At 35.1% G+C, this 230,686-nt stretch carries 223 protein-coding genes, 1 tRNA gene and 2 pseudogenes (2 of these 226 cut by a window edge); 94 read left to right on the top strand and 132 right to left on the bottom strand.

Annotation, left to right across the window (positions count from 1 at the left end; all coding sequences use genetic code 11):
- On the top strand, window positions 1-1,617 hold the 3' portion of the coding sequence (locus tag CLU97_RS15815) for a serine hydrolase domain-containing protein (protein WP_121488788.1). Its footprint begins 36 nt before the window's first position; the window shows 1,617 of its 1,653 coding nt (coding positions 37-1,653); its start codon lies off the left edge, out of view; the stop codon is at window positions 1,615-1,617.
- Window positions 1,618-1,672: 55 nt separating this feature from the next.
- Here the strand turns inward: CLU97_RS15815 and rimM are convergent, their stop codons facing one another.
- The 6 genes from rimM to CLU97_RS15845 form a co-directional block, all read right to left on the bottom strand.
- Window positions 1,673-2,215: a ribosome maturation factor RimM gene (rimM, locus tag CLU97_RS15820; protein ID WP_121488789.1), complete on the bottom strand. Its 543-nt coding sequence runs from the start codon at window positions 2,213-2,215 to the stop codon at window positions 1,673-1,675.
- A 15-nt stretch (window positions 2,216-2,230) separates the two neighbouring features.
- Window positions 2,231-2,797 (bottom strand): 30S ribosomal protein S16, encoded by a 567-nt coding sequence (locus tag CLU97_RS15825; protein ID WP_034698991.1) that lies wholly within the window; start codon window positions 2,795-2,797, stop codon window positions 2,231-2,233.
- Between the two features lie 117 nt (window positions 2,798-2,914).
- Window positions 2,915-3,499, bottom strand: a complete 585-nt coding sequence (locus CLU97_RS15830; protein ID WP_121488790.1) for a hypothetical protein — start codon at window positions 3,497-3,499, stop codon at window positions 2,915-2,917.
- Entirely contained in the window at window positions 3,499-4,008 is a 510-nt protein-coding gene (locus tag CLU97_RS15835; RefSeq protein ID WP_121488791.1) for a nitroreductase, read from the bottom strand. The genes CLU97_RS15830 and CLU97_RS15835 overlap by 1 nt, the downstream gene beginning before the upstream one ends.
- 106 nt (window positions 4,009-4,114) lie before the next feature.
- Complete coding sequence (locus CLU97_RS15840) at window positions 4,115-4,564, bottom strand: hypothetical protein (protein ID WP_121488792.1); 450 nt, start codon at window positions 4,562-4,564, stop codon at window positions 4,115-4,117.
- A gap of 163 nt (window positions 4,565-4,727) precedes the next feature.
- Complete coding sequence (locus CLU97_RS15845; protein WP_121488793.1) at window positions 4,728-5,258, bottom strand: SRPBCC family protein; 531 nt, start codon at window positions 5,256-5,258, stop codon at window positions 4,728-4,730.
- 214 nt (window positions 5,259-5,472) lie between these two features.
- Between CLU97_RS15845 and CLU97_RS15850 the strand changes: the two genes are divergently transcribed.
- The 8 genes from CLU97_RS15850 to CLU97_RS15885 all read left to right on the top strand — a co-directional run bounded on the left by CLU97_RS15850 (window position 5,473) and on the right by CLU97_RS15885 (window position 11,455).
- Window positions 5,473-7,491 carry a M3 family metallopeptidase gene (locus CLU97_RS15850; RefSeq protein WP_121488794.1) on the top strand — a complete coding sequence of 673 codons (2,019 nt, stop codon included), beginning with the start codon at window positions 5,473-5,475 and terminating at the stop codon, window positions 7,489-7,491.
- Window positions 7,492-7,610: 119 nt separating this feature from the next.
- Window positions 7,611-8,030: a DUF1801 domain-containing protein gene (locus CLU97_RS15855; protein WP_121488795.1), complete on the top strand. Its 420-nt coding sequence runs from the start codon at window positions 7,611-7,613 to the stop codon at window positions 8,028-8,030.
- 45 nt (window positions 8,031-8,075) lie between these two features.
- Window positions 8,076-8,459 (top strand): tetratricopeptide repeat protein, encoded by a 384-nt coding sequence (locus CLU97_RS15860; protein ID WP_121488796.1) that lies wholly within the window; start codon window positions 8,076-8,078, stop codon window positions 8,457-8,459.
- Window positions 8,460-8,485: 26 nt separating this feature from the next.
- A complete protein-coding gene (locus CLU97_RS15865) occupies window positions 8,486-8,686 on the top strand; it encodes a YqaE/Pmp3 family membrane protein (protein ID WP_228402547.1) in 201 nt (66 codons plus the stop codon).
- A 164-nt stretch (window positions 8,687-8,850) separates the two neighbouring features.
- Window positions 8,851-9,171 (top strand): ArsR/SmtB family transcription factor, encoded by a 321-nt coding sequence (locus CLU97_RS15870; RefSeq protein ID WP_121488797.1) that lies wholly within the window; start codon window positions 8,851-8,853, stop codon window positions 9,169-9,171.
- 39 nt (window positions 9,172-9,210) lie between these two features.
- Window positions 9,211-9,714, top strand: coding sequence for an SRPBCC domain-containing protein (locus tag CLU97_RS15875; RefSeq protein ID WP_121488798.1), 504 nt, complete (start codon window positions 9,211-9,213; stop codon window positions 9,712-9,714).
- Between the two features lie 2 nt (window positions 9,715-9,716).
- Window positions 9,717-10,130, top strand: a complete 414-nt coding sequence (locus CLU97_RS15880; RefSeq protein WP_121488799.1) for an SRPBCC family protein — start codon at window positions 9,717-9,719, stop codon at window positions 10,128-10,130.
- 221 nt (window positions 10,131-10,351) lie between these two features.
- On the top strand, window positions 10,352-11,455 hold the full coding sequence (locus CLU97_RS15885) for a serine hydrolase domain-containing protein (RefSeq protein ID WP_121488800.1): 1,104 nt from the start codon (window positions 10,352-10,354) through the stop codon (window positions 11,453-11,455).
- 9 nt (window positions 11,456-11,464) lie between these two features.
- On the opposite strand, the gene CLU97_RS15890 is transcribed toward CLU97_RS15885, so the two are convergent.
- Together CLU97_RS15890 and CLU97_RS15895 are read right to left on the bottom strand one after the other, a co-directional pair.
- The gene (locus CLU97_RS15890; RefSeq protein ID WP_121489766.1) at window positions 11,465-12,871 is read right to left on the bottom strand and encodes an MFS transporter; all 1,407 of its coding nucleotides are present in this window, start codon (window positions 12,869-12,871) and stop codon (window positions 11,465-11,467) included.
- A gap of 40 nt (window positions 12,872-12,911) precedes the next feature.
- Window positions 12,912-13,478 carry a TetR/AcrR family transcriptional regulator gene (locus tag CLU97_RS15895; RefSeq protein ID WP_228437739.1) on the bottom strand — a complete coding sequence of 189 codons (567 nt, stop codon included), beginning with the start codon at window positions 13,476-13,478 and terminating at the stop codon, window positions 12,912-12,914.
- 187 nt (window positions 13,479-13,665) lie between these two features.
- On the opposite strand from CLU97_RS15895, the gene CLU97_RS15900 reads away from it, so the two are divergent.
- Together CLU97_RS15900 and CLU97_RS15905 are read left to right on the top strand one after the other, a co-directional pair.
- On the top strand, window positions 13,666-13,977 hold the full coding sequence (locus tag CLU97_RS15900; protein ID WP_228437741.1) for a VOC family protein: 312 nt from the start codon (window positions 13,666-13,668) through the stop codon (window positions 13,975-13,977).
- A gap of 163 nt (window positions 13,978-14,140) precedes the next feature.
- Window positions 14,141-14,764 (top strand): hypothetical protein, encoded by a 624-nt coding sequence (locus CLU97_RS15905; protein WP_121488801.1) that lies wholly within the window; start codon window positions 14,141-14,143, stop codon window positions 14,762-14,764.
- 137 nt (window positions 14,765-14,901) lie between these two features.
- Here the strand turns inward: CLU97_RS15905 and CLU97_RS15910 are convergent, their stop codons facing one another.
- Together CLU97_RS15910 and CLU97_RS24220 are read right to left on the bottom strand one after the other, a co-directional pair.
- Window positions 14,902-15,276 carry a hypothetical protein gene (locus CLU97_RS15910; protein ID WP_121488802.1) on the bottom strand — a complete coding sequence of 125 codons (375 nt, stop codon included), beginning with the start codon at window positions 15,274-15,276 and terminating at the stop codon, window positions 14,902-14,904.
- Entirely contained in the window at window positions 15,276-15,410 is a 135-nt protein-coding gene (locus CLU97_RS24220; protein ID WP_262690341.1) for a hypothetical protein, read from the bottom strand. The genes CLU97_RS15910 and CLU97_RS24220 overlap by 1 nt, the downstream gene beginning before the upstream one ends.
- A 99-nt stretch (window positions 15,411-15,509) precedes the next feature.
- Between CLU97_RS24220 and CLU97_RS15915 the strand changes: the two genes are divergently transcribed.
- From CLU97_RS15915 to CLU97_RS15940, 7 genes are all read left to right on the top strand, one after another.
- Window positions 15,510-16,130 carry a TetR/AcrR family transcriptional regulator gene (locus CLU97_RS15915; RefSeq protein ID WP_121488803.1) on the top strand — a complete coding sequence of 207 codons (621 nt, stop codon included), beginning with the start codon at window positions 15,510-15,512 and terminating at the stop codon, window positions 16,128-16,130.
- Window positions 16,108-16,602 carry a GNAT family N-acetyltransferase gene (locus CLU97_RS15920; protein ID WP_121488804.1) on the top strand — a complete coding sequence of 165 codons (495 nt, stop codon included), beginning with the start codon at window positions 16,108-16,110 and terminating at the stop codon, window positions 16,600-16,602. Before CLU97_RS15915 ends, CLU97_RS15920 begins: the two co-directional genes overlap by 23 nt.
- A gap of 10 nt (window positions 16,603-16,612) precedes the next feature.
- Complete coding sequence (locus CLU97_RS15925) at window positions 16,613-17,431, top strand: helix-turn-helix domain-containing protein (protein WP_121488805.1); 819 nt, start codon at window positions 16,613-16,615, stop codon at window positions 17,429-17,431.
- A 75-nt stretch (window positions 17,432-17,506) separates the two neighbouring features.
- Window positions 17,507-18,097 (top strand): NAD(P)H-dependent oxidoreductase, encoded by a 591-nt coding sequence (locus CLU97_RS15930; RefSeq protein ID WP_121488806.1) that lies wholly within the window; start codon window positions 17,507-17,509, stop codon window positions 18,095-18,097.
- Between the two features lie 211 nt (window positions 18,098-18,308).
- Window positions 18,309-18,509 carry a hypothetical protein gene (locus tag CLU97_RS23485; RefSeq protein ID WP_147436496.1) on the top strand — a complete coding sequence of 67 codons (201 nt, stop codon included), beginning with the start codon at window positions 18,309-18,311 and terminating at the stop codon, window positions 18,507-18,509.
- Between the two features lie 70 nt (window positions 18,510-18,579).
- Window positions 18,580-19,779, top strand: coding sequence for a tyrosine--tRNA ligase (gene tyrS / locus CLU97_RS15935; protein WP_121488807.1), 1,200 nt, complete (start codon window positions 18,580-18,582; stop codon window positions 19,777-19,779).
- A gap of 303 nt (window positions 19,780-20,082) precedes the next feature.
- Window positions 20,083-20,523: a GNAT family N-acetyltransferase gene (locus CLU97_RS15940; protein WP_121488808.1), complete on the top strand. Its 441-nt coding sequence runs from the start codon at window positions 20,083-20,085 to the stop codon at window positions 20,521-20,523.
- A 143-nt stretch (window positions 20,524-20,666) separates the two neighbouring features.
- Here the strand turns inward: CLU97_RS15940 and CLU97_RS15945 are convergent, their stop codons facing one another.
- The 8 genes from CLU97_RS15945 to panD all read right to left on the bottom strand — a co-directional run bounded on the left by CLU97_RS15945 (window position 20,667) and on the right by panD (window position 28,140).
- Window positions 20,667-22,178: a helix-hairpin-helix domain-containing protein gene (locus CLU97_RS15945; RefSeq protein ID WP_121488809.1), complete on the bottom strand. Its 1,512-nt coding sequence runs from the start codon at window positions 22,176-22,178 to the stop codon at window positions 20,667-20,669.
- 4 nt (window positions 22,179-22,182) lie between these two features.
- Entirely contained in the window at window positions 22,183-23,460 is a 1,278-nt protein-coding gene (locus tag CLU97_RS15950; RefSeq protein WP_121488810.1) for a PP2C family serine/threonine-protein phosphatase, read from the bottom strand.
- Window positions 23,460-24,515, bottom strand: a complete 1,056-nt coding sequence (locus CLU97_RS15955; RefSeq protein ID WP_228437743.1) for a TerY-C metal binding domain-containing protein — start codon at window positions 24,513-24,515, stop codon at window positions 23,460-23,462. Before CLU97_RS15955 ends, CLU97_RS15950 begins: the two co-directional genes overlap by 1 nt.
- Before the next feature lie 4 nt (window positions 24,516-24,519).
- Complete coding sequence (locus tag CLU97_RS15960) at window positions 24,520-25,158, bottom strand: vWA domain-containing protein (RefSeq protein ID WP_121488812.1); 639 nt, start codon at window positions 25,156-25,158, stop codon at window positions 24,520-24,522.
- Between the two features lie 86 nt (window positions 25,159-25,244).
- Entirely contained in the window at window positions 25,245-25,922 is a 678-nt protein-coding gene (locus CLU97_RS15965; RefSeq protein WP_105701141.1) for a TerD family protein, read from the bottom strand.
- A gap of 27 nt (window positions 25,923-25,949) precedes the next feature.
- Window positions 25,950-26,525 (bottom strand): TerD family protein, encoded by a 576-nt coding sequence (locus CLU97_RS15970; protein ID WP_121488813.1) that lies wholly within the window; start codon window positions 26,523-26,525, stop codon window positions 25,950-25,952.
- Window positions 26,526-26,703: 178 nt separating this feature from the next.
- Window positions 26,704-27,786 carry a lysylphosphatidylglycerol synthase transmembrane domain-containing protein gene (locus CLU97_RS15975; RefSeq protein ID WP_121488814.1) on the bottom strand — a complete coding sequence of 361 codons (1,083 nt, stop codon included), beginning with the start codon at window positions 27,784-27,786 and terminating at the stop codon, window positions 26,704-26,706.
- A 3-nt stretch (window positions 27,787-27,789) separates the two neighbouring features.
- A complete protein-coding gene (gene panD / locus CLU97_RS15980; protein WP_002976902.1) occupies window positions 27,790-28,140 on the bottom strand; it encodes an aspartate 1-decarboxylase in 351 nt (116 codons plus the stop codon).
- 399 nt (window positions 28,141-28,539) lie between these two features.
- Between panD and CLU97_RS15985 the strand changes: the two genes are divergently transcribed.
- Window positions 28,540-28,830 carry an HU family DNA-binding protein gene (locus tag CLU97_RS15985; RefSeq protein WP_002976900.1) on the top strand — a complete coding sequence of 97 codons (291 nt, stop codon included), beginning with the start codon at window positions 28,540-28,542 and terminating at the stop codon, window positions 28,828-28,830.
- Window positions 28,831-29,035: 205 nt separating this feature from the next.
- On the opposite strand, the gene CLU97_RS15990 is transcribed toward CLU97_RS15985, so the two are convergent.
- Both CLU97_RS15990 and pdxH read right to left on the bottom strand, forming a co-directional pair.
- Window positions 29,036-30,253, bottom strand: a complete 1,218-nt coding sequence (locus CLU97_RS15990; protein WP_121486166.1) for an IS4 family transposase — start codon at window positions 30,251-30,253, stop codon at window positions 29,036-29,038.
- 243 nt (window positions 30,254-30,496) lie between these two features.
- Window positions 30,497-31,137 (bottom strand): annotated as a pseudogene (gene pdxH / locus CLU97_RS15995) (pyridoxamine 5'-phosphate oxidase).
- A 24-nt stretch (window positions 31,138-31,161) separates the two neighbouring features.
- Between pdxH and CLU97_RS16000 the strand changes: the two are divergent.
- Window positions 31,162-31,710, top strand: a complete 549-nt coding sequence (locus CLU97_RS16000) for a YqgE/AlgH family protein (protein ID WP_121488815.1) — start codon at window positions 31,162-31,164, stop codon at window positions 31,708-31,710.
- Window positions 31,711-31,814: 104 nt separating this feature from the next.
- Entirely contained in the window at window positions 31,815-32,396 is a 582-nt protein-coding gene (locus tag CLU97_RS16005; RefSeq protein WP_121488816.1) for an N-acetylmuramoyl-L-alanine amidase, read from the top strand.
- An 84-nt stretch (window positions 32,397-32,480) separates the two neighbouring features.
- Here the strand turns inward: CLU97_RS16005 and CLU97_RS16010 are convergent, their stop codons facing one another.
- From CLU97_RS16010 to CLU97_RS16050, 9 genes are all read right to left on the bottom strand, one after another.
- Window positions 32,481-33,296 carry an aminotransferase class IV gene (locus tag CLU97_RS16010; RefSeq protein WP_121488817.1) on the bottom strand — a complete coding sequence of 272 codons (816 nt, stop codon included), beginning with the start codon at window positions 33,294-33,296 and terminating at the stop codon, window positions 32,481-32,483.
- Between the two features lie 78 nt (window positions 33,297-33,374).
- Window positions 33,375-33,761 carry an START-like domain-containing protein gene (locus tag CLU97_RS16015; protein WP_034696870.1) on the bottom strand — a complete coding sequence of 129 codons (387 nt, stop codon included), beginning with the start codon at window positions 33,759-33,761 and terminating at the stop codon, window positions 33,375-33,377.
- 188 nt (window positions 33,762-33,949) lie between these two features.
- A complete protein-coding gene (locus CLU97_RS16020; protein WP_121489768.1) occupies window positions 33,950-35,125 on the bottom strand; it encodes an aspartate aminotransferase family protein in 1,176 nt (391 codons plus the stop codon).
- A 97-nt stretch (window positions 35,126-35,222) separates the two neighbouring features.
- Window positions 35,223-36,962 (bottom strand): OstA-like protein, encoded by a 1,740-nt coding sequence (locus CLU97_RS16025; protein WP_121488818.1) that lies wholly within the window; start codon window positions 36,960-36,962, stop codon window positions 35,223-35,225.
- Between the two features lie 3 nt (window positions 36,963-36,965).
- Window positions 36,966-37,439 carry a Fur family transcriptional regulator gene (locus CLU97_RS16030; protein ID WP_089689882.1) on the bottom strand — a complete coding sequence of 158 codons (474 nt, stop codon included), beginning with the start codon at window positions 37,437-37,439 and terminating at the stop codon, window positions 36,966-36,968.
- A 65-nt stretch (window positions 37,440-37,504) separates the two neighbouring features.
- The gene (locus tag CLU97_RS16035; RefSeq protein ID WP_121488819.1) at window positions 37,505-39,499 is read right to left on the bottom strand and encodes a KUP/HAK/KT family potassium transporter; all 1,995 of its coding nucleotides are present in this window, start codon (window positions 39,497-39,499) and stop codon (window positions 37,505-37,507) included.
- A gap of 113 nt (window positions 39,500-39,612) precedes the next feature.
- Window positions 39,613-40,593 (bottom strand): pyruvate dehydrogenase complex E1 component subunit beta, encoded by a 981-nt coding sequence (locus tag CLU97_RS16040; RefSeq protein ID WP_047378880.1) that lies wholly within the window; start codon window positions 40,591-40,593, stop codon window positions 39,613-39,615.
- A 239-nt stretch (window positions 40,594-40,832) separates the two neighbouring features.
- Window positions 40,833-41,252 (bottom strand): DUF2147 domain-containing protein, encoded by a 420-nt coding sequence (locus CLU97_RS16045; RefSeq protein ID WP_121488820.1) that lies wholly within the window; start codon window positions 41,250-41,252, stop codon window positions 40,833-40,835.
- A gap of 185 nt (window positions 41,253-41,437) precedes the next feature.
- Window positions 41,438-43,366: an LTA synthase family protein gene (locus tag CLU97_RS16050; RefSeq protein WP_121488821.1), complete on the bottom strand. Its 1,929-nt coding sequence runs from the start codon at window positions 43,364-43,366 to the stop codon at window positions 41,438-41,440.
- An 89-nt stretch (window positions 43,367-43,455) separates the two neighbouring features.
- Here CLU97_RS16050 and CLU97_RS16055 point away from each other — a divergent pair, with 89 nt between their 5' ends.
- The 4 genes from CLU97_RS16055 (at window position 43,456) to CLU97_RS16070 (ending at window position 46,763) form a co-directional block, all read left to right on the top strand.
- Window positions 43,456-44,169, top strand: a complete 714-nt coding sequence (locus CLU97_RS16055) for a CDP-alcohol phosphatidyltransferase family protein (RefSeq protein WP_121488822.1) — start codon at window positions 43,456-43,458, stop codon at window positions 44,167-44,169.
- A gap of 75 nt (window positions 44,170-44,244) precedes the next feature.
- Complete coding sequence (locus CLU97_RS16060; protein ID WP_121488823.1) at window positions 44,245-45,009, top strand: 3'-5' exonuclease; 765 nt, start codon at window positions 44,245-44,247, stop codon at window positions 45,007-45,009.
- Between the two features lie 2 nt (window positions 45,010-45,011).
- On the top strand, window positions 45,012-45,410 hold the full coding sequence (locus CLU97_RS16065; protein WP_121488824.1) for a DUF2007 domain-containing protein: 399 nt from the start codon (window positions 45,012-45,014) through the stop codon (window positions 45,408-45,410).
- Window positions 45,411-45,752: 342 nt separating this feature from the next.
- The gene (locus CLU97_RS16070; RefSeq protein ID WP_121488825.1) at window positions 45,753-46,763 is read left to right on the top strand and encodes a helix-turn-helix domain-containing protein; all 1,011 of its coding nucleotides are present in this window, start codon (window positions 45,753-45,755) and stop codon (window positions 46,761-46,763) included.
- 275 nt (window positions 46,764-47,038) lie between these two features.
- On the opposite strand, the gene CLU97_RS16075 is transcribed toward CLU97_RS16070, so the two are convergent.
- Window positions 47,039-49,648 carry a discoidin domain-containing protein gene (locus CLU97_RS16075; RefSeq protein ID WP_147436497.1) on the bottom strand — a complete coding sequence of 870 codons (2,610 nt, stop codon included), beginning with the start codon at window positions 49,646-49,648 and terminating at the stop codon, window positions 47,039-47,041.
- Between the two features lie 818 nt (window positions 49,649-50,466).
- Between CLU97_RS16075 and CLU97_RS16080 the strand changes: the two genes are divergently transcribed.
- Window positions 50,467-51,072: a fumarylacetoacetate hydrolase family protein gene (locus CLU97_RS16080; protein ID WP_121488827.1), complete on the top strand. Its 606-nt coding sequence runs from the start codon at window positions 50,467-50,469 to the stop codon at window positions 51,070-51,072.
- A 58-nt stretch (window positions 51,073-51,130) separates the two neighbouring features.
- A complete protein-coding gene (locus CLU97_RS16085; RefSeq protein ID WP_034696860.1) occupies window positions 51,131-51,568 on the top strand; it encodes a universal stress protein in 438 nt (145 codons plus the stop codon).
- An 83-nt stretch (window positions 51,569-51,651) separates the two neighbouring features.
- Here CLU97_RS16085 and CLU97_RS16090 read toward each other — a convergent pair whose 3' ends face one another.
- The gene (locus tag CLU97_RS16090) at window positions 51,652-51,885 is read right to left on the bottom strand and encodes a DUF6341 family protein (RefSeq protein WP_121488828.1); all 234 of its coding nucleotides are present in this window, start codon (window positions 51,883-51,885) and stop codon (window positions 51,652-51,654) included.
- Window positions 51,886-51,927: 42 nt separating this feature from the next.
- Between CLU97_RS16090 and CLU97_RS16095 the strand changes: the two genes are divergently transcribed.
- Window positions 51,928-52,833, top strand: coding sequence for a DUF6427 family protein (locus CLU97_RS16095; RefSeq protein ID WP_121488829.1), 906 nt, complete (start codon window positions 51,928-51,930; stop codon window positions 52,831-52,833).
- Between the two features lie 6 nt (window positions 52,834-52,839).
- Complete coding sequence (locus CLU97_RS16100; protein ID WP_121488830.1) at window positions 52,840-53,424, top strand: DUF3109 family protein; 585 nt, start codon at window positions 52,840-52,842, stop codon at window positions 53,422-53,424.
- Window positions 53,425-53,495: 71 nt separating this feature from the next.
- Here the strand turns inward: CLU97_RS16100 and CLU97_RS16105 are convergent, their stop codons facing one another.
- The 16 genes from CLU97_RS16105 to CLU97_RS23745 form a co-directional block, all read right to left on the bottom strand.
- Complete coding sequence (locus tag CLU97_RS16105) at window positions 53,496-56,339, bottom strand: M16 family metallopeptidase (RefSeq protein WP_121488831.1); 2,844 nt, start codon at window positions 56,337-56,339, stop codon at window positions 53,496-53,498.
- A 300-nt stretch (window positions 56,340-56,639) separates the two neighbouring features.
- On the bottom strand, window positions 56,640-59,504 hold the full coding sequence (locus CLU97_RS16110; protein ID WP_121488832.1) for a M16 family metallopeptidase: 2,865 nt from the start codon (window positions 59,502-59,504) through the stop codon (window positions 56,640-56,642).
- Window positions 59,505-59,659: 155 nt separating this feature from the next.
- Window positions 59,660-60,346, bottom strand: a complete 687-nt coding sequence (locus CLU97_RS16115) for a hypothetical protein (RefSeq protein WP_121488833.1) — start codon at window positions 60,344-60,346, stop codon at window positions 59,660-59,662.
- A 187-nt stretch (window positions 60,347-60,533) separates the two neighbouring features.
- Window positions 60,534-61,868 carry a trigger factor gene (locus tag CLU97_RS16120; RefSeq protein WP_121488834.1) on the bottom strand — a complete coding sequence of 445 codons (1,335 nt, stop codon included), beginning with the start codon at window positions 61,866-61,868 and terminating at the stop codon, window positions 60,534-60,536.
- A 139-nt stretch (window positions 61,869-62,007) separates the two neighbouring features.
- Window positions 62,008-62,592 carry a hypothetical protein gene (locus CLU97_RS16125; protein ID WP_121488835.1) on the bottom strand — a complete coding sequence of 195 codons (585 nt, stop codon included), beginning with the start codon at window positions 62,590-62,592 and terminating at the stop codon, window positions 62,008-62,010.
- Between the two features lie 18 nt (window positions 62,593-62,610).
- The gene (locus CLU97_RS16130) at window positions 62,611-65,004 is read right to left on the bottom strand and encodes a TonB-dependent receptor (protein ID WP_121488836.1); all 2,394 of its coding nucleotides are present in this window, start codon (window positions 65,002-65,004) and stop codon (window positions 62,611-62,613) included.
- Between the two features lie 249 nt (window positions 65,005-65,253).
- Complete coding sequence (locus tag CLU97_RS16135; protein ID WP_228437745.1) at window positions 65,254-65,610, bottom strand: hypothetical protein; 357 nt, start codon at window positions 65,608-65,610, stop codon at window positions 65,254-65,256.
- Window positions 65,611-65,756: 146 nt separating this feature from the next.
- Window positions 65,757-67,685 carry an ABC-F family ATP-binding cassette domain-containing protein gene (locus CLU97_RS16140; protein WP_121488837.1) on the bottom strand — a complete coding sequence of 643 codons (1,929 nt, stop codon included), beginning with the start codon at window positions 67,683-67,685 and terminating at the stop codon, window positions 65,757-65,759.
- Window positions 67,686-67,860: 175 nt separating this feature from the next.
- Window positions 67,861-68,073 carry a hypothetical protein gene (locus CLU97_RS16145; RefSeq protein WP_121488838.1) on the bottom strand — a complete coding sequence of 71 codons (213 nt, stop codon included), beginning with the start codon at window positions 68,071-68,073 and terminating at the stop codon, window positions 67,861-67,863.
- A 37-nt stretch (window positions 68,074-68,110) separates the two neighbouring features.
- Entirely contained in the window at window positions 68,111-68,845 is a 735-nt protein-coding gene (locus CLU97_RS16150; protein ID WP_147436498.1) for a hypothetical protein, read from the bottom strand.
- Between the two features lie 268 nt (window positions 68,846-69,113).
- On the bottom strand, window positions 69,114-70,454 hold the full coding sequence (locus tag CLU97_RS16155) for a T6SS phospholipase effector Tle1-like catalytic domain-containing protein (RefSeq protein ID WP_121488840.1): 1,341 nt from the start codon (window positions 70,452-70,454) through the stop codon (window positions 69,114-69,116).
- A 149-nt stretch (window positions 70,455-70,603) separates the two neighbouring features.
- Window positions 70,604-71,281 (bottom strand): response regulator transcription factor, encoded by a 678-nt coding sequence (locus tag CLU97_RS16160; protein WP_121488841.1) that lies wholly within the window; start codon window positions 71,279-71,281, stop codon window positions 70,604-70,606.
- Entirely contained in the window at window positions 71,250-72,017 is a 768-nt protein-coding gene (locus CLU97_RS16165) for a sensor histidine kinase (protein WP_228437747.1), read from the bottom strand. Before CLU97_RS16165 ends, CLU97_RS16160 begins: the two co-directional genes overlap by 32 nt.
- A 14-nt stretch (window positions 72,018-72,031) precedes the next feature.
- Window positions 72,032-72,655 (bottom strand): hypothetical protein, encoded by a 624-nt coding sequence (locus tag CLU97_RS16170; protein ID WP_121488842.1) that lies wholly within the window; start codon window positions 72,653-72,655, stop codon window positions 72,032-72,034.
- A gap of 17 nt (window positions 72,656-72,672) precedes the next feature.
- Entirely contained in the window at window positions 72,673-73,452 is a 780-nt protein-coding gene (locus tag CLU97_RS16175) for a hypothetical protein (protein ID WP_228437749.1), read from the bottom strand.
- Between the two features lie 64 nt (window positions 73,453-73,516).
- Window positions 73,517-74,137 (bottom strand): DUF5715 family protein, encoded by a 621-nt coding sequence (locus tag CLU97_RS23745; RefSeq protein ID WP_183084587.1) that lies wholly within the window; start codon window positions 74,135-74,137, stop codon window positions 73,517-73,519.
- Between the two features lie 220 nt (window positions 74,138-74,357).
- Between CLU97_RS23745 and aqpZ the strand changes: the two genes are divergently transcribed.
- Entirely contained in the window at window positions 74,358-75,074 is a 717-nt protein-coding gene (aqpZ, locus tag CLU97_RS16190) for an aquaporin Z (protein WP_089690627.1), read from the top strand.
- A gap of 50 nt (window positions 75,075-75,124) precedes the next feature.
- On the opposite strand, the gene CLU97_RS16195 is transcribed toward aqpZ, so the two are convergent.
- From CLU97_RS16195 to CLU97_RS16250, 17 genes are all read right to left on the bottom strand, one after another.
- Window positions 75,125-75,670 carry a hypothetical protein gene (locus tag CLU97_RS16195; RefSeq protein ID WP_121488846.1) on the bottom strand — a complete coding sequence of 182 codons (546 nt, stop codon included), beginning with the start codon at window positions 75,668-75,670 and terminating at the stop codon, window positions 75,125-75,127.
- A 232-nt stretch (window positions 75,671-75,902) separates the two neighbouring features.
- A complete protein-coding gene (locus tag CLU97_RS16200; RefSeq protein ID WP_121488847.1) occupies window positions 75,903-76,895 on the bottom strand; it encodes an acyl transferase in 993 nt (330 codons plus the stop codon).
- Between the two features lie 195 nt (window positions 76,896-77,090).
- Window positions 77,091-77,861: a UDP-2,3-diacylglucosamine diphosphatase gene (locus CLU97_RS16205; RefSeq protein WP_121489771.1), complete on the bottom strand. Its 771-nt coding sequence runs from the start codon at window positions 77,859-77,861 to the stop codon at window positions 77,091-77,093.
- Window positions 77,862-77,886: 25 nt separating this feature from the next.
- Window positions 77,887-78,333, bottom strand: coding sequence for a 6-pyruvoyl trahydropterin synthase family protein (locus CLU97_RS16210; protein ID WP_047097353.1), 447 nt, complete (start codon window positions 78,331-78,333; stop codon window positions 77,887-77,889).
- A gap of 84 nt (window positions 78,334-78,417) precedes the next feature.
- Entirely contained in the window at window positions 78,418-78,801 is a 384-nt protein-coding gene (locus CLU97_RS16215; RefSeq protein WP_121488848.1) for an acyl-CoA thioesterase, read from the bottom strand.
- Between the two features lie 83 nt (window positions 78,802-78,884).
- Window positions 78,885-80,687 carry a hypothetical protein gene (locus tag CLU97_RS16220; RefSeq protein WP_121488849.1) on the bottom strand — a complete coding sequence of 601 codons (1,803 nt, stop codon included), beginning with the start codon at window positions 80,685-80,687 and terminating at the stop codon, window positions 78,885-78,887.
- Window positions 80,662-83,058: an outer membrane beta-barrel family protein gene (locus CLU97_RS16225; protein ID WP_121488850.1), complete on the bottom strand. Its 2,397-nt coding sequence runs from the start codon at window positions 83,056-83,058 to the stop codon at window positions 80,662-80,664. The genes CLU97_RS16220 and CLU97_RS16225 overlap by 26 nt, the downstream gene beginning before the upstream one ends.
- A gap of 3 nt (window positions 83,059-83,061) precedes the next feature.
- Window positions 83,062-83,325 (bottom strand): hypothetical protein, encoded by a 264-nt coding sequence (locus CLU97_RS16230; protein WP_121488851.1) that lies wholly within the window; start codon window positions 83,323-83,325, stop codon window positions 83,062-83,064.
- 48 nt (window positions 83,326-83,373) lie between these two features.
- Window positions 83,374-84,018: a hypothetical protein gene (locus CLU97_RS16235; RefSeq protein ID WP_121488852.1), complete on the bottom strand. Its 645-nt coding sequence runs from the start codon at window positions 84,016-84,018 to the stop codon at window positions 83,374-83,376.
- Window positions 84,019-84,041: 23 nt separating this feature from the next.
- Entirely contained in the window at window positions 84,042-85,952 is a 1,911-nt protein-coding gene (locus CLU97_RS16240) for a S8 family serine peptidase (protein ID WP_121488853.1), read from the bottom strand.
- A 12-nt stretch (window positions 85,953-85,964) separates the two neighbouring features.
- A complete protein-coding gene (locus CLU97_RS16245; RefSeq protein WP_121488854.1) occupies window positions 85,965-87,410 on the bottom strand; it encodes a radical SAM/SPASM domain-containing protein in 1,446 nt (481 codons plus the stop codon).
- A gap of 58 nt (window positions 87,411-87,468) precedes the next feature.
- Window positions 87,469-87,624, bottom strand: a complete 156-nt coding sequence (locus CLU97_RS23750) for a hypothetical protein (protein WP_183084588.1) — start codon at window positions 87,622-87,624, stop codon at window positions 87,469-87,471.
- Between the two features lie 17 nt (window positions 87,625-87,641).
- Window positions 87,642-87,785, bottom strand: a complete 144-nt coding sequence (locus CLU97_RS23755) for a hypothetical protein (protein ID WP_183084589.1) — start codon at window positions 87,783-87,785, stop codon at window positions 87,642-87,644.
- 38 nt (window positions 87,786-87,823) lie between these two features.
- The gene (locus CLU97_RS23760) at window positions 87,824-87,967 is read right to left on the bottom strand and encodes a hypothetical protein (protein WP_183084590.1); all 144 of its coding nucleotides are present in this window, start codon (window positions 87,965-87,967) and stop codon (window positions 87,824-87,826) included.
- Window positions 87,968-88,002: 35 nt separating this feature from the next.
- Complete coding sequence (locus CLU97_RS23765; RefSeq protein WP_183084591.1) at window positions 88,003-88,146, bottom strand: hypothetical protein; 144 nt, start codon at window positions 88,144-88,146, stop codon at window positions 88,003-88,005.
- A 39-nt stretch (window positions 88,147-88,185) separates the two neighbouring features.
- Entirely contained in the window at window positions 88,186-88,332 is a 147-nt protein-coding gene (locus tag CLU97_RS23770; RefSeq protein ID WP_183084592.1) for a hypothetical protein, read from the bottom strand.
- A 110-nt stretch (window positions 88,333-88,442) separates the two neighbouring features.
- Complete coding sequence (locus CLU97_RS16250) at window positions 88,443-90,266, bottom strand: S41 family peptidase (RefSeq protein ID WP_121488855.1); 1,824 nt, start codon at window positions 90,264-90,266, stop codon at window positions 88,443-88,445.
- A gap of 154 nt (window positions 90,267-90,420) precedes the next feature.
- Here CLU97_RS16250 and CLU97_RS16255 point away from each other — a divergent pair, with 154 nt between their 5' ends.
- The 5 genes from CLU97_RS16255 to CLU97_RS16275 all read left to right on the top strand — a co-directional run bounded on the left by CLU97_RS16255 (window position 90,421) and on the right by CLU97_RS16275 (window position 96,400).
- Window positions 90,421-92,067: an ABC transporter ATP-binding protein gene (locus tag CLU97_RS16255; protein WP_183084593.1), complete on the top strand. Its 1,647-nt coding sequence runs from the start codon at window positions 90,421-90,423 to the stop codon at window positions 92,065-92,067.
- Window positions 92,068-92,079: 12 nt separating this feature from the next.
- Window positions 92,080-93,687 (top strand): hypothetical protein, encoded by a 1,608-nt coding sequence (locus CLU97_RS16260; RefSeq protein ID WP_121488857.1) that lies wholly within the window; start codon window positions 92,080-92,082, stop codon window positions 93,685-93,687.
- Between the two features lie 43 nt (window positions 93,688-93,730).
- Window positions 93,731-94,615 carry a DUF6734 family protein gene (locus CLU97_RS16265; RefSeq protein ID WP_317125988.1) on the top strand — a complete coding sequence of 295 codons (885 nt, stop codon included), beginning with the start codon at window positions 93,731-93,733 and terminating at the stop codon, window positions 94,613-94,615.
- A gap of 2 nt (window positions 94,616-94,617) precedes the next feature.
- A complete protein-coding gene (locus CLU97_RS16270; protein ID WP_121488859.1) occupies window positions 94,618-95,154 on the top strand; it encodes a hypothetical protein in 537 nt (178 codons plus the stop codon).
- A gap of 184 nt (window positions 95,155-95,338) precedes the next feature.
- Complete coding sequence (locus tag CLU97_RS16275) at window positions 95,339-96,400, top strand: hypothetical protein (RefSeq protein ID WP_183084594.1); 1,062 nt, start codon at window positions 95,339-95,341, stop codon at window positions 96,398-96,400.
- 95 nt (window positions 96,401-96,495) lie between these two features.
- On the opposite strand, the gene CLU97_RS16280 is transcribed toward CLU97_RS16275, so the two are convergent.
- The 3 genes from CLU97_RS16280 to aceB all read right to left on the bottom strand — a co-directional run bounded on the left by CLU97_RS16280 (window position 96,496) and on the right by aceB (window position 100,234).
- On the bottom strand, window positions 96,496-97,068 hold the full coding sequence (locus tag CLU97_RS16280) for an OmpH family outer membrane protein (RefSeq protein ID WP_121488861.1): 573 nt from the start codon (window positions 97,066-97,068) through the stop codon (window positions 96,496-96,498).
- Window positions 97,069-97,252: 184 nt separating this feature from the next.
- Window positions 97,253-98,533, bottom strand: a complete 1,281-nt coding sequence (aceA, locus tag CLU97_RS16285; RefSeq protein ID WP_121488862.1) for an isocitrate lyase — start codon at window positions 98,531-98,533, stop codon at window positions 97,253-97,255.
- A gap of 126 nt (window positions 98,534-98,659) precedes the next feature.
- Window positions 98,660-100,234: a malate synthase A gene (gene aceB / locus CLU97_RS16290; RefSeq protein ID WP_121488863.1), complete on the bottom strand. Its 1,575-nt coding sequence runs from the start codon at window positions 100,232-100,234 to the stop codon at window positions 98,660-98,662.
- A gap of 126 nt (window positions 100,235-100,360) precedes the next feature.
- Between aceB and CLU97_RS16295 the strand changes: the two genes are divergently transcribed.
- The 3 genes from CLU97_RS16295 to CLU97_RS16305 all read left to right on the top strand — a co-directional run bounded on the left by CLU97_RS16295 (window position 100,361) and on the right by CLU97_RS16305 (window position 103,514).
- Entirely contained in the window at window positions 100,361-101,842 is a 1,482-nt protein-coding gene (locus CLU97_RS16295) for a helix-turn-helix domain-containing protein (protein WP_121488864.1), read from the top strand.
- A gap of 173 nt (window positions 101,843-102,015) precedes the next feature.
- Entirely contained in the window at window positions 102,016-102,669 is a 654-nt protein-coding gene (locus CLU97_RS16300) for a ComF family protein (protein WP_121488865.1), read from the top strand.
- Window positions 102,670-102,827: 158 nt separating this feature from the next.
- Window positions 102,828-103,514 carry an alpha/beta fold hydrolase gene (locus tag CLU97_RS16305; RefSeq protein ID WP_121488866.1) on the top strand — a complete coding sequence of 229 codons (687 nt, stop codon included), beginning with the start codon at window positions 102,828-102,830 and terminating at the stop codon, window positions 103,512-103,514.
- A 1-nt stretch (window position 103,515) separates the two neighbouring features.
- Here the strand turns inward: CLU97_RS16305 and upp are convergent, their stop codons facing one another.
- Window positions 103,516-104,166 carry a uracil phosphoribosyltransferase gene (gene upp / locus CLU97_RS16310; RefSeq protein WP_121488867.1) on the bottom strand — a complete coding sequence of 217 codons (651 nt, stop codon included), beginning with the start codon at window positions 104,164-104,166 and terminating at the stop codon, window positions 103,516-103,518.
- Window positions 104,167-104,310: 144 nt separating this feature from the next.
- Here upp and CLU97_RS16315 point away from each other — a divergent pair, with 144 nt between their 5' ends.
- Window positions 104,311-108,234 (top strand): Pls/PosA family non-ribosomal peptide synthetase, encoded by a 3,924-nt coding sequence (locus tag CLU97_RS16315; protein WP_121488868.1) that lies wholly within the window; start codon window positions 104,311-104,313, stop codon window positions 108,232-108,234.
- A 154-nt stretch (window positions 108,235-108,388) separates the two neighbouring features.
- Complete coding sequence (locus CLU97_RS16320; protein ID WP_147436499.1) at window positions 108,389-108,871, top strand: GNAT family N-acetyltransferase; 483 nt, start codon at window positions 108,389-108,391, stop codon at window positions 108,869-108,871.
- A 61-nt stretch (window positions 108,872-108,932) separates the two neighbouring features.
- Here the strand turns inward: CLU97_RS16320 and der are convergent, their stop codons facing one another.
- The gene (gene der, locus CLU97_RS16325) at window positions 108,933-110,243 is read right to left on the bottom strand and encodes a ribosome biogenesis GTPase Der (protein WP_121488870.1); all 1,311 of its coding nucleotides are present in this window, start codon (window positions 110,241-110,243) and stop codon (window positions 108,933-108,935) included.
- A 375-nt stretch (window positions 110,244-110,618) separates the two neighbouring features.
- Between der and CLU97_RS16330 the strand changes: the two genes are divergently transcribed.
- Window positions 110,619-110,689: transfer RNA gene (locus tag CLU97_RS16330), tRNA-Gln, on the top strand.
- 148 nt (window positions 110,690-110,837) lie between these two features.
- Here CLU97_RS16330 and CLU97_RS16335 read toward each other — a convergent pair.
- Entirely contained in the window at window positions 110,838-111,419 is a 582-nt protein-coding gene (locus CLU97_RS16335) for an antirestriction protein ArdA (RefSeq protein ID WP_317125989.1), read from the bottom strand.
- Between the two features lie 2,749 nt (window positions 111,420-114,168).
- Between CLU97_RS16335 and CLU97_RS16345 the strand changes: the two genes are divergently transcribed.
- From CLU97_RS16345 to CLU97_RS16385, 8 genes are all read left to right on the top strand, one after another.
- Window positions 114,169-114,774 carry a mobilome CxxCx(11)CxxC protein gene (locus tag CLU97_RS16345; protein ID WP_121488872.1) on the top strand — a complete coding sequence of 202 codons (606 nt, stop codon included), beginning with the start codon at window positions 114,169-114,171 and terminating at the stop codon, window positions 114,772-114,774.
- A complete protein-coding gene (locus CLU97_RS16350) occupies window positions 114,767-114,955 on the top strand; it encodes a hypothetical protein (protein ID WP_121488873.1) in 189 nt (62 codons plus the stop codon). The genes CLU97_RS16345 and CLU97_RS16350 overlap by 8 nt, the downstream gene beginning before the upstream one ends.
- A 433-nt stretch (window positions 114,956-115,388) precedes the next feature.
- Window positions 115,389-115,790, top strand: coding sequence for a hypothetical protein (locus CLU97_RS16355; RefSeq protein ID WP_121488874.1), 402 nt, complete (start codon window positions 115,389-115,391; stop codon window positions 115,788-115,790).
- A 1-nt stretch (window position 115,791) separates the two neighbouring features.
- On the top strand, window positions 115,792-116,835 hold the full coding sequence (locus CLU97_RS24075; RefSeq protein WP_228437751.1) for a hypothetical protein: 1,044 nt from the start codon (window positions 115,792-115,794) through the stop codon (window positions 116,833-116,835).
- A 3-nt stretch (window positions 116,836-116,838) separates the two neighbouring features.
- A complete protein-coding gene (locus CLU97_RS16370) occupies window positions 116,839-117,297 on the top strand; it encodes a hypothetical protein (RefSeq protein WP_121488875.1) in 459 nt (152 codons plus the stop codon).
- 263 nt (window positions 117,298-117,560) lie between these two features.
- A complete protein-coding gene (locus CLU97_RS16375; protein WP_121488876.1) occupies window positions 117,561-119,135 on the top strand; it encodes a T9SS type A sorting domain-containing protein in 1,575 nt (524 codons plus the stop codon).
- A gap of 4 nt (window positions 119,136-119,139) precedes the next feature.
- Window positions 119,140-121,965 carry a hypothetical protein gene (locus tag CLU97_RS16380; RefSeq protein ID WP_121488877.1) on the top strand — a complete coding sequence of 942 codons (2,826 nt, stop codon included), beginning with the start codon at window positions 119,140-119,142 and terminating at the stop codon, window positions 121,963-121,965.
- Between the two features lie 5 nt (window positions 121,966-121,970).
- Entirely contained in the window at window positions 121,971-125,546 is a 3,576-nt protein-coding gene (locus tag CLU97_RS16385; RefSeq protein ID WP_121488878.1) for a DUF6443 domain-containing protein, read from the top strand.
- Window positions 125,547-126,612: 1,066 nt separating this feature from the next.
- Here the strand turns inward: CLU97_RS16385 and CLU97_RS16395 are convergent.
- The 14 genes from CLU97_RS16395 to CLU97_RS16470 form a co-directional block, all read right to left on the bottom strand.
- Entirely contained in the window at window positions 126,613-128,019 is a 1,407-nt protein-coding gene (locus tag CLU97_RS16395; protein WP_121488880.1) for a recombinase family protein, read from the bottom strand.
- A 3-nt stretch (window positions 128,020-128,022) separates the two neighbouring features.
- The gene (locus tag CLU97_RS16400) at window positions 128,023-128,931 is read right to left on the bottom strand and encodes a ParB/RepB/Spo0J family partition protein (protein ID WP_147436501.1); all 909 of its coding nucleotides are present in this window, start codon (window positions 128,929-128,931) and stop codon (window positions 128,023-128,025) included.
- Window positions 128,932-129,144: 213 nt separating this feature from the next.
- On the bottom strand, window positions 129,145-130,446 hold the full coding sequence (locus CLU97_RS16405; RefSeq protein ID WP_121488882.1) for a BT4734/BF3469 family protein: 1,302 nt from the start codon (window positions 130,444-130,446) through the stop codon (window positions 129,145-129,147).
- A 197-nt stretch (window positions 130,447-130,643) separates the two neighbouring features.
- Window positions 130,644-131,504 (bottom strand): ParB N-terminal domain-containing protein, encoded by an 861-nt coding sequence (locus CLU97_RS16410; protein ID WP_121488883.1) that lies wholly within the window; start codon window positions 131,502-131,504, stop codon window positions 130,644-130,646.
- Between the two features lie 127 nt (window positions 131,505-131,631).
- Complete coding sequence (locus CLU97_RS16415; RefSeq protein WP_228437753.1) at window positions 131,632-132,282, bottom strand: DUF5131 family protein; 651 nt, start codon at window positions 132,280-132,282, stop codon at window positions 131,632-131,634.
- Window positions 132,283-132,409: 127 nt separating this feature from the next.
- Window positions 132,410-132,730, bottom strand: coding sequence for a helix-turn-helix domain-containing protein (locus CLU97_RS16420; RefSeq protein WP_183084595.1), 321 nt, complete (start codon window positions 132,728-132,730; stop codon window positions 132,410-132,412).
- Window positions 132,731-132,848: 118 nt separating this feature from the next.
- Window positions 132,849-133,352 carry a hypothetical protein gene (locus CLU97_RS16425; protein ID WP_121488885.1) on the bottom strand — a complete coding sequence of 168 codons (504 nt, stop codon included), beginning with the start codon at window positions 133,350-133,352 and terminating at the stop codon, window positions 132,849-132,851.
- Window positions 133,352-134,815, bottom strand: a complete 1,464-nt coding sequence (locus CLU97_RS16430; RefSeq protein ID WP_183084596.1) for a tyrosine-type recombinase/integrase — start codon at window positions 134,813-134,815, stop codon at window positions 133,352-133,354. The genes CLU97_RS16425 and CLU97_RS16430 overlap by 1 nt, the downstream gene beginning before the upstream one ends.
- A 420-nt stretch (window positions 134,816-135,235) precedes the next feature.
- On the bottom strand, window positions 135,236-136,216 hold the full coding sequence (locus tag CLU97_RS16435; protein WP_121488887.1) for a helix-turn-helix domain-containing protein: 981 nt from the start codon (window positions 136,214-136,216) through the stop codon (window positions 135,236-135,238).
- 128 nt (window positions 136,217-136,344) lie between these two features.
- Window positions 136,345-136,719: a helix-turn-helix domain-containing protein gene (locus tag CLU97_RS16440; RefSeq protein ID WP_121488888.1), complete on the bottom strand. Its 375-nt coding sequence runs from the start codon at window positions 136,717-136,719 to the stop codon at window positions 136,345-136,347.
- Window positions 136,720-136,833: 114 nt separating this feature from the next.
- Complete coding sequence (locus CLU97_RS16445) at window positions 136,834-137,274, bottom strand: helix-turn-helix domain-containing protein (protein WP_121488889.1); 441 nt, start codon at window positions 137,272-137,274, stop codon at window positions 136,834-136,836.
- 182 nt (window positions 137,275-137,456) lie between these two features.
- Entirely contained in the window at window positions 137,457-138,998 is a 1,542-nt protein-coding gene (locus tag CLU97_RS16450) for an RCC1 domain-containing protein (protein WP_121488890.1), read from the bottom strand.
- A gap of 685 nt (window positions 138,999-139,683) precedes the next feature.
- The gene (locus tag CLU97_RS16460; RefSeq protein ID WP_121488892.1) at window positions 139,684-140,004 is read right to left on the bottom strand and encodes a helix-turn-helix domain-containing protein; all 321 of its coding nucleotides are present in this window, start codon (window positions 140,002-140,004) and stop codon (window positions 139,684-139,686) included.
- A 339-nt stretch (window positions 140,005-140,343) separates the two neighbouring features.
- Entirely contained in the window at window positions 140,344-142,092 is a 1,749-nt protein-coding gene (locus CLU97_RS16470; RefSeq protein ID WP_121488894.1) for a fibrinogen-like YCDxxxxGGGW domain-containing protein, read from the bottom strand.
- A 636-nt stretch (window positions 142,093-142,728) separates the two neighbouring features.
- Between CLU97_RS16470 and CLU97_RS16475 the strand changes: the two genes are divergently transcribed.
- From CLU97_RS16475 to CLU97_RS16485, 3 genes are all read left to right on the top strand, one after another.
- Window positions 142,729-143,724, top strand: a complete 996-nt coding sequence (locus CLU97_RS16475) for a helix-turn-helix domain-containing protein (RefSeq protein WP_121488895.1) — start codon at window positions 142,729-142,731, stop codon at window positions 143,722-143,724.
- A 271-nt stretch (window positions 143,725-143,995) separates the two neighbouring features.
- Window positions 143,996-144,754, top strand: coding sequence for a sterol desaturase family protein (locus tag CLU97_RS16480; protein WP_228437754.1), 759 nt, complete (start codon window positions 143,996-143,998; stop codon window positions 144,752-144,754).
- A gap of 238 nt (window positions 144,755-144,992) precedes the next feature.
- On the top strand, window positions 144,993-145,427 hold the full coding sequence (locus tag CLU97_RS16485; RefSeq protein ID WP_121488896.1) for a transposase: 435 nt from the start codon (window positions 144,993-144,995) through the stop codon (window positions 145,425-145,427).
- A 68-nt stretch (window positions 145,428-145,495) separates the two neighbouring features.
- Here the strand turns inward: CLU97_RS16485 and katG are convergent, their stop codons facing one another.
- On the bottom strand, window positions 145,496-147,775 hold the full coding sequence (gene katG, locus CLU97_RS16490) for a catalase/peroxidase HPI (protein WP_121488897.1): 2,280 nt from the start codon (window positions 147,773-147,775) through the stop codon (window positions 145,496-145,498).
- 450 nt (window positions 147,776-148,225) lie between these two features.
- Here katG and CLU97_RS16495 point away from each other — a divergent pair, with 450 nt between their 5' ends.
- Window positions 148,226-148,693, top strand: a complete 468-nt coding sequence (locus tag CLU97_RS16495; protein ID WP_121488898.1) for a heme-binding domain-containing protein — start codon at window positions 148,226-148,228, stop codon at window positions 148,691-148,693.
- 4 nt (window positions 148,694-148,697) lie between these two features.
- On the top strand, window positions 148,698-149,108 hold the full coding sequence (locus tag CLU97_RS16500; RefSeq protein WP_121488899.1) for a thiol-disulfide oxidoreductase DCC family protein: 411 nt from the start codon (window positions 148,698-148,700) through the stop codon (window positions 149,106-149,108).
- A gap of 207 nt (window positions 149,109-149,315) precedes the next feature.
- On the opposite strand, the gene CLU97_RS16505 is transcribed toward CLU97_RS16500, so the two are convergent.
- Window positions 149,316-150,755 (bottom strand): alpha-amylase, encoded by a 1,440-nt coding sequence (locus CLU97_RS16505; protein WP_121488900.1) that lies wholly within the window; start codon window positions 150,753-150,755, stop codon window positions 149,316-149,318.
- 187 nt (window positions 150,756-150,942) lie between these two features.
- Here CLU97_RS16505 and CLU97_RS16510 point away from each other — a divergent pair, with 187 nt between their 5' ends.
- Both CLU97_RS16510 and murA read left to right on the top strand, forming a co-directional pair.
- Window positions 150,943-151,608 carry a DUF4290 domain-containing protein gene (locus CLU97_RS16510; RefSeq protein WP_121488901.1) on the top strand — a complete coding sequence of 222 codons (666 nt, stop codon included), beginning with the start codon at window positions 150,943-150,945 and terminating at the stop codon, window positions 151,606-151,608.
- Entirely contained in the window at window positions 151,608-152,915 is a 1,308-nt protein-coding gene (gene murA, locus CLU97_RS16515; RefSeq protein ID WP_121488902.1) for a UDP-N-acetylglucosamine 1-carboxyvinyltransferase, read from the top strand. Before CLU97_RS16510 ends, murA begins: the two co-directional genes overlap by 1 nt.
- Before the next feature lie 208 nt (window positions 152,916-153,123).
- Here the strand turns inward: murA and CLU97_RS16520 are convergent, their stop codons facing one another.
- Together CLU97_RS16520 and CLU97_RS16525 are read right to left on the bottom strand one after the other, a co-directional pair.
- Entirely contained in the window at window positions 153,124-153,435 is a 312-nt protein-coding gene (locus CLU97_RS16520; RefSeq protein ID WP_121488903.1) for an NIL domain-containing protein, read from the bottom strand.
- Window positions 153,436-153,594: 159 nt separating this feature from the next.
- Window positions 153,595-154,266, bottom strand: a complete 672-nt coding sequence (locus CLU97_RS16525) for a YiiX/YebB-like N1pC/P60 family cysteine hydrolase (protein ID WP_121488904.1) — start codon at window positions 154,264-154,266, stop codon at window positions 153,595-153,597.
- Between the two features lie 101 nt (window positions 154,267-154,367).
- Here CLU97_RS16525 and CLU97_RS16530 point away from each other — a divergent pair, with 101 nt between their 5' ends.
- Together CLU97_RS16530 and CLU97_RS16535 are read left to right on the top strand one after the other, a co-directional pair.
- Window positions 154,368-155,072, top strand: a complete 705-nt coding sequence (locus CLU97_RS16530; RefSeq protein WP_121488905.1) for a response regulator transcription factor — start codon at window positions 154,368-154,370, stop codon at window positions 155,070-155,072.
- Window positions 155,073-155,097: 25 nt separating this feature from the next.
- Window positions 155,098-156,489 (top strand): ATP-binding protein, encoded by a 1,392-nt coding sequence (locus CLU97_RS16535; RefSeq protein WP_121488906.1) that lies wholly within the window; start codon window positions 155,098-155,100, stop codon window positions 156,487-156,489.
- A gap of 50 nt (window positions 156,490-156,539) precedes the next feature.
- Here CLU97_RS16535 and CLU97_RS16540 read toward each other — a convergent pair.
- Both CLU97_RS16540 and CLU97_RS16545 read right to left on the bottom strand, forming a co-directional pair.
- Window positions 156,540-156,830 (bottom strand): annotated as a pseudogene (locus CLU97_RS16540) (EamA family transporter); the annotation flags it as partial.
- Window positions 156,831-156,931: 101 nt separating this feature from the next.
- A complete protein-coding gene (locus tag CLU97_RS16545) occupies window positions 156,932-157,255 on the bottom strand; it encodes a hypothetical protein (RefSeq protein WP_121488907.1) in 324 nt (107 codons plus the stop codon).
- 414 nt (window positions 157,256-157,669) lie between these two features.
- Between CLU97_RS16545 and CLU97_RS16550 the strand changes: the two genes are divergently transcribed.
- Window positions 157,670-158,128: a Panacea domain-containing protein gene (locus CLU97_RS16550; RefSeq protein ID WP_121488908.1), complete on the top strand. Its 459-nt coding sequence runs from the start codon at window positions 157,670-157,672 to the stop codon at window positions 158,126-158,128.
- Window positions 158,115-158,669 (top strand): hypothetical protein, encoded by a 555-nt coding sequence (locus CLU97_RS16555; RefSeq protein WP_121488909.1) that lies wholly within the window; start codon window positions 158,115-158,117, stop codon window positions 158,667-158,669. The genes CLU97_RS16550 and CLU97_RS16555 overlap by 14 nt, the downstream gene beginning before the upstream one ends.
- A 25-nt stretch (window positions 158,670-158,694) precedes the next feature.
- Here the strand turns inward: CLU97_RS16555 and CLU97_RS16560 are convergent, their stop codons facing one another.
- From CLU97_RS16560 to CLU97_RS16625, 15 genes are all read right to left on the bottom strand, one after another.
- On the bottom strand, window positions 158,695-159,165 hold the full coding sequence (locus CLU97_RS16560) for a M15 family metallopeptidase (RefSeq protein ID WP_121488910.1): 471 nt from the start codon (window positions 159,163-159,165) through the stop codon (window positions 158,695-158,697).
- Between the two features lie 2 nt (window positions 159,166-159,167).
- Window positions 159,168-159,362, bottom strand: a complete 195-nt coding sequence (locus tag CLU97_RS16565; protein WP_121488911.1) for a hypothetical protein — start codon at window positions 159,360-159,362, stop codon at window positions 159,168-159,170.
- Window positions 159,363-159,668: 306 nt separating this feature from the next.
- Complete coding sequence (locus tag CLU97_RS16570; RefSeq protein WP_121488912.1) at window positions 159,669-159,902, bottom strand: hypothetical protein; 234 nt, start codon at window positions 159,900-159,902, stop codon at window positions 159,669-159,671.
- Window positions 159,903-159,904: 2 nt separating this feature from the next.
- Window positions 159,905-160,819, bottom strand: a complete 915-nt coding sequence (locus CLU97_RS16575; RefSeq protein ID WP_121488913.1) for a T9SS type A sorting domain-containing protein — start codon at window positions 160,817-160,819, stop codon at window positions 159,905-159,907.
- Window positions 160,820-160,831: 12 nt separating this feature from the next.
- Window positions 160,832-162,514 (bottom strand): hypothetical protein, encoded by a 1,683-nt coding sequence (locus CLU97_RS23775; RefSeq protein WP_183084597.1) that lies wholly within the window; start codon window positions 162,512-162,514, stop codon window positions 160,832-160,834.
- 9 nt (window positions 162,515-162,523) lie between these two features.
- A complete protein-coding gene (locus tag CLU97_RS16585; RefSeq protein ID WP_121488914.1) occupies window positions 162,524-164,626 on the bottom strand; it encodes a hypothetical protein in 2,103 nt (700 codons plus the stop codon).
- A 398-nt stretch (window positions 164,627-165,024) separates the two neighbouring features.
- Entirely contained in the window at window positions 165,025-168,057 is a 3,033-nt protein-coding gene (locus tag CLU97_RS16590; RefSeq protein WP_121488915.1) for a hypothetical protein, read from the bottom strand.
- A gap of 2 nt (window positions 168,058-168,059) precedes the next feature.
- Complete coding sequence (locus CLU97_RS16595; RefSeq protein ID WP_147436502.1) at window positions 168,060-168,641, bottom strand: hypothetical protein; 582 nt, start codon at window positions 168,639-168,641, stop codon at window positions 168,060-168,062.
- A 1-nt stretch (window position 168,642) separates the two neighbouring features.
- Complete coding sequence (locus tag CLU97_RS16600; RefSeq protein ID WP_147436503.1) at window positions 168,643-169,254, bottom strand: hypothetical protein; 612 nt, start codon at window positions 169,252-169,254, stop codon at window positions 168,643-168,645.
- A complete protein-coding gene (locus CLU97_RS16605; protein ID WP_121488918.1) occupies window positions 169,254-169,952 on the bottom strand; it encodes a hypothetical protein in 699 nt (232 codons plus the stop codon). The genes CLU97_RS16600 and CLU97_RS16605 overlap by 1 nt, the downstream gene beginning before the upstream one ends.
- 2 nt (window positions 169,953-169,954) lie before the next feature.
- Complete coding sequence (locus CLU97_RS16610) at window positions 169,955-170,230, bottom strand: hypothetical protein (protein WP_121488919.1); 276 nt, start codon at window positions 170,228-170,230, stop codon at window positions 169,955-169,957.
- Between the two features lie 10 nt (window positions 170,231-170,240).
- The gene (locus CLU97_RS16615) at window positions 170,241-171,605 is read right to left on the bottom strand and encodes a hypothetical protein (RefSeq protein ID WP_121488920.1); all 1,365 of its coding nucleotides are present in this window, start codon (window positions 171,603-171,605) and stop codon (window positions 170,241-170,243) included.
- A 12-nt stretch (window positions 171,606-171,617) separates the two neighbouring features.
- Window positions 171,618-172,526: a hypothetical protein gene (locus CLU97_RS16620; RefSeq protein WP_121488921.1), complete on the bottom strand. Its 909-nt coding sequence runs from the start codon at window positions 172,524-172,526 to the stop codon at window positions 171,618-171,620.
- Window positions 172,523-172,660 carry a hypothetical protein gene (locus CLU97_RS23780; RefSeq protein ID WP_183084598.1) on the bottom strand — a complete coding sequence of 46 codons (138 nt, stop codon included), beginning with the start codon at window positions 172,658-172,660 and terminating at the stop codon, window positions 172,523-172,525. The genes CLU97_RS16620 and CLU97_RS23780 overlap by 4 nt, the downstream gene beginning before the upstream one ends.
- 5 nt (window positions 172,661-172,665) lie before the next feature.
- Window positions 172,666-174,042, bottom strand: a complete 1,377-nt coding sequence (locus tag CLU97_RS16625) for a phage portal protein (RefSeq protein ID WP_183084599.1) — start codon at window positions 174,040-174,042, stop codon at window positions 172,666-172,668.
- A 130-nt stretch (window positions 174,043-174,172) separates the two neighbouring features.
- Between CLU97_RS16625 and CLU97_RS16630 the strand changes: the two genes are divergently transcribed.
- Window positions 174,173-174,349, top strand: coding sequence for a type II toxin-antitoxin system HicA family toxin (locus CLU97_RS16630; RefSeq protein ID WP_121488923.1), 177 nt, complete (start codon window positions 174,173-174,175; stop codon window positions 174,347-174,349).
- Window positions 174,350-174,399: 50 nt separating this feature from the next.
- Entirely contained in the window at window positions 174,400-174,627 is a 228-nt protein-coding gene (locus CLU97_RS16635; RefSeq protein WP_121488924.1) for a hypothetical protein, read from the top strand.
- 123 nt (window positions 174,628-174,750) lie between these two features.
- On the opposite strand, the gene CLU97_RS16640 is transcribed toward CLU97_RS16635, so the two are convergent.
- The 6 genes from CLU97_RS16640 to CLU97_RS16665 form a co-directional block, all read right to left on the bottom strand.
- On the bottom strand, window positions 174,751-174,987 hold the full coding sequence (locus tag CLU97_RS16640; RefSeq protein WP_121488925.1) for a hypothetical protein: 237 nt from the start codon (window positions 174,985-174,987) through the stop codon (window positions 174,751-174,753).
- Between the two features lie 17 nt (window positions 174,988-175,004).
- Window positions 175,005-175,448 (bottom strand): hypothetical protein, encoded by a 444-nt coding sequence (locus CLU97_RS16645; protein ID WP_121488926.1) that lies wholly within the window; start codon window positions 175,446-175,448, stop codon window positions 175,005-175,007.
- Window positions 175,441-175,938 (bottom strand): Panacea domain-containing protein, encoded by a 498-nt coding sequence (locus CLU97_RS16650; RefSeq protein ID WP_121488927.1) that lies wholly within the window; start codon window positions 175,936-175,938, stop codon window positions 175,441-175,443. The genes CLU97_RS16645 and CLU97_RS16650 overlap by 8 nt, the downstream gene beginning before the upstream one ends.
- A gap of 233 nt (window positions 175,939-176,171) precedes the next feature.
- The gene (locus CLU97_RS16655; RefSeq protein ID WP_121488928.1) at window positions 176,172-176,675 is read right to left on the bottom strand and encodes a hypothetical protein; all 504 of its coding nucleotides are present in this window, start codon (window positions 176,673-176,675) and stop codon (window positions 176,172-176,174) included.
- Window positions 176,672-177,223 (bottom strand): hypothetical protein, encoded by a 552-nt coding sequence (locus CLU97_RS16660; protein ID WP_228437758.1) that lies wholly within the window; start codon window positions 177,221-177,223, stop codon window positions 176,672-176,674. Before CLU97_RS16660 ends, CLU97_RS16655 begins: the two co-directional genes overlap by 4 nt.
- A 115-nt stretch (window positions 177,224-177,338) precedes the next feature.
- Entirely contained in the window at window positions 177,339-177,584 is a 246-nt protein-coding gene (locus CLU97_RS16665) for a helix-turn-helix domain-containing protein (RefSeq protein ID WP_121488930.1), read from the bottom strand.
- A 175-nt stretch (window positions 177,585-177,759) separates the two neighbouring features.
- On the opposite strand from CLU97_RS16665, the gene CLU97_RS16670 reads away from it, so the two are divergent.
- The 5 genes from CLU97_RS16670 (at window position 177,760) to CLU97_RS16690 (ending at window position 180,352) form a co-directional block, all read left to right on the top strand.
- Window positions 177,760-177,978: a hypothetical protein gene (locus CLU97_RS16670; protein ID WP_121488931.1), complete on the top strand. Its 219-nt coding sequence runs from the start codon at window positions 177,760-177,762 to the stop codon at window positions 177,976-177,978.
- Window positions 177,979-177,986: 8 nt separating this feature from the next.
- Entirely contained in the window at window positions 177,987-178,301 is a 315-nt protein-coding gene (locus CLU97_RS16675; protein WP_121488932.1) for an SH3 beta-barrel fold-containing protein, read from the top strand.
- A gap of 134 nt (window positions 178,302-178,435) precedes the next feature.
- Complete coding sequence (locus tag CLU97_RS24405) at window positions 178,436-179,155, top strand: phage antirepressor KilAC domain-containing protein (RefSeq protein WP_410493400.1); 720 nt, start codon at window positions 178,436-178,438, stop codon at window positions 179,153-179,155.
- Between the two features lie 28 nt (window positions 179,156-179,183).
- Complete coding sequence (locus CLU97_RS16685) at window positions 179,184-179,534, top strand: hypothetical protein (protein WP_121488934.1); 351 nt, start codon at window positions 179,184-179,186, stop codon at window positions 179,532-179,534.
- A gap of 182 nt (window positions 179,535-179,716) precedes the next feature.
- On the top strand, window positions 179,717-180,352 hold the full coding sequence (locus CLU97_RS16690; RefSeq protein ID WP_121488935.1) for an antA/AntB antirepressor family protein: 636 nt from the start codon (window positions 179,717-179,719) through the stop codon (window positions 180,350-180,352).
- A gap of 137 nt (window positions 180,353-180,489) precedes the next feature.
- On the opposite strand, the gene CLU97_RS16695 is transcribed toward CLU97_RS16690, so the two are convergent.
- Genes CLU97_RS16695 through CLU97_RS16715 form a run of 5 tightly spaced genes read right to left on the bottom strand, consistent with a single transcriptional unit; the run spans window position 180,490 to window position 182,695 of the window.
- Window positions 180,490-180,762, bottom strand: a complete 273-nt coding sequence (locus CLU97_RS16695) for a hypothetical protein (RefSeq protein WP_121488936.1) — start codon at window positions 180,760-180,762, stop codon at window positions 180,490-180,492.
- Entirely contained in the window at window positions 180,755-181,246 is a 492-nt protein-coding gene (locus CLU97_RS16700; protein WP_121488937.1) for a terminase, read from the bottom strand. The genes CLU97_RS16695 and CLU97_RS16700 overlap by 8 nt, the downstream gene beginning before the upstream one ends.
- A gap of 5 nt (window positions 181,247-181,251) precedes the next feature.
- Window positions 181,252-182,130: a hypothetical protein gene (locus CLU97_RS16705; RefSeq protein ID WP_121488938.1), complete on the bottom strand. Its 879-nt coding sequence runs from the start codon at window positions 182,128-182,130 to the stop codon at window positions 181,252-181,254.
- Window positions 182,131-182,142: 12 nt separating this feature from the next.
- Window positions 182,143-182,418, bottom strand: coding sequence for a hypothetical protein (locus CLU97_RS16710; RefSeq protein WP_121488939.1), 276 nt, complete (start codon window positions 182,416-182,418; stop codon window positions 182,143-182,145).
- 1 nt (window position 182,419) lies between these two features.
- Window positions 182,420-182,695, bottom strand: a complete 276-nt coding sequence (locus CLU97_RS16715) for a hypothetical protein (RefSeq protein WP_121488940.1) — start codon at window positions 182,693-182,695, stop codon at window positions 182,420-182,422.
- Between the two features lie 188 nt (window positions 182,696-182,883).
- Between CLU97_RS16715 and CLU97_RS16720 the strand changes: the two genes are divergently transcribed.
- Window positions 182,884-183,327, top strand: a complete 444-nt coding sequence (locus tag CLU97_RS16720; protein ID WP_121488941.1) for a hypothetical protein — start codon at window positions 182,884-182,886, stop codon at window positions 183,325-183,327.
- On the opposite strand, the gene CLU97_RS16725 is transcribed toward CLU97_RS16720, so the two are convergent.
- Window positions 183,272-183,628: a hypothetical protein gene (locus CLU97_RS16725; protein ID WP_121488942.1), complete on the bottom strand. Its 357-nt coding sequence runs from the start codon at window positions 183,626-183,628 to the stop codon at window positions 183,272-183,274. The genes CLU97_RS16720 and CLU97_RS16725 overlap by 56 nt on opposite strands.
- A 25-nt stretch (window positions 183,629-183,653) precedes the next feature.
- On the opposite strand from CLU97_RS16725, the gene CLU97_RS16730 reads away from it, so the two are divergent.
- Window positions 183,654-184,397 (top strand): S24 family peptidase, encoded by a 744-nt coding sequence (locus CLU97_RS16730; RefSeq protein WP_121488943.1) that lies wholly within the window; start codon window positions 183,654-183,656, stop codon window positions 184,395-184,397.
- A gap of 88 nt (window positions 184,398-184,485) precedes the next feature.
- Here the strand turns inward: CLU97_RS16730 and CLU97_RS16735 are convergent, their stop codons facing one another.
- The 3 genes from CLU97_RS16735 to CLU97_RS16745 all read right to left on the bottom strand — a co-directional run bounded on the left by CLU97_RS16735 (window position 184,486) and on the right by CLU97_RS16745 (window position 187,067).
- On the bottom strand, window positions 184,486-185,061 hold the full coding sequence (locus tag CLU97_RS16735) for a hypothetical protein (protein WP_121488944.1): 576 nt from the start codon (window positions 185,059-185,061) through the stop codon (window positions 184,486-184,488).
- 73 nt (window positions 185,062-185,134) lie between these two features.
- The gene (locus tag CLU97_RS16740) at window positions 185,135-186,331 is read right to left on the bottom strand and encodes a tyrosine-type recombinase/integrase (RefSeq protein ID WP_121488945.1); all 1,197 of its coding nucleotides are present in this window, start codon (window positions 186,329-186,331) and stop codon (window positions 185,135-185,137) included.
- 151 nt (window positions 186,332-186,482) lie between these two features.
- A complete protein-coding gene (locus CLU97_RS16745) occupies window positions 186,483-187,067 on the bottom strand; it encodes an EamA family transporter (RefSeq protein WP_228437760.1) in 585 nt (194 codons plus the stop codon).
- A 360-nt stretch (window positions 187,068-187,427) separates the two neighbouring features.
- Here CLU97_RS16745 and CLU97_RS16750 point away from each other — a divergent pair, with 360 nt between their 5' ends.
- Genes CLU97_RS16750 through CLU97_RS16765 form a run of 4 tightly spaced genes read left to right on the top strand, consistent with a single transcriptional unit; the run spans window position 187,428 to window position 193,381 of the window.
- Window positions 187,428-187,910: an MgtC/SapB family protein gene (locus tag CLU97_RS16750; protein WP_121488946.1), complete on the top strand. Its 483-nt coding sequence runs from the start codon at window positions 187,428-187,430 to the stop codon at window positions 187,908-187,910.
- 4 nt (window positions 187,911-187,914) lie between these two features.
- Window positions 187,915-189,015, top strand: a complete 1,101-nt coding sequence (locus CLU97_RS16755; RefSeq protein WP_121488947.1) for an efflux RND transporter periplasmic adaptor subunit — start codon at window positions 187,915-187,917, stop codon at window positions 189,013-189,015.
- Between the two features lie 15 nt (window positions 189,016-189,030).
- Window positions 189,031-192,126, top strand: coding sequence for an efflux RND transporter permease subunit (locus tag CLU97_RS16760; protein WP_121488948.1), 3,096 nt, complete (start codon window positions 189,031-189,033; stop codon window positions 192,124-192,126).
- Complete coding sequence (locus tag CLU97_RS16765) at window positions 192,116-193,381, top strand: TolC family protein (protein WP_121488949.1); 1,266 nt, start codon at window positions 192,116-192,118, stop codon at window positions 193,379-193,381. The genes CLU97_RS16760 and CLU97_RS16765 overlap by 11 nt, the downstream gene beginning before the upstream one ends.
- A gap of 348 nt (window positions 193,382-193,729) precedes the next feature.
- Here CLU97_RS16765 and CLU97_RS16770 read toward each other — a convergent pair whose 3' ends face one another.
- The 4 genes from CLU97_RS16770 to CLU97_RS16785 all read right to left on the bottom strand — a co-directional run bounded on the left by CLU97_RS16770 (window position 193,730) and on the right by CLU97_RS16785 (window position 199,552).
- A complete protein-coding gene (locus CLU97_RS16770) occupies window positions 193,730-194,185 on the bottom strand; it encodes a DUF1801 domain-containing protein (RefSeq protein WP_121488950.1) in 456 nt (151 codons plus the stop codon).
- A 24-nt stretch (window positions 194,186-194,209) separates the two neighbouring features.
- Window positions 194,210-195,631 carry a hypothetical protein gene (locus CLU97_RS16775; protein ID WP_121488951.1) on the bottom strand — a complete coding sequence of 474 codons (1,422 nt, stop codon included), beginning with the start codon at window positions 195,629-195,631 and terminating at the stop codon, window positions 194,210-194,212.
- A gap of 10 nt (window positions 195,632-195,641) precedes the next feature.
- Window positions 195,642-196,826 (bottom strand): hypothetical protein, encoded by a 1,185-nt coding sequence (locus CLU97_RS16780; protein WP_121488952.1) that lies wholly within the window; start codon window positions 196,824-196,826, stop codon window positions 195,642-195,644.
- 143 nt (window positions 196,827-196,969) lie between these two features.
- Complete coding sequence (locus CLU97_RS16785; RefSeq protein ID WP_121488953.1) at window positions 196,970-199,552, bottom strand: fibronectin type III domain-containing protein; 2,583 nt, start codon at window positions 199,550-199,552, stop codon at window positions 196,970-196,972.
- A gap of 215 nt (window positions 199,553-199,767) precedes the next feature.
- Between CLU97_RS16785 and CLU97_RS16790 the strand changes: the two genes are divergently transcribed.
- From CLU97_RS16790 to proC, 4 genes are all read left to right on the top strand, one after another.
- The gene (locus tag CLU97_RS16790) at window positions 199,768-200,973 is read left to right on the top strand and encodes a pyridoxal phosphate-dependent aminotransferase (protein ID WP_105701883.1); all 1,206 of its coding nucleotides are present in this window, start codon (window positions 199,768-199,770) and stop codon (window positions 200,971-200,973) included.
- A gap of 10 nt (window positions 200,974-200,983) precedes the next feature.
- Window positions 200,984-201,466, top strand: coding sequence for a hypothetical protein (locus CLU97_RS16795; protein ID WP_121488954.1), 483 nt, complete (start codon window positions 200,984-200,986; stop codon window positions 201,464-201,466).
- Window positions 201,467-201,469: 3 nt separating this feature from the next.
- On the top strand, window positions 201,470-202,483 hold the full coding sequence (murB, locus tag CLU97_RS16800; RefSeq protein ID WP_121488955.1) for a UDP-N-acetylmuramate dehydrogenase: 1,014 nt from the start codon (window positions 201,470-201,472) through the stop codon (window positions 202,481-202,483).
- Between the two features lie 311 nt (window positions 202,484-202,794).
- A complete protein-coding gene (gene proC, locus CLU97_RS16805; RefSeq protein WP_121488956.1) occupies window positions 202,795-203,598 on the top strand; it encodes a pyrroline-5-carboxylate reductase in 804 nt (267 codons plus the stop codon).
- Here the strand turns inward: proC and CLU97_RS16810 are convergent.
- The 3 genes from CLU97_RS16810 to CLU97_RS16820 form a co-directional block, all read right to left on the bottom strand.
- Complete coding sequence (locus tag CLU97_RS16810; protein ID WP_121488957.1) at window positions 203,579-204,001, bottom strand: VanZ family protein; 423 nt, start codon at window positions 203,999-204,001, stop codon at window positions 203,579-203,581. The genes proC and CLU97_RS16810 overlap by 20 nt on opposite strands.
- A 111-nt stretch (window positions 204,002-204,112) precedes the next feature.
- On the bottom strand, window positions 204,113-204,676 hold the full coding sequence (locus CLU97_RS16815; protein WP_228437762.1) for a hypothetical protein: 564 nt from the start codon (window positions 204,674-204,676) through the stop codon (window positions 204,113-204,115).
- Window positions 204,677-204,692: 16 nt separating this feature from the next.
- A complete protein-coding gene (locus tag CLU97_RS16820; RefSeq protein ID WP_121488958.1) occupies window positions 204,693-205,067 on the bottom strand; it encodes a nuclear transport factor 2 family protein in 375 nt (124 codons plus the stop codon).
- Window positions 205,068-205,158: 91 nt separating this feature from the next.
- On the opposite strand from CLU97_RS16820, the gene CLU97_RS16825 reads away from it, so the two are divergent.
- A complete protein-coding gene (locus CLU97_RS16825; RefSeq protein ID WP_121488959.1) occupies window positions 205,159-205,500 on the top strand; it encodes a winged helix-turn-helix transcriptional regulator in 342 nt (113 codons plus the stop codon).
- A 70-nt stretch (window positions 205,501-205,570) separates the two neighbouring features.
- Window positions 205,571-207,205 carry an apolipoprotein N-acyltransferase gene (gene lnt, locus CLU97_RS16830; RefSeq protein WP_121488960.1) on the top strand — a complete coding sequence of 545 codons (1,635 nt, stop codon included), beginning with the start codon at window positions 205,571-205,573 and terminating at the stop codon, window positions 207,203-207,205.
- 173 nt (window positions 207,206-207,378) lie between these two features.
- Here the strand turns inward: lnt and CLU97_RS16835 are convergent, their stop codons facing one another.
- On the bottom strand, window positions 207,379-209,088 hold the full coding sequence (locus tag CLU97_RS16835; RefSeq protein WP_228437764.1) for a T9SS type A sorting domain-containing protein: 1,710 nt from the start codon (window positions 209,086-209,088) through the stop codon (window positions 207,379-207,381).
- 243 nt (window positions 209,089-209,331) lie between these two features.
- On the opposite strand from CLU97_RS16835, the gene rpmB reads away from it, so the two are divergent.
- The 6 genes from rpmB (at window position 209,332) to CLU97_RS16865 (ending at window position 211,789) form a co-directional block, all read left to right on the top strand.
- Complete coding sequence (gene rpmB / locus CLU97_RS16840) at window positions 209,332-209,574, top strand: 50S ribosomal protein L28 (RefSeq protein ID WP_002976757.1); 243 nt, start codon at window positions 209,332-209,334, stop codon at window positions 209,572-209,574.
- Window positions 209,575-209,580: 6 nt separating this feature from the next.
- Complete coding sequence (rpmG, locus tag CLU97_RS16845) at window positions 209,581-209,763, top strand: 50S ribosomal protein L33 (protein ID WP_027373683.1); 183 nt, start codon at window positions 209,581-209,583, stop codon at window positions 209,761-209,763.
- A 20-nt stretch (window positions 209,764-209,783) separates the two neighbouring features.
- Window positions 209,784-209,933 carry a DUF4295 family protein gene (locus tag CLU97_RS16850; RefSeq protein WP_065722020.1) on the top strand — a complete coding sequence of 50 codons (150 nt, stop codon included), beginning with the start codon at window positions 209,784-209,786 and terminating at the stop codon, window positions 209,931-209,933.
- An 89-nt stretch (window positions 209,934-210,022) separates the two neighbouring features.
- Window positions 210,023-210,487 carry a RidA family protein gene (locus CLU97_RS16855; protein ID WP_121488962.1) on the top strand — a complete coding sequence of 155 codons (465 nt, stop codon included), beginning with the start codon at window positions 210,023-210,025 and terminating at the stop codon, window positions 210,485-210,487.
- A gap of 15 nt (window positions 210,488-210,502) precedes the next feature.
- Complete coding sequence (gene ftsY, locus CLU97_RS16860) at window positions 210,503-211,456, top strand: signal recognition particle-docking protein FtsY (RefSeq protein WP_121488963.1); 954 nt, start codon at window positions 210,503-210,505, stop codon at window positions 211,454-211,456.
- A gap of 72 nt (window positions 211,457-211,528) precedes the next feature.
- Window positions 211,529-211,789, top strand: coding sequence for a GlsB/YeaQ/YmgE family stress response membrane protein (locus tag CLU97_RS16865; protein ID WP_121488964.1), 261 nt, complete (start codon window positions 211,529-211,531; stop codon window positions 211,787-211,789).
- Between the two features lie 78 nt (window positions 211,790-211,867).
- On the opposite strand, the gene sppA is transcribed toward CLU97_RS16865, so the two are convergent.
- Window positions 211,868-213,625 (bottom strand): signal peptide peptidase SppA, encoded by a 1,758-nt coding sequence (sppA, locus tag CLU97_RS16870; RefSeq protein ID WP_121488965.1) that lies wholly within the window; start codon window positions 213,623-213,625, stop codon window positions 211,868-211,870.
- 20 nt (window positions 213,626-213,645) lie between these two features.
- Between sppA and folK the strand changes: the two genes are divergently transcribed.
- The 9 genes from folK (at window position 213,646) to CLU97_RS23490 (ending at window position 228,339) form a co-directional block, all read left to right on the top strand.
- A complete protein-coding gene (folK, locus tag CLU97_RS16875; RefSeq protein ID WP_121488966.1) occupies window positions 213,646-214,062 on the top strand; it encodes a 2-amino-4-hydroxy-6-hydroxymethyldihydropteridine diphosphokinase in 417 nt (138 codons plus the stop codon).
- Window positions 214,063-214,079: 17 nt separating this feature from the next.
- Window positions 214,080-215,159 carry an OmpA family protein gene (locus tag CLU97_RS16880; RefSeq protein WP_121488967.1) on the top strand — a complete coding sequence of 360 codons (1,080 nt, stop codon included), beginning with the start codon at window positions 214,080-214,082 and terminating at the stop codon, window positions 215,157-215,159.
- A gap of 46 nt (window positions 215,160-215,205) precedes the next feature.
- Complete coding sequence (locus CLU97_RS16885) at window positions 215,206-216,732, top strand: OmpA family protein (RefSeq protein ID WP_121488968.1); 1,527 nt, start codon at window positions 215,206-215,208, stop codon at window positions 216,730-216,732.
- Between the two features lie 211 nt (window positions 216,733-216,943).
- On the top strand, window positions 216,944-218,380 hold the full coding sequence (locus CLU97_RS16890; RefSeq protein ID WP_121488969.1) for an OmpA family protein: 1,437 nt from the start codon (window positions 216,944-216,946) through the stop codon (window positions 218,378-218,380).
- Window positions 218,381-218,458: 78 nt separating this feature from the next.
- Window positions 218,459-220,363, top strand: a complete 1,905-nt coding sequence (locus tag CLU97_RS16895) for an ATP-dependent DNA helicase RecQ (protein ID WP_121488970.1) — start codon at window positions 218,459-218,461, stop codon at window positions 220,361-220,363.
- A 170-nt stretch (window positions 220,364-220,533) separates the two neighbouring features.
- Entirely contained in the window at window positions 220,534-221,493 is a 960-nt protein-coding gene (gene fmt / locus CLU97_RS16900; RefSeq protein WP_121488971.1) for a methionyl-tRNA formyltransferase, read from the top strand.
- A 678-nt stretch (window positions 221,494-222,171) separates the two neighbouring features.
- On the top strand, window positions 222,172-223,533 hold the full coding sequence (locus tag CLU97_RS16905; protein ID WP_121488972.1) for a hypothetical protein: 1,362 nt from the start codon (window positions 222,172-222,174) through the stop codon (window positions 223,531-223,533).
- 61 nt (window positions 223,534-223,594) lie between these two features.
- Window positions 223,595-227,059 (top strand): FN3 associated domain-containing protein, encoded by a 3,465-nt coding sequence (locus CLU97_RS16910; RefSeq protein ID WP_121488973.1) that lies wholly within the window; start codon window positions 223,595-223,597, stop codon window positions 227,057-227,059.
- Complete coding sequence (locus CLU97_RS23490; RefSeq protein ID WP_147436505.1) at window positions 226,954-228,339, top strand: lamin tail domain-containing protein; 1,386 nt, start codon at window positions 226,954-226,956, stop codon at window positions 228,337-228,339. Before CLU97_RS16910 ends, CLU97_RS23490 begins: the two co-directional genes overlap by 106 nt.
- A gap of 55 nt (window positions 228,340-228,394) precedes the next feature.
- Here CLU97_RS23490 and CLU97_RS16925 read toward each other — a convergent pair whose 3' ends face one another.
- The 3 genes from CLU97_RS16925 to CLU97_RS16935 form a co-directional block, all read right to left on the bottom strand.
- On the bottom strand, window positions 228,395-228,751 hold the full coding sequence (locus CLU97_RS16925) for a DoxX family protein (RefSeq protein WP_121488974.1): 357 nt from the start codon (window positions 228,749-228,751) through the stop codon (window positions 228,395-228,397).
- Window positions 228,752-228,818: 67 nt separating this feature from the next.
- The gene (gene ribB / locus CLU97_RS16930) at window positions 228,819-229,940 is read right to left on the bottom strand and encodes a 3,4-dihydroxy-2-butanone-4-phosphate synthase (RefSeq protein ID WP_034694964.1); all 1,122 of its coding nucleotides are present in this window, start codon (window positions 229,938-229,940) and stop codon (window positions 228,819-228,821) included.
- A 54-nt stretch (window positions 229,941-229,994) separates the two neighbouring features.
- On the bottom strand, window positions 229,995-230,686 hold the 3' portion of the coding sequence (locus CLU97_RS16935; RefSeq protein ID WP_121488975.1) for an LLM class flavin-dependent oxidoreductase. 325 nt of this gene lie beyond the right edge of the window; 692 of the gene's 1,017 nt are visible here — the last part of the coding sequence; the start codon falls outside the window, past its right edge — the gene reads right to left on this strand; it ends in the stop codon at window positions 229,995-229,997.

The raw sequence follows: 230,686 nt of genomic DNA on the forward strand, positions 1-230,686 counted from the left end.
TTTTATTTTTATCAGGGGCAAAGTAAAAATATAATCGATGTCGAGAAAATTGAGAATCCAATTCAGAAAAAATACTCTGGGAAAATCGTTTTTCTTACCCAAAATACAGCGTTGGAAAATTTGAAAGATTCAGACTTTCTCAGCTCATTGGTGTTTCAGGAAAATGGAGATCTGGGGATTCATGCTTTCTTTGACAATTCTCTTGTCAACTATCTTCATCAGCTTGAACCCAGCTGGACTGCTGATGAATTGCTTAAAAAAGGAAATTATCAATTCTCATTTTATGTAGACGGAAAGCTGATCTATAAAGAAAACCTCAATACGGGAGCGGGCACTTCGGATCAAAAAAAATTCAAAACGACATTACAGATTCCTCTTCTCAGCAGTAAAAATGAAGATTCATGGGGAAGGTATTTATGGATGCGTTTTTATATGGCTCATAACGGAATTGATGCGCTTACAGCTGGAAATCACATTTTGAAAATTGAAATCCGGCCTTATCTTAATACTTCCACGATCAAAACAGGATCTGTTATCGCAGAAGGACAAATTAATCTTACTGTTTCTTCTCAAAATATTCCGGAGCAGCAAATTGCACTTCAACCCATTCAATCTAATAGCGGATGGAAGGTTTCTCAAGAAAAAATCAATACAGAAACCATCAGAAATCTGAATAAGAAAATTGCAGAAAACAGGTTCAAAAATATAACCGGAATAGTCATTATAAAGGAAGGAAAATTACTTCTTGAAGAATATTTCAACGGATCCGGAAGAGACTCCTTGCAGGACACCCGTTCAGTAGGAAAGTCTTTTTCTTCAGCTTTAACCGGAATCGCGATCAAAGATGGATATTTAAAGAGTGAAAACCAAAATCTGAAGGAATTTTATGACCTGAAACCCTTTAAAAATTATGCTTCTCAAAAAGACAATGTCACGATAAAAAGCTTATTGACAATGAGCTCAGGATTCGACGGAAACGATGAAAATTATGAATCTCCCGGAAATGAAGAAAATATGTATCCGACTGAAAACTGGATCAAGTTTATATTAGATCTGCCCATGACAGAGAATACAATAGGAAAAAACTGGAGTTATTTCACTGCCGGAGTTGTATTAACAGGAGATATTTTAGATAAAAAAGTTCCACAAGGTTTGGAAAAATATGCTGATAAGAAGTTATTTCAACCTCTTGGAATCACTAATTATAAATGGCAGTTTACACCACAGCAAAAGCCTTCCCTGGCAGGAGGATTACGGATGAGGGTAATTGATTTTGCAAAATTCGGACAGTTATATAAAAATCATGGGACATGGGATGGAAAAACTATATTGACCAAAGATTGGATTAAGAAATCTTTCACCAATTATTTCACAGATAATCCTGATTTTGAAGGATATGGATATTTATTCTGGAGAAAGGTTTACATAGTGGGAAACAACCGTTATGAAGCTTTCCAATCCAGTGGAAATGGGGGAAACAAAATCATTATTTTCACCGAAATACCAGTTGTCATAGTGATTACTGCACAAGCTTACAACAAACCTTATGCACACCAGCAATCTGAAAAAATAGTACAGGATTATCTTTTACCCGCCTTAAATATGGGTAATAAGTAATGAATAATCAGTAATGTAAAAAAGTGAGAAAGAATAGCTTATTGCTTATTGAAAGCTATTCGTCTTTCTTAGATGGAACCAAAAACACATCAATAAGACCTTCAGGAAGTTCCATTTTGATTGTTCTTTCTTCCCTGTCAATTTCCAGAATCCAGTCTTTGATCATAGGAATTACCACTTCTTTTCCATCCAGATTGGTAATGAAATACACTTGTGCCGTCTGATCATTTACAGATCTGATCACACCACAGTTGTTATCATGTTGATCTAAGATTTCAAATCCGATGATTTCGTGGTAGTAGAATTGTTTTCCTGAAAGTTTAGGTAAAGAAGCAAGCGGAAGGTAAACACTTTTACCCAATACCTGGTCTACCATAGCCTCAGAAGAGTTTTTGAATGCAAGATTCAGAGCATCAAGTTTACTCCATGATGATTTTTCAATAAAAAATGGAACCAATAATCCGTTGATTTCAACGAATATTGATTCCAATTTATTGTAAAGCTCGGGTTGATCGGTATCCAGTTTAAGGATTACGTTACCCGCAAGTCCGTGTCTGCGTGTGATTTTACCTAAAAAATAGCAATCTTCTTTACGCATAACAGGGGTTTGTTCTTAAGCTTCAGTGTTTTCTTCAGTTTCTGCAGCAGGAGCTTCTCCTTCTGTAGCTTCAGCAACAACTTCTTCAGCAGGTGCGTTAGCAGCTTCTTCAGCAGCCTTAGCATCAGCTTCAGCTTGTGCAGCAGCAGCAACTCTAGCTTCGTTTACTTTTACTTCAGCTTCTAAAGCAGCTTTCTTAGCATCAGCTTTAGCAGTTGCTAAACCTTCTACTTTACCTTGTACTTTAGAATCTTTAGCTTCTACCCAAGCATTGAATCTTTTTTCAGCTTCAGCTTCGTCAAAAGCACCTTTAGCTACACCACCTTGTAAGTGTTTTTTGTAAAGAGCACCTTTGTAAGATAGAATAGCTCTAGCAGTATCAGTAGGCTGAGCACCGTTGTTTAACCACTGTACAGCAGAATCAACGTTCAATTCGATAGTTGCCGGGTTAGTAATTGGGTTGTAAGTTCCTAGTTTTTCGATGAATCTACCATCTCTTCTAGCTCTAGAATCTGCAACCACGATGTGGAAAAAAGGTTTTCCTTTTTTACCGTGTCTTTGTAATCTGATTTTTACTGACATAATGTTTGAATTTTACGGGAACTCGTCCCAGTTAAATATTTAAGAGTGCAAAGATAGTAAAAAAGTTTGAAGTAAAAAGCTTAAGGTAAAAAGTTTTATAAATTCAAATTATTTTTTTTAACCAAGGAATGCAAAAGAGAATATTGTTGAAATAATTACGGAAATTAAAACAGCCATAAAAACAACAAAATTATCCCGCGTCCTTCCTGTAATCCCATAGATCACCAGATAGTTGATAATATAAACAGGTACCAGCAGAAAAAATGAAAATTCTCCGGTAGATGTCATCACAGCCTTTAAAAAAAGAAGGCCTGTAACAGAAGCCACTATAAATCCTAAAAAACTTTTTAAAATTATTTTTCCGTCTATCTGATCATTTTCTTTCACTTTTGAAAACTGATCAAATTTATCCAGAATAAAAACTTTCAAATCACTGCCCTCGATCATTTCCGAAGAGATACTTTCAAGAATAGTATCTATCTTTTCTCCCTTCTGTACCTTTTTGTGTACCTCAAATGAGATTCTCCCTTTCTCTTTAACTAAAATTTTCCTGTATTCTGCGGCTTTTACAAATTCATCATAATTGAATTGCTGACTGATAGCTTTACGCAGTTCATCATTAACCTTACCGGTATGATCAGTCATATGAAGATAAGCAGCATGCAAATCTTCTTCATTATAATTTCTGTAAATATTCTTCATTATACCATCCCCATATAGAAAAGCCCCAGACATTTCTGGTTTTCTTCGATAGTAAGAGAGTCTTTCAGCTCATCTACTATCTTGGGAGAGCTCCAGTAACATCCAATGTTATTTGCAGTGCAGGTAAGATACATATTCTGAACTGCCATTGAAGTAGCAGCTATTTCTTCCCATTCAGGAACCATTCCGCTGAAATTGACTACGATGGAAACCACAGCATTGGCTTTGTTAATTTTAAAACCGATATCTGCATATTTTTTTTCCAAGAAAAGTTGTTCGGGAGTTGTTGCTTTATAGATTGCCTGCATTTCTGATGCCAGCTTTGCTTTTTCTTCTCCTTTGAATATTTTGAAACGCCAAGGTTTAGTACGTTTATGATTAGGAGCAAATGTAGCAGAGTTTACAATTTCCTCTACAACTTCCTGAGATATCTCTGTGTCTGTATAATCTTTTGGGAAAATACTTCTTCTTTGCTCTATAATTTCTTTTAAAATGGATGCATTATTCATACAACAAAATTACGAAAAAGATGGATGCAGGAAGCGGAATGAAGGAAGTTTAATGTTTAGTGGGATAATAGAAATATTAAAAGCTTATCAAAATTACTTTTTACTTTTACAAAACCTCTATAATCTTCTGATGGATTTGGTTCAGGGTAAATTCATCGCCAGGCTTCATCCCCATCATTTTTTTGGCCATAGGACTTTCGGGAGAGATGGCGTAGAACCTGTCTCCCTCAAAAAAAAACTCCCCTAATGACACAGATATATAAAATCTGGCTTTGTTCGTGATAACCAGAGAACCAAGCTGCACTTTTTCTGTAGCTGTATTCAGTACTTTTGCCATATTTCTTTTAAGATCATTCAAAGCCCCCAGCTGCCGCTGCATCTGGTAAATCTCCTCCTGCATCTCTTCTCTCATGCTGTCATATTTCGGAGTTTTTTTGATGTCCCGGCTGGCTTCCTGAGTAAATTCAATAAAGTTTTTAAGTTTTTCAATTTTCTCTGCGATGGTAGTTTTTACAAAGTCTCTGATGTCACTTTTTTCAAATACAATCTTCTCCATACAATCTATTCTTTATGCTATTCTTTATATAAAGATAATATTTTTAGAATAATATTTCTTCGGCTTAACATAAAATAACGATGACTAATTACAACTTGATTAGCGAGATCGGTAAAAAAGAATTGTAATAAAAAAGCCTTGTAGATTTTACAAGGCTTCCATTTTATTTTTCAGCGAGTTTCTTCAGATCACCAAGGCCCTGGCTAAACATCTTATCCATATTTTCGTTCATCAGCGGTTTCATAATCTTCATCATTGGAGACAGCTCATTATCTATCATCCAGGTCACTTTAGTACCGCTTCCTTCAGGAGTCAGAATGAAATTGGCTTTCATATCTCCTTCAAAAGGTTCTATAAAGTGAAGTTTTGTTCCCATTTTCTGATTAGGTACCAGCTCTGTAATAGACTGCTCACCTTCACCTACATTTTTATCTCCTTTCCAATGATAAGAATCACCTAACTTATCTCCTTCTCCCGAATACGTAATTACAATGTTTTTATCAGCTTTAGAAAAAGGATCCCATTGATTGTATCCTTTTAAGTTACCTGTATAAGCCCATACTTTTTCCTTTGGAGCATTAATGATAACCGATTTTTCATAGTGGTAATCTTTACTGAAAGCCAGCATGGCAATAACAGCATAGATAAGAATCAGTACGATAATAGTACCAATAATTTTTAAGAGTGTTTTCATAATCTGTATATTTAAGGTTATTTATTTTAATAATGATTTTAAAATCCGTTTTCAAAATTAAATATTCCCACATCACTCCCTCTTTCCATATGACAAGATTAATTAAAGATAAGGTATTTTTGTCATAACTTGTCAGTGAGGCATTATTTTTGACCGTTTCAGCTGGGATTCCCAATGAATCCTTACATTTACCTTATTATAAAAAGATCAAAAAATGAATATTTTAACAGAAAAATTTAGCACTCCATATCATTCGGCACCGTTCAACAGTATTAAAAATGAAGATTATCTTCCTGCATTTCAGGATTTGATTCAAAAATCTGAAGCAGAAATTGATGCCATTGTCAACAATCCTGATGCCCCTACTTTCGAAAATGTAATTGAAGCTTTGGCATATTCCGGGGAACAGCTGGATGTGGTTTCTAATATTTTTTTCAATTTAAATTCTGCAGAGACCAGTGACGAAATTCAGCAGATTGCACAGGAAGTTTCTCCGATCTTAACAGAATATTCTTCAAAAATTTCTCAAAATAAAGCCCTTTTCAACAAAATCAAAAAAGTATATGATGAAAAGGAAAAATATAATCTTAATGAAGAGCAGGAAATGCTTTTGAATGAGACCTACAAAGGTTTTGTAAGAAGCGGAGCTCTGCTGAATGAGGAAGACAAAGAAAAACTAAAGAAAATCAGTATGGATCTTTCTTTAAAATCTTTACAGTTCGGACAAAATGTACTGGCCTCTACAAATGCTTATTTTAAGCATATTACCAGTAAAGAGGATCTTGCAGGAATTCCTGAAGCCATCATCGATCAATATGCTGAGGAAGCTAAAGAAAGAAATCTTGAAGACTGGGTAGTAACGTTACAATATCCAAGCTATATTCCTTTCATGACCTATGCTGAAAACCGTGAACTGAGAAAGGAACTGGCTTTAGCCAATGGTAAAAAGTCATTCGATGGTGGAGAATTTGACAATCAAAATTTAATTAAAGAGCTTTTGAATTTAAAGCAGCAGAAAGCAGAACTTCTCGGATATAAAAACTATGCAGATTTCGTACTGGAAGAAAGAATGGCTAAGTCCCCGGTAAAGGTTTTAGATTTTTTAAATGAACTTTTAACCAAAGCGAAACCTTATGCTGATAAAGAAATTGATGAATTAAAAGCTTTGGCAAAAGCCGACGGAATTCAAGAAATGCAAGGCTATGACCACGCTTTTTATGCTGAAAAACTTCGTAAGGCTAAATTTGATCTTAACGATGAAGAATTAAAACCTTATTTCCCATTAAATCAGGTACAGGATGCTGTTTTTGGGTTGGCTGGACAACTTTTCGGACTGACTTTTGAGGAAAGAAACGACATTCCAAAATACCATGAAGATGTAAAAGTATACGAAGTAAAAGAAAACGGGACTTATAAATCTCTTTTATACGTTGATTATTTCCCAAGAAAAGGGAAAAGAGCCGGAGCATGGATGACCAGCTACAAAAACCAATACAAGCAAAACGGCGAAAATTCCCGTCCGCATATTTCAATTGTCTGCAATTTCAGCAAACCTACAAAAGACGCGCCTAGCTTACTGACATTCCAGGAAGTGACTACTTTATTCCACGAATTTGGGCATGCCCTTCACGGAATGATGGCCGATACTCAATATCCTAGCCTTTCGGGAACTTCCGTAAAATGGGATTTTGTGGAACTTCCATCACAGTTTCTGGAAAATTTCTGTTATGAACCGGAATTCTTAAAAACATTTGCAAAGCATTATAAAACAGGTGAAGTCCTTCCAGACGAAAAAATTGAAAAAATAGAGCAGTCTAAAAACTTCATGGAAGGGTATCAGACTTTAAGACAACTAGGTTTTGGACTTTTGGACATGAACTATCATACAAAAGTGGCAGAACTGGAGAACGAGAGTGTAAAAGAATTTGAGGATAAATACACCAAAGCAACCACTCTTTATCCTTCCAACTCGGAAACGGCAATGAGCCCAAGTTTCTCACACATTTTCCAGGGGGGATATTCCGCAGGATATTATTCTTACAAATGGGCAGAAGTTCTGGATGCTGATGCTTTCCAATATTTCAAAGAAAACGGCATCTTCAATCCTGAGATTGCAGCCAAATATAAAGTATTGCTTTCTTCGGGAGGAACAAAAGATCCAATGGAGCTTTACAAGAATTTCAGAGGTAGTGAACCGAAAGTGGAAAGCTTGCTGAAAAGAGCATTTGGATAACCAATAAGAAAATACAATATAAAAAGAACAGCAGTTGCTGTTCTTTTTTGTTTTGTGATTACGCATATTATGCTTCACTAAATTTTGTAAATTAGTCGTCTAACAACCTCAAATTCTACATGACCATCCAAGAACAAATCCAGGACTATATCAACAGCCAGCCTGAAACAAAGCGTAATGATATGCAGGAACTCCACAACATCATTCTGATTCTTATGCCGGAATGCCAGCTGTGGTTTCTCGATGGTAAAAACAGCGAAAATAAAACCGTTTCCAATCCCAACATCGGATATGGATCTTATACCATACAATATGCAGGCGGAAAAACCAGAGAATTTTACCAGATCGGAATGAGTGCCAATACAACAGGGATTTCCATCTATGTTATGAATATCAGTGATAAAACTTACCTTTCAAAAACTTACGGTGAGAAGATGGGTAAAGCCAGTGTAACGGGATATTGTATTAAATTCAAAGCATTGAAAGATATCAACATTGAAATACTGAAAGCTGCAATACTGGATGGACTTAAAGAGTAAAAAGCTAAATTTGCACATTAAGCATTCATTCTGTAATTTTAAATAATGAGTAGTATAACATTAAGATTAGAAAACGTAAAAAAACTTCAGGCTAAAAGATGGGAAAATGAAGACCATTGGGACACTTTGAACGAGCTTTTAGTGAAAGAATTAGAGGAAGTTTTACTTATTGAACCTGAAAATACTTCAGCTTTAATCAATATTGGTGCTATTTATTCTGATATGGGAGAAAATGAAATGGCTCTGGAGTATTTAAAAAAGGCATTGTATTTTGGCTCCAAAGACAAAAATCTTTTTGTAAATCTCGCTATTGTGCTTGTTTATATGGAGAAACATCAGGAAGACTATCTGGAATACCTTGAAGAAGCTGAGGATAAAACAGAAGATCCTCTTACTTTTAAAGCTTATTTTGATCCGCAGTCCCGTTAAAATTTATTCAATTAAAACCTAAAATCATGTTATTAGCCATATTACTGCCCTTCTTATCTTTCATGGTCCGAGGAAAAGTTCTTACAGGAATTGTCTGCCTAATCTTACAAATCACCTTGATCGGATGGCTTCCTGCTGCCATTTGGGCCGTACTTTCTTTAAATAATGCAAGAGCCGATAAAAGAAATGACAGGCTGATAAAAGCAATGCGGGAAAACAAAAGATAAAGCTTATTCCAATCAACCACAAACAACTGATTTAAAATCAATTAATAAACACCATCTATTATTTTTAAAATATTTGATTTATAAATTTTATCAAAAATATTTGCGAAACCGAAAAGTTGCGCATATATTTGCAACCATATGGTTTCATTTAAAAATTATTGATGATGAGAAGAGATATTTTCCAGGCTATAGCAGATCCCACACGCAGGGCTATTATTACACTGATCGCAGTACAGGCAATGACTCCAAATGCCATAGCAGAGCACTTTGATACCACCAGACAGGCCGTTTCAAAACATCTGAAAATTCTGACTGAGTGCGAATTGGTAATCCAAAATCACCAGGGAAGAGAAATTTATTACTTTTTAGAAATTGATAAAATGAAAGAAATAGATCATTGGCTGGAACAATTCAGAAAGATTTGGGAAAGCCGTTTTGAACAGCTTGACACTTTACTGGCAACATTAAAAAGCCAGCAGAAATAAACTCTATCATTTAACCAAAACAAACTATAAAATACTATTATGAAACATCATCTTCAGTTCGATTTCCTTGCAGATAAGGAAAAGAACACTTTAACAATCAGACGTGAGTTTATGGCCAACCGACCATTAGTTTGGGACTGTTACACAAAGAGTGAACTTCTTGACCGTTGGTTTGCCCCAAAGCCACTGACAACAAAAACAAAATCAATGGAATTCCGTGAAGGCGGCCACTGGCACTATGCCATGGTAGAACCAGATGGAAAAGAATATTGGGGATGGATCGGTTACCACAAGATCAACCCTATTGATTCTTATACTTCCAGCGATGCATTTTGTAATGAGCAAGGAGAAATTAATGCTGCCCTTCCCCAGGCTGAATGGGCAGTCACTTTCACGGATAAAAATGAAAACACCCTTGTAGAAATCATTGTTTCTTATCAATCCTTAACCGATCTTGAAACTATTATAGAAATGGGTATGGAACAGGGAATGATGGCCACACTGGAAAAACTTGACGAATTATTATTAACATTAAACCCATAAAAATGAGCCACAAAATCACAGTTTCTGCTACCATTAATGCAGATGCAAAAAAAGTATGGAGCTATTATACGAATCCTGAACACATCACTCAATGGAACTTTGCCGACCCTTCATGGCAGTGCCCTTCTGCCTCCAATGATATGAAAGTAGGTGGAAAATACTCTGCAAGAATGGAAGCTAAAGACGGAAGTTTCGGTTTCGATTTTGAAGCAGTTTATGATGAAATAAAAGATGGTGAAAACTTTAGGTACACCATGCCGGACGGAAGACAGGTGCAGGTTGACTTTAAAGAAAATACCGGTCAAACTAATGTAGATGTAGATTTTGATCCGGAAAACCAGAATCCTGAAGAAATGCAGAAAGGAGGCTGGCAGGCTATTCTTGATAATTTCAAGAAATATACGGAAGCCAATTAGAATATTTTCCAATCAAGAATGGATACAAGGTCGGATGTTTTACATTCAGCTTTTGTTTTTAAATGTTCAATTTTTTATCCTTGTCAAGGTGTTAAACTTGACAGGGATAGTTTCTTAGAAACTCATAACTACTTCTTTTTAAAAATAAAAATCTCACGCACTATATTGCATAACATAGTAATATAAATAAATCATATCTTTGCATAACAAATTACATAGATATGATTTCAAAAAAACTGATCACCGCTTTTACTCTGTTACCATTATTAAGCAATACAATGGATGCACAGGTACAATTAAAAGGATATGAAAAGAAAATGGACAGCATTATCCAGACTGAATTCGGGAATACAAATGAGCCTGGCGGCGTTTTTCTGATCACTCAACACGGAAAGAAGCTGTACCAGAAAGCATTCGGGAAAGCGAACCTTGAGCTCAACGTCAATATGACATCGGGTAATGTTTTCCAAATCGGATCAATGACCAAACAGTTTACTGCCGTAGCGATTTTGATGCTGGAGCAGGAAGGAAAACTCAATGTTAATGATCCCATTTCCAAATACATCAAAGATTATCCCAATGGAGATCAAATTACTATTCATCATCTTCTGACGCATACATCAGGAATAAAAGATTTTACAAAAATAAAATCACTCTCCTCTATCACTCAAAAAGAGATGAAACCCGAAGAAATGGTGAATTTTTTCAAAAACGAACCTGTAGATTTCGCTCCGGGAGAGAAATTTGACTATAACAATTCCGGCTATGTTATTTTAGGATATATCATAGAACTGGCTTCCAGAAGCACTTATGAAGATTTTATTAAGAAAAATATTTTTGACAAAGCTGGAATGCGTCATTCTTATTACGCTTCCGACAGAAAAGTTATCCCTCAAAGAGCTTACGGATATCATAAAAAAGAACAGGGATTTGTGAATAAAACGATTATCAGCTTTAGTGTTCCATTTTCTTCCGGTTCTCTGATGTCGACCGCAGATGATATGCTGAAATGGCAGCAGGCTTTGAATCAAAATCTATTGTTAAATTCAAAGGAAACTCAAAAAGCTTTTCAGAAATATAAACTGAATAACGGTGAAGAATTTACTTACGGCTACGGATGGCATTTAAAGGATCTCAATGGAATTCCTGACCGCGAACATGGAGGAAGCGTATTTGGATTTAAAAGCATGGGTGTTTACATTCCTGATGAAGATATTTATGTGATTGGACTCAGCAACTGTGACTGCCACTCTCCTACTGAAGTGACCAAAATGCTTGCGAAAGCAACTTTAAATGAAATTAAAGTCTCATCAAGGAAACCATAAAAGCAGTATTTATTTTTTATGTCTCATTTCAGGAAGAACATGATCCGGAATTTTAAAAATACAGATCATTACAAAAATCAAACAGAAAATATTGATCAGTAAAGTAACAGAGAAGGCATTATGATATTGTTGCAAAGCAGGTTTTGTTCCAAGAAAATAATAGAAAACACTTCCTACAGCAACAATTCCGACAATAGCGGCAACCTGCTGAAAAGTATTATAAACTCCGGAGGCATTCCCAATCAATTTTTCAGGCATTCCTGAAAGCGCAATATTAGCCAGCGATGGGATGACGGCCCCTATTCCCAGTCCATGCAAAAATAACAGCAGACAAAAAACCGGAAAGCTCATCTCCACCCTGAACAAAAACAGTTGAAGAATAAGAACCACAATAATAAACAAAAGTCCTGTTATCAGGGCTTTTTTGCCATATTTCAGAATCGGTTTGACTGAAATAACAGAAGCCAAAATAAAGCCTAGTCCCTGAAAAACAATAATTTCTCCAGCTGCTAACGGGATCATCTTTAAACCATTCTGAAAAAAGAGAGATAGGATATAAAAATAAGAGTCCAGCATGATAAAAAAGAAAGAAACCGCGATGATTCCGAGATTAAAATTTTTATAACTGAACAATTCAAAATCAATAAGATAAGCTCGTTTATTTTGGATTCTTTTCTTTTGATTTTTTATAAATGTGAACAAAATTCCGACAGAAACAATCATCAATGAAACATTTTTGAAATGAACCCCTTCATGCTCATACATTGTTAATGCATAGGTGGTACAGAACAATCCTGCGGAAAGAATCAAAACACCCATAATATCAAATGACTGTTTCACAGAAAGTTTGGATTCATCCAATATTTTCAGTGTAAAGAATGCTGCAGCTAGACATATAGGAATATTCATCAGAAAAATAAGTCTCCAGGGCTCTTCCATTATCGTCAGAGATGAAAAATAACCTCCGAGAAACTGCCCTAAAACAGTTCCTATTCCAATCGTAATTCCGTACCAGCCCATTGCTTTGGTGCGTTCCTGATGATCCGAAAAAAGAATATGTATCATAGACAATACCTGAGGGGCCATCATCGCAGCGCTTATCCCCTGCACAAACCTTGAAATAACCAGCTGTCCTGCTCCTACAGAAAATCCACAGGCAATCGAGCTTATCATAAAAGCAATCAATCCAATCATATAGATCTTTTTTCTCCCGTACAGATCACCCAATCGCCCTCCTGTAATCAGTAAAGAGGCAAATCCAATGAGGTAAGCTGCAATCATAAACTGCATTTCTCCGTTTGAAGCATGAAGATCACGCTGTATGGAAGGGATGGACACATTGATGATAAAAATATCCATGATCGTCAACAACTGACCCAACAATATCACCAATAGTTTCAAATACTTATGTTTCATTTTTATATAGATATATCTATTTTTCATGTATCAAAAAAAGTTAAGGCAATAAACCCTGAACAATTTTTTTCACCTGGTCAAAAGCATCATTTTGTCTATTGATCGTGGATGTAACAACTGCTCCTTCTATTAACAGAAAAATATTTTCTGCTATTAAATCAGAATCTGTCTTCTGCACTTGAACTGCATATTCATTAACGAGTGTTCTAATCATCTCTTTTTGCTTTTCTTTATGCTGTTTAGCAAAAGCTGAGACAGAAGAATTACCCTCTCCTATTTCGGAGACAATTTTAATGAAGTGGCATCCTGCAAACTTTGAAGTCTGCTGCAGTTTTTTTCTGTAATCAATAAGCCCCAGAAGTTTTTCTCTCGGGTTTGAAATTTTAGAAGTACTTTTTTCAAACCCATCAAACCAATCCAGTTCTTCTTTGACAAGATAGGCCTGAAGAAGATCATTTTTAGATGAAAAGTGATTGTACAAAGAACCAATAGCAATATCAGCTTCAGCAATAATCTGATTGATTCCCGTAGAATTATATCCTTGTTTGTAAAACAGATCTGAAGCAACCCTGATAATTCTTTCGCGTACTTTTTCTTTTTTCATCATAAAAAATTTTCACAAATGTAAATAAAAAATAGATAAGTCTATCTATTTTTTAAATTGAGATAAAAACTTTATTTTAGATTGAGAAAGAAATAACCTGATCATCAAACCACTGCCCTGCTTTTTCATATTTTTATTACTAATAGGTGTATCTTGCAGTCAGTCAGAAAAACCTAATCCTGCAAAAAATATGAGTTCTACCAATCCTGTCGTCTATTTTGAAATTCCTGTGAATGATTTGGAACGTGCTGAAAAGTTTTATTCTGCTGTTTTCAACTTTAGTTTTGATAAAGAAATCATAGACGGTTATGAGATGGCTTTGTTTCCTTTTGAAGAAAAAAACAGTGGTATCACAGGAGCATTGGCCAAAGGAGAGGTTTACAAACCTTCAAAAGATGGTGTCATTATTTATTTTAAAACTGAAAATATTGACCAAACATTGGAAAAAGCTGTTCAATATGGAGGTTCTGTTCTTTATCCTAAAAGAACAGACGAAAAATAAGGTTTTGCTGTAGCAGAATTGGAAGACTCGGAGGGAAACAGAATTGCACTTCATGAAACGGTAAAATAGCCATACCATTCAATGCATATTAAATTTTTTAATGCGGTTGACGCATATTTTGTATATTTAAATAACCATTTGAAATCTGATTTGGTAAATAACTATGGCGGAAGAACTTTATTTCATCAAGACCAATCCAACTGTTGCCAAAATTAATTTGTACAATAAGCTCAGCCGTGAAGAAGAAAATATTCTGAAATTTCTTCAGCCTGAAGCGCAAAAAACACTTGAAACCATTAAAGAAAAAGTAAAAGATTCCGTTGAAGAACTCACTCAGGAAGAACTTTTGCTTATTTTCCAGTGGTTCCATCAAGTGTATTCTTCAGATCACGAGGAAACCAAAACACAGCTTTTTATCAATGGTATTGACCTTTTTTATGAAATTCCGAGTACCCTTCATGCCGAGAACTTTCTTCAGATTCTGTCGGATTATGAAAAACTCCAGAAGCAGGACATGAATTATATTGTTGATTCCAAAAATTTCAACCAATTTCTGATCTACGCAATATTTCTGACAGAAATGATCAACAGGGAGCAGCATCCGGATAATATCCTTTGTGAATATCTGAAGCCGGATAACCAATCTTTATATCTTCTGGCAGAAAACCAATGTAATCTGAAGAATTTTGATACTGCCTTAATTCCTGATCTTCAGCACTATTTTACAGATCTGTATGACCTGACTAAGTTTTACAAAGGTTCTATCATTAAGCTTGAGCAGGAATAATTTCTTGCTTCCCATGTAACATCCTGCATTCAATAATTGTCTTCTATACATAACCAAAAGAAAACTGCTGCTGAAAATGCAGTAAGAATAAGTATTGAACCAGGATAAAAACTATAACATAGTCGGCAGTCTCCATTTTACGATGTGAAGCTGCTGGCTTTTTTATGAATCTGCTTTACTGCAAAAAAATAGTATCCCAATCCTCCTGCAAAATAAGCCAACACATCCAAAAAGTCTCCGGTGAAACAAGCCGACAGCTTTGGACAAATTACTTCAAATAAAAAAGACAGATACAACACAGAGGTCAATACAAACTTCAAATCAGGTTTCCACTGATAGCCAAAAACCTCATTCATGATATATTCTATAAGACAGCAATACATGGGTACTGTAATACAATCCGTAAAATAATCATTGATAACGGGAATAACAATTCCGTTTCTTCTCAAAAGAATAATAAGCCCCCAAACCGCAAGTCCCAATAGGAACCAAAATGAAATTCTTTTTTTCATTACATATGCAATACAGCCATTATTATTCCGATAATAACCTGAAGAACTTTTGATATAACTTCCTGAGGATCTGTTTTGTTTTCTTTAGCTGTACCCTCTGCCGATTCATAATTGGATTTCTGTTTACCTTCCATTATCATAAAATTTGAGACTACAAATATATCAAATTAGAACAATTGTTCTAATTTGAAAAATATGATTTATATCCACGTTGATATTCTTATCTTTGGATTATGAAGACCAAGAATAAAATTCTGTCAAAAGCACTGGAATTATTTAATGACAAAGGATATAACAATATTACCACAAGGCATATTGCGGCTGAACTTCATATGAGTGCGGGAAATCTGCATTATCACTTCAAACATTCGGAAGACATCGTTAAGGTTCTTTTCTCAGAGCTTACCTTAAAAATGGATGAGCTGCTGAATAAGATGAAAAAAAAGGAGAATAAAACGCTGGAAGACCTTTACAGGTTTACTTATTCTACGTGCGAAATTTTTTATTCTTTCCGTTTTATATTCATCAATTTTATAGATATTCTGAATCAGAATCCTGACATCGAATCTAAATATGAAGGAATCAATTTCAGCAGGAAAGAAGAATTTCAGCTGATTTTTTCCGGTCTTCAGAAGAACCATATATTTCAGAAAGATGTTCCTCATTTTATTATAGAAGGGCTTGTGGAGCAGGTTTTCATTATTGCTGACAACTGGCTTACGCACAACAGGCTTATTTTGAAACTTAATCAGGAAGAAGCGGTTCAACATTATACACTGCTGCAAATGAATCTTTTTTATCCGCTTCTCAATAAAGAGCAGCAAAAGCTTTATGAACAACATTACATCAGATAATCATATCATCATCAGAAAAGGCATCAGTGATGATCTTCCGGAAATGTTGCAGCTTTTTACAGCAACAATAGATGAAGTATGTAAAAAAGACTACGATCTTCAACAGCTCCAAGCCTGGAAATCCGGCGCAGAGAATGAAGGAAGATGGATAAAGGTAATCAGAGACCAATATGTTTTAACCGCTGTCATCGAAAATAAAATAGTGGGCTTCTGTACGCTCGATCAGGGAAATTATATTGATCTGCTTTTTGTACACAAAGATTACCAGCATAGAGGTATTGCAACAATGCTCTACCAAAAGATTGAACAAGAAGCTCTACTCCATCATGAGAAAGAACTTACCGCTGATGTAAGCAAAACAGCCAAAATATTTTTTGAAAAGAAAGGCTTTCAGGTTGTTCAGGAGCAGACTGTCAATGTGAAAGGAACTTCTATGGTCAATTATAAAATGGTAAAACACCTCATCTCCTAATTTCAGGCTTATGGAATTACATTCAGAATATCATGAATACAGAATTTCAGTTCCACAGGAATTTGAAAATGTATTTACTCATTTTTATTTTGCTGAAAATTCTTCTGAAACATCAGTTACCAAAACACTTTTACCTACGTATCAGACTATCCTGTTATTTTGTTTCGGAGAAAGTGCCATGATGTCTACACGGGAAAAAACAATCATAGATATTGATAAATGTATGGTATTCGGGCCAGTGAGACAAGCTTTTGAATATACCCTTCCTACTGACTGTTCTATTCTGGTTGCCAATTTCAAAGATGATGCATTTTTCAGGTTTTTTGGAAAAATATCTATTGAACAGTCGGTAAGACATCCAGATAAACTGCTGGAAGAAAACTGTTTTACGGAGCTTTGGCATCAACTTACTCAATTAACTTCAGCCACAGAGCAGGTAGATCACATTCTTGAATTCTGTAAACCTTATCTGCAGGATCGGGATATGACCAGCAAGCTTTTGAGCAGTTTTGAGAATGATCTTTTAAATCCTGTTAAAGTCATTGCAGAACAGACTCAGCAGACGGAAAGAAACATACAGCGAAAACAGAAAGAACAGTTTGGATATTCCTTAAAAGAGCTTACCCGCTACAACCGTTTTTTAAAAGCTATCCAACTCATTGAAAAAGAAACCGAAAAACAAAATCAGGTCAAATGGTTTACTATCATTGATGAATGTGGTTACTACGATCAAAGCCAGCTTATCCATGATTTCAAGCATTTTATTAACATCTCTCCGGCTCAGTATTTAAAATTCCAACAGGAAATCTGTAATCCAAAGTCCAAATAACTCATTTCGTTTTCTTACAATTTTTGAGAAGTACACTGCGCTAATTTTGTCTCATTAATCTTAACAATCAAAACAATGAGACATTTAATCATTTACGTGCACCCCAACGAAAACAGTTTAAATCATACCCTTTTAAACACTGTTGTTGAAACGCTTCATTCCCAAAATCAAGAGACTGTGGTAAGAGATCTTTATAAAATCGGTTTCAATCCTGTCTTTTCTTTGCAAGATATGCAGGGACAATTTCAGGGGAAATTATCTGATGATGTGAAAACTGAACAGGAGCATATTTCATGGGCAGAACAGATTACTTTTATCTACCCAATCTGGTGGACCGGGCTTCCTGCTATGATGAAAGGCTATATAGACCGTGTATTCAGTTATGGCTTTGCCTACCGTTATGATCAGGGCATACAGAAAGGGCTTCTGAAAGGTAAAAAAACCGTTATCATCAATACTCATGGAAAATCTCATGAAGAATATGAAAAAACAGGAATGGATAAAGCTCTTACGCTCACTTCCGATAATGGCATTTTTATCTATTCAGGGCTGGAAATCATCAGACATTTATTTTTTGACAAAGCAGATAAAGCTTCTCCCGAAAATCTGGAAATCTGGAAAGGTCAGATTAAAAATTTATACTCTGAACAGGTACTCAACTATTAATTTTTTACTGTGAAAAACAATTGTTATAAAACGAAGCTTCAGCCCGATTTTACTGACTTCTTATCAAGTGACCAAGAAAAAAATAATAAAATAAGGTTTATATATCTTTCCCCTGTATTTTGCTTTTAAGGGATTTGTGGCATGAAATTAGCTTCAAAAATCGCAAGTAAAATTGTTTTGAACCATTATTTTAAGCCATTAAGATTGATGGATGGTTAAGTTTTTTCTTAAAAACAAATCTTGTTATAACCCTGCAATGCATCTTAATGGTTTAGATATTGGCTCCTCAGGAAATTCCTGTCTATTGATCACAATGAAACATCTGAACAGCATATTACGTCTTCCATTCTTCAGTGAATATTATGCACCGGGCTATCGTTCGGGAAGACTTTCTATATCTGTAATCCAATAAAATAATCTAACGTATATATAGAGCCCGGACAGTACCTGTCCGGGCTTTTTTCATTTTAAAACTATTCAACATGATTCATCCATTACAAGAAAATGTGGCTATCATCCTGCCGGAAAACGGTCTGGAAGAAAAACTGGCTCAGGCCGAAAAGGAAAACAGAAAACTTTACATCAAGCTGGGATTTGATCCTACCGCTCCGGATCTGCATCTGGGACATGCCGTAGTCTTAAAAAAACTGAAACAGTTTCAGGACCTGGGCCATCAGATCATTATTGTCGTAGGAAGCTTTACCGCAAGAATTGGCGACCCCACCGGAAAAAATAAAGCAAGAAAGCCGTTGAGTGCTGAGGATGTTCAGCATAATGCTCAAACATATATCAATCAGCTCTCTAAGGTAATTGATATACAGAAGACGAAAATTGTTTTCAATTCTGACTGGCTGGACGGTTTGGATTTTTCTGAGGTGATTCAGCTGCTTTCAAAAGTGACCGTTGCCCAATTAATGCATCGCAATGATTTTAATAAAAGGTTTACAGAAAATACTCCTATTGCCATGCACGAACTTGTATACCCGATTCTTCAGGGTTTTGATTCTGTAAAAATAGCCTGTGATATTGAAATGGGAGGTACAGATCAGCTATTCAACTGCACAATGGGAAGACAGCTTCAGGAAGTACATCAGATGCCTGCTCAGATTGTGATGTGTATGCCATTGCTGAAAGGCCTTGACGGAAAGGAAAAAATGAGCAAATCCCTGAACAATATTATCGGACTGACCGATGAGCCCAATGAAATGTTTGGAAAAACAATGTCTATTCCCGATGCTTTGATTGAAGAATTTATTAATCTCACCACAAATTTTTCTGTAGAAGAAAAAGCAGGAATTCTTTCCAGAATAAAAGAGGGTGAAAATCCTATGAATATTAAAAAGCTCATTGCTAAAAATATCATCAGCCAATACCACAACTCCACTTCGGCTGAAAATGCGGAACAGTTTTTTATCAACCAGTTTCAGAATAAAAATTTTGAAGAGAAAGTGTATGAACCTGTAGCCATTGGTTCATTGAAAAGCATTGAAAATAAAATTTCTCTGGTTGAACTGTGTCATCAGCTTAAAAGTGACCTCAGCAAATCAGCCATACGAAGATTAATTGAGAGTGGAGGAATTCAGATCAATACCATCAAAATAATGAACTCTGATCAAGAAATGGAACTGATCCCTCAAACTAAAATAAAAATCGGAAGAAGGGGCTTTTTTGAACTAATATAAGGCTGGAAGATGGGAGCTGGAAGATGGAAGTTTTGTCAGACGATGAACTTCTGAAGTTTTTTGATAGGAACATTTTTTAAAACAGAAGTTAAATTAAAAAACACAGAAGTTCTTTACAGCAAAAAACAACTTCCAGCTTCCTTCTTCCCGCTTCCATCCTTCAACTTATTTCAATATCTTCGTCCTGTTAAAAACGATTTCCAATGAGCTAAAGGAATGCAGAGGTTTTGCTGCACATGAAAGAAGAAATGGGACTAAAAATTGCATTAAAGTAAGAACTCTATCTAATTTTTATTTTTGAATATGAATCCTGACCTGCATTACAAACAAGCTGACGAAACAGATATTGATTTTCTTCTCGATCTCAGAATGAAAACGATGAATCCTCATTATGAATCTTCAGGGCTTTCTACAGACAGAGAAACGACTCTGCAAAGGGTTTTATTTCAGTTTGAAAAAGCCCATATTATTTTTTTAAACAATCAGCCCATCGGACTGTTAAAAGTAAACAGAACGTTTACGAATATTGAAGTTCTGCAGCTTCAGATAGATCCCAGCCAGCAAGGTAATGGTATTGGAAAAAAGATTTTGACGGATATTCTGGAGGAAGCTTCATTAGCTGGAAAAACAGTTTCATTAAGTGTTTTAAAAACCAATAAAGCACGGCATCTTTATCAAAGTCTTGGGTTCAGAATTGTGGATGAGGATCAGTATTCTTATTTTATGGAAACGGAAAGACAATAAATGTTTTTTAAGTTTTGGCTAAAGCCGTTGGAAGACTCTCTTTGATTTAAACACAAATCTCACAAATAAATGGGCACAAATAGTCACAATTATCAGTAAGATCTGAGAATCTGAGATTGCTTCACTGCGTTCGCAATGACGGGTTACTGATTTGCCATGGTTACGTAGATCAATCTTCCGCCTTCTTCTGAGGATAAAAGTATTTTTTTACCATCAGTAAGTTCAACCATAGAACCTGGCAGAATTTCTTTCTGTTCTGTAACATCTTTCATTCCGGCTAAGCCCTGATTTACCAATACCCATTTCCCCTGATGGAATGTAAAATATCCCACAGGCATTTTATCCTGCATGGTCAGGTTTTCGTTGCGTATTATTTTTCGGGAAACATGCCATTTGAACAGATACTGATTATGATAAACCATTAATCTGTGATTTTCCGGCTTCCATACTTCATCATCAAATCTGAAATACAGATCTAATACCGGAAGTGTTCCCTGATGAGGTGTTCCGCAGAACGGACATTTTGGATTGCCGGTATTATCAAAGACATACCATTTTTCTGTACAGCTTGAATTAGAGCAAGGCTGGATCAGGTCTACGGTTTTCAATAAAGCGGTTTCCCATTCATTGGCCGTAGGACGTCTGATAGGATCATGCAGCCCATCAATGAATGCTTTTCTGAACAATTCTGAAATATATGGGCCTGTAATGGTATACGGAATCTTTTGAGGATCTCCCCAGAATGCATCCCATTTTCTGAGATGATCTGATTTCACATGATTGGAAAGATTTTCCGGGTGTTCTACAAACATCGCTTTTTCTCCCATGGATAAAATTTCGTCCCGTTCAGAATCCAGATCCCAGATTTTTCCTCCACGAAGAGGATGTCTTCTCAGCAGATACATATAAATCAGGACAGCGAGGGCATGCAGATCTGTTTTCTGATTGGGTAAATGTCTGTTCGGATCCTGAAGATTCAAATGTTTTGTTTTCAACACTTCGGGGGCAATAAAATCTGCAGTTCCTATCACTTCCGGCGGAAAGAGTTTGGGAACTACAAGACCGTCAATATCAATAATACAGGCAGATTTTGTTACCGGATCTACCAGAATATTATTATAGGATAAATCGGAATGTGCCAGCCCCATCTGATGCAGTTTTTTTACTCCTCTGCTGATATTGACTGCAATTTGAAAATAGCTCAGCCAATCTCCCAGCTCTGACTGATCGAGTCTCAACGGATATTGTTGATTTCGGAACATAGGAGCGGTAAACCATTTCCCCACTTTATCCTGTCCCTGAATATTATCTGAACCGATATATCCTTTGGCAAAATAGAATTTATGATGATAAACGGGAACTACAATTCCTGTGAGTTTATTTCTCTCAACAATATCGTAAGGCCATCTGAATATTTCGTTCAGAAAGTATTCCGAAGAATTCCCACTTTTTATATTCTGAAGATAGGTGGAAACAATTCTCATGATTCTTTCTTTTTGACCTTCATCCAGCGGATTTCGGTAGAAAGCGACTACATAATCTTTATCTGGCGAAAAATAAACATCTTTCATCCCGCCACGGATAGGGTTCTCATCTACATATTCATAGGATTTGGCTGTGTCCAGAACAGAGACAACCTTAATGGTCTTTTTCATGGTATTAATAGATTATGGCCAATGTACGGTCATCGTGATTTCCTCTGCTCCAGAAATCGCTCCAGATTAAAAGTTCTTCATTAATTTTTTCATCGTTGATGAAATCCACTTTCGCCCGGTCATCGTTATTTCCGGCAAGGTCTTCAAAAAACAGTTTCCAGCTTTCTGTATCTTCCAGTCTATTTTCTGTAGTAAATTTAGGATCATAAATACCGTCTGTCATCAGCACGAGGTAGGAAAAATCTTCTACATAGGTTATTTGGAAGCGGGAAGCCATTTTATCATTAAAAATTTCTTTCATGGTGATAAAACGGGTGCCACCGCCAAATTCTCCCACATCCATCCGGTTTAAAAGTCTGACCTTAGAAAACTCTGTGTTGATGAGATTAATCGGGCAGTCTCCTACTCCGAAGCTCAGAATGACATATCCGAAACTGAACTTTTTAAGCAACACAAAAATAAGTGTCGCATGCAGATCATTTACAGAAAGGGCATTTTCTACCGCAGTTTTTTGTAATGTATGATAAACATTTACAACTCCTTCCGATAAGATCGTAATGATATTCTGTCTGGCTTCCACTTTTTCTTTATTGGAAGACTGATCTTTGTATAGAGTATTGATATTATTTTCAATCTGTTTTAAAATCTCTTGTGAGTTAAAAAACTGATTGATTGTTCTTGTTGTCAATCTTGAACCTTCTCTTGCTGCTATTGCCGAACCGGCTCCATCAGAAACAGAAACAATATTCCAGTCTTCAGGAAGGGTATTTACTGCAAAATCATCTTCACGAAATTTGCCTTCATGAGCATGGGAACGGCCTCTTTTGGAGGCTACAACTATCTTTTTATCTGAAAAAGAACCTTTGAATGAGTCTTCTTCCGATTTATAAAAAGCAGCATTTTTATCACTTGGAATATTTTTCCACAAGTCTTTTGGATCTGCGTTGACGAACAGTTGAATTTTCTTGGTCTCAAGATGATTCTGATCATAAATATGATAAAACTGAATATCCAGATGATACATATTATTCGTCATGGGAGTTCCTGAAATTGTATTGTTTTCAAAACTAAGTCCCGTTTCTTCCAGGTTTCCAATATTCTGAATCTTGATGTTGGGAAACTCTTCCATCTCGAGGCTGAATTCATAGAACTGCTTTGCACTGGCATTTTTCAATACCCAATGAACGTCTTTGAATTCTTCTTTTTCTTTATAAATAACAGCCTGTTCCATAGTCTTAGGTTTGGATTCTTTAGCTGATTTTTTGAAAAATTTGCCCATCATTAGCCCAGCGTTCTGTTAATATCAAATCCTCCACCGGAAAATCCATAATAATCTGAAGTTCCACACCACGGACATTTGCTGTATCCTTCACCTCTCAGGCAATGAATTCCACCACATGAGCAGGTAGCTAAGGCAATTGGATTAGCACAGTGAGGACATGATGTTCCGCCATCCAGTTCTTCAATATTAATTTTAAGATGCGTTTTCTGATTGGAGGAAAGTCTGTAGTAAGCCTTTTCATCAATTTTATATGCTCCATCCAATCTGTAATATCTTGTTGCCATTCCCGGAATACTAGATTCTGCAAAGGCTTTTTTGAATTTCATCAGATAAAGTTTTTCCGTTTCCTGGCATTTCCCGTTCAATACCACAAAATTATTATCCGGGAATCTCTGTTCCATTTCCGGATCTACTTTTTCCAGAATGTGAGAATCAATTTTGGATAAATTAATTCCTTCTTTTTTAGCTTCTGTGACGCTCTGGCTGGTTGTTTTAATAGAATCTGTTACCCATTTGAAAAACTCTTTGTAAGAATTCTCATCGGAATTATTAAATAACAAAACATGATCTGCCAGAGAACCTAGAAGTTTATAATTGGTATTTTCTCCAATAGAAACAGCAATTGTGTTAGATTTTCCGTTGTATTTGGTATTCCATCTTTCAATGGCTTTGGTGGCATCATCCGTGGGAACTCCGTCTGTAAAAAGGAAGACAATAGGTTTCCAGTCACCTTTTCTTTCATACGTTGTTTTTACAATATCCCTGTCGATACAATCCATTACTTTGATTAAGCCCTGCGAAAGTGATGTTCCGCTTCCAATAGGGATTTTAGGCGGATAAAAACTGATAATATCCTGCATGGGAGTAATTACTTCTGCTTCTCCCGCAAAACCGATTACAGAAATATAAACCGTTTCCAGTGAATACGGATCTTTTTTTAATTCCCTGATGATATTGGCGATACCTTCCTGTACCTGCTCAATAGGTTCTCCTACCATAGATTCGGAGATGTCTACTAAAAATAAATAGGCAGTCTTCTCATTGTGTAAAGACAATTTTTTAAATAATAATATTTAGCTCCGATGGTGGCGGAGGTAAGGTGATATTTTCTCCTGTATTCTGAGATTGCCCTCCCTGCGTAATGGAAGAACTTACCCATTTGAAGAAGGAAGAAAGGGTAATTGCATCTGTAGTATCAAGTTTTACAACATGATCCGTCAGTTCTTTCAGAAACTTTTCATCGGCTTTAGGACCGGCTGCACATCCTACGATGGCACCAAATTCCAGCCCTCTGATTACTGGGATCATTTGTCTGTATTTCTGAATATCCGAAGGTTTCCCATCCGTAAAAATAAAAAGTAACGGCTGCCAGTCACCTTTTGCATCGGCCGACTCTTTTACAATTTCCTTTTGAACCAGTTCTGAAACCATTTCCAAAGCAGCTCCCGTGTGAGTTGGTCCACTATCCGGACAGGTAATCTCCATAGGATAAAAACTGGCCAGATCTGTTAAGGGTATAATATTCTTAACCTCCCTATCGAAGGTAATGACACTTAAATGCAGACTGTCCATCGCCTGCGGATCTGCCCGAAGCATACTGATAAGGCCATTGAATCCGTTATTCAAAGCCTGAATAGGTTCTCCGTTCATAGACCCCGAAGTATCTAATAAAAAATAAGCTAATAATCTCCTGCTCATTGTAGACAAATATTAATTCTGAAGCCGGCGGAGGGAGTCGGAGACTTCCAAGCCGGCTTTTATGTGAGGTGAAAAAATTTAAAAATCTAGTTAGAATAAGCGTACTGCTGTCTCAGAATGTCGATAAAGTTATCTGTATTGTGCGGCTCTCCCACAGCACGGAATTTCCAGTCTCCATTGTGACGGTATGCTTCTGCAAAAACCATTGCACATTTACCATTCATACTTGAGTCGCCGGAAAGGCTATATTTTGTAATTTCTTTTCCTGAAGCATCTACCGCACGGATAAATGCATTTTCGATCATTCCGAAGTGCTGGTTATTGGTTCTTCCCTGATAAATGGTAACAATAAACACTATTTTCTGGTAGCTCTGGTCCAGCTGATCCAGTTTCACAATAATTTGCTCATCATCTCCATCACCTGCTCCGGTTCTGTTATCTCCCGTAAGCCATACATTTCCGCTTGGGTGCTGCATAGAATTGAAGAAAACCACATCTCCCTGGTAAAGTCCCATCTGCCTTCCGTCATTAGTCTGCACTGTTCTTCCCAAATTGGCTACTTTTCCGTTGCCGTCTAAAAGAAATGCTACTGCGTCAAGATCGTATTCAGCTTCTTTACTGAACAGCTTTCCAAAGAATCCACTGCCTTGTTTTCTTACGTCCCATCCTAATCCGATGGTTACTTTTGAAAGATCATATACGCTTTCTCCGCGGTCGTTCTTTCTTAAATCTATCGTTTGTCCTTTCTGTAAATTAATTGCCATAGTTATCGTTTTTGTGTATTTGATTTTTTATTTGATGATTTGCCCTTTGTAATATTTCTCAAGGAAGAAACCAAGATCTGCTCTGTATCCTATTCCCGAAGCTTCAAACTTCCAGCTTCCGTTTCTTTTGTACAGCCTTCCAAACTCTACTCCTGTTTCAATGGAGAAATCTTCATCCAGTTCATATTTTGCAATTTCCTGGTTGGATTGGTTGTCTACCACTCTGATATAAGAGTTTCTCACCTGTCCGAAATTTTGTCTTCTTCTTTCAAAATCTTCAATAGTTACCACAAAAAGAATCTCTTCCACTCTAGAATCTACTTTATCAAGATCTATAATAATAGCTTCATCATCATCACCATCACTATTTTTACCGCTGGGATCATCCCCGGTATGGGTAAGTGCTCCGTCTGGAGAACTCAGGTTATTGTAAAAAACAAAGTATTCTTCGCTTACTAATTTTCTGTCAGAATCAATCATGATTGCAGAAGCATCCAGGTCAAAATCGTAGCCGGTTCCTTCATTCGGATCCCAGCCTAACCCAATCGTCATTTTCGTCAATCCTATCTCGATTTTTTGCCCTTTCTGTAGATTAATTGCCATAGTGTTTTATATTATGATTATTTTTTGCATTAAGATAGAAGTGATTTACGAACTGACCAAATTTATTGATGAAAAAATGTTCTATACAGCTTAATTTTAAACTCTTTAAGTCACAAAATGGTCATAAAAAAAGGTCCAAATAAAAAATTGAACCTTGTATACTATAAAATGTATTGAATTAATTTTCGAATTCTTTATCAGATGCAGCAATATTTCTAGCTCTTGCCAGCATAGGAATGGAAATAAGTCCCATCACCAGCATAATCACAATTTGCAGCGGTAAAGAAATAAAAGAATAGGTAAGTCCCATTTCACCTCCAAAATCAGCACTTTTCCCTATTGAAATAAAAAGAGCCATAAAACCATACTTCATCGCAAGATTATACGCTCCGATACCTCCACTGGCCGGAATAATCATTCCCAATGTTCCCACTACAATAATGAAAAAACCGTCTGCAAAAGTAAAATTTGATGTTTCAGGAAGTGCAAAGCACACCAGATATGCGGCAAAATAGTAGCAAATCCAGATTCCCAATGTATAAAGAATGAATTTTCCTTTTTCTTTTAGTTTAAAAACTGAAGTTAGCCCCTGAAGAATTCCTTTCCCAAAATTGATGAGTTTTTCTTTTTTATATTTATAAAGAAGGCCTAACCCAGTTAAAACCAATATCACAAGACCAATTTTAACACATAAATAAAAAGAATCAAAATCACTTATTCCCAATTTCATCATTTGCCTCTCAAAAAAATTAGGAACAAACTCTTCTTTTTCATCCTTCTTATCCATTACGAAATGATAGAAAGCAAGAATTGCATTAAATTTAAAAATTCCTGTTAGAAGTAAAAATCCCATCATACATATAAGGTCTACTACTCTTTCCAAAATAATAGTCCCGATAGATTTATCTACAGGAACTTTTTCTACTCCATATAAAGCGGTAGCTCTTGCCACTTCTCCACTTCTTGGAATGGTAAGATTCATGAGATATCCAAATGATATGGACCACAGCGCATTGGAATTTGAAATTCTGTGTCCCATGGGTTCCAGCATCAGATTCCATCGGATCGCCCTGAACCAGTATGCAAGAAGACCAAATACTGAGGCAAAAAGTACCCAAAGATAATTAGCCTTTGACAGAGACTTCTGAATCACTTTAAAATCCAATCCCCTTAAGGCGAGCCATAAAAAAAAGCCTGCAAAAGCAAGCGATATTACTATTGTAAGTATTGATTTTAACGGACTTTTTGATGTTTTCTCCATGTACTACGTAAGAAGGTTTGTTTTTTCGTCCGGGAAAACGATTTTCGGCTGGAAATCTTTTGCCTCTTCCGGGGTCATCTGAGCATAAGCAATAATGATGATAATGTCATCTTTTTGCACTTTTCTTGCTGCAGGTCCATTAAGGCATACTTCTCCGGATTTTCTTTTTCCTTTGATCACGTAGGTATCAAAACGTTCTCCGTTGTTCACATTCACAATGTAGACCCTTTCTCCCACTACCAGACCGGCAGCTTCTATAAGATCTTCATCTATTGTTATACTCCCTATATAATTAAGGTCAGAGGCAGTTACTCTCACCCTATGAATCTTAGACTTGAAAACTTCTATTAACATGATGCAAATTTATTAATAAAAATTAATAAAACAGGCCTTTCGTACGATTTTAAAACTCCCACAAACACAGGGGTTTAATTTTACAAAACACAAGGATTCTGAAAATTACTTATAGATTTAATAATCATATGCTTAAAAAAATTAATTGTTTATACGGAATTTAGGATTTAATAAATACGAAAAATAATATTAACTTTTTGCTAAAGTCAATACACATAAGCATTTGGCATGATTTTAGTAACCTGTAACGTAGATTTTCTGTGAAAAGTGGAATTATCATATTTTAACTGATTTCATCGAAAAGCAAAAAAATTTTACAACTTTTAATAAAAAAATTGCACAATTAGAAAATAGTATTATATTTGCTATAATTACGAACTAACTTTAATATTAAAAATTATGAACAAGTCTGAATTAATCGACGCAATCGCAAAAGATGCAGGTATCACTAAAGTTGCAGCAAAAGCTGCTTTAGAATCTTTCATTGGTAATGTTACAACTACTTTAAAGAAAAAAGACGGAAAAGTTTCTTTAGTAGGTTTCGGTACTTTCTCAGTAGCTGAGAGAGCAGCTAGACAAGGTATTAACCCTGCAACTAAAAAACCAATCAAAATTGCTGCTAAAAAAGTTGCTAAATTCAAAGCTGGAGCTGATTTATCAAATGCAGTTTCAGGTGCTAAGAAAAAATAATCATTCAGATTACAAAAATTCAAGAGCTGTTTCTTAGAAACAGCTTTTTTTATTGCCAATAATGATAGAAAATTAAACCATTAAGACGTTTTAGCGGGCTAAGAATTATTAAGTTTTGGCTAAAGCCTCTATCACTATATATAATAAAATAAGCGGGCTAAAGCCTAGTCATGGTCGGAAGAAATTTCCGACCATTTTTTATGTTTTAAGTTTTGAAGACTTTTGCAGGATCCCCCCCCGCAAATATTATTAAAATTGCGGTAATCATATCCCGAAGTTCCATAGCGATGCGTCTTTTAGCTGTTTTATATCCTAAATTGTTTACTTTTTTGTAAATCAAGAGCAGCATAGAAGCAATCATTGTCATGTAGAGCATTACTTCAATTCCGTTTTTATTGAGCGAAACAAGATGGCTTAAATTCAACTCTTGTTTCATAAATCTGAAGAATACCTCAATATCCCACCTTTTACGGTAATAATCCGATATTTCTTTGGCAGAAAGTTCAAATTCGTTGGTTATGAACCAAAGTTCTTTAGCTGTTTTTTCATTTTTGATAACGATCAACCGAAAATATGTTTCTACTTTTTCTTCACGATGATGAATATTTCCCCGTTTGTTTTGGATGGGTTTTCCGGTGTAAAGCTTCACTTTGCTGTCTTTAATAACTCCCCAATCATCCCATTTTATTGGGGTTTCTGTTTTAATAAAAGATTCAATCTCTTCATATTTCCTGTTTTCTTTGGAACGGATAATAAATTTCAGAAGCTTTTCTTCAAAATCTTTCATCGTCCTTGTAGACTGGATCCCTCTGTCTATGATATAAATATTATCATGATGATCTTCTTTTTTCACCTGGTTCAGAACAGCCTGGGCAAGAGCATTATCTTCTGTTGAGTATTTTTGCCCCGTAAAAACATCTACCGCTGATGGCAAAATTCCGTCAAATGAAAAACTGAATTTCACTAATTTTTTTCCACTTTTCTGATCAATTCCTTCTTTAAGCTTGTTACATGTATCAGCTACAATGGTACTGTCAACTCTGATTAAGTTGTATTTTTCGATTTCTGTCTTGGAATAAAGTTCCGAAAATCTTTCGTACATCTGTTCGTAGATTTCTAGGAAATAATTGGAATCAATTTTTGAAAGCCTCTCAGAAATTGAACTCCTTCGAATCTTTTCCTCTTCCCCTAAGCCAAATAACGCTTTGAATCCACTGCTATTAAAAGTATCTTCGAGTGTTCTTTGACTTAATTTTTCATTATCAAATATGCAATACAAAAGCAGGTAGAATATTTTTCTTCCATGCAAAACTTTACTATAATAATCCACTTTTGTACTTGCGGAAAGGTGACTTAAAAGTGCTTCGGGAATAAATTCTAAAACATCTTTAAGTGATATTTTGTGATCTTTAAAAACTGACATAAACAATTGATTATCAGCAATAAAGATACAAAAAATGAAAAAATAAAACAAATTAAATAGTTGATAATCAATTAATTACAATAATAATATTGAATATCTAAAAACAAAAAGTCGGAAGAAAAAATCTTCCGACCATGACTAGGCTAAAGCCCGCTCCTATTGATAGTACAAAGTTTATATTTTCAGGATGCCAGTATCTCATCACTAACATCTAACTTCTAACTTCTAGCTTCTAATTTTCCATTAAGGTGCCAGTCTCGAAATCTTCCAGTCCAGATCTTCTAACTGATAAATAATCCTGTCGTGAAGGCGGTTGGGTCTTCCCTGCCAGAATTCAATTTCGTAAGGTCTTGCAAGGTACCCCCCCAATTCGTTGGCCTTGGCACTTCAGTATTTTCATATTCTTTCTCCAGCTCTTTCAGTTTTTCTTCCAAAAACTCTTTGTTCGGAATCACCTGGCTTTGTGGAGAAACTACAGCTCCCAACTGACTTCCTTTCGGTCTTGAATGAAAATAACCATCACTCAGGTTTTCCGCTACTTTTTCCAGATCTGCTTTGATGATAATTTGTCTTTCAAGATTAGGCCAGAAAAAATGCAGACATGCTTTATGATTATTTTCTATTGCTTTTCCTTTTCTGCTGTTATAATTGGTGTAAAAAATAAATCCTTCATGGGTATATGCTTTCAAAAGTACCATTCTCGTTCTCGGACACCCGTCTTCCTCTACTGTAGAAACCGCCATAGCATTGGCTTCCGAGATCATTGGGCTTTCACTTGCCTCCAAAAACCAGCCTCTAAACTGCTCAATTGGATTTTGTTTTATCTCACTTTCAATAAGTTGGGATTTATCGTACACTTTTCTTTTGTCGTGCAGGTTTTCCATAAATATTTTTTATTAAATTTGAGTATGAATCACTCATACAAAGGTAAAATATTAATCTCGACACCTGACATTTCCGGCGATATTTTTTCACGATCGGTAGTGCTGGTTATTGAACATAATGAAAGTGGTGCATTTGGTTTGATACTGAATAAAAAAAACAGCCAGATGAGCAGCAAGTTCAAAGATTTTTTTGACTTTAAAATTGAGGTCTATGATGGCGGTCCTGTAGAGAACGACAAGGTATTTTTCATTGTAAAAGGTAAAAGAGTTACAGAAGTATACACCGATATTACTGATGAATATTACCTTACTGAAGATATTGAACGTATCATTAATGCTGTTTTAAGCAGTGAACTGGATATTGAACACATAAAAATATTTTCAGGATATTCCGGATGGTCTCCCGGCCAGCTGGATACTGAAGTTCAGAGAAAAATGTGGACTGTAGTAGATGTTTACAATCTGGATTATACCCTTCCCAATGATCAGACGCTCTGGAAGTCTATTATGCAGAATCTTGGGGGTGAATTTCTTCTGTGGGCTAATTCACCTGAAGACATTTCATTGAACTAAAAAGTATATTTTTCGCGCCATTTACACAATTAACAAACTTTAAGATTCTTTTAACCAATTTTAAAGAAAGTTTTTCCGTTCTTTGAAAAACTAAAATCACTGATATGAAAGGTATTACATTACTGGCTTTATCAATATTTTCTACCGCATTTTTATCATTTACTCCTGTCAACAAAAAATACATTGTCATAGATGCCGGGCATGGCGGAAATGATTTTGGGGCTACCCATGGTGAAATTCTGGAAAAAAATATTGCATTAAGCGTTGCTAAGGAAATCCGGAAGATCAATGAAAGTCAGGACAAATATGAAGTTATTTTAACGAGAGATTCTGACAGTTATCCTACTCTTTCCGAGAGAACCAATCAAATCAACAAACTGAACCCTGAAATGGTGATTTCCCTTCACGTAAACTCTTCTCCTGAAAAAGAGAGGGATGATAACGGATTTGAAGTATATGTTCAGAACTCTGATGTCTCAAAGGAATTGGCTGGAAAAATTTATAAGAAATTCAATGCCCGTAAAATTTCGGAGAGCAATCTTCATATTTTAAGAGAAACTAAGGCTCCTGCTGTATTGGTAGAGCTTGGATTCATCAATAATTCTGAAAACAGGAATTATATCACCAGTGAAAAAGGGCAAAAGGAAATTGCACAGAAATTTGTTGAAATCATCAACGAATACTAAATAAAATACAAGTTCTGATTTATTCAGAATAAAACCCGGTAAAGGACTTCTGGAACTTTGTTGTTTACCGGGTTTGTCAATTTTTTATTGATTAAAACTTTTCTTCCAGCTTTCCACCAATTCTGAGAAACGGTAGCTTTCAAAAGTCTTATTTCTTATCTTACCTACAGAAAATATACCCTTCTCGTCAGAAATCATTAAAATTTCTTCAGCTTTCTGAGATTCGAATGCAATAATCTCGTGTTCCTGGATATCTGCCAGATTATTTTTATGTAAAAAAGTAACAAAATTTTCCATTAAAGGAGAAATGTAAGCTCCTTCAGTCTGTTTTGGTACTTTAATAATATCACCTTCCAAAAAAAGAAGATTTCCCACAGTAGTACGTGCAATTCTCTTATTAGGATTCAGCAGAATTACGTCATCAAGGTCATTTTCCTGTGCATAGATCGCTCCGTAGATATTTTCCGGACAGTGAACTCTGATATTACTCAAAAGGTTGTTATTCACGTTAATTTCTTTCGTCAGATCCAGCTCTAAAGGTCTTTGATGAACTGCCAGCACATCCTCCATTTCTGCAACTTCGTAAAAATAGGAAACAGAAGATTTTGCCAATGTTACTCCATCATTATTTCTGAATACCTGGAAATTGATAATTCCGTTCTTTACTCCTTTCCCTTCAATAATTTCTTTTTGAAAAAGAGTCTGAAAAAACTCCAGTGTGTAAGTTAAAGGAATATTCAGTCTCATCTTTCTCATGGAAGCCATCAGGAAAAAATAGCATTCTTCGTCCATGATCAATCCACCGTTTCTTACAAAGAAAGAAACCTTCACTGCGTCTCCCCAAAGAAAGGCTCTGTTCTTTACACTTAACTCGTCTGATGTAAAATATTGATTTTCCAATTTTTGATGTGATTTATTTACAAAAAAATAATGAACGATAAATCGTTCATCAGTTTTATCATTTAATATAGCCCGGTATTACGCCGCACCCAATTTTATTCTCAGGTTCTCAATAAGATTTTCCCAATACATTGCATTTTCCTCTTCATCACCTTCTTCACAGAAATCTGTAATATTTAAAGCAAGATCTTCTGTAATATCATCAATTGTGATTGTCATTTCAAAGAAATTTTTTGTTCCTTCATCTTCTTCCCATCTGAAACGTACGAAACCCTCAGGCTTATATCTGATCAAAGTGGCCTTCTCAGCAGGTCCTCCGCCCCAGCTAAAAAAGAAATCATCGCCTTTCTCTGTTACCTCATCCGCAAACCATTCAGACAATCCCTCTGCAGTCGCCAGATATTCGTACAAAATCTCTGATAAACAGTGCATTGGAAATTCGTAATGGACTTTATGTTTCGCCATATAATCTTTGTTTTATCGTCCCGCAATATATAAATTAATTTTTTTATTACGCAAAAAAACAATTACTTTTTTATAGAATCTGCATGATATTTATCACAGGATTTAAATCTTTATTACATTAAGTTTTAAGGCTTAATTATGCCATGTAAAGCATAAAAAAATCTCTCCTTTTCAGAGAGATTTTATCTTTAATTTTCGTTAAGAACATCAAGAATAATCTGACATCCTTCTCTTATTTCGTCCTTAGATAATGTAAGGGGTGGGGAGATTCTCAGGTACTCATTTCTGTACAGCTGCCAGAAAACCACCAATCCTCTTTCCATACATTTTTTGGCTACTTCTAATGTATATTCCGGTGATCCCAAGTTCACGGCAAGCATTAAACCTTTACCGTTGATATTTTTAATTTTAGGATGAACCAAAAGTTCTCTGAAGAGCTGTTCTTTTTCTTCCACTTCATTCATTAAGCCGCTTTCCAGCACTTCTTTTAATGTGGCATAACTTGCTGCAGCAATCAATGGATTTCCTCCAAAAGTGGTAATGTGTCCCAGTTTTGGTGAATGTGAAAGGGATTCCATGATTTCTCTGGAGCTCATAAAAGCTCCTACAGGAACTCCACCGCCCATTCCTTTACCCATCACAAGGATATCCGGAACGATTCCAAAGTGCTCAAAAGAGAATAACTTTCCTGTTCGTCCAAATCCAGGCTGTATTTCGTCCAAAATCAAAAGTGCTCCTACTTCTTCACATCTTCTCTTCAGCTTGATCAGATAGTCATTATTTGGAACTAAAAATCCTGCTGCTCCCTGAATGGTCTCAAGGATCACACAGGCAGTTTTTTCTGTTATTTTATCGAAGTCATTTTCGTTATTAAATTCAATGAAAGAAACCATCGGCAGTAAAGGGCGGAATTCTCTTTTGTGGGTTTCGTTTCCCGAAACACTTAAAGCTCCATGTGTATTGCCGTGATAAGAATTTTTAAAGGAAACAATTTCTTCTCTTCCTGTATATCTTTTGGCAAGTTTCAAACTTCCGTCAATAGCTTCTGCACCGCTGTTAACAAGATAAGTTACTTCCAGGGGGTCCGGAGTGGCTTCTGCAAGGAGTCTGCATAATGCAATGGGCTTTTCCTGTGCATATTCTCCGTAAACCATTACATGAAGATATTTATCGGTCTGCTCTTTGATCGCGTTTACAATTTTAGGATGGGAATGTCCCAGTGTATTGGCTGAAACTCCTGCTACAAAGTCAAGGTATTTCTTTCCGTCTGTACCATAAATATAACTTCCTACTGCTTTTTCCACTTCAAAACCTGCGGCAAATTTTGTGGTTTGAGCCTGATATATAAAAAAATCTTTATGCATTTCCATTGTCTCCAAAAATTTCAGCAAAGCTATAAAAGATTCGTTAAACGCTGAAATTAATACACGAAAAAAGACCAGCGTGTACTGGTCTTTTATATTATTTTCTGGTTCGTTTAGGTTTTTTAGCTTCTTCTTTAGCTTTTTCATCGTCAATTGCTTTCTGTGCTTTATCGAAGAGTTCGCTATCAGCGGTATATCGTATTTCCTCGTTGTTTGGAGTGTCTACCAGAATATCCTGCCATTTTCTAATCCTGTCTTTGGTATTCCAGTTAAAATCGGCAAATTTTCTTTTTGAAGGTTCAATTTTACTCATTGGATACGTATCTGAAACAGCACCAATACTGCATGAAATAATCTGAAGTGCTCTTTCTTCAAACAATGCTCCAATAATTCCGCAGGTAGAAAGAGTAATCCCTATTCTTTCCGGCTTTTTGGTTTCCTGATCGGTATCATCCACATATACGATAGATTGGGCATTCCCCACTACTCTTGCTTCTTTAATGGCGTTTTTCTCATAGTAAACCGTCATAAATTTTCCTTTCACCTGATTGAATTCATCTTTCAGGTTAAGTGAATCTACTTTACTAATGGCAAAGGCATTTCCGATCACTTTTAATGAATCGATATCTTCGGTTTTGGTATTAAAGTAAGCCTCTACTTTATCTCCGGTTACCTGTTTTTCACCGCTCCAAAGAATAGGGTTGGTGTACATGTGCATCACTCCGTCTGTTTCGTTGAAGGCAATAGAATCTGCTCTTCCCTGTGCATTGGATTTATAAATACGGGCTTTTTTAAAGGCTCTTAAGTAGCTTTTCTTCACTTTGATATCCAGTGAATCCGGTTTTTGATAAGAGATAATTTTTTCCGATGCAAAATAAATAGAATCCTTTTCCATCACTTTCACCGCATACGGGCTTTTCGTCATCATGGCGGAGTCTTTCTTTTCAAAAATCTCTCCGTACCCTCCTTTTATATATCTTCTTTCTTTAGGATCATCAAGGGTTACATTTCCTGTTGCTTTACCGAATCCTGTGATCTGATTGTAGTACATATCATCACCGGTAAGGATTTTCTCATTGTAAAAGATCCTGGAGTTTTTGGTTAGAAAAGCCTCCTTGGAATCCATTTTATATGTTCCTTTTTCCGTATAGATTCTGTTTCTTGGATTGGTTTTGCTGGTAATGGTTGTAGGTCCCAAGAAATCAGCAATTTTTGTATTCTGATTCTGCTTGATATTGGGACCTTCTATAATGTATTGAGGGGTTTCAATTTTAACGTTTCCGGTAAGATCTACCACTTTAGTATTCAGAAAATAAGTTCCTACTTTGGCGTAGGTTACATTCTGACCATCAGAGATCGTTCCTCCTGTATTAAAATAAGCCTGATTAGCCAGCCTGTCATAATACAGAATATCTGTTTTTATGGTTTGTTTGGGGTCAGTTAAGACAACGTTTTTTCTGGCAACACCTTTTTGGGTATTGGCATCATATTCCATTTCTCCCGCGGTGATGACGGAGCCGTCCGTGTTTTGAAGTCTTGTATTACCAATGGCTTTTACAAAGTTTTCTTCATTGTACAAAACCACTTCATCCGCGGTAAGAACAGAGCCTTGATGCTCTATCTGAACATGCCCCGTAAAATATTGATTCCCGTCGTACTTTTCAGGATTTTTCTTGATTTCGTCTGCGTGGATGATCTTTACTTTATCTTCAGGTCTTACCTGCACCTGCTTAGGCTGGGCAGGAGTCTGCAAATAAGGATCTCTCTTCACAGGGGTTTTATCCTGCGCAAAATTGAGCGTAGAAATAAAGAGTAACAGAAAAAGGATTATTCTCATTAATTAGTCATTCTTAGTGCCATAAAAATATAGCGAATGAGAATCAATTCTTACGCCAAACGCTTCTTCGATGGCTTCTTTGATTCCTTGGATTCTTGGATCGCAGAATTCAATAATTTCTTCAATCTCTTTGTCTGAGTCTTTTTTGTAGATCACCAAATGGTCATGCTGCTTGTCAAAATAAGACTTTTCATAAGATGAAGAGGTCAGTGTTTTTTCTCCGAACTGATGCTTACGGATTAACCCTGCATCAAGGAAAATTTCAATAGTGTTGTAAATAGTTGCTTTGGAAACATGATATTTTTTCTGCATCATCAGAAGATACAGATCATCAACGTTGAAGTGATGATCCATATTATAAATCTCTTCTAATATCGTATATCTTTCAGGTGTGTTTCGGAACCCTTTTTCTAATAAGTAGTTTCTCAAAACATCCTTGATCAAAGCTATATTTTTTTCTTTTTGTATTGTATCCATTAAAAAAATTATCTACAAATTTATTGAATTTTATTTAAATAGATAGTATGGTTACTGCTAGTGGGTTAAGAGTTGTGACGGAAATACCCGGACTGCTCAATCTTATTATCGTAAACTGTTAATTCTGTGATGGGCGCAGATTCCACTTCAACGTTATGAGAAGATACTCCCCAAGCCTTAAAGTCGTCACTTCCGATATACTTCACAAAGTTGTAAATGTTAAGAATAATCTTTTGTTTAACAGTTAAAAGTATATCGTTGATATAAGTATTATCTATGATCACATATTTAAGATCCGGTGGTATTTCATGAGCTCTTAAAGAAGGATGGCTGCTTCTTGAAGGAATGGTTCCATCCGCCATTAAATCTTTAAGGACCATATTGAAATAATCATTGATTCTTCGGTCTACTTTAAATCCTAAAAGGAAATTGATCTTGTACACAGTACCCGGAAGAATTTCGTCTACCGTATATCTGAAAGTATATGGGTCTTCCTGGTTTACAATGCTCAGGATGAAATAATGATCTGCTCTTTTCGGCTGTTTTTTGATGATGGAATAGATAATTTTAGATTCTACCTCATCGTTTCTTTTTGCACGGCTCAGATATGCCAGGTTGGTAGCATATTTCGGGATGGTTTCATCCAGCTTCATGTCTTTAAGGATAGACACGTATTTTTCAATTTTTACAAACTGGATAAATCTTGTTTTGATGAGTCTTCCGTTATACCATGCATACATAGAAATTCCGATAGAGCCTGCCAATACAACAGTAATCCATCCACCTTCCATAAACTTGATGATATTGGCACTGAAGAAACCTAGTTCAATGGCCATATAGACTAATGCAAAAAATAAAATTAATATTTTGCTCACTCTGTGTTTCAGTAACCAGAATACCAACAGGACGGTTGTCATCAGCATCGTTACTGTGATAGAAAGTCCGTAAGCGGCTTCCATTTTTCCTGATTCTTTAAAGTGAAGTACTACAATGATACACAGAATAAGAAGTCCCCAGTTGATTCTTGGGATATACATTTGTCCTTTAACTCCGGAAGGGTAATCAATTTTCTGATTCGGCCAAAGGTTAAGAGACATTGCTTCTGAGAAAATGGTGAAGGAACCTGTAATCAATGCCTGGCTGGCAATAATTGCAGCGGCAGTTGCTAAAATTACTCCCGGGATGATCATCCATTCTTCCATAATTCCAAAGAACGGGTTTACTACGGAGAATCCAGGTTTGTTATAATTAGTCAAAAGCCATGCACCTTGTCCAAGGTAATTAAGGATAAGCATAATCTTAACGAAAGCCCAGCTTATTCTGATATTTTTAGCACCACAGTGTCCTAAATCTGAATACAGTGCTTCTGCCCCAGTTGTACAAAGGAAAACAGCTCCTAAGATCACAATGGCACTCGGTGAGTTGGCAATAAGCTTGTAAGCGTAGTATGGATTGAAGGATCTTAAGATTTCAAAATTTTCGCTCAAATGCATTACTCCCAAACCTCCTAATACCAGGAACCAAACAACCATCACCGGACCAAAAAACTTCCCAATGAAGCTTGTTCCGAACTGCTGTACCACAAAAATAGCAATCAGGATTCCGATTGTGATTGGAACAACAGGGGTGTGCGGGTTATAAATTTCAAGACCTTCAATAGCTGACATTACCGTCAGTGATGGGGTAATTACTCCATCCGCAATAAGTGCTGCGGCACCAATGATTGCGATAAGATACAACCATCCTTTCTTAAGGTTTCTCACTAATGAAAACAAAGCCAGAATTCCTCCTTCGCCTTTGTTATCTGCTCTTAAAGCAATGATCACATATTTGATTGTAGTCTGGAGAGTAAGGGTCCAAATAATACACGAGAGCGCACCCTCTATATATTCATTGAATGGCATATTACTCCCTTGAGATCTTGCATTCACAATTGCTTTCATTACGTAAAGCGGAGAGGTACCAATATCTCCAAAAACAATTCCCAGAGACACTAAAATTCCTATGAAGGAAAGTTTCTTTATATCGAAGTGGTAGCCATCTTCTGTAACTTCTGCCATATCAGCTTAATTATTTTAAAGGCGCAAATTTATACTAATTTTATGACGTCAAGAATTTTTCTTCATGAATATAATAAATGAAAAAACTTCCTTTCGGAAGTTTTTCTCTATAACTATTTTACGTACATCGCTTTTTTGATTTCCTCTTTTACTTTTTCAAGCTTAGGGAACCATTCTGCAAACAATGCTGCAGAGTAAGGTGCAGGTGCATCAGGAGTAGTAATTCTCTTGATAGGAGCATCTAAATAATCAAATGCTTTTTGCTGTACCATATAAGTAATTTCAGAAGATATAGAAGCAAATGGCCAAGCTTCTTCTAAAATAACCAATCTGTTTGTTTTCTTCACGGAAGCTAAAATGGTATCAAAATCCAAAGGACGAACCGTTCTAAGATCGATAACCTCTACAGAGATTCCTTCTTTAGCCATATCTTCAGCAGCTTGTAAAGCAAGTTTCATAATTTTACCAAAAGAAACTAAAGTAACATCTGTACCTTCTCTCTTGATATCTGCTTTTCCTAGTGGCAAATAATATTCTTCTTCAGGAATTTCCATTTTATCTCCATACATCTGCTCAGATTCCATGAAAATTACCGGATCATTATCCTGAATTGCAGTTTTCAACAACCCTTTTGCATCGTAAGGATTTGAAGGAACCACTACTTTAAGACCAGGAATGTTTGCAAACCAGTTTTCAAAAGCCTGAGAATGCGTAGCTCCTAACTGACCTGCAGAAGCCGTAGGACCACGGAAAACAATTGGACAATTCCACTGTCCTCCACTCATCTGACGGATTTTTGCAGCATTATTGATAATCTGATCAATTCCTACCAATGAGAAATTGAATGTCATATACTCTACAATTGGTCTGTTACCATTCATCGCAGCACCCACAGCAATTCCTGTGAAACCAAGCTCTGCAATTGGGGTATCGATTACTCTTTTAGGACCAAACTCATCCAACATTCCTTTTGAAGCTTTGTATGCACCATTGTATTCTGCAACTTCTTCCCCCATTAAAAAGATGGATTCGTCTTTACGCATTTCCTCGCTCATTGCCTGTGCAATTACCTCACGAAAAGTATATTCTGCCATATTTATTCGAAAAATTTAGACTACAAAAATAGTGTTTTTTTATTATACACATCATAAAAAGGTATCTCATTTGAACAGGAAGTTTTAATATTAATTTTATTTAAAAAGTATTTTCTGCCTTCTTACACTGTTCATTGTTGTTTTTTAAAGACTGTTAAAAAAGCTCTCCAAGAATTTTATTTATATAAAAATGACATCCCATTTCTGAGATGTCATTTAAAATTCTATTTAAACTTATATTAATTAGCTTTCTCCCAAACCTGGGTTCTTCCTAATAAAGATAATCCCAGGTACCCTCTTACGTTCAGTTTATCACCGCTTCTTGTAATGGTACATTTGTATGTTTTTCCTGTTTTAGGGTCAGTAATTGTTCCTCCGGTGAATTCATCACCATCTTTTTTCAATCCTCTGATGATTTCCAATCCTAAAATTGGTTTTCCTTTTCTGTCATCTTTACAAGCTGAACAGTTAGCATCGGCAGGTTTTATCAATAACTGAGAAACTTTTCCGTAGTATTTCCCGTCTGCCTTTTTGTACACTTCAACAATAGATTTTGCCTGTTTTGTCTCATCATCTATTGTTTTCCACTTACCTTCTATCTGTGCGAATGTAAGTACACCGCAAAAAGAAAGCGCGAACGTTAACAATAATTTTTTCATATTTCTTTTAGTTTTAATTTAATTACAATATTCTTAGTATACGTATTGATAAAAATATAAATTAATTTTAAACAAACAAAAACTTTTGTTATACAAAGCATAAAGAGGTAAATAAAGAGCAAAAAGATAAAAAAGTTAATGTACTGATCAACCTATTTACCATTTAGCAGTTTTGCTTTTTTACCCTAATACAGCTTCCTGTTAATCACCCTGTCCATATAATCCTGGTACCATGCTTTCGCTGTTTTTTTCCCGGCCTCCACTTCTGGGTTTTTAACTTCATTTATTATATTTTTTTCAAGGTTCAGATCCGATTTATCATATACTCCGATAATTTCTTTGCCATCAAAACGGTACATATAGTTTCCTATCATGAACTGCTCTGTGCTTCCGTCTGAATTAACGACAAGGAAAGGATATTTTTTATCACTTACCAAACTTCTCCCCCAGCTTCTGATGGGTTTATTATATCCAATAAGATCTGCCAGTGTAGGATAAATATCTGCCTGCTGTGCTATTTCCTTGCTCACTCCTTTTAACTGGTATGCAGGATTCGGAGAATAGAACACCAATGGAACGGCATAACGGTTCATAGCTTTTTCATATTCCGGATAATATACCTGGTTGGTATGATCTCCCGTGAAAACAAAGATAGTATTATTATACCACGGCTGCTTTTTAGCGGTTTCAAAATATTTTTTGATAGCATAATCTGTGTATTGTATCGGTTCATGCATGTCTATCTTTCCTTTTTTAAATTTCCCGTTATATTTTTCAGGAATTTTAAAAGGGTGATGGGATGAAGCGGTAAATACAGTAGTCATAAAAGGTTGTTTTTTTCCAACATTTTTAGCAAAATACTGAAGGAAAGGTTCATCCCAGATGGCCCACATGCCGTCAAAATCTTCATCATGGTTATATTCTGTTTTTCCGAAATAATGTTTAAATCCTAAAATATTTCCGAATCCAAGGAATCCCATTGAACCATTGGGTGCCCCATGATAAAAAGAAGTATCATATCCCAAATCATTACATACAGAAACAATAGACTGAATTTTCTGATTGGAATATGGAGATCCTGTAAATGCATCGGTAAGACTCGGAATTCCCGCCAATACGCTACTCATCCCATGAATAGACTGTCTTCCGTTCGCAAAAGTATTAGGAAAAATAAGACTCTGCGTGGCCAAACTATCCATAAACGGAGTGTAGGACACATAATCTTTGATATTCTTATCTTTATTAAAAGCGCCGGAATATTCTCTACTGAAAGATTCTACAATAAAAATAACAATATTGGGGCGATTCTCCACTTTTCTGTCGTAGACTTTATATGGATGTACATTTTCTTCAATATATTTTTCATCTACGAAATGAACCTCCTTAAAGTTATTGGTATTTAATGTTCTGAAAAAGGAGAATGTACTGTTCAACACTATATTTCCCTGCAATGGGTTGGTCACAAAACGGGTAGCATCTACCATATTGATAGGTCTGGTACTGTGTTTAAAATCTCCTCTGATCCCTCCCACAACCAGCACCGTTGTAATACACAAGGTTATAATGGAAATAAGGAAATACGGAATAAGCCTCGGAGGCTTCACATCTTCCACTCTTACTCTTTTGTAAAGGAAAACCCACAGGATCATCAGAACTACATACCAAATCAGCACAAAAGGATGTTCTCCTACAGAGATCATCAGTGTTTTGGAAACATTAGATTCATGTTCTGCTACCTGAAATACAGCCGAAGTAAGCCTTGCCTGGGAAAATTTATAGTAAATAAAATCTCCGAAATTCATGGCATAGGCAATCCCATTCGTAATGAAATAAAGCCAGAAAAGAATTTGTTGAAAAACTTTCTTCGTATTGATGACCAACGGCAATAAACTAAGGAGTATAAACAAGGCATTCACATATAAAATAGCTGTAGTATCGAAGGCTGTACCATGGAAAGCCAGCTTTATATAATCTGAAACAGAGTCAACTTTAATCAGGTCTTTATTAAAATACCAGAATAAAAATCTGGCAATCTGATAAAAAACATAGGCTAAGAAAATCCTGTAAACCAGTGCCAGAACTTCCTGTTTTCTCAATCCTTTTAAAAATTTCATGAGGCAAATTTACATCAAAATCACTTCAGTGCATTTTTTAGTTCAGATTATTTTGAGTTAGAATTTCTAAAAACTGTAATTTTGTGGCTATGAATTTTATAAAGAATAATCTGGCCAATGCCTTAACCCTGGCTAACTTATTTGCAGGCTGTGTAGGGGCAATACATCTAATTTTAGGAGATTATCAGACTACAGCAATCTGCCTTGTTCTCTCTTCGGTTTTCGATTTTTTTGACGGCTTTGTAGCCAGAGCATTGAAATCAAACTCCAATCTGGGGCTTCAGCTGGACTCTCTTGCTGATATGGTAAGCTTTGGAGTAATCCCCGGACTTACGATGTATAAAGCCCTTGAGCCATTTGGTGCAGAGCTGCTTGGAATTCATTTTCCGTTTGAGATCAAATATCTGGGATTGATTGTTACTGTATTTTCATGTCTTAGACTTGCTATCTTCAACCTAGATGAAGAACAGCGTTATTATTTTAAAGGATTGAATACGCCTACGAATACCGTTTTGCTGTTTGGCCTTTATTATGCATTCAAAGAAACAGGAACTTTCAGCTTTTTATTTGATAATGAGCTGCTATTGGTTCTATTGACCCTTCTTACTTCATGGCTTCTTATCAGCCCGATTAAGATGATGGCGATGAAATTCAAATCCAAACAATTAAAAGACAATTACCCTAAAGTGGTATTACTGGTAGGAGGAATTGCTATTTTGGCAATCTTCCAGATTGTAGGGATCCCTATGCTTGTTATTTATTATATAGTAGTGTCTCTTATTTTTCAGGGACAGTTAAAATAGAAATTAAAGAATTTACATGAGGCTGGTACGGCCTTATTTTAAGTAAAAAAACATTTCAAATTATTAATTATCAACATGAATTTAAAACTCCATAAACCGCTTTGTATTTTTGACCTGGAAACTACAGGAACCAACATCGGAAAAGACAGAATCGTTGAGATCTGTATCTTAAAAGTAAATCCGGATGCCTCCAGAGAAAGCAAGACATGGCGTGTAAACCCGGAAATGCTTATTCCTAAAGAAAGCAGTGAGATCCACGGGATCTATGATGAAGATGTAAAAGATGCTCCTACTTTCAGAGATATTGCTTCTAAAGTAATGGAGATGATTACCGGAAGTGATTTGGGAGGATTTAATTCCAACAGATTTGATGTTCCGCTTTTGGCTGAAGAACTTTTAAGAGTAGGAATGGATTTTGATCTGAATAAATTCAGACTGGTAGATGCACAGACTATTTTTCATAAAAAGGAACCTAGAAATTTAGGAGCAGCATACCAGTTCTACTGCGGAAAAACATTGGAAAATGCACACTCTGCAGAAGCGGATGTGATGGCGACTTTTGAAGTACTGGATGCACAAGTAGGAAAATATGATGATATCCCTAACGAAATAGCTCCGCTAAGTGAATTTACATTCCACAATAAGAATGCGGATCTTGCCGGATTCATAGGATATAATGAAAAAATGGAAGAGGTTTTCAATTTTGGAAAATATAAAGGCCAGGGAGTGAAAGCAGTATTCCAAAAAGATTTAGGATATTTCGGATGGCTTCAGAATGCTGATTTTCCGTTGTATACCAAAAAAGTTTTTACAAAGATTCAACTTTCAAGCAGGTTTTAAAAATGTCTGATTTAATTCGTTTTAAATTTTATGAAACTGCCCTTGAAGCCAACAGGGACAAGCAGATACTGGCTGAAAACGGTATCAACAGTTTCATTGCAAATGAGCAGCTTATCCAGTCGGATTGGCTTCTTTCGCAGGCAGTAGGTGGCATACAGCTTCAGGTTTTTGAAGAAGATGTAGAAAAGGCCAAGCAGATTCTACAGGATTACAAAGACAATGAACAATATTCATTGGAAGTAGAACATACTATTTCTGATCCTGAGTTTGATTTTGTATGCCCAAAATGTGGTTCCAACCATATTTACAGGGATGACAGTGCCACCAGCTTCTTTGGCATCTCTTTTCTGACGAGCCATAAATTCAAATGCTATTATTGCGGGAATGAATTTAGTCATTAAGTTTAAAACTCAGTTTAAATATATTAAATTGTTTTTTACTTTTCTAAAAAACAATTTAATATATGAAACTAACAGTAAGAAAAACTGAGATGATTAATAAATTCTGAAAAATTATAGTAAATCATATTCTAACAATTTACCATTTTAACAACATACAACTATCTATAGCTTTACTATTAATATTATTATATCATGCTCAGAAAGAACATTTAAAAATTTACAGGTTTTTCCATTAAAATATTCAAGCCTTTAGCTGTAAGTCTTATTAAATATACTACTATGAATATCTTGGAAATTACTTCGCATCAAATGTTATTATTTTTTTAAAAAATTGCATTAAACATGAAAGAAAAAATAAATAAATATGAAATTTTATTTACTAAATATTCAACATTACTAATTTTAATAAGACATATTGGGTCATTAATAATCAATTGGATATTTGGAGAATATTTATATCTATACATGGATATTTTCATACTTTGTACTATTACTCCAGCTTATATTTTAATTTTTCATGTTTCAACTTTTAATTTTTTGAAATTAGGATCTATAACAAGCATATTCTATTTAATTTTAATGATATTATATTCTTCTATAGGGTACTCACAAAATTTGATAATTATATTATTATATATTTTTCTATTTCCTTTAGGATTTTTGTTTTTTTTTAATTTTAAAAAAACTTTTATTTTATCTTTTTCAATACTTTTAATATTTCCCCTCAGCTACCTGATTAAGATTTATTTTAAATTGGAAGTTATTTCAGAACAATATCAAACTCTATTTAATATTTACACAACTGTTTTTTCATTAGTTTTATTTTTCACTTACTTATATTATTTTATTCAAACAAATAAGCTAAAATACATTTATAAATATACTTTAAGTAATGAAATTCATATTGATGAATTTTATTTAATAAAACCTCATATTTATAGCTTTTCATCTAATTCTACTGAGTTTACAAATGATAGTATATATGATGATCAGTCACTTTATAAATTACTATTTGACAGAATAGAAAACTATATGCAGGTATATCAGCCTTGGAAATCATCAACTTATAATCTTAATCAATTAGCAAAAGATTTAAATTCGAATCATCAATATGTTTCCTTTGCAATAAATAAGTATACTGAAAATAATTTCAAGACTTACTTAAATAATTACAGATTAAAAGCATTTATTGATGTAGCAAAAGATAAAAATGAACAAGGCCTTTTTTCTGTAAAAGAAATTTATCTTACTGTTGGCTTTGATAATCAAGCTACATTTAATCGTGTTTTTAAAAATAAATATTCTTTAACTCCCCAAGAATACTTAAATGATCTTAAAAATAATAACGTTTAGCTTCTTACAATTATTAAAAAGGGTAAAAAATCCACTAATCAAATACCTAAAAACTTAACCTTACAAAAATTCTTAATAACATGATTAATCTCTTCTTTTTGATTATTTAAAAAAATCAAAAAATTCTTCTTGTGTAAACTTCACTAAAAATGTATTCATTTGAACGGTATTTAATATAAACCAATATTTTTTCAAAAAAAATCCGGAAAAACTTAAGGTTTTCCCGGATTAAATATTAAATAATCATATTGATTTATAAAAAATCATAATTTAACTTAGTATACAAAAGGATAGAATGTTGCTAATCCCCACCACTGCGCAGTATTATTTCTAACTCTTATTTTGCTAGTTGAAACGGTATTGCTTAATAAATAAGTTGTTATACTATTTTGAGTTACCGTAGGTACTGCAGCTATCCCTACCCAAGATGATCCGTTCCAGTATTCGAACTGTAGTCCTGCTACATTTGCATAAGCAGAAACCCACTGTGCATTTCCTGCCCAACAAGTAACCGGGCCAGCTGATACAGCAATCTTTTTAACAACTTTTGCAGTCCCAAAATTGATCTCAATAAATTGATCTGCTGCAGTATTTGGGGAAGCCCAACCGGTTGTGTAACTACTATCTGTCATACTAGCCTGTGTAGCAGGACAGGTGTTTCCATATCCTGAACTTGAGGCAGAATAAGTACCCGTTTTGAATGCCGTAGGATTACCTAACGTTACCTCACATGATGAGCCAATTAAACTGATTGGAAAAGTTTCTTCTTTATAAGAATTACCTGTATAGGTTCCTGATACGTTATAAACGATAGATCCTGATCCGTTCACCATATTTCCGGCAGCTCTTGTTAAAGTAATTCCACTTTTTGAAACCACTTCTGCATTATATGAAGAAGCAAGAGTAGCAGTATAGTTAACGGTTACCGTTCCCGTATATGACTGCCCATTAATTAAAGTATTGCTAGGAGAAATAGAAACTACAGCCGCTTCACAATCCAATACAGGAGGAGTTACCTTTGAGTCCCAATATCCTACAGGATAGAAAGTTCCTATACCCCACCATTGTGCAGTATTATTTCTCACCCTTAGTCTTGAAATAGCAGGGGTATCGCAATTTATATCTATAATAGTTACTCTATCCTGATATAGTGTAGGAACAGAAGCTAACCCTACCCAAGATGCCCCATTCCAATATTCTAATTGTAATCCTGCTTGATTTGCATAATAAGAGACATAGCCTGCATTTCCTGCCCAACAAGAAACGGGACCTCCAGATAGCACAACTTTTCTCACACCCATAGAAGGAAAAGTAATCTCTACCCACTGATTGGCCGTTGTATTTGGAGAAGCCCATCCAGAAGAATAATTTGTATCTGTCATGCCGAATTGTGTGGCTGGGCAACTATTTCCATATCCATCACTAGAAGCTTTATAAACCCCTGATAAATAATCAGACTGATTATCTCCAATTACTACATTACATATACTGTTTCCTTCCACATTAATGTCTGCGGTTACAATAGCGCAATTACTTCCTGAATAAGTACCCCCAATAGTGTACTCTACAAAACCTGAAGGAGTGGCAAAAGTTCCTGCAGCACGAGTAAGTGTAATACCGCTAGGCAATGTAACAGTTTGTGCAGGATATGTTATACCGCTTTGATAAGCTTTATAAGGAATTCTTACTGTTCCTCCGCTATACGTTGTACCTGCCTTTAGGTATTTTATAGGAGTCATTCCATACACAAAAGCATTTGCGCAATCCACAACAATGGATGAATTAAGGACTTCCCCAGATTTTTCACACACTAATCCATTTCCTGCAAACCTTGCTTTAAAAGGACCTGGTACAGTCGGCGTTCCGGAAATAGTATAAGATAAAATAGCACTTGCGCCTGCATTAATAGTTATTGGCTGAGCCGGAGTTGGACCAGAAACAGAGAGCCCACCTGTTGCTCCTGATAAAGTAACATAATTAGTAAAATTACCGGTAATAGGAGCAAATGTATTATTATCAATCTTAAATTTAATAACATTAGCCGCAGTATTCGCTACATTTACAATATAATTACCTTCTATTGAACTTCCCGGACAATCAATACTTACTATAGCTCCTTTTGGCTCTCCTAAACATTCCCATGTTGGATTATCTGGTGTTCCAAAATTATAATTCAAACAACCATCGTTATCACCACCTCTACAATCTGTACAGTAAACGATTAACCCTGCAGCCGGTTTTGCAATAGCATCTCGCACTGTTTTTTTCATTCTCGGTGGCAAGAAACCTTTAGTAGAAGAATTCACGTCTAACATTGCGCTAGGATTAATGTTAGTGTCAGAACCAATACCAACTTCTCCTATTCTATAAATAGCGATATTCTTGTTAGCTGCTGCATCCGTTGTAGTTCCATTTAAATACCATTCAGTAGAAGGCTTAGGCTGATATGTAATGTATTTAGATGTTGTGGTATCATACTTCCAAAAAGAACCATCCACAGAAGATGAATATACACTATTGGGGTTAGCAGAGACATTTGGAGTAAATAGTGTTGATACTATATTTGGATCTGTAGTATCAAAACTCACTAAACTTGCGACCTCCTCATTAACCTTAACCCATTTTTCCCCATCGTTATAATAAAAACCTTGAGTGACAGCAGAACCAAAAGTACTTTTGTTATATACTATCATACCTCTTACGTGTAACGTTAATGGGTTAGGCAAATTCAAATCAGTCAATACAACCCTTGGTATTAATACTCCTTTTGTATCACTTACTACATCCAGTACAGAGTTTGGATCTGGTGTTATTGTATTTATCCCCACTTGAGAAAAAGTAAAGGAATAAAACAACAACAACAAAATTAATTGTAATTTTTTCATTTTCTATGTTTTAAAATTCTGAAACAAAGAAAATTAAAATGTTTACAATTATATTTATAAAACATAAAAACAACAAAACATTATTTAAAATAATATAAATACAACAGTATCAATACTTTATTTTTTTTGATTTACTAAAATAATTTATTCTAAATATTTATTTATAATTATTATTTAATATTATATATAAAAGAGATTCAACATAAAATTCTTAACAGGTACCGTCGATAGAGAGGTATGAATAAAAATCTAGTACCTTTTGGAGAATTTGCATGTCCATCATCAATTACGTAATGTGCTATTGTTTCCGCTCCATTAGAACTTACAGCATAATGATAGGGGAAACTTACAGTATCTAATAATTCTTATATTCATAAGATCCGGCATCCCTTTAACATTCTCATTTCTCGAAAGCTTTTTAATTTTTCATAACAATTTAGTTTTAAAATGTTTTGTGGAGACTCTTTTATATGTGAATTTTAACTCCTAATATTTGTATAAATATAAAATTCAACAAACACCTTGTTCATTTAATGTAATTATCCTTAAATTGATGCAGTATTTTGTACATAATAGTATATTTGCATTATCAACAAAAACAATCATTATGGTACAAATGGGCTGATCTCCGATCGTAAATTGAGGGTACTAAATAATAATTACAGGATTTTTGAACAGCAAAATTATTTTGGATAAAAAATCTTATAAAAAGAAAATTGTACTTTCGAATATACTGAGTATTAAACTCAAATGGACTATGATCTTAAAAAATATAAAGAAAAATAATGCTTTAAGTTAAATTAAAAAGCAATTAAGTTATGAAAATCATCTGCATAGGAAGAAATTACAGTGAGCATGCGAAAGAATTAGGAAACGAAATTCCTGAGAATCCTGTTATTTTTATGAAACCGGATACTGCCGTTCTAAAGGGGAATGATTTCTACATTCCTGAATTTTCGAACGACATTCATTACGAACTGGAAGTGGTATTAAAAATTTCCAAGGGTGGAAAATATATTCAGAAAGAAGCAGCCAATAAACATTATGAAGAAATAGGGCTGGGAATAGATTTCACGGCCAGAGATCTTCAGAGTGAATTAAAATCAAAAGGTCTTCCGTGGGAGCTTGCCAAAGGTTTTGACGGTTCTGCTGTGGTAAGCAGTTTCTTCAAAAAAGAGAATTTCAGTCTTGATAACCTTCGGTTTTCATTGTTAAAAAATAAGGATAAAGTGCAGGATGGCAATACCAAGGATATGATGTTCAATTTTGATGATATCATTGCTTTTGCTTCTCAGTATTTTACACTAAGAGTAGGTGACCTTATCTTCACAGGAACACCAAAAGGAGTTGGAAAAGTAGATGAGGATGATATTTTGGAAGCTTATCTTGAAGATGAAAAAATCCTTGATATCCGAATATTATAAGTTATTTAACATAAACTTCGGGAAATTTTTCCTATCTTTAGGTAACAAAATAGAGGTTATGATAAATATTGTATTACCCGTAGATTTTGGGGACAAGACAGACCAGCTGGTAGACGGTGCCATAAAATTTGCAAAACAGCTTAATGGCAGAATTTACCTGATTCACGTAGCGCCATCAGATATAGGATTTGCTATTGGTGATATGGGATTTCAATATTTTCCGGAAGTGGAAGCCAATGAAATAAGAGAAGAACTGGTGCAGCTTAACAAAATTGAGCAAAGAATCATCGGACATGATATTGACTGCGAGCATCTTTTAAAACAGGGACTTGCCAAAGATATTATTCTGGAGCACGCAAAGGCAAAAAATGCAGATTATATTGTGATGGGATCACATGGCAGAAGTGGAATTTATGATGTATTCGTGGGAAGCTTAACCAAAGGAATCACAAAAAGTTCAAGCATTCCTGTGCTGGTACTTCCAATTCACGACTAAGAATAAGAAAATTTTAATCGTTAGTAATAAAAAAACCGATCAAACCTATTGTTTGATCGGTTTTTTACTATATAACCAATTAATTAACCTTCTTTTTTGTAGATATTCGGATCGTAGTAAGGGTGCTTACCTTCCGTTGGAGAATAATAGTCTTTATCTTTGTCTCCACCTAATGTTACTACAAGTACATAGCACCAATAAGTAAATAATACACAGCAAACTGCAAATAGAATCCAGTTTAAAACATTACCGAAAGTATCAAAGAAACCGAAACTCCATTTGAAAACTTTGCTTAAGAATAGAAAGAAAGACGTCATTATTTTCCTTTTTTAAATTAACTTTGTACAAATTTATAAAAAATGTTTAAATTACTTTCAAAAGAAAGCAATATTTTTTCAATACCTGTGTATATTGGTTTTCTTCTTTTAGTAGTCATAATATTTAACATACTGAATTTCAACACTTACGAAGCTATAGTTGCCGGAATAACTTTTCTGGGAATTGCTTTGGGATATTTTTGTTTTCACAGTATTGCTCTTAATTATCAGACCCATCTGCCTTTATTTTTATATACTTTTTTCATTTTCGGGCTGTATCCCGGAAATTTGGATATAGGAATTGCCGTTTCTCTGCTTACGAATTCTTTCTTGATCCTTCTTCTGACGAGTGCGGATGAAGATATCAGGAAGAAGTCATATGTACTGGTAGGAGCCATTGTGGCACTGAACTTTATTTTTCTTCCCACTACCTGGCCTATGGCTGTTTTTGTGATCATTCACGTGATTGCTACCTCTGCCAGAATCACATTGAACCTTTTTAGGTTTCTGCTGGGGATTGTTCTCATTACATTCAGTTATTTTTCTGTGATGTATTTCGTACAGTTTACTTCATGGAATATAGATTATTTCCCCTTTGGTAAGATGAAACCGGTAACGGATTACACGGAGCTTCTGCCGCTGATTCCTGTGGTTCTGATGCTTATTTACGCGGTATATGACCATTTTAAAAACTATAATAAGAAAAGCCCGATAAGCAGATACAAATATACCTTTCTGCTGGTCTTTTCTGTAGCACAGCTTATTTCCATTATCCTGTATATGAACAAAAGCTATGAATATCTGCTTCTTCTGGCATTTCCTTCAAGCATTATTCTAAGCAGAATGATGAGATTTTTACCAAAATACTGGATGCGTGAGGCCAGTGTATGGCTTATTATTATTAGTTTACTGACCTTTAAAGCAGGTACAGTTTTTGATTTATTTTAAAAAATTATGATTCAGATAGACGATAAATTGATTTCCGAGGAAATTTTTTCCGAAGAATTTGTTTGCAACCTTACGAAATGCAAGGGTGCATGTTGTGTGGAAGGAGATGTAGGAGCTCCGTTGGACAAAAACGAGCTTGAGATATTGGACAGTATTTTTGATCAGATAAAACCTTACCTTACCCAGGAAGGCATCAAAGCCCTTGAAGAACAGGGTACATGGACTACTGATCCGCACGACGGAATGTATGTTACTCCTATGGTGGAGGACCGCGAATGCGCTTATGTGACGTTTGATGAAAAAGGAATTACCAAATGTGGTATAGAGAAAGCATATGAAGATGGTGCTGTAGACTGGCAGAAACCTATTTCATGCCACCTTTACCCCATTCGTGTTACGGAATATTCTGCATTTACCGCTCTGAATTATCATGAGTGGAATGTATGCAGTGATGCCTGTACACTTGGGAAAGAGCTTCAGGTTCCTGTTTACAAGTTTTTAAAAACTCCACTGACGAGAAAATACGGTGAAGAATTTTATACTGTTCTGAGCGAAGCCGCTGAAGAATGGAAAAAAGAATATGGTTCTTAACCGGTCAGGATTTGAATTCAATAACAAAAAAACCGCAGATTTCTCTGCGGTTTTTAATTTGAAACAGGGATTTATTTTTTTGTATCTGTTCCTGTTTTAGTTGCTTTTGGGGTATTTGCAATCCCATCTTCCGGCATTAAAATAGCCATACTTCTTCCGTTGGATAGATATTTTTTAGCAACGTCCTGAAGATCCTTTACCGTAAGTGCCTTCACTTTATCCGGGTAATTCAGAATAGCATATGGATCACTGCCATCCACCTGGTTTTGGGAAATACCCTGTAACCAGTAGCTGTTGTTTTTAAGGCTTGTATTATATTCGTTGTATTCTCCTTCTTTATATTTATCAAGGTCTTTCTGATCAGGGCCTTTGTCTATCAGTTTTTGTAATTCAGCGATTGCACTTTTTGTAAGTTTATCTACATTTTCAGGGCCACAGGGGAAATTAACTGTAAAATCATAACCGCTATATGGAATTTTCATGAAGCTTCCACTTGCTCCGCCTCCATAAATACCACTTTCATCTTCTCTTAATTTCTCAAGAATTTTAATGGTAGCAACTTCACCTAAAGCTGAAATTGCAAAGGCTTCCTTCTCATTATAAGGAGCTTCTCCACTGTAAGAAATGGTTACAAGGCTCTTTGGTTCTTTTCCTTTTTTGTAAACCTTTGTATATCCTCCTTCTATAGGTCTGTACCCTGTATCTTTGAAGGTAGATGATTTTCCTGTTGCAGGAAGTGATGCAATATACTGCAGGACTTCATTTTTAAGCTGTCCCTCATCTATGTTGCCTATAAAATAGAAGTGAAAATTTCCTGCATTGGCAAATTTCTGTCTGTAGATATCATATGCCATTTTATAATCTGTATTCGCCCAATCTTTTTCTGTAGGTTCAAGACTGGTAAATCTTGGATTTTTCTGATTGATAAATTTTGAATATTCATTCGTAAAATAGTATCCGGGATCTGAATCTACATGAGTCAACGTTGCAGATTTCTTTGATTTATAAGCATTGAATGCATCAGGATCGTAATTTAAATCCGTAAAACAAGCATAAATTAATTCCATAGCCGTTTTCAAATCTTTTTTCGAACTCGTTCCTGAGACACCTTCTGTAGGTCCACCTATATAAGAGCCTGCACTCACCTGTTTTCCTGCAAGATAATGGGTAAGATCAGTTTGGGAAAGTCCTGCCAATCCAGCTTCCAGCAAAGCATCGAAAGCAAATTTTGTTTTATTGTAATCGGCATCCGGAATAACAGACACACCTCCGAGGCTTATGGCCGAAAAAACAATTTCATCATCTTTAAAATCTGTTTTTTTGAAGGTTACTTTAGCACCATTATTTAGTGTCCAGGTGGTAGTTCCTAATTTGGTATCTGTTTCCGTTTTAGTTATTTTCCCTTCGGATTTGAATGGTTTTATTAAGCTTTCAATCTTGGTTTTTTCTTCATAAGGTTTAAGATCAGCCATTTTCACGGCATCAAATGTATTCAGAACCATAGCCTCTGTCGGCATTTTAATATTATCTTTTTGAGGTCCTGTAATAATGATGACCCTGCTGTCATCCTTTACCAGTTTTTTGATAATTCCATTGGTTTGTTCCAATGTTATGGCTGGAAGAACTTTTTTAATGTGATCATATCCCCAGGTAATCCCAGGAATTGGCTCCTGCCTCAAAAAATTATCGACATAGCCATCTACCAGATCACCACTTTCGTTTTTATCTTTATTGTTATAAGCCCATTCATAAGATGAAAGCATCTGGTCTTTTGCTCTGTCCAGTTCAGATTGGGTAAATCCGAATCTTTTTGCTCTTTCCACTTCTTCCAAAAGAACTTTCAGCGCATTCAGCTGATCACCGTCTTTTGTAGTGGCAGATCCCTGAAATGCTTCTTTAGTTCTGGCATAGGTTCCTCCATGGTACACCGAACCATACGTAAAAGGTGGATTGTTGGAGTTTACCAGTTCTGCCAATCTGCTGTTCAGCATCATATTCACAAGGCCTTCCACCACACTTTTATCATACTGCTGAACCGTTACATTCGGCTGGTAGGTTTCGGAATCTTTGATAACGAACTGCACTCCGGAACCTGTAGCATCAGGGTCTGTCTCAATAGCTACCAGTGCTTCTTTATGATTGGGAAGCTCAAAAGATTTTCTTTCTTTAGGTTTTGCAGGATTTTTATATTTGCTGAAATTATCTTTGATTTTTTTTTCAATTTCATCTACATTCACATCTCCTACTACTACAATAGCCATGAGATCCGGTCTGTACCAATCATGATGAAATTGCCTGATAAGATCCGGTTTGAAATCTTTAAGCACCTCTTTTTTTCCAATAGGAAGTCTTTCTGCATACTGAGATTTGTATAAAAGCTTGGGAAGGTATTTATCCGCCATTCTCTTGCCAGGCCCAAGACCTAACCTCAGTTCTTCCAATACCACTCCTCTCTCTTTATTGATCTGTTTGTCTGAAAGTGTTGCATTAAATGCCCAGTCTTCCATTACTTTCAGTCCGGCATCCAGATTTCCGGGTTTATCCAACGGAACGGGAAGCATGTAAACCGTTTCATCGAAGCTGGTAGAAGCATTAAGGTGCTGCCCGAACTTGACTCCTATGGATTGTAAAAAGTCTACTAATTTATTATCTGGAAAATTTTTGGTTCCGTTGAAGTTCATGTGCTCCATAAAGTGAGCCAATCCTCTTTGATTTTCGTCTTCAAGAATAGATCCGGCATTGATCGCCAGACGGAATTCTACTTTTTTCTCTGGTAAAGCATTTTTTTTGATATAGTACTTCATTCCGTTGGATAGTGTTCCGATTCTTACAGAAGGATCCACAGGGATGTTCTGTCCATATCCATTAACAGACATCAGAAAGATGACCGAAAGCGAAGATAATATTTTTCTCATCTACATTATTTTTTGACCTACCAAAAATATTGATTCTCCAAGTAATTGGGCTTTTTGACACGGTTAAATTCGAGTTAAAAAATTTAAATATTACAAAACAAAAACAAATTGTTTATTTTATATTAATTAAAGTGGTTTTCAATTGAAAAAATTCATTAATTATTTAAAACAGACTATTTAAAAATAATTACACCTCCTCCATTCCACTAACAAAATAGATTAATAAGCCTTTATACTATCCTTTTAAAACAAAAAAACCGTTGTAAAATACAACGGTTTTCTTATTTTGACTAAAAAATTTTAATTAGCAGCTCCTGCTTTTACAGTCGCAGTTTCTACTTTTTTAGGTTCATCTTTTTTAGCTTTTTCCCAGCCGTCTTCCGGCATTAGTGTTGCTACAATTCTTCCTTTTGTAAGGTATTTTTTAGCAACATCCTGAAGATCTTTTACAGTAAGTGCTTTTACTTTATCCTGATAATTAAGGATGTCATATTTATCACTTCCGTCTAATTGGTTTTTAGCAATAGCATTCATCCAGAACATATTGTCTTTAAGTTCTGTTTTATTATCATTGTATTCTCCTTCTTTGTACTTATCAAGATCTTTCTGCTCAGGACCATTGTCAATAAGCTTCTGAAGCTCAGCAAGAGCACTTTTTGTTAGTTTATCTGCATTTTCCGGACCACACGGGAAGTTGATTCCAAAACTATAAGTTCCGTAGGGTACTTTGTTCATTCCTCCTCTTGCACCACCGCCGTAGATACCGCTTTCATCTTCTCTTAATTTTTCTATTACCTTAATGGTAGCCACTTCCCCAAGGGCAGATAATGCTAAGGCATCTTTTTCATTGTAAGGTGCTTCTCCACTGTATGAAATTGAAACCATACTCTTTGGATCTTTCCCTTTTTTGTACACTTTGGTATAATCTCCGGTAATGGTTCTGTATCCTGTATCTTTGAACATGGCTGGCTTTCCTGATGACGGAAGACTTGCAATATACTGCAGAACCTGATCTTTAAACTTGACCTCATCTATATTTCCTACAAAATAAAACTGGAAGTTTCCGGCATTGGCAAATTTCTCTTTATAGATATCATATGTTTTTTTATAGTCTGTATTGGCCCAGTCCTTTTCCAATGGAAACAGTCCGATGAATCTCGGATTTTTCTGATTCATGAATTTTGCGTGCTCATTGGAGAAATAAGCCTGAGGATTTGACAACAGGTTACTTAGCATTGCCGACTGCTTTTCTTTGTAAGCATTAAAGGATGCCGGATTGTAATTTAAGCTTGTAAAATAAGCATACACGAGTTCCATGGCAGTTCCCAGATCCTTTTGAGTGGTTCTTCCGGACAGCCCTTCATAAAGAGGCACTATCAAAGGGTTTACGTTTACCTGCTTACCCGCAAGATAATTGGCAAGATCTGCTTTGGAGAATCCTCCTACTCCTGCTTCCGACAGTGCGGAGAAAGCAAACTGTGTTTTGTTGTAATCAGCATCAGGAATAAGAGAAGTTCCTCCTAAGCTTCTTGCTGTAAATACAATTTCGTCATCTTTAAAATCAGTTTTCTTGAAAGTCACTTTAGCTCCGTTGCTTAATGTCCAGGTTGTTGTTCCTAATTTAGCATCTGTTTCTGTTTTGGCAATTTTTCCTTCAGATTTGAAAGGCTTTATTAAGTTTTTGATGGTTTCTTTTTCTTCATAAGGCTTAAGGTCTGCCATTTTCACCGCATCAAATGTATTCAGAACCATTGCTTCTGTAGGCATGGTTACATTGTCTTTTTTAGGCCCTGTAATTACAATCACCCTGCTGTCATCTTTTACCATCTTTTTGATGATTTCATTGGTTTGTGCAAGGGTAACGGATGGCAGGAAAGATTTTGTATCTTCATATTCCCATGCAATTCCGGGGATGGGTTCCTGCTCCAGGAAGTTTCTTACATATTCCTCTACCAGCATACCGCTTTCTGTTTTATCTTTATTGTTATAAGATCTTTCAAGGTTAGAAAGCACCTGGGATTTTGCTCTGTCCAATTCAGACTGGGTAAATCCGAATCTTTTTGCTCTTTCCACTTCTTCCAAAAGAACTTTCAGCGCATTCAGCTGATTTCCTTCCTTTACCATGGCAAATCCCTGGAAAGCTTCTTTGCTTCTTGCATAAGTTCCCCCATGGTATACGGAACCGAAAGTAAAAGGCGGGTTGGTAGAGTTAATCAGTTCTCTCAGCCTGTTATTCAGCATCGTGGTTGAAAGATTTTCTATAAGGCTCTGATTGTATTGCTGAACCGTTACATCCGGTGTGTAGGAATCTGCATCTTTCATGATGAACTGCACCATAGAGTTGGTAGCATCCGGATCTGTTTCAATAGCTACCAGTGTTTCTTTATGATTCGGAAGGTCAAAAGATTTTCTTTCTCTGGGTTTTGAAGGATTTTTATATTTGCTGAAATTATCTTTGATTTTTTTCTCAATTTCATCTACATTGATGTCTCCTACTACTACAATTGCCATCAAATCCGGTCTGTACCAATCCTGATGAAATTTTCTGACTACATCAGGTTTAAAGTTTTCCAGTATTTCTTTTTTCCCGATCGGAAGCCTTTCTGCATATTGAGACTTATATAAAAGCTTGGGAAGATATTTATCCATCATCCTTTTATCTGCTCCAAGACCTAATCTCAGTTCTTCCAGTACTACTCCTCTTTCTTTATTGATCTGTTCGTCTGAAAGGGTTGCATTAAATGCCCAGTCTTCCATCACTTTTAGTCCGGCATCCAGATTTCCGGGTTTATCCAAAGGAACCGGAAGCATGTAAACGGTTTCATCAAAACTGGTATAAGCATTAAGGTGCTGCCCGAATTTTACTCCGATAGACTGTAAAAAGTCTACTAGTTTATTATCGGGAAAATTTTTGGTTCCGTTGAAGTTCATGTGCTCCATAAAGTGGGCCAATCCTCTTTGATTTTCGTCTTCAAGAATAGATCCGGCATTAATGGCCAGACGGAAATCTACTTTTTTTTCTGGTAAAGTGTTCTTTTTGATGTAGTACTTCATTCCGTTGGAAAGGGTACCGATTCTTACGGACGGATCCACTGGGATATTCTGTCCAAAAGCGTTCGCAGACATCAGGAAAATGACTGCAAATGAAGATAATACTTTTTTCATGGTTATTTGATTTTATTTACAGGCTTAAAAGTATCAATTCTTCACAAGGTGAAAAAGCAGGATCTGAAAAATGTATAGTTAAATTTGAGTTAAAAGTATTAAAATACCAAAAAACCGGGAAATTTCCCGGTTTTTATCTCTTAAAAAGTGATTTTTTACTTAAAATCAGCATCCGTAACTCCGGAGTTGATAACCACTTTTGTCGTTTTTATGGTCATTTTCTGGCCTGCTCCTTCAGCTTCTACTTCAGCAGGAAACTGTAATCCGTCTACAGTCATATAGCTTTTGATAGTTGCATTTCCTTCACCTGCGCTTGTTTTATACAATAACCCTGTAGCTGCATCGAAATAAAACTTTCCTTTGTCAGAAGACAATACATTGTAGTCTTTACCATCTAATTTTTCTGTAGATACTGTCTGGAAATTAGAGGCGTCAAAAGCCAGCGCATCAATTGGTTTTCCTTTTTTCAGCTCCGCAATTTTGTCAGCCGGGATGTCTGTTTTAGTTCCCATCTGATCAAAATATCCTTTCTCACCGTCAAAAAGCTGAACCATTTCTTTCCCCATCAGCGATTGTACAGACTTGAATTTATTTCCTAGTTTCTTAGTGGTCATTTGGATTTCCATTCCCTGTACAGAAACTGTGTTATCAGTAATGGTAGATTTTACAGCGTCCAATTTATCTTTTCCTCCTAGAGCTTTGAAATAATTATCCACAACTTCTTTAGGTGTCAGTTTTGATTTTACAGCTTCTGTTTTAACAGTTGCAGCCGCTTTCTTCTGAGCTGCTGCCGGTACTGAAAAAAGTACAGCGCAGAAAAACGGAATGATGATCTTTTTCATATTTATAATAAAGTTTATTGGGTAAATATAGGAATATTGGCGGACATAGAAATAAGTAATGAGTAATGAATGATAAATGATAGATGGTAAATGATTGGTGATGATGAATTACTCTTTAGGTATGGATATAGAAAAAGAAAAACCGCCAAAGAATTGACGGTTTTCAAATATTTATATCTGAGTATAATTATTTCTTAAGTTCTTCTAAAAATTCGTCGTGAGAAATTTTAGTTTCTTTTTTGCTGGCTTTTTCAAGAATTACATCTTTCAATTTAGCCATAGCTACTTCAGAAGAAATTTGTCTTACCTGCTCCTGGTCTTTCAACATTTCAACAGCATATTTCTGGATTTCTTCATCACCCAGGTGGTGGATTCCGTAGATTGCCAATTGGTTTTTCACCAACTGCTCAGCCTGAGCCAATACATCAGCATAATCCAGGTTGATTTCGTTATCAGTCATCAATTTACCTTCAATGATCTGGTATCTCAACTGGTTTTTCTCAGCTTCAAGAATTTCTTTAGCCTGTACTTCAGACTGGATGTTCTGGTTAGAGAATAATAACCACTTCACAAGGAATGTTTCAGGAAGTTTTACTTCTTCTTTCTCAGTTACCTGCTCTAATACCTTATTCACAAAGTGAACATCAGCATTTTGCTGGAAGTACTCGTCTAATTCAGTTTTCACTTTATCTTTAAGTTCATCTTCAGACTTAATGTTTCCTTCTCCGTATACTTTGTCGAATAACTCCTGGTTAAGCTCAGCTAAGTTTAATGAATAGAAATCTTTTACTTTTACTTCTAATTCATTGTGGTGTAGGTGCTCTACTTCTTCTTTGCTGAATCCTAATTCTTTAGCTAGTTCTTCGTCACCTGCAAGAGTTTCTTTTGTTACTTTTACAGAACCTTCCATTTTCAAACCTTTTACCAATTTGAAAGCTTCTTTGTTTTCAGCGGTAATGGTAAGGTTTTTTGGGTGGTGGTGGTGCTCTCCTTCAGCATCTTCTTCCACAACCTGAGAAACTTCTAAAGCAATGTAAGAATCTTTAGTGATTTTATCTTGAGGAACCTGCTCTGCGAAACGCTTCTGCATGTTTTCAATACTCTTGCTGATTTCTTTTTCAGAAGCTTCTACTTTGTAATGAGGAGCTTCATATTTAGCTAAATCTATAGTGAATTCAGGCTCATATCCTACTTCGAAAGCAACTTCTAACTGATCAGCATTGTAATCCAATTCGTTTACTGGCTGAGGAACAGGCTGACCAACTAATCTTAGTTTATTTTCATTAACATAGTTGTTTAAAGCATCAGAAACTTGTCTGTTGATTTCTTCAAATGCAATACCTGCTTCATATTGTTTTTTAACCATACTCAAAGGCACTTTCCCTTTTCTGAATCCAGGAACTTGCGCATTTTTAGCATAATTAATCAACTGCTTCTCTACTTTTTCTTTGTAGTCAGATTTTTCCAATGTTACTGTAAGCAATGCACTTACGTCATCATGGTTTTGTGCGGTAACCTTCATTATTGATTAAAATTTTAGGTTGCAAAAATATGAATTTTTTATGAAAATCACCCATTTAAAATCAACTTATAACGCCAAATATTGTTAAATAAAAAACCACCGGGAAATTCCGGTGGTTCAAACAAGATTAAAGGATATATTAATTAATAATATTATAGTTGGCCTGTGCGTCTGTTTCTCCTCCTGTATGGGTTCCGTAGATCACTCCGTTTCCACTTACCGCAGAAGCTTCAGAAACCGTTACGGGCTCATGGAATAATGTAAGAACCAGCTGACTAGGCGCTGATGCGTTTTTCACAGCTGTATTTACAACCCATTTTGTTTTTAGTCCAACACGGCTTCCGTCTCCTCTGGTAGAGCTGGAATCATCGGTACGGGTTAGTGTAATATCAGAATTAGGAAAATTGTAGACTAAGAAATGTTCATCTTTTGCGTCTTTTATTTCCTGAGTAGCATCTTCGTCCCCATTTTTGAAAATAACTTCTACATTATAGGTATGGCCATTAATCAGTTTAACATTAGGATTCGTTGTGCTGTTCACCTGATAATCATATACTACCGGAGTTCCTGTAGCTACATCCGTTACTCTTAAGAGAACATCGGAAAGTTCTTCCTGAGGAAGGTCATCTGCTTCATCATCACTTCTGTTACACGATGTTAAGCTTAAAGCAACGGCAAAGAAAAGTCCTAAGATAAGAGTAGTATTTTTAAAAATATTTTTCATGTTTTTGATTTTAAGTAATTAAAATTGATATTTAAGAGTTACAATAAAATTTCTCCCCATTTCGTTGGAAAAGAAACGAAGTCTGTTCAGATAATCTCTGTAAGACTTATTGAATACGTTTCGAACTGAAAAATCAATTCCGAAATTTTTAGACAGATTCACCCCTGTCTGAAGGTTCCAAAGCGAATATCCGCTTGGAGGTGTAGAAATATCGACTTCTTCATTATAAGCATTTCCGTCTGAATCAAATAATCTGATTGGAACATTATAAACAGGAAATCTTGTCTGTTTCAGATACGTGTTGTTACTTACGCTGAAATAGAAATTTTTCCATTCTTTTTTATTGAATTCCAATGAATTATTAAAATTCGGAGGCATCATCAGAATAAGCGGTACATTATTAGTGGTATCCTGTCCATAAACATAAGATCCGCTTCCTTTATAGGTAAGATTATCTGTAATTTTAAGCTGTGCATCAATATCTAATCCATACATTTTTGCATTGATCTGCTGATAACTGTATATTACAAAAGCTCCTCCCCACTGGGTATTTTGATAGCCTGTAGGAATCTGATTGATGAAATTCTGAGTATAAAAGAAATAAGGGTTTACGGAAATATTCAATCCTTTTAAGACATTTGCTTTCACATCTGCAACCAGATTAAACTGATTTCCTGTTTCGCTTTTCATTCTCATATCTCCTCTTTCAATAATGGCTGCAGAATGGTGAAGCCCATCTGCAAAGAGTTCTGCAATATTCGGAGACCTTGAGACTCTGGCGTAATTAAATTTCAGGTTAAAATATTCGGACGGATGATAAACCAGTCCTCCGTTTACTGAAATATTATTATACGTTAATGATGGCTTGGTAAGAATTCTGTTTTGGTTTATTCTTACCACAAAATTTGAATAATCTGCTGCATAAGTCTTATTCCAGTCGCTCAGATCATACCATTTTGTTACTTCATAATGATCATAATCATATCTGCCTCCCAGTTCAAGATCCAGCTCAGGTGATATTTTATATTTTAATACGGAATAAATTCCTGCATAATACCTGTCGTAGTTCGGGACAAGACGTCTTGCCTCAGTCTGCGTATTGGAATAGTTGTTCTGATACCCGGCATTAATTCCCGTTTCAAGATTCCAGTTTCCTCTTTCTATCAGGTGGTTCACATTCAGATCATTGGTAATCAGTTCAAGATCCAATGCCGGTTTTTTGCTCAAAGCTTCTGTACGTCTGATATCATATTCTTTTCTGTGATTGTACTGGAAGCTGTAAGTAGCCGTTATCTTTCCAAAATTTTCAAACCTTTTGTAAGCTGAAACTTTAGCAATATGATGTTCAATTTCCTGTTTAGGATTATCAATATCATAACTAAAATCTCTCTGATAGATTGGTTCCGGTGAGGTAAGAGCATTGCGCAGATCCTCAGAATTCCCTACGTGAGAACTTCTAAGAATGCCGACTGTACTTTTGGTGAGATAATAATCAAATGAAAAGCCTTTTTCAAATGTCATTTTCTGTACCCCGAAGTTAAATCCCGAACTCTCAATCCCGGTATTCATCAAGCCATAATCCGGAGCTTCCAGATCTCCCAGTTTTTTATAGCTTCCGTTGGTTTTGATGGCCCAGCCATTCTCCCATGTTTTTGCAAGTTTTACATTAAGATCGGCTCCTCTTCCGTTTGAAATTCCGGAAAGGGAAACACTTCCCATAATGGTATCTTTCTTAGGTAAAACCTGCGGCTGCAAAACAACGACTCCACCTACCGCTCCGGCTCCATATTTCAGAGCAGATGCTCCTTTGATGACATCAATATGCTCAAAATTATTAACATCTACATTGGGTGCATGCTCTACTCCCCATTCCTGTTCGGCTAGTTTTACCCCATCATTAAGAATGGAAACTCGGCTTCCATATAGACCATGGATAATAGGTTTCGCGATATTATTACCCGTCTTAAGAACATTAACACCGGAAATATTGGTTAATAAATTCCCTAAGTTTTCGGAAACATTTCTTGAAAGCATAGTTTTATCAAGGGTTTTCACCACCATGCTTCCATTGTTCTTGTGGCTTCCGTGAACAGTCACTGTTTCAATGTCTTTGACGTGATGCTCCAGCGTAATAACCAGATGTACATCCTGATTGACTCTTATATTTTCAGTATAATCATCACAATCAGGATGCTGTGCAATGAGTGTATACTTCCCTGCAGGAATTTTGTCAAAAGAAAACTGACCTTTATTATTTGTTTTGGCTGTAAAGCTCCCGATTTTAATCACCGCATTTTCCAGCAGTGTTTTATCATGAAAATCATGAACGGTTCCTTCTACAGTATAAGTTTTTTGTGCACTTGTAAATACTGATCCACAAAAGATCAGCAGCAGGCAATATATCAATTTCATTGTAAATAGATTGATTGCGCACCCTTTTCAATAGGGTACATTTTTCGTTAAAATTTGTGGGATTGGGTTAGTTTAGCTGTACAATGTATTAATGATGAGAAACTAGAAGTTAGAGGTTAGAAGCTAGTAACTGAATGCTCTTTAATTATGCATTGCAGACGATCAGTTGTTCTTCCAACAACCTTAAACTTTAAGCGTTAAACATTGAACATTAAAGTATACAACTTTAAACCCAATAGAATCTAAGAATTATGAAAGTGCGGGCGGTCCCCGAAGCTGAAAAGTGAATTTGGTCTGTGACCAGATTTTCTCCTGAATGGCGATGATTTGTTTTACTTCATGGCTGTAATGCTCAAAAGTAAAACTGAATTCTTCAGGAGCTAATGTATGTCCGGTAACCAAAAAGTGGCAGGCCAGACAGTCGCCAGCTTTCTCTTTAGTAACGGCTTTCGTCATCGTATTGTCGACTTTTTTAAGATTGAAAGCCTTAAAATAATCTACCGAATCATGATGGTGAAAGCTTTGAGAAAGCAGCGCGAGGAAATACACTCCAAACAATAGCTTGGAGATAAAACTCTTTAAGTTTCTGCTTTCTTTAATAATCATGGTTCAAAATTATGAAAATAATTTAATTGTTTGCTTAAACTTTCATTAAATTACTTAACAACTATTGATAATATGTAGAAATGAGTACGTGTTTGTTACAAAAAAAACTTCATAATTTTTAGTTTATGAAGCTTTTATATTTTAGTTTAATCCAGTTGAGTTCCAAGATATTCCCACTCCTGCAAAGCGACATTCAGTTCTTCCTTAGCTTTATTGTATTGTTCTAAAGTTTCGTCTGAAGGGTTTTCTTTGGCAAAAGAAGCTTCCATTTCCTCTACTTTTGTTTCAAGCTCGGAAATTTTTTCTTCTACTTTCTTGATTTTATTCTGAATATTTTTCTGTTCTTTACTTACAATGTTTGAAGATGGGTTGCTGCTCACTACAGGCTTCACTTCCACTTTCTTAGGCTCTACCTTTACTTCGCTGTGAAGTTTCGCTTTTTCTGCAGAAATCTCCCTGATGGTTTCCTTTTGTCTGTATTCAAGATATTCGTTGATATCTCCCAGGAATTCTTTCATTTTCCCATCACGGAATTCGTAGATCTTATCACAAAGTCCCTGAAGGAATTCTCTGTCGTGCGAAATTACAATTAGAGTTCCCTCAAAATTCTGCAGCGCCAGCTTGATAATCTCCTTAGACTGGATATCAAGGTGGTTGGTGGGTTCGTCCATGATCAGCGTGTTGAAAGGACGAAGCAACAGTTTACAAAGTGCCAGACGGTTTCTTTCTCCTCCGGAAAGTACTTTTGTTTTCTTGGTAACGGCATCTCCCTGGAAAAGGAAAGATCCTAATAAGTCTCTTACCCTTGGTCTTGTTTCTTCCGTTGCAGCATCTTCTGCTTCTTCCAGAACCGTTTTATTAGGGGTTAACACCTCTTCCTGATTCTGAGCAAAATATCCGATGTTGACGTTATGCCCAAGATTCCATGTTCCGGAATAATCTTTAATATCTCCTGCTAAAATTTTAGCCAACGTTGTTTTTCCCTGTCCGTTTTGTCCTAAAAGAGCAATTCTGTCTCCTCTCTGAACAATAAAGTCTACATCATCAAAAATCTGTTTCTGGCCATAAGCTTTTCCTAAATTTTCAGCTTCAAAAATAATTTTACCAGGAACCATAGACTGTACGAAACGGATATTGAATTTTGAAACGTCTTCATTATCAACCTCGATACGTTCTATTTTATCTAATTTTTTAATAAGTGACTGCGCAAAAGATGCTTTGGTAGCACTTGCACGGAACTTATTAATATTATCTTCCATCTGCTTGATCTCCGCATCCTGATTCTTTTTAGCCTGAATCAGCTTTTCACGGCGATCTTCTCTCATTACAAGATATTTCGAGTAGTTGGCTTTATAGTCGTCAACTTTTTTATTATTGATATCAAAAGTACGGTTACAAACCGCTGTCATGAACTGTTTATCGTGACTTACCAGAACAATAGCTCCCGGATAGTCTTTCAGGAAATTCTCTAACCATATGATGGATTCCATATCCAGGTGGTTGGTAGGCTCATCGAGAAGCATGATGTCATTCTTCTGAAGAAGTAATTTTGCCAACTCGATTCTCATTCTCCATCCTCCGGAAAATTCATCGGTAATTTTTTGAAAATCATCAGCTTTAAATCCTAGACCGAATAACACTTTTTCCATGTCACCTTCAAGATTGTAGGCATCATGGTTCATTAGAAGGTCATTCAGTTCGGTCATTTTATTAATCAGATCCGTATAAGAATCGCTTTCATAGTCAGTTCTCACCGTCATCTGGTGATTCACCTCTTCAAGCTCATTCTTCCAGGCGTTGATCTGTTCAAAAGCCTGCATTGTTTCAGCCCAAACCGTTCTTCCTTTCACAAAGTCAAGATCCTGTTTAAGGAAACCAATGGTAACGCTTCCTTCAGTCACTACCTCTCCTTCGTAGAAATTAATTTCTCCGGACAGCATTTTCAATAAAGTGGATTTACCCGCTCCATTTTTTCCTACGAGACCAACTTTATCATCTTTTTTAATGGTAAAATTGACATTTTGAAATAAATAATTTCCTGAATGATGTAATCCTAAACTTTGAACCGAAAGCATCTTAATTAATAATTAGTAATGAATAATGAATTTTCGGGTGCAAAAATACGGAAAAAGAAATGAATAGCCCAGAAATAAAAATAGCCGTCCAAAACGGACAACTATTTTATTTGCATATAAACTGATTTTTATAAGAAATTTATCCTGGTGTAAGCGGTGGTGTTTTCTGTCCCGCCTATACCATTGCAATCATTTCTACAAGAGTTGCTTCGGCTTCTTTATATTTCACCTGTTTGATCCCGTGGTTAGATCCTATTGCAACCTGCAATTCGTTCAAGGTCTTCGCTTCTGACATTGTGATGGGTTTACTTCCATTTTTAATACTGATCTGGTATTCACAAGTGTCTGAAAGTTTATCTGCTTTTTTAAGCCATTCTGAAACTTTCATAATTATTTTGTTTTAGTGATTTGGATGTAAAATGTTTCTATTTATTGAGAAGCTGTATCAAAGATTGCCCTGCAGGTACAGGATCTACAGGAGCTGCTCCTGGACTGCTTGTTATACCATATGTTCCCGCAACAATTTCCAGATCATATTCTATATTTCTCGCACTGAACATAAATTGGCATCCTGATGTTGTAGTATTACCAGCAACAGATCCTGAATAGGTATTGGACTGAGCCGCCAATAAAACTATATTTTCATTAGGCTGCATATTCACCTCTCCTTTTGCATTACATGTAAATCCACAAAAAGGCTGAAACCTTCCATTTACTTTTCCTGCAATGCCAATAGTGAGAGCAGGGGTGCCTGCGGGTCTTTCATTTCTTACATTAATTGTTCCTTCAGGAGCGCTTCCATTAGTAGTAAATGAGCCATCCGGATGGAAAACTAAGGATGTACCTAAAGAAATTTCCTGTGATAATGCCTGCATCTGAATGGTTGTATTAGGCTGAATAACTTCTTTATTGAAAACATATACTTTATATTGAGGTTCACAATCTATTTCCGCCATACCGAACATCTCTGTAAAGTTCATCGCAAACCAAGTTGGTACTCCTGAAGTGATTTGGTTAGGACCAGTTGCTCCTTTATACCCTAAAAGCTGGTATCCGTTTGCCTGCAGGTATTGTAAAATGCGTCTTTGATCAGCGGATGTAAAATCAAAATTAATTGAGTATATCATAGTTCCGGGTCTTTGAATCAGTGTCTTTTCCATTGTTTTAATCTTTAATGTTCTTACTCTTTTTGAGATTAGGCTTTTCAGAATACGCCTTTGTTCAGTTTTTATTTTGAAGCTTCGCGAAATGAACAACTCAAAGTAACGAGAATTACAATCCATAAACTACAGTATAAAATACCAAATTTAAGATTCAGTAATTATACCCAATTGATTATAAAACCATTACAAAGAAAAGGAGACACCGAATGATGTCCCCTAACCTAAATTTAAAACTGAGAAGTGTTGCACTGGTTCTTTATTTCATTTAATGTGAAGTAATAACTGCTGGAGTTTTTATAATTGAACGGACCCAGATATCATTATTAGGAACACTGGTTCCATAAAGAAAATCTGCAACAAAGCTGTCTTCCGGCAGATGAAGTTCCACAGAAAGTCTTGTCTGGCTGGTTTGATCAACAGATGTACTGCTGGAAACATTGAGCCCGTTGTTAATCATTTCAATATTAATTTCCTGCTGCGATCTATTCCTGAAACTATGACTATACAATCCGAAGTTGGCTGAAATATGGGTATAATCTGCAAATTTTTCAAAATCATATATTGGCTTTTTGTTTACAGAAAGATCTTTTATATATTCTTTCATTTTAATATAAAACCGATTGAGAAAAGCATGTTTATTATAATCCGTTCCAAAATAGGCATAGTTTTCTGTACTAAAAACAGATAATATTTCATTGGTTTCCTCCATCATCAGCTTTCCATATACTTTAGAAAGATCATTATATACTTTATCCCTGCATACATATGCTTGGGAAAGACCATTAGCCGTTTCAACTTCGTAGCCTGAAAGCAAAGCATTCCATATTTTATTTCCTTCGGGATTGGTTTTTGCATTTCTGATATCTGAGACATAGCAGTGTAAATCATCTACATTCATGAAATCTGTAGAAATATAAACAGATTGCGGCCCTTCCAGATACCCTCCTCCCACATCGGCATGGTCTCCCGGCACAAAAATTTCTTTCCAAATGGACGACTGATTTTCCGTTTTCTGATCCTGCATGGTCTTCGAGTTTTCAAAAAAACCTGTTAGTGGGAAAAAGAATCGGCTTTCATTGATGGCACAGATATGCAAGGCATTTTCTACCTGTACAGGAATGTTCAGATTATAGGTATTAAAAGGTTTGGATTCTACTGTATCAAAAGCTCCTAAAAATTTTATTTTATAATTTCCTGGAGAAAAATGAGTCAAAAGCTGGTTACAGAAAGTTCTTGCTAACATTCCTCCCCTTCCGAATCCATAGATATAAAAATGATATTCTTTGGTTTCGTCATGAGTAATATCCTCCACAAAATCTCTGACTTTCTGAAGTTTATCATCCGAAGAATATCCTATGCCATAGGGCGGATTTGCGCATGTTGCCATCGCAAAATTACTGTCTTCACTACCTGTTACGGTTCCTATTCCTTCGATATATATTTTTTTATCTCCAATAAATAAACTGTATAATTTGTAGATATTGCTGAAGGTACCATAATAGCTTTCATTATTGTTCAGTGGTTTATCCGCTGAAAGAATATTGACCCCATTATTTCCTGTACCGTCAAAGAAAATCCCGACGGAAATCACGCTGCTGCCATTCATGTTTTTACTTTAATTTTTTATTACAGATCTTGTTTGTGTTTTTTCAACTAAAATCCCTAAAAGAGACATTTCAAAATAACAGAAGAAAAACAAGGATCGCTAGAGTGGAAAGTACCAAATAAAAAATTCCGTATTTCTACGGAATCACATTATATTTTTTCAAGGGAGTAAATATTATTGACAATGGCATAAATGACTATTCCCACGGTATTTTTGGCGCCAATTTTTTCGAGAATACGCTGCCTGTGACTTTCCACCGTTCTCGGACTTATGAAGAGTTTTTCTCCTATTTCGTTGTTGGTAAATTCCTGACAGATGAGTTTTACCACGTCTTTTTCTCTTTCGGACAGCTCATCTTCGGTTTCAAAAAGCGAATTTTTCTTGGCAGAACTGTTCATATAGGTAAACAGCATCTGGTGATCTTCTGCGGTAAAAAAGACTCCATTTTTGTCAACCATTGTAATGGCATCAATAAATGTTTGCTTGTTTGAATTTTTAGGAAGAAATGCAGACACACCTAACTTTACCATATACCCGAGAATTGAGGTTTTATAATGGGATGACAGGATAATAATTTTAAGATCGGGATATTTTTCTTTCAGGATTTCTACCAGCTCAAAGCCATTCATAGGTTTCATCTGAACATCTACGAGAGCCATATCAGGAAATTCATCTTTTGAAAGTTTTCCGAGGTCTTCTATAAAATCGAGGCCATTATCTGCGGTAAGGCATACCGATATATTTTTTTCATTGGACAGCAACATTTTCACCCCTTCTAGGATCAGCTGTTCATCATCAATCAGTGCTAGTTTGATTTGGGAACTCATGATATTTTGGAATTTTTATAATTAAACGACTTCCTTTATTCGAAAATGTTTTTTTCCATTTGTGTGTTGCGTTCATAGATTTGATACGGGATTCTATATTTTTGATTCCCATTCCTTTTTTTACTTCTTCATATTCAAAGCCTTGTCCGTTATCCGAAATTACCACTGCCATATTTTCAGGATAATCTTTAATATAAATCCAGAGATCTGTAGCATCAGAATGCTTGATCACATTGGTAGTAAACTCCTGAATAATCCTGTACAGCTGTACTTCCACAAAAAGGTCTTTCTTTTCATAGCCCGGCATTACCTGCAAGGATATATTAATTTTATGGGAGAGGTTGGCTATTAATTCTTCAACGTATAGAACCAGTCCCACCGATTCCAGGTTTACAGGGTACAATGAATGAGAAATGCTTCTGGCGGCATCAATCAGGGAAGACATCTGACCGTAGATGTTTTTTTTAATCAGCTCATCTCCCTGCGTATCCAGATTATTCAGCCATAAAGAAAGAATATTAAGACGGTTTCCGATGTCGTCATGAATCATTACCGCAATTCTTTTCCTTTCTTCTTCCTGTGCTTTAATATTTTCCAGCACCAGTTTTTTCTGATGCAGTACTTCCGCCTCATGCTGTACATTTTTTTCCTTTATAATTCTGGTAATAAACGCCCGGTAGGCTAGCAGAATAAAGGATACTATAATTGCTATGGTAACAATTATAAGGATCAGCAAATTGATATTTAAAGTTACTTCTTTAATCTGACAAAAGTATATAAAAATGAACAGTACAAAATACTCGAAAGAATATTATTGGCACTGAGAATAGTATAATAATCGTTTTCCGACAGCTCTGCAATCTGGTGCTGAATAATAAATATAAATACCGAAACAGAATAGTAGAAAAAAATACTTGCATCTACCAAAAGAAAACGGTTCTGTGCAGAGGTATTCTTAATCTCACGAATGAGGGTAAATCCGGAAAGACAGATGATGATGATATTGGAAACTACTTTCGCAATATCTGCATTGGATGGGTAATCAAACCCATATTTTGCAACCATAAAACCTCCTGCCAGTATCCCTACAGTCCAGAGAACAACTTTTGGCCAGTCCAGTTTTCTGATGAATAAACCTGTGAGCAAAAAGAACTCTCCTGCAATGTACAAGGGATAGAGAAATGAAGTATCATTAAGTTTGAAGATATAGGGCAGAGCCAGATTCAGCAGTTCAATAAAAAAAAGAAAAGCAATACAATGAAAATATTGCTTTTCTTTTGAGTTTAATATGCGGTATTTTGCTGCTCCCAGCAGTATAACAGATAGAAGCAGTGCATAATTCAGGAATAAAATTGCCTTATAAAGTCCAGCCATTCCTCAGTTTATCTTTTTTAAAATTCACATCCTACGTCTACATCCGGGATACGGCAGATAGGAGGACATGGTTTTGCCCAGTCATATGTATTTGAAATAGTCTCCGCTCCCAGCTCTGCATTTTTAAGATTTTCACGGAAAGAGATGAAGATAAGAGTTACCAGCATCTTTCCGTAAATATCATTGTATTTAAGCCCGAAAGAACAGGTAATTCCTGTTAAGCCCGCATCATCAAGGCAAAGATCTGCTGTAGGAACATAGAATTTTCTGAAAATCCCTGCTCCTGAATTTTCTCCGCACTCTTTATAGAACCAGTCCATCCCTTCGTTTCTCCAACGTTCAATAGCTGTTACGGCTACATCCTGCTCAAGAATTGGGGTATTGGAAATTGGGAAAGCCATATTAGAGTCTTTCTCAGCTTTTTCTAAATCTTTAGAAAGAACTGCATTTTTAACCACTGTATATTCCTGGATTTCCTGAAGTCTCAGGTCTTTGTCTAGTTCGGTAAGGAAGCTGTACGGATATTCTTTGACATCTATTTTTACTCCTTCGTTATTCATAGGATAAAGAATAAGAATCAGTCGATCTCTATACACTCCTATTGCTGAACAAAAGTCTTTATACTCCCTGAAACCTCTCATCCACTCAAGATGTTCACTGGAAATATTAAAAACATAGTTGGTGGGAATCAGCTTTTGTAATTTTGAAAAATCGGAACAGTAAGCTTTCCATTCACCGGATGCAGCTCTGCATTCTTCTACAGGCAGCATATAGTCTACAATGTTTAATGTTGACATAAGCATAGTTTTTAGTTGTATAAAAATATATAAACTAAACATGCTATGCAAGAAAGATTTTTAATTAATAATTTTTCACTGTAATATGATAACAGCTCTGTTGCCTTTCTTTAATGAAATATATTCTACCGGCATTCTGATAATGCTTTAAAACTTTCTCCAAGGCTATTTCCATCTTCGGGTTGTACTTCAGAACGTTGTTGAATCTTATATAAGAAATATCAAAAGAGTTCCCATAATTATGAGAACTAATCCCTAATGATGCATTTGAATTGACTCTCCTCAGCCTGCATTGGTCTTCAAGAGTTCGGGTAATGGAGGAAACGGTGAATGTACCTCCTTTTGTGTCTTTACTGAATTTGGAACCTATTTTCTCCAGGGTAGTTTTTGCTTTGGATACCATATAAGCCCTGCTGTAATCCAGCCTCTGAACCTGGTATCCTTTTCCTGATTTTTTTATTTTGTGGAATTTTCCGTTACTGATATATTTCTGTACGGTCTTGGAATCTTTAAGGAGCTGTATTCCGAAACTTTTGGAGGCATCAAGGTGAGGTTTGTAAAGCGGTGTAGCTTCAACCTTCAATACAGTAGAAAGATCATAGCAGGGAAAAGCTTTTTTGGCTGCCTGCGAATAATGTAAACTATAAATAAAAGGTACAAAGACCACACAAAAATACTTTCTCATTCACCATCCTTTTAAATTACAAACGAAAGATAAAACATTTATGTTATATCTTTCAAAGCCGACTATAATGCTCTATAAATAAATCCCAAACAAACTTTACACCAAATTATAGATTTTACAATTATTGTTCACTCTTTTTCGAAATATTTTTTCAGTTTTTACTTTTTACTTTAAGATTTAAATTTTACATTTGAGATGCATTTAAATAATAAACAACATGATAAAAAAACTTTTCGCTGAATTTTTCGGCACATTTTGGCTTGTTTTCGGAGGGTGTGGAAGCGCTGTTTTCGCAGCTGGTGTTCCAGATATCGGCATCGGACTTTTAGGAGTTGCTTTAGCCTTCGGTCTTACGGTTCTTACTATGGCTTATGCTGTAGGACACATCTCAGGAGGGCACTTTAACCCTGCCGTTTCTTTCGGGCTTTTGGCTGGAGGGAGATTTCCTGCAAAAGACCTTATCCCTTACATTGTAGCTCAGTGTCTGGGAGCAATTGTAGCAGCAGGATGCCTGTATACAATCCTTAACGGAGCGGGAGCGGTAGAATTCTCCAAACCCGGAGATTTTGCCACCAACTTCTACGGTGAAGCTGTGTATAACGGAAAAGCATTCAGCATGGGAGCAGCATTCCTGGCTGAGTTTTTATTAACTGCTTTCTTCCTTATCGTAATCATGGGAGCTACAGACAAATGGGCGAACGGTAAATTTGCCGGTCTTGCTATTGGTCTTGCTCTTACGTTGATTCACCTGATCTCTATTCCCATCACAAACACTTCTGTAAACCCTGCGAGATCACTTTCTCAAGCGGTATTTGTGGGAGGAACTGCGATGTCTCAACTTTGGCTGTTCTGGGTAGCACCAATTTTAGGAGGAGTTGTAGGAGGATTAATCTACAAATTCTTACTTCAGAGAGATACTGCAGAAATTGCAGATTAATTTTTAGAGCAATATTCAAATATAAAATCCTGTCAGGCGGCAGGATTTTTTTATTTCAGTTTTTTGATGTCAAAAGGATTTTTGAAGATCAGTTCTTCATGTTTTCCTTTGATTTCCATTTTACGCTGGAGAAGATTCAGAGCCATTTTCCGGATGAAAAGATCTTTATCATTAAGCTTCCAGTAAGAGTCTTCGTGAAGCTTTTTAGGCGGCCGGATCAGATAGAACTCCGTTTCCCAGGTATCTGCATTATGATAAAACTCGATGATTCCGCAATGTTCGGGGATAACCGCAGCATCTATCATTCCCATAGGAAGTAAAAAGCTAAAAGAGTTGCAGATGTAATCTCCACAGGAAATTTTATCGTGCTTCAGAAATTTTTCTCCTGTATCTTTATTGAGGTAAGATTTTTTGAAATCATTTTTAAAATCACTTTTTGAAAACTTGATCTCAATTTCATGACTTTCGCCTTCTGAATTAATGACCAGAATATCTGCTTCCCAATCTGCCTGAAAATAATTCGTCAGTACGATTTCTTTTTCAAAATCGCAATGGGAATGAATGTAGGTGTGGATAAGTTCTTCTATTTTGATCATTGGTATAATTGTAAAATGTACAATGTAAAAAGTATTAATGATGATGCGCTCGCTCTCCAATAGTCAATATTATAAACGCAATGTCCACAAAGTTTATATTTACTACCTTTAAATGTTCGCAAAAGCATTTCACTCAGCAAAAATAATAAGCTATTTTTATTTATTTCGATGATGAAAAAATTGACAAGCAAAGCGATTAACTATTCACAATTCCCCTTTGACATTACGCTTTCTAACTTACCAGCAGGCTGCAACCCCTGATATCCGAATGGTCTATTCTTCCCAATACCTGAAATTTATCTCCCACAATTTTCCCTAAATCCTGTGTCGCAATAAATGAGCAGGAATGGGTATTGGCCAGATCAATGATGTTAACAGCACCTGTTCTTCCTTCTTTTTCATAGCTTAAGGGATCTTCTGCATTCCTGACCATGATTCTCATCCAGTTGGGACATTCATATTCATTATTTCCAAGAGAATAAGCCTGCGAAAGCAATTCCGTCATAGAATATTCTGAATAGATCTTATCTGTTTTAAGACCGTCCTGCAAAATTTTCAATAACTCGTCTTTGGTCATTTCTTCTTTTCGTCCTTTCATTCCTCCGGTTTCAATTACGATTAAATTTTCGGGGAAATTTTGAGATTCTTCACTTTGTTCAGCATGGCAGTAATCCAGAAAATCTAATAAGGCAAAGGAAACTCCGAAAAGAATAACTTTTTTGCCCTGCAGATTGTTCAATAAATCAAAAAGTTCAGAATGGTTGTAAAGAAAATATCCGTTTTCCGGCCTGGCAGATTTTTTCATCAGATAGTCTACCATATAAATCAGGGATGAATTCTGTTTTTCCAGATAGCTTGGAAGTAAGCCCAGAAAAATAAAATCTTCCGGTTTTCCGATGAACTGTTCAAAACTTTTATAAATACTTTCTTCATACAGCTTTGGATCTGCAATAAAATGTTTTGAAAGATTCATCTGAGTGGTTCCTGAACTTTGAAAAAACAAATCTGTTGTCACATTTTTATCAAGAATCTGATGATTTTTAAACATTTCAATAGGCAGAAACGGAATTTTCACTAAACTGTCTACCTCATCAGGATTCACTTTCAGAAAGTCAACAAACTTCCTGTATATTTCAACATTTTCATACTGATAACGAAATGTTTTCAATGATGCGTTCAGGAAATCCTGTTCAGTCTGTATGTTGAATATGTTTTCTAATTTCATAACTTTTTTAAGCTCATTATCACCTCATTACAAGGCAACTATAAAGATAAAATATTGATATTTAATATTTTTTTAATCTGAAAATTCTATTTTGGTAGGCTTCTTGCAATTACTTAAACGGAATATGGATTAAAAACAAGAATAGGTTTCGGCCTATTTGAAGGTTACCTCTTTTTAGAGGTAATTTTTTTTGCTTTACTTTTCAAAAGCTTTCAGTTCAAAATCTTTTTCAAAAACCCCGTAGGTGAAATAGGAAATCCAGTCTCCAAGGTTGATATATTTGGCATTCTGTTCCAAATCCAGCACCATCGGAAGGTGTCTGTGCCCGTAGATAAAATAATCTATTTTCTGAGTCTTCAGCTTTTCTTTGGAATAAATAATCAGAAACTCTTTATCTTCTCCCAGAAAGGCTTTGTCTTCTTCTCCGGAGATCATTTTATTTTTTTGGGAAAGATATAAAGCTACTTTCATAGCAATATCGGGATGAAGCCATTTGAAGAACCACTGTGCAACAGGATTTGTGAATAATTTTTTCATTCGTTTATATCCTTTGTCACCGGGGCCTAAACCGTCTCCATGGGCCAGCAAAAACTGCTTTCCTCCCATCTCGAAATATTGTTTCTGATAAAAAACAGTACAGCCAATTTCTTCTTCCAGATAGTCTTTCATCCATAAATCATGGTTTCCGACAAAGAAATAGATATGAATTCCTCTGTCTTTAAGCTCTGCAATTTTTCCAAGAACACGAACGTATCCCTTAGGAATAACATGCTTCCATTCATGCCAGAAGTCAAAAAGATCACCCATTAAAAACAAAACCTGAGCATCTTCTTTGATCTCATCCATCCAGCATATAAATCTTTCTTCACGCACCTTGCTTTCCTTAGGTGTAGGAGCACCAAAATGCTGATCTGAAGCGAAATATACTTTTTTTCCAGGTTCTAAATTAATTGTTGTTTTTAACACCTTCTGAGTTTTGTGGGGGGTAAAATTATTGATTATCTTCTGCAAACCATTCTCCATAAGAGTTTTCCGTCTCATGAAGTTTAAGATAAGCCAAAGAAATTCCTTCCGGAAGTCTTGATTTGATTTTGGCAGCAATGGCATACAACATGTTTTCACAGGTAGGCTGGAAGCTGCAATAGATTACTTTATGGCCTTTCTGTTCAAGATCATCACCCAGTTCTTTATGCGGAGACAGGGCATTTACAAGAACCGCATGGTCCCATACATCTACGATTTCAGACTTTACGATACTTTTAATATCTCCGAAATCTACCACCATTCCATTTTTAGGATTTTCAATATCATTGATCGGTTTCCCTTTCACTGTTACAAACAGTTTATAGGAATGTCCATGCATATTTTTACACTTCCCATCGTAGTTGTAAAGCACGTGAGCGGTTTCGAATGTAAAAATTTTTGTAATACGTATCATAGTACAAAGATATGACAAAACCGCTTAATAGAGAAAAGACTGTTTCTATTAGAGCGATATTAAAATATTCTTTTTAGCGGATTTTTAAAAGTTTTCCAGCCAGTCACTTTCCAATCGTTTGATCTTCTTGGTTTCCGGATCAAACAGGATCCAAAGGGTGCTTGAATCTACTACCAGCTCATCATTGCAGTAAAATTCTACTTTTCTGGGCTGTTTGGCTCCTTCAGGTGACATGGGATAGGTTCTTACCGTGATGATGTCATTCAGATAGACTTGTTTTTTATACCGGATATGATGATCAAGAAGCATCCAGACATCATTTGCATATTCTGTTTTCTGTTTTAAAAGATCCCAGTGTTCTGCTGCCACTTCTTCCACCCAGTACACATATTGTACATTATTCACGTGATTATTCTGATCAATATGTTCTTCCGTTACCTGGATCTGTTTTTCGTACATTAAATTCATTCTCCTGAAAATTTACTCAAATTTATCATTTTAAAACAGAACTTTCTCGGGATTAAATAATATTTGGGCTTTTCTTCTATAGCTTATAAAATATTTTTATGGATTTTTTTGTTGTTACTTTTGATCATAAATCTTAAAAAAAGTTTAAGCTTAGAAAGTTCAATTATTTCATTTTCAGAACTATAAAATTCAGAAAGTCTGATTTCGAAGTCTGTAATGCTGGTATCCGGGCTACAAGAAATGATAATCAGGCTTACCCATTCTGAAATTTGTCTGTCTATCTCTGTCGAAAGATCTTTTACTTTAATTTCACGCAATAATTGTAAGCCGGGTTCAAAACCTTTTTTTATGATCCGTGTCAATATCTGATTGATAATTTCCAGCAGCATAAAATACCTTAAATGAGCCGGAGCTTTTTTTAATAAGCTTATATCATATCCATCAGCATGGATCGGAAGCTCAAAATTCAATAAATAATTAATATTTGCCATAGTAGTTTCTCTCCATTTTTCCATATCATTTACAGCTAAATATACAGTAGACATATTCATCAGCATTTGGGATATATGCAATGAAAGAATTTCTATTGACCGATAGGTATCCAGCTCTATACTATATCTGATTCCATCCTTCGTTATATTTAGTGCTTCTTCGTTATTATTTAATTTGAAAGACAAATATGATTTGTTGGACGTTATAAATGTCTGTATGAAATTGTATGAAAAACCGCTTTGTGGGAGAAGCTGTGTCGAAATTTTATCTGCATAGGCAAAGATATCTCCTGCCTCAATCAATTTACCTGCCTTCGCATGGCTAAAACCTCTGTAATATTGATTATTAAGATAGAAAATAGCCATATATTCTGAGCAATCGGGAACATTAAGAACAATCATATCATCCACATGTTTCAGGAAGTCTGATTTCAGAATCAGATTGTTACTTACCCCAGCCAGATGGTTTGAGGACTCCTCTTCCTTTTCTTTGCCGAAGTTTTTCAATTGAATATTTTTAAAGGAGGGGCATTCTACTGCAGCTTCTTCAAAATATCCTCCACAAGTGGGCAAAACAGAACAGTTTATACAGTTTTTATTAATTTTTTCATTTCTAATAAAATCCGATAATCTATGATAATCAACAATAAATCCTGATATGGGTAATTCTTTTATATCATGATGGGCAGTCAATAATACAGACAGCCCGTTCATTGTTTTTGGTCCTGTAAGCTGATGACCGTAAATACTCATAATAGCGGGATTGATTTCTTTAAATGAAATTTTTTCTCCAGAGGATAAAGGCTCATTAATTTCAGATTCATTAACATTATAAATCATTCTATGAGAATATATCCGTTTTTCTTCATCAAATCCTCTTACAGACTTATAAATATTAATTTTATTGCTAAAAGAATTAATTTTTTCTTTCTCAAGCCTCAAAATGGCTATATTTTCAAATTCTTTGGAATATTTACGCAGACCTTCTTTTATAAAGGCCAGGTTTTTCTTGTTTTGAAGTGCAAAGAGTAAACAAATATCATGATATGAAACTTTCTTAAGCGATTGAAAGATATTCTGAAAAATGTCCGTTGAAAAATGGACATCATCAAAAACCAACGTCAATTTATTTAATCCTTGTAAATGATTAGCTATGAACTCTTTTTCATCTATAATATCAGGCACTAAAATAGCTTTATCAATAAGTTCCTTTACTATTTTTGCATCTATAGGACTGAATGAACCTGTAAGCAGCAGTTTATAATTTTCTCTGCTTATTAGTATCCTTTTATGAGATATAGCAGAATGGAGGTAAACATGGTCTACCCCGTCTTCATAAACTTCCAAAAATCTGGATAATCTGAACAAATTATTGATTGATTCGGTTGACTTCATTGCTATTTGTAGATTGTATCTGCTCTCTGTTTGTATTTTTCTTTCCTTTTGAAAAGTTATAAGACAGCCTCAAAGAGACACTTCTTATTGCTAATCTATTTTCAATTTGTCTGTTGAAATCTGTTTCATTTACATTAACTCTGATACGCTTAATATTAAACGGATCATTAAAACTTAAATTGACATTCAGCTTATTTTTAAAAAAGGATTTCCTGAATGACATATTGACCACAGCCTGCGGGGCAAGATCGTAAACACTATAGAAAGATCTTGCAAAATAGCTTCCATTAATTTCTATAAAAAAATCATCCTTAATTTTGAATGTATTATTGATTCTGATATAAGGTGTTGCTTTTTCATAAGATTGGGGATGAGCATTGTTCACTTTGATTCTTCTATAGACAACATTCGCATAGGCATTAAAATTCCACCATTTATAAATATCAAAAAAAGTACTGAAGGATGCCAAATACATTTCTTCATCATTAATGTTATCATAAGTAGAAATAGTTTGCGAATTGACATTCGTTACAAAAATATTATTAATTACATCCGTACTCCTTTGATAAAGCAATGTGAAATTATGCTTTTTATTAAGCAGATAATTCAGTTCAAAACTATTAGAGAAATAGGGTTTTAGGAAAGGATTCCCTTTTGATATAAAAAACGGATCTTCAATATTTTCAAAGGGATTCAGCAGTTTGTAAGGAGGTCTGGTAATTCTTCTTCCATAGGAGAAATTCAGAGTATTATCATCTGAGGGTTTATATTCCACAAAAACGGAAGGAAAGAGATCCCATCTATTTTGAGAGAACGATTCTGAAGTGGTTATTGAATTGGCATTATAGTTTGTATTTTCTACTCTTAAGCCCAAATTCATTCCCCACTTGCCCCACTTTTTATTTATACTTGAATAGAAAGCCAAAAGCTTTTCATCATAAACAAAATCATTTGAAAGTATGGGGTTAAACACTTGATTCAGGCTATCAAAAAACTGTATACTGTTATTGGTTTTAGAAATTACATATTTTGATCCCAGCTGTGCTGTCAATTCATTTTTAAAAACTTTATTATAATCAAGATTGAAGGTGTGAATGTTTATTTTTAAAGGGTTTTTTATAGATAAATAGGTACCTGGTCTCATAATCTGATTATTTTTATCAAAAAAATTATTGTCCAGATAGGATTCCTGATGATTATTGTAACTGATGAAATTGTATCCCGCGTCTATTTTACTTCCCAACGAGTCTATTTTATATCTGTAGAATGTGTTAAATGTTTGATTTCTCAGCGTTAAAGGTTTCTCATTCTTTGTCACATAAATAGAATCTACATTAAAATCTGATGTATTCTTGATTGAGTTTGTAGACACTCCTGTTGTTGTTCCACTCCAATAGCTTAAAATGTAATTGGCTCCTATAACATTTTTTTCATTAATATTATAATCCAGTCCTGCACTAAGGTTATGGGCTCCTATTTTTTCTTTATAATCTTCGTGCTGATTGAGCTGAATTGGTCTATTAAAAAAAGTCTGTCTATCATTATTATCCACAAATCCCCTCCCGGTTCCATAGGTATAGTTAGCTTGTGTAATGATTTTTTTCTTTCGATAAACCAGCATCATTCCAGCGTTCCACTGAAAATGTCTGTGCTGTTGCAGCTCATTATATACTGTACCGCTCAACCCGTATTTATAATTGCTTTTTGTATTGATATTAATAATGGCTCCTTTAGTGGACGCATCGAATTCAGCCGAAGGAACTGAGCTGATTTCAATATTTTTAATGGATTCTGAAGGTATGGATTTTAGATAATCCATCAATTCTCTTCCACCTAATTGTATTTTTCTTCCATCCATATAAACCGTCACAGATTCATTTCCCCTGAATGTTATATTTCCGATATTATCTGTTTGAATTTCAGGGGAAATATTTAATAGCCGATAGGTATCCTGCCCAACTTTATAAACACTATTTTCTACATTAATAATGGTCTTATTAATTTTCTTTTCCAGAAGCGGTTTTACAATCACAATTTTGTCTATCAGTATTGTATTCTGATAGGTTGTAATGGCTCCAAGATCTATAGATTCATTATTAATTTCCAAAGTCTCATTATGTGCAGCGGTACTTTTATGCTGAATCCTTAAAGCATACTTTCCATTTGGAAGATTTCCAAGAGTAAATTTCCCGTTATCATCGGTAACCGTTGCTTTTACAAGTACGGAATCTGATTTTGTACTAAGAATAACTTCTGCAGATGATACTGGAGAACCGTTTTCTCTTATTACTTTGCCGAAAGCTGAATATTCCTGAGAATATACAGTCTGAATGATACTAAGAAATAAAAATAGAGACAGAATATTTCTCATACTTTAAACCAGAGCAAGATGTTTTTTTATAATATTTTCAACGAGTTCAGTACTGGAGAAAAAATTGACATCCAATTCATCATCCTCAAATTCTATTGAGAATTCGTCTTCAAGTGATGATATAAAAACCAAAGCCAGCATAGATTCTGATGTCAATAGTTGTAATCTTTCCTGATCGTTTTCACATCCTTCAAAAATGTCCTGATATTCACTTTGAGTTAAATCTTGTAAGATATCACTGATTTTTTGTTTTATATTGATTTCCATATTTTTTTTGTTTTTTACACTACTTTTATTTTGAAAGCTGAAATGAGACTATTGACTTAGTTTTTCAAAATTGCTTTTAATTATTGTTTCCAGGTGTTTAGCTTCTTCTTTACTGCCTTTTCTAAGAGCTATTCTCACATTGTCATAATTAATCTCGTTGATAAAATTCTGCTGGTATGCCGCAGTGTCTTCTACATTAATGTGCATATGATAATTGTTCCCTGGGATGTAAATTAAGTCTCCCGGTTCCTGAATAGCATAAAATGGTTTGATTAAATTTTCAGAAATCTTCTCATTAATATTTCCTATATTTTCCAAGTGATATTTAGATCTATTATTACTTATTTCAGCATTAAATGTTGCTGGATATATAAGCCACAACTTTCTTCCAGACAACAAATAATTCCACTTATCTTTGCTAAACTCTTCACGATCTAAAGCTGAAAATGTATCTTTCTCTTCAGATAGGATATTAAATTTTTCTTCTGATAGCCAACATCTGAAAATATTCAAAATTGCTTCGGTATGATCACCTGATGGGCTTTCATTTTCTGATTTAAATGCATTTTTAAAAACTACCGGTATGCCTCTATACCCATAATTATCATTAAAATAATTTTTATTTACAAACTCTCTATCATCATTGGTTAATGACTGACAGCCGTTTACTATTTTGTTGATGTCTATTTTCATATTACAATAAGGTTTCAATGTTCCTACATTACTTCTTCTTTTTCTTTTGCAAAGAAATTTACAATCTCATCTACAATGATGTTGTGATGGTTTTCATCTTTAATATTAATGACTTTCTTACCCAATTTTTCGGTAAAATAAATGAGCTTTTCATTATATTCCTCTTCATCTATCTTATCAAAAGATACGATGGTTTTATATCCATGATGGAATTTATACTGCCAAGGTGTCAGCACAAAAAACAATACTTCTGTTTCAACAAATGATTTTATGGTATTTACCGTTCTCTGTATCACATCAATGGAGTCACTGGGACTAATTGTACATACAATAGCATCAGGATAAAATGATTTTACATAAATTAATTTTTCAGGAGGCAACGAGTCATTAACAGGATGTAATGGAAGTATCCCTCCCTGACTTCCTGTAATAATGATGTCAGGTTCTTCGTTTAATTCTATGCTTTGGCTTAAAAGCCTTAATGATTTATTCCATTCTCTAAGATCTACTGATACGGTTCCATTATGCCCTATTGGAAAAACACAGGAAGAATTGAGAAGAATCCCCTGAGGTTCGGTAGAGATGTGTGATACTTTGTATCCTTCTTTTTCCAATACTTTTCTTATGATCATCTGTGTTGTAAATTTTCCCTGTCTACTGTTTGTTCCTACAACACAGATAGAAGGTCTCTTCAACGCAACATAATCAACATTTCTATAGAGGAAATCTTTTTTATCATTATCAAAAGAGGTTAAAAACAATTTCCCAGTATAGGCATGCTCATCATCATTGATAACCTGATTAATAATATCATATACAGCTTTATCCCACACAATAAAATTCTTATTTCTTTTGATACATTCTTTGATCAGAGTAAAACCAAAGAAGGAGTTGGAATCAGATAATTTATCAAGAAAATACCCAATTACAATGGTGTCAAAAAGATCAAAGTGTTCAGGGTTTAAGGCCTTTGTAATAAAATTAATACCCTTTTCCTGTAAGAGCTCCATGGTGTTATCTAATTTGATACTTCTTGGAGAACCGATTGCTAAAGTTAAGTTTGAATTTAAATGTTCTCTAAACTCAATTAACGTCTTCATTTCTTTCTCTTCGAAAGGAAAAATTGCAAAATTTTCAACTGACTTGTCAAGGGTAAAAACTTCTTGAAAAGTGCGTTCTTCTTTTGCGGATATATTTTCATGATCTACTCTTAGCTGATCATGTTTTGTAAGACTTATCGTATTATTATCAGAATTTCCGGATATCCAATTATTCAGTTCGTCTCTGGTTTTCCATTCTCCTTTTTCGTAAGCATCAGCCAATATCGCTGTAAAATGTGCTGTGGCTAAACTTGTCCCGGTACTAAACTGATATTTATTCTGTGGTACGGCAACTCTTTGAAAACCTCCTTTTGCAAGAATATTAACAAAAGAATCCTGTCCCAAAAATCTAAAGCTTTCTTTACTTTTTACAATTCCGGAGCCTACTGCAAATACTGATTTAAAATTTGCCGGAAAACACAGGCTATCATGTTTATAATATGCTGAAGCAACTACAATTACCCCTTTATCAAAAGCAAACTGACAGGCTTCTTTTAATTGTACGGAAGGATTATTTGTATTGACTCCCATGCTAATATTCAAAATTTTAGCATCAGTATGATTTGTTAAATATTCAATAGCTTCAACCAATAAATCTTCTGACAATGAATGATCAAATGATTCAATTTTTACAACAATGATTTTGGACAGGGGAGAATTTTTGTGGATAATAGATGTAATCCCTGTCCCATGTCCTTTATTGTCTGAAAATCTGTCTTTTACCGTAATAATTTCATTATTGGCATTTTTATAAATGGTGAGTCCCTCTATTTCTAAATCAACAAAGCGCTTATGATTTCTATCGCACCCTGTATCAATAATTCCTATTGTCATTATACTGCTGTATTATTTATTAGAATGTCCGGAATTAAAGGAATCTGTTCTCTGTGGCGCCGTTATCGTTTCCGGTTGTTCAGACATTCTCAGGTATTGTGTTTTTAGATAGTTCTCCAACTTATATTTCCATGGTGTACATTCTGGTACTGCTTTTTTTATGGCTTCATATGAACATGAAATCTTATCACAAATTGGAAGATAGCTGCAGTTTCTGCATACATCGCTGTGGGTATATCTATTAAAAGCAGAATATTTCTGAAATCTGTCAGGGTTATAAGGTTCAAAGACATTTGTAGGTGCTTTGGAATCATCATGAATAGTTTCCCAGCATTTGTGTACATAGCCGTTAGGATCTATAACTAGGCTGATAGGTGATGCCCATGTAGCACAAGTAGACTGATACATTGGTAAATCCCATTTTAGCTTTGCAGTCTTTCTGTTTAATTCTGAAGCCCAGTCATTATATCTGCTGATTAATTCAAGTCTGAAATTTTGTTTAAATTCAAAATATTCATCCACACTCATTCGCTTGTTTCCTTCTTCTTCGGACAGATCTATTTCTTCATAAGATCTTAACCATGCCGGATCAAAATGAATCTGGGTATTTTTCTGGGGCCATATTCCATATTCATAAAAGTCATCAAGAAGAGTAGGAATACTCTCTGCCACCTCCTTATCAATATTGAGCCTAATGGTAAAGCTTAGCTCTTTGCTGTCTATTTCTGCAATATTTCGCAGTATTTTAAAATAATTTTCTCCTTTTGTCTGTTTTAAAGGTCTTTTTCTATCATGAACGTCTCTAGCTCCGTCTATCGTTATCTGAGCTGTTTTCACACCACTTCTGATAAGCATATCCGCATTTTTTTTATTCAGATATATGCCATTGGTAATAACATTTGCGTCATACTTTAGGTTAAAAGTCTGTGCCAGATTTCTTAAATCTACAGACAAATCTTCTATGGCTTTCACATTAATCAAAGGCTCACCTCCGTACCAGGTTACAGAAAGGGTATGAACTTTTTTTCCAGAATTGGTAACTATCTGACTAATGTAGTCTACGATTCCTTTTTTAACCTTGTCATCCTTAAGGGTATGATTGGGTTTTATAAATTCAAAACAGTAAGAACATCCCATATTACAGGTGATAGTAGTACCAATGGTAAGATTGATGACTCCTGCATTTTTAAACTGGGTATCATTTACATTTTTTTCCAATAAATTTAAAACATCAAAATCACTGTCTATCAAATATTCTTTTTCAGACAGGTCATTAATAAAATCCTGAGAATAATTTTCAGAATCCGCATGTTTCATCATTGCTATGCCACTCAGTTGAATGCCATCATTATAAGTAAGTACATCCAGGCCGCCCGTAAGAGTATTATATAGCAAAAACTCTTCTCTTTCCTCAACAGGCACCAGGATATTAAAAGGGTTATTTTTAATTAGTGACATAATAATTAGATTAGTGATTTTAGTAATTTTAAGTAAATACAGCCCTATTTACAAATTTTTAGAAAAGAATTTCAGTGTCTCCACTGGTATCTCCACCAGTGTCACCCTGAGGGTTTCCCGTAAATGACATACAGGAGAATGCTTCACAAAGTGATTCTACTTCTTTAGCCGCTCTCTCTTTGATTGAATTTGGTTTTACTAACTCTTTTTTCATAAAATTGTGTTTAATGATTAGAACAAAATTTCTGTATCATCTCCCGTATCACCATTAGGACTTCCGAAGAATGATCCGCAAGTAAATCCGTCGCAAAGTGATTCTACTTCTTTAGCCGCTCTCTCTTTGATTGAATTTGGCTTTATTAACTCTTTTTTCATAATAAAAGGTTTGATTGGTTTGACTTATAATCTAAGGATTAGAATAAAATTTCTGTATCGTCTCCTGTGTCTCCACTAGGACTTCCCATAAATGTTCCGCAAGAAAACCCATCACAAAGTGATTCTATTTCCTTAGCTACTCTTTCCTTAATTGAATTTGGTTTTACTAATTCTTTTTTCATAATAAAAATTTAATTGTTATACAATGATTAAATGGTTAGAATAAGATTTCTGTATCATCTCCTGTATCCGCATTAGGACTTCCGAAAAATGATCCGCAAGTAAATCCGTCACAAAGCGACTCTACTTCTTTAGCCGCTCTATCTTTGATAGAATTTGGCTTTATTAACTCTTTTTTCATAATAAAAAAATTTGGTTTTGTTAAACAATAATGTTTTGGTTAGAATAAAATGTCTGTATCATCTGCTGTATCTCCGTAAGGTGGAAAACCGGCAAACGTTCCACAAGAATATCCATCGCAAAGTGATTCTACCTCTTTGGCAACTCTTTCTTTAATAGGGCTTGGTTTTACTAATTCTTTTTTCATAATAAATTAATTTGTTTTACAATAATTTAAGAGCTAGAGCAGAATCCGGTATCATCTTACCGATTCCTGGCAATTCTGATTTTAACTGAACATGTCTTTACTCATTCTTTTCATAATAAAAAATTTGAAATGGCTTTTTCAAGCACTTTGTCTTTATAGGGCTGTAAATCTTCAACAGATTGTATTTCAATAAATAAATCTGGTTTTATTCCTTTATCTTCAATGATTTTCTCATCTAAGAATATTTTTCTTTTGTCTCCCAAAGCATTAGTAATGACAGTTACACCTTCAGGCAAATATATTTCATAAGCAAAGGATAAAGCTCCTGCCGTGTGCTTGTCTTTGCTCACAATGTGTGTGGTATCTTTCCTATATTTTACGAGAGCATGTGCAATCATTTCTGCAACACAAGCTGTATCTGCATCTACCAGCACAACTATCTTTCCTTTTTTATGATAGTTATAGGATGTATTTTTTGATTCATTCACGATTACTGACTCTTTTTCACCTGCTTTATCATAACCGTAATTAAAAAAGACAAACTCATTACCGATAAAATAAGAAAGAAACTGTGATGCGGCTAGAAAATCACCTCCGGTACACCCTCTTAAATCCAGTACCAATCCTTTTGAAGAATTAATAAGATCAAGATTATTAAGATAAGCTGTATTCAATTCATAGGTAATTTTATTAATCTTAAAATAAACCAGAGAATCATTTATTTTCTTTAGATATAAATTTCTGGGCTTGAAATTCTCAGGTATTTCATATTTATCTTTAATAAAGTACGTCACATTATCAGATTCTCCCGATGGTCTTATAAAGTCCAGGCTCATATAACTTTTTACAGGTTGCTTTAATAATTCATCATTAATTTCCTTATAATCCATATTCTTTGTAAGAGCACGACCATTTATTTTCAACAAAGCACTTCCAACAGGTATTTTTTTCTGCAATTCTTCATCAAATATTGCTGATACAACATATTTATCTCCTATCCGATAGGTGTATACCGGCGTAGTTCTCTTAGGCTTCTCACAGGCAGATCTTATTTTAAAATGGGGATCACTAATAGTACGGTTCAAATAACTGTTGATGGAATCAACAAATTCACATTTAGATAAATAGATATTGCGATCAAGAAACTGTTTACTTGATTTTAAAAAGCTGTTTTTATCAATTTCTTTTTCTTTATAAAAAGGATAATCTTCCAATAAAAGCAATATAGTTTCTGCCAATAATTCTTTATTGTCAATCTTCCCTACATTATCTACATCAATACGTCCTTTAAAGTTTTCGTTAGTAACATTTTCAGGAAAAGATGCCAATTCACCATGAGATTGAAAAGGATTAGATTTTTGCTGGCTGGTATATTGGCTATTATCAAATGGTTTTTTTTGAAAAACAGAGGAAGGTGAAATTTCATCTTTTATTTTATAATTCACCAGGTCCAATGATGAAAATACCAATTCATAAGGAAGTTCTTTTTCTTTAACCTCAAACTGAATTTCAATTTTTTTCAGATAAGCATCCTTATCAAGGTTTAAACTTGCAATTGTGGGAAGTCCGTAACCATCAGCGGGATTAGGATTAATATTAACTTCTTTACGCTGATCGTTATTGGTTATTGTATATAAATGAATTTGTCCTATGTTTTTAGTATAGTATCTGAAGAACAATGAAACAGGCTCTTTGAAACGGTCTTTAATGTTTTCAGGAATGAATACTTCGGTATTCTTGGTTACCTTAAATGAAGTATTTTTACTTGGAAAATTATTATATACCGGAAAGAAAAAACTAGAGTTCTTCTCTTTACTGATAACAGAATATATTGGGGTGATTACCTCACTTTTATAGTATGCTCTAACCTGTCCGTTTACGGCATGAAAAAAGTGGAATAGACAGCAAATCACTATTAATTTGGCGAATTTCATCAAAGGTTATTGTTTTTGTTAAATGTATTAAAAAAATCTAAAACATTAGGCAAGAATAATGAAATTAAAATTAAAAAAAAAATTTTAAGTTTGTTTTATTAAACTTTTAACCATTTCAATGTTCAAATATTTTTTATCCTTTATGAAAACGCATATGAAGTTACAGGTAGTTCTGCTCCTGTTAATGATCATTAGCAGCGTTTGTTCTTTAGCATCTCCTTATGTCCTCAAAATAATTATTGATGATATTTTTCCTCACAAAACATATAGCTATCTGATTAGCACCTTGGGTATTTTAGTTTTAATCTATATCGTAAGGATTGGTATAGGGATATTATCAGATATAGCCTACACCAAGATAAGCAAGGATATCATTGCTGATATAAGAGTAGATGTATTCAGTAAAATCTTAAAAAAGAATTTAAATTTCTTCCGTGAAAATAAATCCGGGGAAATTGTTTTCTTACTCACCAATGATATCGGGAATATTCAGAATATGATGTCTTCTCTGGTGCTGGCTTTTCTGAACAATTTATTTACTGTTATCAGTGTACTTTTTATGCTTTTTGCATTAAATGTAAAATTGACGTGGGTAAGCTTAACGATTATTCCGTTTATCATTATCTGTTTGAAATTGTTTGTTCCCTATGTAAGGAAAACCTTTTCTGAAATTCAGGTGGAAGAAAGTAAGATCTATGATTATCTTATGAATTGCATCAACAACATAAGAGTCATACTCTCCTACGGAACAGCAGATTATGAAAAAGGAAGAGCAACAAGAATGCATGAAAAATTAATTAAAGTAAGCATCAAAGCTTCTTTATATAATGCTTTCAGTAAGAATACCACAACGTTTTTCATAGCAATTGGCCCTGTAATTGTCTTGCTTGTAGGGGGTAAAATGGTATTTCAATCTGAGCTGACGGTAGGTTCTCTCATTGCATTTATCCAGTATTTGAACAGAATATATAATCCTGTAATCAGCTTATCAAACAGTTATAATGATTTTGAAAAAGCAAGGGTATCTATGGAAAGAATTTATAAACATATCAGTAATGAAAATCCGGATGAAGCCAAAGTCAAGCAACTAAAAATGCATTATGAAGAAAACACTTCTATAAGCAAAATAGAATTCAGAGATGTTTCTTTTTCTTATGGTAAAAAAACTGTTTTAGAAAATTTAAACCTCACCTTTGAAAAAGGAAAATTATACGGAATTATAGGAGAAAGCGGTAGTGGAAAAAGCTCAATAATTAATTTACTGTGTAACCTGGAAAAAGCAGGTACTGGCAACATTATTTGCAATGGTATAGATATAGAATCCTTCGGAAACTGGTCACAACACATTGCTTTAATAGAAAGAGAAAATCAATTGTTCAATGATACTATAGAAAACAATATTTCTTACGGCTCATCTATTCCGAAATCTGATATTTTAGAAGAAATCATTTCAGATTCAGAGTTAATCAATGTTATTGCTGAAAAGAAAGATGGGATGCAAACCCATATCAGTAATTATACTACTGTTATTTCTGACGGACAAAAACAAAGAGTCTCTATTGCCAGAGCTTTATTAAAAAAACCTTCCCTTATAATCTTTGATGAGGCTACCTCTGCTTTGGATATCCAGCTGGAAAAGAAAATTGTGGAAACCTTAAAAAGAAAATATTCAGACTCCATTATTATTATTGTGACTCACAGACATAATTTACTGAAGGATCTGGACGCTGTCTATAAAGTTCATAACAAAACGATAATCAAGATTCATGAAAATCTCTTAACCAATACCGAATTACATTAACTCAAATTTAATATGTCTAATTTAAAAAATCTCTTTTCTTGCATTGAAAATGGTGAAAAAATACTTTTGTCATTTGATTCTTCTTATTTTGTGCTCAATGGAGAACTTGATTTAAGGATCATCAGAACGCTTATCTCTACTATTTCACAATATCCGGATAATGAATTTATTATCAATGATCAGCTAGGACTATTGCATAAAATTATTGAAAAATCAGGTATTTCTATTTTAATCAATAAAAATATTTCCATTATATCCCAAAAAATTAATGATATTGACTACAGCAGATATAACACTATTTTTTTTGTGGAAACACTAAAGAGAGAATCAGAAAAAATTTTAAAAGCAAAAGCTTATTCTCAGCCCCAGAAGGTCGTATACTTTTCCATTTCTATGATTAAAGATTTATTATACCTTTATGAGAAAGAAGAAACATTGAGCCAGGCTTGTGAACAGGAGTTATTCTTCCCAAATGTTATGAATGAGATCATTAAGAGAAATTCCCTTAATGAAATGAAACCGGTAAAAAATATCATTATCTTGGATGATCATCTCAGGGAATTTTATATTGGTGATACTCATATGTGGCTCTCATCAATAAGGCAGCTACAATCAAAAACAGACAGTACGGTTACTATTGCATGCGGAAATGATCTTTTTTATAATAAAGTCATCCAGATTTTTACATCAGAACCCTTTCCGGGAATTCATATTATTCCTTTGAACTGGGATGCTTTAAATATTGAGTCATTTGATACTGTTATTTGTCATCAAAATTCAATTCTGGGATTATTACATTTTTACCAGCAGCATCCAGATACATTTTCAGAAAAAAAAATATACCGTTTTGCTCCCAATACAGATTTTAACAATCTTAAAATAAAATACCCGTGGGATATAAATCATCTTCTTAAAAATACATTAGGAATTGAGAAAAAAATTCAGATGATCAAACAACTAAAAAGACAGACCCACAAAGAAATTTACTTATCTGAAGAAGAAATAAATGCTGCCGATGAATGGCTAATAGAGAATGGACACTATAAAGGAAACAACCTTTTTATCATATTTGATGAATCTTCTTTTTCAGAGAAAACGTTAGATTTTTCTAAAACATTGTCATTAATTCAATTAATTTTGGCCAACCCTAAAAACCAAATTGTTCTGTTTGATTATCAAAATATAGGAAAAAGAAGCAGTCTGCATCCTTATTTGACCTCATCGGAATACAATAGAGTTATATCGGTCAATGGAATGAATATCAGAAAAGAAATGGCTATTATGGCTAGTCCTGCAATTTCCTCAATTATCGGACCTTGTACGGGTATGATGCATCTTGCTAATGGAATTTATTTTGAACTGTTAAATAATAAAAGAAGAGCTAAGCAGCAGATTCCTTCATTAATTGTATATTGTGGTTCAGGAATAGATGCCAGAAATTATCATCCGCGCTATTGGTGGCAAGGAGCCATGGTGAAATGCATTGCTGCAATACAACAACAGGAATTAATTACCGTAAAGGAATTATATGAAATGCCGTTGGATATTGAAGAATTTCACAATCAGTATTTACCTGTTTCAGCTATCCAGCCTGAGCACATAATGTCTCTTCTTAATTAATAAAAATAAACTAATAGTACCCCATGAAAATAGTCCAAAGCTTTTGGTCAAAACCCTACCATTCCAGAGATCTTTTTTCTTAAACTCCGGTGGATGGAGCCATCGAACATTTAATTATATGAGCTGGGCATTAAGCTGCCTGCGGTTTAAAAAATTTTATAAAGTTGATCTCGTTACTGATACCTTAGGCAAAGAAATATTGATTGATACTTTAGAACTACCCTACGACAATGTATCTTTGAAACTAGATGAATTGAATGATAAATATCCCAACCCCAAAAACATCTGGGCGCTGGGAAAAATTTATGCATTTGAAATACAACAGGAACCCTTCATCCATGCGGATGCTGATGTATTTATCTGGGAGAGATTTCCGGAAAAAATTGAAAACGCAGCACTTATATCCCAACAGCTTGAGCAGGATGCAGGCTACCATGAAGGAAATTTAAAAGAACTATATTCCCGCCTTGAATATATTCCTGATGTTATCAAATCATATTATAATAAAACCGGAGATGCCTCTCAGTACAATGCAGGTATTATAGGTGGAAATAATTTTACATTCTTTCAGGAATATGCAAAACTGGCCAGGGAAATAGTAGACAAAAATTTTAATGTAATCGGGAACACAGATTTTTTAATCAATAAAAATGCATTTCCTTGTTTTTTTGAGCAATATTTATTTCTATGCATGGCCCGAGAAAAGGAGCTTAATGTAGAAGTTCTTATTGACAGTTCCAAGTCCAAAGAACATATTTTTCAAGAGCTTATCAACTTCCACAATGCACACCAAACCCATTATATTCATTTACTTGGGGCATACAAATTAGCATACAATAATGCCAAAATTGTATCATATTATCTATGGAAGGAATTTCCTTATTATTATGAAAAAATTATTAACCTAATCCATGAAAAAAAGATATAGCCATGAGTGATTTGAAATTAGATTTATTTACTGATGAAATCAATCTGAAACTTCTGCATGCCAACACAAGCATGATGATTGTAAGAAGTTTATTGAAAGAACTCAAGAAAGCCATTGAAAAAGATAATATCATTAAATCTTCGGCTGATCTTGAACAATTTAAAAATTTTGAAAAAACGAATATACTGAAAAGCATAGAAGCTGTTCAGCTTGATAATGATGCATTTGGCAAGTTAAAGCTTCATGTTAATCCTTATCTTATTTTTGCAGAATCAAAAATAACTGAAAACGGGCTTGTTGAAGACATTGAAAATGATATTATTCTACAACCTAATTTTCTTCCTATAGGATCATTACACTATGTTCCCACTTATTTGCATAAAAATGATAAACAGCTTAAAACACTAAAACTAAAATATAAAAGCTTCTCACCTGAACAGATTGAAGGTATTAATGATGATAACAGTGATACAATAGTTGATCTGCTAAAATCTTTCCTACTAAAACAATATTTAACAACTGCTCCTGAAAATGAATAATTTTGCTTTAAAAGATGGTGAAAAACTACCTTTTCTAAGACAAATTCAGGATTATCATAAGTATTCTGCATTAGGAAGTACCTGGATGATCACCAGATTAGATTTCAGGAATCTTAATCTCGACAAATTTGAGAAGGTATATTTTGAGCTGATAAATGAACAATCTATTTTAAGAACTATTTTTGTGAGAAATAGTGAAGGATTAATTCTCAGAAATACTATTTCGGCATCCTATTTTGACATTAAAATTTTCAATGTAAATAATATTACAGAAATAGATCATTTTTTTGACTCATTTCATACCGATTACAGATATTCAGAATTATCTGCTCCCTTACTTAAGGTATTTATATTCAATCTTTCCAATATAAGCTATGTTTTTCTTTGTATAAACCATATTATTTGTGACAGACATTGCCTCGATAAAATCAGTGACAGTCTGATAAGGAAATATATCAATCCGGAATATGTATTGGGATTTTATGATTTTGATGAATATTGCAGGACAAGAAATTCCAGCCTATTAAAAAAGTTTAATAACGATTATTCTTTTTTTGAACAAAAATTCAACCATGGAGTTGAAAATAATATAGATAGCACTAATGAATATTTATGGATAAAAAATATCTGCAACCTTGAATATAATTACTATTTAAAAAAGAAAAAACCATTAACAACAGATTCTTTAATCAGATTAGATATACAAAAGCTAAATCACATCAATATCAAAAGTTTGGTAATCTGCTCATTACTAAAAACACAAAGGAATTTTTTGGGTAAAAATAATCATGTAGGCTTTTTATTCAGAGATTCTGTGCATCCCAATTTTAATAATTGTATCGGGGAACTAACTGCAGAAAGCTCCGTCTCCTGCAATCCTGAAAATATAAACTATTTAACCATCAATAAAGAGCTTTTTAATGCATACAGAAGGCCGATATTCAATTATCCAATGTACAATTTAAATGAACTTTATTTGGAAGAAAATACAATACCTGTTTTTTTGAATTTTAGCAAAACAAAAGTCGAATATACAGAAACTACCTATTTGTTTAATCCATCATTTTATGAAGCAGCTGTTTTAAAAGGAGATATTGAGCCCAATATTATTTTATATGGCAATGGATATTTACTTTGCAGATGGCTTTTTGACGAAAATAAAATAGGCAAAGAAGATATGATTAAATTCAAAAATATGTTCGAGAATAATATTAGGAATGAAAGCATATTGCTATATAATAATTAAAATCTCATATCTTATTATAAAGACTTAAGACTATTATAAAAAACGGAACCAGATATTCTCTGATTCCGTTTTTATTTTGGGTCTATTTGAAATTCTTATTTAGATTTCCCAGCTGGTTTAGCAGGAGCTGCTGTACCACCTAACTTGCTTTTTACTATATTAGTGATATCTTCACTTCCGTCAGTATAAAGAAGGTTATTAGATTCCTGTGCTGCTGTATCAAACACAAAGCTCAAGCTTCTTTCTTTTGCTACTGCATAAATTGCATCTCTTACTTTCTTCTGAAGCGGGCTAAGCAATTCATTTTGTTTAGCAGAGATATCTTTAGCAGCCTGAGATCTTGTTTCTTCAATCTTCTTGCCTAAAGTCTGCAATTCTGTTTGTGCAGCAATTAATTCTTTAGTTACAGCTTCTTTATTTGCTTCGCTTAACGTTTTTTCTTTATCCTGAGCAGCTTTCAGTTTAGTCTGATAATCATTGATCAGCTTTTCAATTTCAGTCTGCTTAGTCTTCGTTAGATTATCAATAGTAGCTCCTATAGTTTTTACTTCAGATAAACTTGCAAAAACCTCCTCTGTGTTTACACTTCCAACTTTCTGTTGAGCATTTGCGGCATTTGCAGTAAGTGTTAGTCCTAATGTAATAAAAAGTACTTTAATTAAATTCATTTTTAATAATATTTTTTTCGTCCCCAAATATAATTCAAATTTCAATTACTTAGGATGTGATATTTCTTCCTTTATTATTTTGAATCTTAAATAAAATAAAAAATAAGTTTAAAAAGCCTTAAATAAAGAAAAACCTTCCCACATAAAGAGAAGGTTTAACATCAAAAAAATATGGAAAAAATGACTAATGGAATTGTGCGGTTTCCGTAGAATCCTTCATTGCAACGGTAGCTGAAGAGCCATTGGTAACTATATTCTGTACTTCATCAAAATATCCTGTTCCTACAAAAGACTGATGCTTCACCGCTCTGAATCCTTTTTGCTGCAATGCAAATTCGCGTTCCTGCAATTCGGAATATCCGGCCATTCCTCTTTCTTTATATGCTAAAGCCAATTCAAACATTGCTGTATTCAAAGCATGGAATCCTGCAAGGGTAATAAACTGGAACTTGTAACCCATTTTAGCCAGCTCTTCCCTGAAAGTAGACATTTCCTCTACGCTAAGTCTTGCCGCCCAATTGAATGAAGGTGAACAGTTATAAGCCAGCATCTTCCCGGGGAATTTGGCATGAATTCCTTCCGCAAATCTTCTTGCCTGCTCCAGATCAGGGTTCGAGGTTTCCATCCAGATCAGATCTGCGTAGGGTGCATAAGACAAACCTCTGTCGATGCCCTGCTCTACTCCGTTTTTCACTACATAAAATCCTTCGGAAGTTCTTTCTCCTGTCACGAATTTTTTATCCCTGTCATCAATATCAGAAGTCAGTAAATCTGCTGCATCCGCATCTGTTCTTGCAATAATAAGACTTGGAACTCCCAGTACATCGGCAGCCAGACGGGCAGCAATCAGTTTATTCACCGCTTCCTGAGTAGGCACCAATACTTTTCCGCCTAAGTGACCGCATTTTTTGGCTGAAGAAAGCTGGTCTTCAAAATGTACTCCAGCTGCTCCCGCTTCAATCATCTGTTTCATCAGTTCAAAAGCGTTGAGATTACCACCAAAACCTGCTTCTGCATCAGCAATAATCGGCACCAGATATTCTTTATTTCCGGCTCCGCTCACAGACTGTACCTGATCTGCTCTTAACAGTGCATTATTTATTTTTTTCACTACAGAAGGCACTGAATTGGCAGGATACAACGACTGATCCGGATACATTTCCCCTGATAGATTAGCATCTGCAGCTACCTGCCAGCCTGAAAGATAAATAGCTTCCAGCCCTGCGTCCACTTCCTGCACTGCCTGATTACCCGTCAGTGCACCAAGTCCTGCCACATAATCCTGGGTATTTAATTTATCCCAGAATTTTTTGGACATTTCTGTAGCTATCGTATACTCTATGGTATAAGATCCACGGAGTTTTAAAACTTCTTCTGCTGTATATGGCCTTTTTACACCGTTCCAACGTGGATTTGTCAGCCAGTCCTGCTCTATAGCCTGAATTTGTTCTTGTCTTGTTTTCATAATATTTGGATTTTGTTTGATTAAGTTTGAAAGTAATTTTGTTGCCAGATGCCAGTTCTATTGTTATTGTTAATTGATAATTGGGTTTTCAAACAGCAACTATAAAACCAGCAACCAACATTTTTACTAAATAAAAGGATATGCTTTAAGGGTAAGAAATTCTTCAAATTTTTCACAGAAAATCAGTTCATTGAAAAGTTCTTTCGCAAGATTAAATTTTCCGTTGCTGAAACGGCTTTCTCCAACATACTTTTCAATATTGTCCATTTCTTCTTTTTCCCATTGCAGCACCATGCTTCGGGTTAAAGTTCTGTCGTCACTCAGTACAGCTTCATTTTTCAGCCATTGCCAGATTTGTGTTCTTGAAATTTCTGCAGTAGCTGCATCCTCCATCAGATTATAAATGGCTGCCGCACCTGTTCCCATAAGCCAGCTTTCAAGGTAAAGAATTCCTACGTTGATATTTTTCCGGACTCCTTTTTCAGTAATATCTCCTTTTGGAATTTCAAGCAATTGACTTTCCGTTATATGATATTCAAATTTTTTATCGATCTGATTTTTGGAAGGCATATACTGATCAAAAATTTCTTTTGCTACAGTTACCAGTGCCGGGTGTGCCACCCAGGTTCCGTCATGGCCGTTTTTCACTTCCCTTTCTTTATCATTTTTTACTTTTTCAAAAGCTATAGTATTGGCTTCGTCATTGTCTTTTACAGGAATCTGGGCAGCCATTCCGCCGATAGCATGTACATTTCTTTTGTGGCAGATTTCGATTACCCTTTTTGAATAGGCACTCATAAAAGGAAAAGTCATGGTCACCTGATCTCTGTCCGGAACAATGAATTCTGGAAGGTTTCTGAATTTTTTAATATAAGAGAAAATATAATCCCATCTTCCGCAGTTCAGTCCTGCGCTATGTTCTTTTAACTCAAATAAAATTTCTTCAATCTGAAATGAAGCTGTAATGGTTTCTATTAAAACAGTGGCTTTAATGGTTCCTTTTGGAATTCCCAGATAGTTTTGTGCAAAAACAAAAACTTCATTCCACCAGCGGGCTTCTTTATAATGTTCCAGTTTTGGAAGATAAAAATAAGGACCACTGCCGTTTTCCAAAAGTTGTTTTGCATTTCTGAAAAAATACATTCCAAAATCTGTCAGCGAACCGGAAGCTTTCTCTCCATTGATTTCAATATGTTTCTCCGGAAAATGAAGACCACGTGGACGAACCTGCAAAACAGCAGTTTTTTCATTAAGGGTATAAGCTTTTCCTTTTTCATTAACAAAATCAATACTGCGGTTAACAGCATCGGAAAGATTAATCTGTCCCTGAATACAGTTTTCCCACACCGGCGAGCTGCTGTCTTCAAAATCCGCCATAAACGTAGATGCTCCGGAATTTAAAGCATTGATGATCATTTTACGGTCAACAGGCCCGGTAATTTCTACTCTTCTGTCCAGCATATCATCAGGAAGCGGAGCGCATACCCAGTTTCCGTTTCGGATGTTTTCTGTTTCTTTTAAAAACTCAGGAAGATTTCCGTTATCAAAATTCTTCTGTGTATTTTTTCTTTCTTCTAAAAGCTCAAGTCTTTTATGATTGAAATTCTGATGAAGCGAAATCAGAAAATCTACCAAATCCGGAGTAAATATTTCTTCAAACTGCTTCTCTGACTTTATTTTCAATTGAGTCTTAGTTTCCATAACTTATTGATTTTGTGATTTGATATTACAAACATAAATAAAAATATTCACAAATAGCGAACGTTCGCTAAATTTATTTAAAATTTATTATGCGAATAATCGCATCTAATTATTTATATTTGAGTAATGAATTCAGAAAGCGACTATATCAAAACGGTTTTCGGACTAAAACTGAAACAGCAGAGACAAAAGAAAAACTGGTCTCTTCAAGATCTTGCCGTAAAGACAGGATTGTCAAAATCCTATCTCAACGAAATTGAAAACGGAAAAAAATATCCCAAGCACGATAAAATCATTCAGCTTTCTGAAGCGCTGAACTGCACTTTTGATGATCTGGTTTCTACCAAGCTTGATAAAAGTCTGGCTCCATTCAATGAAATTCTTCAATCTGATTTTTTTAAAGAAGTTCCGCTGGAGCTATTCGGAATTAATAAAAATAACCTCATCAGTATTATCAGTGATGCCCCCAAAAAAGTAACGGCTTTTATTAATGCACTGATCGAAATTTCACAGAATTATAATCTTGGAAAGGAAAGGTTTTATTTTGCGGTATTGAGATCATTTCAGGAATTGTACGATAATTATTTCCCGGAAATTGAGGAAAAAGTTGAACTGTTTACAAAGGAAAATCAACTAAAAATCGAAAAAAACTTAAAGTCTGATATTCTGGAGAAGATTCTTACAGAAAAATTCGGATATATTATTCAATCGGAAGATTTTGAGAAATACGGAACTTTGGATAACCTACGCTCTCTTTTTATTCCAGAGAAAAAATTATTGCTGCTGAATCAAAAACTGGAAAAGGATCAGAAAACTTTTATTCTTGCAAAGGAAATCGGATTTAATGTTTTAGAGTTAAAAAATCGTCCCAACACCTATTCATGGCTTGATTTTGGGAGTTTTGAGGAAATTCTGAACAATTTTTACGCATCCTATTTTGCAGGAGCTTTGCTAATTTCAAAAGAACCTGTCATTGAAAAAACTTCAGAGCTTTTTCAGCAAAATAAATGGGAACCCAAAAGTTTCGAAAGCCTTATCAACAGTTTCACCCGATCACCGGAAACGTTTTATTACCGACTTACTAATATCCTTTCGGCAGAAATGGGAATCAAAGATTTATTTTATTTGTGCCTGGTAAAAAAGAAAAATTCAGATAAAATTCAGATTTTAAAAGAGCTTCACCTGAATCATCAGCAGGCTCCTCATGCCAATGCAACCAACGAACATTATTGCAGAAGATGGATTGCTGTAAAAAACCTTGACCATTTAAAAGAAAATGAAACGCTGACGGATGCTCAGATTTCCCATTATAAAGATCAGGGCATAAGCTATCTGGTGATTTCCACTTCACAGAAAAATCCTTTTTCTGATGGGAGCAACAGAAGCTACTGTCTCGGTATTCTACTCAATCCACAAACAATAAAAAAAATAAGTTTCATTAAGTCTCCTTCTTTAAAAACCATCAACGTTGGTGTTACCTGTGAATCCTGCAGCATTGCAGATTGTGAAGTAAGACAGGCGCCTCCGGTAAGGCTGGAAAAGGAGCATTTTAATCTGAGTATGAAGAATGCTGTAGAGAAGATCACGAGGAGTTTTGAGGATGTGTAAGAGTGAATAGTTAATGCAGAATTCAAGGTGTAAGGTGCGAGGTTGTGAGTATGGAAAAGCTTTCCTTCTGCCAAATGAAATGCCTTTGCGAACATTAGCGTTAATAATAATTCACCATTGACTTTGCGGAGCAAAAATTGACAATTATTTTATATCTTAGTAAAAACACACACATGATATTAGATTTATTGTTTCCGAACCGCTGCATCCGCTGCAATAGAATCATTGGTCCTGAACTTTTAGTATGTGATCTTTGCTTTAGCCAGATTCATTTCACCCACTACAATTATTTTGAAAACAATCCGATTAAGGAAAAATGCAGTTTATTCTTTCCGATCGAAAATGCTTTTTCTTTAATACAGTTCGAAGAAGAAGGCTTAAGCCGGAAAATTATTCATGAGCTAAAGTACCGAAGCCGGGAAAAAGCGGGTAAGATTCTCGCTGACTGGACAGCAGAACGTCTGGATTTTAACAACGAAAAACCTGATTTACTGGTAAGCGTTCCTCTTCATCCCAAGAAGCTGAAGGAACGGGGATATAATCAGCTTCATTTATTTACAGAAACTTTATCTTCACTTTACAACATTCCTTTTGATCACCAGTTAATCAAAAGAAATCATTATTCAAAAGCACAGGCTTTAAAAGACAAGAAACACAGATTGGAATCTATCAACACATTTTCCGCCACTCAACCCATTACAGGAAAGCATATTCTTCTGATTGATGATGTTTTTACAACAGGAAATACAGTTTCATCGGTTGCCTGGGAGATTTTAAATGCCGGGAACAACAGAGTGAGTGTTTTGGTAATGGCGGTGGATGTTTGATGCTGGATGCGAGGTGTAGAGATCATCTTCAAAAATATTATCAAAAACCAGAGTCCTCAAACTCTCAGACTCTATAACTCTCAAACACACTCACTCTCCTACCCAATCCATTTTCACTATTCAATTCTTTTTCCTAATTTTCCGGAAACTATACAACTATGCCCAATCTGCTTTTACTACACGGAGCTTTAGGTCACAGCGACATTTTTAAACCTTATATGAATACGCTGTCCCGATATTTCACGATACATACTCCTCTATTTTCAGGACACGGAAATCAGGAACTTCCTGCAGATGGCATCAATACTAAAAAGTACACTCAGGAATTATCCGAATATTGTAAAACAAATAACTTAACGGATGTTTTCATCTTTGGCCATAGCATGGGAGGTTATATCGCACTTTGCTACGCCATAGAAAATCCTGAAAATGTAAATTCTATTATCACGCTGGGAACAAAGTTCGACTGGACTGAAGAACAGGCTTTGAAAGAAAGTAAAATGCTTAATCCGGATGTTATTCTTGAAAAAATTCCGAAATACGCTCAGCTTTTAGAATCACAACACGGAACAAAATGGAGACAGCTTCTTCCTGCTATTGCTGATTTAATGATTGATTTAGGTAAAAATCCTCCTTTGGAAAATAATTTGGCTTCAATTAATATTCCGGTTCAAATTATGGTGGGTGATAAAGACAATATGGTTACTATTGAGGAAAGTGTAAAAGTTTACAGAAGCCTTCCTAATGCAAAATTGGCCGTACTTCCGGATACAAAACATCCTATGGATAAAGTACGACCTGATTTATTATTGAACTTAATAAAAGATTTCTGGAATCTTTCTTAAATTATCTCTGAAGTTTTTCTCCGTAGCTAAGGTCTCCGGCATCTCCTAATCCAGGAGTGATATATCCTTTTGAAGTTAAATGTTCATCAATTGCTCCTACCCAAATGTGAGCTTCCGGATAAGCATTTTGAACTGTTTCCACACCTTGCTTTGATGCAATGGCTGCTACAATATGAAGCTGGGTTGGATTCCCGTTGGTCAGCAAATCTTTGATAGCTTCAATAAGGGAAGCACCTGTTGCCAGCATGGGATCTGCCACGATAAGAGGTCTGCCTTCAATACTTGGGCAAGTAAGATAATCCTGTTTGATGGAGAAATAATCGTTGGCATCATGTTTTCTGTAAGCTGCCACAAAACCGCAGTCTGCTCTGTCAAGATAATTCAGAATCCCTTCAAACAACGGAACTCCGGCTCTTAGAATAGTGGTAATAACAGGCTGTACAGCAATTTCTCTGCTTTTTATTGTATCTAAAGGAGTTTGAATTTCAACTTCTCTGTACTCCAGTCCTTTACTGATTTCAAAAGCGGCAATCTCTCCGATTCTTTCCATATTTCTTCTGAATCTCATGCGGTCATGCTGAATGTCAACGTTTCTAAGTTCGTTGATCCATTCATTAACAAGAGAAAAGTTTTGCGATAAAATAGTAAGCATGAAAATTTTATTTTTTTTTAATTTCAGTTAATTGATATTAATTCCTGCAAAATTACAACTAAAAAACGAATTGAAAGATCCGGCTTGTGGAGAAATAAAGTATATTTATAAAAATATTCCCAACGCATTATTTGTAATTTTTTAATGATGAAAAGCCTTATTATAGGAAAAATCAGCCCGGACTTAATCAAAGAAGAAACTCTGCCTGAATTATTGGTTCCCACCTTTGAAAAATATAAAGATAAAACAGCCTTTATATTTAAAGATAAAAAGATATCGTATGCTGAACTGGACAGCTGGAGTAATGCTATAGCTCTTCAATTGCAGGATCATGGAGTACAACCTGGTGATCGTATAGGGGTATGGTACACCAGAAGTCTGGAGCTCCCTGTAGCTATACTCGGAATTTTGAAAGCAGGTGCAGCATATATTCCATTAGACCGCGAGATGCCTGAAGACAGGATCAAAAAGGTGTTTACAGACATTAATGTGAAAACTTATTTCTCGGACACAAATGCTCATATTCACTGCCAGCCTTTGGAAATTGTGTCACAGCCACAGCAATATGTTTCTTTGCCTATGGTAGATTATACGCCTGACAATTGGGCTTATGTATTATTCACTTCCGGAAGTACAGGAAATCCTAAAGGGATACCTATTTCCCATCGAAATATCTGCCATCTGATCCGTTCTGAGCAGGATTTTATAGGAATAAAGGATACAGACGTTGTTTATCAGGGATTTTCGGTGTCTTTTGACATGTGGTGTGAAGAAGTATGGATCAGCCTCTTTTCGGGAGCCACTATATGGATTGCGGATGCAACCACTGTAAAAGCAATAGATGAGCTAAGTGATGTTTTAACGAAAAATACTATTACGGTACTTCATGCAGTTCCAAGTATTTTAGCCATCATTGATGAAGTTCCCGCTATCCGCCTTATTAATACAGGGGGTGAAGCATGTACAAAACAGGTACAGGAAAAATGGGCAAAACCTTACAGAATATTTATCAACAGCTATGGACCTACAGAAACCACCGTTTCTTCCAATATGGCTCAGCTGAATAGCCAGCAAGAGCTTACAATAGGACCTCCTCTTCCCAACTATCACGTTGCCGTGATTGATGAAAACATGAATATTGTTCCGAGAGGAGAACGTGGTGAAATGGTTATTTCCGGCCCAGGAGTCAGCAATGGATATTTTAATCTTCCTGAGCTTACTGAACAGAAGTTTTTACAAAATCCCTTCCCGGAAGATCTTCCGGGAGACAGAATTTACAAAACCGGAGATGCGGTTATTATCCGGGAGGATGGCTTTATTGAGTTTCAGGGAAGAATAGATGATCAGATTAAATTACGCGGCTACAGAATTGAGCTTGGAGAAATAGAATCGAGGTTGAATCAGCTTCATGATGTTTCTGCAGCAGCAGTTTCTGTAAAGGAAGATTCCAACGAACAGGGGCAGCTCGTAGGATATGTTGTAATGAATAATGAATCTTCTTTTGATGAGAATGAAATGCGGAAGGAACTGGCAAAATTTCTGGCTCCTTATATGGTTCCTATTTCTATTGTTCTGCTGAAAGAGATGCCAAGGATGCCTAGTGGTAAAATCGACAGAAAACGACTTCCTGTTCCTGAAAGTTTCATTAGCCATCATAAAAAAGAAGAGATTAAAATTGATCATGAAGCTTCCGTTGAGGAAAGACTTCTTCAAACCCTGAAATGGGTATTTCCGGGAAAAGAAATTAACTTAAACCAGGATTTTTTCACGGATCTTGGCGGACATTCTCTGTTGGCAGCTACATTGGTTTCCCACCTTCGTCAAAAAGCCGGAATTCCTACCGCTTCCTTAAAGGAAATTTATGAAAACCGTCCTTTATCAAAATATTCCGAATGTCTCAAAAATAAACATGCTCAGACAGCAGCTCATCAGGAACCTTTTCAAAGGGTTTCAACTTGCCAGTATATTGCCTGTAATATTGCTCAGACAATAAGTTTGCTGGTTGTATTTGCTTTATTGAGTATTCAGATCTTTTTCCCTTATTTAAGCTATTATTATTTTCAGATTAATGGGTATGGACTACATTATGCCCTGTTGAGTGCCGTTTTATTGTATACATTGATTCCGCCAGTGTATTCTATCATTATCGTTCTAACAAAATGGCTGGTGATTGGAAAAATAAAAGAGGGAGATTATCCTCTTTGGGGATGGTATTATTTCCGATGGTGGCTGTGGAAAACCATTAAAAGACTGATGCCTTCAGAATTCATTGTAGAAACCCCTTTATATCCTAAATATCTAAAATTACTGGGAGTAAAAGTACACCCAAGTGCACAGCTGAGCTTATTACCCATTGCAGCAGAAGATCTTGTGACCATTGATGAAAATGTGAACACCAGTTCCGGCTGTAGTATAGATAACGCTTCTGTTGAAAACGGAATTCTAAGAATCAGAAAAGTGCATATTAAAGCTCATGCCTATCTGGGGTCTTCTGTTATTGTATGTGGAGATACTGAGATTGATCAATTTGGGGAGCTTCAGGATTTAAGCTGTCTGAATGAAGGAGGAAGAATTGGATTTGGAGAAGTATGGAATGGCAGCCCAGCGGAAAAGATAAGAGTAAAATCCGGAGAAGAAATTGAAGAACCACAACTGGCTTCAGCAGGAAAAAGAAACCGTTTTGCATTATTGTATGCATGTTCGCTGTTTTTCTTTCCTCTTCTTATTGTTTTGCCTTTAGCCCCTACACTTTACACCTTATATTATCTGGATGACCGCTCCGCTGATTATAATTTTTATTATTTATGGCAGGCTCCGATACTTTCTACCGTATATATTTTATTATTTATTGGAGTGGTAAGTGTACTGACCCGTATTTTACAGTACAATATGAAACCGGGTATTTATCCGGTATACAGTTTTATGTATTATAAAAAATGGATAAAAGACCAGATCTTCAATCTTTCTCTGATCATTGTACATCCACTTTTTGCCTCCATTTATATCAGTAAATTTTACAGAATGATGGGAGCGAAAGTGGGAAAAAATTCAGAAATATCGACTGCAAGTGATGTTTCTCATCATCTTTTGGAAATTGGTGAAGGTTCGTTTATTGCTGATGCGGTAATTCTGGGGGAACATGATGTAAGAAATGAAAAATTAATTTTATCTAAAACCACAATCGGAAACAACAGTTTTGTAGGAAACAGCGGGCTGATACCTCAGGGATATGAGCTTGGAAATGATATGTTGATTGGTGTATTGAGTAAAGCACCTTCGGAAGAGCAACTGAAAAATTCTACTGAAAAAGACTGGTTCGGATCTCCTCCGATTGGATTGCCTTCAAGACAAAAATCTGATGTTTTTCAGGATAATCTTACTTACAATCCACCATTCAAACTTAAGCTTGCAAGAGCTATCGTAGAAGGAATCAGAATTATTCTTCCACAAACGGTGATCATCATCTGCAGTGTATTATTTATTGCATACACCAGCACTTACCTGGAAGGGAATATTCATTATCTGGTTTTACTGGCTCCGTTTTATTATTTGGGAATTGTTGCCTTACCTTCATTTTTCTTCACTGTAATATTGAAATGGTTATTTGTTGGAAAATATAAAAAGACCGAAATGCCAATGTACAGTATGAAAGTGTGGCTAAGTGAAGGAATCACTACTATTTATGAAGCACTTCCTGTACAGTTTTTCCTTGATTTTTTACGGGGAACATTCTGGTTGCCATTCTTTATGAGATTTTTAGGTGTAAAAATCGGAAAAAGAGTCTGGCTGAATACAACTGACATTACAGAATTTGACATGGTAACCATTGGAGATGAGACTATGCTGAATGAAGACTGCGGCCCTCAAACCCATCTTTTTGAAGACAGAATTATGAAAATTGGAAGTGTAAAAATGGGAAGCCAGACTACAATCAATTCAAGAACGATTATTTTATATGACAGTGAAATTGGAAACAATGTTAATATTGATCCGCTTTCTCTTGTAATGAAAGGTGAAGTGCTTTCCGATAATACATCATGGCACGGAAGCCCATTGAGAGGAAAGTAATTATGCGGGGAGATGGAGGATGGAGGTAGTGAAAGCAAATAACAGGGATTAATATCTTTTTATCGAGCTTTTATTTTAAAGCAACAGGGTATAATATTTGCCACAGGATAACCTCCCAACCTCTCTCTTCCAGCCCATTAAAAAAAATATCATTATGAATTATTCCATCAGAAAAATAAAAATTACGGAAAATCTCCCTATCGTAGATGAATTGGTAGGAGAGCTTCATATTTCGGAAAAAGAAATGAATAACAAAACTGCTGACTGGAACAAGATCAGAGAAAATTACCTCCGCTTTATGACCGAATGTGAGGAAGAAAATGACGGCACTTTTCTCATCGCAGAAATTGACGGGAAAGCAATAGGTTTTCTTTTCGGGTATATTGATGAAAGGGATGACAGTAATTTTGAATCAGGAGAAGGAGATGATCTGTATGTTTCCGAAGGGTATGTGAAAAAAGAGTTCAGAAAGCAGGGAATCTACTCTGCTCTCAACAAAGCTTTTGAAGAAGCCTATACAGACTATAAAATCAGAAAAATCTACCGTTATACACTCTGTTCTAATGACACTATGCAACGCTGGTTGTCTTCCCAGGGATATCAGCCTGTAAGATTGGTTTATGAAAAATGGTTGTAGATTAAAATAAAAGAGTCCGGCAAGCTTCGCTTGCCGGACTCTTTTTGAACACTTGTTCTTATTATTTTTGTCTGAAATACACCTCAATTGGAACTCCGGTAAATCCGAATTGTTTTCTCAACTGATTTTCAGTAAATCTCTTATAAGGTTCTTTCACATATTGTGGAAGATTACAGAAAAATACAAACTGTGGTGACGGCGTAGGAAGCTGAACACAATATTTGATTTTAATATATTTCCCTTTCAATGCCGGTGGTGGCATACTTTCGAAAATCGGAAGCATTACTTCATTCAGTTTTGAAGTTTTAATTTTCTTCTTACGGTCTTCATAAACCTCCATGGCTACTTCTACAGCTTTTAAGATTCTCTGCTTTGTTAAAGCTGAAACAAATAAGATTGGAATATCCTGAAACTGACCAATTTTATCTTTGATTGATTTTTCGAAATCACGAATTGTATTAGTCTGCTTGTCTTCGATCAAATCCCATTTATTGACAAGAATTACAATTCCTTTTCTATTTTTCTGAGCTAATCCGAAGATATTCATGTCCTGAGATTCCCATCCCTGTGTGGCATCCACCATGATAATAACTACGTCAGAATATTCGATAGAACGGATAGATCTCATTACAGAATAGAATTCAAGGTCTTCGTTTACCTTAGATTTTCTTCTCATCCCTGCTGTATCCACCAATACAAACTCGTGTCCGAATTTGTTATATAAAGTCTGGATACTGTCTCTTGTAGTTCCTGCAATATCTGTTACAATATTTCTTTCAACATCCAGCAAAGCATTGGTCATTGTAGATTTTCCTACGTTTGGACGACCAGCAATAGTAATTTTTGGAAGTCCTTCAAAAGGATCTTTGTATTCTGTAGTAGGGAAATCTTTTACGATATCATCTAACAAATCTCCTGTTCCTGAACCTGTAGCTGAAGAAAGTGTATAATACTTGTCTATTCCTAACTGATAGAATTCTGTTGCCGGAAGTTCTTCTTTTGAGGAATCTACTTTATTAATAACGATATAAATTGGTTTATTGGACCTTCTAAGAAGTCTGTAGATTTCGTAATCTGTATCGGTAAGCCCTTCTTCCACATTCATCATAAAAATAATGGAAGTTGCCTCGTCCACTGCTAATTGTACCTGTTTACGGATTTCTTCTTCAAAGATATCATCTGTACCTACATCATAACCTCCTGTATCAATTACAGTAAAGTCTACTCCATTCCAGTCGGATTTTCCGTAGTGACGGTCTCTGGTAACACCAGCTGTAGAATCTACAATAGCTTCTCTTCTTTCTAATAAACGATTAAAAAGCGTGGATTTTCCTACGTTGGGACGCCCAACGATTGCGACAATATTTGACATAAAAAATGTTTAATAATCCTTTTGCTTTGCCCAAGGATATGTTATTAATGGGTTACTCCAACTTTTGGAGCCCAATTTTTTGCAAAGATAGGGTTTTATTATTTAAATGCAGTTTTAGGTAAAGAAGCGGGAAAAAGAGGGCTAGAAGCCTTTATTCATGGGAAAATTTACAATAGTTATTTTTATTAAAACTAAGCATGCTGTATCCGTAACTCTACTATTTCCGGGTAAACGTATTTTTTTTGAAAATTTTTATTGAAAAATAATTATTTGGGTATCAATAAGTAAAGCAGTTTACCCCACTATTATGTTAATTAATCTTTAGTTTTGATTTTCATATTTAAAATAAATTCTATAATTTCGCAACATCGAAAGAGACCTATAGTGTAACGGTAGCACTCCGGTTTTTGGTACCGTCAGTCGGGGTTCGAATCCCTGTGGGTCTACAATATAAAAAAATGCAACTAGCTAAATTACAGCAAGTTGCATTTTATTTTTGGTCACTTTTTGACGTTTAGTCACCTTTTTAGTCACACTTTTGATAAAAAACGCTCGAAGTGAACTCTGTTGAATCTATTTGAATCTGATTGTATTTTAACTGCGGAAGTAATGTCCGTTAGACTCGAAATAATCATACATTATGTTTCTTGCGGTTGCTTCCCAATCAATCACTACCCAATTAGGAATATTAAACGTATCATCTTCGTAAAGCCATTGTACAAAATCTTCATCACTTCCGAACTCGCCGTAATAAAAGTTATTGACGTACTCATACAGGCTCTGGAAGTCTAACCTACCTAGGATATCCAAACAGGCTTCAAATACTTCTGTATCATATCCCGAACTATCTATCTGATAGGCAATGTCATAGATATCTTTGGATAAATGACACTCACTAATCAGCCCTAGTTTTTCAAACAGTTCGCAACCCTCATGGTCTTGTAGCATGAATTCAGGGTCTTGTTCATCACAGTGAAGTTCATACATAGCCGTAAGTAGCTCGTCATAGTCTGAATAATCTCCGAGGTTAAGCCATTTGCCATACAGGCTTGCATTGTTGTACTTTGCGTACGTAGAAACATAGATACTTGCTGTATCCAGACAATTTTGTAAATTTGTCATGTCGATAATTTTAGAATAGTTAAAATTTATTGATGTAGCCTTGTTGCGTGCCATCGCTTCAAGGCATTTTTTGTTATATATCAAACCTTGTCTCCGTAGACACAAGGCTGTTCTTAGTAGAAAAGTACAGAGTAAAGATACGTAAAAAACACGATAACCACAAGGGTTTCAGGCAGTTTTTAACAAAAATATCAATACTTTTTAACCACTCCGAGCACAGAACCACACAAACAACTGTCAGAAAAACCTAAACACTTTGGCAGGGGGCAGGCAAAAAAAAGCTCTCGACCCGTACCACTTGAGTGTATAGTGAGTTGTGTCCCGACACGTACAAAAATTTTGAACTTGAGTATAGGGGGTATGTTTTTAAAGCAAATTTGACGGGGTAGTGTAAATAGAAACCCAAGTATTAGACAGTTTCTCCCAGAAGCCCGCATACAAACAACTATCCACCCAGAACACCACAAACCATTTACCTTAGTTTCCCGATGGGTAAGATTTGAAGGATTAAAGATGATAAATTAGTAGATAAATATTAGTATATATAGGTATAATGTTGCAGAAACTCTCAAAACACCACTGTTTATAGTAGTTTACAGAGATTATGAGTAAGATTGTGTAGTTCGGTTTGGGGTAAATAGGTAGATATATATTGACAAAATTACACTTCCAAAAAATCTACTTTTCTACACCTCGCCAAAACTGTAAAGATTATTTACCACACCCAGAAAGCTATAACAGTGTGAAAAAAAAATGTTTAAATCAGACTTCAGAAATTCAGTTCTTCATACCACACTGAAAAACTGAATCGTAAAACAAAACTTTTTTTTACAGTCATAAGCTTACACACGGAACATAGTTCAGAATAGTAGAATGTGATATGTGCAGATTCTCTACTTTTAGGGTAATATTGAGATATAAAAGCAAGCTTCAAAAGCAAAAAATCTTTTTCTCTACACCCCGCTACAAAATGTACAAACTGTCTATGAGCTTCTTTAAAATAACGTTTTAAATACAATCAATATTACAGGTCTTTTACTAAGTATTATCAGGTAGATATCGGTCAAAACATGTAGCATTGTAATTTTTATATCATTTTATTTACAAATAACACAATATTAACTTACTTTTACAGTAAAGAAAATAATTTTTTTCAGCTTAGTAGTATGTGTACCCCTCAATGAATGAGGGGCTTTTTATTTTTGGGGTAAAGACAGATATATATTTGTAAAACTCCTGTATCAAGAGATGAACTACAGCCAATTGTCACAATGTAAATATCTTCATCGGAAAGCTTTTCCAACGGCCACCTATCAATTTATAACCTTTATGTAGCAACAAAACACCCTAATCACACATTGTAAATATGTTATTTAAAACAGCTATTTATTAATAATTACACACAAGACAACCTGAAATAATCACAACATACACAACCAATTACTTCTTATTTTGTTTTAAATTCAAAAACTAAATGATTAATTTTGCACTACAAATTATGGAAAAGAATGGGTTACCTTCCCATTTGAAGGATATCGTTTTTTTGTAAGCGAGATTTTTAATTACTTGCTGCCTTATAATATAAGCATATAGAGTAAGGCAGTTTTTTCACAAAAAGATAAATGATTCGAGGTAATATAGATATTCTAAACAAAAGTATCATCAAATCTATTGTGACCTGGGACCCTATTTTTATATAGATAAATTCCGCCACAGTGTATACCTATTAAAGTGTAAGCTTTAAAGATAGTGTTACGGAAAAAAACTACTGCACGCCACCGTACCGCCGCCTATCATCAAAAAGATTCTGCACCCTAAAAAAGCAGCCCGAATAACTACTGCTTCCAGCTACCTACTACTAACTACCTACCACCTGCATATAGAGACCGCATACCTGCATACTGCATCATTATATGTTAGTAGAAACTCTGTAAACACCTTCTATCAGGGCGATAGCAGATTTCGCAGGGTTATACAGGAATGCATGCCCAACAAATGCAAATAATACTGTTTTTAGCCGTTTTTATATTTTTAGATGGTATTACGCTACAAAACAGAGATAATCGAAATTTGACACCTTTACATACTTGTATGAGAACGTTCGCTCATAGCACGTAATACATTTCTAAATTAAAGTCTCATTGAAAAAAAATGTTTAAATCAGGGTTCAGAAATTCATTTTTTCGGATTGTGCCATGAAAAACTGAAAAACTGAATCGTAAAAACAAATCTTTTTTTGAACCCAATATAATCATACCCTATAAGTAAGTAGCTTTATAATAGTATTATAATGGGTATTTTTTACTTTCTGCCCGACTGTGGTGCAGAATTTATACAAAATCTTCATGTTAAAAGCACACATGTTGATTCCAGGATTTCAGCAGACAGCATAATTATCCCCCTGCACTCACCGTTATTTTTCCACGCAAAAAATACAAACTGTCATAAAATTAAAAAAAATATCATACATTTGAATACAACAAAAAAAACAAATGCATGACCAACATAAGAAATTTCAAATTATATTGTAAATTATTATAACACTATTGTAGATGTTATTATGTTCTTAGTTTCACACAGCACAGATGTGACATAATTTCCATTAATGCATTTTAAAGAAAAATAGTATAAATATGTGCCCATACAAAAAAGCACAAAAACATCTCATACGTTATCACTGAAAATCAAACTATTAAGAACGTTAATTCATAAAAATTTAAAAATTGAAGCAATATCTATTGTTATTATTGGCACAATGCGTAAATTAGAAAGTTTTAGATAATTTTTTGAAAACCGTACAAAAATGACACCTGAAGAACAATTGAGAGTCGACTCTTGGGATAATTCAATTCAAACATTTGGAAAAAGTTATATTTTTAGCAAAAGAGCACAGTTTTACAGTAATTGGAATAGATTTTTAGCTATTTTAGGAATAGTTGTCCCATTGACAATTGGCGCAACTGCTTCTGGATATGGTTTTAATTCAGAAATATTAAAAAACACTATTGCTATTTCAATTCCTTTGTCAATTATACAACTAATTATTTCAGCATTTGCTTTGGTAAATAATTGGAATGATAATCTATCATATTCATTAGAAGCTGTTAATGATTATAATTCGCTCTCGGATAATTTTAAAAAATTAGGTAAAAATCCTCCGAATAGTTTTGAAGAATTTTCAAGAACTTTTGAAATTTTAGAAACTAAAATGAGTTCAAGAGCTGATAATGATGCAAAGTATAGCCTTAAAGAGAGAGAGCTTCGAAAAGGTATGCGATATGCATTAAGAGAATTCCAAAGACAATGTGTAGGATGCAATAAAGTTCCATTATCAATCTCATCGACCGATTGTGAGGTTTGTGGTAAATTTGAAAGAAGTTTAATACATAAAATTTTATTCCATGGATGAAAAAGTAAAAAGACTATTGAAAGTCTATTCAGAACTTGACTATAATCAAAGAAAAGAAGTTCGAGAATTTATTGAAAATTACGAAAAGAAAGATTTTCAAGAAAAAAGAACTATAAATGAATCCTTAAACAAAAGTTTAGGTCCATTGATGACAAATACGTGTGCTTATTGTGGTAAATAATAACTGCCTATAACATGTTCAGCTTCAGTAACTTTTTCTAAAATTATAAGGTTTATCTGAAAATATAGAGATAGAAGAGACTTTGATAAGAGTCTCTTTTTTTATGTGCCGATGCACTCACCGTTACATTTCCACGCAAAAAAACAAACTGTCACATAATTACAAAAATTCTTATATTAGCACCTAAATTTTATCGAAAACGAAAAAGCGTTAATAATTATTCTGCCAATAGGAATCTGGTAAATTCAAAAGTGATGCAGAATGATAAGTTGAACGCTCACGTCCATATTATACGGGACGTGGGTTTCTCTTATTTGCATCACAAGGCTTACCAGAGCCTCTATTGGTAAATAAGTATTAGAGCCTGCGTCCTTTTTCTATTATACCCCCTCAATGAATTACACTTTTAGGCTCGGAGTGATACAACATCACAATGAAAAAACTTTTATTATCAGGAGTACTGGTACTGCTAAGCACATTATGCTTTTCCCAAAACTATTATTTCTCACACAGAAAAGAAAGTATTAAGTACACGGACAGTTACGGACAAACCCAATACAAAACCATTGCAGACGAAGTATCTAATTACAAGTTTTATTTTGAAGTATCTACCGATGGAAGAGCAACCCAGCTTTTTACAGTTTATAACAACGGTCAGGAAGCCTATTGGGCAGCCGAGCTAAAAAAATCAGGCTACAAGGAGATTTCAGGAAAGATTTTTAAACAATCCCTTTACTACAATACCAATTCTAAAGAGAACATCTATGTGTTTATCTCGCAGGATTACAAAAAAATCATTGTAATGTCAAACGATGGAATAGCCGAATATTACTAGCATGGAAAAGAAAACTATTCAGGTTGACAGCAACATACCTAAATCAGTGCTGATAGGTTTTTTATTAGCATTTCTAACGATTTTTGCAGTCCAACATTTCAGTACATTTTCATATATCCCGAATCTAGGTAACCCTACTATTGATTACGGACACAAGGTTGTTATTAGCGGAACATACGACACCCGCACAACGCCTGTTGGTGCATTATACCAAACAACGCCTTTTGGAACAAGGATTAACCTCCCCACAAACGGAATGATGTGCAGTGAGCTACTGTATGATTCTGATTTCAAGAGCTACTCCAACAAAGGCGTGTTGTATGCAAAATCTGTATTTACCGATTACAAATATCTCCTGCTATTTTGGTTAGCATACACACTTACCGTACTGTTTTTCAAAAGATACCGTCTAAAGGTTTTGATTCTGATTCTGCCAGTTTTAGGGATGAGTTGCGAAAACAAGACTGTGCAGGAAAAAGCTTCAACAAAAGCAATACAAGCTGATACAGCCATTCAATACACCCCACCGACTGTAAGCCTGCCCGACCCAGAAACAATTCAAAAAAGATACTCTTTTGTGGTTTTTGAAGGGGATAGTTTCTTTTCACACGAGGGGCAAAAGATAGTGACAACAGGAATATTTGAAACAGATGCATTTCTGGACAAGGATAAAGAATACCAACTCATGGACGAAGCCCAGCAAAAAGCCATGATTAATCTGGAACTAAAAAACGTTGAAAAAAGATATATCCAAACTTTTGACAGTTATGCAGAAGCCAGCAAGAAAAGAGAAAACTTGCTGGGTATAAATCAAAATACCAGCAATGAGGAAGAACACCCATATCAGCAATATATCGTAATCCAACACAAAGCTTATTTCCACCAAACACCTAATCAGAACACCAGAAAAGACACTTATTTATTGTACGGAGCAAAAATATTCGTATCAAACGAAACCCAATATTTTGTATACACCACCTTTACAAATACTGATGGTATAACAAGCAAAGGTTGGATTCTTAAAACAGACATTGAAATATATTAAATTATGAAAAAACTTCCTTTAAAAGCTATTACGATAGCACTATCCCTCACATTAGTAACCGTAAACTGCTCTAATAGCAATGATGATAACACCACCACCCCAACCAATCAACAGCCACCTGCAACAACGCAGTATTTTCACCCGCCAACGTGGATTCAGGGAACATGGAAATACGCACCGTTTGGAACACCTATAGACTCTCCGTTGACATTAAAGTTTACTGATTCTGATATAATTTCGATTAGTTCGGGCGGAACACAAACCAGCTGGACAGAGAACATAAAAGTATCTCCAAACGGAGGTAGTGTCGATGAAAACACTACAAACACACAATACAACGTTACTATCAAACATAATGGTTCGGGAACTACTGAGTTTTTTGAGTTCAGAAAGATTTCTGACACCGAGATACAATACAGACAAGCTCCTGTACTGAACTGGACGAGTTTGGTCAAGATGTAACACTAGCCTTGTGTCTTTGTGTACAAGGTTTTTTCACCACATAAACAACTAATAAACAACACTTTAAGTAAAAATCTGCAACATAGTACCTATATATACTATAAATATCTATACTTATTATTACACCATTCCCAAACCCATAATTGGGAAAATTCAGAGATAACACGTCAAGTTTTGACGCTTTGACTGTATATCTTTGAAAACAAATAAAGATTTATATTTGCGCAATTTTTTAAATTAATATTAACATTAAACAACAAAGGATGACAAAACTGTACCTTAGTGCATTTATAATATGCACATCCCTCAGCATTTCAGCTCAGGAAGTTCTCTGGCAACGGGACATCAAATCCAGTTCGCAGGATTTTTTAAGCCAGATAACTACAACTATTGACGGCCAGTACCTGATTACAGGAAGCTCTATACAGCCCCCAAGAGCTGGAAGTAAGCAAAACAACGGCTATGATTTCCATTTGATTAAACTTGACCAGCAGGGAAACCAAACCTGGGAAAAATACTTCTCTGGAAACAATCACGATTATTTATCGGCAACTGTCAGCACTCAGGACGGAGGATTTTTGATTTCAGGCACCTCATATTCAAGTAAGGGGCTGGATAAAAAGGACGATTCTAAAGGCGGATCAGACGTTTGGCTCATCAGAATTAACGAATTTGGAGACGAGCTATGGCAAAAAACCATAGGAACTTCAGCAGATGAAGAAGCCAGATCGGTGATTCAAACAACTGACCAGGGATTCTTTGTAGCTGGCAATATTCAGACCCTTCGACAAGCTCAGGATTCTAAAGGCTACGGCTCTAAAGATGTACTTATCGTTAAATTAGACAAAGACGGAAAAGAACTCTCCCAACTCATTTTTGGTGGTAAGGCGATTGATGAAGTCGAGAAGATGATTCCTACACGAGATGGAGGAGCACTACTTGGAATTTACTCCAGAAGTGGTATCGGTGGTACTAAGAAAACAGAAAACTACGGTGAAGGAGATTACCATATTATAAAACTCTCAAAAGACGGAAAAATTCAGTGGGAGAAGAACTTTGGCGGAAAAGGCGATGATCATATCAGAACCCTTGCGTTAACAGCAACAGGCTACATTATCGGTGGAGAATCCAGATCAGAAAGAACAGGCAATAAAACCGTTGGAATTCAGGAGGGCACAGATTTATGGGTTATTGCTTTAGATCAAAACGGGAATGAAGAGTGGCAAAAATCCTACAGCTTTGGAAACAGGGATATTCTGATGGGAATGAGCGTGATTCAGTCTTCGGACGATAAGTTATCTAAAGGCGTATTATTAGGTGGATATACGCAGTCTGAAGGCAGGATAAAAGCCGATGAACAGACGTTTTGGTTACTATATATTGATCAGCTAGGGAATGAATCATGGAGAAAACATATAACAGGAGAATCCCGAAAAAAAGAGGAAAGGTTATCTGACTTGAAGCTGAATAAAGACGGCTCGATTGTAATTGCAGGCACGAGCGCTGAAGAACTGGGTAAAGAAAACTGGAAGATTGTAAAGCTGGGAGATAAGCAGGTTAATGATCTGATTGAAAGACAGGATATCAAAATTTATCCGAACCCAGTATCAGATTATGCTTATGTAGAAATAGGGTTTGATTCTTCGACAGGCTCAGAACAGGGCTTCAAAAATGCAGATATCCTGTTATATGATATGTCAGGAAGACAGCTTCAGAGCCTTACAACCAAAAACAGAGTCACCAAAATCAATACACAGGCACTTATTCAGGGTGCTTACCTGGTGACTATCAAAACTGATACTAATAAAACGGCTAGTGCCAAACTCATAAAGAAATAACACGATGAAAAAAACAATCATTTCACTGGCAATTCTTATTGCTGGTATGGGGCAGTTATATGCCCAGCAACAACAGGTTAATTTCGGGGATTCCTCAAGACCTGTACCTTCTGTTTCTTCCCTTGCCACCTATGCCAATACTCCTGTATCTAGTGCAACAGGACTTCCTGACATTTCATTTCCTTTGCTAGGATTACCAACCTACAATGGCGGAATGAGCTTAAATGTGGGACTGTCTTACAATCCTATGAATGTCTCACAGAGTGAACCTGCCAGTCAAACAGGTACGGGATGGTCGGTATTTGCGGGAGGCGTTATCTCAAGGAGCATTACGCTTGATATTGATGAGATGTATGATGATACAACCAATGGTAATTATGTTAAAAATAATTTTGATGATATTTATTATTACAATCTTCCTGGGATTTCTGGAAAATTCAAATTTATCAGGAATCCAACCACCAATACTTTTGAGCTGATTAATCTTTCTTCCAATAAGGTGAAGATTGAGTATACCCGAACCAGCAATACCGCAACCCTTATCCTTGATTCTTTCACCATAACCGATGCAAACGGTACAAAATATTTTTTCAATGATTACAGTAGAAGCAATCAGGAAAGAAATGCCTATTCACCTGGTGGAAAAGTGTATAAATCTGCCTTCTTTTTATCCCACATTAAAGATGCCAATAATGTGGAACTTGCCAATTTTGCGTATCAGAAGGATATCAAATATAAGAATAATTCCACAACGATTGTCTATCAAACCTGTAAATTAAAAAGTATTACATCTCCTGGCTTTGGAAAAATTGAATTTGATTATTTATATGATTCTGCACTGGAAGACAGTATGAATGATCCGTATCAGCTTCAAAAAATAAGCTTAAAAGACAATTATAACCATATGATTTCTGGATATAATTTTGAATATATTTCATTTAGCTATAATTATTCACCTTCAGGAAATCCATTAAATATTGAATATAAAAGATCCTTAACAAAACTAAAAAAGCTGGATAAGAATGGATCTGTTTCACAGACAACAGAATTTGAATATGGTGACTCTGCTGCTGCTTCATCTCCTGGAATGAGTCCAAGCTCTTTATGTGATAATTTATATCCCTCTTTCACACCAAAAGTTGTCCAAGGAATTTTAAAAAGAGTAATTACTCCGAGTAGAGGAGTCATAGAGTATAACTTTGAGCCTAACCAATATTATAAGGATAGAAGTGAGCCCAATTATGTCAATTCTATTCTCAGCGGGAACAGTTTTATTGATGGGGAAGTACAATACCTGGCTTCATTTAAAGATCTGTATTATAATACTAATCAGACTACCAACTATACGTTTACCATTTCAGGAACTCAATCCAAAAAAGTATACCTTGTATTTGGAGTCGATGAATTATTCCCTGCGCCACCATATTGGGATTCCAATACACCTACTTATGTAGATTATGTGATAAAAAACGGTAACGAGTTTATTTACGGAAATGCCTGTGGATCTTCCCAATATGCGGTAAGGGAGTATGACCTGTCACCAGGAAATTACACTTTAATGGTGACGGGATCGGGAGGTAAAGGTTTAGCCAATTTCTTTGGAATAGAACATATTGCTCAGCCGTTCCCTAACAAGGTTACAGGGGCAGGAATAAGGATTGGCAGTATTAATTATTATAACAGCAAAACAGAAACTACCCCTGTAAAAACTACTAAATTTGATTATAGCAGTTTTTCAGACAGCCAGGCTTCATCAGGTGTTTTGTTCTCTCCAGAATCAGTTGCCAATGCAGATAGCTATCCATTATATAAAAATGTAAAAATAACTGAAGGTGATAATAGCAACGGGCATGTCAAGTACTACTATAAAAACCCTGATGACTATCCTAAAAATGGGGATTACTGGCCTTATTACTCTTTAACAAGCGGAGGATTACTGGACAAAAAAGAAGTGTATAATGCACAGAATAAACTTCTGGTTTCAGAAGAGAATAATTATACGTTTGAAGAAATTCCTGGAGCCCAGGATTATCAACTTTGGAGCAATAACACCTTAACTTCCAAAACAGCATGGCTGAAAAAATCATCGGTTACCTCCACCAGCTATTTTGATAACGGGCAAAGTATAGAAGAGAAATCGGAAACGAATTTTAATGCCTTCAATTTTGGCGTAGAGTCTACCAAAAAAGTAGTGGACGGAAATACCACAGAGCAATTCTACACTTATCCTGATGCAGGGTACAATAATCTTTCCAACGCTCATATTTTGGATGTCCCTGTTGTACAGGAAGAAAAAAACGATGGTAAAACACTTTCTAAAATACAGACAAAATATGACAATGCAGGCAGTACATTACCTACTTCGGTGCTGGCTACTAATTTAAGTGACGGAACGACAAAAACAACAATGAAATTTGATCTCTATGACGAAAAAGGAAATCTCCTGCAATTCACCTCTTCCGTAGGAATTCCTACAGCAATTGTGTATGGGTATGACAAAACACAGCCTATTGCCAAAATAGAGGGTGCAACATATACACAGATAACTCCTTATATTCAGGCTATAGTAGATGCTTCCAATGCAGATGCTCAAAACCCAGCCAATGAACAGGCACTGCTTACAGCACTGGATAATTTTAGAAATACAACCGCATTGAAGGACTTCCAGATCACCACCACCACCTATGACCCACTCATAGGCATGACGACAACCACCCCGCCTAATGGGATAAGAGTAATTTACAAATATGACGCTAATAACAGGTTACAGAAAATAGTGGATATGAATGGGGTAACACTGAAAGAATACCAATACAACTACAAAAACTAAACACAATGAAGAAAATAATACTACTTCTCAATTTGTGGGCGGTGGGTTTTACCTATGCACAGACCAATCTTACCCAGACAGAAAATTATATTTATGAGAAAACCTGTTTAACAGAAGACTGTTCCAAAAAAACAGAAACCGTACAATATCTTGACGGGCTGGGAAGAGTGAAGCAGAATATCGCTGTAAAAGCAACACCCTCAGGAAAAGATATTGCCGTTCCTGTAGAATATGACACCTATGGAAGACAGGTAAAAAGCTATCTTCCTATTCCGCAGTCAGGGACACAGAATGGAGCTTTATATGCAGATCCGCTTTCCAATGCTTCTTCTCTTTACGGAAATGAAAAAATCTATGCTGAAAAGGTACTGGAATCGTCTCCTTTGGGAAGACCATTACAGCAAAAACAGGTCGGGAACGACTGGTCTGGACATCCCGTACAGTTTTCATATGATGCCAATACCTCAGCAGATGCGGTAAAAAAATATAGTGTAGTTACAAGCTGGATAGAGGGACGAACCAACAGCGAACTGAGCCTTTCAGGAACCTACGCTGAAAACACGTTATATAAATCTACGGTTACGGATGAAGACGGTAATATAACTACCCAATTTAAAAATAAGAAAGGACAGACCATCTTAACCAGAAAAAAAGACGGAACCCAGAATGCAGATACGTACTATATATACAACGAATATGGCGGACTGGCTTATACCCTTCCTCCATTAGCTTCTGCCTCTGCTTTAACATTGACTATGGTAGATAATCTATGCTACCAGTACCGATATGATGGCTGGAACAGGCTTGTGGAAAAGAAAATTCCAGGAAAAGGCTGGGAGTTTATGGTGTATGACAAGGCGGACAGAATGATTCTATCCCAGGATGCGAATCTAAGGAAATCTTTCGACTGGATCATCTATAAATACGATGTGTTGGGAAGACCTATTTATACAGGAATCGTAAAGTCTAATAATAGTAGGATCGGGATGCAGAATCAGATCCTTGGAGGAGCTGTTATTGAAGGAAGGGATAATACCCCTCTGACAGCAAACGGAATGCCTTATTATTACACCAATATGCATTGGGGACTGGATACACTTTTGTCTGTTACGTATTATGACTCTTATCCTCAGCAGTATGGCTTTAATCCCCCTGTACCTTCAAGTATTATGGGGCAAACTGTACTGACAGATACCCCTACCTCAGATGGAATGAGTACAAAAGGACTTCCTGTACTCAGTCTTGTAAAGAATATTGAAGATGATGGCTGGACAAAAACCTATACCTATTATGACAGAAAAGGAAGAGTGATTGGAGCTCATTCTATTAATCATTTAGGCGGATATTCCAAAACAGAATTATTACTTGACTTTGCTGGTGTGATACAACAAAGTAAAGTCTATCACAAAAGACTGGCAACAGATCCAGAAAAGGTAATTACCCAAAGCTTTACTTATGACCAGCAAAACAGATTATTAGTGCATAAACACCAAATTGATTCTAATCCAGAAGAAATTTTGGTACAGAATGAATACAATGAGCTTTCACAGCTGAAAAACAAAAAACTCGGGGGAAGCAATCCTTCCCAGCCATTACAGAGTATTGACTATACTTATAATATCAGGGGATGGAATACTAAGATCAATGATCCTTCCAATCTGAACGGTAGACTGTTTGGATATGAAATGAAATATTCCAGTCCTGTAAACTCCAACGTAGCTCCTGGAAAATTCTCAGGAATAATCACAGAAGTAGACTGGAAAAATGCTTCCGAAGATGTACTGAAAAGGTATAACTACAGTTATGACGGGCTAAGCAGGCTAAAGGATGCTGTCTATTCTGAACCTAATGCTACGGTTCCCTTTAACAATTATTACAATGAGCACCTTACTTATGATCTGGGAGGAAACATCAAGACCCTAAAAAGAAATGCCTTCCCTGTGAACGGAAGTACAGCCACACAGGCAGATGACTTGGTATATGATTATACTGGAAATCAATTGACTAAAGTAACCGAAAATGCATTGAATGATTCAGGATATGAAGGCGGAAATAATCTTATTACCTATGATCAGAACGGGAACATGAAAGATATGCTGGATAAAGGAATTCAGTCTATTCAATACAATTATCTGAACCTTTCTAACCAATATACCGTTCACCAATCAAGTGCATTTGGGCAAATGAGTTACAGCACAATGAATTATCTTTACCGTGCTGACGGAACCAAACTGCGCAAAACCTATTCCAGTGCACCCCCAAGAGGATCTACCACTACCCGTATTACAGACTATCTGGATGGCTTCCAGTACACCTACACTGAAGGAGGCGGAATATGTCTTGAATGCAGAACGGAAAGTGCCTTTGAACAGCAGGCTTATAGAAATGCATCATTTGTATTTCCTGGAAATCCAACCCCAGAATGGAAGCTGGATTTTGTTTCCACAGCAGCAGGATATTACAGTTTCACAGAAAACCGCTATATTTACCAGTACATAGACCACCTTGGAAATGCCAGGGTAAGTTTTGCAAAAAACAGCGAAGGTGCTCCTGAAATTATAGATACCAACAATTATTATCCTTTTGGACTGAACCATATTTCAAATTCGTTCAGCAATTCAGGTTTTGGAAGCTTCTACAGTTATAAATATAATGGCAAAGAACTTCAGGAAACAGGATTGTTTGACTACGGATGGAGACAGTATATGCCCGATTTGAGTAGATGGAACGGAATAGACCAGCTGGCAGAAAGCTACCTCTCTACCAGTACTTATGCTTATGTTGCCAATAACCCTATCTCAAGCTTTGATGTAGACGGAAGATGGTTTAATGAGGATGGAAGCATCCGCCCTTCCACCACGTTTGATTATACGCCAGGGGCATACAAACCTACGATGTCCTTCAGTACCTCTAATGGTATGCATTATAACGAAGGCGGTGGCGGTGGAAACTATACCCCATTTGGAAGAACACAGGCATATGCAGATCTGATGACTGCCTTTTATAATGGAGGAACTGGAGGAATGTCTAATATTGGTGGTACACTAAGATGGTGGACAGATTATGAGGATCCTGATCCTACTGTAACAGGGATAGGTGCTTTTGGTATGTTGAAGCTAAAAGGGAATGCTTCAAATTCCAATAGTACATCAAATTCTCTTATGGATAACTTTTTTAACTGGATTCAAGGTAATCCAATTAAAGTATCACAATTTGCAGGAATGATACAGGCAGGTTCTACAGTAGCTGAAAAAGGACTATCAAGCTGGAATGGTGCTTCAAATATTACAAAAAGTCGTATTTTTGCAGAAACCATAAGTACAAAACTACCTGCTTCTGCTAAAGCTTTGGGAAATGCTTCAAAAGTTTTTAGTGTTGCTGGAAAGGCAGTTGGAGTTTTAGGAATCGCAAACACCGTTTATCAATGGAAAAATGGGAATATTTCTGATACAAGAGCAATTGTTGATGGATTGATGGGAGTTGCTGGTTTCATTCCTGCTACAGCTTGGGTATCGGTAGTTTATTTTGCAGGAATGGCACTTTATGAAACATATGGTAACGATGGTAAACCCCTATTTTAAAATGATTAGATTTATAAGATTGCTTTTTTATCACATTTATATTTACTATTATAAGAAGGAAGGGAAATCAATAGCAAAATTTTCCACATTTGCGGTTTTTTTAGTTATAATCGCACTTCTAACAATAAGTATTAATGATTTATTTTGCCAATATTATGATATTAAGTACACCTCACTTTCTGGAAGCCTTTATATTTTAGTTTGGGTAGTTATTGGTTTCTTTATTGCCTACTACTTGTACAGAGAAGGATTTCAGGATTTCAATGAATATCATGATTTTAATAGAAAATATTATTATTATTTTTTTATAATAGTAATAGCTACTCTTTGTATAGTAATTTATACAGGTAAAATAAATAGAAAAAGAATTTTTAATCAAAGAGAAATGCATAAAACATCTGTTGAAAAGAAAAAATAGAATGACTTGATATATAAGATTATTATTGTGGAGACAGGTAATGTTCCTAACAATTTAGTAATAAATTAGCGTATTGGGTTCATACTATAACTTTGATCACTCCACGAAAATGATTTGAGATATTTGATAATTCACTTTTCAAATAATTAAGAAACAGGCAATCTATTATGGTTGCCTGTTTTATTTTTACTGCTGAATGTAAGTTATTTTTGCCCATTAGATAGTACTATGTAGTTTAATTCAAATAAACAATCATCCGTATTACACCATAGCTCGGTAAAACACCCTTAAAAACAGCTCCTGTACCATAGATTCCAGAACTGGAAACCAACTCTGGGTAATGCAGGAAACAGTCATACCATCCATTATAAAAAAACTGCTACAAACACCATGAACAGAGGGGCTGACAAAAAACCTCGAAGATAATACCATAGTACTATACATATTTACTAATTATCTTTATACTATTATTAATCTCTTATAAATAAACTTTTAGGGTTCTCAAAAGCCAGTTTTCACTTTCAAATTTGGGATTCAAATCCTGAGAATACTCTAAAAATAATGATTCTGTTTCTGTTTTCATAGTAGGAAACCAATTCTGAGTAGTGCAAAATGAATCATGTATTGTCCAAAGTGGCATATAAGAATTTAAAATCCAAAGCCATCAATAAATGTATATTTATTTTTATACCATGGTTTAGTATTTCTAAGCTGTTGGATTAAATTTCCTATATCTTTTTCTAAATTTTGTGTTTCAATTTTAGTTTTGTGGTATAGTGGGCTATTTTCAGATAAAATAAGAAAATTTGTTGAGGTAAAATCTTTTGTTGAAAATATAAAAAATTCATTTGCTCTTTTTTTAGAATCTGTTAATACACTAATCCCTAAAACATTATCACAGTTCCTCGCTTTTTCAGAAATCAAAAAACACCAATATGAATTAATCTCGTTTTCAAGTTTAACACTGAATAGAATAGGAAGCTCTGAAACTAGCTCATCAGCTTCAAATTCCGTTGCTTCCTTACTTAAAAGCCATTTTCGTATGTCATTATTGATATTTTTCCTTGCTTTTTTAATAGCATTAATCCCTTTCCGCCAATTACTAGGAAACATCCAATAAATTCTTTCTTGTGCTTTTTTAAAAATATCTTTATCTATAGTTGATTCAAAAGCATCGGGTACAATTACCCATTCTGAACGTGGATTTTTGTATGATTTTTGTTTTAATCGTCCCCATGTTTTATTATATATACGAGTACCAATATAAGTTTCATCGACCAGTATCTTTATAATTTTTGATTTGTCCCACTGTTTGTTATTTGATGAAAATATTCTTCTTTGATTTAGATATGATGCAATTTCTGATATAGTCAATCTATTGTTTACAAATAAATCAAATATTTTTCTGACAGTTTCCGTTGTATCGTCATTTTTAGGTACAAAGGAAACACGCTCATTGGCAATTTGTTTATGTTCCCCAGCAGTCAGAATACGAATAGGCTTTTTATTTACATCAAGTAACTTTCTTGCCATTCCGTAAACTGCCATACCTCCTGCTGAATAACCCTGCTCGGAAACTTTTACACAACCGTAAAATACTTTCTCACTTAATTGACGACTGTATTCAGCCGCCATATAACGTTGGATAGAAATTTCTAAACTTGAAAATAGCTGATTGCTAACATCAACAAATCCTCTTGAAACATACACTACCTCTTTACCATGTTTCTTACATAAATACACATAATGTCCCGCTTGGTCTTGGTCTTGAAATCGTCCCCATCGTGAAACATCATAAACTAACACATACTCAAAATATGGGGCGTTAAAATTTTTAATCCAATTATCAAAAAGCCTTTCAAATCCAGGACGATTTGCAAGTAGCCCACTTACCCCCTCATCAATTTCTTCGTGTATTATTACAATATTATTTTCAAGAGCAAACCGTTCAACATGACTACGTTGAATTGCTACTGAGTTTTCTTGTTTATCTTCAGCAGAATGTCGATAATAAGCAACCGCACTTTTAGAGGTCTGTTGAGCAATATTGAACATAGATTATACAAAAGCTTCCAAAAGTCTGCTCAAGTCTCCAAGTAATCCACTTTCTTTATCTGTCAGTTGAACATTCTGATTCTTCTTTGAGCCTAATTCTTTTATTAACATCTTAATTTGACTTGAAAACCCTGACAATTGACACCTTTCAGATAGTTCAGAAACAGTATTCAATGGCTCTGTTAAAAAGATTAATATTTCTTCTTCGTGAAGCGATGCATTGTAAAAAATCTTAGCAAGGTCTTTAAATTCAGAAGCTCTATACATTACATTATCACTAATTTTTCTAAATAATATTTTCACAATATCATCAATTTCATATTGCTTAATCTTTCTCAACTTGGGGAGCATTTGCATAAAAGCAATACGCTGATATTCTTTCATATTATATTCAGACATTAACTCTAAATATTCCATTCTCATATCTCTTAATTCTGTAAAATGAAACAAATGCACCTGTGATATACCCAGTAAATCAGCTATTTCTTTTTTGGTAGCATCCTTATATTCTATTTTTATTTTATGAATAGCATTTGCTTTTTCCATTGGTTTCCAACTCCTGCGATTGTTTTGCATTTCAAATCTGCGAGCTTCAAATTCGCCATCACTCATTTTAGGGTATACACGACAAGGAACCGTTTTAAGTTCTAATTCTTTTGCACATGCAAATCTTCTATGTCCATCCATTATTAAAAAACGTCCTTTTTCAATTTCGCTTACTTTGATTGGGTCTTCAATGCCGTAATGAGAAATTGATTTCATAAGACGGTTATAATCACCGCCAACACCTAATCCAAATGCCTTACGGGGTTGATTTGGGTCTCCCTCGATAACATCAACTGATAACTCCATAAACACTGCGGGTCTTGGTCTAAACGAATCTATAAGACTTTTTATATCATTTTCACTCATAATTTCATATTTAATTATTTTTAATAAAATCAATTATTTAAATTTACTCTCAATTATGTAAAACCTGATATTATTTTTCTTTTAATAAAACATTACGATAACATTACTTGTATCATTTCCTGTCTTTCGTGTAATATTTGGAACATACCCCAAATCAAGGTATCTGTTTTAAATCATATTTCATTAGTGCATCCAAATCTTTCAATAGAGGATTCATTTCGATAAACTTTTGAAACAATCTTTTTTAGTTACCGCCATTTGTACTTGTTCTTCATCAAAGTCCTGTAAAATCTCTGTTTTTAATTTGGTATAATAAGTCTGAACCGTTTTTGGGTCTTTGATAGCTACTTTTGCCAATTTCTTTATTGTCATTTTTCCATATAAATCAATGTCCCAGTTTTTCATTATTTTCAAAAGTTCAAATTGAGTTTTGTTTGTTCTGTCCTTATGAATCTGTTTTATATTTAATCTTCTTTTGTCTGTGAGTGTTAGGTTCTTAGAATTATCATATAAAAATCTTCTTTCAGCATTTGGAATAGGCTCAACATCATTTAAGTTTTGATAAATCTTTGCTACTGTTGTTTCAATTTCACTGTTTTCAAGGGGCGGACTCATTTTGCCGTAATTAATTGCGTACAGATATTTCAGTATCAAATCTTTGGATGCTGTTTTATTCAAAGCAATTAACTGATATGCTATGCTTTTCAGGATATTTTCTCTTTCTCCTTCAATAATTTTTCTAAATGGCACATATATTAATGAATATTTAAGTTTGTTATCTCTACCAAAATCATACAAACCATTTTCATCAAAAACAATATCATAGTGTTGCAGTAACTCATCTAAATTATTAAATCTTAATTTGTACCCAATATAATCATACCCTATAGAAATAGTTTTTATAATAGTATTATATTGGGTACTTTTTTCTGTATCTACTGTCAAACTATCCTGCACAAGTTCTACTGACTGCATAGGTATCATTTCCGCAATAGGAAATACCTCTACATTATCATTATAGTACGCATTCGGGTCGTATGACAATACTGTCAATCTGTCAATTGATACTGCTCGTTTATCATAAGGTATATCCAGCAACTTTGCAATCTCTTCAGTAGCGGTTTTGAAGTTATCAGGTGTCAGTCCGTCTACTTTTACTACTAAACTCAGTCCAGTATCGGATAAACTTCTCCAATAGGCACATACATACGCTTTATTTAGCTCTAAATCCTGCTCAGTCATGCCATCTACATCTATATACAGGTATCCTGTAGGTGTAGATACATTCTTACCTATGATATAGCCGTTAGAGAAGCTAAAATTAATAGTTACCGCAGGAAGTTTGCTTATCTTGATTGCTGCGTACTCCTCGGAACCCCGTTCTAAAGTTCGGGCATACTGCACCAGATCCAAATGTTCAGTTGGCGGGGATTTGATAAATTCAACGACTTCTCCGATATTTTGGAATGAGCCAGTAATTGTACGATTGATACAATGTGATATTTTGTTAATCATAATTTAATTGTTATAAAAATGACATAGCAAGGGCCGTACAAAGCTTTTTTGCAATGTCTCTAGGGTTTTGTTGTAAAAAATATTTTAGTTGATTTTTGGGTACTTATAGGACTGTATGGTATGCGTACGCAGAGAGGTGCGGTATAGTAGTAAAAAGATTCAGCCTTCCGAGAACCTTGTACACTTGTGTATAACCTTTAGTCCTCCATAATGAAAATAGCGCAATTCAAGCTTGGTTGTTGAGATATAAAATCATTCAACTTATCTTGATCCTTAGCCATAATCAGATATTCAACCTTGTTTTCCTTTAAAAGATGCTTACCCTCGTATATATCTTTGACATATTGTGGCTTTTTTGCTTCGGATTGAATTTGCTCAGATTCTTTTCGTGTTTTAGTTTCCATCTTAACATCTGTTTTTACTTCAATACTCGCATTTTTCTTCAAATATTTCCGAACATGAAGATCCGCAGAAGCAATACTTAAATTTCCTTTAAGCATTTGTTGCATAATAACAGTTAAACCACTTTTCATTACTGCTTTAAATCTTGCTGTTGTTGTTCTGCCAACGCCCGCCAGTTTGGCTATTTCCAAAATAGTATCAACATTATCAACTACATTCTCACCTCTGCCTCCTCTGGAAAGATTTTCTTTTGCTTTTTTTACAATAGTTTCTTCATGTAAACAGGCAAGTCGTAATTTCTCCGCAATTGTAAGATTTCTTCTCTGACATTGGTTTTTAACCATCCAAAATCGTATATCTTCCAGACTTCCAAAGTTTTCTTTGATTTTTTTAGTTGGAATATTCGTCAATTCCAATTCCATACAGATTTTTAATCTTCTGTTTCCATCAATGACTAAGTTGATTCCTTCTTCAGTGGTATAATATAAAATAGGGTCATTCAATCCATTTTTCTTAATATCATTTTTTAACTGTTTATATACATCTTCTTCCATTATTGGAAAGTAATCTTGTAGTTCCCAAATGGTAGTCAAATTTTCGTGTTGATAGATAATGTAATATTCATTATCAAATAATTGTATTGTTTTTGGTGTCATATATCTGTATTTTTTAAAGTTTCAGTAGGATTATCAAGATAAAGTTTACGATCGAGCATACAGCCTCCTTTTGCATGGTAGGGGTGATGCTTGTTTATTGTTGGATCTTCGGAATCAGGATTAAACTTCACACTCCCCCACTGTTTGAAGAAAAAAGGAACATTTTGATCTTCACATTTTTTTTGATTTTGAGTACCCATTCTTTTTCCATAGGTCGTATGTTGACCGATCCACTTTCACCACCAACAATTACCCAGTCTATTCCTGTTAAATCAAGGTCTGGAAGTTCCTCAATCAATGGCTCGACAGATAAAAACTTGTGTTTTGCCCCACATTGTCTTAATCGCTCTATTTTTCTCACACTTGCTACACTACCTACAGAAACACCCATCCAAATATTGTCAGTCCAATTTAATTCGGGAGATAATTTTAATAACTCAACATCCCTCTTAGTAAGCACCTGATAAGTATGTAGAGGGGTTTTATTCATCACCTCAAATATTTGCTTCAGAAAATCTATATTACATTCCTTATGAAAAAGATCCGACATACTGTTTACAAATACCATACTTGGTTCTTTCCATTTATATGGCTCATTCAATTCACTTAGATGTTCAACGAAAACATCAAAACCAGCACTGTACTTTTCCTGTCCCATCGCTTGTAATCTTTTGGACATAGTTTTAGCATAGCAATTATCACATTCTTTCGAGAAAATGGTACACCCTGTTGTTGGATTCCATGTTTTAGATGTCCATTCTATTGTTGATTTACTCATATTTTTTTTGAAATGACACAAAGAAATACCCACACAGTACTCAAACTATGTCTTGATTAATATTAAAAAGTGTGGATTTATTAAATAGATCGGGATTGTCTAGAATTCCCCGAGTGAGATTAGCTAACTAAGAAGCCAATCCTAATTTTGCTTGAATTTCATTGCGGGTATAGTACACTCTACCACCGAAATTAATAGGAACCAATACCCCGCTTTTTGACCAATTGTTTAATGTTCCCAGCGAAACGCCAAAATATTCTGCTGTTTCGTCTCTTGTCATTAACTCTTTACCGCCTGGATGATACATTTCTGCCAGTTTACACTCAAATTGATTTAATCTACTATCAATTAAATCCTCGATTTTTTTGAAAAATTCTTTAAAATAGTCCATTTTACTTGTATTTAATACTGCAAAACTAGAAACCACATAAAAGAAAAACAAAAGCATTAAAATCATTTTAATCCTTTCGTAACGATAACTCTTACAAAAAATCAAATCTGAATCTATCAGCAAGTTTCAGGGAAAAGTTAAAAGTAGTTAAAACCGAAAAATATCGGAAAAGCACCTAAAAATCAATCAGCCAATTCCAGATAACGTTTTGAACCTCGGAAGGCTCTCTAACAATGAAGCTCTGATGAAAGCCAAGCCACCATAAATGCATCAAACGGTCTGGAATTAAATTAGTGTTATCATTTTCTGCCTTGTATTTTTCCCGAAGTTCAGGTATTTTAACATCCAGTGTCTTGATTGTTTCCAGCAGTTGCCATATTGAACTGTATGTATCGTGACCTAACTCTTTCTGCATTTCCGTAGCTGTGACACCCTGGTCAATCACATACAGGTATACTCCACCCAGCCAAATACGAAAAGGGAGCTTACTCCCTCTCATTTTGGTTAATCCTTTCAGATACAAGGTTGCTTTACAGCTTCTGTTTTTACACTCAAAACAGGCTTTTTTTCGCAGCCAATAAAAACCTCGAGTATCATTGCATTCACATCTCAATCCACGCTCTAAAACAAGCTCTTTCAGCCGTTCAGCACACTCGCTTTCACTGGGAAGATTCAGCATTAAGAAATATTTTTGTTGATATTAATGATTTCTGCCAACTGCTCTATGTTTCCACTCTCATAAAGTTCCTGCATCTTTAGCATTCTTTCGTGTAAGTCCTGAATCTGCTTTGCCTGTAAATCAACTCTTTGAAGTTTTTCGTTTCGGGCTTTGATGCTCTCCTGTCTTATCTGCTCGTGTTCAAAGGTCGGTTTAAAGTACGTTTTGAAAACAGATTCATCCGTATGCCCTGTATACTGCCATATTTCAAGTAAATCCCAGCCTTCCATATATCGGTTGGTACAAAAACTCCTACGAGAATCATGAAAGGCTATTTTATCTGCAAAGTTTATCGTTTCAAACACTACTCCCTCATTGGTTGGACGTTCACGAGTAACTATCTTTTCATTGAAATAAGGCACAGCTCTAAACAGTTCTTTCAGGTACTCATTGGTATTCTGGTTGGATATGGCTATACTCTTGATGTCGTCATTATACTTACTCAGGATATCTCCCGCATAGCCAAAAAACGAGAAACGGACTGTCTTATAACTATCTACTCCTGAACCTTTTTTTAACAGAATACTGACTGTTTTACTGCTGTGGTCAATATGTCCGCTCTCAATACGGGTAATATCTCCGAATCTAAGTGAAGTATGACAACCCAGAACAAACATATCCCGAACTCTCTCTAATCTCGGAGCATCGGAAAAATCATGTTCGTACAGTATTTTGATTTCAGGCTCTGTCAGCACCGAATGAAACGTTGGCGGTACTTTGACTTTGTATTCATCCTGCATATAGCTTCTGTTATCCGTATAGCCTTTTTCAAAAGCTCTTTTCTGTATCTGTGACAGTCTTTTGATTCGGGTTTTCAGCGTATTTAATGATTTTACTCTTTCCGTATCAAGCAACCAGTTCTGAAACTCCAGGCATTGCAACTCATCAAATTTATCGATATCCAGAAAGATATTGTTTTCATTTGCAAAATCTTTTAAATCCTGATACATCACACTGAAAGATGATACATAACTTCTATGCAGAGGTTTTTGACCCGATGTAACAGCACGTGTAATTTTAAGTTCCGTTACTCTCATGAACTCCTGGAACACATCATCAAAAGATTTCTTGCTTTTCTGTACAGTAGTAAGGTGCTTTCCTGACAGTGCATTATCTATAATCGTTTTTAACTCGTCCTTTGTTGGCAGACGCTTGTAATGCTCATTGAAATTTTTATGGGAGTCCACTATGGACGTTTTGAATTTAGCCAGTTTTTGGTTAATTTCTCTTTTATCTCCGCCAGAAGTAACCGTTTTAGAATCGGTATCCCAACTGCTCGGAGCAACTTTCAGACCTGTTGAAAAATCTACTTTCAAATCTTTAAACGAATACCGCCCCATGATTCGGGAGATTTCTTTTTTAGGTTCTGCTAATCTGTAATTAACACTCCCTGTTTCGTTGTTATATCTTTTTGTTTTTGCCATATGCAAATATACGAATTTAGTCACCATTTTAGTCACCCTAATTTTTAAACTTATCTAAATTCATTTGAATTCAATAACACAAAAACTCCTTTTTAACAATGTTTTAAACAAATAACCAAATACAATAAAGTGAAAATAAGTATAAAATGTTATATCCTGTGGGTCTACAACCAAACAAATTAACCATCTAATTGTTAGATGGTTAATTTGTTTTCAGTCAACTATGAGAGGACAAATCCAAAAAGAATAAATGCATTTTAAGCATTCTACCTCATCAGAGGAATTATTCCATTGATGAGCAGCTAAGCCAACTACCAAAAGGTATATCGCTTCAGGTTTAGTGGATGCGGGAGACTTAAGTTATGATAAAAAATTACAACAGTAGTTTTTTAATTTTATAAAAAGCTCATGGAATAGAAATCATACTCTGCTTCTTCGTTTGATGTCTTTAATGAATTCGTTTGGAGTCATTCCTTCCAGCTCTTTAAAGATACGGTTGAATGATGCCTGATGGCTGAAACCAGCTTCTGTGTAAATGTGTTTTATAGTGTATTTTTTTTGATGATTGTTCATGAAATCTTTTTTTATCTGCTCGATGCGGTAATAATTTAAAAGACCTTTAAAACCTTTTTCATTTTTGATATTAATAGCTCTGGAAATATAAGAGGTATTTGTATGTAGGGCTTTGGCAAGGGATTGAATGTTAAAATCAGATGCCTTATAAGGTTTTGATTTTTCAAAATATTCAATGATTTCCTGATACAGCAGATGATACTTTTTATTTTCATGAAAATTTTCTTCGGTATCAATATTCTCTTTTGGTTTATTATCGTTGCTTACTATATTATTTTCAAGTAAAGAGGGAGTAACTTGATTTTCAAGCTTTGAGAATAAATTAAAATAATAAATAATGAGTAAAGATTGTGGAATAATAAAAAAAAGAGGGCTTAATTTTAAAAATAAATCGGCTTTTTCGGTTAACTTAACAGTTAAATTTAATTTTGAAAAATCTGAAATAAAAGGGGTTGAAATAATGACTGCAATTAAAAGCAGAAAAATACTGGAAAATACTTTGTAGTTATATATTCTGTATATAATAATCAAAATAGGAATATACCATAAATAACTATTGTATGACCATAAAAATAAAACAAAAGGATATTGCCCTAGCGAAAATACTATTAGTCCTATTTTAAGAGTTGCTTTAAAGTTAAAGTTAAAATTGGAGATGATGAATAAAGAATAACTGATAACTAAAATGAATATAACGCAATACATCATTTCTAAATATGCCTTTGTATAGTAAAAAAAGGCTGTGTAAAAAATAAGAATGCTTATTATAAATGCTATGATATATGTGATAAATTTTTTTTGTTTTGATATTAGATAAATATTACTCATAATACTATTTGAAATAATAAGTAACTTTTATTGGATTTTACATCAGTGAAATTTTAAAATATCATTCTACTCAAATGGTGGATAAATATTATTCACAATGAAGGTTGGTTTATAATGCATTTTTATCTCTATCTCTTAACTTTTGGATAGATATTGCCTTCATAATATGTACTCGTAAATAATTTCTTCCATTTCGCAACAGTATTTCTGCTTAATTTAAAATGCTGTGCTAATTGGGTATTATTTAATTTATTTTTCTTTTGATAATCTAAAATTTCAAAAATACAAGATTGGTCATAGGACCGAAGAGTTTGATTAAAATGTGCAGTCTCTTTATCAGAGTTTTCAGAAATTAACTCGTTAAGTTTGATAATATCTAAAATAGAAAGTTCTTCTTTTTTTAGTATTGATTTACTTATATCTTTCTTTTCCGGGAATTTTTCAAGAATAATATCCCTGTAAATATTCTTATAGTTTGGCTGATCTCTTTTTTTCTTATTCATCGTTCTGGCTGATTTCTAAGGTTGAAATTGTGTTTTAATAAAATAAAAAAATCATTTGTGTTTTCAAAATCCAGATACAGTATGAAATACACCAAAATTATGTTGTATTATTCTTTAGGCCTGATTTTTACTGTATTTACTAAGCCATTTATACAGTGTAGTTTTAGGAATATTATATTCTTCAATTACCTGAGTTTTGGTTTTCGCACCGCTAGCTATAATTTCAAGAACATAATCTATAACTTCCTTGGAGTAAATATTTTTCCGAAACTGAGGTAATATTGTTGCTTTTGCCGGAGAGTCAGCCTTACCAGCCGCTGCTTGCGGAGCATATAGAATCAGGTGTTGGGAATACAGCCTGAAAAAATCATACTCAAGCAGTTTGCTCCACCGTAATATAATTTCTGAGTCCAAACTTTTGGAAAGAAACATTTCTTTTATATCTTTTTCTGTGCAGTGTAAAAAATTACAGATACGGGAAGTCTGTATTTGTAATTCTTCGGTTCTTTCTTTTATTAATGACCCTAAATGAATATTTTTAAAGTGATTACTCATATCCGCTGAATTGTTGTGACAAAGTGATATTGATAAATAATAGAATTTTCCGATGGGAATATCTTTAGAATAATATCTGTTTTAAAAATCTTCAGCCCAAGTAAAGGTTATATAATAAACTTATGAAAAATAACACATTGATTAACCTGGGCTGAAAATAAATTTAAAGACTTGTAATTTTCCTAATAGGTCACATTTGCCGGGCTGTTGATAGGATAGGTAACAGAGCCGCCTAAAGAGTTATAATATCCAATTCCAGAACCATATACCTTAGAACCGCCCTGCGTTGTTGCCGACCCGGAAATGATCAGCGAAGTATAATTTCCTAACGCGACCTCACCATAAGTATATGTGGTAGGAACAATAGTACCTATAGTCATTTTGGTAAATGATGAACGGTTATTATTATCACCTACTCCTAGTACACTAATTCCGTTAGCTTGTCCTGTTGCATATATATTAAGCTTGGTAGAAACAACAGCTGCATTTTGTTCTATTGCTAAATCCATGATAGGATCTGTTCCATCCGTAAGTTTACCTGAAATGGTAATTTCTGTTGGAGAAAAGTTATTACTGGATCCCAATCCGATAGCCCCGGCAAGATTATATCCAAACCCATACAGTTTGTCTTTGCTGGTTAAGGCAAGGCCCTGATAGCCATCAACTACACAACGGATGATTTTTTCACCTGCCAATAAATTGAAATTAGCCGATACATCTGTTGGAGTCGCAATATCACCATTTAAAGTAGCTGAAGCCAGATTTCTCAGTGTACTGTTACTATTTCCCCAAACATATAACTTACCATCGGAAGTTATGGCTACTCCCTGTCCAAAGTTTTCAGAACCATTAAAATCAACTACGGTTACCCCTGTGGTAGTTTTCAGGTTTTTGAAAAAAGGCAATACGGTAAATGCGGTTGTATTTCCGGTATTGGTTCCTAAACCGGTTCTGTAATTGGCATTTTGTCCTGCTGCATACAATAAACCATCATCTCCCAGTACAAGCGTATGTGAATTCCCGAAAGTTCTTACCCGTACAGCTTTAACTCCTGCAGGTAAAGGTACTTTGGAAACCATCGATACAGGATTGTATGGATAAGCACCATTGACAATTGAAAGCGGATCAAGCCCAAGAGATCCATAAGGATTGTATCCCCAGGCCCAAAGCTCTCCATTTTTTAGAACAGCCAAACCATTTGCGTAGCCCGCAGAAATATCCACTGCTGGTCTTGCTAAAAGAATACTGGGTTTATAAGGACCGTCTGCTTTTGCTAATGACCTAAGAGTTGAGTATCCCATTCCGTATACATAACTGTCTTCCCGACTGATAAAAAGGTTGTCAAAGTACAGATCACCTGCCGCAATTTTTAAGGCTGTAATAGGTACACCCGTATTGCCGCCACCTAAAATCTGATTGACTACAGACGATACACCGGCTTTGTCTAATAAGCAATCTGTCCAAGTTGCATCTCTCTTTAATTTTAAACATTTAGCCGTATTATCATAGACTACCGTAGCTTCTACCGGGGTTGTACTGGTTGGTGTTAAAGTAATTGATGCAGAGTCCACGATCGGCATTACCACTCCCATTTGTTTTGCAGAGTTAGTGTTTTTCATATGAAAAATCCCTTGTGGATCTGTGGTGTTTATACCCACCTGAGATTTTAGGCCTACAACACCGCCTAATAATAATGCTGGAAAAAAGAATTTTCTTACATTCATAATTTTTGTGTTTTTAAATTGATTTTAATTTATATATGACAGTTTTGTCTATTTTTTGGGAGTGATAGAATTACCCGACAAAGTTATGGGGCACAAAAATAATTTTCACCACCTATTTTTCGTAGTGACTAATAATCATTACAACCAATTGATTATCAATGTTTTTTAATAATATTTTTTACCAGTGTTTTGTTTTATGTTTTATTTTATATGGATTTTGTTTTATTGAGTACCTGATATAACTTATGTTTTTAAGCTTTTTATTTAACAGAATAGGGTATACATCTTCTGTTATCACCAAAATACTCACCTTATTATCTTCCCCATTTAAAATTTCCAAAACAATAGTAGCTACGGTATTTCCGGTTATAAAAAAATCAGTTAAAATCAAAAACAGTACTCTCAAAATCAAATCTTAACTCGCTGTCTATAGTTTCTATATAATCTGAAAAAATATTCAGTATACATTCAGCATCAAAATAGATTCCTAGTCAATTAAACACTTACAGTCCCTGTGGGTTTACACCAAACAAAATAACCATCTAATAATTAGATGGTTATTTTGTTTTAGTCAATTAGTTTCTTTTTTAAGATTCTACTTACCCCAGAATTGCTTACTTAATAATAAGAGAATTAAGCCTATATGATTAATTTTGGTCATCGTAAGATATAATTACAAATAAAATTATTCCTTTACAAAAAAGGATTTCTTCCATTTAGTAATTGTATTACGACTTAATTTAAAATGCATTGCAGTTTGTATATTATTTAGTTTATTTTTCTTCTGATAACTAAGAATCTCCAAGACCGTTTTTTTATCATATGATCTCAATTTTTGATTCGTGATTTCGTTATCTGTTTCAAATAAAAGTTTATTTAAAGTAATAACATCAAGAATGCTCATATATTCTTTATTTAAGATATTGCCACATAGCTCAATTTTACTTGGATATTTAGCAAGTACCATATCTGTATACATCTTTTTATAATTTGGTCCTTTTATCATAATTTATATATTTAATTTTCTAAAACTTAATTCTTCCAAACCGTTTTACCGTTTTTACATTTTCTACAATCTCATTACTGAAATAGATAATGAGATATTTTTTCATCCCTATCCAATTTGAACTCAAATAATAAGTCCATACATCCGCAGGGTAATGATTAAATTCACTGCCAAATTCCAATAATATCTCTTTTTTGTATAACCCTATTAAATTTTGAAACTCTTTCACCTTCATATTCTTGATATTTTTAAACTCTCAGTTTCGGAGAAAATAAAGCCCGGCTAAAATTACCGGGCTTATTATATTTGAATGTGTAGTAATAGATTTGAAAATAAGATTTACTTCACATACCATTGTATATACCTCCCCTCTCCGCTATTAAAAGAGTGTGGTCTCAAACTACCTGAAGCACAAGTTACTGTACTAAAACTATTATCATCAGTAGTACACTTTCCAAAATGATGGTTCCCCTGAACTTCACCAAAATATCCGAACATATTGTTAAAGGTATTTGCGTTTATAGAAGTACCGTCGGGTGCAACTATCATCCCGGAGATACGTCCTCCTGCATCCCAGTGAGAAGTATAGCCACTATTAATGTAAGGGCACGATCTTCCTGCAGTAGCAACATTATTATAAGTAGCATTATTGGTACGGCCATCATAAACATATCCAAAAATCTTACCCGTAGTAGGAACATATGGATGCTCACAAGTTGATGAGTTATTAACGATATAATCATACCCGGATGTTGGCTTTGCATTGAAAAAGTTATTATTACCCCAGCTATCATTCATATTGGTTGGGCTATTGGTAATCTGAACCCTATAATCACCTAAAGTAGCGCTTTTGGAATTCTGCATTGCTGTAAGAGGTATTCTGTAGCTGGCATAATTCATTACTCCTGCTAAAGCTGTAACAACATTTTGCGGTGAGTTGGTAAATAAGGCAGCTCCTGTAGAATTCCCGGAAATATCCATAGAATTGGCAGCACCATAAATTCCGCCACCTGTATAAGCTGTCTTTTCAGAAAATGACCAAAGCAGGGTGTAACCACCATGAGTCATATCGCAATAGGTTTTAATAGGGGTAGCATCTGAAGAACCGGTTTTGATCCAATACTCCCCATCTGTTCTTTTACCAAGATTGTAAATATCCAAACATCTGTCTGCCGGATCTGCGAAAGTACCTTTGGTAGTATCAAATGTTACAGAAAATGTACAGCTTTGTGAATTGGCACCATTAGTTGTAAAAGTATAAGTAAATACACCCGCACTTGTTGGAGTTCCGGAACCATGCAGGGTAATTGAAGTGCTTCCAGTGGTGATGGTTTCTGTATCTGTGAAATTAACTCCGTTATTAGATGAACTAATAATAGTTACCTGACCTCCTGTATCTACATTAGACAAAGGTATTGTAACCGTATTGGTAGCATAATCCAAAACAGTTTGTGCATTATAGGTTCCGTTTACAGTTGCACTCCCACAGGTAATACCATAACTGATCTGTGAACCGTTTACCGCTACAGTTACCGATGTACATGAAGTATCAATAATTCCATCATATTCAAAAGATACAGTATCTGTCTGAGGGCCTGCACTAGGAGCTCCGGAGCCAGCTAATGAAATGGTAAAGGTTCCCGCATTCGGAAATACTCCTGACTTTTCAAAATAATATCCGTTGGTTGTTTTTGCAATGATATGGTAGGTTCCGGCTGTTGTAACTGTAACCGGCATTGTGATATAATTACTAACGTTAAGGGAAGTACCTTGAGTATACGTTCCAAAAACCTTTATTTTACTACAGTCTACAGTATAAACAGCCGGCTTGTATGTTCCACAGAGGCTTAGCCATGTTGCATTAGCCGCCTGATAATAATTATAACATTTTTCATCAGTATTGTAGATTGTCAAACCATCTTCTGTACTTGCCAAACCAGTGATAGCGTTTCTTTCCGCAGATGTTAAACGGGTTAGTAAAGTTCCTGTATTTTTATTTTTAGAAACAACTTCAAATGCAGATTTACTATTTGGATTACTTGTATTAATTCCCACTTGAGCATGCGCTTGAAAGGGAACTATCATCATTATGAAAATGAGTAATATATATTTTTCATTTTTTGTTTTTTTTATTTTAATTAATTTGTTACTGTCCGAAGAATAGACTATTAAATACTATTTTCTTAGTATAAGGAGGAGGTCTTGATAATGACATTTTTGTTCTTGTCAAATGAATTTTGCATTTTATTTATAATGTATTTTACTATTAAGATTTAGTTGATAAAACAAAATTTAGAAATCTATGATCAGGGGGATTTTCTTACATGCAGAATCTATAATCGTCATTATTTATTTCCAGATATAATGTCATCTCTTAGACCCAAGCAAACAAATTGAAACAATCACATTAAAATAAATGAAAAAGTGATTATATTCAAATTATTTAAATGTAACCTTAAATTAATCTTAATAAAATCCAAGTAAATAAATTATTTAGCTAAAATAATTTTCAAAATAATTTTTAATGTTTATATCTTTGCAATACAATTTTTCAAACACAGTTTTTTTTCGAAAGACATATACAGGTGCAAATGTAGGCTGAAAAACAAATCAAATAAATACAATATAAATCAAAAACCCTAAAATAACTTAAATTACACAAAGCATTAATATTCAGCAAACTACAAAAATCATTTAGTAGTAAATAACTTTCAAAATAACAAAATGACTGCAAAAAAAAATATAATTGATAATATTGACAGATTGAAAAGAGAATTATTAGATAAATATGTATTGTTAATGATAACCCTATTAATTATCTATGCTTCCATTTTCTATTTATATTTGTATAACAAAACAGTTATCATATATTTAGTAAGTGGAATATGCTTTCTATCTTACGGGTATATTATTGTAAGAAAAAGATATTCAATAAAATCAATTGTACATACATATTTAATAACAGCTCCTTTATATAATCTTTATATTATACTTTTTTTTTGGAAGAGTTCTGTTGCCAGTTTATGTTGGCTCATACCCATACCTTTAGGATCCCATATCTTCTTTCAAAAAAAACAAACAATAATTTATACCGGATATTTAATATTCTTAGTCATCATCATTTATCTTATTGCTGAAAATTTCTCTTTTAATTTTCAACAATATTCACAGTCACAGATCCTTATTACAGATATTTTACTTTTTGTATCCAATATTCTGATAGTATGTCTATTAGTATATTATAAGGATTTGATTAGAAAACAGGAAATAAAATTAGAACTGGAAGGAAATAAAATAAACATCTCACCTTACAAAGCAAAGAAAAGGGAAAAGCATCTGATAAACAACGATATAGATAGTGATTTTTTGGAAAATATTTTCAATAAAATTGATGAAAGCATGGAAAAAAACTCGTTCTTCAAGGATAGCAAATTTAACCTTTCTTCATTAAGTGCTGCCTTACATATTAATCATCATTATATTTCAAAAGCAATTCACAATAAAGGATATTCTAATTTTAACAGCTATATCAACAACTACAGAGTTAATCACATTAAAAAATTATTAGACGAAGTTGACTTACAAAAGACAACATTGATGTATATTTATACTGAAGCAGGGTTTTCTAATCAACCCACATTTAATCGTGTCTTTAAACAAATTGAAGGCATTACACCTTCTGATTATATTCAAAAGAAGATCAATGAAATCGGAAAATAATTACTACTCACTACAGACATACCATAAATCATTACCAACAACTTATGTAAACCACTCATATACAGATTGATAAAAATTAAATGATTTTACTGAATTTGATTGATATGTATATTTTCTGATTTATCTGAGAGCATAACTTTGCAAGGAGAAATAAATTAATTTCTGGTAGTAAATCTGTAAACTATTAGCATTTTCAGATTTATTATTATATTTTTTCGGAAAGAGCTATATTGAGTATCAGCTCTTTCCGTTTTCACCAATGAAATAAGATATGAATCCAAAGGAAATAATTAATGCATATTCAACTTCTATTTTTGAATACTTTTTTATAGCAGGTGCCTTCTATATAATCTGCTATAAGATATTCAGTAATGCGTTAAAAGAGTCTAAGATTCAAAATAAAAATTTAAATAGTCGTGATATCAGGAGAGAGATTGCCAATTCACTACTCTCTACATTTATTATGTCATTAATAATTGTTACTGTTATTACTACTGATTTGGTAAAATATACCAAATGGTATACAGATATCCATCAACATTCATTATGGTGGATACCGGTAGCTTTTATAATAAGTTTAGTAATTCATGATACTTATTTTTATTGGCTGCACAGGTTGCTTCATATAAAAAGTATCTTTAAATATGCACATCTAACCCACCATAAATCAACAAACCCAACCCCATTTGCATCCTATTCTTTCCATTTCCTGGAGGCCATTGGAGAAGCTCTTATTGTACCCATAATCATAATTCTACTCCCATTTCATCCGATAAGTTTATTACTATTTCTTGTCTCGTCTTTAATTATCAATGCATATGGGCATTTAGGTTATGAAATTGCTCCAAAGTGGTTTAGAAATTCTTTTCTATTTAATATCATAACCACATCCACTTATCATAATCTGCATCATTCTAAATTTAAAGGAAACTATGGGTTATATTTTAGATTTTGGGATAAAATGCTGGGTACAGAATATGAAAACTATGAAAACGTTTACAATGAAATTCAAAACAAAAGATTTCAATGAATATAACTACAGAAATTGTATTCAATATAAAAAAAGGATGGAAACTATAAGAGAATAATTAGATAAACGATTCTAAAAACACAATTCTATTCTGGTAAAGATTCTCATTTCTCAGATATGCAATTCTATCTTTATTATTTCTTCGGTGCAGGGTCCTTCCCTCAAAAATTAATCAAAAAACCTGCATCGGAGACAAAATATAAACACAACTATTTACATTTTATCGTATCAAGTCGTAATGGAATATAAAAATATTAATATCGGTGAATTAATAAAAAAAAGGGTTCAATATTTAGGTATTAATTCAGACCGGATATGTTCTTTCATGAAAATAAATGAAAAAGAAATCGAAGAGATGTATCATCATAACAATATAGATACTGATGTACTTTTAAAATGGAGTAAGTTACTTGAATATGATTTTTTCAGGCTGTATAGCCAGCACTTAATTCTGTATGCTCCTCAAACCGCGGTAAAAAAACAGACCTTAAAAGAAGGACTTCCTCAATTTCGCAAAAATATATACACCAAAGAATTAATAGATTTTATTTTAGACTTGATAAAAAGTGAAAAAAAAACAAAAACTGAAATTATAGTTGAATATCGCATTCCAAAAACAACTCTATACAAATGGATTGCGAAAGACGGTATGCTTAATAATGATATTAATTGATACTGCATTTTAAATGTAAACAAAAAAGACAGCATCTCTGCTGTCTTTTCCATTTTTCATTTTATTTATTAAACCAGATCAAACCTGTCAAGATTCATCACTTTTGTCCATGCTGCTGCAAAGTCATTTACAAATTTACTCTGCGCATCAGCACTTCCGTAAACCTCAGCAATTGCTCTTAATTCAGAATTGGATCCGAAAACAAGATCAGCACGCGTTGCTGTCCATTTTGGCTGACCAGTTGAACGGTCAGTTCCTATGTATAATTCCTTATCATCAGACATCGCTTTCCATTGCGTTCCCATATCCAAAAGGTTCACAAAGAAATCATTCGTAAGCGCTCCCGGGCGGCTTGTGAATACTCCATGTTTAGAACCGTCAAAATTGGTATCTAGAGCACGCATTCCCCCTATCAATACTGTCAGTTCAGGGGCAGTAAGCGTTAACAACTGCGCTTTATCAATCAGTAAAGATTCTGTAGAAACCGTGTATTTTCTTTTCAGATAATTACGGAATCCATCAGCAGCGGGTTCCAGGTATCCCATAGATTCTACGTCTGTCTGCTCCTGAGAAGCATCCATTCTTCCTGGTGCAAAAGGAACTTGCACTTCCTGACCAGCATTTCTTGCCGCTACTTCTACCGCAGCATTCCCTGCTAATACAATTAAGTCTGCTAATGATATTTTTTTACCTCCGCTCTGGGAATCGTTGAATTCTTTTTGAATTCCTTCCAGTACTCCCAATACTTTGTTCAATTGTGAAGGATTGTTCACTTGCCAGTTTCTTTGAGGTTCCAGCCTGATTCTGGCTCCGTTGGCACCACCGCGTTTATCACTTCCTCTGAAAGTAGAAGCAGAAGCCCACGCTGTAGAAATCAGTTCAGTATTGCTTAATCCTGAGTTTAAAACTTTTGATTTTAATGTTTCTATGTCATTATTGTCAACCAATTCATGGTTCACTTCTGGAATAGGATCCTGCCATATCAATTCTTCCTGAGGCACATCCGGTCCCAAATAACGGGCACGCGGTCCCATATCTCTGTGCGTTAATTTAAACCAAGCTCTTGAAAAAGCATCGGCAAACGCATCAGGATTTTCATAAAAATGTCTTGAAATTTTTTCGTAAACAGGATCCAGTCTTAACGAAAGATCTGTTGTAAGCATTGTCGGTTTATGCTTTTTAGAAGAATCGAATGCATCAGGGATAATATCTGCACCGTCTTTTGCTACCCATTGGTGAGCTCCGGCAGGGCTTTTTGTTAATTCCCATTCATTTTCGAAAAGATTTTTAAAGAAATAATTACTCCATTGAGTCGGAGTTTCTGTCCAGGTTACTTCTAAACCACTGGAAATAGCATCTCTTCCGCTTCCTGATTTATATGTACTCGCCCATCCAAGTCCCTGTTGTTCAATTCCCGCACCTTCAGGCTCTTTGCCTACATGATCGGCAGGTCCTGCACCATGGGTTTTTCCGAAAGTATGTCCTCCGGCAATCAAGGCAACGGTTTCTTCATCATTCATCGCCATACGACCGAAAGTATCACGAATATCTTTAGCCGCAGCAATGGGATCCGGATTTCCGTCCGGACCTTCAGGATTTACATAGATAAGCCCCATCTGTACGGCTGCCAATGGATTTTCAAGATTTCTTGAATGAATATCCCCATCTGCATTATCATCTGTAGGGAGTACTGCTGAATGTCCTTCCGGTACTCCTTCCGAACCGTGAGCATAACGTAAATCACCTCCCAGCCATGTTTTTTCTGATCCCCAATATACATCGGAGTCCGGTTCCCAAACGTCTGCACGTCCTCCCGCAAATCCGAATGTTTTGAAGCCCATAGATTCAAGGGCAATGTTCCCGGTAAGAATCAAAAGGTCTGCCCATGAAATGTTTCTGCCATATTTTTGTTTGATTGGCCACAATAATCTTCTTGCTTTATCAAGGCTTACGTTATCCGGCCAGCTGTTCAATGGCGCAAAACGCTGCTGCCCGGCTCCTGCTCCGCCTCTTCCGTCACCTACACGGTATGTTCCCGCGCTGTGCCACGCCATACGGATAAACAAAGGGCCATAATGACCAAAATCTGCCGGCCACCAATCCTGTGAATCTGTCATTAATGCATGAAGGTCTCTTTTTACAGCTTCCAGATCAAGGCTTTCAAATGCTTTTGCGTAATCAAAATCTTTATCCATAGGATCAGAAAGGGAAGAATGCTGGCGCAGAAGATCTACTCTAAGCTGATCTGGCCACCAATCTGCATTCTGGGTACCGCCACCTGCTACATTCTTCTTCATTGTTCCGTTATGAAACGGGCATTTACTGATGTCATTCAAATCTTTTTCCATTGTCGTTTATTTTATTTTTTATATTGATTAATACAGTTTAAATTCTCTGTTGTAATAACAAGACAAACCTACAACGTTTGATCGATAAATACAATCTATTAATTTTTATTTCAACGATAGTTAAAAACTATAAATAAATATTTTTAACAGCATAAGAAATTGGATAAAATTGAGGTATTAAGTTAGTCATTTTTCAGATTAACTTCAATAAAAACAGCAGTATACCACGCAATTTAGAATTACTCAACGTAAGAATTTGAGAAGGAAATAAGCCGGATGTTGAAGGAGGGAAATTTAATAGCATTATGAAAAATAACTTGATCATTTCTGAAAAAATATACTATTTAAAGAATTTCTAAAAGAACTTCCAGCTTCCATCACCCAGATTCCATCATCCTCACTAAAAATAAATTAACTACCTTTATATTATACAAATATGAAACACCGGCTATGAAAAAAATAATTGTTATCCTTCTTGTTGCATTTATCATCATTCAGTTTTTCCCGATTGATAAAACGAATCCGTCACCTACCCCAGGTATGGATTTTATGAAGATTAAAAACACTCCGGAGAAAATTGCACGTACTCTTAGAACGTCATGCTATGACTGCCATTCCAATGAAACAAAATATCCCTGGTATGCCAATATCTCCCCTACTTCGTGGTGGGTAAAAAATCATATTGATGAAGGCAGAAAACATCTTAATTTTTCTACCTTTGCAGTATATGAACCTAAGAGACAGCTTCATAAACTGGAAGAATGTATAGAAATGGTTGAGAAAAAAGAAATGCCGCTTGAGTCTTATTATTTAGGGCATCAGGACGCCAAACTGTCTGATGAACAGCGTGCAGATCTTATTCAATATTTCAAAAAAGTAAAAGAAGACACAGAGCGAGGAATCATGTTTAATAAGTAAAGCGATGGAAAACTGGGAAAATAAACATATTGTATTTTTTGACGGAGATTGCGGAGTTTGCAATTTCTGGGTGCAGTGGATTTTGGAGCGGGACACAAAAGACCAATTTATGTTTGCTTCTCTTCAATCTGATTTTGGGCAGCAGTTTTTATCCGAAAGAGGATTAGAAACTAATGTCTTCAATACCATGTATCTGTGGAAACCGGGACGTTATTATCAGATAAAATCTAAGGCTGTACTTGAAATTGCCAATTTACTGGGAGGAGTTTATAAACTTTCTTTTGTTGGGAAAATTTTTCCTGCATTCCTCAGTGACAAAATGTATGATGTTATTTCCAGAAACAGGATGAAACTGGCCAATCAGAAGTGTTATTTACCGGATCAGCATCAGAAGAAAAAGTTTATTCAGGTGTAATTATTCTGACAATTCATTTAACTTATAAAAATGCCATTCCGTAAGAATTTCCTGCAATATTAATTTTTTGACAGGTTCCTACGGAATGACAAATAAGACATATAGTTGTTTTTGTTTAATGTTTAATTAATGGAAATTAAACTGAAGAACAGTCTCTTACCAGCTTAATCAATTATCAATTATCAATTATTACCCATTGCTCATTACTTATAAATTAAGCGACCATACAGAATAAGAATTCGGCGGACACTGGATTTTCACCCATTTGTCTCCCTGAGTAGTTGGATACCAGTTTGAATTTCCAGTAAAATCTTTGATCTGCTGGCTGCTCCAATTGGTTTCTATCCATCTTTCCTGCCAACTGGAGGAAGTGTTAATGTAAACAACAAGTCCGGGATTTCCATTATATCCGTTACGTCTTGCGATGTATTCGTCATTATCGGTATATAGAATGGAAGTTGTTCCGGTAGCTTTATTATTATGAATCCATATCAGATTATTCAGTTTCTCTTTATTTAACCATTCTTCATAATCTCTGTAGAAAATGGTAGGATAACCTTCATGGGTTAAGATATAGGCATATGCAGGCATCTTGTTGTAAATCACATCTGTGTCATGATTGGCCACAAAGGTTACTGCTTTGTACGGATTTCTTTTCCACATCATATCATCATTCAGAGCATTTAAGTTTCCATTATCAAAAGCTTCATCCATTTTATAATAAGCGGCAAAATCAAATACGGAACTGTTGGCATTGTTTGCCCACCACTCCAGAGTATTTACGTTAGAATCCCATAGTTCTCCTACAGAAAATCCTCCTACATTAGAATTCCATGCATTAACAACCCATGGGCCGAAACCTTTCACATAGTCGAATCTCCAGCCGTCAAATTTCATGACGTTTTTATAATATTTTGCCACAGAATCGTCTCTTCCCCACAGCCAGTCCTGTACATAAGGGTTGGCATGGCACAAATCGGGAAACCCGCCAAAGGCCCCTTCATCATTATTTCCGTAGGAATTTTTATAAAAATCATTATAACTTCTTGGAAATTTCCCTGATGCTACTCCTGAAAAATTAGTCCAGGTATTGGTACCTGTGTAAGGATTGGCTTCAGATTGTCCGCCACTATTGTGATTAATTACAATATCAGCGTATACCTGCATATTTTCGGCATGTGCTTTGGTAATTAATGCTTCCAGTTCGGTTCTGGATCCGAAGCGGGTCTCTACGCTTCCATTCTGGTTAAAATTTCCAAAATCATAATAATCTGTAGGATCATACCCCATAGAATAAGCTCCGTTCTGTGCTTTTGATGCCGGTGGTAACCATACAGCACCAATTCCTGCATCAGACCAGGCTGTCAGCTTATCCTTAACGGTATTCCACCAGTTGCCTCCGTCCGGAACATCCCAATAGAAACCTTGCATAAGCACTCCTCCGCCCGGGCCGGATACAAATTTACCCTGCAGAGATCCGGATCCGTTTCCGGTACTGAAAGGGCGGCCGTCATGATGGGTTACATTCACGGTTTTGTTGTGAACCTCTTCCTGTTTGGAGGGTTCTGTCATCAATTCATCACTTGTACGGCATGAGCTTACTAATGCTAAAGCCAGTAGTGAAAGGAAAAAGTTAGTTTTTTTCATCGTAATAATTAATTATCATTCTATTAAACAATATACAATTTTATTGAAAACAAATTCAAACGACAGGGAAATATTTTAATTTTTCACAATAAATAAAGTAGAAAAGCATTTAGATTTTTCATTAAAAAATCATAAATTTTTAAGATTCTCGAAGTCATTTTTCTTTTAATGCATATATTTGCATACTATGGAATACAATACCCAAAAAACTCAGCTTCATATGCCGGAATATGGCAGAATAATACAACAGTTGGTTGAGCGCTGCAAAGAACTTCCTACCAAAGAGGAAAGGAACGAAATGGCTATGGCAATCATCGATTTTATGGGTCAGAGAAACCCACAACTTCGCGACGAAGAAAATTATAAACATAAACTTTGGGACCATCTTTATATTCTTGCTAATCATGATCTGGATGTAGATTCTCCTTATCCGTTCCCCACTATGGAACAATTAGCAGAAAAACCTAAAAGAATGGAATATCCAAAACTTCAGGGTGACTTTAAGTTTTACGGAAAAAGTATTCTTCAATTGATAGAAAAAGCAATCGAACTGGAACAGGGTGATGAAAAAGAAGCCCTTATCGAAGTGATTGCCAACAATATGAAGAAATCTTATAATGTCTATAATAAAGAACATGTGACGGATGATGTAATTTTCCGCCACCTGAAAGAACTGTCTGAAAACAGGTTGGATCTTACAGGAATAGATTCTCTTGAGAAAAGTAAAATCTATTACACCAGCAATAACAACAACCGAAATAACAACAATAACAACAACAGGAATAACAACAATAATAAAAATAACCAGCCTAATAAGAGAAGGCACAATAACAATCATAAAAACAGGAAATAATGAGTGGAACATTTCAAATAAGAGGAGGAAAGAGACTGCATGGTGAAATCACTCCACAAGGAGCCAAAAACGAAGCTCTACAAATTTTATGTGCTGTTCTTCTGACGGACGAAGAAGTAAGAATAAAAAACATTCCGGATATTCATGATGTTAACAGACTGATTGAAATTCTTGGAGATTTTGGAGTAAAAATTACTAAAAACGGACAGGGAGATTATACTTTCAAGGCAGATCAGGTTAATTTTGATTATATTAAATCTAACGAGTTCAAAAAAGACGGAGCAAAACTGCGTGGATCCATTATGCTGATGGGACCGATGCTTGCCCGTTACGGAGAAGCTTATATGCCAACTCCGGGTGGTGACAAAATCGGAAGAAGAAGATTAGATACCCACTTTCAGGGACTTGTAGAATTAGGTGCTGAATTCAATTATGACGAAGAAGAATATTTCTATTCTTTAAAAGCTAAAGAACTGAGAGGAAAATTCATTCTTCTGGAAGAAGCTTCTGTAACCGGAACTGCTAACATCGTAATGGCAGCAGCTTTAGCAAAAGGAAAAACAAGAATCTACAACGCAGCGTGCGAACCTTATCTTCAGCAATTATGCAAAATGCTGAATAGAATGGGAGCCAATATCTCAGGAATCGGATCTAACCTTCTTACGATTGAAGGAGTTGATTACCTTAGAGGAACGGAGCACACAATGCTTCCGGACATGGTAGAAATCGGATCCTGGATTGGTCTTGCAGCCATGACAAAATCTGAAATCACGATCAAAAATGTAAACTGGAACCAGCTTGGTGTCATCCCGAATACATTCAGAAAATTAGGAATTCAGCTTGAGCAAAGTGGTGATGATATCTACATTCCTGCTCAGGAACATTATAAAATTCAGAAATTTATTGATGGTTCAATCCTTACTATTTCTGATGCACCTTGGCCAGGATTTACACCGGATTTATTATCGATCATTTTAGTGGTGGCTACTCAGGCAAAAGGAAGTATTCTTGTTCACCAGAAAATGTTTGAATCCAGATTATTCTTTGTAGATAAATTAATCGATATGGGTGCTCAGATCATTTTATGTGATCCGCACAGAGCTACAGTAATCGGATTGAATCAGGAAGCTCCGTTAAGAGGAACAACAATGGTTTCCCCTGATATCAGAGCCGGAAATGCCCTTCTTATTGCAGCACTTTCTGCAGAAGGAAAATCTATTATCCACAATATCGAACAGATTGACAGAGGATATGAAAATATTGATGGAAGACTGAAGGCAATTGGTGCTGACATCGAAAGAATCTAAAAATATTTTATTTAATGATAGAAAAGCGTTCAGAAGACTCTGAACGCTTTTTTGTTTAACCACCCCGTCAAAAATTCTTTGAATTTTCGACACCCCTCCAGAGGAGGGGAATTTTGTACCAATCGATTATCTGCTTTTAGTATAAAATAAAAAGTGCCCGGTACAAGGAACCGGACACTTTGAGTAATTAAAACTATATGAATCTCACTTAAAAATATGTTCTGCAGGTATATTCTACCGTCGTATTGATAAGTTTATTTTTATTCAGATAGACTTCAAGCTGTTGAAAATCTTCTGAATTGACATTAATATATAACTGTACTGAACCGAAACTGTATCCGTTCACATACTCCACATTAGCTGACAACACTCTATGACAGATGCCCAATTGATTGTAGATGGTATTCATTAAATGCTCAAATTTCATTTTGCCATTCAACTCTATTTCCAATAACAATTCTTTCTTAGGCAGGTTTATTTTATTTTGTAAAACCTGCAGGCCGGGATTAGGTGTAATCATCGCTAAACATTTTTTGGTTAAACATTGTCAGATCATCTTGCGCTCTGCATGTAAATCTGTGACAAAAATATAAAAAAATATTAGTCCACCAAATTAGTAGACTAATATTTTCAAAAATTTAACATAAAAAAAGAAGCCTGTTCAGCTTCTTTCAATATTTTAGAAATTTCCTACTCTTTCCAGTTTGTCAGAACCGGCAAGTCCATTAGGATTGCAACCTGGCTCACCTTCAGGGACTTTCAGGTTTTTCTTGTTGTAAAATTCTTCCCAGAAAGTGTTTGTTTTTCCTGTTTTCGGATCAATAAATGTCATGGGTTCCAATTTGAAAATATTTTCTGCCCGAAAAGCTCTTTCCACAAAATCTGAACAGTAATAAGAACTTTCATCCAGAATATAGTTGAAATTGTAGGGTTTTCCCAACATCGAATTGGCCTTTGTAAGAGCATCAGGAATTGCTTTCTGATATTCCGGCTTTAAACGGTAAATGACCACTTCCTGCCCTTCTTCCTTCTGGCCTTTAATAAAATCTTTCAAATCCTGTTTCTGGGAACCACCTTTTGGAGCAGCGTGCAGAACAAACATCTTCCTACCCTCTTTTTCCAGAATTCCTATATGATCAAAAGAAGCTGCCTTTTGTTTTTGAGTTACATTATTAATCGCTCCGGAAAGGCCGGATTCTTTGGCTGTAACAAAAAGGAGATCTCCATTTTTGAGTTGTATTTTACCCGAATTATGATGACACTGAACCAGCAAAATCATTAAACATAACAAAATCCCAAAACCAATAATTTCTTTGATTTTTTTGCTAAAAAATATTTTATATTCAGACATTCCTTTCTATTTTCGGTGCCAAAATTACAAAATAGAATTCATTACATTTGTGGGAATATTGATCTATTCTTCACACCAACCCAAACATTTCCCAAACTCTTATGCCACATATTTTATTAGTTGAAGACGATGACAGACTTTCTAAACTGATTACAAAAGGATTTCAGGAAGCTGAATTTGAAGTCACTGTAGCATATGACGGAATCACAGGACTGAAGCTGGCGCTACAAAATCATTTTGATCTGGTTGTGACGGATGTTATATTACCCAAAAAAGACGGCCTGGAATTCTGTCATGAAATCAAAACCTTAAAACCTGATCTTCCGGTCATTATGCTTACTGCATTGGGAACTACAGATGATAAACTTGAAGGATTTGATGCCGGAGCGGATGATTATCTCACCAAACCTTTTGAAATGCGGGAACTGGTAGCCAGAATAAAAGTGCTTCTGAAACGTTTTTCACAACAGATCCATCAAAAAATTTCAGTTCTTAAATATGAAGGAATAGAAATGAATCTGGAACAGAAAACCGTGAATCGCGATCATACTCCGATAAAATTGACGCCTAAAGAGTTTAATCTTTTAAAATTCATGCTGGAAAACGCTGAAAGGGTTCTTTCCAGAAGTGAAATTGCAGAGAAAGTATGGGAAACTCATTTTGATACCGGTACCAATTTTATTGATGTTTATATTAATTATCTCCGAAAGAAAATAGATAAAGATTTTGAAACCAAACTGATTCATACCAAAGCCGGCATGGGATTTATTCTGAAAAAAGACTACGAATCAGGCACTGTACAGTAATTATTACGATTAACTAAAAATCCGGATGAAAATAAGAACCAGACTTACGCTGCTTTTTACTCTAATCACTGCAATGCTGCTGGGCATTTACAGTGTTTCGATCTATTATTCATCCAAGGAAGCCAGAGAGAAATCTTTTTACAGCGAACTTCAGAATGAAGCGATTGCCAAAGCTGATTTATTTTTCCGAAGTTCACTTCCCGAACAGGAAATGCATAAACTTTATAAAAACAATACCAGAACTCTTAATGAAGTTCAGGTTGCGATTTATGATGTAGATAAGAAGCTGGTGTACCACGATGATGCCAAAGTAGATTATGTAAAGGAAACTCCGGAAATGCTTTCTGAGATTTTTCAGAAGAAGAGAATTGATTTCTTTCTCAATGATCTTCAGGTAATCGGGATGGTATATCATTTCGAAGGAAAAACTTACGCGGTAACGGCTGCGGCATATGACCAATACGGATATGATTATCTGACTCACCTTCTTACCATCAGTATTATTTCATTTTTCATTATTCTGATTTTGATTTATCTGGCCGGAATATTTCTTTCCAAGAAAGCATTGAGCCCAGTCAGTGAAATGGTTACTCAGATTAAAAAAATTACAGCAGGAAAACTTCAGTTGCGCCTAAAAACAACAAAGGAAAAAGATGAACTAAATGAGCTTGCCCAAAATTTCAATGGAATGCTGGAAAGACTCGAAAATTCTTTTGATTCGCAAAAACATTTTGTTTCCAATATCTCCCACGAATTAAGAACTCCTCTGGCCGCCATTATTACTGAGCTGGAACTGGCTTCTGCAAAAGATAAAACCAAAGAAGAATACAAGGAAACCATCCAATATGCACTGGAAGATGCCCGAAATATGGTAACCCTTTCCAATAGTTTGATGGATCTTGCCAAAGCGAGCTATGATCCCAATGAGATCAGTTTTTCGGAAGTGCGTCTGGATGAAGTTCTTCTGGAATCTTATACTAAAATCACAAAAGAAAACCCAGGATATAAAGTTTCGCTAAACATAGAAGATTCAGTAGAAGAACATCAGCTTATTATTCAAGGCAATGAATACCTTCTTCAGGTTGCTTTTAATAATCTTATTGATAATGCCTGCAAATATTCACCGGAACATACCTGTTTGATAGATATAAAAGCTAATTCAAAAATTCTTTTAATACATTTTACGAATACAGGAAATGTTATCAGTGAAGAGGATCTAAAGCATATCTTCGAGCCATTTTACAGAAGCGAAACTTCAAAACAGGAAAAAGGTCACGGGATAGGATTATTTCTCACCGAAAAAATCATTCTGCTCCATCACGCAAAAATCAACGTTGAATCAGAACATAATAAAACTGTTTTTACAATAGTATTTGTGATAAATAAATTAATTGGTCAGAAACTTCATTCAAATTGACTTGAACCTTAACCTTCTTAAAACCTTCATTTACTTAATGATTCGCTTCTCTAATCATGAGAAAGAGATTTTTTATTGAAAACAGTAGTTCCAATACTGGCCGCAATCACACAGGCAATAGAAATCCATTGTAAAAAAGATAATTCCTCAGCAAGAAAAACCAATCCGGAAAGTGCTGCAAATGCAGGTTCCAGACTCATCAGAATACTGAACGTTTTTGCCGGAAGTCTTTTCAAAGCCATTATTTCCAATGAAAAGGGCAATGCACTTGAAAGAATAGCCACGCCAAGCCCTTTTACGAAAATCGTTGGAGTAAGATTGAAAACAGCGCCATCCCATATGGCAAATTAAATAATTATATAAAATACTGATTATTAAACTTTTACAAACACAAACATAAAATAATCTGAAATTTATTTGAAATTTCAATTTTTAATTTTTATTACTTTGGTGTTCTGGAATCTTTCCTTATCCACTCAATGCCTACTAAAGGATGGTCTTTTGTAAGGATTAAATCCGGTTTTATAGGTTTTTTTAATACTATCTGTGTTTCCTGCTTTTTTCCGACTGAAATACCCCTTAAAACTATTTCAAAAGTCACCTGTTCGCCTACGTTCAGGAATCCTGCTCTGAATGCAAGCTTGTTGTAACAATACACATCTAGAACCTGCGATTTTTCAAAAGAGTTTATGCGAATGATTCTCTCTGTTAAACCATCCTTTTCTGTTTCTAAAAAAATCTTTAAAACTGTTCCGGATATTTGCATAATTAAATTTACAACTTTCCGGCAAAGCAAAATAAGTAAAGCGACAGAACTTGACGCATTAAAAAAGTTATCCACAAAAAATCCCCGGATTTCTCCGAGGATAAAAAATGAATTTAAAAATAAAAACGGACTATACATTAATATTGTTATATAGTCCGTTTGATGTTAAATTAGCTGCTTGTGCAAACTTTTCACAAATTAGTGAGAATATTTTACCATTTACTATTAAAATTTGTTTGTTTTTAATTATAATAGATTATAGTGTTTTAATACGTCAAGTTTTGTCGCTGCCTAGCTTGATATTTGTTGAAAAGTAATAAAAGTTAAAATATTGTTTTTTTGAACTAATTCACTACTTTTGCAAACTTTTTGCTTTTTGAGTAAATAATTGTATATTTAAAAAAAATAAATGCTATGTATAACTGCTTTGATGTTGCAAAACAATTTCTAAAGTTAGCTAAAGAAGACGGAGAGGTCCTAGAGCCAATGAAGCTTCTTAAGCTTACTTATATTGCGCACGGTTGGTATCTTGGCTTTTACGATAAGCCTTTGATAAAAAATAGTGTACAGGCTTGGAAATATGGCCCTGTAATACCCGAGTTATACCATGTCACTAAGCGTTTTGGCCACGGTAATGTAGATATTGAAATTGTTGATTTATATTCAGAAAACAAACTATCTAACCAAGACAGGACTTTCTTAAAAACTATCTGGAACGCCTATAAAGGATTTACTGGACTACAACTTTCTACTAAAACACATATGGATAATACTCCGTGGAAAGAAGCTTATGACCCGAAAGTGTATCATAAAGTTATTACTAACGAAATAATTAAAGAGCATTACAAAAAACTAATTGATGAGCGAAGATAATACAACGCCAAACAACCATGAAAACCCAACTTCAGAAGAAGTAACCGAATTTTTTAATGAATTTAATCCGGAAGATGAAGCACCTGGAGAAGAGGAAATAAGTGAAGCTTCTGGAGAACTGATTGTCGATACAGATACTTCCACTGATTCTAGTAACTTTATTAAGCACGAGGAACTAAGATTAAAAGTTTTAGAGTTTAAACTCAAGAAAAAAACTCAACTAAAAGAAAGTCATTCAAAATTCAAGGATAAAAAAAACGAACGAAAACTGAGAAAAGAAAATGCTAAAAAAGCCTTTTGGTTCTCTAGCATATGGGCTGTATTTATTGCTTTTTTTATACTCTTACACGGCTTCAAAGATTTTAAGATACCTCTTATTTTTAAGACCATACACTTACAATTTAAAATCACAGAAGCTGAGTTTATGTTTGTATGTGGAACACTTACAGCGTCCATTCTAATTTTCTACCTCACAGTAATAAAAAATTTATTCCCCAACAAAATAGAAGACAAGCAGACATCGGAAAAAAAAGATAATTAAAGCCTCACTTAGAGGCAATTTTTATTTAGAATTTTTCCCAAGCAAAGTGCATCCAGTCATAATTCTTTTCACGTCCAAGGCTTACAAAACCATGCTTATAGAATATATCAATCATAGGCTTATATTCCGGACGTGCAAATCTAGCCGTTATGGCTGTTTCTTTTAATTTGTTCCTGGCTGGGTCAAGGTCAATAGCAAGTCCCCAGGCGTGCACGGAATAACATACCCCTCCTCTCTTTTGGCGGAAATTAAAACATCCACCGTACAAATCGATTCCAAGCTCCTTTAATCTTTCATATCCGTAAAATCCCAAAAGATCATTAAAAATCGCCTTTAATGGCTCAGCAATATCTTTATGGCAAGATATTTTTTTAACTGATTTTTCGACATCCCAAGCAATGCGCATTGGATATGGCAAATCAATGGTTACAAGATAGCCGGATCCTGTCTCATTTGGGAACCCGAATCTTTTAATATATTGTGATGTTGTTTTCATTATTAATCATCATTTTTTTCTTTTATATCCTTTTCTTCTTTTTTGATCTTTAACAAGTGAAGCCTTATCTGAAGAAAAAGTAAAATGCACCCTCCGATAAAAAGGATAGATTTTTCAACGGATTCAGTTGTTATAATACCGGCACCAGTAAATAGATATGTTAGCATGTTCATTGCTTTTTCTTTGATTTCTGCCATTGTCTTTTTTCAATTAAAATAATACCTACGATACATACTGAAAAAGGTATTATGGTGTACATTCTACTATATTCAAAATCAAAAAAGAATTTTAATACAACGTATATTAAAATACTTATAGATAGCGAAATACCTATTTTACGCACAACACTACTCTTGTTTTGCCAGAAAAGTAATAGCAACGTTAAGTAATTCGCTATAAAATATAATCCACTCCAAATTTGATTATTTGGATCTCCTATTGTTGAATATATCAAAGTAAAGATCATCAATAGTATTAATGGTATTTCGCTAGATCTTATCATTTTAGAATCCTTTTCCGGGTGTTACAGCTCCATCGTCTTCCGCTAATCTTGACGTTACGGACCTATTATTATTTGTATTCCAGAATTTAGCAAGAATGACAGATCCTATTCCGTAAATTAATTTTACGGCATCTTCATTGTGAACTAAATTCTCTACTATTTTAAACTGCTGGTCTAATGCAATAGATAGTACCCATCCGATTAACGCCCAATTTTTTGCGATAAACTTTTTCATTTTTAATTATCATTTTTTAGCAGAGTTTCTTTGTATACATTACCTTCGTTAGTAATCTTCACATAGTAAACCCCTTTATTCATAGATTCAATATTAACTGGCTCCGATTCGTTTAAACTCTTGCTCAGAATTGTATTACCTAGCATATCATATATTTCAACCTTACTACTATTTTTTAGCTTTAAAGAAAAACTACTTTTTGCCGGATTTGGATATAAAATGTAACCTTTAGAAACTCTCTCTGTTTCGGTAGGATTTAGATACAGTCTATTTACTGAATCATCTTTAATACATCTTACATTACCACCTCTTGGCTTATACATTGAATTTACCTGTAATGATTTTGTAGAACCAGGTATCCCGCCTGACCAGTAGAAAACCAAGGCAGATACATAATTCAAATAGCCCAAAGATGTAGTACTCCAATACATTCCGGAAGCATTATTTGAAGTCATTGTTCCTCCCACATTTTGAGTTCCTGCTGCAGGTAAGAAAAGAGAGTTATTAATCAGAATACCGCTTGTATGTCTATTATATACATCGTATCCGTCCTCATAGAAGTTTCCAACCCATTGAACAGAGTTGTTGGCAATTATACCTTTCCATTCTGCACCCGTTGGGATCCTATATCCAGAAGGGCACGGATCATTAGCTGTTTTTGTAGCATCACTCAAGGCATTATCAGGTGCTGAAACATTCCAATCAGTTGAAGTATCTACTTTGTTGGAAGCTCCCCATTGAAACTTATCACCTTTAATTCCAAGCGAAGGGGTTGAAGCTGGCAAAGATGTATCTGCACCAATATTGTAATCAAGAAATGTCCTCAAATCACCAGGCGCTACATAAGCTTGTTGATTTTGTGAATTACCAGCAATGCTAATTAAGGATAGCATCAATCCTAAAAATAGATTTCTCATTTTGTTAAAATTTTAATTATTATTATTTCTAAGAATGTTTACTATTCTATAAGCAGTAAGCGATTTTGCACCACTTCTAAGTCTTAGCGTATATCCAGCAGTATTATCAGATGTTTTCACAGCAAAAAACCTAAATGATAATCTTTGATTGGTTGCGGCAACTCCATCTATGTTAATTCCCTTAATATCCTGATCAATAACCACTCCGCTAGGATTAACAATTGAAGCCTCTAAAGTACCGTCAGCACCGCCCCCAGCGTATGAAACTTCAAGTACTATTCTAAAAATATTTAAATTTTTGTCTGATGTATCTAAAATATTTCCTGCAGCAGATATTAATTCTGATACCGTAGCACCTGTTTTAGAAGCTAATGTATTCACTACCCAAGTAGAACTAGTATTAAGATTAATATCTACAGTAGTATTAGTATTTAAAGCACCTAAAGAAGCACCTGAATTCGTTAGTAAAATCGTTGATATAGGATTAGTCAATATATCACCGCTTCCAAGTAAAGAAGTACCGTTTATAGTTTTTATATTCGTTCCTGAAGTTAGTAATGTTTGTTTAGGTCTCATATTACCTATGAAATCCATATCTGAAACTACTCTTCTAACAATCTTGGTTGAACTTGCTCCTCCATCTCCATTATCTACTCCTAATAATGTAACCATGACTCCTGCAATATCATTGTTCCATATAGGAGATGCGTTTGACGCCTTTGGAATAAGAATGCTAGTTACAAAACCATTTTTAATAACGTTAGATAAAGTTGAAGTTGTTTGATTTAATCCGTCCGTTTGAGTTGTAATGTTTTGAGCTAGCAGTTGAGCAGAATGTATTCTGACCTCAAATAATGGAAGAGAAGGGGCTGCTTGACCATAAGTATATGATACTCTCAAGATATAGTTTGTGGCATCTTGAGTATAATCTATTATTTTTATAGATGGTATTACTCCTCCCGCTGTAGTTAAACTTGTTTTATCTTCCCACCCAAAAGTACCATCTGGCTTTGCTATAATCTGCTTCGTATAAGTTGAGTCACCTTGTAATGCCGTAGCTTTAATACCTGCTACCGTAATAGTATTGGTTGTTACAGGATTTCTTGTTGTTACTGTTTGCAGGGTGTCAGCTTCACCAGGAGTCATATCTATATAAGCGCTTCCAGACCATCTATAAATTTTATTAGTATCTAAAGCCAAATATATTTTTCCAGATTCACCAGGAACAGGAAAAGCTGCTAAATTAACTCCCTCAATTACATCATCAACATAACTCGGAAGCTGTGAAGCCGGAACTTTTCCACCAACTAAATCTGCTTTGTTCAACAAATCAGATTCCTGCGCAAAAGGATCAGGGCTCTGGTTTTTAAATGCGGCCAAGTCATATGCAGAAGGATCAAATGTGCCGCCTCCTCCACTTGATCCTGGCTTAAAATTTACCCATCCCTCAGAAACTAAAAAATCAATTGCAACCTTCGGATCACTACTTATAGAACCTCCATTGTATAACAAAGAATCTAACGGTCCTGAGTATATTACATCAGTTACATTAAGAACATAAACGACATATTTATTAGCCCCTGCTATTAGTTCATTTTTTATTTTTATCCCTGCTTGTGATAGGTAAACAGTATTTCCATTATTCCCAATCACATATTTAGCACCGCTACTTGTTTTTCCTATTTCAAATGCCATATTTTATTATTAAATACAATTATACGTTTGTGATACTCCAGTTATCTGTCCAGTTACTGGGTTTACATCATAAATAACATTACCGCCTGGTAATCCTGCAAATCTTATCCATCTAATTCCATTACTATTAAACCCAGAAGCACCTCCGCTATCGAAAGACGACAAATAACCTGGCGTTGCAGGAGTAACACCGTCCATTAAAAATATAAATGGATTTGATGAAGGATGTCCGGATAACTTTACCTCTTTAGTCCATTGATTTCCGGTATAACAAATACTACTACCTATAACATTGGGGTCTATTGGGCTGGAATATCCGGCTGGGATTGCTTGCACTGGATTATATTCAATGTAATTACAGGTATCTAACGCATTTATATATCCATCAATAACATTTCCATTTAGTCTTACTATTGGAGTTCCTATAAATGCGCAAAAATCAACCGTTGGATTTTGAATATCCCCTACAAGCTCCGAAAAAGCCTTATAAACACCATATTGAGGTGATCCTTGTATGGGCTCTTTGCATCCGAAATACTCTATCTCAAGCAAATCTGTTGGCTGGAAAGTAAATACATTTATGTAATGAAACTTACACTCAGGCGTATTAAAAGAATAGACGTATTGCCTTAATACATTAGTATATGTTTTATTATTATAAATATCCGTTATTTCTACTCTTAAATAATACCAACCGGGTGTATTTATTTGGGTAAAAAATATAGTATTCGGAGTCGGATTAGTATTTCCGTCAATCCAATTTATTCCATCTGTACTATATTGAGATTTTGCAGTATTAAAAACAGACGATCCACTTGTTATTTTATAGATAGCAAGATTACTACTTGCAGTAACACTTCTCAATATTTTTGTTCCATCGGGCCATGTAAGATCACTTTCGATTTCAATGTCTGCTAATTCCAGAACATTAGGCAAATTCGGATCTGTAATATCATTTGATATTTGCAATGAGTTTTCAAAAACATCAGCGAAAATTTTAATTGTTAAAACATCACCTGGCACAAAGCTATTGGTTGGAATAAAACTGGTATTAATAATTGATGATGGGAATAATACAGAACTAGTCAAGCTACTTTCTAAAATTCCATTCCTAAATAATTGACCAATATTTACAACCCCATCTTTAACCTTAACAGCATGATTGAATTCAAATCTGAATCGAATACCTATAGATGTTAAAGTATTAAAGTCAATAATTTGGTTATTTTCGTCAATAGGTACAAAACTAGGATTGACAACAGAATCTATATTGTAATATATTTTTTTTACGAATGGTTTTGTGTTGTCAAAAATATTCGTCGAATCTAATGTGATATTATTTCCGTCATTATCTAGAACATTTACAACCTTCAATACTCCGGTTGCATTTTTATCAGTCCTTTCAATTTTCTCACTTAATGATTTTTGTATTCCATCTATAAAAAATAGATTATTCCTTCCAGCATTCTCTATAAAATTCAATATATTATTGTCGCAATCAGATGCTATTTCATAAGTTGTCACAAAATCAGAATAAGATTCTTTTACTTTTTTTGAAGAAACGCCACCTATACGATTATGTTCTAATTCTAATTCAACAGATGTTTCTCCTAAACAATAAGCCGGAATAGTAGTATGAAACCAACAATTTTCATCATCAAAAGGGAATCGGTTAATACTATATGAATGCCTGGACGACAGAGTAATATATTTTCTTCCTAAGCCATCGCTGCTATCAACAAATTTAACCTCATTACTTACAAGTATTTCGTTGCCTGTATCCTTAATCACTAGTCTACCGCATAAAAACTCATCACATTTAAAAGTAATACAGCTTATTTTTTCATTATATAAATCAAAAATAGCTGACAATGGATAGTCGTTGTTTCCAGACCTTAAATAAAGCTTTAGTCCTATTGTTGAGATTGCATTACCCCAATTACTAGGAATAGGGAAGCGATGAATAGCGTTTATCTCCAATTGGTAAGCATTTAAGAAATGAATATCTGCTCTTTTACCCCAAAAAACAGTATTTTCGGGATTATTCATATCAGTAAGGTAGCTTTCATTTGGGTAAAACCTTACAGGTGATAAATAAGGAAACATTTGCATGAAACAAAAATATTTTACAAATGTTTAACTGTTTATCCTGAAAACAAATAAAACTAAAGCTTATTTTTTATATTATTAGTAATCAGAAATGTAGTAATATACTACTCAAAAAAAACGAGCAAATAGGCATTAATACTATTAATTTAGTCTTTATACAAATTAATAAAACATATGGCATGGTATATATTTTTATTCTTTAATTTGTGATTGACAAAAGCAGTCAGAAGTAGTATTTTGTTTTTTTTTCACATTTACCATTAAAGTATTTTTTGTATAATTTATAATGTATGCCATTTACTATTAGTTAAACAAATTTTTCCCCTCATGCATATATTATAAATTGCTTTCTTCAAATACTTTCCGGACTGTCTAGTTTTAATTAGCAGTCCGTTTTTATTTTATAATGTAATAGATTCGGGATATGTTGCATACCAAGGAATATATATCGGAGGATTAATTTCTATAACTTCACCAGATGAAGAATATATTTTTACCTGGCAGAATAAACTATCTGCTCCATTCCAATCCCTAGAACCAATATATTTAGAAGGGTCCATGAATGCGTAAACCCATTGATGGTTAATTGTTACTGAAGAGCTCGGAGTAATGTCTAAAGTCTCGGTTATATCTGACCATATATTTTCACCAATAGCATGGAATTTTCCCCTTACCTCTATTTTTGTAATGAAAGATCCATCATATGTTGTTATTTGAAGGTCTTTTATTTTCGTCTGACCTATTCCATGACTACCACTATCTCTCTTGTATATAGTCTGTGTGGTAGCACCTGGGTTCAAAACATTTATACTGGAACCGTTGCTATCACCAGTATACTTAAGTATATTAGATTCTAAAGTATTACCTTCCGAGTCGGTTAAAACAGCTTTATAACTATGAATCTTATTGGTTACTGAATCGCTGAAAGTATTATTGATAGTATTGCTTGTAAACAATAACCAATCACCGTCATTAATTTTTTTATAAATTTCTACACTTACAACATTACTTTTCAAATCTGAAACCTGCACAAAAATATTATATGTACATTGATTTTGTAAACAGAATTTATCATCAGTACCCCCGTAAAGATCATTCCATCTTAACCTAATATAAGGTACTTGGCTCTGAATATTACTTTTTATCTTTCCGGCAATTTCTAATTCATTATCCTTGTTATAGTACTTTATACTGCCGTTTCCGAATGGATAAATCTTTATAATTTCATCATGAAGTTTTACAGAGACATAGCCCCTGGATGTTTCACGATTGAAAGAACCTGACTCTAATTTCCCATACCTCCAATTATTCATGAAACTCATATACTCATAGAATGTTACTCCGCTTAATCTAACTGTCTGCATGCCATTGGTAAAGAAAGAATTTCTTTGAGATCTCATTGCTCCTAAAGTTACATTATCCTCAAGGGTTATTTCTCCACGAATGCCAAATCCGTACAATTCAGGTTTTGTTTCAATTTTCACCTTTCCATTATTTTTATACTTCAATGTCTTCAAAAGCTCGGTATCTTTTTTCTTTTCAAGCATTCCGGAAAAGAAAGGATACCATCTTGCAAGTTGATATTTTGGATTATGAAGTAAATTTGAGCTAGTATTTGGATTTAAAACATTTATAGCTGTTATAAATCCCTCATCAGCCAATCCTACACGACTTTTTATTACTGAAGAAGTAAATCTGTATTCAATTTCTGCAAAACCTTCACCTGTCTCAATATTATTGGTTTTATTAAGTTTTATTTTAGTAGGGGTAATTTCTAAAATTTTATAAGTGCCCTGGTTTAGGCTACTGTTTATAATAGATAAGTTTTGATTCGGTACAATTGGTATTGTATCCCATCCCTGCTCATATTGCTGAATCCATAAGAAACCACCACTATTAAAATGCTTTAGCTTTTTAAATGTTCCACGATCAGTAAATCCTTCTTTTTCAATGCAATCTATCAATATAGTGTCATCATCGTTATTATTTGTTGATGATGAATTATCCAATATTAGTTCTTGGATCTTTTTTTCATCAATAATTAGTTCACTCTGAAGATCTAAAGTTTTTCCCTTTGATACAATAGGCGTCTGAACCTCCGTATAAGTATTGAAATTTTTTATATCATCTTGCCTTTGTGTTGAGTACTTCTTACTTCCTGTTTTTATGCTATTGTAGCAAAGGTCATTATCATTAGAAAAAAATGTCTCTTCCTCTATAAAATCCTTATCCGTAAAGTCGTAACTTTCTACATCTTTAAACCAATATTGTAAGTCTTCAACAACAATTTTACCATTGTACACATCATATCCAAGACCTAATAATTTTGAAGCGCCTTTTTCAAACAATGTCTCAAAACTTACCTCTAATTTCTTTTGCCCTAAAAAATGATTGAATACCTTACCTCTTAAAAACTGGCCGGTAGTGATATATTGATGATTGAAAATACCAGTTGACAAAACATTACTTTCTATCCTGATTCCATTGTCGGTAATATTTTCACTTACCTTATCTATAGCGTCTTTTAAATTTACCCATTCAACCCTACGTGATGGAGGTGCGGCATTGATACTTGCTTTAATGGAAAATGAAGTATTTTTAATGAAAAAAGTACATTCCTGATCAAAAATATAATCACTATCATTTTTTATCATGATACGAATGTGCTCATCTCTATTTAATGTAGTCAAAATATTTGGAAAATTAGCTTTAGTTAGTATTAGTTCGCTATTTTCTGCATTTCCTGTGGCATTCGGATGTTTTGAAATATCCAATTCAGCCCAATTAAATCCATTTTCATTATTAACTTCACTAGACATTATAACCTCTTCTGATAGCATTTGATAATTATTCCTATTATTACCTATTCCCTTAATAAGATACATGGTAAAAGGCTTTGCACTGTTATCCTCTATTCTTCTCGATCTGAATATAAGATTTGATATGGTTATAGTAATATCATTATAATCACCATCAGCATACAGCATAGTTCCCCATTCTTCATCTAATACCATATCGTTATTTTTATAAGGTATAATCGATTTTACTTTACTTCCAAAATGCTCATAATATGCGCCTAACTGACTGTCATCACTTCTGCGCATTCTGGGGAAATATGGGTTTGTAGGAAAAAATAACGGACCATAATTATTTTCATAATAAAGCAGATCGTCTTTATCATAAAAACCGTCATAAAACCAGAAGCTTTCCAATGTCCTATCACTTTCTTTATATATACCTTCAGTTGGCTCTATAGGAGAAATATCTTTATTATCAATATTTTTAGTGGCAAATAAATCTATAGGCTTGTCTTTTCTTGCATAGAACTTGTTTTGACTCTCCCTTTTCTTTACCTCAAACTCAATATATTTACCGCTTTTACCATATCGCTGAACATACTTATTAAAGTTGATCTCATAATCTTCATTTAACAAGTCTAAAGCGTCACATCTCTGAAATCTATTTCAGTAGATTCAATATTTGCAGATTCTCTCTGCCAAGAGTTCGTAGCAATATATTTCAATTGAACCCCCAGTCCCGAACCTGCCATATCAGCTCCGGTTCTAACTTTGTAGAGCTTTTCAAGGAATGAAGCTTCATAAAGCCCATAAGCCCCATTTTTCTTCCTCTTTACGATAACAGTTCCATCTTCCATCACAAGGCCAACTCCATATCCTTTAAGATCATATAGTTTTGCGATTTCATTCTGAAAACATACACCCTGATTCCACATAAGATTCCAGCCTTTGATTCCTCCTCCTACGAAGATGTCTTCCTGGAATGTATTAGAAGCATATTGCGGATCTTTGTCAGCATCTTCGATACTATCGTGATTTGGAAAGAACATAAGCTTTCCGGCTTTGATATAATCGGATATTTGTTGTAGAGTTGTTGATTTTGAAAACTCAACATCCATTGTACCAATAAAAAAGTTCACTACCTTTTTATTGCCACAAAACAAACCACCTAACGACACTTTTTTAAGTGTCACATCACATGAATTTTCTATAAATGACATATTAATTACAATTTTTTAATTCGTTAATTTTTTCCTGATCAATACACCCTGTATTGAATTCAATTTTCATCTGAAAGTATAATACATCAAGCAGATAAACATATTTACTATTGGTTCCGGATTCGTTATTTTCACGCATATTATCAGATATATTCTGATTATATAAATAGCGACCAATTTCATTAAGGCTTACTGCGGAATTCTGCCTTAAGTATTCTACAAAACTATTAGCAATTTCAGCCAGCTTTACTTCTGTAGTTTTTGCTCTTGTAATATTTGACACATTATTTATTGTGTCAACTCCGAAAAACATCTCAATATCACCGCTAATAATACCATTAGACTTCATATCAATTCCTTTAGGATAATGAAACCATAGTATTGGATATACTCTTCCGGTTTTGTTGGCTACTTTATTTCCTGATTCATCATACTCCCATCCAGTTTTAAAGGCATTTTCCTCTTTCCTTTTGCGGATAATATGTTGGTTGAACTCCTTTTCATCACCTCCGTAACCATAATTTAAAACTGTTCCCGGAAATACTCCAGATGGATCAAAGTCTTTAATCAAAGCAAGTGTATATAGGTTATATGGTAAAAATTGGCTTAACATTATATGCTCCAGTAGTTTTTCGTTATATCTTTACAGGTGAGATCTTTATTTGGGGACCAATTTGGAAATAAGTCTGAATGATCACGCAAAAAGGTGAACAATGAAACTTTGCTTTGCTGTGAGCAATGCTTTGTTTTTGTTACAAAACTATTCCATGCCATGTGCTCCTTTACAATACTGCTGCTAGGAAGCGTATTCTTTGCCTTCACAATAGTTTCTCCGGTTATAGTTGTGCTGCTTCTCAATTCAATGAGGAAGAAATAATACACGTAGTCAATGATCAAAGAAGTATAGAAACCTCTTCCATTAGGATATTTGTAATCTCTGTAAATATTTTCCACCAGAAGACCTTCCCAATGTTTGTCACAATTACCGCCATTACATCCACAATTACAACCTCCGAAATTTAACCCTATAGTATTAGGCAAATTATTATTATATTGGTATTTATGCCCATAAACAAGATATTTCCACCTGTCATCTGCATTATCTTTCACTTTAAACCTTTCCTCGATTGCATCAAACTCCATATTTGCTTTTAAATCATCATACAGGCATTCACCCAATACGTTAGATAGGCATTCGGATTCTTTCTCTATCAATAACTGATAAAAATCGTCTCTTTGACAAAGCCCTGCTATATCAGGAACTTGTCTGCTGTACAAATTAAAGTCTGATGCTACGAGTAAGTTTGCCATCGTTATTTTTTAATTTCGGTTGCTTTCTTTCTCATTTCTGAGTACGGATCATCTTCCGAACCTTTTACAAATTTTCCAGGATATTTGGCAGATAAAGATTCGAATAAGAATTCTCCCATGGTGTAAGCTTTACCTGTTACATAATCCCCTACATTTTCGGTCACTGTTACAGAAATTTTCTTAGTGGCATTGAAAGTTTTTTCTTCCTGTCCTGCTTTTTCAGTAAGTTCCTGAACGGCTAATTTTTCAACTGTTTCTGGTGATTTTTTTTCTGCCATTTTATTAATATTAAAGGGTTAATGATGCTTTTACGTTAGTGAACGTATCTTCTACGATAGTTAACGCTCTGTTTTCCGGTAGATAAGCTATGAAGTACATTACAAGCTCGGATGTCCAGATATTTCTATCAATACCTGCGTTAGCTTCAGGCGTGTTGCCTAATGCGTCATAATAATCCAACTCACCGTTAATACCTACTCTTAATTCAGAGAAGTCACCTAACTGGAATGTATCATACGTTAGTGATTCGTCAAGTTCATACTGGATTTTGAAACCAGCGAAATTCAAATAAGAAGATCCATTCTCTGTAGTCACCATTGCAATGGAATTACCATTCTGGTGGTTATAGTTTCCGGTAGTATCTTTATTTGTTACAAGATCAAACCAAGTAACCTCATTGAATCGGATAAGCTTTGGCATCACGCCATTGAGTCTTTTGTATGAAGCAATTGATGCAGCAATACAGTCGTACTTATTAGCATTCGCAATAGGCGTTAGATTAGGTACTGGTGTATAAGGTACTGCAACCTCCGTGATTTTCTTTAGAACTTCTTTTGGAAGATTCTCATCAAGTAATCTGGCAATCTTTTGGCGGATTCTGTTTGCAATAGCCGGGAACCATTTTCTTAAGAAGGTTGTAGTTCTCCAAAGAATTGCAACATGGCTAATGTCTTCAGTCTGTACCGACCCGCTGTATCTAGCGTATGGTTTTAATTCACATTCCTTTAAAACCTTGAAATCTGCAACTACGTTATCATTCCACATTTTAACCTGCACGCCTCTTAGGTCTTCTAATGTCACATGGTCCATAATCATAGATACAGGCCTTGGCTTTTCAAAGTAACCAACAAAATAAGCGAAAAGAGACTTAAATCCTTCGCCTAAAGACGTTGAACCGTTTGTTGGATATGTAGCAGCATCTACGTCGTTTACGGTTAAAGTGTCTAAACTATCAAATGCTTTAATTACAACCCCTGGTCTTCCACCTTTCAATACTTTGAATTCAGCTTCTTTGTATCCTTTTTCCTCTTCATCACCAAGATTCAAACCTTTATATCCATGATCTTTGAAAACCTCTGCAACTTTTCCGATGAATCCCTTTAATGTTCCTTTAGCTGGAGCATTAGACAAAGACTGTTGCACTAAAGCTTTTAGATTTTCCTCAGCCTTGTCTACCAATTCTTTGATGGTAGCAGCGTCTTTTTCCTCTGCTTCGTCAAGTTTAGTTTTTAATGTTTCAAGATCCTCCTCCTGCTTTTCTATTTTAGCGGTCATAGCGGTCTCGTGCGCTGTCTTTTCTTTAAGATATGCCGTTTGCTCTTCTGGTGTCATTTTCTCCACCTCTTCGGCACTCTTGTAAACAAACTTTTTCATTTTTAAATGAGTTTAAATTAATAATCTGTTAATACGCTGAGTGCTGTTAGGCGGCTCCTCTTCTGTTTTATGTTTTGGAGTGGGTTCCCCCGGCTCACTTTTTTCGTTTGGCACTGTCATAGTGACAATATTACTAGCTCGTAGAACCGGACTTAGATGATCCAGTTTAGCTTCAGATATAGCGAAGAATAATCCGTCTTCTTCAGCCTGATCTTGATTACCGAGTTTATTAATATATTTATCCCAAGTCGTATTATAATCCGCGAAGTCCGGATCATCTGATTTCATGGCTATTTGATACTTTTGATAAATCATTCCTACGCTGTATTGATCTACCTTATTTTCAAGAACCATATCATAAAGCTTGCTATGATCTTTTTGACGATATACAGCATCAGCCCATAATACCCTTGTTTTGCCTTCTTTGTTAACTCCCAGGTCTCGCCAGTATACATCCTTTTCTTTTACCGATTCCAAGTATCCAGCAATGGCGCTGAATGTTTTTTCATGATCTGCGATAAAAAAAGTTTTGGAAAAATCTCCGTTTTTATCTGAAATAGACTTTTTAAAAGTGTTGCCAACGTGTACATCTTGATGGCTGTCATACCAATAGTAAGTATTACCGATTACACCTCTTTTAATTATTCCATTTTCAAGATCGTCGGTATTACGAGTAATCAAAGCTTTTTCAATTCCGAAATCTTCACCAGAGAATTTTTTAAAACGCTCTTCGATCTGAAGTAATGAAAAGTCCTTGTATTTATTTTCAATGGTATTGGTAAACTTAACAGGCATTTCAGTTCTTCTGGCTTTCAGTATTTCAGCCTCGACAGCTTCACGGCTACCACTCTTTAAGATAAACTCTTGAAGATCTTTTTTATCCCGGATAATTCCCTCTTTTAAAACGATTTGCCTTTTCATTTTCTCACTACATTTTTATCGTTAATAGCCTTGTCTTTTTTATCTTTGGCTGTTTTTGCTATTTTATTCAGGTAAGTAGACTTTTCCTCTTTACTCATTACCTTCATTGCATTATGATCTACCTTAATACTCATATCTATTATTTTTGATCATTTTCCCAATCCTTGTAAATTCCATTCTGAATATTATTGAACTGGCTTTGTGAAATCTCACCATTAGCGAGCATTGTTCTCAATTCAAGCAGCTGCATAGACTGATACTCCAATTCAATTTTTTTCTTCTCTATTTCGCTCTTTTCATCATCATGCTTCTGCTTTTTATAGAAGCTCATTTGTGAAAAATCGAATTTAACTTTCTTTCTTTGTTTGTCGTATCCGTAAAAAGACTCGAATGACCTGGCTATATTTGCAGACAAAGGAACTATTACTGAGTCATACCATTCTTTTATCTCATTGGAATAGTTATCATATTTTGCCTGTGAGCGATAAGCGTGTGGGATCTGGAATAAATCAAATATCTTTTCTTCGCTCTCCCTTTTGTCTTTGCTTAAATCTTGTTCGTTTATCGACTGCATAAGATTCACGGCATCAAGCCCAACCTCTGAGACAAGAATATTCCTAACGTTTGAGTTAAGCTTATCTTCGATAACATCTTTATGTGTCACATGTCCATTTACGGAGTTGATTGGATCTGTAAGGTTTTTTCCTGAAAAGCCATTAGCGTTATTCTCCGGACGCTTAGGACTCACAATAATGTTCCCGAAAAGAGACTGAAACCATTTAATAATATCATCAGCTCTCTGGATGTGCTCTATATCCTTTGCGACCGCCCAAAGTCGGCTTTTGCCTTTAATAGGGTTTTCAGGATCAGAATTGTCGTAAAAAGGAATTAAGAATTTATACTCTGTGGATCCATTGAATAAAGCAGTCGAGTAATGAACCTTAGCGACCTTATTGCCCTTTAAAACTTCATTAGAGAAATCAGTACTTACATCGTCAGGATTAAGTAACCAAAATTCAGTTTTATCATTAAGGTATTTTGCTGCAATGGTTCTATAAGTTTTTTCCTGAGAACTAAATCCATATGAATCTGTAATAGTCTGTTTGGCTATTTCCTGAGGTAGAACAAAACAATAGCCACCAGCATAATAAAAGCGGGCAAACTGTTTATAAAACTCTTCTCTTGTCTGGAATTCATTTGGATTATTTAAAATACTGGATAGAGGATCGTTGTCTAATTTTTTACCATTAGAGTCCTCAACATAGATTACTCCCGAATTTAAAGCCTGACCTATTCTGTCTACAGCTATGTTAATAGCGGTTATTTTGTAAGAAAGCTCTATAGCATTATTTTCTTTTAATGGAGTAACATGAGTAGAACCACTAAACCGCTCATAGGCATTTAAAAGATAATCCCTGGCAGAAAAGCGGTCATTGATCACGGTAGTATTATTCTCTACTCCCTTGATCGTTTTAAACCAATTGCCATTAAAAAATTCAGTAAACCTATTTGCCATATGCATCTACTACATAGCAAAAGTATTTCTGTTTTTTTCAACTGTTTATCCTGAAAAATAAAAACAGTGATAAATAATTGCTGAATAAAATACAATTATATAAATTTGCTTCTTAATGTTGTAGGGATCTATGAAGTCAAGGCAATTACACCGTATGGTAAAGAAAAGCGGGTGGCTTCACATTAGAACTGATGGAAGCCATTACATTTATGAGAAGAACGGCAAAACTTACCCTGTTCCATTTCATGGTTCAAAGGAAGTAGGTAAGGGTCTTGAAAAAAAGATCATCAAGGAGATGGGGCTTTAATTAGCCCCTTGTTTTAAAACTTGATTAATAAATAATCAAAATTTGTACTTATGTGTACTATAAAAGTTATAATTGAAAAAACCCCGGATTGGTATAATTCTTATGCGGAAAATGTAGAGGGTTTATATGGAGGTGGGAAAACTGTAGAGGAAGCTAAAAGCTCTATTATAAAGTCCATCAAATTACTTAAAAAATATAACGATAATGAAAATGTGCCCAATATCTTAAAAGGCAAATATGAAATAGTATTTTACCTTGATAATGATATAATAAACTAAAAATCAATTGTCCGCATAGATTTAACTACATTATTAAATTAGCCACTCTTTACAGGGTGGCTTTATTATATAAAAATCCCCAGCAATTTGCCGGGGTAAGTAATTTTAATATTTTAAACTATACTATTTCATGCCGCTTTCAATATCCATTTTTTTGATGTATTTATAAATATCTGTGCCTGGCTTGAATGTTATAACTATAGAGTCCTCATCTTCGTACACATCGACATTTTTCTTGCTGATCTCCATTTCTATATCCCAACCTAAAAACTGGCCATCTTTATCGTACTTTTGGCTTGTGTGTTCATAATAACAATGTTCATTGTCTTCAGTTAAAAATAGTGTTGATTTTGTGCTCATATTATTTTTTTATCTATTTAATTACTCGTCACTCTTTTGGTAAGCCAAAATTTATGGGTTTTATCAAGAAAAACAACATAAAATGTATCATAAACTATATGTCCAATAACAACAGCGGCACCGTTTATATGTATCCTTGCCCATTGAGCATCAGGAGGTACGTGCGCAGGAAAATTAAACATAGTTTTATCTTTACTTGGAAAATTACCATAAACAGAAAATTTACTTCCGTCGACTTGCTCTAATAATGGCTTACAACAGTAACCAGATAAGGTTTCTAATAATTTAGATAATAAACCTACACTTTGCCAATCTTTATATGTAGAGCCAAACTTTTGAGAAGTGTCCAGGAATTGAAAAGAAACTTTAAAATTACTTGATGTATCACGAACAGATTTTTTTGTTTCTAAAGTTTCTTTAATAATAGATGTAGGCTTTTTTTTAGAAAAAGATTTAGCCATTTAACTCAGCTTTATAAAACTGTTTCATAGACTCTTTTTTAATAAAAACATCACATTTTTCACCTGGAGAGAAACCTACTCTTGCTTCAATCCATGGGAACTCCCTGTGTGTAGCATTTTCTAAGTCTAAACCAGTCCAAGTTGATAGCTCGTCTAGTACATTTTTTAAAATATCTTTTTGGTCAGTAGTCAATGCTTGTTCTACTATATTTTCAGGGTTATAAGTGCTTTTATCAAAAGTTTTATTAATGTCAGAATATAATATAGATTTATCCTTAAGATCATTATAAATATCTCTACATACAGGGCCGTGTACCCAAGCTTCAAAATTTTCATTAATTAATTCTTCATCAAAGTAAGCTAAGTGGTATGCATCGCAATAGTATACTAATTTTTGCAATTTAAGATGTGACATACAGCCATATTTTTGAAGAATAAAATCCGCTAATAGGGTAGCTTTTATTTTTCCTAAATTCTTGATATTTTCCATTGTGATTTTTTAGATTTTACTATTACGAATTAGTATTTATTTTAAAATACATTTTACACACAATTAATATATTACAAAAGTACATAAACTTTTTTACAAAGAAATATTTTTAATTATTTGTGTGTTAATTATAAAACAAATATATATCACCGCAACGACAAAACTCGTCGTATTAAAAATAAAAACGGACTCCTTAAAACAGTGAGTCCGATTTATATTAAAGTTAGTTTATTTTACATTTTTTTAAGATAATAATTAATGTTATAAGGGGTATAAAGCGTTCCATTTCCCCTAATAAGCTTATAGTCATATTTGCTTTTATCTGATTTTGTATTTCTATATAAACGCAATCCACTAGGCCACCCATATTGCCAAATGTAGTCATATTTTATACTAATAATACTATCAGGACTTGAAGGCGAGTATTTCCACTGACCATAAGTGCCAGTCATGATATTATCTTTGCATGGATTTAAAGTAGGTTTATTTTCAACAAAAGTCTTATCAGTCTTAAATTCAATAGTCCAATTTGACATACAACCAGACGACACCGTGAAAGTATTATTCGGGTTATTTGCATCGCTTGAAGCATAAACCCTATATTTACCCACAATACCAAATAAATCAGAATTCGTTGTTTGGCTTTGATTATTGTTATTAATTTTAGGTTCATCATCGCTACTCCCACAAGAGAACGCAACAGCCAAAGGAATAAATAGTAATAAAAGTTTTTTCATTTGAGTTTTAATTCTTCAATTTTATTTTTTGCATCATTAAATGCCGTATCAAGACTTACAACATCATTTATGAATAACGTATTGTCTGAACCGTACTTTTCTAATTTTAAGAACCAGATTTTTTTTGATCTGTCTACATAATACCCAACTTGGAAACCATCAACTGTAATGAATTTATTTTCAATATAATCAGGATTTGCAGTTGTGTCTTTTTCAGATTGCAATTGTAACTCCTTTAAAGCTTTTATGACTTCTAATAAATCACTATATTCTATTGAAGCAGCACTATTTGCATATTTACCATCTTTTACGATTTGATAGAAATATGAAGTATTAGACCCTGACGTTATTTTTCTAATTTTAGTTTCAGCATCTGAATATGATGTTTTTAAAGGCGGAAGCCTAGTATCCGTAAACTTTATAATTGAACCTGTTTTTGAAGTGAATAAGTCCATTTTGGTTTTTAGTTGCACTTCATCTTTTTTGATTTCTTGTGCTTTAAAAGGCAAGCTCGCAGTAATAATTAATACTAATAAAAGTTTTCTCATTTGTAAAATTTCCCGCAAAGAAAAGTAAAATTTCACATACCACATTACGGGTTTCCATAATTTGTAAAAAGACTAAATTAATAGTGCATATACCTAGTTGTTAGGCTACTACTTCTTACCTCTTCCTTATACCCAGCCACTCTTCGGTTTTTGGATCGTAAAAGTGCGCATATTGAGAACCTGGTTCTAATAATTCATGAATATCGCATTGCAGTATTTCTGCGATTTCTTTTAATGTATCTAGTTTGGCAGTTTTTAATTTTTTGTAAAGCGCAACATAGGATATACCTAATTTACTAGATATATCTTCAAGGCTATATCCCTTCAGTTTAGCAACTTCTTTTATTCTTAATATTTCCATAATGCAAATATATATGTTTTCTTTAATTCAATACAAATACTATTAACAAAAACATATATAAAATTTTTACACCTGTAAATCAATAACTTAAATGAAAACATTAAATAAAACGTAAATACTATTTGTTTTATATTAACCTTTTAGTATATATTTGTATCATCAAAAACAAACAAAGATGACAACAATATCATTACAAAGAGCAGAGAAGATAGCAAGAAACATTAACGCAATGGATACTGAGTATCATAGATGTGATGACAGTAGATCTTGGAAGTTCTGGAACAACTTGGAGAAAGTCTTGAAAAGAAAGTTATCCGAGTTATCGAGTGAAGATATTGAAGTGATCAAGCCATTATTAAATCCTACAGAAGCAAAATTTTTTAACCTAATATAATTACAGATATGAAAACGATTTTATCCACCATTATGCGCAACGCTTGGAAATTTTTTAGAACAACCGGAGAAGCTTTTGCGGAATGTTTGAAGAAGGCTTGGAAGCTTTACCACCTTACAGAGAAGATGAAGAAAGGAATTGTGAAGTTTTACTTCCAGAAGGTAGACGGAAGCATAAGGGAAGCATGGGGAACACTTAAGGCTGATCTTATCCCGGCCAGTGAATCATCAGACAGCAACCGTAAGCAAAATGATACCGTTCAGGTTTACTATGACACCGAGGTACAGGCGTTCCGTTCATTTAAGAAATTAAACTTGGTATAAATATGAAAAGAGCAATACATAAAATTTTAAAATTCAGGAGGTCTGTATCTTTTATTTTCACAGAAGCAACGATAACGGAAACATGGATTTTGTTCGGGACATTTAAATTTTCAACAATAAAAAATAAATATATCATGACAGAATTAGTATTTAAAAATGATGGCAACATAGTAACGAACTCGCTGTTGGTTGCCGATAGGTTTGAAAAGGAACATAAGAACGTGTTAAGAGATATTGAAAATCTCGTGGCTCAAAATTCAGCCGCCAAATCTTTCTTCCAAGAAAGCTATTATGAAAACAGAGGTAAGCAATATCCCATGTTCATAATGAACCGGGACGGCTTTAGTTTGCTTGTTATGGGTTTCACTGGTAAAAAGGCGTTGGATTTCAAATTGGAGTATATAGAAGCTTTTAACAAGATGGAGAAGAGTTTACTGCAGCAGTCGCAATACCATGTTCCCGGATCTTTTGCCGAAGCTTTGAAACTAGCATACCAACAGGCAGAGCAGATAGAACTACAATCTAATGAGCTTAAGAAACAAGCTCCGAAGGTTCAGTACTTTGATAACGTATTGCAGAGCGAGAGTACGTACAATACTAACCAGATAGCAAAGGAATTGGGCATGAGTGCCGTTACATTAAACCGTATGCTATGTGACATGCACGTACAGTACAAGCAGAATGGAACTTGGCTATTATACAGCAAACATCAGAACAAAGGATATACTAAAACCAAAACCCATTCTTACACTGATACTTCCGGGAGCACAAAAACGTCAATGCAAACCGTCTGGACGGAGAAAGGAAGATTATTTATTCATGACATAATTAAAGACAACGAGAAAATAGCTTAATTAAACCAACATTTTAAAAATAAAAGATATGAGCACAACAAACATACCATCGCTAACCGCAAAAGAACAGGGAATCATTAATATTATTTCAGATAGCATATTATATAATAGGATATATGATGGCATGCGTGTTATTCTTAACGCCTTTAATCCTCTCCAGTCTGATCCGTGTGACATTGAGATCAACTACAAGGGTGTTGAAAACGCTTTAATGATTATGGATATAGAAGATGAAGACTTAAAAGAAAATCTAGAGCTTTTATATGAAAAAAATATATTCAGCAGAACTCTCGAAAACGCCTACCAGCTAGCCCTTTCCATATACTTTGAATGGCTAAAGTATATCAAGGATTTCTATATAACTAAAAAAACAGCATAACAACCTTTTTGGTTGTTTATATCAACAATGTTTGTATATTTGTAGTGTCGACTACATACAGCTAAATAGAAATATTTAACTTCATCATATAAGCCACTTTAAGGGTTACACTTTTTCAGTATGTGTGTCGACAACCCCTTATTGTGGCTTTTTTAATTGAAATAATTTTAAACAATACATAAATGAACGAACTGATTAAAATCACGGAACACAACGGTAACAAAGCCGTTTCCGCAAGAGAATTACACAGCTACTTAGAAAGTAAGCAGGATTTTTCAAACTGGATTAAAAACAGGATTAATAAGTATGGATTTATTGAAAATCAAGACTTTCAGCGTTTCGATAAAATTATTGAAACGGGTGGACGATTGATAGAATACGCTTTAACAATCGACTGTGCTAAAGAGTTGTCAATGGTTGAGGGCAATGAAAAAGGTAAGGAGGCTAGGAAATATTTTATTGATGTGGAAAAAGCGCACAACAATAATTTAGCTACTTTTTATAATGATCCATTCATTCAATTAAGAATGAGTCAAATTCAGCAGCAACAGCAAATCCAGGCTTTGGAATCAAAAGTCAATATGATCGAGGCTAAAACGACCACCAGACCAGATTATTTTTCCGTTATGGGTTATGCAATTATGAATAAGGTTACAGTTGGGTTAAGAATGGCAGCAAGTATAGGAAAAAAAGCTTCAAGCATATGTAAGAAGAATGGTTTTCCGACAGATGAAGTTCCTGATCCAAGGTTTGGTAGAGTCAAATTATACCCAAGTAGTGTTCTTGATAAGATATTTAGCGAAACTATATTCTCATAAAAATATTTATAACTTACAACCCGCTCATATAGAGTGGTTTTTTTTGTTTTTATAAACGAAAAAGCCTTCGTTGAATGAAGGCTAAAACACAATTATAGAGAAGTATAGTTATAATACTTCACTGCAAATATATAAATTTAAATTTTCAGAATACATTTTTTATACTTCAAATACATTTTTACCATTGTCAACGGCTTACCAAGGCCGTTTTTAAGTTTGTCGCATACCTCAGGATATACCAAAAATCCTTTCTTGTTCATCTTAAAAATAGAAAGATACAACCCATCCTCCCGCAATTCAAATTCGTGGTTTTTAATCAGATCTTTCATGAATCCATCCACCTTTTCATTAGATTTTAAGGAGGCATATTTACACACCCAACTTTTAACTTTTTCAATAATACTATTCATTCTTTTTTGCCTTTTCTGTTAATAATCGTAATGTCTCTAATTCTTCATCAGTTAGTTTTGAGTAGTCTAATGTAGAAGGCTTTTCCTCTGGCTCATTATCTTGCTTATCTCTCCAGGCTTTTGATTTTCTATTCTTCAACCAAAATATAGCGCTTGTTGGGTCCGGTGGATACACCTTTCTAATAGCAACTCTTTTAATGTCACCTTCAATAACTTTTATTTCTTCTGAGTCATGTTCGAACCCTAAGGCCCTCTGATATAGTCGGTCTGCTACATTTGCATCTGCATATTCCTTGCCTTCTTTTATGGACTCAAAAAAGTTAGGGTACTCTAACTTCCAATTGTTAATAGTCGTTTCGGTCACTTCAAAAAAATCAGCAATGTCTTTATCCGTTGAACCGAGCAGGCAAAGTTTACGAACCTGTTCATTATATTCTTCTTTATACTTTGTGGGCGCTCCGTCTTTTATTTTCACCTTCTTCATCTATTTTAATTTTTATAACCAACATTAAAGCTTACATCCGTTACGATAAAAGGATATTGAGCCTGTAAAAAGTCTAATGCATATGTAACCACATCCTCTATGCCATCATCATAATTTTTATGAGGAGCAAAAGGGAATTGTTTTATATGTGCTATTGCGTCTTGGTATTCCGGGTTTGGATGATCTTCGAACCAATGAAGGAACTTAAAGATATGCCTTACAGACTTTATTCTCTCAAGCTTATTGTTTGATTGGTATCTTGGTTTTAAATTATAAATTTTATATGTTAAATCGTTGTCTATGTATGATTGATTACTGTTGCTTTCTACGTAATTCTGAGAGGTTTTATAATCTTTAGTCTTTTGTATTAACTTACCCTCGTTGGCGTGCAGGCTATTCTTATTGTATACCACATCAACAGCGTATGCCTTTCCTTGCTTAATACCCAAGAATAAAGTAGCATAAGAGTCTTCTCCCGTGTCTTTAAGGTCAGTAAATGAAAATGTAGCCTCGTAATTATCGTTAGCTTCCCTAGTCATTGTCACCCCATCATAGTACATAATCTCATCCTGAGAAGCTACGGCTTTTTGCAAAAACTGAGGGTCAAACTTATTTCCAGCTTTTCGCTTTTCATTCACAAGAACGGTACTATTCATTCTTATTGGGTCGAATAATTCATTTACGTAGAATTCTTTTAGTTCTTTTGGGCGTACATCTTCCGTAAGCATAGCCGGAAGTATTACATCTTCATATTGATTTGATGCAAATTTTGGCTCTTCGTAATACTTACCATGGAACAGATAGTCTGTGTAAACAGAGGAATCGTGTACATTCCAGAATATCAATAACGCCACCAGAGCAACTAAAAAAAGATCTATTATCATTATTTGTAGGTTTTATTTTCTTATCCAGTCTTTGTATTCTTCTACTGAGTACTTGTGGAATTTACTCTGATTACCTCTCCCGGATTTACCCTTATGTGATCTTCTAAGTGGACAATCTATATTTCGAAGATCCTTCTTGATTTTTTCAACACTGATTTGCAAGTATTCCGAAATCTCTTTTATTGTAGGGTCTTGAATGTCTGACCAAAATGACCTGTTAAAATATTTCTCTGCCCAACTATCCGGAACTAATACATAGCCTTTAGGAATAATGAATTCAGTTTCCATATCAAATGCAGTCTAAGATTTGTTTGATGTACTTTTTGCCTTTTTTCGCATCCTTAATCTTATTGTCAGCGTTTACATCTGCCTTCTGCATTAATCTGATGATCGCTTTTTTATTATCGTCAGATATATTGTTACGTCTCAATCTTACATCTCTAATTGTTGATAAACTAACTGAAGTCTCAGTTGATACATCTGCCATATCCTTTGGTGAAGTGAAGTCTCTAAGAAATTTTGAAAGATCTTCACATATAGGCTTTCCACTTTGTAATACTTCCATACATTTTTTGTTTTAAATAAATTATCGTGTTTTTACTATTTTTTTAAACAACATCTTTTAGCTAACTTTGCATCGTGCTGTAATAATGATACAAATATACAACCTTTTTGGTTGTTTACAAATTTAAAACACAACTTTTACGGTTGTTTTAATTAACTTTCTGAAAACCAGATAGAAAAATTTTATTCATGACATCAGAAGAATTTGACAATAAGTGTGATTTTTACTTAGCAGAAGTCTACAAAAGCACATCAGGACTATATTCACTACCGAGAATAGTGGAAAATAATAAAGAGATTCAAGTAATGAAATACTTGGTCCAACAGAATTTAGTCATAGATGTAAACATGGAATTTTATAGGATTACACAGTTTGGTAGACAAGTTTATGAAATTGGAGGTTGGCTTAAATATTTACAATTTCAAAAGGAAGAAACCGAAGAGAAAAAGAATAAAGAAAAAAAAGAATATGAAAAATTAAAGCACGAATTAGAATTAGTTCAGAAAACTTTAGAGGACTATGATAAAACAAAAAAAGATGTAAAAGCATCCTTAAAAGTATCTATTTGGTCTGTTATCATCGCAGCATTAGCGCTATTAGGCTTAATAATACAGATAATCCTGACAGTATAATAGAAAGAATGATCAAACTGTGACAAAAAACATTCTCTTCTTTTAGATCCAGCTTTGAAAGGCGCAGATCATGTTTTAAAATGCATTGACTTTTCTCTAATGATTCAATACGCTCTTCAATAATGGTTAATCTATTAGTATATGCTTGTTTATCTTTTTCGTAAAAATATTTAGAATCAAAGATTTCGGTTTTATTAAATAAAATCTCTTTCCAAAGACTTTCTAATTGTGTTTTACAAAATAAAGATGAGCAAAATGATTTATATTTTTTGAACTTCTTTTTCTTAATTTTTTCATTCATAACAAATTAATTTTAAAGCAAATATATGAAAGAAAAAACAAACAACAACCAAAAAGGTAGTTACCTAAGAAGGTTTTTAGAATTAAATTCAATTACACCTAAAATGGTTCAAGATGCTTTAGGCGTTTCTCAACAATATGTTTCAGCCATAATTAATGGATCTAAAAGCATAGGAAAAGGTACAGCTAAAAAATTAAATGAATTATACGGTGCTGATGAATATAAATTATTATTTGGAGAAGGATCAATGCTTAACGAGCCTGAAAAAAAAGACAATATAAAATTAGTATCTCCTGATAATATAGATAAACTACCAAGCAATAGAAAAACATTTGATACGCCAATTGAAATTCAAACTATACCTGTATATGATTCAACTGCTACACTGGGGCTTGTAGAAGTTTTTAATGGTTCTGAAACGGGAAATATATTAAGTTATATTAGTATTCCCAACCTACCAAAAAGTGACGGTGCTATTTTTATGACAGGAGATTCAATGTATCCTTTGCTAAAGTCAGGAGATATTGTTGCTTTAAAGATAATTAATAGGCTTGACATTATTTATGGTGAAATGTATTATGTTGAATATTTAGGAGAAGATGAATATAGTGAGTTTAAAGTAATAAAATATGTAAAGAAATCTGAATTAGGAAAAGACTATATTCAATTAGCTTCATATAATCAGCATCATGAACCTAAAGACATTTTGCTTTCTAAAATAAAAACAATTGCAATCGTAAACGCTTCAGTAAGATATAATAGACTTTGATTAAAAAATCACTTTAAAATATATAATTATGAGTAATCAAAATGAAAATCCAAAAGAACCAAAAGCACGAATTACCAATCCAGTAACATCAGCCGAAGCAGTAACAAAGAATCAAAAACCAGTTAATAACGACAAAGGAAACAACGGGACAAGCAAGGAGAAATAATAGATTTTTCAATGCTTTTTCGTTATTGAGAGATCGTATTTCGTTGTTTATTGTGTTCTGGTCGATCTTATATTGTATGTGCTCCAAAGAATTTATGACATAATTAATGTACTGTTCGTTTTCATCAAAGTCATTATCAATAAATTCTTTGGTTGCTATATTTTTAGGAAGCTCTCCGGATACGAATACCTTATAATGACCTATATTTTTATAAAGAAAATAAATACTCCTCAATAAAACGGGTATGCATAAAACTGCTGACAAAAACACAAATTCAAATAAACTACAGCCTTCGTTTAGTTTATTCAAAATATAAACTAACAATGCGATTGATCCTGGGGCAATTAAAGCAATAAGCTTGTTTGATTTTTCTGAAATTGTTTTGGAGCTATCAACTGTTTCATTAAGATATTTTTCTGACTGTGAAAGCAAAAAATTAGCTGAATCTTTCGTTAGCTTATCCCACATTACAACATCAAACTTCCATATATTTTCCATGCTAAAAGATTTGCCTGTAAATTTACAAAAATTACAATAGTGTATTTAGATAAAAAAAATGACGCATAAAATATTACTTAATTTCATTCATCCAGTCTAAGAAAACAGCATCAATTATTTTTCTGTGCACCTCATCTTTTACATGGTCGGGGTATTTACCTTCATATATAGAATGTACATCCCCATGAGAATGCCCAGTTAATTCCATGATAATATCACGGCTTAAAAGTAGCTGCTTCCCTATATTGATAAAAGTATACCTGGGGGTTTTGGTTGAAACATACGAATCAATACCTATACCTTTTATCCACCTTCTTATTTTATGCATATAAGAGTCTCTAAACTGAAATCTTTCTTTTTCCAGTTGATGAATTGGGATCAAGTAACCGCTATCATCTTTGTATTTTTCTAAAATCACCCAGGCATGCGGAAATACGTAATTATTAATCACTTCATGGGTTCCCCCTTTGAATCTCTCAAAAACTATCCTCCCATTTTTTACATGATCATAAGTTAAATTTTTAAGGTCAATATAATCGATTCCTCCGAGCAAAAAACAAAGAATAAAGAAATCATAAAATTTATGCTTGTAGTCAAATTTAACAATAGATCTCATTTCATCAATAGAAAGATATTTATCTATTGTTGGGGTTGATTTTGGGTATATTCCATCAAAAGGATCATATGAATCTTCCGGTACATACAGCCTTCTTTTTCTAGCTTCTTTCATTACTGACTTCATTGTTTTTAAATACAATATCATTGTATTATTTGAAACCGCTTTTTTTCCTGTTTTAGTTTTTTTAGAAAAGTGAAACTCTTTATACCTGACTAAAAAATCGTAAGTAATTTCTTTGAAAAGAACATCTGACTTAAATGAGGTCAAAGCCTTTAATCTATCTTCATAAGCCTTTGCATTTCCTTTGCTTCCAGTATTTTTTATTTCATCAATATATTTTTCCCAGAATTTCACAAGGGAATCAGGATTGCCATTTAATATAAAATTCTTTATTTCCTCAGAAGACATTAATGTCCTCCTTTCAAGAATTTTGTTAATTTTCATATTGGTTTTGTGGACAAACTCCATTAGACCATAATACAACGGATGCGAATTCTTTGGTATATTTTTCTGATCATTCCAATCTTCAGGCATGGAATAATACCCAGTAACCGGGTACTGCCTATCAGTTTTACTTACAAAAATACTTATGATAACCGGATGCCCTTTTTTTCTTAACTTGCTTTTGTCGAGTTTTATTTCTATTTCCATTTGAAAAATGTCTGAAAAATGTCTGAACAAAATTACTATTTTATACCTGTTTTATATATAATTTAAATAGATTATTTTACAACTAAGAATTAATAAACACACCAAATACACCCTATACATGCGGTTCAGAACAATTCACAAGCAATATTCTTTATATTATCACTTTTCCCCATATGGTAAAAGGAATAATCACAAGACTGGCAAATATCATCCCTGTAGTAACGGCATCTTTTCCATCCATTATTTTGGAAACCTTACCGCCCATTACGATATACACTGCCCAGAACATCCCTGCCAGAAAGGCAAGTCCAAGACCTATTAAATCAACATGATCATTATGCCACGGAACAATCAGCAGAATTCCCAAACAAGCCAATAGTGCCCATATAACATCAAGCAGTTTACGGGACAAAGCTAAAGCAAGAAACAAAGGTCCTGCAAATTCCACCGTAACCGCCAGTCCCAAAGGAATTCTTTGAATAGCCATATAAAAAATAAGATTCATTGCGGCCAGCCCAACTCCGTACATGGCGCAATATTTCCATTTCTGACTGTTAAACTGTAAAAATTTTGGACGGTTAATCAATGTAAGCAAAACAGCTGAAAGTACAATTCTTAAAGTAACCGTACCAATAGCTCCAATAGCCGGAAAAAGCTGCTTCGCAATAGAAGCACCTCCCTGCACACAGATAATCGCTAAAAGCGTAGCTGGTATTGCTATGTTTGATTTTTTCATTTCAAAAATATAGATTTCAAAAGGTTTTGGAAGAAGTTCCGGGATTAAACAATCTCTTATCTCACATGACAAATCGTGAGAAATATTATTTAAAAATTATCCGTTCCAAATGTATTGAAATTTTATGTTTTATAATGGGTACAGATTCCATATAAATTTTCGCACAGATTTTCTCTAATGATTTCCTAATAACATTCTAAAGCTTTTCTAACGGTAAAAAAAGGAGGTCATTTCTACTTTTGCACAGTAAAAAATAAAGCATATGGACTCAGATCCTTACAGTAATTATCAATCTTAAAAGCTTTAGTTGTACTCCCTTTTCCCGTACAGCTGAAAAGCTTTATAAAAACAGGAAAAGTTATGAATACATTTGAATTTACCCTACGCCTCCTTACAGCATTGGCTCTGGGTGCCAGCATTGGCTTCGAAAGACAGTGGCGTAAAAAAAATGCAGGCCTTCGCACTAATACTCTGGTATGTATCGGCTCTGCAGCCTTCGTATTAATTGCCATCAGAATAGGTGGTGATGCCGCCGGAAGAATTACCTCATATATTGTCAGTGGCATCGGTTTCCTGGGTGGTGGTGTTATCATGAAAGACGGCCTTACCGTAAGAGGGCTCAATACTGCAGCCACATTATGGTGTTCCGCAGCAATAGGCGCATTATGTGCTCTGGGATATCCCATAGAAGCACTCATTACCGTCTTCTTCATTGTCTCTACCAATATATTTTTGAGACCCTCTCTATCCTCACAAAAAGAAGCCAGGAGCAAAAAGCTGTTCAGTACCAAGAAAAGCAATCCAAAAAAAATAAAAATCAGCAATAGCACTCAATTGTATTAAGATCATGAAAAAAGTAATCTTAAGTAGTATTATTCTCTTTGCAGTTTCCTGTAAAGACAATACACCTCAGCAGAACAAAGAACAAGAAATAATAGCCCGCGGTGATGCGATCACAGTTCCGGAAAACCATCCTGTTTTCAAAAAAATCAAAACGCAGGTCGTTACCGAACAGGAACACAGTGATGGAGTGGTTTCAGCAGGAACAATTCAGGCCATTCCCAATCATTATGCGGAAATTGCCAGCCCTTTTTCCGGAAGAATTACAAGATCGTTTATTCAGCTTGGACAAAATGTTTCTGCCGGAAGCCCACTTTTTGAAATCCTTTCCTCAGATTATTTTTCGGTTCAAAAGGATTATACAGATGCACTGAATGATGTACAGCTTGCAGAAAAAAATTACAGACGCCAGCAGGATCTTGTCAAGCATGGAGTAGGTATTCAGAAAGAACTGGATGAAGCGGAAACCGATTTTAAAAATAAAAAAACATCCCTATCCAATGCTTCTTCTGCCTTAAAAGTCTATAACAGTAAAGGCGGAGGCATAGGAAGCCCCCTTATTGTAAGAGCTCCCATTAGCGGAGAAATTATTTCCAACAAAATTGTAAACGGCCAGTATCTGAAAGAAGATGACGATCCGGTAATGATCATCGCAGAATTATCAAAAGTCTGGATTTCCGGTGATGTAAAAGAAAAAGACATCCGTTTTGTCAATAAAGGAGATCAGGTTTCTGTAAAAATAAGTGCCTATCCTGACAGGAATATTACCGGAAAAGTATACCACATCAATGAAATTGTAGACGAAGATACCCGAAGTATAAAAGTCCTTATTGAATGTGATAACCCGGATAGAAAATTAAAACCAGGCATGTATGCTACCGTTAATTTTTCAACAACTCCTGAAAAAACGGTTATGATTCCCGTAACCGCTCTGATGCAACAGGACAATTCCCAGTATGTATGGGTAAAAACAGGTAAGAGTCAATATGCAAAACGCTCTGTAACAACAGGAGAAACTGATCAGAAAACAGTAAGAATTATATCAGGCTTACAACCCGGAGAACCCATCATGACTGAAGGAGGAATTTATATGCTGGATGCAAAATAATGTAAATGAAAAACAATGAAGAAATTACTAACAATCTCTATACAGAAGAGATGGCTGATGCTTGCCCTTTTCCTTTTACTGGGATTCTTCGGGTATTATTCCTGGACCAGATTATCCATAGAAGCTTATCCCGATATTGCCGATGTTACTTCTCAGGTGGTAACACAGGTTCCGGGACTGGCCGCTGAAGAGGTAGAACAGCAAATTACCATTCCTTTGGAAAGATCTCTGAACGGTCTTCCGGGAATGCATGTGATGCGAAGCAAAAGTACCTTCGGACTTTCCATTATTACTATGGTTTTTGATGATGGTATAGATGATTACTGGGCAAGACAGCGTATCCAGGAAAGGCTGACGGAGGTGGAACTTCCTTATGGTGCACAACCGGGATTAGATCCCCTCACCTCTCCTATCGGCGAAGTGTACCGTTATATTATTGAAAGTAACAACCACAGTCTGCGGGAACTTACGGATTTACAGAAATTCGTGATTATTCCCCGTATTAAACAGGTTTCAGGAATTGCTGATGTAACCAATTTTGGGGGAATTACCACTCAGTTTCAGATTGAGCTGGATCCACATAAACTTGAACAATATGGACTATCTCTGTCAGAAGTCACCGAAACGATCTCCAAAAACAATGTGAGTGCCGGAGGAAGTATGCTTCCCCGCGGAAATCTTGCGTATGTCATCCGAGGAATAGGTTTGGTAAAAGACTTGGATGATCTTGGAAAAATTGTGGTAAAAACACAAAATGGCGTCCCTGTTTTTCTGAATGATGTAGGAACATTGAAATATGGAAATCTGGAAAGAAAAGGAATTCTTGGTTACACAGACCGAAAACGAAATTATTCTGAAAGTGTGGAAGGAATTGTTCTTTTACTGAGAGGTCAAAATCCTTCGCAAGTTTTGGACGGAGTACATGAAGCAATTGAAGAACTCAATAATGAAATACTTCCTTCAGGAGTAAAAATCCATCCTTTTCTGGATAGAACAGACCTTGTAAAAACAACACTTACCACAGTTTCCCATACGCTTACCGAAGGAATTGTATTGGTTATTATTGTGTTGATTGTATTTCTTGGAAGCTGGCGTGGTGCATTATTAGTGGCTATTACCATTCCGCTTTCTTTGTTATTTGCTTTTATATTAATGCATTTCACCAATATTCCCGCCAATCTGCTTTCACTGGGAGCGATTGATTTTGGAATTATTGTAGACGGAGCCATCGTCATGCTGGAAACTATTCTGAAGAAAAGAGAAGAAAACTCTGAAGAAACACTGGAAGAAAAGACCATTACCCAAAGAGTGATTGAGGTAGCAAAACCTATTTTCTTTTCTACCATCATTATCATTACCGCTTATCTGCCCTTATTCGCTTTTGAAAGAGTAGAAAAAAAATTATTTACCCCCATGGCTTTCACTGTAGGATATGCACTGTTGGGAGCACTTGCTGTAGCATTGCTTCTGATTCCCGGATTGGCTTATGTGATTTATAGAAAACCACAAAAGATCTATCACAATAAATGGCTGGAAAAATTAAGCACAGCTTATGGAAAAAGCATTGAAAAAATAATGCAGACTCCCAAAAGAGTTATCATTCCTATTGCGCTGGTCCTGATATCTGCCGGAATTCTTTCATACAATGTAGGAAAAGACTTCCTTCCGGATCTTGATGAAGGTTCTATATGGCTGCAGGTACAGCTGCCACCCGGAATTTCTTTAGCCCAATCAAAAGAAATGAGTGATACTTTACGTGCCCGTACTTTAAAACATCCTGAAATTACTTATATGATGGTTCAGGCTGGCCGAAATGATGACGGTACCGACCCATGGACAGCTTCCCATTTTGAAGTTTCAGTAGGGATAAAACCTTACAGCGAATGGCCATCAGGAAAAACAAAATCAGACCTCATCAAAGAACTGGCAGCAGATTACAAAGACATGCCGGGATTCACCGTAGGGTTTTCACAGCCTATGATTGACGGAGTAATGGATAAAATCTCAGGAGCCCACAGTGAACTGGTGGTAAAAGTCTATGGGGAAGATTTTAAAGAAACCAGACGAATTGCAGAAAATGTATTGTCAACTTTAAATAAAATTCCGGGTTCTGCAGACCTTGCCATTGATCAGGAACCGCCATTACCTCAACTGCAGATTATTGCCAACAGAGACAAAATTGCTCAGTATGGTTTGAATGTATCAGATGTTGCCGATCTTATTGAAGTCGCTTTGGGAGGGAAAGCCATTTCCCAGATCTTTATTGGCAATAAGGTATATGATATTTCATGCCGTTATACAGAAGACAGTCGTGATACTCCTGATAAAATCGGAAATCTAATGCTCACCTCAGCTTCAGGAGCAAAAATCCCTTTATCACAGGTAGCAGAAGTGAAACTGAGCACCGGAGAAAGCACCATTACCCGAGAAATGAATAAACGACATCTTACGGTAAAGCTGAATCTTAGAGGAACCGATCTTTCTTCTTTCCTGAAAAATGCACAGGATAAAATTGAAAAAGATATTAAATACGATCATGAAAAATACCAGATTAAATGGGGCGGACAGTTTGAAAATCAAAACAGAGCCTATTCCAGACTGGCATTTATTGTTCCGTTGGCGCTAGCGATTATGTTCTTACTATTATATGGTGCATTTGGAGATTTCAGACAGGCTTTGGTTTTGATGTCTATTGTTCCACTGGCATTATTTGGTGGAATGCTCGCACTCAATATAAGAGGTATGTCTCTGAATGTCTCTTCAGCAGTAGGATTCATCGCTCTCTTTGGAGTTGCCATCCAGAACGGGGTTATTATGATTTCTCATATCAACGATCTGCGTAAGAAAGGATACGAACTGAAACAGGCTGCTATTAAAGGTGCAAAAGACCGCTTCAGACCTGTACTAATGACCGCAACAGTTGCTGTAATCGGACTTTTCCCTGCATCACTGGCCACAGGAATCGGTTCTGATGTGCAGCGTCCACTGGCAACCGTAATCGTATATGGGCTGATGTTCTCTACTATTTTAACCCTATTCGTGCTGCCTGCTATTTATTTTATGGCTGAACGCCGAAACGAAAAACAAAATTTAGAATCAAATGAAAATTAAAGTTCAAATTATCATATTATCTGTAATATTATTCAGCATTACAGAGATAAAGGCGCAGGAAAAAGAGCTTTTACCATTTGAAGAATACCTGAGTCTTGTTGGAAATAAAAACCTGGGTTACGCTTCTCAGAAATATAATGTAAGTATGGCTGAAGCAGCTATCCAGACGGCTAATATGTTTCCTGATCCACAACTGGAAATGGAAACCACCAATAACGGAGTGAAGCAGAATATGGGGTATGTCTACGGAGCCTCCATCGGCTGGACGCTTGAATTGGGTGGAAAAAGAAAAGCCCGAGTTAATCTTGCCAAAAACCAGTCTGAACTGAGCAAGATACAATTGCAGGATTTTTTCAGAAATCTCCGTGCGGATGCCAGTTTAGGATATATTGAGGCTTTAAAATTTAAAGCTTTGCTTGATGTACAGCAGGATTCTTATAAAAATATGCAGCAGCTGGCAAAATCCGACAGTATCCGCTACAAATTGGGAACTATAACATTAGTCACTTCTAAACAGAGTAAGCTGGAAGCAGCTTCTTTACTTAATGAAGTATATCAGGCAGAAAGTGCAGAACAGCAGGCGATCACCGGTTTATCTGTATTTCTTGGAGACAGCAGAATGACAGGCAGAGATGTTGCCGGAGATTTTAATACCTTCAACAGAGATTTCAGCATTGATGATCTGATTCTTCAGGCCTTGAATGAAAGAGCAGATTTATTGGCAGCCAAACAAAATACGGAGGTTGCCAAAAGCCAAATCAATCTTGAAAAAGCCAATCGTATCATCGACTTGGGAATCAGCGCCGGAGCAGAACGACATACTGAAGCTACCAACGAAATTGCGCCTTCCCCAACTGTAAATGCTGTAAAAATGGGGATCAGTATTCCCTTAAAGTTTTCCAACAGGAGAAATGCAGGATTGAAGATTGCTGAAATAGCCCATTCTCAGGCAGAGGTTGAATACAAGCAGATTGAACAAAGCATAAAAGCTGAAGTAATGCAGGCGTATCAACAATATACAGCGACGCAGAAACAACTCAAACAATTCCATAACGGAATGCTTTCTGAAGCACAAAGTATTCTGGAAGGAATTACTTACAGCTACAAAAGAGGTGAAAGCTCTATTCTTGAAGTGCTGAATGCCCAGAGAACCTATAACAATATACGAAAAGATTATTATCAGGCGCTTGCCGATAATGCTGCTGCTTTGATTGAGCTTGAACGTAAAGCGGGAATCTGGGATATTCATTTTTAGGAGGGAAGAAGGTAGCTGGAGGAAGGAGGGCTATGGAAGCCGGTGGATGGATGAAAATCATTTTATTAATTTGGCAACTATATACAATTTTACAGCATTGTCATTCTGACGAAGGAAGAATCCCATGTAAAGCCTAGATTCTTCATTTCACTACGTTACATTCAGAATGACAGAGGGCAGCAGGATTAATGTAAAATTGTATATAAATATCAATAATTTTTAAAAACTCAAAAAATTATCATCAAATGGCAATCAATAAATCTAAAAACACAAATATAACTTCCAGCTTCAAGTCTTCCCGCCTCCAGCATAAAAAAGCCCGGAAATCTAGTAGATTTCCGGGCTTTTTTATCTCTTATACTGCGATTCATAAATTTTGATCCAGTCCTCTGCAGTCATTTTTTTACTGAGTTCAGCGATCAGTTCAAAAGGAATATCTTCTGTTTTTTTGAACCGGACACAGGATTTTCCCATATCCAGTTTCTTTTTGGAATGTTTAGGATATTCCGCTACAAACCAGTCCAAAAGTTCCGGCGTGGAATACAGTCCCATATGATACAATGCTATAAAATTCTTCTGAGAAGCCAGATTGATAAATGGCAGCGGTGTTCCGGGTGCGCAGTGATATCCGGCAGGATATGTTGACAAAGGAACTACCCAGCCTATCATCCCGTAATTCGTAGCTTCTTCGAAACCTTTCGGGAGATTATCATTCACCGTATCGTAAAGTTCTTTGAAAGCTTCCTGTCTTTCTTCGGGAATCTTGGAGATATAATCTTCTATGGAAACTGACTGAATCTGCATATTGTATTTTTTTCTAAAATACGATTATTTTATAAAATTGTACACATTGAACATCTGAACATCTTTGCTGCTCTTTTGAAGGAACATCATTTTGTTCACATTCGGAACGTACTGAATCATATTTCCGTCTGCAAAACCGTAGTTCTGAAAGAAATTTCTTCCTTTATAATCAAGGCTTACTTCCTGAGGTTTCAGATTCGCGAAATCAAAAACTTTCATAGAAAATCCTGTATTTCCAAATGCTCCTTTAGGATAGAATGCAGAAATATAAAGCTTGTCTCCCGCTTCAACCAGATGAATTCTTTTTCCTGTAGAAGTTCCTGCCGCAACAAATTGCTTTACATCTCCTTCTTTACCAAACTTGATCAGCATTCCCGCATCCAATGAATAAACAGGATCAGGGAAACGGTTCATTGTTGTAGGCATCGGTCTTGTTACAGTTTCCTGCTGAACAGCCATTAAAACCTCATCCCCTTTTACAATGGTTTTGATCACCTTCACATCGTTCATATCTTTGCTTCCAGCTAAGTTGGTATTACTGATTACCGCTTTTCCAGACTTCATATCATAATACATTACCGTTCCGAAAGTACTTGATCCAACAGTAACTGTTGCATTTTTTCTTCCAAAAGTCACCAGATAATCATTGTCATTTTTACTGAATGCGTATAATTTTTCAGGAATATATTTATCATCAAACGGAAGGTCTTTATCTTCCGTATTGGAAACAAGCTCCAGTTTATAAGATTCTTTCCATCCCGCAGCTTTACGTAAAACAACAATTTTAGCTGAGTTGGTTAATGTCAGAGACTTTTCAACATAATCACTGCTTAATGTGATTTCTTTGTTCCAAACCGGAGTAAGTGTTCTCAGATCCAATACCAGAACATCATTCACATTCTCTGTTTTTTTGTTGGCAAATCTGTCATTGAAGATCGCAGCATATTTCCCGTTTTCTGAGAAAAGAACATAAGTTGTTCCTGATCTGTTGGTAGATTCAATGCTGTATTTTGCAATACTTTTTGTCGTAAATGTTCCTTCCTTTCTGCTGAAAACATGTTGAAAAACTTCTTTTCTGTTTTCTTTTCCGAAATATTCTTCCGTAAATGCTATAAATTTATCATCATCTATCTGCTGTGATCCAAGATAATTGTGAAGCACACCGTTTGTTTTATTGGCATAATCTTTTACATAAGTATCTACAAGACTTCCATTCTGATCCAGTTTTCTCATCAGTAGTTTCTTATGAGGAAAAACATTTCTCATCAATCCGTCAATATTGATCGCGCTGAACATGTAAGAATTGTAATCATCTGCCAATACCAGTTTATCATCAGTTTCAAGATTGGCATCTACGGTGAATTTTGTTCCTTCAGTCACTTTCGTCTGTGCATAAGAGTACACAGAAGCTGTAATTAAAGCCGAAGCAATAATCTGTTTAATCATATTGTTTTCTTTAGTTATTATAAATTTTTTCTTCTAATCTTTTCAGTTCAAGATTAGCATCGTAGGATAATTTGATATCTACCAGATGTTCCTGTAATTCATTTAAATATTTTTCTGCTTCCTGGTAATTTCCTAAAGCGATATTTAATCTGATCAGGTTAAAATAAAGGTACTCTCCTATCTTTTGATTGTAAAGCGCTTTTTTGTCGTTATAATTTATTTTTGTTAAAGCACTTTTCCAAAGATCGATTCCTTTCTGCATATTTTCCATGGCCACTTTATTCGGTGGATAATCCGATTTGGCCTGAAGTTTTTTCAGATTGGTTGTAACGTAGATATAGGCTTTCTCCAGATCATCATATTCCCCTTTATTTTTTACAGTTGCTAATGCCACTGTGGAATTGATGGTCTGATACCCGAAATTTTCATTAATGATATTTCTTGTACGGTCTATCGTTCTCTGAAGATATCTTTTCTCCTGGGCATTCAGATTAATTTCATTGGTTGGAACGCTTGCTACTTCAGCAAAATCTGAGAAATAGGTTTTATCCAGTTTTACGGCTCCACCTTGTTTCGCAATAATTCGTGTTGGCTGGTTGGCGAAAGTTTTCCCCTGATTATCCTGAAAATTCGTTCTCTCCATTTCAATAACAATGTCAAGATAATTTCCACCTTTTGAAAAACCAATTACATCTATTTGAGAAGCCAGAATTTTATTATCCACAATTAAAGCATCTCTCAGATCAGGCTGCTGGTAAACCGGTGTTGGAGGAATGTTAAGGATAGGTCTTGAAGGAAGTCTCAGCGTAGGAGCTCCATTGGTTGCTGCAATTTTTTCAACAGCCGATAATTTGCTGTATTCGGCAGATTCCAGTTTATATTTTTCCTGAAGTTTCTTCACCTCAGCATCATAATCTTTTAATCTTTCCTGGTGTTCATATTTCGCATTTTCAACATTCGTCTGATAATTATCAACCTTTCTCTGATAATCTTCTTTCGACAATCTCACTACATCATCTTTGGTGATATTATAAGGCGATTTTACTGTAACCGTATACGTTCTGCTGGAAAGTTCCGTAGGAAAAACGGGTTCTTTTAAAAGCTGAAAACTGATCGTTTCTTTATCAATTCTCTGAGCTTGCGAAAATTCGGAATAAAATAATGGTATTAAAAAAAGCAGTTTAAGTTTATTCATAGTGTCATAGTTTCCGGTGCAAATGTATAATAATTTCATCAACATTTTTGAATAATATTTTGTCCAGTTATTATTTAATCTGAGCATAAAAAAGGCAGTCACACGAATGCGGCTGCCTACAGAAATTATTAACTCAAAAAATTTTATTTTTTAATGGCTTTTACTGTTGATTTTGAACCATCTTTAAAGTTCATTGTCACTAAGTATAAACCAGAATTCAATTCTCCTAACTGAAGTTCCGTAGTTGGATTATCAATAGTTTTCACTACTCTTCCTGCTACATCTGTAACCGTTACAGATTTCACATCTTTAATATCAGCCAAATGCAGAACATCTTTGAAAGGGTTAGGATATACAGTGATTTCTTTTTTCTTCACAGATGTTTCAGCAGTTGATAAATTGGACTGTGTAAGCGAAAAATCATCAAATCCCATATAATACGGAGCTGTTGTTGTATTTAAAGTTTTAATTCCAAATGAATAATCACCGGTAGACGTTGGCGTATAAGAAACGGTAACTTTATTATAAGCAGTACTGTTACTTCCCCCTGCAGCTGTTTGATCAGCCGTAATAAATGTTGTTAAACTGGTTGCTCCGGTCACTGTCTGTCCGTTGTTTACCAATACTTCATTCTGCCAACCTGCATAGCCATCTCCTACCCAATAGAATGAAAATTCATATGACGTTCCCGCAGTTAAAGTAAATGTAGGTGTCCATAAATAAGCAGCATTGGTATATGGATAATAAATCGTCAGATAATTAGGTGCAGATTTAGGATCATTATATCCTTGCTGAGAAGCATTTGCTGACGTAAAATTATTTGTAGATGAACTTCCTCCCGGAGTTTGTTTCCAGCAATTTGGAATAATCGCAGAACCTGTAGTAGCCATTGCATCAAAATTTTCGCTCCAAGGAAGTGTAGTTATCGGAACACAAAGTGTTGTAAACTGTGTAGAGGTAGCACTCCATATACTCTTATCAGATGCACTACAGCTGGATCTCACCCATACATAATATGTAGTAGATGGCTGCAGCCCACCTAATGGCGCAGAAACAGCAGCAGAAGTTACAGATACAGAGTTCGCAGCATTCAAAACTGTAGTAGCATCAGGCGCTGTATTCGTTGTGCTGTAATATACTTCATATCCGCTTGCAGGAACTGAAGAAGGAGCCGTCCAGCCTATTGCTGCTGAATTTGCGGTAACGTTTGATGATGTAACTGCAGTTGGCTCAAAACAGGAAGGAATATTCTGAACGGTAATATTATCAATATAAATAGAACGGGAAGTACCTCCTAAACCATGTTTAAAGGCTAACTGCAAATCAGAACCCGCAGGAATATTTACCGTATACTGTGTGTGGGTAGTTGTCAAAGCAATAGGAGAACCTATTTGTGTAAAAGATGCCGGATCTGCAGGGTTTGAAAGCGTCCCCACTAATAATGTATAATTACTTCCGCCGCTTTTTGCATAAAATCTTACACGTTTGGTACCATCGGAAAGGTTTGTAGTAGGAGGTGCAACTAACATCTGGCTACCCGTAGTAGCACTTGAATTAGTCATATAATAAGCATTGGGTGCTGAATAATTATTTGATGTCGTTACATATCCATAACCTGCAAATGATGCACTTTCCAGATATGACCAGCAGCTTGGGGCATTAGTATTTGAAGTAGAACCAACACTTGTCGTATCAAAATTTTCTGTGTATGGAACCGTGAAAGTAGAACAAGCTGTTTTAAATGTTCCTGCAAAAGACCATACACTCTGGCCGGTTGCAGTGTTACAGTTGGATCTTACCCAATAATAATAGGTTGTATTTGAATTAAGACCTCCTATTGTTGTGCTTGTACCTGTTACTCCCGGATAAGTAGGAGTTACCGAACCAGCAGGTGTTGTATTGGAAGTACTGTGATATACATCATAACTTGCCGCATTGGTTGGAGCTGTCCAGGAAACTAAAGCTGAGTTAGCTGTGATCCCTGAAACCGCCTGCAATGTTGGAGGCACACAGTCTGAGTATACATCTGCTGAAAAAGCAAAAATATTAGGATACCCTGCGCCACTTGCTTTGGTTACTGCTACACTCTGTATTGGTTTTGCCTGGTTTGCAGCATCTATAGCTAATGGGGTCTGGTAAAGTCTCGGATCTGTAGTACTGGATTCCAGAGCATCTGAACTTCTTTTGATCCTTCCTATTCCCTGTACGGCAAAATTGGCTCCTCCATACCAGTCAGATAGACTTATATTGGAAAATACCTGGCTGCTGCCATCAGAAAAATTGACGGTTACATTCACTACGGATGTTCCACTACCACTGGTAGAGAGCATATACAGGGTAAAAGCAGGTTTAGGAGTAGTAAAAGTAAGCGTTCCGCTATCATTTGCAGCGGCTAACCTTAATGCATTATTTCCACTTAAATTTCCTAAAATATAGCTCAATCCCGGTGTTCCGGCAACGACAGAATTAATAATTCCATCAGTTGGAAGACCATAAGTAAGGGGTGTACTTGTAGAGGTCAGTTGAAAATCTTTCGCTACAAAAGCGTAAGAAACTCCGTCTACATCATTGTTTGTGGAAACTAATGAGGAACCTATTCCGTTTGCAATTACATCTGCCGTATAGCCTGAAGCAACCGGCATAGTTTGATAATTTTGAGCCATCATTACACTGGCTGAGAAGAGAGCGATGGCGGGCACCACTCTAGAAAATAAATTTATTGCCATTTTGATCACATTTGTGGCGAAATTTAGGAAAAATAACAATACAAAAAAGTTATTTTTAAAAATAATTTAAAATATTTTCAATCAGAGTTAAATATCAGCATTTGTAAATTTAAAAAATTACGAAAGATTAAAGAATATTGGTCTGCTTCTTATTCATCCTTAATTTTATTATTGAGAAATTAAATCCTATTTTTGTCATACAAATTTTTTGAACAATGCCGAATATTTCAAACAGAGCACTGCATATGCCGCCATCGCCGGTAAGAAAACTGGTTCCCTTTGCGTTACAAGCAAAACAGAAAGGAATAAAAGTATATCACCTTAATATCGGACAGCCTGATATTGAAACTCCGGAAACAGCTTTAAATGCTTTAAAAAACATCGATTTAAAAGTATTGGAATATGCGCTTTCTGAAGGGAATATAGAATACAGAAAAGCACTTACAGAATACTATCATTCTTTAGGTTTTTCAGATCTTACTCCTGATAACTTCATTGTGACCAACGGAGGTTCTGAAGCTCTTAACTTTGCCATCTCTACTTTATGTGACGAAGGTGACGAAGTAATTATTCCTGAGCCTTATTATGCTAACTACAATGGTTTCACCAGCACTTTCGATGTAAATGTAGTAGCAGTGCCATCTACCATTGATACAGGTTTCGCTTTACCTCCTGTTGAAGAATTTGAGAAAAAAATTACAGAAAAAACAAGAGCAATTATCATTTGTAACCCAGGAAACCCTACAGGATACCTGTATACCCGTGAAGAGCTTCAAAAGCTTGCAGAAATTGCTTTAAAATATGACATCGTAATCATCTCCGATGAAGTATACAGAGAATATGTATATGATGGAAAACAGCAAATCTCAATGCTTGATTTCCCAGAATTGGCAGAAAACTGTATCATCATTGATTCTGAATCCAAGCGTTATTCTATGTGTGGAGTAAGAATCGGATGCATGGTTACCCGTTCCAACAAAATTCGTAATGCAGCGATGCTTTTCGCTCAGGCAAGGTTAAGCCCTGTTCTATTGGGACAAATTGCAGCAACAGCCGCACACCAGAACGATGGTCCTTATATCAGAGCAGTAAGAGAAGAATATACTCACAGAAGAAATGTACTGGTTGATCTTTTAAATGCTATTCCTGGAGTAATCTGCCCTAAACCAAGAGGTGCTTTTTACTGTGTTGCTGAACTTCCGGTAGATGATACAGAAAAATTTGCACAATGGCTATTGGAGAAATATGCTCTTAACAATGAGACTATCATGGTAGCTCCGGCAGGTGGATTCTACAGTAACCCGGAATTAGGTAAAAAGCAGGTAAGAATTGCTTACGTTCTGAAAGAAGAAGATTTAAAAAGAAGTGCTGAAATTCTTAAAGAAGCTCTAAAGAAATATAGAGAAGAATTCAGCCTGTAAATTATATACGATGCCGACAACAAAAATTACATATCTGAAAATCCTGTTTTCGATCTTTTTGCTGTCGGCATTTTTTTCATGTGATTCAAAAAAAACTGAATCTGTTTCCCATAAAAATTCGAACGAAATTACATTCATCAGTGTATCTCATGTCGAGGGAAATCTTGGAAATTACAGAATTATCAAAGTTACAAAAGATTCCGTTTTTGCAGAAAAAGGAAAGACTGCTAATAAAACCCATAAAGCATGGGCATCTTCCATTAGTCATGACACTTGGAAAAGTCTCATTTCATCAGTCAAAATTGCAGATCTTGACCATATCAAAAGTTCTCCCAGCCAACAGTCTGTAAACGGAATAGATGAAACCTTCCAGATCCGTACTCCGAAAAAATCACATATCTATGTAAATGCTTTTGTGGATACTTTGCATTACAAGCAGCTACAACAAATTAAAGAACAACTAGACAAGATTCTTCCCAAAGAATACCAATAAAACATGCAGGAAAATTTTTCATTAAAACCTTATAACACATTTGGTGTTGAAGCCAAAGCCCGTTATTTTACGGAAATCAATAGTATTGACGAATTAAAAGAGGCGCTTATCTTTTCAAAGAAAAACACTCTACAGATTCTGTTTTTAGGAGGCGGAAGTAATATTCTTTTGACTAAAGATTTTAACGGCCTTGCTATCAAACTGAATTTAAAAGGTATTTCTGAGGAGCACATCAATGAAAATGAGGTACTGGTAACCGCAAAAGCAGGGGAAAACTGGCATGAATTTGTAATGTACTGCCTTCAGAAAAATTTCGGCGGATTGGAAAATCTTTCTTTAATTCCCGGAAATGTAGGAACTTCCCCCATGCAGAATATTGGAGCTTACGGAACGGAGATTAAAGATGTGTTTGTAAGTTGCAAAGTCTTGAATCTGGAAAACCTTGAAGTTGAAACATTCAATCTTGAGCAATGCAGATTCGGATATAGAGATTCTATTTTCAAGCAGGAAGGAAAGGGAAAATATGTAATTCTGGAAGTTACTTTTAAACTTACTCAAAAGAATCACCTTATCAAAACCGAGTATGGAGCAATCAAATCTGAACTGGAAAATCTGGGAATCGAAAACCCAACTATTCAGGATGTTTCCAAAGCGGTCATTAATATCAGACAAAGCAAACTGCCGGATCCTAAAGAAATTGGGAATGCCGGAAGTTTTTTCAAGAACCCAACAATTCCTTTAGCTCAGTTTGAAGTGTTGAAAAAGAAATTTGAAAATATTCAGGGCTATCCTAATGGAGACATGGTAAAAGTACCTGCAGGATGGCTGATTGAGCAGTGTGGATGGAAAGGAAAGCAGATCGGAAATGCAGCTTCACACACATTACAATCGCTGGTGATCATCAATGCAACAGGAAAGGCTACCGGGAAAGAAATTTTCGATTTTTCTACTGAAATCATTAATTCTGTGAAAGAAAAATTTGGGATAGAACTGGAAAGAGAAGTCAATATTTTCTAAAAATAACATTCATAAAAAACAGAAGAATAAATAACTTTTTCTCACAAACATAATATTTAAATTTAAGCATCAAATATATTCCCTTTGTGGTGTATTAAAAAGAGGCAGAGTAAAAACCACTCATTACATACAAGAAAAATCCAAAACAGGTGAATAATATTTTACAGTTAAATTAATGGCTATAAAAATTTACACATTATTACACTCTATCTTACAGGTAAAATGAATAAAAAGTCATATAAAATTTCTTTCAAAAAACAGAAATGGTTACTTTTAACAAGAATTAAATAGTAGTCTTTAAAAAACACAATATGAAAATAGCCATTTTAGGAGCAGGAAATATGGGATTATCATTCTCAAAGTCATTTTTGAAATATGAACTGATCAAGCCTGAAAATTTACATCTTATTATCAGAAACCAGGAAAAAATATCCAAAATAGCTGAAGAATTTCCCAAGTCTAAAATTTCAACCTTTGAAGAAGTGAAGGAACTTGATGCCGACTTGATCATCATTGCCGTAAAGCCACAGGATTTTCATACAGTTGCCCAAAACATTCAATTCACTCTAAAAGAAAACCAGATGGTATTATCCATCATGGCAGGGATTAATATTGAAAAAATTCAAAAACTATTAAATCATCCGCTGGTCGTAAGAGCAATGCCGAATTCCCCAACTCTTTTGGGAATGGGAATTACGGGATATACCGCTGCAGACGGAATTTCTTTCAGTCAGTTAATCAATATAGAAAGGCTACTGAACAGCACCGGAAGATCAGTGTATCTGGAAGATGAAGAGCTTCTGGATGGTGTTACAGCACTTTCAGGAAGTGGTCCGGCTTATTTCTACTACATCATTGATGCTATGATCAAAGCGGGAATTGAAATGGGAATTGAAGAAAACCTTTCTAAGCTTTTTGTAAAGCAAACCATGCTGGGAGCTTACCATCTAATCAATAACTCGGAAAAAAATCTCGAAGAACTCATTAAAGATGTCGCTTCTAAAGGCGGAACTACCGAAGCTGCCTTAAAAACATTCGAAGAAAGCAGTTTCAAAGACATTCTGAAACAGGGAATCCTGAATGCAGAAAAACGTGCTAAAGAATTAAACAGCTAAACCTTTTTTCCATAAACCTGCAAAGCAGCCATCCCAAATACACTCCAAAAGTATTCAGGATGATATCGTCTACCTCAAATATTCCTAATCTTGTAAAGTATTGAAGAGCTTCTACAATGGTAATGGCAGCAATAAAATTAATGAGTAATGGTTTTAAATCTCTCAGTTTCGGAAAAACCCAGCCCAAAAAACCAAATGGAATAAACATCACAACATTTCCCAAAACCACCGTTACGGTTTCTCTCCAGTATCTGACTCCCTGAATATATTTAATAGTGGAAAGTATAGGCTCTACTGTAATCAGATTATCTTCATACTGAAACCTGCCCATCCCTAAAAACATCAGATAGAGCAGAAACAGCGTATACGGTACGATAAGGATTTTATATATTTTTTTCAACATTGCGTCGCTAAGATATTCATTTTGAGAAAAATAATCAACAGCGTTTACAATAGATTGTAAAATTCATAAAAAAGAGAGCCAAATGGCTCTCTTTTTCAAATTATACTATCATTATTTCCTTTTCATTGGAATCTGCAGATTGGTCGGACGGTTTTCTTCTGTATCAAAACCTCTTCCATCAATATTTCTTGCGCCCCAGAACATCATATCATTGAAAATATACATCAAATCATACTCTTTAAAAATTTGTCCCTCACTCAAGCCAAACGGAAGAAATTTCTTTTTTAATATGCTTTGAGACTTTCCGGTTTCCCAGGTTTCAAAATTTTCTTTTGCCAGGTTATTTAAAACATCCGTGAAATTTGAAATCAAAGGTGTTACTTCGTAAGCCTCGTCAGCAGTAAAATCTACCTTTTGTGCTCCCTCAGCAATAGGATGATCACCTTTCCATTCCGTATGTCCTTTCAGTACAATTTTCACTAAGGGAATTTGCCCGTAAGGGTCAGCATAATTAATTATTTCCAGCTTAAAATGATCTTCGGGAAGCAATGAAAATGATCTTTTCAAATAAAAAGGTTTCAGACTTCCATCTTCGTTTTTTAATGAGCTGGGACGGATTTCTGTTGAAATACTCTCCCATTCTCCCAAGGCACTTTTTCTTATCTGTTCCATCATATTGTTTGTATTTGAATTATAATACTATTGGAAACATTGAATTTCCATTAACTGAATTTTCCGCAGTTACTTCCTCTTGTAAAACATCCCAATGTTCCACCAGCCTTCCGTTATCTACTCTGAAAATATCTACTCCAATCATATTTTTACCATTCCAATTAGTGTAGCGTCCATGAATCATAACGATATTTTCACTTTCTGTAATGACACCCGGTTCATATCCAAAATCTGGTGGTAATAATGGTAAAAACTGTTTCAGAGCATCCGTTCCGTTGGGAATTGCAGGATTATGCTGAATATAATTAGCTCCGAAATATTTTTCAAATGCCGTAACATCCCTGTCAATAAACACAGCGGCAATGGCTTTTAGTACCAATTCTTTATTATTCATATTTGTAATTTTTATATCCACAAAGTTATTATATTTGTCATATTTACAATACTAGTCTTGATTATAATTTATAGTACATTTTTTTAGACCAATGGAAAATAAAAGAAAAAATAAAGATTTCAATCCCAATAATTGTCCTGTAACTCACTTTTACAATAAAGTAGGAGGCAAATGGAAAACGGTAATTATGTACGGAATAAGCATGAACGTAAACCGTTTCAGCATGCTGCAGAAGGCCATTCCTATGATCAGTAAACAAATGCTTGTGAACCAGCTCAGAGAAATGGAAGAAGACAACATTATTGAAAGAAAAATTTACGCCGAAATCCCTCCCAGAGTAGAATATAAGCTTACGGAATATGGTCAGACTTTCATGCCTGTGCTTATGACTATTCAGGATTGGGGACTTAAGGATATGGCTTTAAAAAATTAATTTTTTAATAATTTCTTTTGGTTTTGCGATTCCTTTTACAAGTCTTATTTTTGCATTATATGTTATCTCAATGAAATACGTTTTACTTACCCTTATTTCAGCGATGCTGCTGTCGGTTTCATGGCCTACTTACGGAGTTCCGTTTTTTATATTTTTTGCACTTGTTCCTCTTTTAATGATGGAACATGGAGTTTCAAAATTTTCAGATTATAAAAGAAAAAGCTGGGTAGTTTTTGGATTGTCCTACTTATGTTTTGTGATCTGGAACATAGTTACTACAGGATGGCTGTACGGCTCAAAGAATCCGGACGGGAGCCACTCTCTGATGGCTGTGGTATTTCCGGTGCTGGTAAACTCTTTTTTATATTCTTTGGTATTTCAATGCTATCACTGGTATAAAAATGCTCAGGGAACGTATTGGGGGCTTGGATTTTTAATCGCTATCTGGATGAGTTTTGAAAAATTTCATTTAGGATGGGAATTAACGTGGCCGTGGCTTAACCTTGGAAATGTATTTTCAGATTATCCAAAGCTGATTCAATGGTATGACACATTGGGAGCAACCGGAGGAAGTTTCTGGATTCTTCTCATTAATGTTTTGATTTTCTATACCGTAAGAACCTGGGAAGCTGGCAGAAAGAGAAAAGATCTGATTAAAAACTCAACTATTGCTGGAGCTTTAATTGTTATTCCAATGATTATTTCGGTGATCAAATACAATAATTTTGATGAAAAACCTACCGGACAGGTAAACGTTCTGATGCTGCAGCCGGATCTTGATCCTTATGCAGAAAAATATTCGAAGGACAGCCTTACAATTGAACAGGACTTATTGGCTCTTGCTCAAAAAAATTCAACAGGTAAGATTGATTATTATATTGCTCCGGAAACAGCACTTCCAGGAAGGGGATCTATTTCTGAGACAGCATTTGAAAAAAGTCTGCTTCTTAATAATATCAAAGGATTTTTATCCAGTCACCCAGGATCCGTTTTTGCAACGGGAATTTCTTCACACCGTTTCTTTTACAATCCGGCCGATTTACCGAAAGAAGCTTATCAGATCAACAGCGGCGTTTGGGTAAGCAGTTATAATACAGCTATCCAATTGGTTCCTAATCAAAAAGTACAGGCTTATCACAAAGGAAAACTCGTACCGGGCGTTGAAATATTCCCTTACATGAATGTTTTAAAACCATTATTAGGAGACGCCATGCTCAACCTGGGTGGTACAGTAGCCTCTCTGGGAACAGATAAAGAAAGAGTTGCTTTTTCAAATCCTTATAATAAAGGAAAACTGGCACCTATTATCTGCTATGAAAGCATTTATGGTGAGTTTGTAACAGACTATGTAAAAAAAGGAGCTAATTTCTTAGGAATTATGACGAACGACTCTTGGTGGGGCGTTACAGAAGGACACAAACAGCTTTTATCATATGCAAAACTAAGAGCCATTGAAACCAGAAGAGAAATTGCCCGTGCTGCTAACAGTGGAATTTCGGCACACATCAATGCAAAAGGAGAAGTGACTGCTGATACTTTCTACGGTGACCAAACGGCTTTATTTGCGAAAGTAAATCTATATGATACGATGACATTCTACACAAGAGCCGGAGACCTTCTTTCAAGGTTTTCCATATTTGCACTAGGTTTTCTACTGTTTTATTTTCTGATTGAATGGTTTAAAAAGAAAACAAATAAAGCTTAATACTAAACACAAATTGCACAAATTCTTTGCACGAATAACACAGAACCTATATGATCAATAAGATTTTCGAATGCTAAATTTTCTTACTCATTACATAGATTTATTCCATAAAAAAGAGAAAAGCCAGCTGGACGTCTGGCTTTTCTCATTAATAGAAGATAGAATTGATTCAATTACTTAATCGTAAGTTTTCTTGTGGTTATTTCGTTTTTTATCTTCAGTTTTAATAAATAAACTCCTTTAGGTAAATGAGAAACATCAATAGACTGATCTCCATTGACACTGATATTCAGTTTTCTTCCATCCATAGAATACATTTCCGCTTCCGAAACTTTTTCTCCTTTAATATATACCCTGTCTGATGCCGGATTCGGATAGATAACAAGTTGTTTATCTGATTTAATTTCCGCAGTTCCCAACGTACCTTGTGTGGAAGCATCAGAATATACTTTTGAAGCATCAATAGATTTCACGCTCCAGTATACATTCTGAATGGCCGGATCAAGTTCCAGAAACCATGATGGAGTTGTTACTACATATTTAGCAATATCATTCGCTCCCTGTGTAGATCCTACTGTAATTTCGTAACGCAGTGCATTCACCGGAGTTTTATCATCCGAAGCCCCACTCCATGTAAAATTGAACCTGTTTCCGTTTTTCGTCATGTTCAGTTGAGTTGGTGCTGCAGGCTTTGCATTGGTTGCGGTGGAATTATTTTTAAATACTTTCGTTAATGAGGGTAAGTCAGAAGCAGCCCAGTCAAATCCACCCAATAATACATCCAAATGGTTGTCATTATTAAAATCAAAAAGATGAACAAGTCCCGGTCCTCCCAGATCAGTTATTCCCGTTATGGTTCCTTCATTGAATTTATGATTGACAACGTCATACAGATAAGTTTTCACAACAGCATTATAATTTTCATTTCCTGAGATAATAAAATCATAATAACCGTCATTATTCAGATCGCCAACGCTTAATGAAACATCTGAAATATCAGTTCCTGTGATCATTTGAGGAGTCAAATTCCCCGTACCATCATTCATAAGAACTGCAAAATATCCGTCGTCATTTCCATCTCTTCCAATGATCACCACATCCTGAAACCCATCCGCATTAAAATCTGCAAAATCTATTTTTCCAACCGCAACCGGAAAAAGATCCTGAGTAGGAGTCAAAACTCCTGCCTGATTCATGTATACTTTAGACACTGGAGTACCATTGATATCTGAGCCTATAATTACGAGATCCAGAAGATGATCATTATTCAGATCTACTACTTTAAAACTTCCGCTCTGGGTACCATCTACCCAGTTTTCTGTCATATCAAAACCAGCACCTGTATTCTTATAATAATCTAATGTATTTCTGAAACCTCCTCCATGAGCATATTGTGTTCCGTTGATGGCATAGTCAGATTTTCCATCATGATTAAAATCAAAAACGTCTATAGATCCGTAGATTTTCCCTGGAAGATCAGCTTCTTTCACAAAACCTGAACCTGTATTCCTGAACCTGTATTGTTTATAATTAACAACATCCGAATAACTAAGTCCTGTAGAAACAATATCCATCAGCCCGTCATTATTATAATCAATAAACCTGATATCGCCAAGATGCGTTACATCCGCTCCCAGTCCTGCATAAGGCAGCAATGTTGTTACATTATTCTGATAGACTTCATTATAAGTACTGTCTACATTTCCGTCGCCATCAGAATCAATAGCTCCATTAAACACAATATCCATTGTTCCATTGTTATCTATATCGGCAATATCAGCTGCAGAATAATAGAAATTATTCATGCTCGTCTGGATCTCAGTAAAGTTCTGAGCCATGATGCTGACCGGTAACATTGACAATAAAATATAAATCCTCTTCATAGTTGTTTTTATTTAGATTAATTAAAAACAAAGATAGAATATTAAATTCTGAGCTTAAAAAAAAGCCTGTATGAAATATATCAGCACCCTTTATCTGCTGTATCCCAAGGATTCTACTATTTTAAAAATTCAATATTATTAATCAGCCACTTATTTGCAAATATTTTCCAAAAGATTTGTCTATCTAAAAAATTCTTCGTTATTTTGCACTCTCAAATATTATACAAATAAGAACATCGAGATATGTCAAGAATTTGCCAAATAACAGGAAAGCGTGCAATGGTTGGTAACAACGTTTCTCACGCTAATAACAAAACGAAGCGTCGTTTTGAAATTAACTTATTAGAGAAGAAGTTTTACCTTCCGGAGCAAGATAAGCACGTTACACTGAAAGTATCAGCTCATGGATTGAGAGTGATTAACAAGATTGGAATCGAGGAAGCTATTGAAAGAGCTACTAGAAACGGATTGATTAAAAAGAATTAATAAATCATGGCAAAAAAAGGAAATAGAGTTCAAGTAATCCTTGAATGCACAGAGCACAAAGAAAGTGGTATGCCAGGAATGTCTAGATACATTTCTACAAAAAATAAAAAGAACACTACAGAGAGATTAGAGCTTAAAAAGTATAATCCAGTTCTTAAGAGATCTACCCTTCACAAAGAAATTAAGTAATTTATAAATAATAACTTACCATGGCAAAGAAAGTAGTAGCAACCCTACAAACTGGGTCTAAAAAAATGACTAAAGTGGTGAAAATGGTTAAGTCTTCTAAATCAGGAGCTTACGTTTTCGAAGAAAAAGTAATGAATGCTGATGAAGTAGATGGTTATTTAAAAAAATAATCAGTACTTTATTTACAATATAAAAAACTACTCATATTTTGGGTAGTTTTTTTGTTATCTTTGTGCACCAGATTATTAATCAGTAAAGTATGAAAAAGATACTTGTTCTGGCCTGCACAGCAACTTTTCTATTTTCATTCAGTCAGAAAACTATGAACCCGGAATATAAAAGTTCGCCAAAAGTTTTCAGCATAAAAGGACTCTCTCAATCAGTCAGTATTGACTGTGGAAGTTCCAAAATGATTTTATTATCCGGACAGGTACCCCTGGACCCGGAAGGTAATCTTGTAGGAAATACAATAGAAGAGCAGACACAGCAGGTTTTCAAAAATATAGAAAACATCCTGAAAGAATATGGAGGAACAGGAAAAGATATTATCAAACTGGGAATCTTTACCACAGATATCAAAAAAACACCTGATTTCAGAAAAGTAAGGGATTTGTATGTCAACCTTCAGAATCCTCCTGTAAGCACCCTTGTGGAAGTAAGCAGGCTTTTCAGAGATGATGTGCTTATAGAGGTGGAAGCCACAGCAGTGATTAAAAATAAATAAGAATAAACTAAAACTATGAGTTGGTTTAAAAATATTTTCAAAAAGGAAGAAAAAGAAACCTTAGACAAAGGATTGGAAAAATCCAGCCAGGGATTCTTTGAAAAAATGACGAAAGCCGTAGTTGGCAAAAGCAAAGTAGATGATGAAGTACTGGATGATCTTGAAGAAGTACTTATTGCATCCGATGTGGGCGCCTCTACTACCATCAAAATCATTCAAAGAATTGAAGAGCGTGTTGCCAGAGACAAATATGTAGGAGTAAACGAGCTTGATCAGATTCTTCGAGATGAAATTTCAGGGCTGCTGCTTGAAAACCCTCATGCCGGTACAGGAAATATTGATACTTCAAAAAAGCCTTATGTCATTATGGTTGTAGGGGTAAACGGAGTGGGAAAAACAACTACTATCGGAAAACTGGCTCACCAATTTAAATCCGAAGGTAAAAAGGTAGTTCTTGGAGCGGCCGATACCTTTAGAGCTGCTGCCGTAGACCAGCTTGTGATCTGGAGTGAAAGAGTGGGTGTTCCTATTGTAAAACAGGAAATGGGATCAGATCCTGCTTCTGTAGCATTTGACACCGTACAAAGTGCTGTAGCACAGAATGCAGATGTTGTGATTATTGATACCGCAGGAAGACTTCATAATAAAATCAACCTGATGAATGAACTTTCAAAGATTAAAAGAGTAATGCAGAAGGTTATTCCTGATGCACCTCATGAGATTCTTTTAGTTCTTGACGGTTCTACCGGTCAGAATGCATTTGAACAGGCCAAACAGTTTACAGCAGCTACAGAAGTAAATGCTTTAGCAGTAACAAAATTAGACGGAACAGCAAAAGGAGGTGTTGTAATCGGAATCTCTGATCAGTTCCAAATTCCGGTGAAGTATATCGGGGTAGGTGAAAAAATGCAGGATTTGCAGCTTTTTAATGGTACGGAATTTGTAGATTCATTCTTCAAGAAAAGATGATTTATATCATGTTTTCCCTTATATTAGCAAACAATTCATTTTTAAATATTAACAATTAAAAAATTTGCAACTATGGGAATTATAACATGGATCCTGTTCGGTCTTATTGCAGGTGCAATTGCTAAAATGATCATGCCCGGAACTCAGGGAGGAGGATGGCTAATCACTATTATCCTTGGAATTTTGGGAGCATTTGTAGGAGGAGCTATAGGAGTTTACATTCTACATTGGGGAGACGTTACTTCCTTCTGGAATCCAAGAAGCTGGATTCTATCAATTGGAGGAGCTTTAGTCATCCTCTGGATTTACGGAATGGCCACCAAGAAAAGCTAGCTGATACCAAAGCTTATAAAAAAATAAAATCCCGGATCTGAAATTTCAGATCCGGGATTTTTACAATATAAAATTTAGTTAGTTGTTGATTCTAATCTGGTAAGGCATTTCCATTTTCACCTCAGACTGTAATTTTTTGTCTGTAATCTGCTGCAGAATCTCATAGTTGGATTTACCAATTTTGCTCTTGATAATTCTTGCAGAAACATCTTCTTCATTAAGATCTTTGAAGATTTGCTCAAACGGTGACATTCTCTTAGGAAAAGCGTCTACCTGGTAAGATTTTAATCCTGCTTTCTGTGCTGCAAACTTCACGGCATCATTTAAAGTACCAAGTTCATCTACCAGACCAATTTCTTTAGCACGAACACCACTCCATACTCTGCCCCCTCCTACATTGTCTATCTGCTCAAACGTTTTCTTTCTGTTTTGAGTCACAAAGTGTACAAATCTCTTATATGTGCCTTCCACACTTCTTGTCATCATATTAACTCCGTAAGGGGTAACTCCGTTCAATCCGGAATAATACATAGAGTTAGCATTGGTAGCAACAATATCCGCACGGATTCCGTTTTTGCTTGCAATATCTTTATAATAAGGCATTACTCCAAATACTCCGATAGAACCGGTAAGTGTATTAGGCTCAGAATAAATTTTATCTGCTGCCATTGCCACATAATATCCTCCTGAAGCCGCATAATCTCCGAAAGAAACAATCAGTGGCTTTTTCTTTTTCAGCTGCTGTAATTCAAACAAAATTTCATCAGAAGCATTGGCGCTTCCTCCCGGAGAGTTAATTCTGAAAACTACAGCTTTCACTTTATCATCCTCCTGAAGTTTTTTGATGTACTTCACATATTTTTCAGAATGAATATCATTGTACTCATCTCCGTTGTTAATAGATCCTGAAGCATACAATACAGCAATCTTTTCACCAGATTTATCTTCATCCGCATAAGAACTGATATAGCTTGACAGAGAGATTTTATTCAGTTTTTCTGTGTCTTTTACATTCAGCTTTGTCTTAAGAAGATCTTCATATTCTGATTTCTGAATAAGTTTATCTGCAAGCTTATATTTTAAACTTTGTTCAGGAATCATTCCATATAAGCTGTCTGTAATAGTTCTAAACTGAGCGGTATCAATTTTTCTTGAAGCGGCCATTTTATTGGAGGTATTTTTCCAAAGATCATTCAGAAGAGTGCTTAACTGCTCTTTATTTTCCGGAGAAATATCATTTCGTAGAAAAGGTTCTACAGCAGATTTAAATTTCCCATGACGGATCACTTCAATCCCAATACCATATTTATCAGCAAAATCTTTGAAGAAGGTTACCTCAGTAGATAAACCTTTCAATTCAATTCCTCCTGCCGGATGCAGATAATATTGGTCTGCTACGGACCCTAAATAATAAGCAGACTGTGAAACTCCGTTACCGTAGGCATACACAAATTTCCCGCTTTTCTTAAAATCTTCTATAGCATTTCTGACATCATCAATCTGGGTCAGGCCTGCATTCAAATCGTCTGCTTCAATACTGATTCCTTTAATATTATCATCAGTCTTAGCTTTATTAATAGCCTCCAATACATCATATAAAAGAACACTTTTATTCCGGGCACCTAAACCGAACAATCCCATCTGCTCTTCAGTAGGGCTGTCTATTATATCTGTCTTTAAATTAATCGTAAGAACCGAGTTCTTTTTCACCGCTACAGCCTTATCACTTCCCATAGAACTGAACACAAGCATCACAATGAAAAACATGAAAAATAAAGCGCAAAGTATGACAATTGCTACTATATTTGCCAAAACATTTTTAAAGAAACTTCTCATAAATCAATCAATTTTCCAATATGTCGCAACATAAGGTCGTTTTGTTACTAGGAAGTAACTTAGGAGAGCAAAAAAAAAATATAGAGCTTGCTCTTGAGAAAATAAAAGAGGCAGGAAATAACATTTCACAAATTAGCGAATATTTAATGTCTGAACCCGTAGAGTTTGCCAGTTCCAATATTTTTTGTAATATTGCAACAATAATATTCACTCCTCTTTCACCAATTCAACTGCTTGATTGTATTAAGAATATAGAAGTTGAGATGGGAAGAGTTAATGATTCAAAAGCATCCGGAGGGTATACTGACAGGATAATTGATATTGATATCATTAAGTATAATGAATTAAACTTTACATCAGAAAGACTAGTAATCCCACATAAAAAACATCTTTTTGAAAGGGATTTTTCAAGGATATTATTAGAAAAATTTATTTAAAACATAAAACAAATTGTATGAAATTAGGTTTATTATTATTGGCTACAACCTTGCCAATTGCTGCTTTCGCTCAAAATAGCAGTACCACGGTAAACTCTTCCACAGAGTACCCTAATACCTTCTCTTCAGGTTCCGCTAATGTACAGCCTTTCGACAACAAAGCCAGACGTTTCAGAGACTGGTCTATTTCTGTTGGTGGAGGTCCTGCATTTATGGTTCACTCGGATTTAAAATCTATCCGCAAGGATAATATTAAATGGGGATATAATGCTTATGTAAGTATAGATAAACAAATTTCTCATACTTTCGGTCTAAGTATTATGTACACAAGAGGAGAAACAAAACAGACAGCGCAACTACCCGGAGCAGCTGGACAAGCAGCCGGAATAGCTACAGGTACAACTCAAGTTGACCAACTGGCTTTATTAGGAGATATCAACTTCTCTAATTTATTGAGAAGGGTTGATAATCATTCTCCTTACAGATGGGCTTTGCACGGATATATGGGGATAGGTCTTCAGGGATACAGAACATCATTGCATGACAATGATGTGAACAAATGGGGAAATAAAACACACCCTGAATTTATAGATGTTCCCCTAGGAATCAGCTCTGTATATTATCAGGGAGGTTTAGGTCTTAAATACAATGTTTCAAAACTTATTGACCTTGAAGCAAGAACCATGTACTTTATTAGTGGTGATGATGAATTTGATGGAGGTGGTCTTTCATACAGCAACTATAACATGCTTAATCCAAGAAAATCAGATAATTCATGGTCCGTAACTTTAGGAGCAAGCTTCAAATTAGGAAAACATGAATCTCACCTTGCATGGCACGATCCTCTTCAGGAAGCATACTACAGAACAAGCGTTCTAGAAAATGCATCTACTGATCTTGTAGTTTGTGAAAAAGGAGATGCTGATAATGATGGAGTATGTGACGATTGGGACAGACAGCTTGATACTCCTGCTGGAGCAAGAGTAGATGGTGCCGGAGTTGCTTTGGATATGGATCTTGACGGAGTTATTGATCTTTATGACAAATGTGTAACTGTACCGGGACCTGTTGAAAATAACGGATGCCCAGTAAAATAATCAAAAAATACAATTTCTTTTTAAAAGAATACAAATAATATACACGATGAAATTAAGTTTAGCAATTGTTGCATTTGCTATGGCAATTCCTTCTGCCACTTATGCACAAGACTCACTAGCAGTTTCAAAAGGAGAGTATCCCAATACATTTTCTTCAGGATCTGCTAATGTTTCACCATTTACCAACAAGTCCAAAAGATTTAATGACTGGTCTATTTCAGTAGGAGCAGGTGTGCCGCTTCTTCAATCTGCGGATTTAACTTCAATTAAAAACGGTAATGGTAAAAACCTTTTTGGATATTCAGCTTATGTGAGTATTGATAAAGCAATTACCCATGCTTTTGGTATCAACTTACAATACGACAGAGGTGAAACCAGACAGGGATGGTTCAATACTAAGAATGCTGCACCAGATGCTTATGCAGTGGCAGCAAGAACTCAATATGATGCAATCTCTATCTTAGGAGATATCAATTTCTCTAATTTATTAAGAAGAGTTGATAACCATTCTCCTTACAGATGGGCTCTTCACGGATATGCAGGTATCGGTACTATTGCTTACAGAGCTTATCAGAAAGATATTAACGGACAAAGATTGATGACAGAAGTAAAACCTTTCCAATTAGGTTCAATGTTCATGCAGGCTGGAGCAGGTCTTAAGTTTAAAGTGAACAGAAGAATTGATATTGAAGGTAGATTAATGTATGTGGTAACAGGTGATGAGGAATTTGATGGTGGTGGAGATGCTTACAGCGCCATCAACAGACGTTCTGAGCAGGTTTCTGACAACTTCTTCAACGCTACTTTGGGAGTTTCTTTCAAATTAGGAAAACACGAATCTCACGTAATGTGGCATGACCCGCTTCAGGAAATCTATTACAAACTTGATGTACTGGCAAATAAAAACCAGGATGTTGAAGTATGTAAAAAAGGAGATGCTGATAATGATGGGGTATGCGACGATTGGGACAGACAGCTTGATACTCCTGCAGGAGCAAGAGTAGATGGTGCCGGAGTGGCTCTAGATACAGACTTAGACGGAGTAATTGACCTTTACGATAAGTGTGTTACAGTTCCTGGACCCGTTGAAAACAACGGATGTCCGGTAGCTAAAAAAGACAACAACGAAACAGCTAAAGAAGTAGAAAGATCTCTAAAAGATATTTATTTCAATTTCAATAAAGCGACTATCAGACCAGAGTCTAACCAAAAATTAGATTTAGCGGCTTCTATCATTAAAGAAAATGGAGGTAACTATCTGCTAACAGGACATACCGACATTAAAGGAAGCGCCGCTTACAACCTAAGATTATCTAAAGAAAGAGCTGCTGCAGTAGTAGGAGCTTTAGAAAGTAGAGGAATTAACGAAAATGTACTGAAATCAAGAGGTGTAGGTTCTGCAGAAGCAACTATTCCTGCATCAGCTTCAGATGCTGAAAGAATGGCAGACAGAAAGGTTACTGTAAGATTTATAGAAACATCAGATTGGGATTCTATCAAAAAGAAAGACTATGAAGATGCTCCAGTAAAAAAAGCTGTGAAAAAAGTGTCAGCTAAGAAAAAGAAAAAATAAGTCTAAAATACCATAAACCGGGAAGAATCCATCTTTTCGGTTTATTTTTTTTCTACTACGGATAATTTTACATATCTTTATCATTATTTTTCAGGGCAAATGGTGCTAAATATATTAAAATCAGCAGATTTGTTTTGAAAAACAACAATACAAAATCACTTTTTTAACGTAAAAAATCATTTAAAATAACTTAACTTAAAAAAATAACACTATGAAATTAAGTTTAGCAATTGTTGCATTTGCCCTGGCAATTCCTTCTGCCACTTATGCACAAGACTCAACGGCAGTTTCAAAAGGAGAGTATCCTAATACATTTTCTTCGGGATCTGCTAATGTTTCCCCATTCACCAATCAATCCAAGAGATTTAACGATTGGGCTATTTCTGCCGGGGTGGGAGTTCCACTTCTTCAATCTGCGGATTTAACTTCAATTAAAAACGGTAATGGTAAAAACCTTTTCGGATATTCAGCTTATGTGAGTATTGATAAAGCAATTACCCATGCTTTTGGTATCAACTTGCAGTATGACAGAGGTGAAACCAGACAGGGATGGTTCAATACTAAGAATGCTGCACCAGATGCTTATGCAGTAGCAGCAAGAACTCAGTATGATGCAATTTCCCTATTAGGAGATATCAACTTCTCTAATTTATTAAGAAGAGTTGACAATCATTCTCCTTACAGATGGGCTCTTCACGGATATGCAGGTATTGGTACTATTGCTTACAGAGCTTATCAGAAAGATATCAATGGACAAAGATTGATGACAGAAGTAAAACCTTTCCAATTAGGTTCAATGTTCATGCAGGCTGGAGCAGGTCTTAAGTTTAAAGTGAACAGAAGAATTGATATTGAAGGTAGATTGATGTATGTAGTAACAGGTGATGATGAGTTTGATGGTGGTGGTGATGCTTACAGCGCTATCAACAGACGTTCTGAGCAGGTTTCTGATAACTTCTTCAACGCTACTTTAGGAGTTTCTTTAAAACTAGGAAAACACGAGTCTCATGTAATGTGGCATGACCCGCTTCAGGAAATCTATTACAAGCTTGATGTATTGGCTAATAAAAACCAGGATATCGAAGTATGTAAAAAAGGAGATGCTGATAACGATGGAGTATGCGACGATTGGGACAGACAGCTTGATACTCCTGCTGGAGCAAGAGTGGATGGTGCCGGAGTTGCTCTTGATACAGACTTAGACGGAGTAATTGACCTTTACGATAAGTGTGTTACAGTTCCTGGACCTGTTGAAAACAACGGATGTCCGGTAGCAACCACAGGACCTGTAGTAGAAACAGAAACTAAATTGGAAGGAATTGAATTTGACTTAAATTCTGATAGAATTTTACCATCAAATACACCTATCCTAAATAATGCTGTAAACTATATTAATTCTTCAAATGGTTCTTACAATGTAATCGGAGCTACTGATACAAGAGGTACTGACGCTTACAACCAAAAACTATCTGAAAGAAGAGCAAACAACGTTAAAAACTATCTGATCAAAAACGGTGTTCAAACAGGTAAACTTCAGGCAATAGGAAAAGGTGAAAAAGACCTTAAATATCCTGAGTGTGAACCAGCTACGAAGTGCCCTGAATGGAAAAACAGAGCCAACAGAAGAGTATACTTCGAAGCTAAATAATAAACTTATTGATATATTATATAAAAGTCACGCTATGCGTGGCTTTTTTTGTCACCATTCTTTCCTTATTTTTACAACATGATTTCTCCGCAGGATTTTCAAAAGCTCAAATACGATACTCTTAAGTATTTCTGGGGTTATACAGACTTCAGAGATTCTCAGGAGGAAATTATTAATGCCGTTATCAATGAAAAAGACACTTTGGTTCTGTTGCCCACAGGAGCAGGAAAATCATTGTGCTACCAATTACCTGCTTTACTCAAAGAAGGAACCTGCCTTGTAGTTTCTCCTTTACTTGCTTTGATGAAAGACCAGGTAAATCAGCTTAAAGCCCGTGGTATAGAGGCAGAATATCTTTCATCTGAACTGGATGAATATGATGCTGAAGCCATTTATGACCGCTGCAAAGAAGGCCTCACCAAACTCCTCTACGTTTCTCCTGAAAGACTTACCAATAAGCAGTTTATTCAGAACATGGAGGAAATTCAGCTGTCTTTTATTGCGGTGGATGAAGCGCACTGTATTTCAGAATGGGGTCAGGATTTCAGACCAAGTTATCAAAATATTAAAGGTTTCAGAAGTAATAATCCTGAGATTCCCTGCCTTGCCCTTACAGCAACCGCAACTCCTAAAGTTTTGGAAGAAATTAAAAATAAACTGGAGCTGAAAAAGCCCTTTATTTTCCAGAAAAGCTTCAAGAGAGATAATATTAAAATATTTACAGATGAAGTTTCTGATAAATTTCAACGTGTTTTTGATATTTTAAAATACAGCAACGACTCCGGAATTGTCTATGTAAGAACCAGAAAAGAGGCTGAACTATTGGCAGAATTTTTGAAAAAAAATCAACTTAAAAATGTGGACTATTTTCATGCTGGTTTAACAACCAAAGAAAAAAATACAAGACAAAATCTATGGAATAACAGTGATAATCACGTTCTTATTTCTACCAATGCTTTCGGAATGGGTATTGACAAAGATAATGTACGGTTTGTCATCCACTATTCACCTGCTGCTTCTCTCGAAAACTACTATCAGGAAATCGGGAGAGCCGGAAGAGATGGAAAAGACAGTTTTGCCTTTATGCTTTGGAATAAACAGGAACTTCTAAACTTTGACCAGGTTTTAAAAAACCAAACGCCTAATAAAGCAGAGTTTTTAAAGATCATCAGCTACCTCTACTCCATTTTTCAGGTAGCAGAATTTGAACTTCCTGAAAAAACATTTCAGTTAAATATTTTAGGCATACAGAATTTCACCAAACTGTCGAAAGCAAAAATTAATAATATTCTTAATTTCCTGCATAACCAGGAAATTATTTACTATAATGAAAACAAAAGCCTGTCTTCTCTCGAACTTTTTATCAAAGCTGATGAGATAGACCAGCTGCCACAAAAAGATGCCCATTTTATAGAGCTTCTATTCCGTACGGTTTCCGGAATTACAACTCATAAAGTAATGTTCAGTGAACAGCAGGTAAGCAATAAAATCAATATCAGTGTTCCTTTAATCAAAGAACGTCTGAAAGAACTGCAGCAAAAGAACTATCTTGAGTATATTGACGGTGCATTATCTAGCATTAAATTTCTGAAGCCCCGTGACGAAAGGGCTGTAAATAATGCTTATTGGAAATTGTTTGAACATATTCAGAGAAATAAAATCCAAAAATGGGAAGAAATGAAGTTCTACTCAGAAAATAACGATTACTGCAAAATGAAGCTTATTTTAGCCTATTTTGGTGAAAAAAATTCAAAAAACTGTGGTCAATGCTCGGTTTGCGAAAAAAACAAACAGTCTATGTTTGGAAAGAACATTTCTCAGCAGATAATTAATTTGTTAGCTAAAAAAGCAGCAACCATTGAAGAACTTTCTATACAGCTTAGTTATCATTCTAAAGAGAACATTTTGGAAAACCTTATTTTCCTTTTAGATTCCGGAAAAGTAAGAATGCTAAACTTCAGAACGTATGAGCTGAATCATTAGTAATTAGTAATGAGCAATAAGTAATAATAAGCATAGAATGAACTTTTAAATTAAAAAGATAAATATACTTATCCTATCTCTAAAACTCACACACTCTCATATCCTCAAATCCTCAAACCCTCCAACCCAAACACTCTTCGACTCTCAGATCAAAAACTTATCTTTGCAGTATGAAATCATTGAAAGTCGTTTTTTTAGGAACTCCTGAGTTTGCAAAAACTTCTTTGGAGGCCATCCATCAATCTCATCATCAAGTGGTTGGTGTAGTAACAGTAGCCGATAAAGCAAGTGGACGTGGTCAGAAAATTCATCAATCACCGGTAAAAATTTATGCTGAAGAAAATAATATCCCTGTTTTTCAACCAGAAAAGCTAAGGAATCCAGAGTTTCTGGAAGAATTAAGAAAACTGGATGCCGATGTTTTTGTGGTGGTAGCTTTCAGAATGATGCCTAAAGTGCTTTTTGAAATGCCTAAAATGGGAACCTTTAATCTTCATGCTTCATTGCTTCCAGATTACAGAGGAGCTGCCCCTATTAACTATGCAGTGATCAACGGAGAGGAAAAATCCGGAGCAACTACTTTCTTTATTAATGAAAAAATTGATGAAGGAAATATTTTACTTCAGCAGGAAATGGAAATTTTACCTGATGAAAATGCTGGAAGTCTTCACGACAGGTTGATGGAAATGGGTTCAAGGCTAGTTGTTAAAACATTAGACGGTCTGGCTGAAAATGCAATTGAAGAAAAACCTCAGCCACAGGTAGAACATCCTAAAAATGCTTATAAAATTTTCAAAGAAGATACTAAAATCAATTGGAAACAGTCATCAAAAACCGTTCATCAGTTTATCCTTGGAATGTCTCCTTATCCTGCTGCTTTCACTACTTTAAACATTGAAAACGAAGAAAAGGGATTAAAAATATTTGGAGGTAAATTTGAAATTTCTGATCATGGAAAACCTGCCGGAACTTTAGATATTTCAAAGAATGAATTTAAGATTTATACTCTAGATGGAATATACTATCCACAGGAACTTCAGCTGGAAGGTAAAAAAAGAATGATGGTCAAAGATTTCCTGAATGGTTTCAGAAACTTCGATGAAATAAAAATGGGGCTGTCTCAAAATTGAGACAGCCTTTTTTGTAGGAAGTTCAGTTAAATCAAGATTCCTTAGAGGATGGCAGAATTATGGCTTATTAAGATCATTTTTTGTTAATATCAATCGATTCTAAATATTTTTTTATACCGTTTTTATTGGGCCAACTGCTCTTTTTAGTGTAACTATATCATCAGTTTTTACAGAATTCTATCTATTTATTAAGACCCAAAAAGGAAATAAAGGAAATAAAGAAAATAAAAAGAAAAGTAAAGAAAACATTTGCTTTGCTTAATTCGTCTATACAACTGATAATTAATACTTTATGTTTCTGAGTGAAATTGAGGGTTTTGATGAGTGCAATCGAGGGGGTGTTTCATTCTCGTGTATTGTTCATGTAGGGTTAATATTGCAAACGTTTTGATGAAGAAATATCCTCAGCTGTACGCTGCTTTTTCTAATCAAATATTCCCTTAACTAACCCTCAAATAAAACACAACATGAAAAAAAACAGACTTAACATTTCTCCAAAAGGTCTATTTCTAAGATGATCGTGTCCGCTTATCATGGACTATTAAAATTTTAAAAATTCTTACAGCGTATTTATTTTAAAATACGTGTTCAGTACATTTTTCAGTTTACAAAAACTTCTGAATGCAATAGCAGATTCAGAACAGGAAGACTATGAATTATAATTACTAAAATATAACAATGATGAAAAAACATTTAATTACATTTTTATCTCTTGTAAGTATCGCTACATTCGGCCAGGTCGGGATTAATACACCTAATCCTAATCTCAAAGCCGGATTACATATTTCCGAACGTATTGACCAAAACAGTGCAAACCCCGATAAGCTTAATGGTTTATTGATTCAAAGGTATACGACCTCGGAAAGAAACAATATCAATCCGGGAGAAAAAGAAAATGGCCTTACAATTTACAATAAGGAAACTAACTGTTACAATGTCTGGAACTGGAATGGTTCCACATCTGTAGGGGCCTGGGCACAGTTCTGTGGAGAAAAGCCCGGGACAGTAATATTTACAGACTGTAACACAATTAAAGTGATAGGAACTTATAATATTGATGAGCCTGTAACAAACCAAAACGTTCATATTGACATTCCTGTGAGGGTAACAGGTTTAGGATCATACAATTATTCCACTACGGTAAACGGAGTAAATTTTGTTGCGCAAGGTACTTTTACAAGTATTGGCCAGCAAACGGTAAGTCTATATCCTACATCTTTGGCAGGAACACCTTCTACGGGTACTTATAATGCAACCATCTCATCAATTGGAAGTTCCAATGTCACTTGTAATGTTTCGATAAACTTTATCAGCAGGGCAACTTCTGTTTTAAAAATTGTAAATATTACAGGAACAAACTATTCCACAGGACTTATTACAGGATGTGGAAGCTATAGCTCCAGCAATGCAGCTGGTAAAATAGGAACATGGCTTACTTCAGGCGCAGCGCAGGCAATTGCTGGTGTAGCAAGTATTCAGATTAAATGTGTAAGCCCTACGAACATTGCCGATCTAAGCGATGAATTAAAGACGGCATCCATTGTTTATTTAAATGGCCGTACAAGTGCAGAATCAAACAGTGGAACTATTGCAGTATTAAATGACTGGTACAAAGCCGGAAACGGAATTGTAATTGATCAGGGAGATGAGCTTACCGAAACTCAGTTTGCACAGGGATTAGGGTTTTATATTGAATCAGGAACCACAAGTACAATTTCTGTTACAGCAAGCGCTTTACCACACGTTCTTGTTTCGCCGGACGGGTATACGCTTCCGGCAGTAACACCTACTACAATAGCTACCCAGGGTGCCAATGCGGCCTTTGTAACATCTACAAACGGGATTGTTTTTGGTTCCAATTCTTCTTCAGGTGTTATCAGAAGATATTTATATGCCGACATTACAAATAATCAGGGCATAGGAAATGATAAGGGAGCATTCATTTTTGGAGATAAAAGTGGGGCCAATACAGATTCCAATACATTCGATTTATGGAAAAATATTTTTGCATGGGCCATCCACAATGCACCGATCCATTAATATTCTGAAAAATATAAACCGTCACAAAAAGGCGGTTTTTTTTAATAACTAAAATGTAAATATGAAATTTAAAGTATTTTTACTTTTTCTGGGTTCTCCTGCATGGGTATTTTCACAGAGCCTGCTTCAAATGGAAGTTTCAACACAAAATAATGATGTTGAAGTCATCCAAAATAATACCGTGAGTTTCAGCAGTTCAGATTTAGAGCTTGCAGGAAAAGACGGAGCGAATCTTCAGGAAACTTTTTTACGCTTTGATGGTGTCTCCTTACCGGCAGATGCTGTTATTAACAATGTTTATCTTGTTTTTTACGGGGATGAACCAAGTACATCTTCCGCAACAATGAAGATTACCGGAGAAATAGGAAGCTCACTTCCTTATCCTACATCTACTGCAGCATCTACAGGTTTAAATTTAAAATCCAGAAACTATTCCACAGGTTTTGCAGAATGGATCACTTCCGGGTGTGTAGTAGATCAGCAGTACCAATCTCCGGATCTTAAAAACGTTTTCAGCGAAATGTTTACTAACGCAGGGCTTAACAATGCCAGTCTTGCATTCCGTATTCAGGGGAACGGACAGGGAGCGTTCACAGTAAAATCATATTCTGCCGCAACCGGAAAAAAGCCTAAACTGGTCATTAATTACTCTACCCAGACCACAACCATTACAAAATTAATTTCTTCGGGAAATAACGATGCTGAACAAGTTCTTACCACCGGGAATATTGATTTAGGAAGCGGAATAATGGAATTAGGAGGAAAATATGGGGCTACGCCACAAATATCCGCCTTAAGATTTGAAAATGTTCAGATTCCAGCCAATGCTGAAATTACAAAAGCTTATATAGAGTTTTATTCTTACGGAACCAACCCGAACAATGCAGAACTTGTTTTCCGCACAGAATTAGGAAATGCTCCGGTTTATACAACTGCCAGCAATAATATTTCCGGAAGAAATTATTCCCAGCATAAAGCAAAGTGGGTTACTGCTCCCTGGACATCAGGAAATACAATGTACAGAAGTGTTGATCTGAAGGAAATTATAGACGAAAACCGTTTGAACGGCTGGCAGTCAGGCCAGACACTTGCTTTTAAGGTTGAAGGGAATGACGGAAACGCTACGGCCTGGTCTGTAAACGGATCGCCGAATTATCAGCCTAAGCTGGTTATTGAATACAAAAATAACGGTAACGGCCCAAGTGTAGGACCTGCTCCTCAGGATGAAACCGTTAGAAAATATGTTTCTGCCTGGGAAAATGATGGTATACAGAATCTTTCAACAGGCGGAATAGATTTAGGGAGAGGAATTCTGGAACTTGGCGGAAAATCCGGGGCCACAGCACAAACTACAGGAATCAGGTTTGAAAATATTCAAATTCCTGATAATGCTTACGTTACTGATGCTTATATTGAATTTTATGCCTATGGAAACAGCACAAATGCCCTGGTGAAAATTTCTTCAGAAATGGCAAATGCCGCGGTGTACAATACCACTTCGGCGAATATTACAAAACGTAATTATTCAACAATATTTGCAGACTGGAATACAGGAAACTGGACATCCAATTCCAAATACAGGACATCAAACCTTAGAAATATTGTTGATCAGGCAAGAATAAACGGTTGGCAGTCAGGAAATTCACTGGCATTTAAGTTAGAATCAGAATCCGGGGGAGCCAATGTATATTCAAGAAACGGTTCGGAGCTTTACCAGCCAAGACTGGTTATTGAATATCTAAATAATAATACAGGTCCTGCAATTGATATAGAAAGCAATCCTGCCAATATGAACAAGCTTTATATCAATGAAGTTTCCTCAGAAGGTACCCAAAGCCAGGAAGAAGACTGGATTGAGATTTACAACGACCACGATTATCCGGTTTATTTCAATAAACAGAACAGCGGAATTTACCTTTCCGATAAAAATGGAAACCGTACTTTAAGCGAATTAAAAGATATTTATATTCCAGCAAAAGGATTTACCACTTTTATTGCAGATAGTGATCCTTCCAAAGGCAGCAACCATCTTAATTTTGGTTTAAGCTCAGATGGCGAGACTATTTATTTTTCAAGAAAGGTTAACGGAAATGTGATTCAGCAGGATATTTTAACGTATCAGAATATTCCTTATAATCAGACTGCAGGAAAATTTCCAAATGGAACAGGAAGTTTAGTTAATTTTATTAAACCTACTTATAATGCTTCGAATAATGATGGAAAACAGCGTGTTGATCTTGGCTTCAGCAAAACAAGAGGTGTTTATGATTCAGGATTTGATCTGGCAATTTCCGTACCGGCAGGAACTACGGTAAAATATACTTTGAATGGGAAAACTCCATCAGCAACAGTAGGAACAGTTTACACGGCTCCAATTGCCATCAGCAAAACTTCTGCAATAAAAGTATATGCATATGATGCAGCCGGAAACAATTCGGGAGTTGTAGCCCATACTTATGTCCTAAGAAACAATTATGCTAATGAAACTACTGCAGACGGTTACTGGCAATGGTATTACAAATCCAATATCACTGCTGCAGAATATGCTCAGGCAATCGGGGAAGTTCCAATTGTATCGGTAACAACCAATGCTGAACCTAATACAATATGGGCTGAAGCTTCCGTAGAATATATCGACAATAATGTTTACAGCGGAAGGAAAAATTTCTTCAGTAATTCCCTGACAAAAAAATTCGGGCAGGAAAGTTTAGGCTTCTACAATCCAAACCTTAAATTGAAATTCAATAGTGATTCAGGAGTAAAAAAGGCCAATTATGCGTTCTTCGACGATTATCCAAACGATGCTTTTGAAAATCCGGGTAAAATTCAGACTTTAGAATTAAAACAGGGCCAGGATAATGCATCCCGAAATGTTTATAATATCGGATTCATGAGATTCAGCGAAAAAATATCAATGAATCTTCAGAAGGAAATGGGGAAATACGCTTTGAATACCCGCTACATCAATCTTTTTGTCAATGGTAAATACCGTGGTTTGAAAACTTTGAGGAATGACTTTAACCCGAATAACCTTGAAGAAATTTTCGGGGATGATGATAATAATTACACGAAAGTAAATCTCCAGGACGGATACTTTAACGGAGGTATTGTAGAAGCAGGAGACGGAAGCCAGGCCGTATGGAATAATATTAGAAATATTGCATTCGCCAAGAAATTCCAGGATTTAAAAAAACTGGTAGATGTTGATGATTTAATCAAGTTTCAGCTGGCATTTATGTTTACTGATACCGAGAATGAAGCGGTAGCTATTATGCATAATACCAATCCTGATGTAATGAAAGCTAAATTCATGATCAATGATACAGACGGGTCCTTCTTTGGAGGAATCACCTATTCTTCATCAGATGTATCAATGCCTGCAAGAGGATTTGCCGGCGGAGGAGGTAACTATAAATTTAAATGGATTTACTCACCATGGAGCATAAACGGTCCGGGGGAATCTTCGGAAACTTCATGGGATCAAATACCAATGCTACAGCCGGAAATCTGGAGTTTAAAACTTTAGTAAAAGATGCTGTTCTGCAATATATGGGACCTGCTTCAGGGAATTTTTCAGGAACGGATGGGGCTACTTTATCTGTTGTGAATGTACAGAATAAAATTAAGAGTACCATGACTGAGCTTGACAGATTATATAAGCTTGATGCAGCTTATATGGGCTATACAGGAAATGTTTACGAACAGTGGAAAAACGTAGACGGACCAAGAATTATCGCTCAGGTTCCGGAGAGAGTTTCATTCAACTTAAAGAAATGGCTGGAATATAATATGGCACACACCCTTCTGCCTAATGAAATTCCAACATCTTCTACGATCAAGAAAACAGATCAGATCCAGATCAGCAATCCGAATTCAGGGACTCAGGTTTATTACACATTAAACGGTACTGACCCGATGGGGAATGATGGAGTGATTTCTCAGGAAGCTCATCTGTATAACGGAACGTTTACTTTACCGGTTGGAACATATAACATTATGACACGTGCTTTTACTACAAATAACTGGGGACCAAAGTCTTCAAAAGCAATTAAAGTTGAAGATGTGAATCCGGGTAAATTTGTTATCACAGGAATTAATTATAAGCCTCAAACCAATGGTGATGCAGAATTCTTAATGATCACAAATGCAGGAGGAGCAGACCTGGATGTTTCAGGATATACCATTGCAGATGCTATTGTCTATAAATTCCCTGATGGAACCAAAATTTCTCCAAATCAGACGATCATGCTGGTGAAAGACCTTACATTGGTTACAGGATTCAGCCAGTATAACAAATTCCAGTGGACCAGCGGTAGTCTGAGTAATTCCGGAGAACCTATTACCTTTAAGGATACGGCAGGTAACACAATAGATTACGTATCTTTTGGCAGTATCTTGCCATGGCCGACCGAAGCTAACGGGCTGGGATCTTATCTGAAATTGATTTCTTCTGACCTGAATAATGAACTTCCGGAAAGCTGGGAAGCTGCATCAATTTCTACTGCTTCTGCTTTTGCTAAAGCCAAAACAGCAAAATCGGATGAGCGGAAAATAACATCGGATCTTGTACCGGCAAGCGGCCAGGAGATTAAAATTTATCCTGTTCCTATGAAAAATATTTTATTCATCAATATAAATGAGGAATCCGTGATTTCAATTTATAATACTGCAGGACAGATGGTGAAAACAAAAAAGCTTAGTGCAGGAAAAGATTCTATTGATGTATCCGGACTTAGTCAAGGTGGATATCTTGTAAAGATTCAGGGTGAGAAAGAATCTAAAGTTTTCAAAGCAACAAAAGAGTAATTTTAACTGATTTAGATAGTAAAGATGCCTTCTCGTTTGAGAAGGCATCTTTTATTTATATCTTTTGTTTGTATATATATGATACCGCTAAAATTGATAGGATAAAAAGGGGTATAAGAATATCTTTTAAAGTATCTCCAATAGATAAATGGGTGATAAATGCTGAAATAAGAACGATGGTTATTCCTGAATAAGCAAAACCTTTTACCCTGGAAGGTAAAGGAATTAATAAAGCAATTGAACCTAATATTTTGGCTACTCCAAGCTCAGTTTTAAAATAGCCGGGAAATCCCATATTAGGATGAGCAGATTCAATAATTGATGGATTTAGCAGATAAATTACCCCGCTACAAAGCAATGGTATAGCAACAAGGCAGGTACTTGCCCAGTAAATAATTTTGTTTTTCGTCATTTGTTGTTTATTTGTGTTAATTAAAAAAGGTCTGGAAAGTTCATTCCAGACCTAAGAAGATAATATTTTATAGTTGTACCATCTCAGTAACCTCTACATCATATCCTCCAACCTGAGGTTTGATATTCGGGTTTTGAGTGATTACTTTGAACTTATTGATTCCTAAATTCTTTAAAATCTGCGTTCCAATTCCATAATCCCTGTAATTGTACGCTAATGTAGGATGCTGCTCCTGACCGTCCTGATAGTTCAGGAATTGCTGAAGCTTTCTCAATGTATTTTCAGAGTTAGAAACGTTATTGATGAAAATAATAGCTCCTTTTCCTGCTTCATTTACCATTCCGGTTACTTTCTCCAGTAAAGGTTTCTCACCGTTGTTCAGTCTTGTTAATACATCAAAATAAGAATCTGAAGACTGTACTCTTACCAAAACCGGCTCATCTACAGTCCACGCTCCTTTTGTTAAAGCAAAATGGATCTGATCGTTAGAAGTTTCTCTGAAAGCATAAAAATCAAAATCGCCGTAATGCGTTTTTACTTTTTTCTCTTCAAGCCTTTCTACCAGATTTCCTTTTTTAAGCTGATAATGGATCAGATCTTCAATAGAAACGATTTTCATATCATGCTTTTGTGCAAATGCGTGAAGTTCAGGTAGGCGAGACATTGTACCGTCTTCGTTCATAATTTCACAGATTACTCCTCCTTCTTTCAATCCTGCTAAATGCGTAAGATCAATAGCTGCTTCAGTATGTCCGGCTCTTTTCAATACTCCTCCTTTTCTTGCACGAAGCGGGAAAATGTGGCCAGGTCTCATAAAATCTGTAGGTTTGGATTTTTCATCCATCAGTGCTAAAATGGTTTTTGCTCTGTCCCCTGCAGAAATCCCTGTAGATGTTCCGTTACCTAGAAGGTCAACCGATACGGTAAAAGCAGTTTCTTTAGGATCGCTGCTTCTGCTAACCATTACTTCAAGGCCAAGCTCGTCACATCTTTTTTCAGGAAGCGGCATACAGATCAGCCCTCTTCCGTGAAGTGCCATAAAATTGATAATTTCCGGCGTTGTCAGTTCTGCCGCGCAAAGAAAATCACCTTCATTTTCTCTGTCTTCATCATCTACTACTATGATTATTTTACCATTTTTAAGGTCTTCAATAGCCTCTGGAATAGTATTTAATTTAATATCGGACATTTTTACTTTTTATTTGTGCAAAGATACTCATAAAAATAAGCATCTGCCAACTAATTATGAATGGTTTATTACGCTTTGGATAGAGTTCGCTGCCTCTCTGAAAATCTCATAAGATCTCAATCTTTTCTGATGGTCATAAATATGTGAATTGATCATAAGTTCATCTACCTGGAATCTTTCCTGAAAATCTTTAAGTTTTTCCTGAACTTCAGCCTGATCCCCGATAAACGTATATCTTAATTTTTGTAACACCATAGATTTTTCCATAGGTGACCAGATCTCATCCATATCATCCACAGGCGGAGCAAAGGGCTTTCTATCATTTCTTACAATATTAATGAATGCCTGAAATAAAGTAGTCGAAATTTTATGAGCTTCTTCAGATGTTTCGGCTGCAACACCATTTACGCAGGCAATGATATAAGGTTTATCTGCGTATTTTGAAGATTCAAAATGCTCTCTGTATATTTTAAAAGCCATTTCCATCTGCTCTGGAGCAAAATGTCCTGCAAATGCATAAGGCAATCCCAATTCCGCAGCCAGCCATGCACTGTCTGTACTTGATCCCAGAATATAAAGCGGAACATCCAAACCTTCTCCTGGAATGGCACGAACCATTGCATCTGAGTTTTCTTTTGAAAAATATCTTTGAAGCTCGAGAATCTGTCTTGGAAACTGTTCGTTGATGATAGCAGGGTTTCTTCCTAAAGCCTGAGCTGTTAACCCATCTGTTCCTGGCGCTCTTC

Origin of the sequence: Chryseobacterium sp. 7, assembly GCF_003663845.1 — a bacterium.
In the GTDB taxonomy this organism is placed as follows: Bacteria; Bacteroidota; Bacteroidia; order Flavobacteriales; family Weeksellaceae; genus Chryseobacterium.

Bases quoted from the DNA above. Each gene is read 5' to 3' on its own strand.
- rimM (WP_121488789.1), bottom strand. From the start codon at position 2,215: ATGCGTAAAGAAGATTGCTATTTTTTAGGTAAAATCACACGCAGACAC.
- CLU97_RS15825 (WP_034698991.1), bottom strand. From the start codon at position 2,797: ATGTCAGTAAAAATCAGATTACAAAGACACGGTAAAAAAGGAAAACCT.
- CLU97_RS15830 (WP_121488790.1), bottom strand. From the start codon at position 3,499: ATGAAGAATATTTACAGAAATTATAATGAAGAAGATTTGCATGCTGCT.
- CLU97_RS15835 (WP_121488791.1), bottom strand. From the start codon at position 4,008: ATGAATAATGCATCCATTTTAAAAGAAATTATAGAGCAAAGAAGAAGT.
- CLU97_RS15840 (WP_121488792.1), bottom strand. From the start codon at position 4,564: ATGGAGAAGATTGTATTTGAAAAAAGTGACATCAGAGACTTTGTAAAA.
- CLU97_RS15845 (WP_121488793.1), bottom strand. From the start codon at position 5,258: ATGAAAACACTCTTAAAAATTATTGGTACTATTATCGTACTGATTCTT.
- CLU97_RS15850 (WP_121488794.1), top strand. From the start codon at position 5,473: ATGAATATTTTAACAGAAAAATTTAGCACTCCATATCATTCGGCACCG.
- CLU97_RS15855 (WP_121488795.1), top strand. From the start codon at position 7,611: ATGACCATCCAAGAACAAATCCAGGACTATATCAACAGCCAGCCTGAA.
- CLU97_RS15860 (WP_121488796.1), top strand. From the start codon at position 8,076: ATGAGTAGTATAACATTAAGATTAGAAAACGTAAAAAAACTTCAGGCT.
- CLU97_RS15865 (WP_228402547.1), top strand. From the start codon at position 8,486: ATGTTATTAGCCATATTACTGCCCTTCTTATCTTTCATGGTCCGAGGA.
- CLU97_RS15870 (WP_121488797.1), top strand. From the start codon at position 8,851: ATGAGAAGAGATATTTTCCAGGCTATAGCAGATCCCACACGCAGGGCT.
- CLU97_RS15875 (WP_121488798.1), top strand. From the start codon at position 9,211: ATGAAACATCATCTTCAGTTCGATTTCCTTGCAGATAAGGAAAAGAAC.
- CLU97_RS15880 (WP_121488799.1), top strand. From the start codon at position 9,717: ATGAGCCACAAAATCACAGTTTCTGCTACCATTAATGCAGATGCAAAA.
- CLU97_RS15885 (WP_121488800.1), top strand. From the start codon at position 10,352: ATGATTTCAAAAAAACTGATCACCGCTTTTACTCTGTTACCATTATTA.
- CLU97_RS15890 (WP_121489766.1), bottom strand. From the start codon at position 12,871: ATGAAACATAAGTATTTGAAACTATTGGTGATATTGTTGGGTCAGTTG.
- CLU97_RS15895 (WP_228437739.1), bottom strand. From the start codon at position 13,478: ATGATGAAAAAAGAAAAAGTACGCGAAAGAATTATCAGGGTTGCTTCA.
- CLU97_RS15900 (WP_228437741.1), top strand. From the start codon at position 13,666: ATGAGTTCTACCAATCCTGTCGTCTATTTTGAAATTCCTGTGAATGAT.
- CLU97_RS15905 (WP_121488801.1), top strand. From the start codon at position 14,141: ATGGCGGAAGAACTTTATTTCATCAAGACCAATCCAACTGTTGCCAAA.
- CLU97_RS15910 (WP_121488802.1), bottom strand. From the start codon at position 15,276: ATGAAAAAAAGAATTTCATTTTGGTTCCTATTGGGACTTGCGGTTTGG.
- CLU97_RS24220 (WP_262690341.1), bottom strand. From the start codon at position 15,410: ATGGAAGGTAAACAGAAATCCAATTATGAATCGGCAGAGGGTACAGCT.
- CLU97_RS15915 (WP_121488803.1), top strand. From the start codon at position 15,510: ATGAAGACCAAGAATAAAATTCTGTCAAAAGCACTGGAATTATTTAAT.
- CLU97_RS15920 (WP_121488804.1), top strand. From the start codon at position 16,108: ATGAACAACATTACATCAGATAATCATATCATCATCAGAAAAGGCATC.
- CLU97_RS15925 (WP_121488805.1), top strand. From the start codon at position 16,613: ATGGAATTACATTCAGAATATCATGAATACAGAATTTCAGTTCCACAG.
- CLU97_RS15930 (WP_121488806.1), top strand. From the start codon at position 17,507: ATGAGACATTTAATCATTTACGTGCACCCCAACGAAAACAGTTTAAAT.
- CLU97_RS23485 (WP_147436496.1), top strand. From the start codon at position 18,309: ATGGTTAAGTTTTTTCTTAAAAACAAATCTTGTTATAACCCTGCAATG.
- tyrS (WP_121488807.1), top strand. From the start codon at position 18,580: ATGATTCATCCATTACAAGAAAATGTGGCTATCATCCTGCCGGAAAAC.
- CLU97_RS15940 (WP_121488808.1), top strand. From the start codon at position 20,083: ATGAATCCTGACCTGCATTACAAACAAGCTGACGAAACAGATATTGAT.
- CLU97_RS15945 (WP_121488809.1), bottom strand. From the start codon at position 22,178: ATGAAAAAGACCATTAAGGTTGTCTCTGTTCTGGACACAGCCAAATCC.
- CLU97_RS15950 (WP_121488810.1), bottom strand. From the start codon at position 23,460: ATGATGGGCAAATTTTTCAAAAAATCAGCTAAAGAATCCAAACCTAAG.
- CLU97_RS15960 (WP_121488812.1), bottom strand. From the start codon at position 25,158: ATGAGCAGGAGATTATTAGCTTATTTTTTATTAGATACTTCGGGGTCT.
- CLU97_RS15965 (WP_105701141.1), bottom strand. From the start codon at position 25,922: ATGGCAATTAATTTACAGAAAGGACAAACGATAGATTTAAGAAAGAAC.
- CLU97_RS15970 (WP_121488813.1), bottom strand. From the start codon at position 26,525: ATGGCAATTAATCTACAGAAAGGGCAAAAAATCGAGATAGGATTGACG.
- CLU97_RS15975 (WP_121488814.1), bottom strand. From the start codon at position 27,786: ATGGAGAAAACATCAAAAAGTCCGTTAAAATCAATACTTACAATAGTA.
- panD (WP_002976902.1), bottom strand. From the start codon at position 28,140: ATGTTAATAGAAGTTTTCAAGTCTAAGATTCATAGGGTGAGAGTAACT.
- CLU97_RS15985 (WP_002976900.1), top strand. From the start codon at position 28,540: ATGAACAAGTCTGAATTAATCGACGCAATCGCAAAAGATGCAGGTATC.
- CLU97_RS15990 (WP_121486166.1), bottom strand. From the start codon at position 30,253: ATGTCAGTTTTTAAAGATCACAAAATATCACTTAAAGATGTTTTAGAA.
- CLU97_RS16000 (WP_121488815.1), top strand. From the start codon at position 31,162: ATGAATCACTCATACAAAGGTAAAATATTAATCTCGACACCTGACATT.
- CLU97_RS16005 (WP_121488816.1), top strand. From the start codon at position 31,815: ATGAAAGGTATTACATTACTGGCTTTATCAATATTTTCTACCGCATTT.
- CLU97_RS16015 (WP_034696870.1), bottom strand. From the start codon at position 33,761: ATGGCGAAACATAAAGTCCATTACGAATTTCCAATGCACTGTTTATCA.
- CLU97_RS16020 (WP_121489768.1), bottom strand. From the start codon at position 35,125: ATGCATAAAGATTTTTTTATATATCAGGCTCAAACCACAAAATTTGCC.
- CLU97_RS16025 (WP_121488818.1), bottom strand. From the start codon at position 36,962: ATGAGAATAATCCTTTTTCTGTTACTCTTTATTTCTACGCTCAATTTT.
- CLU97_RS16030 (WP_089689882.1), bottom strand. From the start codon at position 37,439: ATGGATACAATACAAAAAGAAAAAAATATAGCTTTGATCAAGGATGTT.
- CLU97_RS16035 (WP_121488819.1), bottom strand. From the start codon at position 39,499: ATGGCAGAAGTTACAGAAGATGGCTACCACTTCGATATAAAGAAACTT.
- CLU97_RS16040 (WP_047378880.1), bottom strand. From the start codon at position 40,593: ATGGCAGAATATACTTTTCGTGAGGTAATTGCACAGGCAATGAGCGAG.
- CLU97_RS16045 (WP_121488820.1), bottom strand. From the start codon at position 41,252: ATGAAAAAATTATTGTTAACGTTCGCGCTTTCTTTTTGCGGTGTACTT.
- CLU97_RS16050 (WP_121488821.1), bottom strand. From the start codon at position 43,366: ATGAAATTTTTAAAAGGATTGAGAAAACAGGAAGTTCTGGCACTGGTT.
- CLU97_RS16055 (WP_121488822.1), top strand. From the start codon at position 43,456: ATGAATTTTATAAAGAATAATCTGGCCAATGCCTTAACCCTGGCTAAC.
- CLU97_RS16060 (WP_121488823.1), top strand. From the start codon at position 44,245: ATGAATTTAAAACTCCATAAACCGCTTTGTATTTTTGACCTGGAAACT.
- CLU97_RS16065 (WP_121488824.1), top strand. From the start codon at position 45,012: ATGTCTGATTTAATTCGTTTTAAATTTTATGAAACTGCCCTTGAAGCC.
- CLU97_RS16070 (WP_121488825.1), top strand. From the start codon at position 45,753: ATGAAAGAAAAAATAAATAAATATGAAATTTTATTTACTAAATATTCA.
- CLU97_RS16075 (WP_147436497.1), bottom strand. From the start codon at position 49,648: ATGAAAAAATTACAATTAATTTTGTTGTTGTTGTTTTATTCCTTTACT.
- CLU97_RS16080 (WP_121488827.1), top strand. From the start codon at position 50,467: ATGAAAATCATCTGCATAGGAAGAAATTACAGTGAGCATGCGAAAGAA.
- CLU97_RS16085 (WP_034696860.1), top strand. From the start codon at position 51,131: ATGATAAATATTGTATTACCCGTAGATTTTGGGGACAAGACAGACCAG.
- CLU97_RS16090 (WP_121488828.1), bottom strand. From the start codon at position 51,885: ATGACGTCTTTCTTTCTATTCTTAAGCAAAGTTTTCAAATGGAGTTTC.
- CLU97_RS16095 (WP_121488829.1), top strand. From the start codon at position 51,928: ATGTTTAAATTACTTTCAAAAGAAAGCAATATTTTTTCAATACCTGTG.
- CLU97_RS16100 (WP_121488830.1), top strand. From the start codon at position 52,840: ATGATTCAGATAGACGATAAATTGATTTCCGAGGAAATTTTTTCCGAA.
- CLU97_RS16105 (WP_121488831.1), bottom strand. From the start codon at position 56,339: ATGAGAAAAATATTATCTTCGCTTTCGGTCATCTTTCTGATGTCTGTT.
- CLU97_RS16110 (WP_121488832.1), bottom strand. From the start codon at position 59,504: ATGAAAAAAGTATTATCTTCATTTGCAGTCATTTTCCTGATGTCTGCG.
- CLU97_RS16115 (WP_121488833.1), bottom strand. From the start codon at position 60,346: ATGAAAAAGATCATCATTCCGTTTTTCTGCGCTGTACTTTTTTCAGTA.
- CLU97_RS16120 (WP_121488834.1), bottom strand. From the start codon at position 61,868: ATGAAGGTTACCGCACAAAACCATGATGACGTAAGTGCATTGCTTACA.
- CLU97_RS16125 (WP_121488835.1), bottom strand. From the start codon at position 62,592: ATGAAAAATATTTTTAAAAATACTACTCTTATCTTAGGACTTTTCTTT.
- CLU97_RS16130 (WP_121488836.1), bottom strand. From the start codon at position 65,004: ATGAAATTGATATATTGCCTGCTGCTGATCTTTTGTGGATCAGTATTT.
- CLU97_RS16135 (WP_228437745.1), bottom strand. From the start codon at position 65,610: ATGATTATTAAAGAAAGCAGAAACTTAAAGAGTTTTATCTCCAAGCTA.
- CLU97_RS16140 (WP_121488837.1), bottom strand. From the start codon at position 67,685: ATGCTTTCGGTTCAAAGTTTAGGATTACATCATTCAGGAAATTATTTA.
- CLU97_RS16145 (WP_121488838.1), bottom strand. From the start codon at position 68,073: ATGAAAGTTTCAGAATGGCTTAAAAAAGCAGATAAACTTTCAGACACT.
- CLU97_RS16150 (WP_147436498.1), bottom strand. From the start codon at position 68,845: ATGGAAAAGACACTGATTCAAAGACCCGGAACTATGATATACTCAATT.
- CLU97_RS16155 (WP_121488840.1), bottom strand. From the start codon at position 70,454: ATGAATGGCAGCAGCGTGATTTCCGTCGGGATTTTCTTTGACGGTACA.
- CLU97_RS16160 (WP_121488841.1), bottom strand. From the start codon at position 71,281: ATGAGTTCCCAAATCAAACTAGCACTGATTGATGATGAACAGCTGATC.
- CLU97_RS16170 (WP_121488842.1), bottom strand. From the start codon at position 72,655: ATGGCTGGACTTTATAAGGCAATTTTATTCCTGAATTATGCACTGCTT.
- CLU97_RS16175 (WP_228437749.1), bottom strand. From the start codon at position 73,452: ATGTCAACATTAAACATTGTAGACTATATGCTGCCTGTAGAAGAATGC.
- CLU97_RS23745 (WP_183084587.1), bottom strand. From the start codon at position 74,137: ATGAGAAAGTATTTTTGTGTGGTCTTTGTACCTTTTATTTATAGTTTA.
- CLU97_RS16195 (WP_121488846.1), bottom strand. From the start codon at position 75,670: ATGATCAAAATAGAAGAACTTATCCACACCTACATTCATTCCCATTGC.
- CLU97_RS16200 (WP_121488847.1), bottom strand. From the start codon at position 76,895: ATGAAATTAGAAAACATATTCAACATACAGACTGAACAGGATTTCCTG.
- CLU97_RS16210 (WP_047097353.1), bottom strand. From the start codon at position 78,333: ATGATACGTATTACAAAAATTTTTACATTCGAAACCGCTCACGTGCTT.
- CLU97_RS16215 (WP_121488848.1), bottom strand. From the start codon at position 78,801: ATGAATTTAATGTACGAAAAACAGATCCAGGTAACGGAAGAACATATT.
- CLU97_RS16220 (WP_121488849.1), bottom strand. From the start codon at position 80,687: ATGAAGTCAACCGAATCAATCAATAATTTGTTCAGATTATCCAGATTT.
- CLU97_RS16225 (WP_121488850.1), bottom strand. From the start codon at position 83,058: ATGAGAAATATTCTGTCTCTATTTTTATTTCTTAGTATCATTCAGACT.
- CLU97_RS16230 (WP_121488851.1), bottom strand. From the start codon at position 83,325: ATGGAAATCAATATAAAACAAAAAATCAGTGATATCTTACAAGATTTA.
- CLU97_RS16235 (WP_121488852.1), bottom strand. From the start codon at position 84,018: ATGAAAATAGACATCAACAAAATAGTAAACGGCTGTCAGTCATTAACC.
- CLU97_RS16240 (WP_121488853.1), bottom strand. From the start codon at position 85,952: ATGACAATAGGAATTATTGATACAGGGTGCGATAGAAATCATAAGCGC.
- CLU97_RS16245 (WP_121488854.1), bottom strand. From the start codon at position 87,410: ATGTCACTAATTAAAAATAACCCTTTTAATATCCTGGTGCCTGTTGAG.
- CLU97_RS23750 (WP_183084588.1), bottom strand. From the start codon at position 87,624: ATGAAAAAAGAGTTAGTAAAACCAAATTCAATCAAAGAGAGAGCGGCT.
- CLU97_RS23755 (WP_183084589.1), bottom strand. From the start codon at position 87,785: ATGAAAAAAGAGTTAATAAAGCCAAATTCAATCAAAGAGAGAGCGGCT.
- CLU97_RS23760 (WP_183084590.1), bottom strand. From the start codon at position 87,967: ATGAAAAAAGAATTAGTAAAACCAAATTCAATTAAGGAAAGAGTAGCT.
- CLU97_RS23765 (WP_183084591.1), bottom strand. From the start codon at position 88,146: ATGAAAAAAGAGTTAATAAAGCCAAATTCTATCAAAGATAGAGCGGCT.
- CLU97_RS23770 (WP_183084592.1), bottom strand. From the start codon at position 88,332: ATGAAAAAAGAATTAGTAAAACCAAGCCCTATTAAAGAAAGAGTTGCC.
- CLU97_RS16250 (WP_121488855.1), bottom strand. From the start codon at position 90,266: ATGAAATTCGCCAAATTAATAGTGATTTGCTGTCTATTCCACTTTTTT.
- CLU97_RS16255 (WP_183084593.1), top strand. From the start codon at position 90,421: ATGAAGTTACAGGTAGTTCTGCTCCTGTTAATGATCATTAGCAGCGTT.
- CLU97_RS16260 (WP_121488857.1), top strand. From the start codon at position 92,080: ATGTCTAATTTAAAAAATCTCTTTTCTTGCATTGAAAATGGTGAAAAA.
- CLU97_RS16270 (WP_121488859.1), top strand. From the start codon at position 94,618: ATGAGTGATTTGAAATTAGATTTATTTACTGATGAAATCAATCTGAAA.
- CLU97_RS16280 (WP_121488861.1), bottom strand. From the start codon at position 97,068: ATGAATTTAATTAAAGTACTTTTTATTACATTAGGACTAACACTTACT.
- aceA (WP_121488862.1), bottom strand. From the start codon at position 98,533: ATGAAAACAAGACAAGAACAAATTCAGGCTATAGAGCAGGACTGGCTG.
- aceB (WP_121488863.1), bottom strand. From the start codon at position 100,234: ATGGAAACTAAGACTCAATTGAAAATAAAGTCAGAGAAGCAGTTTGAA.
- CLU97_RS16295 (WP_121488864.1), top strand. From the start codon at position 100,361: ATGAATTCAGAAAGCGACTATATCAAAACGGTTTTCGGACTAAAACTG.
- CLU97_RS16300 (WP_121488865.1), top strand. From the start codon at position 102,016: ATGATATTAGATTTATTGTTTCCGAACCGCTGCATCCGCTGCAATAGA.
- CLU97_RS16305 (WP_121488866.1), top strand. From the start codon at position 102,828: ATGCCCAATCTGCTTTTACTACACGGAGCTTTAGGTCACAGCGACATT.
- upp (WP_121488867.1), bottom strand. From the start codon at position 104,166: ATGCTTACTATTTTATCGCAAAACTTTTCTCTTGTTAATGAATGGATC.
- CLU97_RS16315 (WP_121488868.1), top strand. From the start codon at position 104,311: ATGATGAAAAGCCTTATTATAGGAAAAATCAGCCCGGACTTAATCAAA.
- CLU97_RS16320 (WP_147436499.1), top strand. From the start codon at position 108,389: ATGAATTATTCCATCAGAAAAATAAAAATTACGGAAAATCTCCCTATC.
- der (WP_121488870.1), bottom strand. From the start codon at position 110,243: ATGTCAAATATTGTCGCAATCGTTGGGCGTCCCAACGTAGGAAAATCC.
- CLU97_RS16335 (WP_317125989.1), bottom strand. From the start codon at position 111,419: ATGGCACGCAACAAGGCTACATCAATAAATTTTAACTATTCTAAAATT.
- CLU97_RS16345 (WP_121488872.1), top strand. From the start codon at position 114,169: ATGACACCTGAAGAACAATTGAGAGTCGACTCTTGGGATAATTCAATT.
- CLU97_RS16350 (WP_121488873.1), top strand. From the start codon at position 114,767: ATGGATGAAAAAGTAAAAAGACTATTGAAAGTCTATTCAGAACTTGAC.
- CLU97_RS16355 (WP_121488874.1), top strand. From the start codon at position 115,389: ATGAAAAAACTTTTATTATCAGGAGTACTGGTACTGCTAAGCACATTA.
- CLU97_RS24075 (WP_228437751.1), top strand. From the start codon at position 115,792: ATGGAAAAGAAAACTATTCAGGTTGACAGCAACATACCTAAATCAGTG.
- CLU97_RS16370 (WP_121488875.1), top strand. From the start codon at position 116,839: ATGAAAAAACTTCCTTTAAAAGCTATTACGATAGCACTATCCCTCACA.
- CLU97_RS16375 (WP_121488876.1), top strand. From the start codon at position 117,561: ATGACAAAACTGTACCTTAGTGCATTTATAATATGCACATCCCTCAGC.
- CLU97_RS16380 (WP_121488877.1), top strand. From the start codon at position 119,140: ATGAAAAAAACAATCATTTCACTGGCAATTCTTATTGCTGGTATGGGG.
- CLU97_RS16385 (WP_121488878.1), top strand. From the start codon at position 121,971: ATGAAGAAAATAATACTACTTCTCAATTTGTGGGCGGTGGGTTTTACC.
- CLU97_RS16395 (WP_121488880.1), bottom strand. From the start codon at position 128,019: ATGTTCAATATTGCTCAACAGACCTCTAAAAGTGCGGTTGCTTATTAT.
- CLU97_RS16400 (WP_147436501.1), bottom strand. From the start codon at position 128,931: ATGAGTGAAAATGATATAAAAAGTCTTATAGATTCGTTTAGACCAAGA.
- CLU97_RS16405 (WP_121488882.1), bottom strand. From the start codon at position 130,446: ATGATTAACAAAATATCACATTGTATCAATCGTACAATTACTGGCTCA.
- CLU97_RS16410 (WP_121488883.1), bottom strand. From the start codon at position 131,504: ATGACACCAAAAACAATACAATTATTTGATAATGAATATTACATTATC.
- CLU97_RS16415 (WP_228437753.1), bottom strand. From the start codon at position 132,282: ATGAGTAAATCAACAATAGAATGGACATCTAAAACATGGAATCCAACA.
- CLU97_RS16420 (WP_183084595.1), bottom strand. From the start codon at position 132,730: ATGCTTTTGTTTTTCTTTTATGTGGTTTCTAGTTTTGCAGTATTAAAT.
- CLU97_RS16425 (WP_121488885.1), bottom strand. From the start codon at position 133,352: ATGCTGAATCTTCCCAGTGAAAGCGAGTGTGCTGAACGGCTGAAAGAG.
- CLU97_RS16430 (WP_183084596.1), bottom strand. From the start codon at position 134,815: ATGGCAAAAACAAAAAGATATAACAACGAAACAGGGAGTGTTAATTAC.
- CLU97_RS16435 (WP_121488887.1), bottom strand. From the start codon at position 136,216: ATGAGTAATATTTATCTAATATCAAAACAAAAAAAATTTATCACATAT.
- CLU97_RS16440 (WP_121488888.1), bottom strand. From the start codon at position 136,719: ATGAATAAGAAAAAAAGAGATCAGCCAAACTATAAGAATATTTACAGG.
- CLU97_RS16445 (WP_121488889.1), bottom strand. From the start codon at position 137,274: ATGAGTAATCACTTTAAAAATATTCATTTAGGGTCATTAATAAAAGAA.
- CLU97_RS16450 (WP_121488890.1), bottom strand. From the start codon at position 138,998: ATGAATGTAAGAAAATTCTTTTTTCCAGCATTATTATTAGGCGGTGTT.
- CLU97_RS16460 (WP_121488892.1), bottom strand. From the start codon at position 140,004: ATGATAAAAGGACCAAATTATAAAAAGATGTATACAGATATGGTACTT.
- CLU97_RS16470 (WP_121488894.1), bottom strand. From the start codon at position 142,092: ATGATGATAGTTCCCTTTCAAGCGCATGCTCAAGTGGGAATTAATACA.
- CLU97_RS16475 (WP_121488895.1), top strand. From the start codon at position 142,729: ATGACTGCAAAAAAAAATATAATTGATAATATTGACAGATTGAAAAGA.
- CLU97_RS16480 (WP_228437754.1), top strand. From the start codon at position 143,996: ATGAATCCAAAGGAAATAATTAATGCATATTCAACTTCTATTTTTGAA.
- CLU97_RS16485 (WP_121488896.1), top strand. From the start codon at position 144,993: ATGGAATATAAAAATATTAATATCGGTGAATTAATAAAAAAAAGGGTT.
- katG (WP_121488897.1), bottom strand. From the start codon at position 147,775: ATGGAAAAAGATTTGAATGACATCAGTAAATGCCCGTTTCATAACGGA.
- CLU97_RS16495 (WP_121488898.1), top strand. From the start codon at position 148,226: ATGAAAAAAATAATTGTTATCCTTCTTGTTGCATTTATCATCATTCAG.
- CLU97_RS16500 (WP_121488899.1), top strand. From the start codon at position 148,698: ATGGAAAACTGGGAAAATAAACATATTGTATTTTTTGACGGAGATTGC.
- CLU97_RS16505 (WP_121488900.1), bottom strand. From the start codon at position 150,755: ATGAAAAAAACTAACTTTTTCCTTTCACTACTGGCTTTAGCATTAGTA.
- CLU97_RS16510 (WP_121488901.1), top strand. From the start codon at position 150,943: ATGGAATACAATACCCAAAAAACTCAGCTTCATATGCCGGAATATGGC.
- murA (WP_121488902.1), top strand. From the start codon at position 151,608: ATGAGTGGAACATTTCAAATAAGAGGAGGAAAGAGACTGCATGGTGAA.
- CLU97_RS16520 (WP_121488903.1), bottom strand. From the start codon at position 153,435: ATGATTACACCTAATCCCGGCCTGCAGGTTTTACAAAATAAAATAAAC.
- CLU97_RS16525 (WP_121488904.1), bottom strand. From the start codon at position 154,266: ATGTCTGAATATAAAATATTTTTTAGCAAAAAAATCAAAGAAATTATT.
- CLU97_RS16530 (WP_121488905.1), top strand. From the start codon at position 154,368: ATGCCACATATTTTATTAGTTGAAGACGATGACAGACTTTCTAAACTG.
- CLU97_RS16535 (WP_121488906.1), top strand. From the start codon at position 155,098: ATGAAAATAAGAACCAGACTTACGCTGCTTTTTACTCTAATCACTGCA.
- CLU97_RS16545 (WP_121488907.1), bottom strand. From the start codon at position 157,255: ATGCAAATATCCGGAACAGTTTTAAAGATTTTTTTAGAAACAGAAAAG.
- CLU97_RS16550 (WP_121488908.1), top strand. From the start codon at position 157,670: ATGTATAACTGCTTTGATGTTGCAAAACAATTTCTAAAGTTAGCTAAA.
- CLU97_RS16555 (WP_121488909.1), top strand. From the start codon at position 158,115: ATGAGCGAAGATAATACAACGCCAAACAACCATGAAAACCCAACTTCA.
- CLU97_RS16560 (WP_121488910.1), bottom strand. From the start codon at position 159,165: ATGAAAACAACATCACAATATATTAAAAGATTCGGGTTCCCAAATGAG.
- CLU97_RS16565 (WP_121488911.1), bottom strand. From the start codon at position 159,362: ATGGCAGAAATCAAAGAAAAAGCAATGAACATGCTAACATATCTATTT.
- CLU97_RS16570 (WP_121488912.1), bottom strand. From the start codon at position 159,902: ATGAAAAAGTTTATCGCAAAAAATTGGGCGTTAATCGGATGGGTACTA.
- CLU97_RS16575 (WP_121488913.1), bottom strand. From the start codon at position 160,819: ATGAGAAATCTATTTTTAGGATTGATGCTATCCTTAATTAGCATTGCT.
- CLU97_RS23775 (WP_183084597.1), bottom strand. From the start codon at position 162,514: ATGGCATTTGAAATAGGAAAAACAAGTAGCGGTGCTAAATATGTGATT.
- CLU97_RS16585 (WP_121488914.1), bottom strand. From the start codon at position 164,626: ATGCAAATGTTTCCTTATTTATCACCTGTAAGGTTTTACCCAAATGAA.
- CLU97_RS16595 (WP_147436502.1), bottom strand. From the start codon at position 168,641: ATGTCATTTATAGAAAATTCATGTGATGTGACACTTAAAAAAGTGTCG.
- CLU97_RS16600 (WP_147436503.1), bottom strand. From the start codon at position 169,254: ATGTTAAGCCAATTTTTACCATATAACCTATATACACTTGCTTTGATT.
- CLU97_RS16605 (WP_121488918.1), bottom strand. From the start codon at position 169,952: ATGGCAAACTTACTCGTAGCATCAGACTTTAATTTGTACAGCAGACAA.
- CLU97_RS16610 (WP_121488919.1), bottom strand. From the start codon at position 170,230: ATGGCAGAAAAAAAATCACCAGAAACAGTTGAAAAATTAGCCGTTCAG.
- CLU97_RS16615 (WP_121488920.1), bottom strand. From the start codon at position 171,605: ATGAAAAAGTTTGTTTACAAGAGTGCCGAAGAGGTGGAGAAAATGACA.
- CLU97_RS16620 (WP_121488921.1), bottom strand. From the start codon at position 172,526: ATGAAAAGGCAAATCGTTTTAAAAGAGGGAATTATCCGGGATAAAAAA.
- CLU97_RS23780 (WP_183084598.1), bottom strand. From the start codon at position 172,660: ATGAGTATTAAGGTAGATCATAATGCAATGAAGGTAATGAGTAAAGAG.
- CLU97_RS16625 (WP_183084599.1), bottom strand. From the start codon at position 174,042: ATGGCAAATAGGTTTACTGAATTTTTTAATGGCAATTGGTTTAAAACG.
- CLU97_RS16630 (WP_121488923.1), top strand. From the start codon at position 174,173: ATGAAGTCAAGGCAATTACACCGTATGGTAAAGAAAAGCGGGTGGCTT.
- CLU97_RS16635 (WP_121488924.1), top strand. From the start codon at position 174,400: ATGTGTACTATAAAAGTTATAATTGAAAAAACCCCGGATTGGTATAAT.
- CLU97_RS16640 (WP_121488925.1), bottom strand. From the start codon at position 174,987: ATGAGCACAAAATCAACACTATTTTTAACTGAAGACAATGAACATTGT.
- CLU97_RS16645 (WP_121488926.1), bottom strand. From the start codon at position 175,448: ATGGCTAAATCTTTTTCTAAAAAAAAGCCTACATCTATTATTAAAGAA.
- CLU97_RS16650 (WP_121488927.1), bottom strand. From the start codon at position 175,938: ATGGAAAATATCAAGAATTTAGGAAAAATAAAAGCTACCCTATTAGCG.
- CLU97_RS16655 (WP_121488928.1), bottom strand. From the start codon at position 176,675: ATGAAAAAACTTTTATTACTATTTATTCCTTTGGCTGTTGCGTTCTCT.
- CLU97_RS16660 (WP_228437758.1), bottom strand. From the start codon at position 177,223: ATGAGAAAACTTTTATTAGTATTAATTATTACTGCGAGCTTGCCTTTT.
- CLU97_RS16665 (WP_121488930.1), bottom strand. From the start codon at position 177,584: ATGGAAATATTAAGAATAAAAGAAGTTGCTAAACTGAAGGGATATAGC.
- CLU97_RS16670 (WP_121488931.1), top strand. From the start codon at position 177,760: ATGACAACAATATCATTACAAAGAGCAGAGAAGATAGCAAGAAACATT.
- CLU97_RS16675 (WP_121488932.1), top strand. From the start codon at position 177,987: ATGAAAACGATTTTATCCACCATTATGCGCAACGCTTGGAAATTTTTT.
- CLU97_RS24405 (WP_410493400.1), top strand. From the start codon at position 178,436: ATGACAGAATTAGTATTTAAAAATGATGGCAACATAGTAACGAACTCG.
- CLU97_RS16685 (WP_121488934.1), top strand. From the start codon at position 179,184: ATGAGCACAACAAACATACCATCGCTAACCGCAAAAGAACAGGGAATC.
- CLU97_RS16690 (WP_121488935.1), top strand. From the start codon at position 179,717: ATGAACGAACTGATTAAAATCACGGAACACAACGGTAACAAAGCCGTT.
- CLU97_RS16695 (WP_121488936.1), bottom strand. From the start codon at position 180,762: ATGAATAGTATTATTGAAAAAGTTAAAAGTTGGGTGTGTAAATATGCC.
- CLU97_RS16700 (WP_121488937.1), bottom strand. From the start codon at position 181,246: ATGAAGAAGGTGAAAATAAAAGACGGAGCGCCCACAAAGTATAAAGAA.
- CLU97_RS16705 (WP_121488938.1), bottom strand. From the start codon at position 182,130: ATGATAATAGATCTTTTTTTAGTTGCTCTGGTGGCGTTATTGATATTC.
- CLU97_RS16710 (WP_121488939.1), bottom strand. From the start codon at position 182,418: ATGGAAACTGAATTCATTATTCCTAAAGGCTATGTATTAGTTCCGGAT.
- CLU97_RS16715 (WP_121488940.1), bottom strand. From the start codon at position 182,695: ATGGAAGTATTACAAAGTGGAAAGCCTATATGTGAAGATCTTTCAAAA.
- CLU97_RS16720 (WP_121488941.1), top strand. From the start codon at position 182,884: ATGACATCAGAAGAATTTGACAATAAGTGTGATTTTTACTTAGCAGAA.
- CLU97_RS16725 (WP_121488942.1), bottom strand. From the start codon at position 183,628: ATGAATGAAAAAATTAAGAAAAAGAAGTTCAAAAAATATAAATCATTT.
- CLU97_RS16730 (WP_121488943.1), top strand. From the start codon at position 183,654: ATGAAAGAAAAAACAAACAACAACCAAAAAGGTAGTTACCTAAGAAGG.
- CLU97_RS16735 (WP_121488944.1), bottom strand. From the start codon at position 185,061: ATGGAAAATATATGGAAGTTTGATGTTGTAATGTGGGATAAGCTAACG.
- CLU97_RS16740 (WP_121488945.1), bottom strand. From the start codon at position 186,331: ATGGAAATAGAAATAAAACTCGACAAAAGCAAGTTAAGAAAAAAAGGG.
- CLU97_RS16745 (WP_228437760.1), bottom strand. From the start codon at position 187,067: ATGAAAAAATCAAACATAGCAATACCAGCTACGCTTTTAGCGATTATC.
- CLU97_RS16750 (WP_121488946.1), top strand. From the start codon at position 187,428: ATGAATACATTTGAATTTACCCTACGCCTCCTTACAGCATTGGCTCTG.
- CLU97_RS16755 (WP_121488947.1), top strand. From the start codon at position 187,915: ATGAAAAAAGTAATCTTAAGTAGTATTATTCTCTTTGCAGTTTCCTGT.
- CLU97_RS16760 (WP_121488948.1), top strand. From the start codon at position 189,031: ATGAAGAAATTACTAACAATCTCTATACAGAAGAGATGGCTGATGCTT.
- CLU97_RS16765 (WP_121488949.1), top strand. From the start codon at position 192,116: ATGAAAATTAAAGTTCAAATTATCATATTATCTGTAATATTATTCAGC.
- CLU97_RS16770 (WP_121488950.1), bottom strand. From the start codon at position 194,185: ATGCAGATTCAGTCAGTTTCCATAGAAGATTATATCTCCAAGATTCCC.
- CLU97_RS16775 (WP_121488951.1), bottom strand. From the start codon at position 195,631: ATGATTAAACAGATTATTGCTTCGGCTTTAATTACAGCTTCTGTGTAC.
- CLU97_RS16780 (WP_121488952.1), bottom strand. From the start codon at position 196,826: ATGAATAAACTTAAACTGCTTTTTTTAATACCATTATTTTATTCCGAA.
- CLU97_RS16785 (WP_121488953.1), bottom strand. From the start codon at position 199,552: ATGGCAATAAATTTATTTTCTAGAGTGGTGCCCGCCATCGCTCTCTTC.
- CLU97_RS16790 (WP_105701883.1), top strand. From the start codon at position 199,768: ATGCCGAATATTTCAAACAGAGCACTGCATATGCCGCCATCGCCGGTA.
- CLU97_RS16795 (WP_121488954.1), top strand. From the start codon at position 200,984: ATGCCGACAACAAAAATTACATATCTGAAAATCCTGTTTTCGATCTTT.
- murB (WP_121488955.1), top strand. From the start codon at position 201,470: ATGCAGGAAAATTTTTCATTAAAACCTTATAACACATTTGGTGTTGAA.
- proC (WP_121488956.1), top strand. From the start codon at position 202,795: ATGAAAATAGCCATTTTAGGAGCAGGAAATATGGGATTATCATTCTCA.
- CLU97_RS16810 (WP_121488957.1), bottom strand. From the start codon at position 204,001: ATGTTGAAAAAAATATATAAAATCCTTATCGTACCGTATACGCTGTTT.
- CLU97_RS16815 (WP_228437762.1), bottom strand. From the start codon at position 204,676: ATGATGGAACAGATAAGAAAAAGTGCCTTGGGAGAATGGGAGAGTATT.
- CLU97_RS16820 (WP_121488958.1), bottom strand. From the start codon at position 205,067: ATGAATAATAAAGAATTGGTACTAAAAGCCATTGCCGCTGTGTTTATT.
- CLU97_RS16825 (WP_121488959.1), top strand. From the start codon at position 205,159: ATGGAAAATAAAAGAAAAAATAAAGATTTCAATCCCAATAATTGTCCT.
- lnt (WP_121488960.1), top strand. From the start codon at position 205,571: ATGAAATACGTTTTACTTACCCTTATTTCAGCGATGCTGCTGTCGGTT.
- CLU97_RS16835 (WP_228437764.1), bottom strand. From the start codon at position 209,088: ATGAAGAGGATTTATATTTTATTGTCAATGTTACCGGTCAGCATCATG.
- rpmB (WP_002976757.1), top strand. From the start codon at position 209,332: ATGTCAAGAATTTGCCAAATAACAGGAAAGCGTGCAATGGTTGGTAAC.
- rpmG (WP_027373683.1), top strand. From the start codon at position 209,581: ATGGCAAAAAAAGGAAATAGAGTTCAAGTAATCCTTGAATGCACAGAG.
- CLU97_RS16850 (WP_065722020.1), top strand. From the start codon at position 209,784: ATGGCAAAGAAAGTAGTAGCAACCCTACAAACTGGGTCTAAAAAAATG.
- CLU97_RS16855 (WP_121488962.1), top strand. From the start codon at position 210,023: ATGAAAAAGATACTTGTTCTGGCCTGCACAGCAACTTTTCTATTTTCA.
- ftsY (WP_121488963.1), top strand. From the start codon at position 210,503: ATGAGTTGGTTTAAAAATATTTTCAAAAAGGAAGAAAAAGAAACCTTA.
- CLU97_RS16865 (WP_121488964.1), top strand. From the start codon at position 211,529: ATGGGAATTATAACATGGATCCTGTTCGGTCTTATTGCAGGTGCAATT.
- sppA (WP_121488965.1), bottom strand. From the start codon at position 213,625: ATGAGAAGTTTCTTTAAAAATGTTTTGGCAAATATAGTAGCAATTGTC.
- folK (WP_121488966.1), top strand. From the start codon at position 213,646: ATGTCGCAACATAAGGTCGTTTTGTTACTAGGAAGTAACTTAGGAGAG.
- CLU97_RS16880 (WP_121488967.1), top strand. From the start codon at position 214,080: ATGAAATTAGGTTTATTATTATTGGCTACAACCTTGCCAATTGCTGCT.
- CLU97_RS16885 (WP_121488968.1), top strand. From the start codon at position 215,206: ATGAAATTAAGTTTAGCAATTGTTGCATTTGCTATGGCAATTCCTTCT.
- CLU97_RS16890 (WP_121488969.1), top strand. From the start codon at position 216,944: ATGAAATTAAGTTTAGCAATTGTTGCATTTGCCCTGGCAATTCCTTCT.
- CLU97_RS16895 (WP_121488970.1), top strand. From the start codon at position 218,459: ATGATTTCTCCGCAGGATTTTCAAAAGCTCAAATACGATACTCTTAAG.
- fmt (WP_121488971.1), top strand. From the start codon at position 220,534: ATGAAATCATTGAAAGTCGTTTTTTTAGGAACTCCTGAGTTTGCAAAA.
- CLU97_RS16905 (WP_121488972.1), top strand. From the start codon at position 222,172: ATGATGAAAAAACATTTAATTACATTTTTATCTCTTGTAAGTATCGCT.
- CLU97_RS16910 (WP_121488973.1), top strand. From the start codon at position 223,595: ATGAAATTTAAAGTATTTTTACTTTTTCTGGGTTCTCCTGCATGGGTA.
- CLU97_RS23490 (WP_147436505.1), top strand. From the start codon at position 226,954: ATGGATTTACTCACCATGGAGCATAAACGGTCCGGGGGAATCTTCGGA.
- CLU97_RS16925 (WP_121488974.1), bottom strand. From the start codon at position 228,751: ATGACGAAAAACAAAATTATTTACTGGGCAAGTACCTGCCTTGTTGCT.
- ribB (WP_034694964.1), bottom strand. From the start codon at position 229,940: ATGTCCGATATTAAATTAAATACTATTCCAGAGGCTATTGAAGACCTT.